The following is a 230686-nucleotide window of genomic DNA, read 5'->3' as shown; positions in this document are numbered from 1 at the left end:
TATATGCAGGAGTCGCGCGGCTACGCGCTACAGAATACGGCCTCTACGCAGGCGTCGATTCGCGGCGAAGAGAGCGAGCAGATTGAGCTGTTGAATATCCGTCAGGAGACCCACGAAGAATATGCGCTCAGCCGCCCGGCTGGCTTGCGCGAAGCGTTGTTAATCGTCGCCTCCTTTTTGTTATTCTTTTTCTGTCTGATAACGCCAGACGTTTTTGTACCGTGGATGATAGGCGGCGCGATCCTGCTGCTGGCAGCCGGACTTTGGGGGCTTTTTGCGCCGCCGTCGAAAAGCGCGCTGCGGGAAATTCACTGTCTGCGGGGAACGCCCCGCCGCTGGGGACTGTTTGGGGAGAATAATCAGGAGCAGATTAACAATATCTCCCTGGGCATCATCGACCTTATTTACCCTGCCCACTGGCAACCCTACATTACGCAGGATCTTGGGCAACAAACGGATATTGATATTTACCTTGATCGCCATGTCGCCCGCCAGGGCCGGTTTTTATCCCTGCATGATGAAGTGAAAAACTTTCCGTTGCAGCACTGGTTACGCAGCACTGTTATTGCTATCGGTTCGCTGCTGGTGTTGTTTATGCTGCTGTTCTGGATCCCGCTGGATATGCCAATTAAGTTCACGCTATCGTGGATGAAAGGCGCGCAAACCATTGAAGCGACAACGGTAAAACAGCTTGAAAAAGCTGGCGTGCGGGTGGGCGATACGCTGCACCTGAGCGGTAAAGGAATGTGTAATATTCATTCCGGCGCGACCTGGAGCGGGCAGTCTAACTCACCGTTTATGCCGTTCGATTGCTCGCAAATCATCTGGAATGACGCGCCTGCGCTACCGCTGCCGGAATCAGACCTGGTGAATAAAGCGATGGCGCTAAGCCAGGCGGTAAATCGTCAGCTCCATCCCAAACCCGAAGACGACTCGCGCGTCAGCGCATCTTTACGCTCCGCGATCCAAAAATCGGGCATGGTATTATTAGATGACTTTGGCGATATTGTTCTGAAAACCGCTGATTTGTGCGCGGCGGAAGACGAGTGCGTGCGCCTGAAAAATGCGCTGGTTAATCTCGGTAACAGTAAGGACTGGAACGCGCTGGTGAAACGCGCGAACGCCGGCAAACTGGACGGCGTCAACGTACTGCTACGCCCCGTAAGCGCAGAGTCGCTGGAAAATCTGGTCACGACCTCAACGGCGCCGTTTATTTCTCGCGAGACCGCGCGTGCCGCCCAGTCGCTGAATAGCCCCGCTCCCGGCGGATTCCTGATCGCCAGCGATGAAGGCAGCGAACTGGTTGATCAGGCCTGGCCGTCAACGCCGCTGTATGACTATCCCGCGCAGGAACAGTGGAGCGCCTTCCAGCGTCTGGCGCAAACGCTCATGCAGACGCCATTTAGCGCCGAGGGCATTGTCACCAGCGTGTATACCGATGCCAACGGCACGCAGCATATCAGCCTGCATCGTATCCCCGATAAATCCGGCTGGTGGCGTTACCTCGGTACCACGCTGCTGATGCTGGCAATGATAGTGAGCGCGGTCTACAACGGCATTCAGGCGTTCAGACGTTATCAACGCCACCGTACCCGTATGGCGGACATCCAGGAATACTATGAAAGCTGCCTCAATCCCAGGTTAACCGTCTCTCCGGAAAATCTCATCTGATAGCGCCGCCGTGCGACAGGGTATGCTACCCTGTCGCGCAAATTGCGTTACCCTGGAGTTCCCCATGCATATTGATATTGACTGGCAAAACGTGGATACCGTTTTGCTGGATATGGACGGCACGCTGCTCGATCTCGCGTTCGATAACTATTTCTGGCAAAAGCTGGTACCGGAAACCTACGGCGCGCAGCAGGGTATTTCGCCGCAGGACGCGCAGGAATATATTCGCCAGCAGTATCATGCCGTACAGCATACGCTAAACTGGTACTGTCTGGATTACTGGAGCGAGCGTCTGGGTCTGGATATTTGCGCTATGACGACGGCGCAAGGGCCGCGCGCCGTTTTGCGCGACGATACCGTACCGTTTCTGAATGCGTTAAAAGCCAGCGGAAAACGTCGGATTCTGCTCACCAATGCGCATCCACATAACCTAGCGGTGAAGCTGGAGCATACCGGTCTGGCCTCACACCTTGATTTATTACTTTCCACCCACACATTTGGTTATCCCAAAGAGGATCAGCGGTTATGGCGCGCTGTCACTGAGGAAACGGGAATAAGCGCAGAGAAAACGCTGTTTATCGATGACAGCGAACCGATTCTCGACGCCGCCGCCCGGTTTGGTATTCGCTACTGTCTTGGCGTGACGAATCCTGATTCCGGCCTGGCGGAAAAGCACTATACGCGCCATCCGTCTCTGAACGACTACCGCCGTCTGATCCCCTCGCTGATGTGAAGGAGACGCCATGAAAGAAAAGTCCTCCGTTGAGGTCAGACTGGATAAATGGCTGTGGGCCGCGCGTTTTTATAAAACCCGCGCGCTGGCCCGCGAGATGATTGAAGGCGGTAAGGTGCATTACAACGGCCAGCGCAGTAAGCCGAGCAAAATCGTCGAGCTGAACGCTACCCTTACCCTGCGTCAGGGAAATGACGAACGGACGGTGATCGTTAAAGCCATCACCGAACAGCGCCGTCCGGCCAGCGAAGCCGTCGCTCTGTATGAAGAGACGGCGGAAAGCGTGGAAAAACGCGAAAAAATGGCGCAGGCGCGCAAGCTTAACGCCCTGACCATGCCGCATCCGGACAGGCGACCGGACAAGAAAGAGCGCCGCGACCTGTTACGATTTAAACACGGCGACAGCGAATAACTGTCACCCGCAAGAGAGATGATTATGCCGCAACATGACCAATTACATCGTTATCTGTTTGAAAACTTTGCCGTTCGCGGCGAGCTGGTGACCGTTTCGGAAACCTTGCAACAGATCCTCGACAATCATACCTACCCGCAGCCGGTGAAAACCGTACTGGCCGAACTGCTGGTCGCCACTAGCCTGCTGACCGCAACGCTGAAGTTTGCCGGTGACATTACGGTACAGCTCCAGGGCGACGGGCCGTTAAGCCTGGCGGTGATCAATGGCAATAATCAGCAGCAGATGCGCGGCGTGGCTCGCGTTCAGGGCGACATCCCTGACAATGCGGATCTCAAAACGCTGGTTGGCAACGGCTATCTGGTGATCACCATTACGCCGGAAGAGGGTGAGCGCTATCAGGGCGTGGTGGGTCTGGAAGGCGATACTCTGGCGGCGTGCCTGGAAGATTACTTCCTGCGCTCCGAGCAGTTGCCGACGCGCCTGTTTATCCGTACCGGCGATGTCGACGGTAAACCGGCGGCAGGTGGAATGTTGCTTCAGGTGATGCCGGCACAGAATGCGCAGGCGGAAGATTTCGACCATCTGGCTATGTTGACGGAAACCATTAAAAGCGAAGAGCTGCTGACGTTACCGGCAAATGACGTGCTGTGGCGTTTGTATCACGAAGAAGAAGTCACGCTCTACGATCCGCAAGATGTTGAATTCAAATGCACCTGTTCACGCGAACGTTGCGCGGGCGCGCTGAAAACATTGCCGAATGAAGAAGTGGACAGCATTCTGGCGGAAGAAGGCGAAATCGATATGCACTGCGATTACTGCGGCAATCATTATCTGTTCAATGCGATGGATATCGCGGAGATCCGTAACAACGCCTCTCCTGCCGATCCACAGGTTCACTAATCGCCTCGTAGTCAGCAACGTCATTGCCTGATGGCGCTGCGCTTATCTGGCCTACAGCATCCCGCTCCGTAGGCCGGATAAGGCATTTATACCGCCATCCGGCAAAAAGCTTACTCGTTGTAGTAATCCACATCCAACCGCTGACCATCAACAATGATATCGCGCCAGGTTTTGGGGGCTGAGTCTAACTGATGCCCGGCAATCGCGTGCAACAGTTGCGTCTTAGAAAACCCGTCCGGCAATCGGGCGAACGCTTTCTGCGTCCATTTCCCCTCTTTTAAGCCGTAGACCTGGCTCTCGGCAACAATAAAGTTATACAGCACCTGCTCAGGCTGACCGTCGCCGTTAAGATCCTGACTCACCAGCACGCAGGCATCCGGTTCAAGGCAGGAAACGCCCGAATAACTCTGCTCTTTGACAAACGCCCAAAATGCGGCATCCGGCTTCTGGCTACCGGGCGCAATCATCACCACCCGCGCTAAATCGTCCGCCGTCGGAGAGACCTTATTTCTCTGCAAAAACGTCATCAGTTCACGATTGCGCTTTCTGTTCTGCGTAAACGCCTCGTCATCCCGCAACGATTTCAGCGCTTCCTGGCCTGGTTTGCCGCTGTGATCCAGCATATACAGACTGATCTGATCCGCAGTAATTTTACCGCTATGGTAACGCGCCATATGGCTGTTGACGCTAATACGCCAGACATCAAGTACAGGCGAGGCCAGCAGCAGCAATATCACCAGCGTCAACAAAGAGACGCTCAGTATCACCTTGCCTTGCCACTCACCAGGGTCGCGTCCGCGGCGTAACAGACCGATCAGATAACCGAAGGACCATACCAGCAAGACAGACACCGTCAGCGCGCCATACAGACGATCCGGCGTCCAGCCGTATTGCTGAATGCGTACCCATAACGCCCAGCCCGCCAGCAGCATATATATCGGGGCAACGCACAGCGAGGCGCTAATCATGCCGCGTAGTACGCGCGGATAGGGTAATACGCGCTTTTGCGGTTCGTTGACAATCGCCACGAGGAGCAGCAGCATCAGCGTCAGCGTGGATAGCAGCCCCGCAGCGGAAACACGCGCAGAAATCGCCTCCAGTCCGGTAAAGGGTAACGTCACAATAAACAGCAATGCCAGCAGCGACACCACTGGCAGTAAACCCGTCGCGATCAGCGTCAGCAGCTTTTGCACCGCCGCCACAAGGCGCGACTGCGTGCGGGCGAGAATGACCGCCAGCGCCGTAATCAGGCCGATGGTCACATAAATAAAGGCTTCAGTTTCAAAGAAAAGGGTGCTGAAAAAGCGGATGCCCACCAGCCTGAATAGCGCGCTCCAGAGCAGAAGCACCAGCCAGAACAGTCCGTTGGCGACCAGGACGATAAACAATGTCAGTACGTTATGCCATAACCGCAGATAAAACTGGGGATAACGCGCCGAACCGGTTTGCGAATGTAGCTGATATTGCATCCAGGGCAATACCAGCATCGCCATCAACACAAGCCGGAGACCATACAGCCAGAGGAGCTCAGCCAGGCGCCATTTCTCCACCGCCTCAACCTGCCATTTCAGCCAGCCGCTCATTGCCAGCACGACCACAAAGATCAGCCCCAGCCAGCCCCACAGCGCGCGCTGTTTAAAAGAGACCACGGTAAGCAATAGCATTGACGACAACGCTATCGTCGCAGGCATACCATAGAACAGCCAGTCGCTATTTTGTGGTACCAGCCAGGCCATCAGCAGGTAGCACAAGACGCCCTGCAGCAAACCGGTGAGCAACATACCCCAGCGAGTAGTACGTGAAAGCGCTACACTTTCCATGTCGTTATCCAGAATGATGAGAAAGTCGCATTATTGCATCATCTGTTCACCGCCAGGCGTCGTCATGCATAATTCAGAAAAAAACGCAGAGAGGTGAATCGATATTGTTAATGTTGGTGTTACGTAACTTTCTTACATGAATGCGATTACAGTCACATTATGTCGGTCAAAAACACTTCCTTTTAACGTTTTCAGAACATTTTCCACAACAAAAGTAGGTTTCCTGCCATAATAACCGCCGCTGCGTGACAGGAGTCACAGTGTTTTTCGTCAATCGTGATTTTGTCCAGATACGTAAATCTATGAGCCTTGTCGCGGTTAACCAACCTCAAAAAACCTTACTATTTTCGGTAATATATATTGGCTAAGGAGCAGTGATATGCGCGTTAACAATTTAACCCCGCAAGATCTCAAGGCTTATGGTATCAACGACGTCCAGGATATCGTTTACAATCCCAGCTACGACACCCTTTATCAGGAAGAACTTAATCCTGGTCTGGAAGGCTATGAGCGTGGCGTGTTAACTAACCTGGGCGCTGTTGCCGTTGATACCGGTATTTTTACCGGTCGTTCGCCTAAGGATAAGTATATTGTTCGCGACGACACCACGCGTGATACGCTGTGGTGGTCCGATAAGGGTAAAGGTAAAAACGATAATAAGCCGCTTTCCCAAGAAACCTGGCAACACCTGAAAGATCTGGTGACGCATCAGCTTTCCGGTAAACGCTTATTCATTGTTGATGCATTCTGCGGCGCAAATGCCGATACGCGCCTTTCCGTGCGCTTTATTACGGAAGTCGCCTGGCAGGCCCACTTCGTTAAAAATATGTTCATTCGCCCAACGGACGAAGAGCTGGTAGGCTTCAAACCTGACTTTATTGTCATGAACGGCGCGAAGTGCACCAACCCGCAGTGGAAAGAGCAAGGGCTGAACTCGGAAAACTTCGTGGCGTTCAACCTGACTGAGCGTATTCAGCTTATTGGCGGCACCTGGTACGGCGGCGAAATGAAAAAAGGGATGTTCTCGGTAATGAACTACCTGCTGCCGCTCAAAGGTATCGCCTCAATGCACTGTTCCGCCAACGTGGGTGAAAAAGGCGATGTCGCGGTCTTCTTCGGCCTTTCCGGTACCGGAAAAACCACTCTGTCCACCGACCCGAAACGTCGTCTGATTGGCGATGATGAGCACGGTTGGGACGACGACGGCGTGTTCAACTTTGAAGGCGGCTGCTACGCCAAAACCATCAAACTGTCGAAAGAAGCGGAGCCAGAAATTTATCATGCGATTCGCCGTGATGCGCTACTGGAAAACGTCACCGTGCGCGAAGACGGCACCGTTGATTTCGATGATGGTTCCAAAACCGAAAACACCCGCGTCTCTTACCCGATCTATCATATCGATAACATCGTTAAGCCCGTGTCCAAAGCAGGTCACGCCACCAAGGTTATCTTCCTGACGGCGGACGCCTTCGGCGTGTTGCCGCCGGTTTCCCGTTTAACCGCTAACCAGACGCAGTACCACTTCCTGTCGGGTTTCACCGCTAAACTGGCCGGCACCGAACGCGGCGTCACCGAACCGACCCCCACCTTCTCCGCCTGCTTCGGCGCCGCGTTCCTGACGCTGCACCCGACGCAGTATGCTGAGGTGCTGGTGAAACGTATGCAGGCAGCAGGCGCGCAGGCTTATCTGGTTAACACCGGCTGGAATGGCACCGGCAAACGTATCTCCATCAAAGATACGCGCGCGATTATCGACGCCATTCTGAACGGTTCTCTTGATAACGCGGAAACCTTCCGCCTGCCGCTGTTCGATCTGGCGATCCCGACTGAACTGCCAGGCGTGGATACCCACATTCTCGACCCACGTAACACCTACGCGTCGCCGGAACAATGGCAGGAAAAAGCCACCGCGCTGGCGAAACTGTTCATTGAGAACTTCGAGAAGTATACGGATACCCCGGCAGGCGAAGCGCTGGTTAGCGCCGGACCGAAGCTGTAAGGAACAGGCCGGATGGCGGCTTTGAACAGCGTCATCCAGCGTTAAGAAGAAAGGGAGGATAATACCTCCCTTTCTTATGCCTCTTTTGTCGTCCCCTGGACGCGAGCCACAGGAACCGGTAGCCAGGCGCGAATCGACAATCCGCCACGCTCGCTGGTGCCAATCTCCAGCATCCCGTTATGGTTATCGATAATGCGCTGCACAATCGCCAGCCCCAGCCCTGTGCCGCTGGTGCTACGGGCGCTGTCGCCGCGTACAAAAGGCTGGAACAGATGTTTACGCTGCTCCGGCTTAATGCCCGGCCCGTCATCTTCTACCTGGAACCAGGCGCGATGCGACTCGGTGCCGCTACTGACCTTAATCCAGCCGTTGCCATAACGGGCAGCATTAACCACCATATTCGCCACCGCGCGCTTAATCGAGAGCGGGTGCATTTTCACCTGGATGCTGCCTGCCTGAAGCGCAGTGTTAATCTCACGCTCATAGCCGCTTTCCGCCGCAATCACCTCGCCCAGCACGGAATTGAGATCCGCCATCTCCATTGGCATTTCCTGACCGGTACGCAGATAGTCAATAAACTGTTCGATAATGGCGTTACACTCTTCGATGTCTTTATTGATCGACTCCGCGAGATAACCGTCTTCCTCGCCCATCATCTCCGTCGCCAGACGAATACGGGTCAGCGGCGTGCGCAAGTCGTGGCTGACGCCCGCCATCAATAGCGTACGGTCATCAGCCAATTGTTTCACGCCGGCTGCCATATGGTTAAACGCCCGAGTCACAGAGCGCACCTCAGAGGCGCCATATTCACGCAGCGGCGGCGGAATAATTCCCTTCCCTACCTGCAGGGCGGCATGTTCAAGATCCACTAACGGTCGGTTCTGTATACGAATAAACAGCCACGCGCCGCCTATCGCCAGGAGCATAATCGCCAGCGTGTAACGGAAAAGCGGAGAAAAATCGCCCTGATGAATCTCGGTCAGCGGCACGCGCACCCAGATATTGGGCGACAGCCAGGTTTTGAGCCACACGACAGGCGAGCTTTTGTTGACCTCAACGCGCACTTCCGTCGGGCCGCCTAATTGCTGCGCCATCTGGTGGCTTAAGAATTCGTAGTGTTGCGCCCAACGCAGCCCGGCCTCTTCGGCGGCTTCGTTGGTGTAGAGAGAGATCCCCAGCTCGCGATAGATTTCCCGACGAAACGCAGGCGGCACGACTAACTGCGTGCCGTCCTCCAGTTGCAGCTTATCGGTCATCAGCATACGGACTTCGTAAGCCAGAACCTTATTAAACTGCTGGAGGCTCGGCAAAATCGCGAAGTTCAGCACCACCAGGTAGGTCGTCACCAGGCTGACGAACAGCAAGGTGACGATGAGCAACAGCGTGCGGGCAAATGAACTTCGCGGCGAGAAGCGCATTCGCCTCATGCTTTAGAACCGTCCGGTACGAAGACGTAGCCCAGGCCCCAGACGGTCTGAATATAACGCGGATGCGCCGGATCTTCTTCCACCATACGGCGCAGGCGGGAGATCTGGACGTCGATGGAGCGTTCCATCGCGGAATACTCGCGGCCACGGGCCAGATTCATCAGCTTATCGCGAGAGAGCGGCTCGCGCGGGTGGCTTACCAGCGCTTTCAGTACCGCAAACTCCCCGCTGGTCAGCGGCATCGGTTCATCTTCACGGAACATCTCGCGCGTACCGAGGTTCAGTTTAAACTTACCGAACGCGATAACGGCCTCTTCCTGCGACGGCGCGCCGGGCAGTTCGTTTGCCTGACGACGTAGCACGGCGCGGATACGCGCCAACAGCTCGCGCGGGTTAAACGGTTTAGGAATGTAGTCATCGGCGCCGATTTCCAGCCCGACGATACGGTCAACCTCTTCACCCTTCGCCGTGACCATAATGATCGGCATTGGATTACTTTGACTACGCAGGCGACGACAAATCGACAGACCATCTTCACCTGGCAGCATTAAATCCAGTACCATGAGATGGAAAGATTCACGGGTCAGCAGACGATCCATCTGCTCGGCGTTAGCGACGCTTCGAACCTGGAAGCCCTGCTCGGTCAGATAACGTTCCAGTAGCGCCCGCAGACGCATATCGTCATCAACCACCAGAATCTTATAATTCTCTTGCATTGTCTGTACTCCCAAAGGTTCGCAACAAATGTAAGTGTGTATTCTTAAAAAAGCTCACGTGAGTCACCAGCAAATTCTGGTATGAATTTCAGGCTAAATTGTTACAAAGCATATTTAACAGCAGCTTAAATATACAATTAATCGGCAACCCCATTATTTATTCTGTCGGGACGATCACGTTATACCCCGTGTGCGCAATATCGACAGCAAAGGTAAATCAACGAGATGAAAACGCCCCTGATCACCCGCGAAGGGTACGAAACACTCAAACAAGAGCTCAATTATCTCTGGCGTGAAGAGCGCCCGGAGGTCACCAAAAAAGTGACCTGGGCTGCGAGTCTGGGCGACCGCAGCGAGAATGCCGACTATCAGTATAATAAAAAGCGCCTGCGTGAGATCGACAGACGCGTCAGATATCTGACCAAATGCATGGAAAATCTCAAAATCGTGGATTATTCCCCGCAGCAGGAGGGCAAAGTCTTCTTCGGCGCCTGGGTGGAAATTGAAAATGATGACGGCGATACGCTGAAGTTCCGCATTGTCGGCTACGATGAAATTTTCGGACGTAAGGATTACATCTCTATCGACTCGCCGATGGCGCGGGCGCTACTGAAAAAAGAAGTGGGCGATCTGGCGGTGGTTAACACCCCTGTCGGCGAAGCAAACTGGTACGTCAATGCGATCGAATACGTCAAATAAGACAAGAAGAATCCTAAGCCCCCGCTGATGGCTGGCATTTTTGCCAGCCAATCCGTATAACTATCCCCTGATTTTTATCCTGAAGACGAAGCTAACCCATGATGAATGATTCTTTCTGCCGCATTATTGCGGGTGAAATCCAGGCAAATGCCGGGCAGGTTGAAGCTGCCGTTCGCCTGCTTGACGAAGGGAACACCGTGCCGTTTATCGCACGTTATCGTAAAGAAATCACCGGCGGTCTGGATGACACGCAGTTGCGTAACCTGGAAACGCGTCTGGGCTATCTGCGTGAGCTGGAAGACAGGCGTCAGGCCATCCTCAAGTCCATTTCCGAACAAGGCAAACTGACCGATGAGCTGGCTGGCGCCATCAACGCTACGTTAAGTAAGACCGAGCTCGAAGACCTCTACCTGCCCTATAAACCTAAACGCCGCACCCGTGGACAAATCGCCATTGAAGCCGGCCTTGAGCCGCTGGCCGATCTGCTCTGGAACGAACCGTCCCACGATCCTGACGTGGAAGCGGCAAAGTACATTGATGGCGACAAAGGCGTGGCGGACACGAAAGCCGCGCTCGACGGCGCACGCTACATTCTGATGGAGCGCTTTGCCGAAGACGCCGCATTGCTGGCGAAAGTGCGTGATTACCTGTGGAAGAACGCCCATCTGGTCGCCACGGTCGTGAGCGGCAAAGAGGAAGAAGGGGCAAAATTCCGCGACTATTTCGACCATCATGAGCCCATTGCTAACGTCCCGTCTCACCGTGCGCTGGCCATGTTCCGTGGTCGTAACGAAGGCATTCTGCAACTTTCGCTCAATGCCGACCCACAGTTTGATGAGCCGCCGAAAGAAAGCTACTGCGAGCAAATCATCATGGACCATCTCGGCCTGCGGCTAAATAACGCCCCGGCGGATAGCTGGCGCAAAGGCGTAGTGAGCTGGACGTGGCGTATCAAAGTCTTAATGCACCTCGAAACCGAACTGATGGGCACCGTGCGCGAACGTGCAGAAGATGAAGCGATTAACGTGTTTGCCCGTAACCTGCACGACCTGCTGATGGCAGCCCCCGCAGGCCTGCGCGCCACGATGGGCCTTGATCCTGGCCTGCGTACCGGCGTAAAAGTCGCTGTCGTTGACGGCACCGGCAAGCTGGTGGCGACGGATACCATTTATCCGCATACCGGTCAGGCGGCCAAAGCGGCTACCGTGATCGCCGCGCTGTGCGAAAAATACCACGTCGAACTGGTCGCGATTGGCAACGGTACGGCCTCGCGTGAAACCGAACGCTTCTATCTCGACGTACAGAAACAGTTCCCGAACGTGACGGCGCAGAAAGTGATCGTCAGCGAAGCGGGGGCGTCCGTGTATTCCGCTTCTGAGCTGGCGGCGCAGGAGTTTCCGGATCTCGACGTCTCCCTGCGCGGCGCGGTCTCTATCGCGCGTCGCCTGCAGGATCCGCTGGCGGAACTGGTGAAAATCGATCCGAAATCCATCGGCGTCGGCCAATATCAACACGATGTCAGCCAGACCCAGTTGGCGCGTAAGCTGGATGCGGTGGTCGAAGACTGCGTAAACGCCGTCGGCGTCGATTTGAATACCGCCTCCGTGCCGCTGCTGACCCGCGTCGCGGGCTTAACGCGCATGATGGCGCAAAACATCGTCGCCTGGCGCGATGAGAACGGTCAGTTTCAGAACCGCCAGCAACTGTTGAAGGTGAGCCGTCTGGGGCCGAAAGCGTTTGAGCAGTGCGCGGGCTTCCTGCGTATTAACCACGGCGATAACCCGCTGGATGCCTCCACCGTCCACCCGGAAGCCTATCCGGTTGTCGAACGCATTCTGGCGGCGACGCAGCAAGCGCTAAAAGATCTGATGGGCAACAGCAACGAATTGCGTCACCTCAAGGCCGCTGATTTTACCGACGATAAATTCGGCGTGCCGACCGTGAGCGATATCATCAAAGAGCTGGAAAAACCGGGCCGCGACCCACGTCCTGAATTTAAAACCGCGCAATTCGCCGATGGCGTCGAAACCATGAACGACCTGCTGCCGGGGATGATTCTGGAAGGGGCGGTCACTAACGTCACTAACTTCGGCGCGTTTGTCGATATCGGCGTTCATCAGGATGGCCTGGTGCATATCTCCTCGCTCTCGAATAAGTTCGTTGAAGATCCGCACACCGTGGTGAAAGCGGGCGACATCGTGAAGGTGAAAGTGCTGGAAGTGGATCTGCAACGTAAGCGTATCGCCCTGACCATGCGTCTGGACGAGCAGCCCGGCGAAACCGCCGCTCGCCGCGGCGGCGGCGCCGATCGCGCTCAGGGCAACCGCCCGGCATCTAAAGCGGCGAAACCGCGCGGTCGTGACGCTCAGCCAGCCGGTAACAGCGCCATGATGGACGCGCTGGCAGCCGCAATGGGAAAAAAACGCTAATCGGGTCATACGCAGGCCGGGTTACTTCTTATCCGGCCTGCGATTTTGCAATACGTCCACCCTTTCTTTTTTAATTAACAATTAAATCTTATCCATTAGAACCTGTTAATTAATTTTCTTCTGCTACCCGCACTATTAATTATCACTTTATTAACAGATGAAACCTTAATTAAACATTAAAAACGGTGAATATTTGCACATTAGGGGTATTTGCAAAAAGACAAATAAATGTTGAGCCATATCAACATCGGCGCAAATTATCTCTTATTTGTACATTCCGTCACATTTTAATCGTTGAAGATAGAAACCATTCTCATTATCATTGTGTTGTTGATTATTTACTCTTTCCTTCGTTGGCTAAACATCGGGTCTCCTGCCGCCCCCCTGAGCGCCGCATGAGGTATACATCCAGTTAGTAAGAAACAAGTAGGTCGTATGCAATTCACTCCTGACACTGCGTGGAAAATCACCGGCTTTGCGCGTGAAATCAGCCCGGCGTATCGTCAAAAACTGCTTTCGCTCGGCATGTTGCCCGGCTCTTCATTTAATGTCGTCCGCGTCGCGCCCTTAGGCGATCCGATCCATATCGAAACACGACGCGTGAGTCTGGTTTTGCGTAAAAAGGATTTGGCGTTAATAGAAGTGGAAGCGGTTTCCTGTTAATACAGTGAGTCTATAAAAATGAAAAAATTAACCATTGGTTTAATTGGTAATCCTAATTCCGGCAAGACCACCTTATTTAACCAACTCACCGGCGCGCGTCAGCGCGTGGGGAACTGGGCGGGCGTCACCGTCGAGCGTAAAGAGGGCCAGTTCGCGACAACTGACCACCAGGTCACGCTGGTAGATTTACCCGGCACCTATTCTCTGACGACCATCTCGTCACAAACCTCTCTCGACGAACAGATCGCCTGCCACTACATCCTGAGCGGCGACGCCGACCTGTTGATAAACGTTGTAGACGCCTCCAATCTGGAGCGCAACCTCTATTTGACGCTGCAGCTGCTGGAGCTGGGTATCCCCTGTATTGTCGCGCTTAATATGCTGGATATCGCTGAAAAACAGCAGGTTCGTATTGATGTCGACGCTCTGTCCACGCGTCTGGGTTGTCCTGTCGTACCGCTGGTATCGACTCGCGGTCGCGGTATCGAGGCGCTGAAACTGGCCATTGACCGTCACAACGCTAACGACAACGTCGAACTGGTGCATTATGCCCAGCCGCTGCTGCGCGAAGCGGATTTCCTGGCCGACGCGATGGCCCAGGAGATGCCTTTACAACAGCGCCGCTGGCTGGGTCTGCAAATGCTGGAGGGCGATATCTACAGCCGGGCTTACGCAGGCGAGGCGGCACAAAACCTGGACACCTCCCTGGCCCGTCTGAAGGACGAAATGGACGACCCGGCGCTGCATATCGCCGACGCCCGTTATCAGTGTATCGCCGCTATTTGCGACGTGGTCAGCAATACCCTGACAGCCGAACCCAGCCGCTTCACCAGGGCGGTCGATAAAATTATCCTGAACCGCTTCCTCGGCTTACCGATTTTTTTGTTCGTGATGTACCTGATGTTCCTGCTCGCCATTAACATCGGCGGCGCGTTGCAACCCCTGTTTGATGCCGGTTCCGTCGCCATCTTTATTCATGGCATTCAATGGATTGGCTACACGCTGCACTTCCCGGATTGGTTAACCATCTTCCTGGCGCAAGGTCTTGGCGGCGGGATCAATACCGTCCTGCCGCTGGTGCCGCAAATCGGGATGATGTACCTGTTCCTCTCCTTCCTTGAAGACTCCGGTTATATGGCGCGCGCGGCCTTCGTCATGGATCGCCTGATGCAGGCGCTGGGACTACCGGGTAAATCCTTCGTGCCGCTGATTGTCGGCTTCGGCTGTAACGTACCTTCCGTGATGGGCGCCCGCACGCTTGACGCTCCGCGCGAACGCCTGATGACCATCATGATGGCGCCATTTATGTCCTGTGGCGCGCGCCTGGCGATTTTCGCCGTCTTTGCCGCCGCCTTCTTCGGGCAAAACGGCGCGCTGGCGGTCTTCTCGCTGTACGTGCTGGGTATTGTCATGGCGGTATTAACCGGCCTGATGCTGAAGCATACCATTATGCGCGGCGAAGCCTCTCCGTTTGTGATGGAGCTGCCGGTTTACCACGTCCCGCATATCAAGAGCCTGATCATCCAGACCTGGCAACGCCTGAAAGGTTTTGTACTACGCGCCGGTAAAGTCATTATCATCGTGAGTATTTTCCTGAGCGCGTTTAACAGTTTCTCGCTGAGCGGCAAAATCGTCGATAACATTAATGACTCCGCCCTCGCCTCCGTAAGCCGCGTCATCACGCCAGTCTTTAAACCGATCGGCGTCCATGAGGATAACTGGCAAGCGACCGTGGGTCTGTTTACGGGCGCTATGGCGAAAGAAGTTGTCGTCGGTACGTTGAACACGCTCTACACCGCCGAAAATATTCAGGACGAAGCGTTTAATCCTGCCGACTTTCACCTCGGCGATGAACTGCTGGGCGCGGTTGACGATACCTGGCAAAGCCTGAAAGACACCTTTAGCCTGAGCGTACTGGCTAACCCGATCGAAGCGAGTAAAGGCGACGGCGAAATGGCGACCGGCGCGATGGGCGTGATGGGTCAAAAATTCGGCAGCGCCGCAGCGGCGTACAGTTACCTGATTTTCGTCCTGCTTTACGTACCGTGTATCTCGGTAATGGGCGCTATCGCCCGCGAGTCCAGCCGCGGCTGGATGGGCTTCTCCATCCTGTGGGGGCTGAATATCGCCTATTCGCTCGCCACGCTGTTCTACCAGGTTACCAGCTTCAGTCAACACCCGACATACAGCCTGATCTGTATTCTGGCAGTGATCGTCTTTAACGTTGTGGTGTTAAGCCTGTTGCGCCGCGCCCGCAGCCGTGTAGACATTGAACTGCTGGCAACCCGCAAAAACGTCAGTTCCTGTTGTTCGGGCACTGCGGGCAATTGTCACTAAGGGATGTAAAAAATGGCTTCATTGATACAGGTTCGCGATCTACTGGCGCTCCGGGGGCGTATGGAGGCAACGCAAATCAGCCATACGCTGCACGCTCCGCAGCCCATGATCGACGCCATGCTGAATCAACTGGAGATCATGGGTAAAGCGGTACGTATCCCGGAAGAACCGGACGGCTGCCTTTCAGGCAGCTGTAAAAGTTGTCCGGAAGGTAAAGCCTGCCTGCGCGAATGGTGGGCCTTGCGTTAGCCTTCGCCGGGTAGCGACGTAACGCGTCTTATCCGGCCTTTATCCCGCGTTATGTTGCCCGGTACGCGTCACGCTGCCGGGCAATTTTGCGTCATGCCTTCCACAAAGATGAAAGCGTTACCGCCGTGCGCATTTATCTCCCCATGCGCCTCGCAAGCGCACTAATCCTCTACTGCAATCAGCACGGTCTGCGCGTAGTGTCACGCCATTGAACTTCACCGATGACGGATCGATATGGCGACCTCAACAACATCCACGCCGCATGACGCGGTATTCAAACAGTTTTTATGCCACCCCGATACTGCACGGGATTTTTTGGAAATTCATCTCCCGTCGACATTACGTCAAATCTGTAATCTGAATACGTTACGGCTGGAGTCCGGTAGCTTTATTGAAGAGGATTTACGCCCCCATTATTCCGATATTCTTTGGTCGCTGGAAACAAGTGAAGGTGAAGGTTACATTTACGTGGTTATTGAACATCAGAGTACGCCGGACGCGCATATGGCATTTCGGCTGATGCGTTACGCGATGGCTGCAATGCAACGGCACCTGGAGGCCGGGCATAAGACGTTGCCGTTAGTGGTGCCAATGCTGTTTTACCACGGAAACCGAAGCCCGTATCCGTTCTCATTATGCTGGCTGGATGAATTTGCCGACCCGGTGATGGCGCGTAAGCTATACGCCACCGCCTTTCCTCTGGTCGATATTACGGTCGTGCCGGATGACGAGATTATGCGGCACCGACGGGTCGCGCTGCTGGAACTCATACAAAAACACATCCGCCAGCGTGATCTAATGGGGCTTGTCGAACAGCTGGTCGCCCTACTGGTTAAGGGATACGCTAATGACACCCAGCTTCAAAGTTTGTTTAATTACATGATGCACACTGGCGACGCCGCGCGCTTCAATACGTTTATCCGCCAGGTGGCTATGCGTATCCCACAGCATAAGGAGAAGATCATGACTATCGCAGAAAGATTACGTCAGGAAGGGCATCGTAACGGGTTACAGAAAGGGCTACAGCAAGGCAAACAGGAAGGCCAACGGCTCGCCGCATTGCGCATTGCCCGCTCCATGCTAAACGATGGTTTCGATCGCGATACCGTGCTTAGGGTTACCGGGCTGGCGCCTGCCGATCTGGCATCTGAAAACCATTAATCTGGCAGAATGGTCCGGGCCCGGCAACGCCCTGGTTACAGCGATGATTTTAGCGTCATCAGCGCCTGACAAAACGCCGCCGGATGCGAGATAAACGGCGCATGGGCCGCCTTCGCCATTATCTGTGATGTACTGTGCGGCCATAACGTATCGAGCAAAGGCACAATTTTACGCGGCACCAGACCGTCCAGATAACCATACAAACGCAAAAACGGCATGTTCACATTTTTAAGCGCTTCTCGTAGATCGACCGTTTTTAAGATTTCCAGTCCGCCATTGAGCACGTCTACATCCGGCATAGGCTGCGCCAGCACCACGCTTTTTAAGGTGCGGGCATCCTGACGCGCCGTCTCCGTCCCTAACGTTTGCAGCGCCAGAAAACGCTCCACCGTGCGCTGAAAATCGTCGCTAAGCTGCTGCTGGAATCCACCGAGGATTTCCGGTTTTATTCCCGGCCACCCCTCACGCGCACTAAAGCATGGCGAAGAGGCGACTGTCACCAGCGCCTGAACGCGTTCAGGGTGGGTGAGCGCCATCTGACTCGCCACCAGGCCACCCAGGCTCCAGCCAAGCCAGATAGCCTGGTCCGGCGCGTTCTTCGCTACCTGCGCCGTCATCTCTTCAAACGTCATAGCGCCAAACCCCGAACTACGGCCATAGCCCGGCAAATCGACCAGATGCAGCGTAAAATGCGAGCCGAGTTCCTCGCGAATGCAATGCCATACCTCCGCGTTCAATCCCCATCCGTGCAGCAGCACAAGATGACAATTTCCCTCGCCGTAGGTCTGCCACCAGATGTCATTCATCAGTTACTGTTCTCTTTTGTCTAACAAGGATGCACCTATGCTAACAGTACCGGGATTATGCTGGCTATGCCGAATGCCGCTGGCGTTAAGCCACTGGGGGATTTGTTCCGTATGCGCGCGCGCCGTTCGTCAGCGCGTCAGCCTGTGTCCGCAATGCGGATTACCTGCCGCGCATCCTTCGCTCCCCTGCGGTCGCTGCCTGCAAAAACCACCGCCCTGGCAGCGTCTGGTGAGCGTCAGTGACTATACGCCGCCCTTGAGTTTACTGGTGCATCAGCTTAAATTTACCCGCCGCAGCGAAATTGCCGCCGCTCTGGCGCGTCTACTGTTGCAGGAAGTACTCATGGCGCGCCGCAGCACTGGCTTGCAGCTTCCCGACAGAATCGTCAGCGTTCCGCTCTGGTCGCGCCGACACTGGCGGCGGGGATTTAACCAAAGCGATCTGTTATGTCAACCGTTAGCGCGCTGGCTTGGCTGTGCGTGGGACAGCCAGACCATCACGCGGGTACGGGCGACCGCAACACAACATCATCTCAGCGCCAGGTTACGTAAGCGCAATTTGAAAAACGCGTTTCGCCTTGAATTGCCGGTACAGGGTCTCCATATGGTTATTGTGGATGATGTCGTCACTACCGGAAGTACCGTCGCGGAAATCGCGCAACTGCTTTTGCGCAACGGCGCAGCGACTGTCCAGGTATGGTGCCTGTGTCGAACCTTGTAGAGCCTCGATGATGGGCGTATTATAACCAACTAAAATAGTCAACTATTAGGCCATTACTATGATCCGTATTTCCGATGCTGCACAAGCGCACTTTGCCAAACTGCTGGCAAATCAGGAAGAAGGGACGCAAATCCGCGTATTTGTCATTAATCCCGGCACTCCTAACGCAGAGTGCGGCGTTTCTTATTGTCCGCCCGACGCCGTAGAAGCCACCGATACTGCACTGAAATTTGACCTGTTGACCGCTTATGTCGACGAGCTGAGCGCGCCCTATCTGGAAGACGCGGAAATTGATTTCGTGACCGACCAGCTAGGTTCTCAACTTACATTGAAAGCGCCAAACGCGAAGATGCGCAAAGTGGCCGATGACGCGCCGCTGATGGAGCGCGTGGAATATGCTCTGCAATCGCAGATTAACCCGCAGTTGGCGGGCCACGGCGGTCGCGTCTCGCTGATGGAAATTACCGATGAAGGCTATGCAATTCTGCAGTTTGGCGGCGGTTGTAACGGTTGCTCGATGGTTGACGTCACGCTGAAAGAAGGGATCGAGAAACAGTTGCTGAATGAATTCCCGGAACTGAAAGGGGTTCGCGATCTGACCGAACACCAGCGCGGCGAGCACTCATACTACTAAGATTTTCCCCGCATCCATGCCCGATGGCGCTTGCGCCTGTCGGGCCTTGTCTGCCCCACCGTAGGCCGATAAGGCGTCTACGGTGCCATCCTGTGCCATCAGCCACATCTCAGAGCAATGGTCCTTCTTCTTTCGCCGATAACATGACCTGTGTCTCATAATTTAAATTTTGCCTGCCAGGGTCATTTTCAACACCCATATGTTACCCGTATCATTCTTATGGGCACCTAACATCCATATAACATCTGACTACGCTCATTCGTTTCAACGGTAATCAGTATTGGTGCTATTGCGACTCTGTTCCCGTCGGGAACAACAGGAATTTGTCGTCGAAACAATGACGTTACCCATAACAAAGTAAAGGCCAGGTAAATCATGCCATTAGTCATCGTTGCTATCGGTGTTATCTTGTTACTTCTTCTGATGATCCGCTTCAAAATGAACGGATTTATCGCCCTTGTCCTGGTAGCGCTCGCTGTCGGGTTGATGCAGGGAATGCCGCTGGATAAAGTCATCGGCTCCATCAAAGCCGGTGTCGGCGGTACGCTTGGCAGTCTGGCCCTGATTATGGGGTTCGGCGCCATGCTGGGCAAAATGCTTGCCGACTGCGGCGGCGCTCAACGTATCGCCACTACCCTGATCGCGAAATTTGGTAAAAAACATATTCAGTGGGCCGTAGTGTTAACCGGCTTTACCGTCGGCTTCGCTCTGTTCTATGAAGTGGGCTTTGTTCTGATGCTGCCGCTGGTATTCACCATTGCCGCAGCGGCGAATATCCCGTTACTGTACGTCGGCGTGCCGATGGCCGCGGCGCTCTCCGTCACACACGGCTTCCTACCGCCGCACCCGGGCCCAACCGCGATTGCCACGATTTTCCATGCTGATATGGGTAAAACGTTGCTGTTTGGTACGATTCTGGCGATCCCGACCGTGATCCTTGCCGGCCCGGTTTACGCCCGTTTTCTGAAAGGCATCGATAAGCCGATCCCGGAAGGCCTGTACAGCGCGAAAACTTTTACGGAAGAAGAGATGCCGGGCTTTGGCGTCAGCGTCTGGACGTCGCTGGTTCCGGTGATTCTGATGGCGATGCGTGCGGTTGCCGAGATGATTCTGCCAAAAGGCCACGCTTTCCTGCCCGTTGCCGAGTTCCTGGGCGACCCGGTAATGGCTACGTTAATTGCCGTACTGATTGCGATGTTCACCTTTGGCCTGAACCGCGGACGTTCCATGGATCAGATTAACGATACGCTGGTCTCTTCCATCAAAATTATCGCCATGATGCTGCTGATCATCGGCGGCGGCGGCGCGTTCAAGCAGGTGCTGGTCGATAGCGGCGTGGATAAATACATCGCTTCAATGATGCATGAAACCAATGTCTCTCCGCTGTTGATGGCGTGGTCTATCGCGGCGGTGCTGCGTATCGCGCTGGGCTCCGCGACTGTCGCGGCGATTACCGCAGGCGGCATTGCGGCGCCGCTGATCGCCACTACCGGCGTTAGCCCTGAACTGATGGTTATCGCAGTCGGTTCCGGGAGCGTGATTTTCTCTCACGTCAACGACCCGGGCTTCTGGCTGTTCAAAGAGTATTTCAATTTGACTATCGGCGAGACCATTAAATCCTGGTCGATGCTGGAAACGATCATCTCCGTCTGCGGCCTGATCGGCTGTCTGCTACTGGGTATGGTGGTTTAAGCGAGGCGGCTTGTAGGCCGGATAAGGCAGCAATGTGCGCCAGGATTGCCTGATGGCGCTGCGCTTATCAGGCCTACGTGCTCTCACCATCATAAAGCCGGGGAAATCCCCGGCTTTATTACTTCTTCTTCGCAGCCGCTTTTCGGCGCTTATCCAAATCCTTAATCAACTTGTTTACGCCCTCATCGGCAAACATCTGCTCCAGCGTGGCGGTGAGCTTCCGTCGCCAGTTTTTATACTGATCGCTGGTGCCCGGTACGTTAACCGGATCGGCCATATCCAGCCAGTCCTCCGGCTGAAGCCCCAACAGACCGCTGTTACTGTCGGCGATGTAGCGCTGAAGCCCGCGATTTAGCGTTGGCGTCATCGACATTAACGATGCCTTATGCCCGGCGCGTTTTGGCAGACAACCATATTTATGCAGCGCGTCCAATAGCCCCTGTTTCGCCCGCTCGCGATCCTCATACAGCCCGCGCAGAATCACTTCATCCGGATAAAGCCCCAGAGCTTTACCCAACGTCAGGTCACCGCATTCCCAATAGCCGCGCAGCGTGGGGAGATCGTGCGTCGAGGCGACAGCCATCGATTGTTGCGGATATGCGCCTGGCGCGCGGAAGTTTTTCTCAAGGTCATTTTCAAACCACAGCACTTTATAAGAATAGACCCCGCTATCGCGCAGCTTGCCGACAATCTCAACTGGCACCGTCCCCAGATCTTCGCCTATCACCATACAGCGGTGACGTTGGCTCTCCAGCGCCAGAATAGCCAACAGATCGTCAACCGGATACTGAACATATGCCCCGCGATCCGCGGTTTCGCCATACGGTATCCACCACAGACGCAGCAACGACATGACATGGTCAATGCGCAACGCGCCACAGTTTTGCATATTGGCGCGCAGCAGATCGATAAAGGGCTCATAGGCCCGGGCGACAATAATATGCGGGTCCATTGGCGGCAGCCCCCAGTTCTGACCGAGCGGGCCGAGGATATCCGGCGGCGCGCCGACAGATGCTTTCAGGCAGTACAGCTCCCGGTCGCACCAGGTTTCCGCGCCGCCTTCCGCTACGCCAACCGCCAGATCGCGGTACAGACCAATCGGTAGTTTAAAACTCTGGCAGGTATCCCAGCAGGCGGCGAATTGGCGCCAGGCCAGCCACTGAAGCCAGAGGTAAAACTCCACCTCTTCGCGGTGCGCTTCACAGAATTGTTTTACAGCGGGAGACTCTACCGACTGGTACGCCTCCGGCCAGGCTGGCCAGCCCCAGCGCTGCTCATCCTCTTTTACCTGATACGCATGCAGCGCGTCGAATGCCGCCTGCCAGTAAAGGCTCTCGCCTTCGCGGGCGATAAAGTGACGAAACTCCGCCATTTGCGCATCGTCGCGAGCGGCAAACCGCGTCCACGCCATCCGCAGCGCCGTGATTTTCAGCGCGGTAACGGTAGCGTAATCCACCCATTGCGCATCGCGCGCCTGCCGCAGCTTTTGCTGTGTGGCGGGCATTTGCCACCATGACTGCGCCTCTTCGCTCAGGCGGAAATCTTCGACGGCGTTGACGTCGATATATATCACGTTCAGCCAGCGACGAGACGAGGGGCTGTAGGGACTGGCGCTCTCCGGATTCGCCGGATAAAGCGCGTGGATCGGGTTCAGGCCGATAAACGCGCCGCCGCGTGTCGCCACATCGACCAGCATCGACTTTAAATCGCCGAAATCGCCAATACCCCAGTTTTTTTCTGAACGCAGAGTATAAAGCTGGACACAGGCCCCCCACAGTTTTTTCCCTTCCAGTAGCGCCTGCGGCTCATAGCATCGCGGCGGGGCGACGATAATACGGCAGTGCGTACGCTGTTCATCCTGGGTCAACGTCAGGGTGTGGTAGCCCTCCGGCAATGTAGCCGGAAGGTTAAGTTTTTTACCGCCCGTCACGCGCCCTTTGTAATGCACGCCCTCTTCCGTAGTCAGCAGCCAGGCAAACTCACCGTGCCCCTCTACCGGCAACGCCATTTTTTTACCCGCGGTATAAACCTTCACATTCGGCACGACCGCCTGTGGTCCTGTTGTCGTGCCGTGCATCGCCGCCAGCAAACGTCTCTTGGTTTCAGCGCCAATAGACTGCGGTTTGCCATGAGCATTGATGTAACTGGGGCTGATCCCCGCCGCCAGCGCGGCACTATCGAGACGTTTATTTTCCATCGCGCTCCCTTAGCGTTTTGCCTGCCAGATACGGGCCTGATAATCGCGAATAGAGCGATCGGAACTGAACATACCGCAGCGCGCGGTATTGAGGATCGCGGCGCGCGTCCACGCTTCCTGGTCGCGATACAGCGCATCCACCTGCTTTTGCGCCTCGACATAAGCGGCGAAGTCCGCCATGACCAGGTACGGATCGCCCCCCTGTTTGCCGAGGCTATGCAGCATCTGGTCAAAGGCATGTTTATCGCCATTGCTGTATTGACCGCTTTCCAGCTCTTTTAGCACCGCATCCAGCACTTTGTCTTTTTTACGCCATTTCACCGGATCGTAGCCTTTGGCTTTGAGCGCCTTGACCTCTTCCACAGTATGGCCAAAGATAAAGATATTCTCTTCACCCACCTTCTCAGCGATTTCAACGTTAGCGCCGTCCAGCGTTCCCACGGTCAACGCCCCGTTCAGCGCCAGTTTCATGTTGCCGGTGCCGGACGCCTCTTTCCCGGCGGTAGAAATTTGCTCGGAAATATCCGCCGCCGGAATGAGCATTTCCGCCGCCGAGACGCAGTAATCCGGCAGGAAAACCACCTTCAGCTTATCACCCACCGCCGGGTCGTTATTAATGGCTTCCGCAACCTTATTGATAGCAAAAATGATGTTCTTCGCCAGGTAATAGCCCGGCGCCGCCTTCGCGCCAAACAGGAATACGCGCGGTACGCGGTCGGCCTGCGGGTTTTCGCGAATCTCTTTGTACAACGCCAGAATATGCAACAGATTCAGATGCTGACGCTTGTACTCGTGCAGACGTTTGATCTGAATATCAAAAATCGCATGGCTCGAAATCTCAATCCCGGTACGGGCCTGGATAAATTTCACCAGCCGTTCTTTGTTCGCCCGTTTGATGTCGCGATACTGCTGACGGAACTTCGCATCGTCAGCGTATTTTTCGAGGTTGCTCAACTGGTCGAGATCGTTAGCCCACTCTTTTTTCAGCGTTTTATCCAGCAACGCCGCAAGCTGCGGATTGCACTGTTTGATCCAGCGACGCGGCGTAATGCCGTTGGTGACATTGTGGAATTTGTTCGGCCAAAGCTGGTGATATTCAGGGAACAGATCTTTCACCACCAGATCGGAGTGCAGCGCCGCCACACCGTTGACCGCAAAGCCACTGACCACGCACATATTGGCCATGCGCACCTGACGGTCATGCACCACCGCCAGTTTTGCCCATACCTGCTTATCGCCAGGCCAGGTGTTATCGACCAGCGTCTTAAAGCGGTCGTTAATCTGCTTGATAATCTGCATATGACGCGGCAGCAGCGCTTTCACCAGCTTCTCATCCCAGCACTCCAGCGCTTCCGGCATCAGGGTGTGGTTGGTGTAGGCGAAGGTTTTGCTGGTGATAGCCCAGGCGTCATCCCAGCTCAGTTGGTGCTCGTCAATCAGCACGCGCAGCAGTTCCGGAATGGCGATGGTCGGGTGAGTATCGTTCAACTGAATGACCTCGTAATCCGCCAGCTCATGCAGTTTGCGTCCGGCCAGATGATGGTGACGCAGAATATCCGCTACCGAGCAGGCGCACTGGAAGTATTGCTGCATCAGACGCAGTTTTTTGCCCGCCGTGTGGTTATCGTTGGGATAAAGCACCTTCGTCAGTTTTTCCGCATCGATACCCTGCTGTTCCGCCCGCAGGAAAGCGCCATCGTTGAATTTGGTCAGATCAAACGGATGCGCGTGGGTCGCCTGCCACAAACGCAGCGGTTGCGCGACGCCGTTACGATAGCCTAACACCGGCAGATCCCAGGCCTGGCCTGTAATCACAAAGCCTGGCTCCCAGCGCCCTTCTTTGGTGACTTTACCGCCGATCCCAACCTGGACGTCCAGCGCCTCGTTGTGGCGGAACCACGGATAGCTGCCGCGATGCCAGTCATCCGGCGCTTCCATCTGCTTGCCTTCAACAAATGACTGACGGAACAGCCCATACTGGTAGTTCAGACCATAGCCCGTAGCGGACTGCCCGACGGTGGCCATCGAATCGAGGAAGCAGGCGGCCAGACGTCCCAAACCACCGTTGCCGAGCGCCGGATCGACTTCCTCTTCCAGCAGATCGGTCAGATTAATATCGTGCGCTTTCAGTACATCGCTAACGTCCTGGTACCATCCCAGATTTAACAGGTTATTTCCCGTCAGGCGACCAATCAAAAATTCCATCGAAATGTAGTTCACATGACGCTGGCCTTTTGTCGGCTGCGCTACCGGTTGCGCGCTCAGTAATTCCGCCAGCGCGCCGCTAACGGCCTGCCACCACTGACGAGGCGTCATGTCGGACGCCGACAGTAAACCGAAACGCTGCCACTGACGCGTCAGGGCGGCCTGGAATTGATCTTTATTGAAGGTTGGCTGTGACATAGGAAATCCGTCCTCGGGTAATAAAACAACGTTATCGCTAGTTTGCCAGGCTCGATGTTGACCTTCCTCCTCCCGGCAATGATTAGGGAGGGAGGAGGAGCGGGGATGAGCATAAAAGTGTGATCGCCGCCACTTACCCCTGTATAAACGCGCCGATTCCTGTCAACGACACTCAGTGTTACGCATAATCAAATGAATAAACAGAAATAACAGTAAATCGCGAAGGGGTATTTTCGAAGATTATATGAACGCCGAAATAGTTTCTTATCTGAAATATTCAGCGGCGGGAGATTCACTAACTAAACATAATTAATTAAACGCCTGGTATCGTCATTGTGTTAAATCCGCATCATGTCCAGGACATTATTTACAATAACGAAAATATGACCTCAGCCCAGCTCTGACGCTCGTTTCAACCGCGCTGAATACTTTTTTAATACCGTTATTTAGAATTGTGACAGAGTGCAAATTCAGACACATAAAAAGTCTGCTTAGCTTGCATTAAAATGCTTTCTGGCCGACCTTATATCTATTAATTACGAAGCGCAAAAAAAATCGCAGTTCCCCCCATTTCCCACAGTGAAGTGATTGCTATGTTGATTCCGTCTAAATTAAGTCGTCCGGTTCGTCTCGACCATACCGTGGTTCGTGAGCGGCTGTTGGCTAAACTTTCCGGCGCGAACAATTTCAGGCTCGCCCTGGTAACCAGTCCTGCTGGCTATGGGAAAACCACGCTTGTCTCACAGTGGGCGGCGGGCAAAAATGAATTAGGCTGGTACTCTCTCGACGAAGGCGATAACCAGCAAGAGCGGTTCGCCAGTTACTTAATTGCCGCAATCCAACAGGCCACCGGCGGACACTGCTCTACCAGCGAAGCGATGGCGCAAAAACGTCAGTACGCCAGCCTGACGTCCCTCTTCGCACAGCTCTTTATTGAACTGGCGCAGTGGCATCGCCCGCTTTATCTGGTGATTGACGACTACCATTTGATTACCAATCCGGTGATTCACGACGCGATGCGCTTTTTCTTACGTCATCAGCCGGAAAATTTCACCCTGGTGGTGTTATCGCGTAATTTACCGCAACTGGGCATCGCTAACCTGCGCGTGCGCGATCAGCTGTTGGAAATCGGTAGCCAGCAGTTGGCTTTTAACCATCAGGAAGCAAAGCAATTTTTTGACCGTCGTCTTTCGTCGCCCATTGAAGCCGCTGAGAGCAGCCGCATGTGCGACGATGTTGCCGGTTGGGCCACTGCGCTACAGTTGATCGCCCTCTCCGCGCGCCAGAACCATACCTCTGCGCATCACTCCGCCCGCCGTCTTGCCGGGATTAATGCCAGCCACCTTTCTGATTATCTGGTGGACGAAGTACTGGATAACGTGGATGTCAGCACCCGACATTTTTTACTTAAAAGCGCGATCTTACGCTCAATGAATGACGCGTTGATCGTGCGTGTGACCGGCGAAGAAAACGGCCAGATGCGGCTGGAGGAGATTGAGCGCCAGGGGTTATTCCTACAACGCATGGACGACACGGGCGAGTGGTTTAGCTATCACCCGTTGTTTGGTAGCTTTCTGCGCCAGCGTTGCCAGTGGGAACTGGCGGCGGAACTGCCGGAGATCCACCGCGCGGCCGCAGAAAGCTGGATGGAACAAGGTTTTCCCAGCGAAGCTATACATCATGCGCTGGCGGCGGGTGACGCGCAAATGCTGCGCGATATCCTGCTTAATCATGCGTGGGGGCTGTTTAATCACAGTGAACTGGCGCTGCTGGAAGAGTCATTAAAAGCGCTGCCGTGGGAAAGCCTGCTGGAAAATCCGCGGCTGGTGTTGTTACAGGCCTGGCTGATGCAAAGCCAACACCGCTACAGCGAAGTGAATACGTTGCTGGCGCGCGCCGAGCAAGAGATCAAAGGGGTCATGGACGGCACGCTGCATGCTGAATTTAACGCGCTGCGCGCTCAGGTCGCCATCAACGACGGCAATCCGGAAGAGGCAGAGCGGCTGGCGAAACTGGCGCTGGATGAGCTTCCTCTCGCCTGGTTTTATAGCCGCATTGTCGCGACCTCCGTTCACGGCGAAGTGCTGCACTGTAAAGGCGATCTCAGCCAGTCTTTATCGCTGATGCAGCAAACCGAACAAATGGCGCGCCATCATGACGTCTGGCATTACGCGCTATGGAGCTTAATTCAACAAAGTGAAATTCAGTTCGCCCAGGGATTCCTGCAGGCCGCATGGGAAACGCAGGAGAGAGCCTTCCAGTTGATCAAAGAGCAACATCTGGAACAACTGCCGATGCATGAGTTTCTGGTACGTATCCGCGCGCAATTGCTGTGGGCGTGGGCGCGCCTTGACGAAGCGGAAGCCTCGGCGCGCAGCGGTATCGCTGTGCTGTCCACCTTCCAGCCGCAACAACAGTTGCAGTGCCTGACGTTACTGGTGCAGTGCTCGCTGGCGCGCGGCGATCTGGATAATGCCCGTAGTCAGCTTAACCGACTGGAAAATTTATTAGGCAATGGTCGTTATCACTGCGACTGGATCTCTAACGCCGATAAGGTGCGTGTCATTTACTGGCAGTTAACCGGCGACAAAAAATCCGCCGCCAACTGGTTACGTCATACGCCCAAACCGGCGTTTGCCAATAACCATTTTCTGCAAGGGCAATGGCGCAATATCGCCCGCGCGCAGATCCTGCTGGGCGAATTCGAGCCTGCGGAAATCGTGCTGGAAGAGTTAAATGAGAATGCCCGTAGCCTGCGCTTAATGAGCGATTTAAACCGCAATCTGCTGTTACTCAATCAGCTTTACTGGCAATCCGGGCGGAAAAACGACGCCCAGCGCGTATTGCTTGATGCCTTACAGCTCGCCAACCGCACCGGATTTATCAGCCATTTTGTGATTGAAGGCGAAGCCATGGCGCAACAATTGCGTCAGCTTATCCAGCTCAATACGCTGCCGGAGATGGAGCAGCATCGCGCGCAGCGCATCCTGCGAGAGATTAACCAACATCACCGGCATAAATTCGCCCATTTTGACGAGGGCTTCGTCGAGCGCCTGCTTAACCATCCGGATGTCCCGGAGCTTATTCGCACCAGCCCGCTCACCCAGCGTGAATGGCAGGTGTTAGGGCTTATCTATTCCGGTTACAGCAACGAACAGATTGCCGGCGAACTGGCGGTGGCCGCGACCACCATTAAGACGCATATCCGCAACCTCTACCAGAAACTCGGCGTCGCGCACCGTCAGGACGCGGTACAGCACGCGCAGCAGTTGCTGAAGATGATGGGGTACGGGGTTTGACGTGTGCCTGATGAGCTTATCAGGCCTACGATCACGCGCAGAGTTAGGCCTGATAAGACAGTCTCTTTAGCACAGCTCTAATTGAATATGGTGGTCGGCAATCACCTGCATCACGCCCGGCGGCGGCAGGGTATCGGTGTAGACCGCATCGACCATACTAATGCTGCCCATGTTTACCATCGCGTTACGGCCAAATTTAGAGTGATCCACCACCAGCATCACATGGCGCGAATTTTCGATAATCGCGCGCTTGGTGCGTACCTCATGATAGTCAAATTCCAGCAACGAGCCGTCGCTATCAATACCGCTAATACCGAGAATGCCGAAATCGAGACGGAACTGGGCGATAAAGTCCTGCGTCGCTTCGCCAATAATGCCGCCGTCGCGGCTGCGGAGTTCGCCGCCGGCGAGGATAATACGAAAATCCTCTTTCGCCATTAGCGTGTTCGCTACGTTCAAATTGTTGGTCACGATCCGCAAATTACTGTGCCCTAACAGGGCGTGCGCTACGGCTTCCGGCGTCGTGCCGATATCAATAAACAGCGTTGAACCATTGGGGATCTGGGCCGCGACTTTGCGAGCGATGCGCTCTTTTTCTTCCGTTTGCGTCGCCTTACGATCGTGCCACGGCGTGTTCACCGAGCTGGAGGGCAACGCCGCGCCGCCGTGGTGGCGCAAAATCATATTCTGTTCCGCCAGATCGTTAAGATCCCGACGAATGGTTTGCGGGCTGACAGAAAAATGCTCCACCAGCTCTTCCGTACTGACGTACCCCTGTTTTTTCACCAGTTCAATGATCGCGTCATGCCGTTGTGTTTGTTTCATGAATAATCTCTGAAAGTAACCAACCTTGCGCCGGATAGCGGCATTCGCCCTACCCGGCCTGGAAAAATATCTCGACCACAGGCCGGATACGCCTCACGTTCGTTTTCGCGCATTCAGCGTATCAACAAAGGCCATCGCTAAACCGACGATAAGCCCGGCGATGTGCGCGCCGTTCGCCATAGACATGCCAAACCAGTCAAACCAACCAGCGACTATCCACATTAATGCAAAAATAATTAAGCCGCGCTGGAGATAAATTCCGCTTTGCGGATCGCGCTCTCCGCGCAGCCACACGTAACCCATCAGCGCATAGACGACGCCAGACAGCCCGCCAAACCACGGGCCGCTAAATTTCTGCTGTACATAGCCGCTTAGCAGCGCGCTTATCACCGTAATGACTATTAATTTACCGCTGCCCAGGCGCTTCTCTACCGCCCCGCCGAGATACCACCACCACAGCAGGTTAAAAAGAATATGCATCAGTGAGAAGTGCATAAAGATATGGGTGAAGTAGCGCCAGACTTCAAATTTTAAAACCGGATCGAACGGCCACGCCAGCCACACCATCACCGTCTGATCGCCGATGAGACTCATCGCGATATAGACCAGCACGCAGGCGAGCATCACGATCCAGGTAACAGGGCCGGCTCGTTCACGCAGCGTGGCGAGAAAGGGAAAACGGCGGTAGCGTAGCCCGCTGTTCGTCTGCCCGGACTGCCAGCTAGCCGCCAGATAACGCGGATCGCCGGGATTTTCTATAAACCGCGCCAGCTCGACCCGCACACGTTCGGCCTGCGATTCATCTGCCAACCAGATATCGCTTTGATTATGTTGTTGAATAGTAAGAATGACGCCCTGGGTGGCCATGTAATCAACAAATGCCTGCGCCACGCGAGGATTCGCAAAGGAAGTAATCATCAACATTATTGCTGTCGCTTAGTCCATACAAAAGAAGACAGTATATATACCCTTCTCGTCGGAGGCTGCATCTTTATGGGATTACGCGCCATTCGCGACATCGGCAGGGAAACGGCGATGCCAGGCCTCAAACCCGCCGTCAATGCTGTAAACCGCATCATAGCCTTGCTGGAGCAGATACTGCGCGGCGCCTTTACTACTGTTGCCGTGATAGCACATTACCATCACGGCGGTATCGAAACCATGCTCACGCATAAACGCGCCCAGCGTATCGTTAGTCAAGTGAAACGCCTGCGGCGCATGACCCATGGCATAACTTTGCGGATCGCGAATATCGACCAGCACCGCCGCGCCCTGGTGCAGTTTCTGATACGCCTCTTCTACAGTGATACATTCAAATTGTTCCATGAATCGCTCTTTCATTATTGCCGGTGAAGCCAATTAAGGCATTTTATCGCCCAGTGTACGTTGACGGAGTAGCTTAACGCCATAATGTTATACATATCACTCTAAAATGTTTTTTCGATGTTACCAATAGCGCGTTTCTTTGCTATTATGTTCGATAACGAACATTTTTGAACTTTAACGAAAGTGCAAGAGGGCAGCATGGAAACCAAAGATCTGATCGTGATAGGCGGGGGCATTAACGGTGCAGGCATCGCGGCTGATGCCGCCGGACGCGGTTTGTCCGTACTCATGCTGGAAGCGCAGGATTTGGCCTGCGCAACCTCTTCCGCCAGTTCGAAACTTATCCACGGCGGCTTACGCTACCTTGAACACTACGAGTTCCGTCTGGTCAGCGAAGCGCTGGCAGAACGTGAAGTGCTGTTGAAAATGGCGCCGCACATCGCCTTCCCGATGCGTTTTCGTCTGCCGCACCGCCCGCATTTACGTCCGGCCTGGATGATCCGTATCGGTCTGTTTATGTACGATCACCTCGGCAAACGTACCAGTTTACCCGGTTCCACCGGTGTGCGGTTTGGCGCAGATTCGGTACTCAAACCTGAAATCGTGCGCGGATTCGAATACTCCGACTGTTGGGTAGACGATGCGCGTCTGGTGCTGGCTAACGCACAGATGGTGGTGCGTAAAGGCGGCGAAGTCCTTACCCGTACTCGCGCAACCGCCGCTCGTCGGGAAAATGGCCTGTGGATTGTCGAAGCGGAAGATATCGACACCGGTAAAAAATATGTCTGGCAGGCGCGCGGACTGGTTAACGCCACCGGACCGTGGGTCAAACAGTTCTTCGACGAAGGGATGCATCTGCCGTCACCGTATGGCATCCGCCTGATCAAAGGCAGCCATATCGTCGTGCCGCGCGTCCATAATCAGAAGCAGGCGTATATTCTGCAAAACGAAGATAAACGTATCGTCTTTGTCATTCCGTGGATGGAGGAGTTTTCGATCATTGGCACAACCGATGTCGAATATAAAGGCGATCCGAAAGCGGTAAAAATCGAAGAGAGCGAAATTAATTACCTGTTGAAGGTCTATAACGCGCACTTCCAGAAACAACTGGGGCGCGATGACATCGTCTGGACGTACTCCGGCGTCCGTCCGCTGTGCGATGATGAGTCCGACTCACCACAGGCGATCACTCGCGATTATACCCTGGATATCCATGATGAAAACGGCAAAGCGCCGCTGCTTTCCGTGTTTGGCGGTAAGCTCACGACCTACCGTAAGCTGGCCGAACACGCGATGGAAAAACTGGCGTCTTATTATCCAGGCATCGGGCCGGCATGGACCAAAACGTGCGTACTGCCCGGCGGCAACATCGACGGCAGCCGCGAAGATTACGCGGCGAAGCTGCGTCGTCGTTATCCGTTCCTGACGGAATCGCTGGCGCGCCACTATTCGCGCACTTACGGTAGCAACACGGAGTGGATTCTCGGCGAAGCCACGTCGCTGCTTGATTTAGGCGAAGATTTCGGTCATGAGTTTTACGAAGCAGAACTCAAGTACCTGGTGGATCACGAATGGGTGCGCCGTACTGAAGATGCTATCTGGCGTCGCACCAAAGAAGGCATGTGGCTGACCGCCGAACAGCAGTCCCGCATCACTCAGTGGCTGGCAGCGTATGTTGAGAAACACCAGCTTTCACTGGCGTCCTGAGAAAAATGCCGGATGGCGGCTAACGCCTGATCCGGCCTACAAGGATACATAAACGTAGGCCGGGCAAGCGAAGCGCCGCCGGCATCGGGATTTACAACCGCACCGGATCAATATGCCAGATATTTTCGGCATACTCTTTGATGGTTCTGTCCGATGAAAAGTAGCCCATATTGGCAATGTTGAGCATCGCTTTCGTCGTCCACTCTTCCGGGCGACGATACAACTCATCCACCTTATCCTGGCAGTCCACGTAGCTGCGGTAGTCCGCCAGCACCTGATAGTGATCGCCAAAGTTAATCAGCGAATCTACCAGATCGCGGTAACGGCCTGGCTCTTCCGGATTAAAGACGCCGCTACCAATCTGCGTCAGTACCTGATGTAGCTCTTCATCTTTTTCATAATAGTCGCGAGGCTTATAACCCTGCCTGCGCAACGCTTCCACCTCTTCGGCAGTATTACCGAAGATAAAGATATTCTCCTCGCCGACATGCTCCTGCATCTCTACGTTCGCGCCATCCAGCGTACCAATGGTGAGCGCGCCGTTCAGGGCAAATTTCATATTACTGGTGCCGGAAGCTTCTGTTCCTGCCAGCGAAATCTGCTCAGACAGGTCGGCAGCGGGAATGATCACCTGCGCCAGGCTGACGCTGTAGTTCGGGATAAACACCACTTTCAGCTTGTCGCCAATCTGCGGATCGTTGTTAATCACTTTCGCCACGTCGTTGATCAGATGAATAATGTGTTTTGCCATGTAATAGGCGGAAGCCGCCTTACCGGCAAAAATATTCACCCGCGGCACCCAGTCGGCCTCCGGATTTTCTTTAATGCGGTTATAGCGGGTAATGACATGCAGTACGTTCATCAACTGCCGCTTGTATTCGTGAATACGCTTAATCTGCACGTCAAATAACGCTTTAGGGTTTACCACCACATTCAGTTGTTGCGCTATCACTACCGCCAGCCGTTTTTTATTTTCCAGCTTCGCCTGACGCACCGCATGATTGACCAGCGGATAATCACAATGCTGTTTCAGCTCGCTGAGCTGACTAAGATCGGTACGCCAGGTACGACCAATATTCTCATCCAGCACGTCAGACAGCGGCGGGTTTGCCAACGCCAGCCAGCGGCGCGGCGTAACGCCGTTAGTGACGTTACAAAAACGGGTCGGGAAAATCTTCGCAAAATCCGCGAACAGCGACTGCACCATCAGGTTGGAATGGAGTTCAGAAACGCCGTTGACTTTATGGCTGACCACCACCGCCAGCCAGGCCATCCGTACCCGGCGGCCGTTCGACTCATCAATAATCGACGCTCGTCCAAGCAGGCTGGTATCGTTGGGATATTGCTCCTGCAACGTTTTCAGGAAATAGTCGTTAATCTCGAAGATAATCTGCAGGTGACGGGGCAGAATTTTCCCCAGCATATCGACGGGCCAGGTTTCCAGCGCCTCGCTCATCAACGTATGGTTGGTATAAGAGAAGACCTGACAGCACACCTCAAACGCGTCGTCCCAGCTAAATTTATGTTCATCAATCAGCAGGCGCATCAGCTCCGGAATTGACAGCACCGGATGCGTATCATTGAGGTGAATGGCGATTTTATCCGCCAGATTCTCATAGGTTTTATGCAGTTGATAATGACGGTGCAGGATATCCTGCACTGTCGCCGAGACCAGAAAATACTCCTGGCGCAGGCGTAGCTCGCGTCCGGAATAGGTGGAATCGTCCGGGTAGAGCACCCGTGAAACGTTCTCAGAGTGGTTTTTATCTTCCACCGCCGCAAAGTAGTCGCCCTGGTTGAATTTACCGAGGTTGATTTCACTACTGGCCTGCGCATTCCACAGCCGCAGTGTGTTAGTGGCGTCGGTGTCGTAACCGGGGATGATCTGATCATACGCGACGGCCAGAATCTCTTCCGTCTCAATCCAGCGTGCTTTTTTACCTTCCTGCTGAATGCGCCCGCCAAAAAGCACCTTATAGCGCGTATTGTGGCGCTTGAACTCCCACGGGTTGCCATATTCCAGCCAGTAATCCGGAGATTCTTTTTGCCGCCCGTCGACAATATTCTGCTTAAACATGCCGTAATCGTAGCGAATGCCATACCCGCGACCCGGTAATCCTAGCGTCGCCAGCGAGTCCAGGAAGCAAGCCGCCAGCCGTCCTAAGCCGCCGTTGCCAAGCCCTGGGTCATTCTCTTCATCGATCAGCTCTTCGAGATCTAAGCCCATGGCCTCCAGCGCGCCTTTAACGTCGTCATAAATGCCCAGCGAGAGCAGCGCGTTAGAGAGGGTACGACCAATCAAAAACTCCATCGACAGGTAATAAACCTGCCGGGTTTCCTGCGATAATTGGGCTCGATTAGAACGCAGCCAGCGCTCCACCAGACGATCGCGCACCGCGAACAATGTGGCGTTCAGCCATTCATGTTTATTGGCAATGACCGGGTCTTTACCAATCGTAAACATCAGCTTATAGGCAATAGAATGCTTAAGCGCCTCAACGCTGAGTGTGGGCGATGCATAAGTAAACGGAGCATTCATATAAATGATTCCTGGATGACTATTTCAAGCGATAGTACAGCTCGCGGTATGATTTCGCGGCAACTTGCCAGCTAAAATCCATCGCCATCGCCTGCCGTTGTACAAACCGCCAAAGCGAAGGCCGTGACCACAACACAAAAGCACGCCGAATCGCGCGTAGCAACGACCAGGCGTTACTGTCTTCGAAGACAAAACCGCTGGCGATACCGTCCGCCAAATTTTCCAGCGAACTGTCGGAGACCGTATCGGCCAACCCCCCGGTACGCCGCACCAGAGGCAGCGTGCCATACTTTAAGCCATATAACTGCGTTAAGCCGCACGGTTCGAAACGACTGGGCACCAGAATAACGTCCGCGCCGCCCATAATGCGATGCGAGAAAGCTTCGTGATAGCCGATCTGTACGCCAACCTGCCCTGGGTGTTCCGCCGCCGCCGCGAGGAACCCTTCCTGAAGCACCGGATCGCCCGCGCCGAGTAGCGCCAACTGCCCGCCCTGCTCCAGCAGCCCCGGTAACGCCTCCAGCACCAGATCCAGACCTTTCTGGTTGGTCAGACGGCTTACCACGGCGAACAGCGGCACTTTGTCGTTAACCTTCAACCCCATCGCAATTTGTAGCTGACGTTTGTTTTCCGCCTTCTCTTCCAGGGTATCGCGCGTGTAGCGCGACGCCAGCAGCAGATCGGATTCCGGGTTCCAGATCTTCTCATCCACGCCGTTCAGTATGCCGGACAAGCGCCCTTCCAGATGACGCTGGCGCAGCAGCCCTTCCATACCATAAGCAAACTGCGGTTCAGTAATTTCACGCGCATAGGTCGGGCTCACCGCCGTAATATGGTCGGCATAGTACAAACCGGCCTTCAAAAAGGAGAGTTGTCCGTTGAACTCCAGCCCATGCATATTAAAGAATGACCACGGCAGTTCGATGTCATCCATATGCTTTGCATAAAACATGCCTTGATAGGCCAGGTTGTGTACGGTAAAGACCGATTTCGCCGGCCGCCCGCGCGCTGCCAGATAGGCGGGCGCCAGCCCGGCGTGCCAGTCATGGGCGTGCACCACGTCGGGGCGCCAGAATGGATCAAGTCCGCAGGCCATTTCACAGCCGACCCACCCTAACAGGGCAAAGCGCAGCACGTTATCGGTATAGGCATATAAATTCGTATCGTGATAGGGACTGCCTGGACGCTCGTACAGATGCGGCGCGTCGATCAGATAAATGCCCACGCCGTTATAATGCCCGAACAGCAGCGATATCTTACCTGCGAAAGTATCGCGGCGGCTCACCACATGCGCGTCGGGTATCCCCCGACGGATATCGGGAAACCCTGGAAGCAGAACGCGAACATCAACACCATCCGCAATTTGTGCCGCAGGCAACGCGCCTATCACATCCGCCAGACCCCCAGTCTTCAGCAGGGGGAACATCTCTGAACATACATGTAAAACCTGCATTATCGCTCCTGTTTGACCTGCAGTTTGCGCAGCATTTCACGCGTGACCAGTACAATACCTTCTTCTGAACGGTAGAAACGACGAGCGTCCTCTTCCGCATTTTCACCAATCACCATGCCTTCCGGGATAATACAGGCACGGTCAATAACACAGCGACGTAAACGGCAGGAGCGTCCTACCCAAACCTCAGGTAACAACACTGCCGAATCAATATTACAAAAAGAATTTATTCTCACCCGTGGGAAGAGCACAGATTGCACCACCACCGAACCGGAGATAATGCAGCCGCCGGAGACCAGCGAGTTCAGCGTCATACCGTGGCTACCGGAGCGGTCCTGCACGAATTTCGCAGGCGGTAGCGATTCCATATGCGTACGAATAGGCCAGTTCTGGTCATACATATCCAGCTCCGGCGTCACCGAGGCTAAATCCAGGTTCGCCTTCCAGTAAGCTTCCAGCGTACCTACATCGCGCCAGTACGGTTCGGCTTGCGGATCGGACTGCACGCAGGAGAGCGGGAAAGGATGCGCGTAAGCCATACCTTCTCGGGTGATTTTGGGGATAATGTCTTTACCGAAATCGTGGCTGGAAGCGTCATCTTTATCGTCTGCCGCCAGCAATTCATACAGGTAATCGGCGTCAAAAACGTAAATGCCCATACTGGCCAGCGATTTGCTGGCGTCACCAGGCATTGCGGGGGGATTCGCCGGTTTTTCGACAAAATCAATAATCTTGTCGCTTTCATCGACCGCCATCACGCCGAATGCCGTCGCTTCTTTGATCGGCACCGGCATACAGGCCACCGTGCAACGCGCGCCCTTTTCAACGTGATCGATCAACATACGCGAGTAGTCCTGCTTATAGATATGATCGCCTGCCAGGATGACGACATATTCCGCTTTATAGCGACGAATAATATCCAGGTTCTGGGTCACCGCGTCTGCCGTGCCGCGATACCAGTTTTCGCCCTTCATACGCTGTTGAGCTGGCAGCAGATCGACAAATTCGTTCATCTCTTCGCTAAACAGTGACCAGCCGCGCTGAATGTGCTGCACCAGCGTGTGGGACTGATACTGAGTGATCACGCCGATACGGCGAATCCCGGAGTTCAGACAATTAGATAAGGCGAAATCGATGATGCGGAACTTCCCACCAAAGTGGACGGCTGGTTTGGCGCGTTTGTTCGTTAAATCTTTTAGACGCGTGCCGCGGCCGCCAGCCAGGATTAGGGCAACAGATTTCAGTGGCAGCTGGCGCGCCAACATTACACGATCGTTCTTCTCTAAACTCACCATGATTAACTCCTTTTTTATCCTCTCTGGAACACACACAGTCCATGCGCAGGTCCCTGCCAGACCGCCGTTATCACCGGATTATCCTCTCCAGCGAATGGGGGAACGGCGCGCCATTCCCCTTCGGGTAAAACTATATCTGTCACCTCAAGCGTGGCATTTATCGCAATCAGAAAACGGTCCGACAACAGAATTTGCATCAGCTTAGGCCCGTTTTGCCACTCATCCGCACTCAAGGGTTGCGCGTTTTTATTCAGCCAACGCACGTTGCCATCGCCTTCTTCCCACCAGCTATTGCCGGTTAAAGCCGGTATCTGCTGACGCAAACGAATCAGCGCGGCGGTAAACGTGGTTAACCCACGGTTTGCCTGCTGCCAGTCCAGCCAGGTTAAGGCATTATCCTGACAGTAGGCGTTATTGTTGCCGTGCTGGCTATGGCCATGTTCATCGCCTGCCAGCAGCATCGGCGTTCCCTGAGAGAGCAGTAGCGTCGCCAGCAGGGCATGAATGCTGTCGCGCCGCCGCTCCATTAAATCAAGCGGACCGCCTAATCCTTCTTTACCATGATTGTCGCTGTAATTGCTGTTGGTGCCGTCGCGATTTTCCTCACCGTTCGCCTCATTGTGTTTCTGATTGAAACAGACGCAGTCCCGGAGCGTAAAACCGTCATGCGCCGTGAGCAGATTGACAGAGGCGCCGGGCGTGCGGCCATTGCGTTTAAACACATCGCTGGAAGCGGCGAAACGACAGGCAAATTCCCCCGTCGTCAGGTTACGCGGCAACCAGAATCGGCGGGCCGCATCGCGAAAATGATCGTTCCACTCGGCAAACGGTGGCGGAAAATTCCCGACCTGATAGCCGCCCTCGCTAATATCCCACGGTTCAGCAATCAGCTTGACCGTTGATAACACAGGACACGCTTTAATCGCGGCGAACAGCGGCGCATCCTGGCGAAACGTCGGCGTGCGCCCCATGACGGACGCCAAATCAAAACGAAAACCATCGACATGACAGGTTTCCACCCAATAGCGCAAACACTCGCACGCGTATTCCACCACGCCAGGATGGCTTAAATTGAGCGTGTTGCCGCACCCCGTCCAGTTGTGATAATCGCCATCGTCCCTTATCCAATAATAGCTACGGTTATCAATTCCGCGCAGGGAGAAGGTTGGACCGTCCAGATCCAGCTCGGCGCTATGGTTTAATACGATGTCCAGAATGACCTCAATCCCCGCGCGATGCAGCGCTTTCACCGCGTCGCGAAACTCGTCCAGCGCCGTCTCGGGCGAACTGGCCCAGGCGGGATGCAGCGCGAACATCGCCATCGGGTTATAACCCCAATAATTGGTCAGTCCCATACGTTGCAGGCGCGGCTCGCTGGCAAACTGCGCCACCGGCAACAGTTCCAGCGCCGTAATGCCAAGCTGTTTGAAATACGCCACCATGACCGGATGACCGAGCGCTTTATAGGTGCCGCGTATCTCCTGGGGGAGTTCCGGATGCAGGTAGGTCAGCCCTTTGACATGCGCTTCATAGATGACCGTTTTTCCCCACGGCGTGCGCGGCGCGGCGTCATCTTCCCAGTCATAATGGTCGCTGATTATCACGCTTTTCGGCGCCACCGCCGCGTTATCGCGGTAATCCGGTTCATCGTGTCCGCCGTGCAACAGCGGATGATCTTTTAGTTCGCCCTCCACCCGGCGCGCATAAGGATCAAGCAGTAACTTCGCCGGATTAAACCGATGCCCCTGCGCTGGCTGCCACGGGCCATGTACGCGATAGCCATAGCGCAAACCAGGCCTGGCGCCTGCCAGATAACCATGCCAGACATCGCCGCGACGTCCTGGCAGGTCATAGCGGCGCTCATTCCCTCGGGAATCAAAAACGCACAGCTCTACGCGCTCCGCATGGGCGGAAAAGAGCGTGAAATTCACGCCATGACCGTCATACGTTGCGCCATGCGGCGTTGCTTCGCCGATCGCAAGCTGCGTCATTCCCCCTCCCGCATCAGCCAGATCGTCGCCAACGGCGGTAACGTCAGGCTAAGAGAGTGCTGACGGCCATGGCTTTCGATCTCATCGCTGTGCACCACGCCGCCGTTGCCGGTGTTGCTACCGTGATAATGCATCGAATCAGTATTGAGAATTTCACGCCAGCGTCCCGGCTGGTTGATGCCAAAACGGTAGTCGTGGCGAGGAACGGGCGTAAAGTTGCTGGCGACGATGATCTCGTTACCGGCTTTATCACGGCGTACAAAAATCAGTACCGAGCGTTCATTGTCATCGACCACCAGCCACTCAAAGCCGTAAGCATCAAAATCCAGCTCATGCAACGCTTTATGGTGGCGATAGGTGTGGTTGAGATCGCGTACCAGACGCTGAACCCCGTGGTGCCAGTTATCGCCCCCCTCCAGCAAGTGCCAGTCGAGGCTGGCGTCATGGTTCCACTCGCGTCCCTGGGCAAACTCATTCCCCATAAACAGCAGTTTCTTGCCGGGGAAGGCCCACATCCAGCCATAGTAGGCGCGCAGGTTGGCGAATTTTTGCCACGCATCGCCCGGCATACGATCGAGAATGGATTTCTTGCCGTGAACCACTTCATCGTGCGACAGCGGCAGAACAAAGTTTTCGGTATGGTTGTACAACATACCAAAGGTCAGCTTGTCGTGATGATACTGGCGGTACACTGGGTCCAGCTTCATATAGTCCAGCGTGTCGTGCATCCAGCCCAGGTTCCACTTGTACCAGAACCCCAGGCCGCCCGTTTCCGGTGGACGCGTCACGCCAGAGAAGTCTGTCGACTCTTCCGCCATGCTGACCGCGCCGGGCACCTGCTCGCCAATAATGCGGTTGGTATTACGCAGAAACTCAATGGCTTCCAGGTTTTCACGACCGCCGAACTCGTTCGGTATCCACTCGCCCTCTTTGCGGCTGTAGTCGCGGTAGATCATAGAGGCCACCGCATCGACACGCAGCGCATCAATCCCAAAACGCTCCATCCAGTACAGGGCGTTGCCCACCAGATAATTACTGACTTCACGACGACCATAGTTGTAGATCAGCGTATTCCAGTCCTGGTGATAGCCCTCGCGCGGATCGCTGTGCTCATAGAGGTGGGTGCCGTCAAACTCCGCGAGGCTAAATTCATCGGACGGGAAATGGCCCGGCACCCAGTCGAGAATGACGTTAAGGCCCGCCGCATGGGCCGCATTGATGAAATAGCGGAAGTCGTCCCGCGTACCAAAGCGGCGGGTCGGCGCGTAGAGGCCGGTCGGCTGGTAGCCCCAACTGCCGTCAAACGGATGTTCGTTGACCGGCAAGAGTTCAAGGTGCGTAAAGCCCATCCATTTGGCGTAAGGCACAAGCTGATCCGCCAGTTCACGATAGCTCAGCCAGAAATTGTTATCCGTATGGCGGCGCCATGAACCTAAATGCACCTCATAAATCGAGATCGGCGCATCAAACTGATTGGCTTTTTGTCGTTCTTCGCTTGGCGTCACTTTCTCCGGCAGTCCGCAAATCATCGACGCCGTTTCCGGACGCATCTGCGCCTCAAAAGCATAGGGATCGGCTTTAATGCGCAGATTACCATTCGCATCAAGCAGCTCGAATTTATACAGTTGTCCATTATGCGCGCCGGGGATAAACAGCTCCCAAATACCGCTCTCTTTGCGCAGACGCATCGGGTGACGACGCCCATCCCAATAGTTGAATTGCCCGACAACCGAAACGCGACGAGCATTAGGCGCCCAGACGGAGAAACGGGTGCCGGTGACGCCATCCATCGTATCGGCGTGCGCGCCCAGCGTTTCATAAGGACGCAGGTGGGTGCCTTCCGACAATAGCCAGACATCCATTTCCTGTATTAATGGACCAAAACGGTAAGGATCGTCGATGAGGTTCTGCTGTCCGTGCCAGGTCACGGCGAGCTGATAGCGAAAGAAATTTTTACGTCGGGGTAAAACGCCGCAGAAAAAACCGCGAGCGTCGAGACATTCCAGTTTGCCGACTTTACGTCCGGTTTTGGGTTCAATCACCCATACGTCGGTGGCGTCAGGTAATAGGGCGCGGACTTCTAGTCCGGCTTGGGTCTGGTGCATTCCGAGTACGGAAAAAGGGTCCGCAAAATGTCCTGCAATTAGCGCATTAATCACGTCTCTATCGATACGACTGGACATGGTTTGTCATCCTGTTTTGTGGCGTCACTCCATCTCACTGAATTCAACATCAGGTAGTGACACTTCTTTGACCTGAACGGCGCAGCACACTGTGCATCCTATCTGCGTCGTCCTACCTTCAGGTTAGGCTTAATACCCGTGGGATTAAGCTACCCTTAAAGAATAGCCAATGCTCTGCTTAACTCCTGATAAAAATGAAACATCTGCGTTTACTCCTGTATTACGCAAAAAAAAGGGTGACGATGCACCCTACATATCAATCTGACGTCTGCTTGCCGACTACACCTTATCTGGCGGATATTGCTGGATGGCGGCGCTGACACGCCTTATCCGGCCTACAGAACCACACGCAGGCCCGATAAGCGCTGCAATAGCTACTACGCCAACTGGCGCAGCATTCGACGCAGCGGCTCGGCGGCGCCCCATAACAACTGGTCGCCTACGGTAAACGCCGACAAGAACTCTGGCCCCATGTTCAGCTTACGCAGACGACCAACCGGCGTAGTCAACGTGCCGGTCACCGCCGCCGGGGTTAATTCGCGCATAGTGATATCACGATCGTTCGGCACCACTTTCGCCCACGGATTATGTGCCGCCAGCAGTTCTTCCACCGTCGGAATGGATACCTCTTTTTTCAGCTTAATGGTGAACGCCTGGCTGTGACAGCGCAGTGCGCCGACGCGCACACACAAACCATCAACCGGAATCACAGAGGCGGTATTGAGAATCTTGTTGGTTTCCGCCTGGCCTTTCCACTCTTCGCGGCTTTGGCCGTTATCGAGCTGTTTGTCGATCCAGGGGATCAGGCTTCCCGCCAGCGGTACGCCAAAGTTATCCACCGGCAGCTCGCCGCTGCGGGTCAATGCCGTAACTTTGCGTTCAATATCAAGAATTGCGGAAGACGGCGTCGCCAGTTCATCGGCGACATGGCCATACAACTGACCCATTTGGGTTAACAGCTCGCGCATATGGCGCGCGCCGCCGCCGGAGGCGGCCTGATAGGTCGCGACGGATACCCAGTCAACGAGATTATGGGCAAAGAGACCGCCCAGCGACATCAACATCAGGCTAACGGTACAGTTACCGCCCACAAAGGTCTTCACGCCATTGTTCAGGCCGTCGGTAATCACGTCCTGGTTGACCGGGTCGAGAATAATAATGGCATCATCTTTCATGCGCAGCGTAGAAGCCGCATCAATCCAGTAACCCTGCCATCCGCTTTCGCGCAGCTTTGGATAAATTTCGTTGGTATAATCGCCGCCCTGGCAAGTCACGATGATATCGAGCGCTTTTAGCGCATCCAGATCAAAAGCGTCCTGTAGCGTGCCGGTGGAGGTGTCGCCGAAGGTGGGCGCCGCCTGTCCAAACTGGGAGGTAGAAAAGAAAACAGGGCGAATAGCGTCGAAATCGCGCTCCTCTACCATGCGTTGCATGAGAACAGAGCCGACCATTCCGCGCCAGCCGATAAAACCAACATTTTTCATAGCGTTTTTTTCCTGCAAAGAGATGTGCTGTGTATGCGCGCCAGTATCCTGTGGCGCATCCTTCACCATACAAAAAGCAGCCAAAGTCGCAAGTGAAATTAATCAATGATAGCGAAGCCATCAGTAATGCGACTTATCCTGCCTTACCGCGCAAGCAGAAAGTCCAGTGGCGATTATCAGGGAATTTGCGTTAGGAAGGGAATCATTTCCGTCGCTGTTTTATTGATCCTAATTATGGATCAGCGTAGAAATTTGCCTGCTTTTATGCGCGTACTGAAACATGGCGAGGCAAAACGTCGTTGGGCGATTGCCATGCACACCTCAATAAAAAAACCGGGTAGCGATTACGCCTTACCCGGCTTACGGTGTCGATATGTGCCCGTTTCCAGGCCCGGTAAGCACCGCGCCACCGGGCAACAAGACTCAGCTCAGCAGTTGGAAAGCAATCATCCCGACAATCGCGCCGACCGTGCCGAGGATAGTTTCCATCATCGTCCAGGTCTTCAGCGTCTGTGCTTCGGTCGCGCCGGTAAATTTACCGAACAGCCAGAAGCCAGCGTCGTTAACATGAGAAACCACAATTGAACCGCCGGCGATACAGATAGAGAGCGCAGCCATCTGCGCGCCGGAGAAATTCAGTTGCTCTATGACCGGCATCACCAGACCGACCGCGGTTAAACACGCCACGGTCGCGGAACCCTGAATGATGCGCACCGCCGCCGCCAGCACAAAGCAGGTAATGGCAATCGGCAGTCCCATACCGGTTAACGCTTCGCCCAGCGCCGGGCCGACGCCGGAGTCAACCAGTACCTGTTTGAACACCCCGCCTGCGCCAATCACCAGCAGAATAATGCCCGCCGGTTGCAGCGCGTGGCCGCAGATTTCCATCACTTTGTCTTTCGGCATCCCCTGACGCATCGCCAGGCCGTAAATCGCTACCAGACAAGCGACCAGAATCGCAGTGAAGGGGTGGCCGATAAACTCAAACCATTCGTAAGCGGTGGAACCTTCCGGCACAAAACGCGCGGCGATCGTTTTCAGTCCTACCAGCACCAACGGCAGCAGGATCAGCGACAGGCTGAAGCCGAAAGAAGGCATTTTACCTTCACCCAGATGCGGCTCGGTAATGTCGTCAGGAATACGCAGCTCAACGTAACGGCTGATAAAATTCCCCCACAGCGGCCCGGCGATAATCATGCCCGGAATGGCAGCGCACAGCCCAATCAGGATCATCCAGCCGAAATCAGCATGCATCTGAGAAGCCAGCAGCATCGGCGCAGGCCCAGGCAACAAAAACGCCGCGGCTGCCGCCACGCCCGCAAACAGCGGAATGACCAGCTTCACCAGGTTTGTGCCGGTATGACGCGCCATAGAGAACGCCACGCTTATCAGCAGCACAATCGCCACTTCAAAGAACAGCGGAAGCGCGCAAATCAGCCCGGCCAGGCCAATCGCATAGTGCGCGCGGTTATGACCAAAGGATTTAAGCATCTTGACGGCTATCTGATCGACCGCGCCGGTTTCATGCAGAATTTTACCGAACATCGCCCCCAGCGCGACCACAATCGCCAGGAAGCCCAGCGTGCCGCCCATCCCTTTTTCCATGGTCGCGGCGATTTTATCAAGCGGCATCCCTGAAAAAAGCCCCGCGCCCATCGAGACGACCATTAACGCGACGAAGGCGTGCATACGCGCCTTCATCACCAAAAACAGCAGCAGTAAGACGGAACCGACGGCGGTTAAAACCAGTGTTAATGTACTCACAGCGTACTGCCTTTATTGATGACCTCAATGGTGCTCGCCACGACGCCTTCCAGCGGCTGGTCGATATCCACCACCAGAACATCGCGTTCGTCGGCACCCGGCTCTTGCAGCGTTTCAAACTGCGTCACCAGCATCTGGGTTTTGAAGAAATGACCTTTGCGCGCTTTCAGACGGCTTTCAATGACGTCGAAATCACCTTTCAGATAGATAAAGGAGAGGTTCGGGTTTCCCTCGCGCAGCAGGTCACGATAGTGTTTTTTCAGTGCGGAACAGACGATCAGCGAGATTTTATTGGTTCGCTGCATCGCGAAAGCGGCGTCGTTCAGCGCCTGTAACCACGGTTTGCGGTCATCATCATTCAACGGCTCGCCGGAGGCCATTTTTTCAATATTGCAGCGCGGATGCAGAAAATCGCCGTCCAGAAACGCGGCATGAAGCTGATGCGCCACGGCGCTTGCGACAGCGGATTTACCGCTGCCTGATACGCCCATCAGAACGTAAACGTGGTGATCATGATTAGTCGTGCTCAAAGCGGGCCCCCACTCTACAAGTTGCAAAATTTGTTACGGGTAACTGTTATCGGTAACATTGTCCAACCGCACCATTCACGACGCAATGACCATTCGTGCCAAAAGTGAATAAGTGTGAGCTACTTCAAAGTTGTCAGACTAAATAGATCCGCCCGGTGACAAGGTGAAACCTAAATCTAACATTTTTGGCGTGACCGTTTCGCCGCGAATGCGGGCCAACAGACGTTCCGCGCCAATGCTGCCCATTCGCTCGCGCGGCGTCAGGACGCTTGCCAGACGCGGTTCCATCACCTGGCCGATGTCATGACCGTGGAACCCGGCAATCGCCATGTCGTCCGGGATTTTTAGTCCCAGGCGCTGGCATTCGAAGGTCGCCCCCACCGCCAGGTCATCGTTGGTGCAAAAAATACCGTCAAGCTGTGGGTATTCGCGTCGCGCCTGGCGCATGAGTTCGATACCGGAAGAGTAGGATGAAGATTGCTCCATCATCACACTGTAAGGAACCAGGCCGGCGTCCCGCATCGCCTGTTCATAGCCCTTCTGCTTGATGATAGTACGTTCGTCGAGGCGCGCCCCCAGATAGGCGATATGACGATGACCGCGCGCGATAATCGCGGCGGTCATCTGGCGCGCGGCCTCGAAGTTGTCAAAACCAACGGCAATATCGAGACACGGCGACTGGCTGTCCATCAGTTCCACCACCGGAATCCCGGCGACTTCGATCATTTTTAAGGTGCGCGGCGTATGGGTACGCTCAGTGAGGATCAGGCCGTCGATATTCCAGGAGAGCATCGATTCCAGGCGCTCCTGCTCCATCTCCGGTTTATAGCCGTAGTGCGCCAGCATGGTTTGATACCCGTGGGCATCGGTGACAGCCTCAATACCGCGTAACACTTCCGCAAAGACCTGGTTGGTTAAAGACGGCAGCAGAACGCCAATGGCGCGGCTGGTGGCGTTGGAAAGAATGTCAGGCGCGCGATTAGGAATGTACCCGAGCTCATCAAGCGCAGCCGCAATTTTACCCCGCAGCGCGACGGAGACCTGCTCCGGATTACGCAAAAAACGGCTGACCGTCATTTTGGTCACGCCCACACGGTCGGCCACATCCTGAAGTACGGGTCTTTTCTTTTTCATCGTCCTGAAAGGTATAAAAGGGATAGATTTGCCCAGTTTACCACGGACGTGCGGAATTAATGACAAACGATGAAAAGCCGGATGGCAACGCTTTCGCGTCTTATCCGGCCTACAAAAGGTTACAGCACGTTAAACTGGCGGCAAGTCAAACAGCAACACTTCACTGTCGCTGTCGGCATGAATCGAGATTGCCTGCTCATCCCAAATCGCCAGACCATCGCTGGTGGTGGCTTTAGTACCGTTAATGGTCACGTTACCTTTTACCACCTGGATCCAGACGCGGCGCTCAGCGGCAATCTGATGCACCGACTGCTCATCTTTGAGCAGCGCCCAGCGGTACAGCTCCATATCCTGGTGGACCTTCAGCGAACCATCGCGAGCATCTGGCGAAAGCACCAGTTGCTTGCCCTGCGCGGCGTCGAAGCGACGCTGTTCGTAGCGCGGCGTGATGCCGGTTTCTTGCGGAATGATCCAGATCTGGTACAGCCGCAGACGATCCGTTTTGCTCGGGTTGTACTCGGAGTGGCGAACGCCGGTCCCGGCGCTCATAATCTGGAATTCACCTGCCGGAACCTGTTCTTTATTGCCCATACTATCCTGGTGTTCTACGGCGCCTTCCAGCACATAGGTCAAAATTTCCATGTCTTTATGCGGATGCGTGCCGAACCCCTGGCCTGCGTCGATCACATCGTCGTTAATCACACGCAGCGCCGAGAACCCCATAAAGTTCGGATCGTAATAATCGGCAAAAGAAAAGGTATGCCAGGAGTCAAGCCAGCCATGATTCGCATGACCGCGGTCGTTTGCTTTGCGTAAGTAGATCATTGTGTTCACCCCCAGATGTTTTCGATGGAATAAGTGTGGACTCATTCCGTCCGGGATCATAGAGGGTGAAAATTGACTCCTCTGTTCAAAAAATATGAATAAGCGCAGAGGAGTCTGTAAGGGCTATTTAGCGAGGGTTATCGTCGCAGGCGATGCCTGTTCGAAAGCACGTTCGAGGATTTCCAGATTGGTAAGAACTTCAGATTCCTTGACGTAATTAGGCGTACCGACGGTCAACGTCTGGTACAGCGCATCATAAACACGACCATAGTCACCCGTTTCCGGTTTCACCTCTTCTTTCACCGTAACACCGTCATCGTTAACATATTCCAGCACGCCGACGGATTCGTCAGCGGCGAAACCGGGTTCACCGGGCATAATGTTCGCTTTCAGGCTGGTTTCTTGTTGATCGATACCGTACTTCACAAACGAACCTTTAGTCCCATGCACGATAAATTTCGGGTAATCAATTTTCACCAGGTGGCTGGTTTTAACGATAGCCTTCAAATCGCCATAAAATAGTTGCGCTTCAAAGGTGTCATCCGGATTCGCTTTATTACGCAGGCTACGAATGTCATACGCGACATGATCCGGGCGGCCAAATAGCGAAATAATTTGATCCATGGTGTGGACGCCAAGTCCGTAGAAAGCGCCATCCTGCGGCAGGCCCGGTTTGGTTTCCGCCACGGGTCGGTAGTAGTCAAAATGGCTTTCAACTTCGACAATCTTGCCCAGTTTCCCGCTCTCAATCGCTTTTTTAGCCGTGAGAAAACAGGAATCAAAACGCCGATTCTGATACGGCGTAACGGTCAGTCCTTTGCTTCGCGCCAGTTCGAACAACACTTTTGCCTGCGCCAGCGTCGGCGTGAAAGGTTTCTCAACCAGCACATTTTTACCCGCTTCCAGCGCGCGTTTGGCGTATTCGAAATGGCTGTCAGCATGCGTACAGACGATCACCAGTTTTACCTGCGGATCGCCCAACACCTCATCCAGATCGCTGGTGAAGTGAATATGTGAATACTGCGGCGCCTGCTCTTCCGGTTTAGCGTGACGACGGAAAATATGCGCGACATGCCAGGTATCTTTCCGATTCAGAACATAGGGGAGATGGTAACGGGTGGTACTTTTGCCGAATCCAATAAATGCGCAGTGTAAGGTCATGAGACGATCCTTTTGAAGATGATTGTTTACACCATAGCGCAAAGCGTGAGGAGACTGAATGTTGGATTCTTTGCCGGATGCGGCGTTGCCTTTTTGGGCCTACAAAAGCAGATGCCTCAAGATCGGCCGTCGGCGTCGCGGTCAGTTTGTTCACGGCAAGCGCGCAGGGCCCGGAGCGTACTAAATGTACGTGAGGAGCACGAGCACTTCCCGGGGACAAAATGACAAGTAAGCCAGGCTGAAACAAAACCCAAAAAAAAGCCAGCAAAAGCTGGCCAAAATAATACTGGAAGCAATGTGAGCAATGTCGTGCTTTCAGGTTCTCCGTAGGGGTTCCCCTGAACGCAAGGCAATAATAATCATTCTCATTCGCACTTGTCTACTTCTTTTTGCAAAAAAATGCGGTTGACGGAATTTTCTTTCTCAGCGAGTGTAAATACACAATTACCCCTGCAGGAGATAAGGAATGAGTGAAATAGTGATACGCCACGCTGAACCGAAAGATTACGACGCCATTCGTCAGATCCACGCCCAGCCGGAGGTGTATCACAACACGCTACAGGTTCCTCATCCTTCCCTCGAAATGTGGCAGGCGCGGCTAACCGAGCAAGCCGGGGTTAAACAACTGGTTGCCTGCATTGACGATATTGTCGTTGGCCATCTTTCTATTCAGGTCACCCAACGTCCTCGCCGCAGCCACGTGGCCGATTTTGGTATCTGCGTGGATGCCCGGTGGCACAATCGCGGCATTGCCAGCGCGCTGATCCGCACGATGATCGACATGTGTGACAACTGGCTGCGCGTCGAGCGTATCGAGTTAACGGTATTTGTTGATAACGAGCCCGCGGTGGCGGTGTATAAGAAGTACGGCTTTGAAATCGAAGGCACCGGTAAGAAATACGGCCTGCGCAACGGTAAGTACCTTGATGCGTACTTTATGGCGCGCGTGAAATAGCGCTTCCCCGCCCCACCCTGTGGGGCGAAACGTCACAAACCTTCACAACATTCCAGTTATTGCAACCTACTTCCCCTATATCAAAACAATAACCACCTGAATTTCATGGTTATTACCACTTTAAGCTTTATCACCGTTTTTTCCGTAATTTTAGCAATATTAATATTACATTTTTGTTTTTTTTTGGTTTCTGCCATCACTTTATGGTGACAATCACAACAATATACTCCTCCCGGGACTAATTTAACCACGGTGAGGTAAAAAATGAAATTTGAACGCCATCATAGAATATTGAAGGAACTCAGTATTTCGGGAGTTGTAAAAGTTTCAAATCTGGCGAAAAGTCTCAAGGTAACAAAGGAAACTATTCGTTCAGATCTCAATGAACTTGCCGGACAGGGATATCTTACTCGCTGTCATGGTGGTGCATTTATTACCCTTGATTCTCTTGATAACGTCGCAAAAAATGAAATTGCTTATGTGCTGGAAAAATATGAATCAGCGCAGAAAAATAAAAAAGGTCTCTCTGCCATGAAAAATAATGTATGTGTTATTGGCTCGTTCAATGTTGATATTATCAGTTATCTACCGAGATTACCCTCAACGGGAGAATCATTGCTTGCCGATAAATTTATTTTTTCACCCGGCGGTAAGGGATGTAATCAGGCATTAGCAGCAAGCTATGCCGACTCTGATGTGCATTTTATTACTAAAGTCGGCTCAGATCATTTTAGTGATTACGCCATTAATTTTATAAACTCATCAAAAATCCATAAAAGTGTTATCTACCAGACCAAAGAAACACAAACAGGTACAGCAACCATCATGGTGAATGGAGATACCGGAGATAACGTCATCGCTATCTACCCTGGCGCCAACATGACAATTTCCCCTGATGAAATCACCATTCAGAAAGAAGCCATTATTCATTCAGATATTGTTCTTGTCCAACTGGAGACGAATTACGAAGCGCTGCAGCAAACAATTCGTCTCGCACAAAAAAATGACATACCGGTCATCATCAATCCAGCGCCATACAATGACATGGTTAACACTATCATTAATAACATTGACTATATTACGCCAAATGAAACGGAAGCAGGCCTGCTGGCCAATATGGCGGTTAATGATATCGAATCAGCCAAATGCGCGGCCAAAATTATTCACCAGAAAGGCGTCAAAAATACCATTATTACGTTAGGTAGCAAAGGTTCGCTTGCTTATGATGGCACACAATTCATCTATTCCCCGGCATTTCCGGCAGTTGTAAAAAATACTGCGGGAGCGGGTGACGCTTTCAATGGCGCCCTCGCATCTGGTCTTGCAAAAGGAAAGTCACTGGCATCCGCATTGTGCTACGCCAGCGCATTTGCCTCACTTGCGGTTGAAACGCCTAATGCCTCTGATATGCCGGAAAACGACTCCGTTCTTCATCGTATTCAGGGTTCACATTACAAACAAACTATCTCTACTCACTAAATCAAGGAGCAGACTATGAACAATACGCAGAAAAAACTAAAGGTGCTCTTTATTGGAGAATCCTGGCATATTCATATGATTCATTCAAAAGGTTATGACAGTTTCACCTCCAGTAAATATGAAGAAGGCGCTACATGGTTACTGGAATGCTTGAGGAAAGGCGGCGTTGATATTGATTACATGCCTGCCCACACGGTACAAATTGCCTTTCCAGAGAGTATTGACGAATTAAACCGTTACGATGTGATTGTTATTAGCGACATTGGTAGTAACACCTTCCTGTTGCAAAACGAGACATTTTATCAGCTAAAAATAAAACCAAACGCTCTGGAGTCCATTAAAGAGTACGTCAAAAATGGCGGTGGACTACTCATGATTGGTGGTTACCTGTCATTTATGGGTATTGAGGCAAAAGCCAATTATAAGAACACCGTTCTTGCTGAGGTTCTGCCAGTTATTATGCTTGATGGCGATGACCGGGTAGAAAAGCCAGAGGGTATTTGTGCTGAGGCTGTCTCACCTGAACATCCTGTTGTTAACGGGTTCTCAGATTATCCGGTATTTCTTGGATATAACCAGGCCGTCGCCAGAGACGATGCCGATGTCGTATTAACAATAAATAATGACCCATTGTTAGTGTTCGGTGAATACCAACAGGGTAAAACCGCCTGCTTTATGAGTGACTGCTCCCCACACTGGGGAACCCAGCAGTTTATGTCATGGCCGTTTTATACCGACCTGTGGGTCAACACGCTTCAATTCATCGCCAGAAAATAAAAAACAATGGAGTAACGAAAGTTACTCCTTTTATAAAATATAAGGATTGATGTATGAACAAGAATAAGTACTCAACCCCCTTACTGATGCTTGCCACCATCTTAGCCGGTATGCTTTCCCCGATGCAGTCTGCCGTTAATGGGCAGTTAGGACATTGGTTACAAGACGGTAATGCTTGCGCAGTAATCTCGTTTGCCAGCGGTCTGGTCGTCATGTTTTTTATTATTATTGCGCGCAAAGAAACACGCCAGCAATTCGCCTCAATCCCTACTCTGATTAAAAAGAGAAAAATCCCGCTATGGAATTGGTTTGCAGGATTATGCGGGGCGATGGTCGTATTTTCTGAAGGCGCATCTGCCAGCGCGCTGGGCGTTGCCACCTTTCAAACGGCATTAATTTCCGCTCTGCTCCTTTCCGGCCTGCTGTGCGACCGTTTTGGCATCGGTGTGGAGGAGAAGAAATATTTTACGCCATGGCGCATTACTGGCGCATTGTTCGCCGTTATCGCCACCATTTTTGTCGTGTCGCCACAGTGGCACTCAACCTCGTTTATCCTGCTCGCTATCCTCCCCTTTTTGGCAGGGTTACTCGCTGGCTGGCAGCCTGCAGGGAATGCGAAAGTCGCCGAGGCAACGGGCTCCATGCTGGTGTCCATTACATGGAACTTCATCGTCGGCTTTTGTGTCCTGGGCGCGGCGCTGGCGATACGTATCGCATTAGGCCATGTCACCATCCAGTTACCCGATACATGGTGGATGTATCTCGGTGGTCCGCTGGGTCTGCTGTCCATCGGGCTAATGGCGATTCTGGTGAGAGGCTTAGGGCTATTGATGCTGGGCGTAGCGTCAACAGCAGGCCAACTGCTTGGCTCAGTGCTAATTGATGAATTGATCCCTTCATTAGGCAATACGGTCTACCTGGTCACCATCATCGGTACGCTGTTCGCGTTAGTCGGTGCGATTGTGACCACCATCCCTGAATACAGAGCATCCAAAATGGCGCAAAGAATGGAGGTGTCAGAATGAAAGGTTTCCTGCAAACCGTAACAGGCCCGGTGGCGCATACGGATATGGGGCTGACGCTACCGCATGAACATCTGTTTAACGATCTGTCTTCGGTCGTAGACGAGCCACATTATGCTTTTTCACAGCAACTGGTGGGAAAGAAAGTCAGTGCTGACCTGCAGTGGGGACTGAAACACGACCCATACTGCTGCGCCGATAACATGGACCGCAAAGAGATTGATGATGTTATCTTCGAAATCAATAACTTTATGTCTTTGGGCGGCAGGACGATTGTCGACGCCACCGGATCAGAATCCATTGGACGGGACGCCTCAGCGCTACGAGAAGTTGCCTTAAAAACGGGTTTGAATATCGTTGCGTCATCCGGACCTTATCTGGAGAAATTTGAAAGCACCCGGATCCATAAACCTGTTGAGCTGTTAGCCTCACTCATTGATAAAGAACTGAATCAGGGTATTGGCGAGACGGATATTCGCGCTGGCATGATCGGTGAAATCGGTGTATCCCCCGCGTTTACCCAAGCGGAGCGTAACAGCCTGCGGGCAGCGTCTCTGGCACAATGTAACAACCCCCACACGGCGATGAATATCCATATGCCAGGGTGGCTGCGACTGGGTGATGAGGTGCTGGATATCGTGCTGGAAGAAATGAACGTTTCTCCGGCAAAAGTCTCGCTGGCGCATTCGGACCCTTCAGGAAAAGATGTCGTCTATCAACGTAAAATGCTCGACCGTGGCGTATGGCTTGAATTTGACATGATTGGTCTGGACATCACCTTCCCAAAAGAAGGTGTCGCGCCGGGCGTTCAGGAGACCGCAGATGCAGTAGCGAATCTGATTGCACTGGGTTACGCCGACCAAATCGTTTTAAGCCATGATGTTTTTCTCAAACAGATGTGGGCGAAAAATGGCGGAAATGGCTGGGGGTTTGTCCCGAATGTCTTCCTCGCCTATCTGGCTGCTCGCGGAGTAGACAACGATACTCTGCGCAAGCTTTGTATTGATAATCCAGCCCGATTACTCACGGCATAATCTGCAAATAGCCCGGTGTCTGACACCGGGCCTGGAATTAAAAATCAGTATCCCGCCGTTAAATCATCCACCGAACGCGGGTCAGACGCGCCGTACAGTTCGCCATCCGGTCCAACCATAATACTTTGGGTGCTGCCCATCGCTTCTTTCAGCGCGACTTTCTGCCCTTTCTGTTCCAGCAACTTCAGCGTATCGGGGCTGAAGCCCTTTTCTACCCGCAGTTCGTCCGGCAACCATTGATGATGGAAACGCGGCGCGTTGGTCGCTTCGGCGACGTTCATGCCAAAATCAATGCTGTTCACTACCATTTGCAGCACGGTAGTGATGATTCGACTCCCGCCAGGGCTGCCGGTCACCAGCCAGGTTTTGCCCTCTTTAACGACGATAGTCGGCGACATCGACGACAGCGGACGCTTCTTCGGACCGACCGCGTTAGCATCGCCGCCCACCAGGCCATAAACATTAGGTACACCGGGTTTAGCAGAAAAATCATCCATTTGATTATTCAGCAGAATACCGGTATTTCCCGCCACAATTCCTGTGCCGAAGGTGGTGTTCAGGGTATAGGTCACCGCCACGGCATTGCCGTCTTTATCCACCACCGAGAAGTGGGTGGTCTGGTTGCTTTCATACGGGGCGAGCTTGCCCGGTTTTATCTGGCTGGAAGGTTTGGCCTTGTTGATATCAATTTGATCGGCCAGCGTTTTCGCATAGGCTTTGTGGGTCAGCGCCTGCCACGGCACTTTCACAAAGTCCGGATCGCCCAGATACTCTGAGCGGTCGGCATAGGCGTATTTTTCCGCTTCCGCCATGATTTGCATGGCATCGGCGCTGCCAAAGCCGTACTTCTTCATGTCGAAATTTTCGAGGATATTCAGGATCTGTACGATGTGAATACCGCCCGAGGATGGCGGCGGCATGGAGAAGACCTGATACTCGCGATAGTCACCACTGATTGGCGTACGCTCAACGGCTTTATAGCTGGCTAAATCCTCTTTGGTCATCAGACCGCCGTTCTTCTGCATTTCCCCGGCAATCTGGTCGGCAATCGCCCCTTTATAAAACACATCCGGGCCGTTTTCGGCAATCATTTCCAGGCTTTTCGCCAGATTCTTCTGGACCAGCTTATCGCCTTTTTTCAGCGGCTCGCCGTCTTTCCAGAAAATGGCTTTGCTGTTTTCATGATTAGGGATCACTTCGCTGCCGTAAGTTTTTAAGTCGTCGGCCAGCGCATCGTTAACCACAAAACCCTCTTCCGCCAGCTTCATCGCCGGACGCACCACTTTATTCAGCGGCATCGTGCCGTATTTCTCCAGCGCCAGCGAGAACCCCGCCACGGTACCCGGCGTACCGGATGCCAGATGCGACGTCAGCGACTTTTTCGCATCGGCGTTACCCTGCTCGTCGAGGAACATATCACGGGTCGCGCCAGCAGGCGCCATTTCACGAAAATCAATCGCCGTAGTAGCGCCATCTTTAGTGCGCAGCAGCATAAATCCCCCGCCGCCCAGATTCCCGGCTTGCGGATGCGTGACAGCCAGCGCATAGCCCACGGCGACGGCGGCATCCACAGCATTACCGCCCTGCTTTAAGATATCCACGCCAACCTGCGTCGCCATTGCATCCACCGAGGCCACCATCCCTTGCGTCGCCCGCACAGGATGAAAGACATCTTCTTCAACACCATAGGAGACTGGCGGCGCGACGGGAGGATTGGCCACCGCGCTAAACGTCCCCCCGGCCAGCAGAGCGGCGATCGCCACCCAGCGCATAAACGTTGGTTTCATCGTTGTTTTTCTCCAGATAAATGGGTGTATGTCCCGTTTAATCCTGGTCCACAACGCTTAAAAAATCATCATCATGGCGAAATAGAGGTACACTTAAAAAGAGGCCTCATCGGGAGGAGACGACAATGAAACGCTTACTACTTATTACGGCTTTGTTACCCTTTGCTGTATTGGCCCAGCCAATTAATACACTCAATAACCCTAATCAGCCGGGTTATAAGATTCCCAGCCAGCAGCGTATGCAGACGCAGATGCAAACGCAGCAGATTCAGCAGCAGGGTATGTTGAAACAACAGATGCAAACGCAGGCGCGCAGCCAGCAGCAAAATCTACAGTCGCAGTTGAATGCCAATACGCAGCGGGTTCAGCAGGGACAGCCGGGCAACGGTATGCTCGGTCAGCAAACGCTGCCCAATACGCAGGGCGGAATGCTCAGCGGCAGCGGAAATCCGGACCGGATGCTAAACCATTCCCAGCCAATGTTGCAGCAGGGCAGCGGGACGCCGCAGCCTGACATCCCGCTGAAAACCATCAGCCCTTAAAACTGACGGCCCTTAAAACTGAAAGTGAGGGCCGATGTCATCAATGCGATCGGTGCAGATACAATCCACGCCCCAGCGCAGCAGCTCTGCCGCCCGCTGGGGCTGATTGACGGTATACACCAGAATCCGCAGACCCGCGGCCTTAATCTCTTGCACTCGCGTCTCATCGAGTAATTTATGGTTGAGATGGAGGGAAACACAGCCCAGACGGGTCGTCAGTTCACGCCAGTCTTCACGCCATTTATCCAGCAGTAACCCGCGCGGCAGTTCAGTTGCTGCCGCCTGCGCCGCCTCCAGCGCCTCTATCTCAAAGGAAGAAAGCAGCGGCGGTGTCATCCCGGCCCACAGTTCGCGGGCGGCCAACGCCACGACGCGTCCTGTTAGCCTTCCGCTCCCCGTTGTCGGTTTTATCTCAATATTCGCCATCATGCCGTGTTTACGGCAGCGCTCCGCCACCTGCGAAAGCAACGGCAGCGGCTCGCCTTTAAATTCGCCGCTAAACCAACCGCCAGCGTCCACACGCAATAAATCCTGCCAGTTCAACTCGCCCGCCACACCCCAACCGTTGCTGGTGCGCTCCAGGTTATCGTCATGCAGCAGGAAAATTTCGCCGTCTTTCGACAGCTTGGCATCAAACTCAATCATGGTGTGCCCGTATCGCGCGCCCACGTCAATCGCCGCCAGAGTGTTTTCCGGCGCCAGTTTACCGCCGCCGCGATGGGCGACAATGTGGGGATAAGGCCAGTTACTCATACACGTTGTCCTGTTTCGCCATCAAAAATATGTCGCTGATGTTCCGGCAGATGCAGCCATAGCGTACTGCCCGCTGCCGGGCGCTGCTGATGCGCCAACCGCACCACCAGTTTCTGATCGCCCCAGCGCCCATGCGCCAGATTATCCGCGCCCAGAATCTCCAGCGTGTCTACCGTTAACGGCACGCCGCCTTCCGCCTGCGAGCTTAACGCAATATGCTCCGGGCGGATACCCAGCGTCATTTTACGTCCGGCATGACCCCGATAGCCCGCACCTATCGGCAACGCCAGACCGCCAGGCAATTCGAAACGGTCGCCGGAAGCGCTGATAACGCCGTCCAACAGGTTCATCGCCGGGCTGCCGATAAAGCTCGCCACGAAGCGACTGGCCGGTTTTTCATACACCTCTACCGGCGTGCCAATCTGTTCTGCGACGCCTTTATTCATCACCATCACCCGCTGGGCCAGCGTCATCGCCTCTACCTGATCGTGAGTAACATAGAGCGAGGTGGTACGAAGACGACGATGCAGATGTTGTAACTCCAGACGCATCTGCACGCGCAGCTTGGCGTCGAGGTTAGAGAGCGGTTCGTCGAATAAGAAGACTGCCGGCTCGCGGACGATCGCGCGCCCCATTGCCACGCGCTGCCGTTGACCGCCGGAAAGCTCGCGTGGACGGCGTTTAAGCAGGCCGTCCAGCTCCAGAATGCGCGCCGCCTCCCGCACGCGTTCTTCAATATGCGCTTTGCTCATACCGCGAATTTTTAGTCCCCACGCCATGTTCTCCTCTACGCTCATATGGGGATAGAGAGCATAGTTCTGAAATACCATCGCGATGCCGCGATCTTTGGGCTCCATCTCGGTGACCCGTTTGCGATCAATCCAGATATCGCCGCTGGTCACGCGTTCCAGACCGGCCACCATCCGCAACAACGTTGATTTGCCGCAGCCGGACGGCCCGACCATCACAATAAATTCGCCATCCGCCACGTCCAGCGTCAGCGGTTGAATGACCTGGGTTTTGCCGTCCCAGCTTTTGGTTACTGCCTGTAGTTTTAAACCAGCCATTTTATTTCTCACTGTCCACTAAACCACGCACAAACGCCCGTTGCATGGCTAAAACGATAACGACCGGAGGGATAAGGGTGAGCAACATTGCCGCCATCACCTGGTTCCATTGCGTGGTACCTTCGCCGGTAGCGATCATCCCTTTGATACCCGCTACGGCAGTGCCAAGATTCACGTCGGTGATAATCAACAGCGGCCACAGATACTGGTTCCAGCCGTAGATAAAGGTGATGACGAATAACGCCGCCAGGTTGGTTTTTGACAGCGGCAACACGATGTCGCGGAAAAAGCGCATCGGCGACGCGCCGTCAATACGGGCCGCCTCCACCAGTTCATCCGGAAGCGTCATGAAGAACTGACGAAACAGGAAAGTGGCGGTAGCGGACGCCATCAGCGGTAGCGTCAGACCAGCATAGCTGTCGAGCATTTTCAGGTTGGCGATCACTTCCACCGTCGGGAAGATACGTACTTCAACCGGTAGCATCAGGGTGATAAAAATCATCCAGAAGAACAGGTTACGCAGGGGAAAACGAAACCAGACGATGGCGAATGCGGAAAGCATAGATACCGTGATTTTGCCTACCGTAATGCTGAACGCCATAATGAAACTGTTAAGCATCATCAGCCAGAATGGCGCGCTATTAACACCGACGCCGTTGACCCAAATAGTTTTGATATTCTCCAGTAACTGCGTGCCGGGAAGCAGCGTCATCGGCGTCTCAAACACCGCGCGGTCGTCCAGCGTCGCCGCGACAAACGCGACATACAGCGGAAACAAAATGACCGCGATCCCCAGAATCAGCATGGTATGGCTGAATATTGTCAGCCCGCGACGATTCTCTATCATTGGTAACGCACCTTACTTTCCACATAGCGGAACTGCACCACCGTCAGAATGATGACGAGGAACATCAACACCACCGACTGCGCGGCGGACGCCGAGAGATCCAGACCGGTAAACCCTTCGCGATAAATCTTATAAATCAGCGTCGTGGTGGCTTGTACCGGCCCGCCGGCGGTCGCGGCGTCGATCACCGGGAAGGTGTCGAAAAAGGCGTACACCAGGTTGACCACCAGCAGGAAGAAACTGACCGGCGCAATAAGCGGCAAAGAAAGCCGGAAGAAACGACGAATCGGCCCGGCACCGTCAATGGCCGCCGCTTCCACCAGCGAGCGGGGAATGGATTGCAGCGCGGCAAAGAAGAATAAAAAGTTGTAACTAATCTGCTTCCAGACTGACGCAAATACCACCAGGAACATCGCCTGACCGCTGTTTTGCGCGTGGTTCCAGTCATAGCCGAATTCGCCGAGGAAATGGGTGATTAATCCCCGCCCCGGGTTAAACAGGAAAATCCACAATACGGCGGCGACGGCGGGCGCGACGGCATAAGGCAGCAGCATCAGCGTCTGATAAAAACGGCTACCACGTACCACGTAATCCACCAGGGCGGCGAAAAACAACGAGACCAGCAGGCCGCTAAACGTGACCAGCGCGCTGAATTTAATCGTCGTCCAGAAGGCGTCAAGATAATAACTGTCGTGAAAAAGCGCGACGAAATTCTCCAGCCCGACAAATTGGCTGGAAAAACCAAACGGATCGATGCTTTGCAGCGAATACCACAGCGCTTCGCCCGCAGGCCAGATAAAGAAAATAACGGTGATAACCAACTGCGGGGCAACCAGTAAATACGGCAGCCAGCGCGAGCGGAACACCGGACGGGATGATGACATGAAGGTTCTTTTCCTGGAAGGTGCCGGATGGCGGTGCAAGCACCTTATCCGGCCTACAAACGCTGTAGGCCTGATAAGCGCAGCGCCATCAGGCACTTATACACTTAAGATTTGCTCGCTTTCTCAAAACGACGCAGCAACTGATTCCCGCGATCCACTGCGGTATCCAACGCCTGTTGTGGGGTTTTCTTCCCGGTCCAGACGCTTTCCAGCTCTTCGTCCACGATGGTACGAATCTGCGGCATATTGCCCAGACGCAAGCCTTTGGTGAAGGGTAACGGCGGCTTATTCAACATCTGGCGAGTGGCGATATCCGCACCGGGGTTTTTATCGTAATAACCCTGCTCGCGGGTCAGCTCGTAGGCGGCGGTGGTAATCGGCAGGTAGCCAGTTTTTTGATGCCATTCAGCAGCGTTTTCCGGTTTTGCCAGGAAGTCGAGGAATTTGGCGACGCCGGTATAGGTTTCTTTATCTTTACCCTGCATGACCCATAGGCTGGCTCCGCCGATAATGGCGTTTTGCGGCGCGCCCTTGATATCAGCGTCGTACGGCATCATACCCACGCCATAGTTAAATTTGGCATACTGGCGGATATTGGCGAGCGAGCCGGAGGACGCGGTTGTCATCGCGCAGTCACCGTTATAAAACTTCTCGGTAGACTCGTCCTTACGCCCAACATAGCTAAAATCGCCTTTCTTATTCATCTCTTCCAGCAGCGCGATATGTTTCACCTGCTCTGGCTTATTAAACTCCAGCACCGCATCTGTACCGTCAAAGCCATTGTTTTTACTGGCGAAGGGGAGACCGTTCCAGGCGCTGAAGTTTTCCAGTTGGATCCAGCCTTGCCAGCCGCTGGCGTAACCGCATTTCATGCCAGCCGCTCTCAGTTTCGCGGTATAGTCGGCCAGCTCCTGCCAGGTTTTCGGCGGCTGTTCCGGATCTAAACCGGCTTTCTTAAAGGCGTCTTTGTTGTAGTACAGTACCGGCGTGGAGCTGTTAAAGGGCTGGGAGAGCAGATGCCCGCTTTTAGCATCGGTGTAGTAGCCTGCAACGGTTGGTACAAACTGGGACTCGTCAAAGTTAATACCGGCGTCTTTAAACACTTCATAAACCGGCTTAATGGCTTTTGAGGCCATCATGGTCGCCGTCCCAACCTCATAAACCTGCAATATTGCCGGCGCGTTGCCGGTACGGAATGCCGCGATCCCGGCGCTCAGGTTCTGTTCATAGTTCCCCTTATAGACCGGAACGATTTTGTAATCCGGATTGGCCTGGTTGAAACGTTGCGCCAGTGAATCAACTTCTTTGCCTAACTCCCCTTCCATTGAATGCCAGAATGGAATAGTGGTGACAGCCAACGCCTGACCCGTAAATGCCAGACTCAGCGCCAGTCCTAAAGCTGTATGTCGTAACGATATCATCGGTTATCTCTCTTTTTGTGCCGGGATGCGCGATATCACGCGTTTTATGTTCGCGGGGGTAACATGACATGCTCGAATGACAGAAAAATAACTTTTTTATTACAAAAAAAAGATAGTAAGGCGACAGAGAGATGGCAAGGCAGTGAAAGCGCCGGAAAAGAAAAGTGGGAGCTACGGCACGGATAGGTACGACATTATTCCCGGGGACGGCGCACATGCCGTAACTCAACCAGGCGGAGCGTCGCCGGGATTAACGTCTCAGGCGCGTAAGCGAACGGCAATTTGCTCCAGCGTAAGCCGCCCTGCCGCCGCATCGACTGTCATATCGACAAAATCCGGATTCGCAGCGAGTGAGATCCCATTGCGCTTTAAAAACAGCAACGTAATAAATAAGGCGGTACGTTTGTTACCATCATTGAAGATATGCCCACGGGATATAGCGAGCAAATGCATTGCCGCCAGCAGCCACACGTCGGTCACCCCTTCATATTCGATTTGATTGAGTACCCGGTACATTAGCGCTTCCGCGCGGCCAGGATCAGGCATGCCTGTTACACCAGGCGTAACGCGGAGAAGCCTGTCGTGAAACTGAATTATCTCTTCCGCTGAGATAAGTTGTAGGGTCATTTATCCGCCAGCTCCCTGAGCTCATTGCCATGAACCGCCATAATGGCAGCAAACTCATCATCCATTCGCGCCGTCTGATAACGCTCAAACTCCTCGGCGCTGATGATCACTGCGGACTTATGCCCACGACGCGTGATGGTGACAGGCCCCCCCGTCACCGCACTTTCCAGGACTTCGGCCAGATTTTGCCGCGCTTCGCTATAGTTAACCGTACGCATAAACACCTCCCCAGTTGTACATGTTTATTGTACAACAAACACGTACAAAAAAAGAGCCATCAGGCTCTTTTGAAAAATTTTACCGTTGCCGTCACCGGGGGGGCGGCGCACGCGCTTCCCCCCTGGCACAGTCTAACCGCCCAGATAGGCGCTGCGCACCGCTTCGTTCGCCAGCAGTGCATCACCGGTATCGGATAGCACCACGTGGCCGTTTTCCAGCACATAACCGCGGTCGGCGAGCTTCAGCGCCTGGTTAGCGTTTTGCTCGACAAGGAAGATGGTCATACCCTGCTCGCGCAACTGCTCAATGGTGTCGAAGATCTGCTGGATGATGATCGGCGCCAGCCCCAGCGACGGTTCATCCAGCAGCAATAGCCTCGGCTGGCTCATCAGCGCGCGGCCAATCGCCAGCATCTGCTGTTCGCCGCCGGACATGGTGCCCGCTCGCTGGATACGGCGTTCATGCAGGCGCGGAAACAGCTCGTACACCCACTTGATACGCTCCTGAAACCGATCGCGCTCGGCAAAAAAACCGCCCATCGCCAGGTTCTCTTCCACCGTCATCCGCGAGAAGACGCGCCGCCCTTCCGGCACTATCGCCACCGCTTCACGCATGATTTTCGCCGTCTGCCAGTCGGTGATGTCTTTACCGTCAAACACCACCCGTCCGCTGGAGGCACGCGGATCGCCGCACAAGGTGCCAAGCAGCGTCGTTTTCCCCGCGCCGTTAGCGCCAATCAGGGTAACGATTTCCCCCTGGTTGATGTGCAGACTGACGTCGTGCAGCGCCTGAATCTTGCCGTAGTGGGCGCTGACTTTTTCAAACGTTAACATCGTTTTTTCCATCTTATGCCTCACCCAGATAAGCGCGGATGACGTCCGGGTTGTTGCGGATCTCTTCCGGCGTGCCGTTCGCCAGCGGCGTGCCCTGGTTCACCACGTAAATGCGATCGGAAATGCCCATCACCAGCTTCATATCGTGTTCAATCAGTAATATGGTGGTGTTGTGATGGTTACGTAGTTCGGCAATCAGCTCATCCAGCTCTTTGGTCTCTTTCGGGTTAAGGCCAGCCGCCGGTTCGTCGAGCATCAGAATTTCTGGCTGCGTCACCATGCAGCGGGCAATCTCCAGCCGGCGCTGGTCGCCGTAAGCCAGATTACTGGCCTGGCGGTTGGCATGTTCCAGCAGGCCAATACGCTCAAGCCAGGTCGCCGCGCGGTCCAGCGCTTCGCTTTGCGCGCGGCGGAAAGCGGGCGTTTTCAACAGGCCGGAAAAGAGGCCCGTTTTCAGTTGCTGGTGCTGCGCCACCAGCAGGTTTTCAATCACCGTCATTTCGCGAAACAGGCGCACATGCTGGAAAGTACGTACCACGCCCATGCGGGCGATCTGCTGGCCCGGCAATCCTTCCAGATGCCGCTCGCGCAACATGATCGTACCGCCTGTCGGCTTATAAAAACCGGTCAGGCAGTTAAACACCGTCGTTTTACCCGCGCCGTTAGGGCCAATCAGCGACACAATTTCCCGCTCACGCAATTCCAGCGATACATTGTTGACCGCCAGCAAACCGCCAAAGCGCATCATCAGGCCGTTAACCGCTAATAATGGCTGACTCATGCCTGCTCTCCTTTCGCCTGACCACTTTTCAGCTTCAACTGCGGACGCGTCATCGGCAGCAATCCCTGCGGACGCCAGATCATCATCAACACCATCAAACCGCCGAGCATCAACATGCTGTATTCGTTGAAGTCGCGCATCAATTCGCGCGACACCACCAGCAGAACCGCCGCCAGGATCACCGCAAACTGCGAGCCCATTCCGCCCAGCACCACAATCGCCAGCACGAAGGCGGATTCGGCGAAGGTGAAAGATTCCGGGCTGACAAAGCCCTGGCGGGCGGCAAACAACGTCCCGGCGAAACCGGCAAACGCGGCGCTGATAGTAAAAGCGGTCAGCTTGATACGCGTCGGGCTTAAACCTAATGAGCGACAGGCGATCTCATCTTCACGCAACGCTTCCCACGCCCGGCCCAGCGGCATACGCAGCAGGCGGTTAATGACAAACAGCGACAGGACCACCAGCAACAGGGCCACCAGATAGAGGAAAATGACCCGGTCGGATGGGTCGTACTTCACGCCAAAGAAATTGCTGAAGGTATCCCAGCCGCCTTCGCGGGTGTTGCGGCTAAACTCCAGACCAAACAGCGTCGGTTTGGGGATCTGACTGATGCCGTTCGGGCCGCCGGTAATTTCAGTGTTGTTGAGCAGCAGGATACGGACGATTTCGCCGAAGCCGAGCGTCACAATCGCCAGATAGTCGCCGCGCAGACGCAGTACCGGGAAGCCGAGCAGGAAACCAGCGGCGGCGGAGACCAGTCCCGCCAGCGGCAGGCAGGTCCAGAAACCCAAACCATAATAGTGGTTGAGCAGCGCAAAGGTATAAGCGCCGATGGCGTAAAAGCCGCCGTAGCCCAATACCAGCAGGCCGGACAGCCCCACCACCACGTTCAGCCCCAGACCGAGGATGATATAAATCATGGTCATGGTGGCGATATCGACGCTACCGCGCGACACCATAAACGGCCATGCCACGGCGATAACCAGCAGCGCCATCAGAAACAGCTTTTGCTTAACGGTAGAGCCATCGATCGCCGGCAGAATAAACTTCGGTCCGGAGACGTGCTTCACCGCTTTCTGGAACATCGGACGCAGCAACTGAAAGAAAAAAACCACTGCCGTACCGATAAAGATCCACTGCCAGCGGATGTCGGCGGCGGTATCCACCACCAGTTTGGTGCCGTCCAGCTCCAGTTGTACGCCCATGAAGACGCCAGCCAAAACGAAGAACATCGCCGCAGAGAACAGAGCCATCGCAATATGCATCGGTTTCATACTTTCTCTACCTCCGGACGCCCCAGGATACCGGTCGGCATCACCAGCAGTACCAGAATCAGCAGAGCGAACGACACGACATCTTTATATTCGGTACTTAAATATGCAGACGAGAGCGCTTCGGCAACGCCCAAAATCAGACCGCCGATCATCGCGCCCGGAATGCTGCCAATACCGCCCAGCACCGCCGCGGTGAACGCTTTCATCCCGGCCATAAAACCGATGTAGGGGTTAATCACGCCGTAAAATTGCCCAAGCAGCACACCCGCCACCGCCGCCATTGCCGCGCCGATAACAAACGTTAGCGCAATGACGCGGTCGGTATTAATGCCGAGCAGGCTGGCCATTTTCAGATCCTCCGCGCAGGCGCGGCAGGCGCGGCCCATCCGGGAGTAGCGAATGAAAATGGTGAGCGCCAGCATAGCCAGAAAGGTGACTATCCAGATAACCGCCTGCATGGTGGTGATGGACGCGGAAAAGTTTTCGCTGCTGCCCACAATCCACTGGCCGTTAAACAGGCTGGGTAACGCCACGTCGCGCGAACCTTCCGTCAGGCTGACGTAGTTTTGCAGAAAGATAGACATCCCGATGGCGGAAATCAGGGCGATCAGGCGCTTGGAGTTGCGCACAGGCCGGTAAGCGACTCGCTCGATACTCCAGCCGTAGGCGCTGGCAATAATAATCGCGCCGATAAATCCGGCGGCCACCAGGAGCCAACTGGTGTCTATTCCCATCATCATTAGCGCGGCGATGATCATAAAAGAGACGTAGCTGCCGATCATATACACCTCGCCATGAGCGAAGTTGATCATGCCGATAATGCCGTACACCATCGTATAACCGATAGCAATCAGCGCGTAGGTGCTCCCCAGCGTGACGCCATTAAACATCTGCTGCAAGAAATAGAGAAACTGCTCGGACATAAGGTAACCTTTTTAAACCCGCCCGGCGTGCGGGCGGTGGGATAACTTATCTTCTGGCATTACTTCGCGACGGTTGACGAGCCGTCGGCGTGCCACTGGAAGACGCCAAATTCAAATCCCTTAAGATCGCCTTTTTCATCCCATTTCAGCGGCCCAATAACGGTATCAGCCCCGTTCGCTTTAAGATCTTTCACCAGATCCAGCGGAGCATGGCTGGCGCTACGCGTCATTGCGGTCGCCAGCGACTGGACGGCGGCGTAGGTGATCCAGACATACGGACCGCTGGGATCTTTCTTGTCGGCTTTCAGCGCCTCGACAATCGCTTTATTCGCCGGGTCCTGGTCATAACGTTTTGGCATCGTCACCAACATGCCTTCCGCCGCACCGCCCGCAATATTGGACAGCGACGCGTTACCCACGCCTTCCGGCCCCATAAATTGCGTTTTCAGGCCATTAGCCCGCGCCTGGCGCAGCATCTGCCCCATTTCCGGGTAGTAGCCGCCGTAATACACAAAGTCGATATTCTCTTTTTGCAAGCGGACAATCAGGGCGGAGAAATCTTTTTCGCCGGCGGTAATACCATCAAAAAAGACAATATTGGCATTGCCCTGCTTCAGGCCATCCTGCACGGAGCGCGCCAGTCCTTCGCCGTATTGCTGTTTATCGTGAATGATAGCGATGCGCTGCGGTTTCACCGTTTCCAGGATATATTTCGCAGCTGTTGGCCCCTGGGAGGAGTCCAGGCCGGCGGTACGCATAATGTACTGATAGCCGCGCTGGGTCAGCTCCGGGTTAGTCGCCCCCGGGGAGATCATCAGAATACCTTCATCTTCATAGATATCGGATGCTGGCTGAGTAGAAGAAGAACACAAGTGACCAATAACGTACTGAATACCGTCGTTAACGATTTTGTTGGCCACCGCCACCGCCTGTTTTGGATCGCAGGCATCATCGTACTCTACGCCGACCAGCTTATCGCCTTTAATACCGCCTTTAGCGTTGATGTCTTTAATGGCCTGGCGCGCGCCGTTAAATTCCATATCGCCCCATTGCGCTACCGGGCCGGACATCGCCCCGACTATGGCGACTTTAATATCATCTGCCATTGCCCCCTGCGAGACTGCTAATGCAACAATCCCTGCGATTATTGTTTTCGCTTTCCGTTTCATGTGCCTGTATCCCCATTCGTGATGTTATATGTTTTGTTTTTTGCTGGTTAAAAAGCAGACTGTACTTTTTATAAATGGTGCGCTTTTTACTGACTCATTAATGAGTTAGCGCAGCATTTAAAGCATAATAAGATTAAAATCTCTATTTTTCAGTCTATTAAGAAAAGATAATATTCTGCTTTTCGCTATAGATAAACAAAAAAAAGCACGCTTGTCAGCATAAAATAACGGCATATTAAGCGGAATAATTCACTAGCATTCAGGGAATTATGCTGCCTGTTTTCCATTCTCTAATGCTTCAAACTGTAATTATCGTTGTTAAAAAATTAATAACCTGGTAAATGACACAAAAAAGAGAAAGCATCTGGCCTGCCTGTTTCGGTACACTGATCGCATCTTTTGAAATCGGGACAAGCCGTCGATGAAGCTGACTATCCTTCGTTTAGAACACTTTAGCGCTCAGGATCAGATCGATCTGGGCAAAATCTGGCCGGAATATTCCGCCTCCTCATTAAGCGTAGATGAAACGCACCGGATTTATGCCGCGCGGTTTAACGAGCGTTTGTTGGGCGCCGTAAGAGTGACGCTGAGCGGAACGCAGGGCGCGCTGGATTCCTTACGCGTGCGTGAAATCACCCGTCGTCGCGGCGTCGGGCAATACCTGGTAGAAGAAGTCATCCGCGATAATCCCAACGTCTCGTCGTGGTGGATGGCGGATGTCGGTGTTGAAGACCGCAGCGTGATGGCCGCGTTTATGCAGGCGTTAGGTTTTACCGCCCAGCATGACGGCTGGGAGAAGCGCTAAAAGAAAGCCGGATGGCGCTGACGCTTATCCGGCCTACATGCCGGGAGAAAAGATAAAAACCACCTCGCAATTTTCCAAGAATTTCGCGTTGCAGGCAGGCGGCAAGTTATGAAATCCCCGGGAGCTTACATAAGTAAGTGACCGGGGTTGAATAACGTAGCCAACGCACCTGCAGCGCGAAAGGCGCCAGGAAAATTACTTAGCGTCTGTCGCCGTACCGTTCGCATGCCAGTCAAACACGCCGAACTCAAATCCTTTCAGATCGCCTTTCTCATCCCATGACAGCGGTCCCATTACGGTGTCGACCGTGGCGCCTTTCAGGTATTTGGCGATTTCCGCCGGATCGTCGGAGTGGTTCAGCCCCGCCTGTAAGGATTGCAGCGCGGCGTAGGTGGTCCACACGAATGCGCCGCTAGGATCTTGTTTCTTGGCTTTGATGGCATCCACAATCGGTTTGTTCGCTGGCACCTGATCGTAGTTCTTCGGTTTGGTGACCAGTAAGCCTTCCGCCGACTCTCCGGCGATGTTAGACAGCGAGACGTTCGCGACCCCTTCCGGCCCCATAAACTGAGTTTTCAGCCCTGCGGCGCGGGACTGGCGCAAAATCTGCCCCATTTCCGGGTGATAACCGCCGTAGTAGACAAAGTCGATATTCTCTTTTTTCAGACGCGCTACCAGAGTGGAGAAATCTTTTTCGCCGGCGGTGATGCCGTCAAAGAATACGACATTAACGCCGCCTTTCTTCAGACCGTCCTGCACCGCGCGCGCCAGCCCTTCGCCGTACTGCTGCTTATCGTGGATAATCGCGATGCGCTGCGGTTTTACCTTCTCCAGAATATACTTTGCCGCCGTTGGCCCCTGGTCAGAGTCCAGGCCGGTCGTGCGCAAAATCAGGTTATAGCCGCGTGCGGTCAGCTCCGGCGCGGTCGCCGCCGGGGTTATCATCAGGATACCTTCGTCTTCGTAGATATCAGACGCTGGCTGTGTGGAAGAGGAGCATAAGTGACCGATAACATACTTGATGCCGTCGTTCACCACTTTGTTAGCGACAGCTACCGCCTGTTTCGGGTCACAGGCGTCGTCATATTTCACCGCGACGAGCTTATCGCCTTTAATACCGCCTTTCGCATTGATATCGGCAATTGCCTGTTCCGCACCGGTAAACTCCTGATCGCCATACTGCGCTACCGGACCGGACATCGCGCCGACAACCGCGACTTTAATGTCCTCGGCGAATGCCATATGGCTTAATGACAGGGCGATACATCCTGCCAATAACGTTTTACCCTTCATATTCATCCTGATAATCCCCATTATTCTGGTTGTTACGTGTGTTGTGGTGTTATTGTTCAGCACTTTATTTCGATTATTGGCTAGCTACTCGTGCTTTAGCAGCATACTCTGCTAAAACATACCCGATTTTTATTATTTTGGAATAGCTAAATTTACATCCAGATAACATATTTGTGTCGGTGGGGGAGAGGAAGGGCCCGTAGGCCCGATAAGCGAAGCGCCATCGGGCAAACGTGTTGCCGGATGGCAGCGTAAACGCCTAATCCGGCCTACAAAAAACAAAACCCCCGAATTCACATTCGAGGGTTCATTGGCAATTCGCGAAGATTACGCTTCGATCGCAGCGCGAAGCTTTTTCATGGCGTTCTTTTCAAGCTGGCGCACACGCTCAGCGGAGACGCCGTAACGATCGGCCAGCTCCTGCAACGTAGACTTATTGTCTTCGTCCAGCCAGCGAGCGCGGATAATATCCTGGCTACGCTCGTCGAGCCCCTGCATCGCATCGGTCAGTCGGTTGGCGGCCTGCTCTTCCCAGTTATCGTCTTCAATGCCGTCGGCAAAGTTAGACGATTTATCCTGCAGATACAGCACCGGCGCCATTGGCTGGCTGTCGGACTCATCGTCCGAAGACATGTCAAACGTCATGTCCTGCGCCGCCATACGCGACTCCATCTCACGCACGTCTTTACTGGAAACACCCAGTTCGCGCGCCACCATTTCAACCTCATCCTGATTAAACCAGCCCAGACGCTGCTTGGTTTTACGCAGATTAAAGAACAGCTTACGCTGCGCTTTCGTGGTCGCGACTTTAACGATACGCCAGTTACGCAGCACGTATTCGTGAATTTCTGCTTTAATCCAGTGTACGGCGAAGGAGACCAGGCGCACGCCTACTTCCGGGTTAAAACGACGTACGGCTTTCATCAGGCCGATGTTGCCTTCCTGGATCAAATCCGCCTGCGGCAGACCATAGCCCGCATAGTTACGAGCAATATGAACAACAAAGCGCAGGTGAGACAGGATCAGCGTTTTAGCTGCTTCCAGATCGCCCTGGTAATGCAGCCTTTCAGCCAATGCCCGCTCCTCGTCAGCCGATAACATCGGCCACGCGTTCGCCGCCCGGATATAAGATTCCAGGTTGCCAACAGGGGCTAAAGCTAAATTTTGCATTTCTTTGGTCATTCAAATCCTCTCAATCAGTATTGCCTGGCACCGTCAGCGAGCAACAACCGTGCCAAAGCCGATGAGCAACGAGAATATCACCCACTCTTTTATCAGACAGTGATTTTATCCACAAGTTCAATGTAACACTGTGCATAATTTGCACAAATCTTGTGACATAAAGATGACGCGCGGGGAAGAGACAACAGGGACTCTTTCCCTGCGAACGGAAGCCCATTGCAGGGAAAGATTATACCACGATTTTATCAATCGGGAGTAAAGTGACGTAAATGTTGCACCGTGGCCAGCCAGGCGGCGATCCAGCCAATCATGGAACAGACCAGCAGCAGCAACAGGCACTCATCGAACGATAAGCCATTGAGATCAAACTTCGTGCCGAAGACCTGCGCCACTTCAGTCACCGCCGATGATAAACGCATCACCAAAATTTCAGACAATATCAGTGAAAGAAACGCGCCGGAAAAACCGAGCAACGCGCCGCCGTAGAGGAACGGACGCAGGATAAAGCCATCGGTCGCGCCAATCAGCTTTTGCACGTTAATGGTGTCGCGACGGGCAAAAATGCTCAGACGCACGCTGTTGCCGATAACGAGGAAGACCGCCGCGACCATCAGCACGCCGATCATCGCCGACACACGGCCCACCAGCCCGGTGAGCGCCGCCAGGCGCGCAAACCAGCTATCATCCATGCGGACTTCGTCAATGCCGTTAATCTGCGAGATACGGTCGCGCAGCGTATTAAGCGAGGCGGTACTTTGAAAGTCCAGCTTGGGGATCACCACCGCCACCGCCGGTAGCGGGTTCTCTTCCAGCATATCCAGCGCGCCGCCAAAACCCGACCAGTTGCGGAATTCTCCCAGCGCGTCCTCACGGGACAGGTAGTTGACCTTCTCAACGCCCTGCTCGGCCTGAAGCTGCCCAACGACCCGCGCCGCCGCGTCATCATCCAGCGTTTTTTGCAGATAAACGGTGATCTGCGGCGACGGGTAATACTGAGTCGCCGCCTGGTTGACGTTCTTATAGACCATGTAACAGACGCTGGGCAGCGTCAGGGAGATGGCGATCACCATCACCGTCAGAAACGTCGCCAGCGGTTTGCTTTTCAGATCCTGCAGCGCGCCGTGCCAGGCATAGCGCACCTGCTCATTAAAGACGTTCGTTTTACGTGAGTTCGGTTTCGGCGTCGGCTTCTGGCGTCCTGGCGCGTTGCGCCCGCCGCCTGTTCCGCCGCGAGACTTACGCAGTTGATCCAGCCGTCCGCCGAACTGCCTGATTTGGTTAATCGCGTCGCGCCTATTCATTGGCCAGGCCTCCATGCAGATGTCCATCGCTCAGGACGAGCTGCCTATAGGAACGACGGGAGATAAGTCCAATATCGTGCGTCGCCATCAGTACCGTCACCCCTACGCGGTTAAACTCTTCAAACAGACGTAAAATCCCTTCCGACAACGCGTCGTCCAGGTTCCCGGTCGGTTCATCCGCCAGCAATACCGCTGGCTTATTGACCACCGCGCGGGCGATGCCCACGCGCTGTTGTTCGCCTCCGGAGAGTTGAATCGGGAAGTTTCTCGCTTTGTCCAGTAGTCCAACCTTATCCAGCGCCGCCGACACACGACGACGGATATCATCGCCGCTGGCACCGGCAATGATTAACGGTATCGCCACATTGTCATAGACCGTGCGATCCATCAGCAGATGGTGATCCTGGAAAATCATCCCAATCTGGCGGCGCAAAAACGGCACTTCGCGGTTTTTCAGGCGCGTAATATCATGCCCGCTGAAGAAGATTTTGCCGGCGCTGGGCCGCTCAATCCCACAGATTAGCTTCAGCAGGGTACTTTTCCCCGCGCCGGAGTGGCCGGTCAGAAACGCCATCTCGCCTGGCCGCATATGGAATGTCACTCCCTGCAGCGCTTGTCTCCCGCCGAGATAGGCCTTGCTGACATGTTCAAAGCGAATCATTGTTAATCCTCTCGGGCAAAAAGTGCCTCAATAAAATCGTCCGCCTTAAACGGACGCAAATCCTCGATACGTTCGCCCACGCCAATGTAACGAATAGGAATGCCAAACTGGTCAGCTACCGAGAAAATCACCCCGCCTTTCGCCGTACCGTCCAGCTTGGTCAGGGTAATACCGGTTAAGCCTACCGCTTCATGGAACAGTTTGGCCTGGCTTACCGCGTTCTGTCCGGTGCTGGCGTCAATGGTCAGCATAACTTCATGTGGCGCTTCTTCGTCCAGCTTTTTCATGACGCGAACGATTTTTTTCAGCTCTTCCATCAGGTGCGACTTGTTCTGCAAACGCCCTGCCGTATCGGCAATTAACACATCCACATTACGCGCCTTCGCGGCCTGGATAGCGTCAAAAATCACCGAGGCGGAGTCCGCGCCGGTATGCTGGGCGATAACCGGAATGTTGTTACGCTGTCCCCAGACCTGTAGCTGTTCGACCGCCGCCGCGCGGAAAGTATCCCCCGCCGCCAGCATCACTGATTTACCCTGCTGCTCAAACTGGCGCGCCAGTTTACCGATAGTGGTGGTTTTACCCACGCCGTTCACGCCAACCATCAGAATAACAAAAGGCGTTTTACCTTCAATATTAAGCGGTTCGTCTACCTTCGCCAGAATCTCGCCCATCTCGTCTTTCAACAGACCATACAGCGCCTCGGCATCTTTAAGCTGTTTGCGGCTGGCGCCTTCCGTCAGATTAGCGATAATCTTACGCGTGGTTTCCACCCCGACATCAGCGATGAGCAACTGCTCTTCCAGCTCCTCGAACAAATCATCGTCGATTTTCTTGCCGCGGAACAGACTGATAAATCCGGAACCGAGATTTTCTTTGGTTTTCAGCAGGCTGCGTTTCAGGCGGGCAAAGAAACCTTCTTTAGTCGGTTTTTCCTGCTCCTGAACGATCGCTTCCACCGGCGCGTCTTCTTCCGCTGGCGGAACAACCATCACCGCCTCTTCCGCCGCCTGAGCGGCCAGCGCCTGCGCTTCCAGCTCTTCGTCGGTGAATTTCGCCGCGTTTTCGCCCTCTTCTTCTACCGCGGCAATGACCTCTACGGTTTCCGCTTCGGCCTGCCACTCTTCCGGCGAGATAGCCTCGTCTTTAACCTCTTCCGGAAGCGGCAATTCCTCGCGTTCCACCGCGATCTGCGGCGCTGCCGTCTCAATGGCCGTCGCGGGCTCCGGCTCTACCGGCTGCGGTTTTTCGCTCTCCTGAACTTTCTCAGTAACGTCCACCACCTCTTCCGCAAAGGCTTCGGTTTCTGCTTTGCTGTGCGCGGGCGTTTGCGCGTCTATGTCTGCCGCCGTTTCAACAGGGGGCTCAACCGGTCGTTGTTCCTCAACAATCTGCTGTTCTTCGGTCTGTTCCTGCTTCTGCTCTTTATCACCGAAGCCCAACCAGGAAAAGAAGCCACGTTTTTTCTGTTTTGCCATCTGCGACTACACCCCTCGCGGCGCTATATACATGGAAGCTAAAAAAATGATGAAATAGTCTATCACTTAACTTAATTCACATCACCGCCTGGAATAACTTGCAACAGGCGGTTCGAGCAAGAGAAATGAAAAAACCGACTCACTCTGGCAGCGGCCAAATCCGCATTATTGGCGGGCAATGGCGTGGCCGTAAATTACCGGTTCCGGACAGCCCGGGTCTGCGTCCCACCACCGATCGCGTGCGCGAAACGTTATTTAACTGGCTGGCTCCGGTAATGGTAGACGCCCATTGTCTGGATTGCTTTGCCGGCAGCGGCGCGCTGGGTCTGGAAGCGCTATCGCGTTATGCGGCCCAGGCAACGTTACTAGAAATGGATCGCGCCGTTTCGCAGCAGTTGCAAAAAAATCTGGCGACGCTGAAAGCCAACAATGCTCGCGTCGTCAATACCAATACTCTGGCCTTCCTCAGCCAGCCGGGAACGCCGCATCACGTCGTCTTTGTCGACCCGCCGTTTCGTAAAGGGCTGCTGGAAGAGACGTTACAATTGCTGGAAACCCAGGGATGGCTGGCCGACGACGCGCTAATCTACGTAGAAAGCGAGGTGGAAAACGGTCTGCCGCCCGTTCCGGCGAACTGGGCATTGTATCGAGAAAAGGTGGCCGGACAGGTCGCTTATCGTCTGTATCAGCGCGACGCGCAAGGAGAAAATGATGTTGATTAATCTGGGCCGCTTATTAATGCTCTTCGTGTGGGCATTTTTGATTCTTAATCTGGTGCAACCCTTCCCGCGCCCGCTCAATATCTTCGTCAACGTGGCGTTGGTGTTCATGGCGCTGATGCACGGTATGCAGTTGGCGTTGCTGAAATCAACGATACCGAAAGAGGGTCCGCAGATGACGACGGGAGAGAAAATCCGCATTTTCCTGTTCGGCGTGTTTGAGCTGCTGGTCTGGCAGAAGAAGTTTAAGAACAAAAAATAACGTTTGCTGCCGGATGACGGTTTATTCGTTATCCGGGGTACGGCTAACAAACCCGACGAACCGCGTTCCCTTATAGCTCAGCGTACCTTGATCGCCCACCGTCAAAGCGTGGTACTGCTGCGCTTGTAAACGGAACGTTTTTTCCAGACCGCCATTGAGCGGCTTAAAACTTGCCTCATAGCGCATACTGGTTCCCGCCGGGCTCACTTCCTGCTGGCGAGAGCGTCGGTCATTAACCGGCTTCTCCCGTTTATTGCTGACCACGACCAGCTTTTGCTGTAACGGCGCCGCCTCATTAGCGGCTTTTTCCCGCCGTTGCTGAACGAAGCGAAACGACGCGGCAACTACGATTAATGCAATGATTATAATGAAGAAAAGCGGTGGCTTACTCATACTGTTAACCTGTCAGAAAATGCGGAAATAAGCATACCCTGCCCGTTATAGTGTTGTCATCTGACCGTCACGGCCTCTACACTGAATAATAGAGCCGCAAGCATACCGTTTGCGAAAAAATAACGAATTCAAGGAATTAAGATGCTTTGGTCGTTTATCGCTGTCTGCCTGTCCGCATGGCTGTATGTGGACGCCTCCTATCGCGGGCCAGCCTGGCAACGCTGGGTTTTTAAGCCCGTCACGTTATTACTATTGCTGTTGCTGGCCTGGCAAGCGCCGATGTTTGACGCCATCAGTTATCTTGTGTTGGCCGGACTGTGCGCCTCGCTGGTCGGCGATGCGTTAACGCTCTTACCGCGTCAACGCCTGCTGTACGCCGTCGGGGCATTTTTCTTATCGCATCTGCTCTACACCATTTACTTTGCCAGCCAAATGACGTTGTCGTTCTTCTGGCCGCTGCCGCTGGCGTTACTGATAGTCGGCGCGTTGCTTATCGCCGTTATCTGGACGCGACTGGAGGAGCTACGCTGGCCGGTATGTACTTTTATCGCCATGACTCTGGTCATGGTCTGGCTGGCGGGCGAACTGTGGTTCTTCCGCCCAACGGCGCCAGCCCTTTCGGCCTTTACCGGCGCGACGCTGCTGTTCATCGGCAATATCGTCTGGCTGGGTAGCCATTACCGCCGCCGTTTCCGGGCGGATAACGCGATTGCCGCCGCCTGCTACTTTGCCGGACACTTCCTGATTGTTCGCTCGCTGTACCTGTAAATAATAGCGCTTGACTCTGGAGTCGACTCCAGAGTGTATCCTCCGGTTAATGAGAAAATTATCATCAACCGGAGGACGTTATGTCGACCCCTGATACCGATGGCAAAAAAGTCCCGCCCTTTACCTCCTTCAGATTAGCCCCGGCAATACAGAAGGCCGATAGCTGCTGCTGCGAAGAACATTGCGCGTCCAGCGCGCCTGTTTCTACTGCCGTGGCAGGCACGCGCTATACCTGGAAAATCTCCGGCATGGACTGCGCCGCCTGCGCCCGAAAAGTGGAGAATGCGGTCCGCCAAATTCGCGGCGTCAACCAGGCGCAAGTGCTGTTCGCCACCGAAAAGTTAGTGGTCGATGCCGACGCCGACCTCCGCGCGCAAATTGAACGCGCCGTACAGAAGGCGGGTTATACCTTGCGTAGCGAAGATTCGCGCGACGCCGCGCCTGAATCTCGTCTTAAAGAGAACCTGCCGCTTATTACGCTGATCATTATGATGGCGATAAGCTGGGGGCTGGAGCAATTTAACCACCCGTTCGGCCAACTGGCCTTTATCGTCACCACTCTGGTCGGTCTGTATCCTATTGCCCGCCAGGCGCTGCGGCTGATGAAAAGCGGCAGTTGGTTCGCTATTGAAACGCTGATGAGCGTCGCCGCCATTGGCGCGCTGTTTATTGGCGCGACGGCGGAGGCGGCAATGGTATTGCTGCTGTTCCTCATCGGCGAGCGCCTGGAAGGATGGGCCGCCAGCCGCGCCCGTAAAGGCGTCAGCGCGTTAATGGCGCTTAAACCGGAAACGGCGACCCGTCTGCGCGACGGCGTACGGGAAGAGGTCGCTATTAATACCCTGCGACCGGGCGATATTATCGAAGTCGCCGCCGGGGGGCGTTTACCCGCCGACGGTAAACTGGTTTCCGGTTTCGCCAGCTTTGATGAAAGCGCGCTCACCGGCGAGTCTATCCCAGTGGAGCGCGCAACGGGCGACAAAGTCCCGGCAGGCGCGACCAGCGTTGACCGTCTCGTCACCCTGGAGGTGCTATCTGAACCTGGCGCCAGCGCGATTGACCGTATCCTGACGCTGATTGAAGAGGCGGAAGAGCGCCGTGCGCCCATTGAGCGGTTTATTGACCGTTTCAGCCGCATCTACACGCCAGTCATTATGGTCATCGCACTGCTGGTGACGCTTATTCCGCCGCTGATGTTCGATGGCGGCTGGCAGGAGTGGATTTATAAAGGGCTGACGCTGCTGCTCATCGGCTGCCCGTGCGCGCTGGTGATCTCCACGCCCGCGGCCATTACCTCCGGGCTGGCGGCGGCGGCACGGCGCGGCGCATTGATTAAAGGCGGCGCAGCGCTGGAGCAACTGGGCCGTATCACGCAGGTTGCCTTTGATAAAACCGGTACGTTGACCATCGGTAAACCACGGGTGACGGCGATTCATCCGGCAAGCGGTATCAGCGAGGCTGAACTGTTGGCGCTGGCGGCAGCCGTAGAACAAGGCGCTACGCACCCGCTGGCGCAGGCTATTGTCCGCGAAGCGCAGACACGCGATCTGGCGATCCCGACGGCGGAATCGCAGCGAACGCTGGCCGGCACCGGAATTGAAGCGCAGGTTAACGGCGAACGTATTCTGATTTGCGCGGCGGGAAAACAGCCTGCGGCAGCGTTTGCCGGGCAAATTAGCGAACTGGAAAACGCCGGGCAGACGGTGGTTCTGGTGCTACGTAACGAGACCGTTGTTGGCGTCCTCGCCCTCCAGGATACGTTGCGTGACGATGCGCGCGACGCCATCCGCGAACTGCATCAGTTAGGCGTTAACGGCGTGATTCTGACCGGCGATAACCCACGGGCGGCGGCAGCGATTGCCGGCGAGCTGGATCTGGCGTTTAAAGCCGGGCTACTGCCGGAAGACAAGGTGCGGGCAGTCACCGCCCTTAACCAACAAGCGCCGCTGGCGATGGTGGGCGACGGCATTAATGATGCGCCCGCGATGAAAGCCGCCAGTATCGGAATTGCGATGGGCAGCGGTACTGACGTCGCGCTGGAAACGGCTGACGCCGCCCTTACTCATAACCGTCTGCGCGGGTTAGCGCAGATGATTACGCTGGCGCGCGCTACCCACGCGAATATCCGGCAGAACATCACCATTGCGCTGGGGCTGAAAGCCATTTTCCTGGTGACGACGCTACTGGGTTTTACCGGGCTATGGCTGGCAATCCTGGCGGATACGGGAGCCACGGTATTGGTGACCGCCAATGCGCTACGTTTGCTGCGTAAAAACTAATCTTCTCCCACCCGGCGGCGTCGTGTCGCCGGGTTATCCCGCGATATTCCTTTCTTTGTACATATTATTCACGCGAAAATTATTTATTTTCTATTACTTATCAAACCATTAATCAGAAATAGCGTGATTTGATGTAAGGTTAATTTTTATCCAACCGATATTGATCATACCGTCTACAAAATAAGGAATGTTAGGCACTATGAAAAATATCAAAGTCATCACCGGCGTTATCGCGACGCTGGGCATATTTAGCGCCTTATTGCTGGTGACAGGAATACTGTTTTATTCCGCCGTCAGCAGCGATCGGCTGAATTTCCAGAATGCGAGCGCGCTGAGTTACCAACAACAGGAACTGGGCGGCAGTTTTCAGACATTGATCGAAACCCGCGTCACCATTAACCGCGTGGCGATACGCATGTTAAAAAATCAGCGCGATCCCGCCTCACTGGACGCCATGAACACGCTGTTAACCAACGCTGGCGCGTCGCTCAACGAAGCGGAAAAACATTTCAACAACTACGTGAACTCCGAAGCGATCGCGGGAAAAGATCCGGCGTTGGATGCCCAGGCCGAAGCCAGCTTTAAGCAGATGTATGACGTTTTGCAGCAGTCTATCCACTATCTTAAAGCCGATAATTACGCCGCCTATGGCAACCTTGACGCGCAAAAAGCGCAGGATGACATGGAGCAGATATATGACCAGTGGCTCTCTCAAAATGCGCAATTAATAAAATTAGCCAGCGATCAGAATCAGAGCAGTTTTACCCAGATGCAATGGACGCTGGGGATAATTCTACTTATCGTGCTCATCGTACTGGCGTTTATCTGGCTGGGGCTGCAACGCGTTCTACTCCGCCCGCTGCAACGGATTATGGCGCACATTCAAACTATCGCCGACGGCGATCTTACCCATGAGATAGAGGCCGAAGGACGCAGTGAAATGGGCCAACTGGCTGCCGGTCTCAAAACGATGCAGCAGTCGTTAATCCGTACCGTCAGCGCGGTGCGCGATAACGCAGACTCTATCTATACTGGCGCAGGCGAAATTTCCGCCGGCAGCAGCGACCTCTCTTCCCGTACCGAACAGCAGGCCTCGGCGCTGGAGGAGACCGCCGCCAGCATGGAACAGTTAACCGCCACGGTACGGCAAAACACCGATAACGCACGACAGGCGACGGGTCTGGCGAAAACCGCATCAGAAACCGCGCGTAAAGGAGGACGCGTGGTGGATAACGTAGTGAATACCATGAACGATATCGCCGAAAGCTCGGAAAAAATCGTGGACATCACCAGCGTGATTGACGGTATCGCCTTCCAGACTAATATCCTGGCGCTGAACGCCGCGGTAGAAGCCGCCCGCGCCGGCGAACAGGGGCGAGGATTCGCGGTCGTGGCCGGAGAGGTACGTACGTTGGCCAGCCGTAGCGCGCAGGCCGCCAAAGAGATCAAAGTGCTGATTGAAAACTCCGTGTCGCGCATTGATACCGGCTCTACGCAGGTACGCGAAGCGGGAGAAACCATGAAAGAGATCGTCAACGCCGTGACTCGCGTGACCGATATTATGGGCGAAATCGCCTCTGCCTCCGATGAGCAAAGCAAAGGCATTGAGCAGGTGGCGCAGGCGGTATCGGAAATGGACAGCGTGACGCAGCAAAACGCCTCGCTGGTAGAGGAATCCGCAGCAGCGGCAGCGGCGCTGGAAGATCAGGCTAACGAACTTCGTCAGGCGGTCGCCGCGTTCCGCATCCAGAAACAGCCTCGTCGGGAGGCGTCGCCAACGCCGTTAAGCAAAGGTTTAACGCCACAGCCCGCCGCAGAACAGGCGAACTGGGAAAGCTTCTAATCAGAATGTTATCTGCCGTGCGGTTAATGCGCTTTACGCAATAAATAGCGGTACGGCAGACCCTCCGTCTCTTGCGCCAGCAAATCGTGTTCCATAAAGGTACAGAACCCCGGAATATCACGCGTTGTCGCCGGATCGTCGGCGATAATCAGCAATGTTTCGCCAGTTTGCATGTTGCGCACCGTTTTGCGCACCATCATTACCGGTTCAGGGCAACGCAGCCCCAGGGCGTCAAGCGTATGGTCAGGGGAGGAAAACAGATCGCTCATCTTCGTCTCAATGGTAGAAAAACGGCGATATTTTACGCCCATCTTCGTCAGTAAGCCAGGCAGGTTAACGATTGCGTGAAAATTAGCCATTGCAATGCCAGCGCAAAACAGTATTATGCGGCGGTTCTTTATTGGGTTCCCTCACCCCATCCAACAAAAAGGTCACAATATGACTCCGTTTACACAATCACAGCGCATAAAAGCGTTGTTCTGGCTATCGCTATTCCATTTACTGGTGATCATTTCCAGTAACTATCTGGTGCAGCTCCCCATCACTATTTTTGGTTTCCACACGACCTGGGGCGCGTTTAGTTTTCCTTTTATTTTTCTCGCCACTGATCTTACCGTGCGTATTTTTGGCGCACCGCTGGCGCGCCGCATTATCTTCGCCGTCATGATCCCTGCGCTGCTGGTGTCATATGTGGTGTCATCGCTGTTCTATATGGGCGCCTGGCAAGGTTTCGCCGCGTTGGCGAACTTTAATCTGTTCGTCGCCCGTATCGCCGCCGCCAGCTTTATGGCCTACGCGCTGGGACAGATCCTTGATGTCCATGTGTTTAACCGCCTGCGCCAAAATCGTCGCTGGTGGCTGGCGCCGACCGCTTCAACGCTGTTTGGCAATATCAGCGATACCCTTGCCTTTTTCTTCATTGCGTTCTGGCGAAGCCCCGATGCCTTTATGGCCGGGCACTGGATGGAAATTGCGCTGGTGGATTATTGCTTTAAGGTGCTCATCAGCATTATTTTCTTCCTGCCGATGTACGGCGTTCTACTGAATATGTTGCTGAAAAAGCTGGCAGATAAATCTGAAATTTCCCCATTACCGGCAAGTTAAAGGTTCGTTTTCCGAGTTGTGATAAGATGGGCGAATGAGCCGTTATGGCCGTTTATCGAAAGGAAGAAGTCAATGCGCAATTTGGTTAAATATGCCGGTATTGGCCTGCTGGTTATGGGGCTTGCGGCCTGTGATAACAATGATACAAAAGCGTCGGCAGAAAGCGCCGCCGCAGAAAGCCAGGCCTCCGGTCAGCCCATCAGTCTGATGGATGGCAAACTCAGTTTCTCACTGCCGGCGGATATGACCGATCAAAGCGGTAAGCTGGGCACCCAGGCGAATAATATGCACGTTTATTCTGACCCGACGGGCCAGAAAGCGGTGATTGTTATCGTCGGCGATAATACCGATGAAGCGTTGCCGGTGCTGGCGAACCGCCTGCTTGAGCAACAGCGTAGCCGCGACCCGCAGCTTCAGGTCGTCACCAATAAGTCTATTGAGCTCAAAGGCCATACGTTGCAACAACTGGACAGCATTATCTCCGCGAAAGGCCAGACGGCGTACTCTTCCATCGTGCTGGGCAAAGTGGATAACCAATTGCTGACGATTCAGGTCACGCTGCCTGCGGACAATCAGCAAAAAGCGCAAACCACGGCTGAAAACATCATCAATACGTTGGTTGTTAAATAACCTTTACGACGATGATGCGGCCTCCGGCAGTGCAGACGGAGGCCATTTTTTTAAGCGCCAGGTCAGTAATAGCGCCATCGCTACCAGCCCGGCCGCCGCCAGATAAATCACCGGCACGCCCGCCCAGGTCATCACCAGCCCCGCCAGCGGCCCGGTAACCCCCAAAGACATATCCATAAAGACGGTATAGGTCGCCAGCGCCGCGCCCTGGTTCTGCGGCGGCACGGCTTTGACGGCCACCACGCCCAGCGCCGGAAAGACCAGCGAAAACCCCATCCCCGTGAGTAAAACGCCGATTTTTGCCATCCACGGCATGGCTGCCGTCCCCACCAGTAACAGACCAATAATCTCCACGCCAAAGCAGATCATGGCGACATTCAACCCGCCTAAACGATTGATGCCGTTAGGGAACAGCAAACGCGTGCCGACAAACGCGACGCTAAATAACGTGAGCGCAAAGGCGGCGCCATCCCAACCTTTAGCATCATAAAATAAGGTAATAAACGTCGCGATGACGCCAAACCCTGCCGAGGCCAGCGCCAACGCCAACGCCATACCATACAGCCAGACACGCCCCAGCACCGCGCGAAACGGCAGCGGCTTGCCTTTGTTCGCCTTCACCGACGGACGTGGAAGGGCTAACAGTATCGCCAACAGCGCCACGCCCATCACCGTTAGCGCCAGTCCCTGTAACCCGCCCCAGGCATAACACAGCACGCCCAGCGGCGCGCCCATCGCCATTGCACCGTAGGTGACGATACCGTTCCAGGAGATGACCCGACCAATATGCAACGACCCGACGACGCCGACGCCCCACAGTGTCGAACCGGTGCCGGCAAAACTTTGCCCAATCCCCAAAATCACGCGACCCAGCCCCAGTAGCAACAAACTGATCAGCGGCCAGGCGCTGGCGATATCCGCCAACAGGTAGCCGAGTCCGCTTAAAAAACAGCCGCATAAGCCAAAGACAACGATTTTTTTCGGCCCTAATACATCCGCATACCGCCCGGCATGGGGACGGCTTAACAGAGTGGCGAAGTATTGCAGGCTGATAATAAGCCCCGCCCAGAACGCGCTGAATCCCATCGCATCATGTACATAGCCGGGCAAGACGGCGAGCGGCAGGCCGATGGTCAGGTAGCTGGCAAAGTTAAACATCACAATGGAGACAATACGCAGATTGAGGCGCAATCCGTTTAGCGCCGGTTCAGCGACGGGTTCGGGCATGAGTATCACCGCATTTTTACAACATGTTTTCTTTTCTATCATGGCGCGCGGTGAAAATCAGTAGTGAGATTCAGATTATCGGTATCAGGGCAGCCGCTACACTTAGAAAAAAACACAACAAGGAAAACTTCATGGCAACCGCTCAACCCGACAAAACGGGTATGCATATTCTGCTGAAACTGGCCTCCCTGGTTATTATTCTCGCCGGGATTCATGCCGCGGCGGATATTATTGTACAACTCTTGCTGGCGCTCTTTTTCGCCATTGTTCTTAATCCATTAGTGACCTGGTTTATTCGCCGGGGCGTGAAGCGACCGCTGGCGATTACTATCGTGGTGGTCGTCATGCTGATCGTGCTTACCGCGCTGGTGGGTGTGCTTGCTGCATCGCTTAATGAATTTATCGCTATGCTGCCTAAATACAGCAAGGAGCTGACGCGTAAGGTCTTACACCTTCAGGAGTTAATGCCCTTCCTGAATTTACATATGTCGCCGGAACGTATGCTCCGCGGGATGGATTCCGATAAAATCATGCTCTTCACCACAACATTAATGACCGGCGTATCGGGCGCGATGGCAAGCATTGTGCTGCTGGTGATGACCGTGGTTTTTATGCTGTTTGAGGTGCGTCACGTGCCTTATAAATTACGTTTCGCGCTAAACAATCCACAAATCCATATTGCCGGCCTGCACCGCGCCCTGAAAGGCGTCTCGCATTATCTGGCGCTGAAAACGCTGCTCAGTTTATGGACGGGCGCGATTATCTGGCTGGGACTGGCGTTAATGGATATTCAGTTTGCGCTAATGTGGGGCGTACTGGCCTTTTTGCTCAATTACGTTCCTAATATCGGCTCGGTGATTTCCGCCGTTCCCCCCATGATTCAGGCGCTGTTATTTAACGGTTTTTACGAGTGCGTACTGGTCGGCGCGCTCTTTTTGGTGGTCCATATGGTGATTGGCAACATTATGGAGCCACGCATGATGGGCCATCGTCTGGGAATGTCCACGCTGGTGGTATTTCTTTCGTTACTGGTCTGGGGATGGCTATTAGGCCCGGTCGGGATGCTCTTGTCCGTTCCTTTGACCAGCGTCTGCAAAATCTGGATGGAAACTACTAAAGGCGGCAGCAAACTGGCGATCTTGCTGGGGCCAGGCCGACCGAAAAGCCGTTTACCGGGATGAGGCGACAGATGCTACAATCTCCTCTTCTTCATAGGCAACGTTGGTCCTGATATGTACCAGATCGTTCTGGGAAAAGTGTCAACATTAAGCGCAGGTCAATTGCCCGACGCGTTAATCGCTCAGGCACCGCAGGGCGTTCGCCGGGCAAGCTGGCTGGCCGGGCGCGTGCTGCTTTCCCGTGCGCTCTCGCCGCTACCGGAGATGGTGTATGGCGAACAGGGTAAACCGGCTTTTTCCGCCGGAACGCCGCTGTGGTTTAACCTCAGCCATAGCGGCGACACTATTGCTCTGTTGCTTAGCGACGAAGGTGAAGTCGGCTGCGATATTGAAGTGATCCGCCCGCGCGATAACTGGCGTTCGCTGGCAAATGCGGTATTCAGCCTCGGCGAACATGCTGAAATGGAAGCGGAACGTCCGGAGCGACAACTGGCGGCCTTCTGGCGTATCTGGACGCGTAAAGAAGCCATCGTAAAACAACGCGGCGGCAGCGCCTGGCAAATCGTCAGCGTGGACAGCACGTTGCCCTCTGCCTTGTCGGTCAGCCAGTGTCAGCTCGATACGCTCAGTCTGGCAGTCTGTACCCCCACACCGTTTACGCTGACGCCGCAGACGATAACAAAAGCGTTATGACACATTAATTTTTCCCTCTGGCGGCGGACGTGTGTTACAAAATGCGGAGCTTCCCATGCGCCGACGCGCCATACCAAAAGGTTTAAGTCAGATGCAACGTGTCACCATCACCCTCGATGACGATTTACTGGAAACGCTGGACAGCCTGAGCCAGCGACGCGGCTATAACAATCGCTCCGAAGCGATCCGTGATATTCTGCGCGGCGCTCTGGCGCAGGAGGCCACCCAGGAACACGGTACACAGGGTTTCGCGGTACTTTCATATGTTTATGAACATGAGAAACGGGATTTAGCCAGCCGCATCGTCTCCACCCAGCATCATCATCATGATTTATCCGTCGCCACGCTGCACGTCCATATCAACCACGATGACTGTCTGGAGATCGCCGTTCTGAAGGGCGATATGGGCGACGTACAGCATTTTGCCGATGATGTTATCGCCCAGCGCGGCGTGCGCCACGGCCACTTGCAGTGTTTGCCGAAAGAAGACTAACGCCCCAGCGCCTTACCGGGGGCGCTTCGCTTGCCCGGCCTACGCTCGCACGTCTGTCGTTTGTAGGCCGGATGAGGCGCAGCCGCCATCCGGCAATCATGTTTACGCCATTGTGCCAATCGTTTTTCTGAAGCGTAACAGCGCTATCAGGAAGAACACGCCGCCTATCGCCAGCAGGGTCAGGAACTGCGGCCAGACGATGCTCAAACCTGCGCCGCGATAAAGAATCGCCTGGGCAAGGCTGACAAAATGCGTCGTCGGCATGGTCAGCATAATATCCTGCACCGCCTGCGGCATACTTTCGCGCGGCGTGGAACCGCCGGAAAGCATTTGTAGCGGTAACAGTACCAGAATCATTAATAACCCCAGTTGCGGCATCGAACGGGCGATGGTGCCCATAAAAATCCCAATTGAAGTGGTGGCGAACAGGCTCAGCGCTACGCCCAACATAAACAATGGGATCGATCCTTCAATCGGTACGCCAAGTACGCCTTTCACCATCAGCATCAAAGACAAACCGGAAACCACCAGCACGACCAGCCCCATCGACCATACTTTTGCCATCATGATCTCAAAGGGCGTGACCGGCATCACCAACAGATGCTCTACCGTGCCGTGTTCTCGCTCGCGGATCAGCGCCGATCCGGTCAGCACTATCGCCAGCATGGTAATGTTGTTGATAATCGCCATCACGCCGCCAAACCACGCCGGGTCCAGATTCGGGTTAAAGCGCATCCGAATCTCCAGCGACACCGGCTGAACGTTATCTCCCCGCGCGCGCGCCACAAAGCTGTTGACCTCGCCGCTAATAATATTCTGGATATAACTGTTGCCGGTAAACGCCTGGCTCATGCGCGTCGCATCGACGTTAACCTGAATATCAGGCTGACGTCCGGCCAGCACATCACGCTGGAAATTCGGCGGAATATTGACCGCAAAGGTATAGCGTCCGGCATCCAGTCCGGCATCCATTTCCGTTGCCGTAATCATCTCCGGCGGCAGAAACCACGGGCGGTAAAAACTATTCACAATACGGTTCGACAACTGTGACTGATCCATATCGGCGATGGCGATAGGGGCAAGATGCAACGAACCGGGCAGGACGGTAGCGGAGGAGTAAACCGAAATCGTAAAGGCGAAGACGATCAGCGCCAGCATCGCTTTGTCGCCCAGCAGACTGCGCAGTTCTTTGACGCCGAGGTTATAAATATTACGTAATCCGCGCATTACCCCTCCTGTTTTTTCAGCAGCAGAATGCTCAAACCCATCACCACCGGGACGGCAATCAGTAACGGCATAAATAACGGCCAGAGATCGGACAGATCCAACGCTTTGGAAAACGTCCCGCGCGCGATCGTCAGAAAATGGCTGGTCGGGTAGATCTCGCCGATCCATCTTCCCGGTCCTTCCAGCGAAGCCACCGGATCGATCATGCCGGAAAATTGTGTTGCCGGAATGAGGGTAATAATCGACGTCCCAAAAATAGCGGCGATTTGGCTCTTCATAAACGTGGAGATCAGCAGCCCCAGACCGGTGGCGATGATGACGTAAAGTAGCGCCGCGAGGGTAAGCGTGAGAAAGCTGCCTTTCAGCGGCACGCCGAACACAAAGACCGACAGCGCGCACAGTAGCAAGAAGTTCAGCATACCCAGCGCGATATACGGCAGTTGTTTACCCAGCAAAAATTCGCTGCGCGTCGTCGGCGTTACGTACAGATTAATCATCGACCCCAGCTCTTTCTCCCGCACCACGCTCAGGGCGCTAAGCATTGACGGGATCATCATGAGCAGCAGCGGAATGACCGCCGGAACGATAGCGGGCAGACTTTTCACATCCGGGTTATAACGATAGCGCGTTTCAATGTTGAGCAGCCCGGTCTGTTTAACCGGGTTCGGCTGACGACTTGCCGCCTCCTGCAGCCAGCTTTGGTGCATCGCCTGAACGTACCCCTTCACCGTCTCGGCGCGGCTGGGCATGGCGCCATCCACCCAGACGCCAATCTGCGCTGGCGTACCGCGAGCAATATCGCGGCCAAAATTAGGCGGGATCTCAATGGCAACCGCCAACTCTCCCGAACGCATCCGCCGGTCAAGCTCGTCATAGCTGGCGAGCGGCGGCTGTTCGATAAAATAGCGCGATCCCGCCAGATTGAGCGACCATGCCTGGCTGCTGACAGTTTGATCGCGGTCGAGTACGGCAAAACGCAGGTTCTCCACGTCCATACTGATGCCATAGCCCATAATCAGCATCAGAATTACCGTTCCCAGCAGCGCCAGCGTCGAGCGTACCGGATCGCGGCGTAGCTCCAGCGCTTCGCGGCGACTGTAGCTGAACAAACGCCGGAAGCTCAATCCCTGCCACGACGGTTTACCTGACGCGGCGGGCGTCTGGGATGGCGGTATTGGGGTTTCAGGAGCCGCTCCCGCAGCTTCCTGTAGCCAGGAAATAAACGCCGCCTCCAGATTGGCCGCGCCCCGCTGTTGCACCAATTCCTGCGGCGTACCGCTGGCGAGCACTTTACCGGCGTGCATCAATGACATTCGGTCGCAACGTTCCGCTTCGTTCATAAAATGGGTCGAGATAAAAATCGTCACCTTATCCTGACGCGAAAGATCGACCATAAGCTGCCAGAACATATCCCTGGCGACCGGATCAACGCCGGACGTTGGCTCATCAAGAATCAGCATTTCCGGGCGATGGATCACCGCTACCGCCAGCGATAAACGCTGGCGGATACCGAGCGGCAACGAAGCGGGGAGCGTATCTTCCACCTCCGTTAGCATAAAGCGTTCGATCATCTGCGCGACGCGCGCCGGGATCTCCGCTGGCGGAATATGAAACAGGCGGGCATGAAGTTCCAGATTCTGCCGCACGGTGAGTTCGTTATAGAGCGAAAAAGCCTGCGACATATACCCGACCCGGCGACGGGTATCGATGTCGTTCGGGTCTACCGGCTGGCCAAATAGCCAGGCCTGGCCTTCGCTGGCGGGAAGCAGACCGGTCAGCATTTTCATGGTGGTCGATTTGCCGCAACCGTTTGAACCAAGGAAGCCAAAAATCTCGCCGCGCGGAATGCGGAAATTAACATGGTCAACCGCGACGAACTTACCGAAGCGCATGGTCAGATCTTTCGCCTCAATGGCAATCTCTTCCTGCTCAGCGTGATAGGGCGGGATCACCACTGGCTTATGCGCCTGGCGCTGCGCTTCTGGCAACAGGGCGATAAACGCCTGTTCCAGCGTCGCGCTATGGGTTTTTGCCCGCAGTTGCTGCGCGCTGCCGGTTGCCAGTACCTCGCCCGCATTCATCGCCACCAGCCAGTCAAAACGCTCCGCCTCTTCCATATAGGCCGTTGCGACCAACACGCTCATATTGGTCTGCCGTTGGCGGATACTGTCGATTAAGTCCCAGAACTGAGCGCGGGAGAGCGGGTCCACGCCGGTGGTAGGCTCATCAAGAATCAGCAATTCCGGGTCATGAATCAGCGCACAGCACAACCCCAGCTTTTGTTTCATCCCACCGGACAGCTTCCCGGCAGGACGGTCACGAAACGGCGCCAGGCCGGTGCTGTTCAGCAGCTCGGTAATACGCGCTTCGCGTTCAGCTTTGTCATGACCAAAGAGACGAGCGAAAAAATCGACGTTCTCATAAACCGATAACGTGTGATAAAGGTTTTTCCCCAGCCCCTGCGGCATCCAGGCGATGCGCGGACAGACGTCGCGGCGATGTTTCGCATCGCGCATATCGCCGCCCAGGACGATAACGTTCCCTTGCTCAATCACCCGCGCGCCAGAAATCAGCGACAGCAGGCTCGACTTACCCACCCCGTCCGGACCAATCAGCCCGACCATACTACGGGCGGGAATGTCCAGCGTGATATTGTTCAGCGCGACCGTTTTTCCGTAATGCTGGCTCACCCCCTCAAGCTGCGCCACGGGAGGAACAGGCACCAGCGTCAGCGACATCATTGCGACAACCTCACGCTTAGAGCGTCAGGCCAGGGCACGCGCTCATCCAGACGAACCCATGCCATTCCCGGCAAACCGGTTTTGACATATTCCAGATGCTGTCGCAGCAGCTCTGGCGGAATACGCGCTTTGACGCGGAACATCAGCTTCAGCCGTTCATCGTGGGTTTCCACGGTTTTGGGTGTGAACTGCGCCACGCTGGCGACAAAACTGATCGTCGCCGGAATACGCAGATCCGGCGCGGCGTCCAGCACCAGTCGCGCGTCGCCGCCGATCTTCAACAACCCCGCCTGTTCGGTCGGCAGGAAAAATGTCATATAAACGTCGCTGAGATCGACCATGTTCAACACCCGGCCGCCAGCCGATAACACTTCGCCCGGCTCCGCAACGCGGTACTGCACGCGTCCATCGCGCGGCGCTTTTAATTCGCTGTCGTCGATGTCGGCGACAATACGCCGCTCGGTCGCCTGCGCCGCTTCCACGCGCGTCTGCGCCTGGATAATGCTGGTACGCGCCGCCTCAATCGCCGCTTTTGCCGCAGATACCTGCGCTTTGGCGGTCTCCAGGGCGGCGCGCGCGCTTTCCGCCGCCGCGCGATCGTCATCTAACTGTTGTACAGATACCGCGCCACGCTGTGACAGCGAACGAGAACGCACGTGACGTTTAGAGACGGAGTCCAGCTCAGCTTCCCGCTGTTTGACGACCGACTGCGCGGCGCGCATTTCACTCTGGCGTTGCTCCAGCAAGGCACGGGCGGCGGCAACTGCGCTCTCGGCCTCTTTAATCTGCGCAATCGCCTCCAGCCGCTGCTCCTGCAATACGCGGGTATCCATTTTCGCCAGCACCTCGCCCTGACGAACGAACTGCCCTTCCGAAACGAGGATGGTATCAATACGCCCGGCAATCTTAGTGGCAATATCCACTTCGGTGGCTTCAATTCTGCCGTTGCTGGCGGCAAACCCCTCCGGTATTCCCGCAGGGCGCAGCATCCACCAGGCTATCGCGGCCACCACCACAAGAATCCCCGCTCCCCACCACACCAGATGACGCTTCATTTTGTCCATAATCGACCCGCCGTAATCCCTGTTGTCTAACCATGCGTGTCACAAAGTCCGCCGGGCGTGCGCTCAGCGGGGGTTTCCATTCGGGATAAGAATGAAAAAAGAAAAGGGGCCAGACGACGAACAGACGCCGATGAAGCGCTCGCCGTCAAAGGGAGTGAATGATGTAGGTACCCGGAAAAGAGGGAGTAATGTTGTCATCATCAGCGTTCCTGGCCGTAAATGAAACACGCATACTCATAACTGCTATAAATCGATACTAACACCTCTGTCCGGGATGTCTATTCGCTTATTGTTTGTAATGGTACTTAGCGTTTTGCCGCCAAATCCTGCGCGCAGGCCCAGGCGCTCGACCACGCCCACTGGAAGTTATAGCCGCCCAACCAGCCGGTGACGTCCATCACTTCGCCGATAAAATAGAGACCCGGCACGCGGCGCGCTTCCATAGTCCGCGATGATAGTTCGTTTGTATCCACGCCGCCCAGCGTCACTTCCGCTGTCCGATAGCCTTCGGTGCCGTTAGGCTGCACTTGCCAGGCCGTAAGCGTGTCAACTAACGCCTGCTGGTCACGAACGTTCAACTGCCTGAGCGATACATCCGGGATGTGCCCCAACTGTTGTAAACACTCCACCAACCGTTTCGGCAAATGCATCGCCAGCGTGTTCTTCAGACTCTGGTTCGGGTGCGCGTTACGCTGTTCATTGAGAACGTCTTCCAGCGAGAGGTCCGGCAATAAGTTAATGCTCACTAACTCGCCCGGTTGCCAGTAGCTGGAAATCTGTAAAACAGCGGGGCCGGACAGCCCACGATGGGTAAAAAGTAGGTTTTCCCGAAATACCGTACCATTGCGGGCGGTAATCACGCATGGCAAAGAGACGCCAGACAGCGTCTGGAGCTTTTCTAACAGCGGCTTATGTAGGGTAAAGGGCACCAGCCCGGCGCGCGTCGGCAACACCTTGAGACCAAACTGTTCGGCGATTTTATAGCCAAACGGCGATGCGCCAAGCCCCGGCATCGACAGGCCACCGCTGGCAATCACCAGCTTTTGCGTAGTCACCGTCTCGCCATTCAACGCCAGTACGAAACCCGACTCATCACGCTCGACGCTCAGTACCTCGCTACGCAGGCGCATCGTTACGCCGCCTTTGTCACACTCGGCAACCAGCATATCGACAATGCGTTGGGCGGAATCATCGCAAAAAAGCTGTCCCAGCGTTTTCTCATGCCAGGCTATCCCATACCTGCCGACCAGATCGATAAAATCCCACTGGGTATAGCGGGCTAACGCTGATTTACAAAAATGGGGGTTCTGGCTCAAATACGCAGCAGGCTCAACATAAAGATTAGTAAAGTTGCAGCGCCCACCGCCGGACATGAGGATTTTACGTCCTGGCTTCTTGCCATTATCGATGAGCAGCACGCGGCTACCCGCCTGTCCTGCCTGCGCGGCGCAAAACATGCCCGCTGCGCCAGCGCCTATAATAACGGCATCAAACCTTTCCACGTCGCCTTCCTCTCTCAAATTCGGGCGGGAATTGTAAAGTTTCCTCAGTGGTCGCACCAGCGCGAAAAGCGCCTGAAAATGGTATTTATCTGAAATATATAAGATAATTCTTTAGTGATATCAAACAAAGCACGAAGTACATCAAAAAAAGTCTATATTTCACTTTGCCCGCGCCGCCAAAGTCACTGATAATGCGCCGCGTTCATGTCCTCAAAATGGCGTAACGTCCTATGCTACATTTGTTTGCTGGCCTGGATTTACATACCGGGCTTTTATTATTGCTTGCTCTGGCTTTTGTGCTGTTCTACGAAGCGATTAACGGCTTCCATGACACAGCCAATGCAGTCGCAACCGTGATTTACACCCGTGCGATGCGTTCGCAGCTGGCGGTTGTCATGGCGGCGGTGTTTAACTTTTTTGGCGTTTTGCTGGGGGGTCTCAGCGTGGCGTATGCCATTGTGCATATGCTACCGACGGATCTCCTGCTCAACATGGGTTCCGCGCACGGCCTCGCTATGGTCTTTTCCATGTTGCTGGCGGCGATTATCTGGAACCTCGGTACCTGGTATTTCGGGTTGCCGGCGTCCAGTTCCCACACGCTGATTGGCGCCATTATCGGCATCGGTTTAACCAATGCGATGATGACCGGCACGTCAGTGGTGGATGCGCTTAACATCCCGAAAGTTATCAATATTTTCGGTTCACTCATTATCTCCCCTATTGTCGGTCTGGTATTCGCCGGCGGTCTGATTTTCTTGCTGCGCCGCTACTGGAGCGGTACTAAGAAACGCGCCCGTATCCACCTGACGCCAGCCGAACGTGAAAAGAAAGACGGCAAGAAAAAGCCGCCGTTCTGGACGCGTATCGCGCTGATCCTCTCAGCTATCGGCGTGGCGTTTTCGCATGGCGCGAACGATGGTCAGAAAGGCATTGGCCTGGTCATGCTGGTGCTGATTGGCGTCGCGCCTGCGGGTTTCGTGGTCAATATGAATGCCTCCAGCTACGAAATCACCCGTACGCGCGATGCTATCAACAATGTCGAAACGTACTTTGAGCAGCGTCCTGACCTGCTGAAAGCCGTCACCGGCGTTGACCAACTGATTCCCTCTCCGGAACCGGGCGCGACTGAACCGACTGAATTCCACTGCCATCCGGCTAACACCATTAACGCGCTTAATCGTGCGAAAGGGATGCTGGCAAACGTGGAAAGCTACGACAAGTTAAGCGTTGAACAGCGTAGCCAGTTGCGTCGCATTATGCTGTGCATTTCCGACACGACCGACAAAGTCGTGAAATTGCCTGGCGTAAGCAGCGATGACCAGCGCCTGCTGAAAAAGCTGAAGACCGATATGTTAAGCACCATTGAGTATGCGCCGGTGTGGATCATTATGGCAGTGGCGTTGGCGCTGGGTATTGGTACGATGATCGGCTGGCGTCGCGTGGCGACCACTATCGGCGAGAAAATTGGTAAAAAAGGCATGACGTATGCGCAGGGAATGTCGGCGCAGATGACGGCGGCAGTCTCTATCGGTCTTGCCAGCTACACCGGTATGCCAGTTTCTACCACTCACGTACTCTCCTCTTCAGTGGCGGGAACCATGGTCGTTGATGGCGGCGGGTTGCAGCGTAAAACCGTGACCAGCATTCTGATGGCCTGGGTATTTACGTTACCGGCGGCGATTATTCTTTCCGGCGTGCTGTACTGGCTTTCCCTGAAGATTATTTAAGCCAAATGGGCCGGATAGCGCTGTCGCTAATCCGGCCTGTCAGAATGAAGCAACACAGGCCTGACAGGCCGCTACAAGCGGCGTCATCCGGGATGGCTTATCTAACACGAGCGGGTCAGGAAACTGGCCCGCTTTTTTTATTCAGTGCCAAATCATGAGCGCAATCAAGCTCACCACCACCAAACCGCATAACGCGCTGGTCAGCAGAAACTGGCGGCGCACGCGTTCACAACGGCGAATAAATTCTTCATCATGATGATCGCGATAGCGCTGAGCGTAGATATACCATACCAGGCGCACCTGTTTGTTGGGCTGACCATGCGTGGTAAAGAAGCCGCCGCCATCGACATATTGATAGAGCAAAGGATCGCAACCACGAAGTACCACTAACAGTGCGCGTAGCGATGAGAAATAGCGCGCCATATTAACAATGCAAACGACACATAAAGCCCAGAATAGTGAGACGGTGCTTATCATATCTCCTCCCCGGCGACCCGCCCACGGAGTTCCTCTCCGGGACTACCGCTCCCCGATACCCTGCCAGACAATCAGTGAAAGAGTACTACGAAAGCCGTCCATATTAGCGCTCCGCATTCGAACGGCTCTTATACACATTGTAGGAGATCAGTTAATTTTTTTACCAGAAGGTTAATCACTATCAATGCAATTCCCTGAAAATTTTGTTTAACTAACTGGCAAGCAAGGCAGATTGACGGATTATCCTGGTCGCTATAATGTAAGGATAGTTATGGTAAACGGCTGAGCTAGCCCCGCGCATAGAGTTCGCAGGACGCGGGTGACGCGGCGGCATAAGAAACGCCAGTAGCTCAATGGTCATCGACAACTTATGGAAGGAGTAACACTATGGCTTATAAACACATTCTTATCGCAGTTGATCTCTCCCCGGAAAGTAAAGTTCTGGTTGAAAAAGCGGTCTCTATGGCGCGCCCCTACAACGCGAAAATCTCCCTCATCCACGTTGACGTGAATTATTCAGACCTGTACACCGGTCTGATTGACGTCAATCTGGGCGATATGCAGAAACGTATCTCCGAAGAAACCCACCACGCGCTGACCGAGCTGTCTACCAACGCTGGCTACCCTATCACTGAAACCCTGAGCGGTAGCGGCGATTTGGGCCAGGTGCTGGTTGACGCCATCAAGAAATACGATATGGATCTGGTCGTTTGCGGTCATCACCAGGACTTCTGGAGCAAACTGATGTCTTCTGCGCGCCAGCTGATCAACACCGTTCACGTTGACATGCTGATTGTTCCGCTGCGCGACGAAGAAGAGTAATACTTGCCGTGCCGGCTGGCGGCTAAAACCGCATCTGGTCTATAGTCAATAAGGTTTGCCTGAACCATCAGGCAAATTCCGGCTCTCAACAACAACGCCCGCTTAGGTGGGCGTTTTGTTTATCCCCCCTTCTTCGCAGTACTCAGTACATCATTCCATCACACCAAACATAATTAGTGTGATCCACTAATTAGTTTGCGTATCATTTGTATAATAACCTATTGATCAGGCTAATAACCGCAGTCTATATCAGGGTAAGTCTTTTCGGCGCGTTTTGATATACGCGCTCATACGTTTCGGGATGGCATTAAAAGGCGAAGGAATATGAATACAACTGCACCTACGGGCTTGCTGCAGCAACCTCGTCCATTCTTCATGATCTTTTTTGTAGAATTATGGGAACGATTTGGCTATTACGGCGTCCAGGGCATCCTGGCGGTCTTTTTCGTTAAACAATTGGGTTTTTCTCAGGAACAGGCCTTTATTACCTTTGGCGCTTTTGCGGCGCTGGTTTATGGCCTGATCTCCATCGGCGGCTATGTTGGCGACCATCTGTTAGGGACTAAACGCACCCTGGTCCTGGGCGCGATTGTGCTGGCGATTGGCTATTTTATGACCGGCATGTCGCTATTAAATCCCGATCTGATTTTTATCGCACTGGGTACGATTGCCGTGGGCAACGGGTTATTTAAAGCCAATCCCGCCAGCCTGCTCTCTAAATGCTATCAGCCTAAAGATCCCCGGCTGGATGGCGCTTTCACCCTGTTTTATATGTCGATTAACATCGGTTCTTTGTTATCGCTATCGCTGGCGCCGGTGATTGCCGATAAATTTGGCTATGCGGTGACCTATAATCTGTGCGGCGCTGGTTTAATTGTTGCGCTTCTGGTGTACTTCGCCTGCCGTGGCATGGTGAAAAATATCGGTTCTGAACCGGATCATAAACCGCTACGTTTTCGCAATTTGCTGCTGGTACTACTCGGCACCGTCGTCATGATTTTCCTCTGCGCCTGGCTGATGCACAACGTTAAGATTGCCAATCTGGTGCTCATCGTCCTTTCTATCGTCGTCACTATTTTCTTCTTTCGCGAAGCGTTTCGTCTGGATAAAACCGGCCGCAATAAAATGTTCGTGGCGTTTATTCTGATGATTGAAGCCGTTCTGTTTTACATTCTGTATGCGCAGATGCCTACCTCGCTGAACTTCTTTGCGATTAATAACGTACATCATGAAATTCTTGGATTCGCCATTAACCCGGTGAGTTTTCAGGCGCTGAACCCATTCTGGGTGGTCGTCGCCAGTCCGGTACTGGCAGCGATTTACACCCGACTGGGTAGCAAAGGCAAAGATCTGACTATGCCGATGAAGTTTACGCTCGGCATGTTCCTCTGCGCGCTGGGTTTTCTGACCGCCGCCGCCGCCGGGATGTGGTTTGCCGATGCGCAAGGATTGACGTCGCCGTGGTTTATCGTGCTGGTGTATCTGTTCCAGAGTCTGGGCGAGCTGCTGATTAGCGCGCTGGGGCTGGCAATGGTCGCCGCTCTGGTGCCGCAGCATCTGATGGGCTTTATTCTGGGAATGTGGTTCCTGACCCAGGCCGCCGCCTTCCTGCTCGGCGGTTATGTGGCGACCTTCACTGCTGTACCGGAAAACATCACCGATCCGTTGCAGACGCTGCCAATTTATACCGGCGTCTTTAGCAAAATTGGTCTGGTAACGCTGGCGGTCACCGTGGTGATGGCCATTATGGTGCCGTGGTTAAACCGAATGATTAATACGCCAGATACCGAACAGTAATACTCAGTGCCGGATGCGGCTTACGCCTTATCCGGCCTACAAATAATTGAGAATCGTAGGCCCGATAAGCGCAACGCCATCGGGCAATCCGTTACTCCGTCAGAGGGGTTCCGGCATAAATATCAAACCGATGCCCTTTGGTAACGATGGCGTTGGGCGTCGCGACATCCGCCAGCGGCGGCGCATAATCGGGACGTTTAACCACCACGCGTTTGGTCGCCAACTGACGCGCCGGTTCCAGCAGTCCGTCGGCGTCGAGATCCGGCCCCACCAACGACTGAAATACCCGCATCTCTTTCTTTACCAGCGCGCTTTTCTGCCGGTGAGGAAACATCGGATCGAGGTAGACCACCTGCGGGCGCGGCGTGATATCGGTTAACGCCGTCAGGCTGGAAGCATGAATCAACTGCAAACGTTGCTGCAACCACGGACCGATGTCCGCATCGGCGTAGCCGCGCGCCAGGCCGTCGTCGAGCAGCGCGGCGACCACCGGATTACGCTCCAGCATCCGCACGCGGCAACCGACGGACGCCAGCACAAACGCATCGCGCCCCAGTCCGGCCGTGGCATCAACCACGTCCGGCAGATAATCGCCTTTGATACCAACGGCTTTCGCCACCGCTTCGCCGCGCCCGCCGCCGAACTTACGTCGATGGGCCATCGCGCCGCCGACAAAATCGACAAAAATGCCGCCGAGCTTCGGTTCGTCGCGCTTGCGCAGCTCCAGATGTTGCGGCGTCAATACCAGCGCCATCGGGTTGTCTTCGTCATGCTCCAGTCCCCAGCGGGCAGCCAGAACAGATAAGGCGCCGTCTGTGGCGCCCGTTTCATCCATTAAGCAGATTTGCACGTAAAATCAGCCTTTAATCCCGTAATGCTCCAGCATCGCGTCCAGTTGTGGTTCACGGCCACGGAAGCGTTTAAAGAGTTCCATCGGCTCTTCAGAACCACCGCGAGTCAGGATGTTATCAAGGAACGACTGACCGGTCTCACGGTTGAAAATGCCTTCCTCCTCAAAGCGGGAATAAGCGTCCGCCGCCAGTACGTCGGCCCACAGATAGCTGTAGTAGCCTGCCGCATAGCCGCCAGCAAAGATATGGCTGAACGCGTGTGGGAAGCGGCCCCATGTCGGTGACGGCACCACGGCGACCTGTTTTTTAATTTCAAAGAGCGTCTCAAGAATTTTCGCCCCTTGCTGCGGGTTAAATTCCGCATGCAGACGGAAATCAAACAGACCGAACTCCAGCTGACGCAGAATAAACAGCGCCGCCTGATAGTTTTTCGCCGCCAGCATTTTATCCAGCAGTTCCTTCGGCAACGGTTCGCCGGTCTCATAGTGGCCGGAGATAAACGCCAGCGCTTCCGGCTCCCAGCACCAGTTTTCCATAAACTGGCTTGGCAGTTCGACCGCGTCCCACGGCACGCCGCTGATACCGGAGACCCCGGCGGTCTCAATGCGGGTCAGCATATGATGCAGGCCATGACCAAACTCGTGGAACAGGGTGATCACTTCGTCATGGGTAAACAGAGCGGGTTTACCGTTCACCGGACGGTTGAAATTACAGGTCAGATAAGCGACCGGCTTTTGCAATGTGCCGTCCGCTTTACGCATCTGGCCGACACAGTCGTCCATCCACGCCCCGCCGCGTTTGTGTTCGCGTGCGTACAGGTCAAGGTAGAAGCTGCCGCGCAGCTCGTTATTTTCGTCATACAGTTCAAAGAAACGCACTTCCGGGTGCCAGACATCAACGTCAGTACGCTCTTTGGCAGTGATGCCGTAAATACGTTTCACCACTTCAAACAGGCCATTCACGGCTTTGTTTTCCGGGAAGTACGGACGTAGTTGCTCATCGCTGATGCTGTACAGGTGCTGTTTTTGCTTTTCACTGTAGTACGCGATATCCCACGGTTGCAGCTCCTCAACGCCAAATTCGGCTTTGGCGAAGGCGCGCAGCTGGGCCAGCTCTTTTTCCCCCTGCGGACGGGCGCGTTTCGCCAGATCGGTCAGGAAGTCGAGCACCTGCTGCGGATTTTCCGCCATTTTGGTGGCCAGCGATTCATGGGCATAATTTTCGAAGCCCAGCAGTTGCGCCAGTTCATGGCGCAGCGCAAGAATTTCTTCCATCACCGGGCTGTTATCCCATTTCCCCGCGTTCGGCCCCTGATCGGAGGCGCGAGTGGAATAGGCGCGATACATCTCTTCGCGCAACGCCTGGTTGTCGCAGTAGGTCATGACCGGCAGATAGCTCGGGATATCCAGGGTCAGCAGGTAACCTTCCTGCTCTTTGGCTTCCGCCTGGGCTTTAGCGGCGGCGAGCGCGCTTTCCGGCATTCCCGCCAGCTCGGCTTCGTCGGTGATGAGCTTCGTCCAGCCCATGGTGGCATCGAGCACGTTGTTGCTGTACTGGTTGCCCAGCTCAGACAGGCGAGTGGCGATTTCGCCGTAACGCTGCTGTTTCTCTTTCGGCAGGCCGATGCCGGACAGTTCAAAATCACGCAGCGCGTTATCAACCGCTTTCTTCTGCGCGGTATTCAGAGTGGCGTAATGATCGCCGTCGCGCAGGTCGCGGTACGCATTGTACAACCCTTCATGTTGCCCAACCCAGGTGCTGTATTCAGACAGCAGCGGCAGCGTCTGTTCGTAGGCTTCACGCAGCTCCGGACTATTTTTCACCGAGTTTAAGTGGCTAATTGGCGAGAAAATACGCCCCAGAACATCGTCGGCTTCCGCCAACGGCTGGCAGAGGTTTTCCCAGCTATACGGCGCGCCATGCGCCACAACGCCTTCTACCGCCGCCCGGCAATCGGCCAACGCTTTGGTGACCGCAGGCACCACATGCTCCGGTTTAATTGCAGAAAAAGGCGGCAGTGAAAAAGACGTTAGTAATGGATTGGTCATATGCGCAGTCCTGTAGAAGAAGGTGAGTGGAGCGCGCTTTTGGCGCTCTCGCGATGAGATCTAGAATGGGGGATAGTAAGGGGAATTTCAATGATGGACAGCGTACAGACGTGGGTATCGCTGCAATAAGCCGCCCCTTTAACATCATCCCGGCTTACGTTTTATAAGCCGGGTGACAACGTCAGCGCGTTTTTCTCGCCATCTCGTAAGCAGCGGACAGATCCAGACGCTGCCAGAACTGTTGATCCTCGGTCTCGCCCGACAACGGATATCCTGCCGGTAACGCCGTCTCTTCCATTAACGCCTGACGCTGCGCTGGCGACAGGTTCGGCAGCGCTGCCTGTAGCAGAACATCGGCGCCTTTTGGTATTTTCAACGGCTGATGCTCGCCTTTCTGTTGCGGCAGGTTATAAGTCATGGTGAAGCGGTAGAAGGTATGCATGGCCGGATCGCGGTACGGATCGTCTTTTCCGGTCGATGCCGCGCATTCGACAATCGTCGTACCGCACTCTTTCACCAGCGCCTCGCGCAGTTGAGCGCGAGCTTCGTTGAATAACGTACGGTAATACGGATCGTTAAGATAATGCGCGACATTACGCTGCGCGACCATACGCGCGCCTATCACATCCAGCGGATAGTGTACGCCAAGGACCAGGCGAGAATAGCCATAACGCGCGCCACGAATCACCAGCGCATCAAAGCGTTCCGGGATCATTTCCGCCATCAACAGCGCATCCGTATAACCGGTATTCGTGTGTCCGCTGGGGAAAGCACCGCCACCTGCGGTATAAGGATGACCATCTTTTACCACCACATCATCCGGCGTCAAATGGATAGTATTACCCGGCACCTGGTAAGGACGCGGGTAATGAAAATATTTTTTCGCCGCGCCGGTGCTGACTTCCGAGGCTTTAATCAACGCTGCCGCTTTGCCCAACTCACCTTTATCATAAGCGGCGAGAAATGCCCGCCCCAGCCGCGGCCCCATTGCGTCGCTCAGGAAATAGAGATACTCCACGCTTTCCGCATCCGCCAGCGCCTGGTGACGGGTATTAACATCGGCATCGTGATTAATCGCCGTCACCGTCGCCAGATTGTCTTTCAATACTGCTTCCGGCAATGTATTGAAGGCGGAAAGTAGGGTAATTCCCATCTGTTGATTCTCAGTAGTATGAAAATCATAACCGCTAGCCTGTAACCAGGCATTATCCGCCTGGATGGAATTCTGTCGCATCTGAGCCAGGGCGTCGCGAGTCAACGCGGCGGTATCGCCTTGTAATGCCTTACGCAACTGTGTCAGCCATTGAGCCTCAAGGTCATTAAAGGCGACGCTCGCCGAGTCGGGCGTCACGCTTTTCGCTATCGACTCCGCCTGGGACAGGGGAATATCTTTCGCCAGTGCCGGCATCGCCAGCGCCAGAGATGACGCCAGTACAGTAATGTGTAGTTTCATTATGGTTCCTTTCATTAAAAATAACGCCAGGTCAAAACTACTACCTTGCCCACAGGCGATGCTGGCCTGCGCAGTTGACGGTTTGATGATACGAACACGTCTTGCAATACTTTCACAACGCGCGAAACAACATGGCGGTACTGGGGTAATCTCTACGGATCTGCGGTAAACTATCGGCTAACTTGTTTACTTCCCGGAATATCTGCATCCATGCTCAGTTATCGTCACAGCTTTCACGCTGGCAACCACGCCGACGTCCTTAAACATACCGTTCAGAGCCTGATCATCGAGTCGCTAAAAGAGAAAGAAAAACCGTTTCTCTATCTGGACACGCACGCGGGCGCGGGACGTTATCAGTTGGGCAGCGAACATGCTGAACGTACCGGAGAGTATCTGGAAGGCATCGCCCGTATCTGGCAGCAGGACGATCTGCCCGCCGAACTGGAACCGTATATTAGCGTCGTAAAACATTTCAACCGCAGCGGGCAGTTACGCTACTACCCGGGCTCCCCGTTAATCGCCCGCCAGTTGCTGCGTGAGCAGGACAGTCTGCAACTCACGGAATTGCATCCCAGCGACTTCCCACTGTTGCGCGCGGAGTTTCAAAAAGACAACCGCGCCCGCGTGGAACGCGCTGACGGCTATCAGCAACTGAAAGCCAAATTGCCGCCGGTTTCCCGCCGCGGTCTGATCCTCATTGACCCGCCTTATGAAATGAAAACCGACTACCAGGCGGTAGTCAGCGGCATCAGCGAGGGTTATAAACGTTTCGCCACTGGTACATACGCGCTATGGTATCCGGTGGTGCTCCGCCAGCAAATTAAGCGCATGATTCATGATCTGGAGGCCACCGGCATCCGTAAAATCCTGCAAATTGAGCTGGCGATCCGCCCGGACAGCGATCAGCGCGGGATGACGGCGTCCGGTATGATCGTGGTTAACCCGCCGTGGAAACTGGAGCAGCAGATGAACAACGTGCTACCGTGGCTGCACAGCAGGTTGGCGCCAAACGGTCACGGACACACTTCGGTAAGCTGGATCGTGCCGGAGTAATCACAGCCATCGGTGGAACCTTTCACCTTCAGGTATACAATCGCGAATATTTTGGCGGGTAGCGCAGAATCTATCCGTCCGACAACGAACATAAAGGAGCGGTCATGACCAAACACTATGATTACATCGCTATCGGCGGCGGCAGCGGCGGTATCGCCTCGATTAACCGCGCCGCTATGTACGGCCAGAAATGTGCGCTCATCGAAGCCAAAGAGCTGGGCGGCACCTGTGTTAACGTGGGCTGCGTGCCGAAGAAAGTGATGTGGCATGCCGCGCAGATTCGTGAAGCGATTCATCTGTATGGCCCGGACTACGGTTTTGACGCCACGATTAATCAGTTCGACTGGAGCAAGCTGATTGCCAGCCGTACCGCGTATATTGACCGCATCCATACTTCATACGACAACGTGCTGGGCAAAAATAACGTGGATGTGATTAAAGGCTTTGCCCGCTTTGTCGATGCCAAAACCATTGAAGTGAACGGCGAAACCATTACCGCCGACCATATTTTGATCGCTACCGGCGGCCGTCCAAGCCATCCTGAGATTCCAGGCGTGGAATACGGCATTGATTCCGACGGTTTCTTTGCGCTGTCGGCCTTGCCGGAGCGCGTCGCGGTGGTAGGCGCAGGTTATATCGCCGTTGAACTGGCTGGCGTTATCAACGCGCTGGGGGCGAAAACGCATCTGTTTGTCCGTAAACATGCGCCGCTGCGCAGTTTTGACCCAATGATTAGCGAAACGCTGGTTGAGGTGATGAACGCCGAAGGCCCGCAACTGCATACTCACGCCGTGCCGAAAGCGGTGGTGAAAAACGCCGACGGCAGTCTGACTCTGGAACTGGAAGATGGCCGCAGTGAAACCGTTGATTGCCTGATCTGGGCCATTGGTCGCGAACCGTCGACCGACAATATTAATCTGGCGGCAGCGGGCGTGAAAACCAATGAAAAAGGTTACATCATCGTTGATAAATGGCAGAACACGAACGTAGAAGGCATTTACGCCGTTGGCGATAACACCGGCGCAGTGGAGTTAACGCCAGTCGCCGTCGCCGCCGGTCGCCGTCTCTCCGAACGCCTGTTTAACAACAAGCCGGACGAGCATCTGGACTACAGCAACATCCCGACCGTGGTCTTTAGCCATCCGCCTATCGGCACCGTCGGATTAAGCGAGCCGCAGGCGCGCGAGCAATACGGCGACGAGCAGGTAAAAGTCTATAAATCATCGTTTACCGCTATGTATACCGCGGTGACGACGCACCGCCAGCCGTGCCGTATGAAGCTGGTCTGCGTCGGGCCGGAAGAAAAAATTGTGGGTATCCACGGTATCGGCTTCGGCATGGATGAAATGTTGCAGGGCTTCGCAGTGGCGCTGAAGATGGGCGCTACCAAGAAAGACTTCGATAATACCGTCGCTATTCACCCGACCGCATCGGAAGAGTTTGTGACCATGCGTTAATATCTTGTGCGCCCATCTTCAAGGGTGGGCGCACAAGCCTGCATGATTAATACGTACTGAAATAACTCTGGATCAGTTCCGGATTACGCGTCTGAGTTAATGCCGTCATCAGCAAGACTCGCGCCTTCGCCGGGTTGAGCGAGTCAGACACCAGCCCTGGCTGCCCTTTATCCAACGGTACGACGCCGTTTCCGGTGCGGGAAGCGCGCACCACGATAATCCCGGCTTTCTCCGCTTTTTTAATCCCCGCGTCGCTGCGTACCGAGACCGAACCTGCGCCGGTTCCGGCATAAATAATACCGTCCGCGTGATGGGCGATCGCCGCATCATACATATATTCCGGGTCGTCCTGATAGCCGTAAATAATCACCACATTGGGTAATTTTTTGATATTACGTACGTCAAAAACAGATCGCAGGGTATGAATTTTTTCCACCCGCGTTTCGAACTGTGGCTGACCATTAACGATGACCCCCAGATAGCCCTCTTCCGGCGCTTTAAAGGTATCCAGAGTCGTGGCATTAGTTTTCGTCACAAAGCGCGCCGAACCAATACGATCGTTTAAAACCACCATCACACCGCGTCCCTTCGCATTCGGGTCAGCAGCCACCGTGACCGCTTCCAGCAGGTTCATTGCGCCATCGGCGCTGATTGCCGACGCGGGCCGCATTGCAGCGGTAAACACCACCGGTTTGTCGCTTTTCACGGTCAAATTAAGAAAGTAGGCGGTTTCATCGAGCGTGTCAGTGCCATGAGTAATAACCACACCGTCAACATCGTCCCGCGCCAATAACGCATTCACCTTCTGTGAAAGTTTCAGGATGATATCGCTGGTCATATTTTCGCTACCAATATTCGCCACCTGCTCGCCGTCAACGCGAGCGATATTATTCATTTCCGGCACGGCATTTATTAATGTTTGCACGCCAAGTTCACCAGATTTATATCCGGCGGTTTGCGTATTATTGGCTGCCGTCCCGGCGATAGTACCGCCTGTCGCGAGAATAACAATATGCGGTAGTGACGTTGTGCTAAATACACAGTGGCTGATGAGCAGCAACACGGTGGCCATGAAAACTCTAATTTTCATTTTCTTCCTCTGAATTAAAAATAATAAGTGACGTGTGCTATAAAAAATTTAATAACAATCAGGCCAGAACCATTTTTCCTATTAACAGCCCGACAATGACCGAGACAATCACGTTAACTAATCCCGGACGCATAAAACTATGGTTAAGCACATATTTGCCAATACGCGTCGTACCGGTATCGTCAAACGCCAGCGCCGCCAGACACTGCCCTGCCACCGGAATAAAGAAATAGCCGTTAACGGCAGGCCAGGAGCCGATTAACGCATAAGCGGGCAACCCTAACGCCAGCCCCAGCGGCAACAGAATTAACGTCGTTGCCGCCTGGCTGCTGACCATAGCGGACACGAAAAACATCATAATGGCGATAAGCCAGGTATGCTGTTGCAATAGAGTTTGCACTTCTGCCTTAATCAACGCGATATGACCATTCACGAACGTCTCACTCATCCAGGCCAGGCCGAAGGCGCAGACAATCGCCAGCGCGCCCGCCCGAAATACCGTACCGCTGATAATTTGATCGACCTGCGGCCGGCATAACAACACAATCAGGCAGGCAAAAGAGAGCATCGTAATCTGGATAGCGGCGGACATCGAAAGCGGTTGTAGCCCTTTCGCTGTCTCCACCATGGGCCGAAGCGCCGGAATCAATCCTAAGAGAACGATAACGATCGCGCTGGTCAGAAATAACGCCACCGACAATTTGGCGCGCGAAGTGACCACCGTATTTTTACTTTCTTTCTGCGCAGGTTTAATTAACCCTTCAGCAAGCCGACGTTGATATTCCGGATCGTCTTTTAACTCTTTTCCTTTATTAAAGGTCGCTATTGCCCCCATCGCTACGCCGATTAACGTGGCGGGCACGCAAATCATCATAATGGTTGAAATAGAGACGCCCAACGGCGCCATTAAACCAATCATCGCCGCCATGGCGGCAGATATAGGACTGGCGGTGATCGCCTGTTGCGATGCAATAACAGAAATAGATAAAGGACGTTCCGGTCGAATACCTGAATCCCGTGCGACTTCAGAAATAACCGGCAGCAAGCTATAAACGACATGCCCCGTTCCTGACATAAACGTGAAGATATAACAGATAAACGGCGCTAATAACGTAATGTAACGAGGGTGGCGACGCAGAATTTTTTCCGCCAGTTTGACCAGTAAATCCAGCCCGCCGGAGGCCTGTAAAGATGCGGCCGCCAGGACAACAGAAAGAATTATCAGAATAACATCAATCGGTGGCGTAGAAGGCGTCAGACCAAAAATAAAAACCATCACGCCGACGCCTAACCCGCCGACCATCCCTAAAAATACGCCGCCGATCCTGGCGCCTATCATCAGGGCCACAAGGATAAAACATAATTCCGTCCAAAACATACTTCCTCCTGGGTTATCTGGAGTGAGTGTCGCTTTACATTGAGGGACGTAACCTATTGTGCAAACGGTTTACCAAAACCAAATGCGCCGTAATGAGATAAAATCTGCGCCGCCGATTTCCCGCCCTGCCACATGGCGCGTAACACGCTTTCTTTATCGGGTTCCGCCATACCCGATTGCAAAATGGAAAGCAAAAAACCGGTTAAGAAGGCGTCGCCTGCGCCCAGCGTATCGACAGGTTCGATATAAACAGGTTGCCACTCCAGATAATCCGCGCCGGAAAAATAATAAACTTTTTCATGCCCGCAGGTGGCAATAATATGCCGACAGCCATAACGATAAAGTTTATTGAGTTTTATTTTGATTTCATCTGGCGATAACCCGCTGCAGGAGATAAATCCGTAATCTACCCACGGGCATACCTTTTCAAAATAGTCGTCTGTACCGCGCCCGGAAAAATCAAAAGAGAGTAAGACGGTTTGTTGTTTAATTTTCTCCAGCTCCGATTCCAGATGGCCGTTAATACTGGAATGGACTAATGTAAATTGTGATATATAGCGAAGATCATCGTCAGACAGGCTAAAAGGATGTTCCCGCAATACGCCGTTTTTGTTGCTGGCGACAAATTGTCGATCGCCATGCGAGAGACGGATACAAGCATATCCATTTTCGCCGGTATAATGGCGGCTGTGAGAGATATCTATCTGTAGCTGGTGTAATACATCCTGTACGTGCTGCGCGGCGTCGTCATTGCCAAACGCCCCCATAAACGCGCTGGGGATGTCTGCTAATTTCGCATAGACAGCAAAATTTAATGCATTACCGCCGGGGTACATGATGCCGGAATGCAGGTATTTATCGACAACGTTGTCGCCAATACCCAATACGCTGATGCTCATCATTATTCCTTGTTTGTCTTTACAATAAAAAGCGTCCCTGCTTTTTTATCCATCCTGATGTAATTAATATTCCACTTTCCACATATAGCGGCGCGTCGTTAACGGATGCTGGCGCGCCTCAGCTAACGCCCGATTGTAAACGGGATAAACGTTATTAAAGAGAGAGTGGTTAAAGTAATCAATAACCGTGGTTTTAATGGTCGATAGCCCCAGCTCTTTCGCATCGACAACTTCAATCCGGCGGCCATATTTTTTCAGGAAGTTTAACGCGCGTTCATCCACCGCCCGCGTATTGCCCTCGGAAAACTGGAAGAAGAAAGGCGTATTCGCATCGGTAATTTCAAACGGCCCGTGGAAAAACTCACCGCTATGAATACAGGCGGAATGTATCCATTGCATTTCCATAAAGATACAGATGCTCTGTAGGTAGGCTGCGCCATAGCCCGCGCCGCTGGCGACGGTGTAAATGACTTTATCGTCTTTATATTCCTGCGCGAACGCCTGCGCACGCTCCGCAACCTGCTCGCAAGCGCGCCAGACGATACGGTTGATTTTGCTGACGCCATCCTGAAAATCGTCGTAGTGCGCATACCCTTCCGTCTGCTGGAGCAGTTCGACCGCACTCAGCAGGCCTTTCATCGTTTTCTCTCCGGCAATATCTTTACCGTCGCCAAACGTGTACGTTTCCACATAGTCGCAATGCGCCACCAACGGTGAATCCATTATCCAGGTTAAACCAATGACCGGCGCGCCGTGCTGACGGGCGATTTCAGCCGCTTTAATTGTCTCTGGCGTATTACCTTTGTGGGAGGCGACAACCACAACGGCATTTTCTCCCAGCGCTACCGGCGGGTTGTTAATAAATTCTCCGCTGTTATACAGACCGACAGTCAACGCTTTCGCTTCTTTTTCTAAAAATGCTTTCGCCGGATAGAACGCCGCATAAGAACCGCCGCACGCCACGTAATAGACGTGTTTAACGCCTCCTTTCTCTGCCTGGCTGGTCACAATATTGCTAACTGTCTCTTTCATACCCATCATGCTTTCCTCTGGTTCCATCAATGATACAGGCGAGGATTCGCCATAAATGACTCATAATGTATTATTATTTTTATATGACATTTAAAGACATTTGATCAAGATGGAAATCAAAAAAAATCGGGATCCGCGATCTGGATCCCGATTCAGCCTGCTCTTCGTTAGCGTAATGCTGACATCATACGGTAAACCGTATTTTATCGCCGACAATCAACTGTTGCGAAACGCAGGAGAGTTCTCCTTTGTTATCAATCATTTCACTTTTTATCAGGATCAGCGGATAACCCTCGTTGACGCCAAGATAATGGGCGACTTCAAAGCTGGCATAAACCAGTTCGATCATCTTACGGGAGTGGGTAAACCATAAATGGTATTTCTCGCGTAAGCATTCATACAAAGAGTGATTATTAAGATCTTCGTCCAGCAAAAACGCAAAACGTGGGGGAAGATGTACGGTTTCCAGCGATACCGCCACATCGTCGGCATAGCGGATACGTTCAATGACGACCGCTTTTTCGCCATCGTTCATATTCAGTAACGCTTTTGTCTCATCGTCTACCGATTCAAAAACGGATTTGATGGTGCGTGACCCCGGGCGACGTCCCTGGGACTGGCATAACTCGCTGAAACTCATGATGCCGGTCATGCTGCGCTGAAATTTCTCACCAGAGACAAAGGTGCCTTTGCCGGAGACACGGGTCAGCAAATTTTCACGCGTCAGCGCATCCAGCGCCTTACGGACCGTGACCCTGCTCACCTGCCAGCGCGCGCTCAGTTCATTTTCCGTCGGGATCTGCTGGCCTGGTTTATACTCTCCACGCGCAATGGCCTCTTTTAAGGCGGCTTCAAGCTGCTTATAAAGCGGTTTGGCGCTTTTACTGTCGGGTTGCTCGATCATTTGTATCCATTTGTATTATCATAGTGCCATAGCTTGTATTATAACTATTTACGTTACCTTTGCTTGTGAATCCACGCCATGCGGCGACGTAGTGATACCGCTATGAAACGAATGTTCTGATTTTAGGTCTGGGGAGGGCGTCATGAAAATAGGATTTTCGCAATACTATTCAGTAACTTATGAAGTGTTTTTCTTGAGAGGCAAATTGTAAAATGTGATCTACCGCACACTTTGCCACTCAGGTATCGAAGCGAATGTCTACGCTTAATAGACAGCCGGGCAACACCCGTATCTTTTACGACGCAAGCCGGAGGTCCTTGTCATTATGCTCAACCAGAAATTAAACCCCACGCCTTCTGAAGATCTGACTATTGATGTCGATCTGCTTTATGAAACAGACCCGTGCGAGTTAAAGCTGGATGAAATGATCGAGGCGGAACCGGAGCCGGAGATGATCGAGGGGCTTCCCGCCTCTGACGCCCTGACCCCTGCCGATCGGTATCTCGAACTGTTCGAGCATGTACAGTCAACAAAACTGTTTCCAGACAGTAAAACGTTCCCGGACTGCGCGCCGAAGATGGACCCGCTTGATATCCTGATCCGCTACCGTAAGGTCAGACGCCACCGTGATTTTGACTTACGCCGCTTCGTCGAGAACCATTTCTGGCTACCGGAAACCTTATCCAGCGAGTATGTCTCTAACCCCGAAAACTCGCTCAAAGAACATATTGACCAGCTTTGGCCGATACTGACGCGCGAACCGCAGGATCATATTCCGTGGTCTTCGCTGCTGGCGCTGCCGCAATCCTATATCGTGCCGGGAGGCCGTTTTAGCGAAACCTATTATTGGGACTCTTATTTTACCATGCTGGGTCTGGCGGAAAGCGGGCGCGAAGACTTACTTAAATGTATGGCGGATAATTTCGCCTGGATGATTGAAAACTATGGCCATATTCCCAACGGCAACCGGACCTATTATCTGAGCCGCTCGCAGCCGCCGGTTTTCGCCCTGATGGTTGAACTGTTCGAAGAAGATGGCGTGCGCGGCGCACGGCGTTATCTCGACCATCTCAAAATGGAATACGCCTTCTGGATGGACGGCGCCGAATCGCTGGCACTCAACCAGGCTTATCGCCACGTTGTGCGGATGCCGGACGGTTCCCTGCTGAACCGCTACTGGGACGATCGCGACACGCCGCGCGACGAGTCCTGGCTGGAAGATGTCGAAACCGCAAAACATTCCGGTCGTCCACCCAATGAAGTCTACCGGGATTTGCGCGCCGGGGCGGCGTCCGGCTGGGACTATTCTTCACGCTGGCTACGCGATGCGGGCCGGCTTGCCAGCATACGCACTACCCAGTTTATCCCTATCGATTTGAACGCTTTTCTGTATAAACTGGAGAGCGCTATCGCCAATATTTCAGCACTGAAAGGCGAACGTGACACCGAGGCGCTATTTCGCCAGAAAGCCAGCGACCGACGCGCCGCCGTAAACCATTATCTGTGGGATGATGAAAACGGCTGTTATCGGGACTATGACTGGCGACGCGAAGAAATGGCGCTCTTTTCCGCCGCCAGTATCGTGCCGCTGTATGTCGGTATGGCGAACCACGAGCAGGCCGACCGTCTGGCAAATGTGGTGCGCAGCCGTCTGTTAACGCCCGGCGGGATTATGGCGACCGAATACGAAACCGGCGAACAGTGGGATAAACCGAACGGCTGGGCACCGCTGCAATGGATGGCGATTCAGGGCTTCAAACGGTATGGCGACGATATGCTGGGCGATGAAATCGCCCATAACTGGTTAAAAACGGTGAACCATTTTTATCAGGAGCACCATAAACTGATCGAGAAATACCATATTTCCGGCGGTACGCCCCGCGAAGGCGGCGGGGGCGAGTATCCGCTACAGGATGGGTTCGGCTGGACCAATGGCGTGGTGCGCCGCCTGATTGGCCTTTACGGAGAGCCTTAACCTGCTCCGGGCTCAGTGAATCGCATCATAAATGGCTGACTGAATTTTCAGCCATTTTTTATTGTCTGCGCTGGGCCGGGCCTGAGCGCGCAGTCGGGCCTGCTCCGTATCGTGCTGCTGGCGCGTCACAACAGCCGGAACGGTGCAAAACGTTTGCAAATAGGTTTTATGCATCGCGGTCAGCGGCGCGCCGCTCGACATGTCATGACTTAACGTTGTGATAAATCGTCGGCAGGGTTTGACCTCATCCATCAGCGCGGGATAACGCAACAACAGTTGCAGCACCTCGGTATGTCCTGCCGCAAACGCCTGCTCCGTCCACGCGAGCTGCCAGTTCATTCCGCCCTGGAGGAACAGCGCCGTCACCCGCGTATCATTGCGCTCTATCGCCGCCCGCATGGTAAACGCATCCCAGGTAATCCCCATATGATTGAGCGTTTCCCGCGCGGAAGGCGCCTCGCGCGGCGGTTCATCCTGCGCCATTGCGGGAGCTTGCCCGTTATCGGAGCCTGGCGACGGCGAACTAAATAGCCAGAACGCGCCCGCCAGTATCGCCAGCGTCATGACGCCAACCCCGGCCCACAAAGTGCCGGAAATAAGTTGCTCACGCTCTTCAGGCGTACGCGGAGGCCGCTTACGCGGTGGTTCTATGCTCTCGCTAATCTCATGCTTATCTCCCCCGGCCTGCCGATCTTTAAGCCGCGCGGTTTCCCAGAACTGGCGCAATTCACGTTCATCCGCCAGCAGAAACGAAGCGGGATTCACGCGAGTACGTTTTTCGGCATAGGCGCGCTGGATGGGCCGAACGATTTGCTGATACTGAACGTTTAGCAGCATAAGCTGCGCTGAGGTGAGCGGCTGCCTGGCGATAACCTCGTTTCGCGCGAGGCGGCAATCATCCAGAAACATACGCAGAGTGGTACGCGACTCGGCGAACAGCGTTAACGCTGAGGCGTCATTAAAAATTCTGACGTAATGACGGGCAAACAATTTTTTATCGACCACCATAAGCGCCAGTTCGCTGAACAACATGCCCTCCAGCGCATGTTGATCTTCTCCCTGTTTTAACCACTGGCGCAAACGGTCCGGGCCAAAATGTTGCTTGAGGTAGTGATTCAGCGACGCCCGATCCGGCCATGCGCGCGCAATAAGCGCTTTTAACGTCAGTTCTATCGCCCGAAGCTGACGCTGCGCCTCAAGATGCGCCTCCTGGTCGGGTTCTTCCAGCTCAGTTTGATACGTCAGTAGCGGCTGCTGCTGACGTAGATGTTCCAGCGAGGTGACAAAACGCAACGCGGCAAGGAGTTGATTTTCGCTCACCTCTTGCCCGCTGTCATACTGGGGAACATGCTGCTGAAGGTGACGCAGTTGCAGCATAAACTGGCTCAACTGCGCGTCATTTATCCGCAATTTTTTCGCCACTGCGCCCCAACCGCCCAGGTTAAGACGCGCCTGCTCAAGTTGTTCCATGAACCACCGGGGCTCTTTTCCCTCTGTGGTATGAATACCCAGCAACAGCAGGATTTCTATTGATGCCTGGCGGATAATCCCCAGGCTATGTTCAAAAGGCGCGCGTGTCGCCTGCGAAGCGCTATTCGTCATTATCTTCCCTAAAAAGACGATCCCGCGACGAGATCTTCGTTTTCTTTTAATTATGTTTTTTCATAGATATAACAGATTTAGCCACATTTCAGTGACTTAATCTTAATGATTGCAAATTTATAAGAAGATCGGTTACTAACCAAAAACATCAGTTTTTCATTCTGTCAACGCGGCGTGACGCTGAACGGCATAGACCTTTTCCCTGCCTGCGTTTGGCCATCTGACCGCTAGCCACGCGTGCAGCACACTTTATAATCGCGCTTTTTATGAGAAAGATGCCATGCCGCACATTTCATCTCGCTTTAGCTCCGCCTGCATCGCGTTTATTAAACAGTGGCAGGGTCTGTCGCTGGAAAAGTATCGCGATCGGCAGGGTAACTGGGTGATTGGTTACGGGCATATGTTGACGCCGGATGAGACGCTGACGTTCATTACGCCCGACCAGGCGGAGGCATTCTTGCTGGATGACCTCAATAGCTGCGATATGCTGCTACAGAATTGTTTGCCGGAACTTAATGATCGGTTTCAACGCGAAACGCTTATTGCGCTGATGTTCAGCATCGGACATCAGCGTTTTTTATCATTAATCAATACGGGTGATATTTCACAGCCAGAAATAAGCGGACTGCGAATTTAACGTCGTTAATTCGATTCATTTAACATCATGGCGGCCTGGGTACGATTTTTTACATCCAACCGCCGGTAAAGCGACTCCAGATGCGCTTTAACCGTCCCGGTACTAATATTTAACGCCCGCCCAATTTGTTTATTTGATTCTCCTGCGGCAAGCATCTGTAAAATTTCCCGCTGGCGGGCGCTTAACGCTTTTATATCACGGGACTCCAGCTCCGTTGAATTTAACCAATCCCCCGGTAAAAACATCATCCCGCGAGCGACAGCATTGAGCGCAAGGACAAAGGTTTCGGCATCAGAATCGCGTGGCACCACGGCCTGAACGTTAAATTGCATGACTTCATGCAGCCACTTTTGACTGCCATCCATCGCCGTGATAATAATCTTCACCTCCGGAAATTGCTGCGCGATTCTTTGTAACACCTCGCGGCAAAATTCAGCATCCAGGCCGCTATCCAGCATGACCAGCGCATCCGGCGCGCTTTCTATTTTTTGCCAGAGTTCTTCTGCCTGACCGACACTCTGGATACTTATTCCTGGAATGTGCTGCTGCAAACTGATTTTCATTCCATGAATAAATATTGACTGCCTGTCAAACATGATTACCTGCATTACTTTTCTCCACCTGGGTAAGATAATAGTCTCAAGATGAGGAAGGGTATTACCCGTAGGGTAAAATAAGAAGTCGCCATTTGGTATAGGCCATTTTACCGATAGTCATTGGTTGAGGAAGGGAAAGGTTATGAATATTTACAGCTTCAACATCGGGATTACAGAATTCGCTAAAATTAGCGTTTTAAAGTAAGGAATATCTTATTAGTACAAACAGACAAGGCTAATTTGAATATTAATTTAATGAAGAGTACGCCTGGCGCGTCACAAAGGAAATATCTGCTTTTCGCCTGATGTGTTACAAAAAATAAAGTAGCACATTTTGTTAAAAAATAGCCAATCCGCCTGAAAACCGCGACGATGGGTCAATGACAATACCGTGTATGTACATGCATTTCTCTCTCCCACTACACCCGCGGCTATCAGCGTGTTTTACCGCTCTCGTCCCGTTTATCGGCTTTTTGGCGCTAAAAAGCCTGGCCGGAAGGCGATAAATCCGCCGCGCAACGTGATCAGACGTATTCGTCACGCGAGCAATGATTGCGAAAGGGCTTATTAGATGCTAGAAAATCAATAAAACCAGCCGCTTCAGCGTCACTGTTTCAATAAAAACAATAATAGAGCCTGATGATGGATAAAATATATGCAATGAAATTGTTTGTACGCGTGGCGGAACGGGAAAGTTTTTCCCGCGCAGCAGAGGATATCGGCCTTCCCAAAGGCAGCGTCTCACGGCAAATACAAGCGTTAGAACATCAACTGGGCATCCGCCTGCTCCACCGCACCACCCGGCGGGTACAGCTTACTCAGGACGGAATGGTTTACTACGAACGGGCAAAAGATCTGTTGAGTAACCTGGATGAACTGGAAGGTTTTTTCCAGCCTGATCCCGCCAGTATCAGTGGCAAAATACGGGTAGATATACCGCCATGTCTCGCAAACAGCCTCATCATGCCGCGCCTGCCCACTTTTTTGCATCAGTATCCCGGCATTGCGCTGGAATTTTGTAGTAGCGATCGACAGGTCGATTTACTACGGGAAGATTTCGACTGCGTGGTGCGCACAGAGCCGCTACATGCGCCAGGGATACTGACGCGCCCGCTTGGCAAACTGAGGATGGTGAACTGCGCCAGCCCACAATACCTGGCGCGCTTTGGGTATCCAGAAAACCTTGACGACCTCGCCTCACATGCGGTGGTGCATTATTCATTAACACCGGGAGTCTCTTCACCGGGTTTTGCCTTTGAAACTCCCCACGGTATGCAGTGGGTAAAAACCGGCGGAATGCTAACGGTAAACAGTACGGAGACCTGGCATACGGCCTGTCTGGCAGGATTAGGGATCATTCAGACGCCGCGCATTGCTGTACGGGAGGCGTTACGCGCCGGAACGCTCATTGAAATTTTACCGCAATATCGCGCCGCTCCACTGCCGGTGACGCTGCATTATCCCCATCGCCGTAATCTTTCCCGCCGGGTACACTTGTTTATGGTATGGCTGACTGAAACCATTAAAGAGGCCGCAGAGTAGCCGCATTTTCAGCATCCACCGGGGAGAAGCTATACTGACATATTCTATTAATGATGAAGGACTACCGACCTGATGACGCAGGAAAATGACGTAAAACGCCCTATTCAGGAACTGGAGCACGACCCGATACAAAAAATAGAAACGCAGCCGCATGACGCCCCGGAAAAAAACGAAAAGGCAAATCAGGCGTTGCATTCCGTCACCTCCCTGGTGCAAAAAATTCAGCGTCAACCAATGGTGGCCCACCTCATTCGCGCGACCGAACGTTTTAACGATCGACTGGGTAATCAGTTTGGCGCGGCTATCACCTACTTTTCGTTTCTGTCGATGATCCCGATAATGATGGTGTCCTTTGCCGCGGCAGGTTTTATCCTCGCCTCGCACCCTAATCTACTGGAAGATATTTTCAGCAAGATATTGATGAATGTGAGCGATCCTACGCTGGCGTCCACGCTTAAAAATACGATTAATACGGCGGTTCAACAGCGTACCACGGTAGGGCTGGTCGGACTGGGTATCGCGCTCTATTCCGGCGTTAACTGGATGGGCAACCTGCGGGAAGCGATTCGCGCCCAGTCACGGGACGTCTGGGAGCGCAAGCCGCAGGATCAGGAGAAAATCTGGCTCAAATATCTACGCGATTTTATCTCGCTGATTGGATTATTAATCGCTTTAATCATTACGCTGTCCATTACTTCCATCGCCGGTTCCGCCCAGCAGATGATCATCTCCGCCTTGTATCTCGACAGCATCGAATGGTTAAAACCGGCCTGGCATTTGATCGGTCTGGCCATCTCTATTTTTGCCAACTATCTGCTTTTCTTCTGGATTTTCTGGCGACTGCCTCGCCATCGTCCCCGTAAAAAAGCGTTGATTCGCGGGACATTTATTGCCGCTATCGGTTTTGAGGTGATTAAAATCATTATGACCTATACGCTGCCGTCACTGGTGAAATCGCCTTCCGGCGCAGCGTTTGGCTCCGTACTCGGTCTGATGGCCTTCTTCTACTTTTTTGCCCGTCTGACGTTATTCTGCGCGGCCTGGATAGCCACCGCCGAATACAAGGACGACCCGCGAATGCCGGGTAAAACGCAACGCTAGTCTGCGGCTTGCTGCCGAATGGCACGCACGGCGTCGTCATTCGGCCTACTGCTGTGTGTACCCAGGCCGGGCAAGCAAAGCGTACCCGGCGGTACAATCAGGCACGTCCTTCCGCCTCATCTCATTGTTTCAGCATATAAATCCAGTAATTAACTTTTATTTAACCAGAAACCAGTTTTATCCACCAATTCTAAAATTATGTGAAGCATTTCATAGACGCAAAATGGCTGGCTTAAACATTATCCCCTTTTTGCGCTTTTTTTGACCATTTTTGGCTTTTGTTACACATTGAAATATAACTTTTGCTGTGCGTAATATGGCTATTCGTTCGCTAAAAATAAGAAAATAGTATGCAAGCAACCGCCACAACACTCGACCATGAGCAGGAACATGTTCCGGTAAACTCACGCAATAAAGTCGTTATTGCCTCGCTTATTGGCACCGCAATTGAGTTCTTCGACTTCTATATTTACGCCACCGCTGCGGTGATCGTGTTCCCCCTTATCTTCTTCCCCCAGGGCGATCCCACTGCGGCAACGCTACAATCGCTCGCCACCTTCGCTATCGCGTTTGTGGCGCGTCCGATCGGCTCTGCGCTATTCGGCCACTTCGGCGACCGGGTAGGCCGCAAAGTCACGCTGGTGGCTTCGCTGCTGACGATGGGGATCTCCACGGTCATTATCGGTCTGTTACCGGGCTACGCGACGATAGGTATTTTCGCGCCGTTGCTGCTGGCGCTGGCGCGTTTCGGTCAGGGACTGGGGCTGGGCGGCGAATGGGGCGGCGCAGCGTTATTAGCGACGGAGAATGCGCCGCCGCGCAAACGCGCGCTGTATGGCTCCTTCCCACAGTTGGGCGCGCCGATCGGCTTCTTTTTTGCCAATGGCACCTTCCTGTTGCTCTCCTGGCTGCTGACCGACGAGCAGTTTATGAGCTGGGGCTGGCGCGTGCCGTTTATCTTCTCGGCGGTGCTGGTGATTATCGGCCTGTATGTGCGCGTGTCGCTGCATGAAACGCCGGTGTTTGCGAAAGTCGCCGCAGCGAAAAAACAGGTAAAAATACCGCTGGGCACGTTGCTGACGAAGCATGTCCGCGTAACCATTCTCGGCACGTTTATTATGCTGGCGACCTACACGCTGTTCTATATCATGACCGTCTATTCCATGACTTACAGCACTGCCGCCGCGCCGGTGGGGCTTGGCTTGCCGCGCAATGAAATACTGTGGATGCTGATGATGGCGGTGATTGGTTTCGGCGTGATGGTGCCCGTCGCCGGCCTGCTGGCGGACGCATTTGGCCGTCGGAAAAGCATGGTCATCATTACCACGCTCATCATTCTCTTCGCGTTGTTCGCCTTTACCCCGCTGCTGGGTTCAGGTAATCCAGCGCTGGTATTCGTGTTCCTGTTGTTAGGCCTGAGCCTGATGGGGCTGACCTTCGGCCCAATGGGAGCGCTGCTGCCGGAGCTATTTCCGACGGAAGTGCGCTATACCGGCGCATCGTTTTCCTACAATGTGTCATCAATTCTGGGCGCTTCCGTCGCGCCGTATATTGCCGCATGGCTGCAAAGCCACTACGGGCTGGCGGCGGTAGGGGTTTACCTGGCGTCAATGGCGGCGCTGACGCTGATTGCACTGCTGTTAACCCATGAGACGCGTCATCAGGCGTTGTAATAGGGCGCCGGATGGTGTCATCCGGCGCTACGTTTCACGTTACTGCTTCATCTGCGTTAAAATCGTCCGGCACTGATTGGCTTCGCCTTCAGAGGGCGAAATTAGCGCCAATAGCGCGGCGGCGGGCGTTACCAACGTCGCCAGCGCTGCTGCAACCGCGCCGCGCGCAATCAGCGGGCCGGGCTTGACGCCCGCCTGCGGATTTTTAAATGTCCCACGCACGTACAGCGGCGATCGCAGCGTAATAATACGAATCCCCTTACTTTCCGGATCAATGGTTAAATCGAGTTGTTCAGAGGCGAAGCTCGCCGTACCGGTCACGTTAATCAGCGCATTTTCTGTATCAAAAGCAAAAATTTGCGGTCGCGCCACGCCGTTCGCAATATTGAGATTCGCCGCCGCGCAGTTAACCCGCACTTCGTCATCGCCAAAAATCTGCCCGACAATATAGTTGCCGACGTTCAGCCCCACGATTTCCATCAGGTTGCGGCTAATCAATCCATCATTCATCAATAATTTGAGATTGCCGTTACTGTTGCCAAGCAGCGCGGCGACCGAGTTGCCCGTTCCGCGAATATCCGCATCGCCGTTCAGCTCGCCCAGCGTTTTCTGCATCAGCTCCACATCCGGCATCAGTTCTTTAAGCTTCAGCCGACGCGCCTGTATATCCGCCCGCCCCTGCATTGGCTTTTTATCCCCTTCCAGATGGATGTTGGAGACAATACTGCCGCCTGCCAGACCAAACTTCAGCGGCTGTAGACGTAAGTCGGCGTTTTTCAGGATGATATGGGTCGAAAGATCGCTAATCGGTAGACTGCCGCCATGCTCAATACGCCGGCCTTTAAACCGGACATCGGCGTCCATAACGTCCCATTTGTCGGTTTCAAAACGATCGTAAGGCAACACTTTATCCGCCGGCTGAACATTCTTCTCGCCTTTGCGCTGTTCAGACCGTTTCGACTGCTCAGCGTCTTTCCCGGAATCCACGCCAATCAGCGGCCCAAGATCGGCCAGTCGTAACTGGCGCGATTCGACATCGCCTTCCAGTTTAGGGCGCGGTTTACCGGTGGTATAAGTGAGGGAGCCGTGGATATCACTGTCGCCAATGCGCCCGTTAAAACCGCGATAATCAAATACCGATGACTTTTCGGCGTCAATTTTCGCCACCAATCGCCCATCGGTCTCAAACGGCGGCGTATCCGGCAGCAGCACGCCGGTTAAATCATATAAATCGCCCAGTGAATCGCCAGAGAATTTAAGCCGCAGATCGACGCCGCCCATTTTCATCGGTTCGTTCACCACGCCGCTAAAAGCCACCCGAGTATTACCAGAGCGGAAATCGGCCTGCACAGGAAAAGGCGTACTTTCGCTGCGTAGCGCCAGCATACCGCCTATTTTCCCCGTACCGGTCAACGGTTCCCCGTTATAACGCCCCTGCGCCTTCAGGCCGAAGACATAGTCGCCCACGCTGGATTTGTCTTCTTTTCCTTTCGTTCCCGTCACTTCGCTGAACGGCAACGGTTTGCCTAACGGATCGATCAGAATAGTGATATCCGCTTTGCTGACCTTATCATCGATCGCGATTCGCCCCTGGTCGAAGAGAATATTATCCAGCCGGAAGGACCAGGCGGAAGGTTTAGCATTGGGGTCCGTATTCTTGTCTTGCGCGAGGTTAAAGGTCCAGTTATTGGTTTTCTCAGACAGGCGAATAAGACGCGCGTCGGGTTTCACCAGTTTGATCCACGGCAGCCAGACGGTTTTGGTCAGGAGCGCCAGCGGAGCAAGCGTCGCCTCAACGCGTGGCAGATGCACCATCGTGACTTCCGGAATATCCGGCGGATTGCCGAGAATGACGTCTTCCGCGTGAACATGCGGCCACGGTACCCAGCTTCGCCAGCCGGTCTCCTGTTTTTGGCGTTCCCACACCACGCCTAAATCGCCGCGAATAGCGAAAGGCCGGTTCAATTCGGTAGAGACTTTCTGGTTGATGGTCGGTTTGAGGCGGTTCCAGTCAAATGTTGCGATCAACAAAATCACTATGGCGATCAACAACAAGAAAGTCCCTGTGATGGCGGCGGTTATTTTGCCTGCTTTAGTCATGTGTTATTTCCTCACTTCTTCCCTTGCCTGTCCTAAAGATAGTTCAGCCAGACGAAAAAGGAGGATGACCGCGCCTCGTAATACCACGTATTACGGGAACAGTCTGGCATTACAGGGTCAGAATCACCTCTTCGAGCGATATCAGCGGCACGGGTCGAGAAAGAAAATAGCCCTGGGCGGCAAAGGCGGGCGAACGCTGCACATCACGCCACTCTTCCAGCGTCTCCACGCCCTCGACAATAACGCCGCGGCAGTAGCGGTTCATCAGTTGCAGCAGCAGAATGAACAGGTTGCGCCCCTCCGGGGACTGACGCAGCATGACGAACAGCTCGCGCGCCACTTTAATGTAGTCATAACGCACTTCGCTCAACGCTGAAAAATTGGCCATACCGGTACCAAAATCATCCAGCCACAGCGGGCCGAACTCACACATCGAGGCGAAAGAGGAGTCTTTCGGCAAACGAATATGTTCCACCAGTTCGAAACGCAGCCAGGGTAAGCGCTCCATCGCTGCCAGAATGTCCGGCTGTCGTCGCATGGCAATCAGCGTAGGGCCGTCGACATTGACCGATGCCAATAAGTGATGGCGAGTGAAAAAATCCGCTTTTTGTTCAAGCTGATGAAGTTGTTCTTTCACTACGTCAATGCGGTGTCGAACCGCTAACTCCGCGAAATAACGATCCGGGGCAATACGTCTGGAAGGGTTATCAGGATGGGTGACGACAGTGAGAAGTTCAACCGCCATCAGACGGCCATCCGTCTGGTATATCGGCTGGTAAGTATAGGCACGCTCGCATTGCAGCCAATAGCGCCGTTCCTGCAAATTTTCTATACCTGCATCAGGAACGCGTAGCTGCTGGATAACCTGCTTTATCATCTCAGTTGTCCTGTTAATGGGAGTGTGACTGTCCGGACTCGTCAAAGGTTATCGGCGTTCAGGCAGAGAACTTTACCCTCGGTCCCTGGCAAAATAAAAACAGACCACGAAACTTGTCAAAAATACGCACTTGCTCAAAAAAATAATGGACCGATGTTTTAATATTATTGACCACTAAACATCCACAGCGCACACTAACGCTAATTTTTACAGATCAGGTTCACGACTATGTCTAAAAAGATTGCCGTGATTGGCGAATGCATGATTGAGCTGTCGCAGAAAGGCGCTGATGTTCAGCGCGGCTTCGGCGGCGACACGCTGAATACCTCCGTTTATATTGCCCGTCAGGTCGATTCTGCCGCTCTGGCCGTTCACTATGTGACGGCGCTGGGTACTGACAGTTTCAGCCAACAGATGCTGGAGGCGTGGCAGCATGAAAATGTGGATACCTCGCTAACGCAGCGGATGGAAAATCGCCTGCCAGGCCTCTATTACATCGAAACCGATGATACTGGCGAGCGTACCTTCTACTACTGGCGTAACGAAGCGGCAGCGAAATTCTGGCTGGAGAGCGAGCAGTCAGCGGCTATCTGCGAGACGCTGGCAACCTTCGATTATCTCTACCTGAGCGGCATTAGCCTCGCGATTTTAAGCCCAACCAGCCGTGATAAACTGCTGTCTTTATTGCGTGAATGTCGGGCCAACGGCGGGAAAGTCATTTTTGATAATAACTATCGCCCGCGTTTATGGACAAGTCGCGAAGAAACGCAGCAGGTCTATCAAAAGATGCTGGAATGTACTGATATCGCCTTCCTGACACTGGACGATGAAGACGCGCTATGGGGTCAGCAACCGGTGGAAGAGGTCATTGCCCGCACCCATGCGGCAGGCGTACAGGAAGTGGTGGTAAAACGCGGGGCGGACTCTTGCCTGGTCTCGATTCAGGGCGAGGCGCTCATTGACGTTCCGGCAGTGAAACTGCCGAAAGAGAAAGTGATAGACACCACTGCCGCAGGCGACTCCTTCAGCGCCGGTTATCTGGCCGTTCGTTTGACGGGCGGCAGCGCGACGGATGCCGCGAAGCGCGGACACCTGACGGCCAGCACGGTGATTCAGTACCGTGGGGCCATTATTCCGCACGACGCGATGCCGCAGTAAGTCATTCGCTCTTGCCCGGTGGCACTGCGCTTACCGGGCCGGCAGGCGGCAGCTTACTGTGCCGCCGGTGTCTCCGTCACTTCCGGATGCGTCTCATCTGCTTCAACAGCGGCGGCAGTTGTCGGGACCATGATTTCATCCCACGTCGCCTTTAACGCCTTCATATTAAATTCCGGCTCGCCTTGCGGTTGCAGCAAAATCAATGCCATCTCCTGCGATAGCTGCTGACGTAGATTCTGATTGAGCATATCGACGGTCAGGCTGTTGAGGAAATTCTGACGCAACTTCTGATACTGCTCCGGCGCGATATCCACCACCTGATTCTGCAGCGAGCGCATACGCTGTCCAGTCAAAATGTCAGTATCGGTACGCGCGTAGGTCGCGAACAGCTTTTGCAATTCGAGATTTTTCTGCGCCACCAGAGCAGTAAACTCCTCTTCCGACAAACCTTTATCGCGTACTTTCGCCAGTTCATTCGCCACCAGGCTCAAATTGGTATTGAGCTTATCATTAGGTGATTCAATGTTGATGGCGCACTGCGCGCGCAGGAACAGAACCCGGCAGTCAAACCCCAGGCCAATATCTTTCGCGTTATTTTTAGTAAGCTCTTGCTGGATATGCCAGAACAGCGCTTCACGCGCCAGATCCGCCTGCCAGTAGCGCAACAGCGCCGCCGATTCGCGAATCGGTTGCCACGGCGTATCCCACATAATGGAGAGACGATCCTGGCGCACCGCATCGGTCATAATGCTCACTGATTCCGCCCGCAGCGGCGAAAGCGTCGGCACCGGGGCGGGCGTTTCGCGTTTACCTTTCAGCGTACCGAACGTTTTATTGATCTGCTCGGCGACGGAGCGCGCATCAATGTTGCCGACAACAATCAGCGTCATGGCATCCGGGGTGTACCATTTTTCATAGAAAGCCTGAATTTTGGCTGCGTCTACCGGCTGCTTTAACGGTTCCGCGGGATCGTGCCCCAATAACGCCGATCCTTTCAGCCGATAACGCCACCAGCCCTCTTTAGTATCTGCTGGCCACGTCGCAACCATATCTTCGCTGCTTAACGCATGATTCACCGTCTCTGGCGTAATGGTTAATTTACCGGAGACGTTAGCCAGATAGGTCAGCGCTTCTTTCAGCAGATCGTTACGGTTATTGGGTAAACTGAGGTTATAGAGCGTGGAATCATAAGAAACAATAACGGGCGGCATGGGACGTTTCGGATCAAACCCTTGCTGCCATAAAGAACGTGCCTGTGCGGCATCCAGACCACCGCTTTGCGTCAGCGCGATACGGGGAATCGCATGGCTGAACCCGCTCTGTTGCGTACTTTCGGTGAGCGAACCGGTATTAACCTGGAGACGAACTTCAATACGATCGCTGGGGCGCTGAGGCGTAGCCAACACTTGCCACTGTAACCCATTAGCCAGCGTCCCCTGTTGCCATGCCGGATCGGGCTGGAGCGCATCTGCCTGCACATAGCCGGCAGAGGCCAACATCAACAGACTGCCCGCTAAGAGTCGAATTTTTGTGCCCTGCATGTGAACCCCTGATCAACAATCCTGGTAATAAAAAGACAGCCCCGGCAGGGATGCCTGAATATGACGTAAAAACACTTCGTGTTAGACCGCGAGAACCTAAAAATGTCACGGAAGAAGTGAAATAATCCCTAAGCATCATGCTGTATGCTTTGGGCGCAGGGGTCAATTATGCGCAAACACCCGCAGTCCTGGAAGGGACTACGGGCATAAGTGGCGAGATTAGGAGGAAATTTCGTGCGTTTTGCCATCCGGCGCACGATTATTAAGCACATCGTCCAGCTTTTGGTGATCTAACTCTTTCACCCATTTGGCAACCACCACCGTCGCCACGCCGTTACCCACCAGGTTAGTCAGCGCGCGCGCTTCGGACATAAAGCGGTCGATACCGAGGATTAACGCCAGTCCCGCAACCGGTAAATGGCCCACGGCGGAGATAGTGGCCGCCAGCACGATAAAGCCGCTTCCGGTCACGCCCGCAGCGCCTTTTGACGAGAGCAGCAGCACGACCAGCAACGTGATCTGGTGGAAGATATCCATATGGCTGTTGGTCGCCTGGGCGATAAACACCGCCGCCATCGTCAGGTAGATAGAGGTGCCATCGAGGTTGAACGAATACCCCGTCGGGATCACCAGCCCTACCACCGACTTACGGCACCCCAGTTTTTCCATCTTATCGAGCATACGCGGCAACGCTGACTCGGAAGAGGAGGTGCCGAGCACAATGAGTAATTCTTCCCGGATATAGCGAATAAATTTAAAAATGCTAAAGCCCGTTACCCGTGCAATCGTCCCCAGCACCACCACCACAAAGAGAATACAGGTGATATAGAAGCAGATAATGAGCTGCCCCAGTTGCACCAGGGAACCGACGCCGTATTTACCGATGGTGAAGGCCATCGCGCCGAATGCACCAATCGGCGCCAGGCGCATGATCATATTGATGATGCCGAAAATGACCTGCGAAAAACTCTCAATCACATTGAAAATGAGCTGGCCTTTGCTGCCCAAACGGTGCAGCGCAAAACCAAACAACACCGCAAACAGTAAGACCTGCAGAATGTTGCCGCTGGCAAACGCGCCGATCACACTGCCCGGTATAACATCCATCAGGAAGGCAATAATGCCCTGCTCCTTAGCTTGTGCGGCATAAACGGCCACCGCCTGCGCATCCAGCGTTGCCGGATCGACGTTCATCCCGGCGCCAGGCTGCACGACGTTGACGATGATAAGACCGATAATCAGCGCAATCGTACTGACAATTTCAAAGTAAAGCAGCGCGACCGCGCCGGTACGGCCCACCGCTTTCATGCTTTCCATGCCTGCGATGCCCGTCACGACAGTACAGAAAATGACAGGAGCGATGATCATCTTAATGAGCTTAACGAACGCGTCGCCAAGCGGTTTCATTTGTGCGCCCAGTTCAGGATAGTAATGGCCAAGGAGAATACCAATGGCGATTGCTGTCAGGACCTGAAAATAAAGACTTTTGAACAGAGAGGTTTTCATAGGGTGTCCTTGAAGTAAAAACCACAGGTCTTGTAAGGTTATGAGTAACCTGCGGCCTTAAAATAACACCCACACAACATGACAGAAATGCGCCAGGATCATAATTGAAACAAAAATGTTAAAAAGTTTGAGCTGGCTCGCACAAGCGCGACCTTTTTTAACTTTTGTAATCAGGATTTTCGTGCGACAGATACCGTTCTTCAAAGATATCCGCGGGAACGGGCCGAGCAAACAGGAAGCCTTGCGCGACGTTGACTCCCGCCTGTTCCAGCCACGCGCGTTGCGCCTCGTTCTCCACGCCCTCGGCAATCAATTGTAAATTAAGACTGCGGGCCATCAGGATAATCGCCGTCACCATACTGTGATCATCCGGTAACCCATCGACAAACATTTTATCAATTTTAAGGATATCGACCGGTAGCGACTTCATATGCTGTAACTGGCGCAGCCCCGCGTAACCCATGCCAAAATCATCCAGTGCGATACGCACGCCAGCATTACGTAACGGACGTAAGATAGCGACGGCAGCGTGCGGATCGTCGATACGGCGGCTTTCAGTGACCTCAAGAATCAGCGTACCCGGTTGAATACGATAGCGGTTTAACAATTCCAGCAGCTCCGATACCATGCCAGGGTGCATGAGCTGTAACGCGGAAAGATTGACGGAGAGCGGCAATGTCACGCCGCGCTCCTGCCAGGCGGCAAGCTGGCGACAGGACTCTTCCAGCACCCAATGGCCCACCGTGACCATCAGGCCGCAGGATTCAATGCGCTCAATCAGTCCCTCCGGTAATTCCCAGCTACCGTCCGGCTGCTGCATACGTAACAAGGCTTCGGCGCTTAATACGTTGCCGCTGCGCATCTCGACCTGCGGCTGCAGCCAAATAGCAAACTGATGATTATCCAGCGCGGTAAGGATATCGCTCTCTTCGGTAAGGCGCTGTTGAGCGGCCTCCATCTGCGCCGGGTCAAAGAACTGGATCTGATTTTTACCTTTTCGGCGCGCGGTAAACGCGGCGGAGACGGCGCGACCATAGAGCGCTTCGGCGGTCAGATCGCCATAATACATCGCAATGCCAATACTGCAGCTTGGGCGCAGTTGAATACCCTGAATGGGCAGTCGTTCATTAATGATAGTGAGTATTTGCTGACCTAATGTGATGGCGTGCCACGGCTCTTTGACGCCGTGGGCGATAATGGCAAAGTCATAGCCGCTGACCTGCGTAAGCACCATGCGCGGCGCCAGCACCGACTTCAGCTTCTCAACCAACGTCAGTAATAGAATCTCCCGCTGCGTTTCTTGCAGCACGCCTGCCGTGTCACGCAACGTTTCGCACGTCACGATAATAAGCGCGGTGGTCTGTTGGCGGGTGATAACCTGTTCCAGCAGCGCCATTAAAAAGGCTTTATTGGGCAGCTCGGAAACCGGAAAACGCATCGCGTTGTCCGTTTGCTCCTCGCGTTGACGCTGCATAAGCTGCTGGTTGAGGTTATAGCTGCGCACCAGCATCCCAATTTCATCATCCTGATGCAGACGCGGCAACGCCAGCTGATGTCCGATCAGCTCCTGCTGCGGAATGTCGTTCAGCTCGCGGGCGATTTTGCGCAGCGGATGCACAATCAGGCGGTTTACGCACCAGGCGATGGCCACCGTCAGGATCAGCGATAAAAGTAAGTAAATGGTCACTAACGTAGAGAGCGCGCTCATGACGAACTTGTACATACGGTACGAATCCGCCTGCAATACAAGGTAGGCCAGCGGTTGCGGATTGGCGGGACGCTCCAGCGAATAAACCGGCAAAGAAATTTGTACCGGCAGTTCGAAGAGACGCGTCACCATAACCGGGACGGGGCGTTCAGGAATGAAGCGCTTACGCAACGCCTGGAACTGATTCGGCAATACCACATCGGCGCGACTCACCACGCCCGCAGGTTTAATACTTTCCAGAATGGTTTCCGCGCCGGGGAGATCCGCTTTTAAAATCGCGGAAGAAAGAGGTTCCCGAACAGATCGCGCGATGCTTTCCAGTTGCGTAGCCGTGTTGTAGCGGTTCTGCTGTACCAGATGGAACAACAAAACGGTGCAAAAGACAAAAACAAACACCATGACAACGGCCGCAACCATTGCCATCTGTTTAATTGTTAACGAGCGGCTGACGCGCAAATTGACTCTCCCTGGATATCCCGGACTGCCGCCTGAGTATACCCGATTGCTGCGGCATTAAGAGAGGCTGTATCTGAAAAGGACTTTTCTGAATAACGGTTAATGATAGCGTCTGATGGCGCTGCGCTTCTCAGGCCTACGATGCCTGTCAATTCGTAGGCCTGACGCAATGATTACCAGTCAGCGTAAGGCACCAGAGGCTGCGGCGGTAAATCCATATCCCCCTGCCAGCCCGCCGCGGAATAACGGACATACAGCAGCAGATGACTGGGGGTATAGTCTTTCGCCTGCTGAATATCGACAGCCGTACCCACAAACCAGTTGGCAGTGACCCGGCGTTCAATGAGGGCCCGCGCGGTATAGCCAAATCCCTGGCTGCTACCGCCGCCGTTGGTCTGGTCACGCGCATCCTCCTGATAATCCGCCGGGATCAAATTCATCAGCGGATAACGCGGCATGGTACGGTTGCGGGAGTGCGACCAGGATACCGAGCCGCCTAGCTCCCACGACCAGTTTTCCGTACGCTGCCGCCACATCACCGGCACCGCAAACGACAGGTATTCCTGCGGGCTATAATAACCGCCCTGACCCAGTGAATAACCGCTCAGATCTTTGTCGTAATGCCAGATCATGTTATTCAGCCCGACGGTAACGCGGCGGTTATTCTCGTTAATCACCTTATAGTAATAACCGGTCATCCAGCGCACGCGCCAGTTATCTTCCACATTTTTACCGCTCAACTGGTCGCCGCTGAGCGACGCCCAAACACCGTTTGCTTCGCCTTTATCATAGCTGAGACTGACGCCGCCGCCGTTGGCCCGCACGCCGCCCCATTTGGTGCCGGTATTGCTGCTGGCGTCCTTTTGCCCGCCAAACGCCAGCAGCGAGCTGGAGATCGGGCGACGATGCGCGTTCAGGGTATAACCCAACGGCCCGATATCGTCGCTATAGCTGACGCCGCCGACCACATCAACGACATTAAAGCCCATCGGCGTCGTGCCGATATCCCAGCGCCAGGTCTCATTCTGCCAGCCGACCGCCACGCTCGCGCCCGTATCGGCCTGGCTACGATGTCCGCTGCATTTCTCCAGCGTACAGGTACCCCAGTTATTATCGTATTTTCCATCCGCATCCGTAGAGAAGCGGCCAACATCCATATTCACCATATCAGTACGAAAGAACGCCCGCCCGTCCGACCAGGGCGCATCCACCTGAAGCATCGTGGTATGCGCCTTCAGATCGGAGTAGCCGCCAGTCCCGCTCGCCCCCCAATAATCGTGCGCCAACGTGACATTGAGATCCTGCTGACGGTACAACTCCGCCGCATCGCTACGCACGCCGCGTTTTAGCCAGTCATCTTTTTCATCATTGCGCGTCAGGCGGGTAAAGGTATCGTTATCCTGGGGACGAACCGGCGTAATCGCCGCGGCGACCATTGCGTCTTTGTAGGTCTCCAGCGCCCGCTGCGGCTCGCCCGTTTGCGCCTGAAAAGCGGCGGCGTCACGCAATACCATCGCGCTTTCCATTGATGGCGGCTGTGCTTTTGCCTGCGGCGTAATGCGGTTGAAGGTCCGCGCCGCCGCCGTGATATCGCCAAGCTGGAGCTGCGCCTGCGCGACGCGGCGCTGCATGTTAAGAGAGGTGATTTGCGACGCAGGCAGCGCCGCCAGTTGAGCGCGCGCCGCAGCGTTATCGCCCTGTGCGATGTCGATTTCCACCCGCCCCAGCATGGCATCGACATTACCCGGCTCCCGCGCCAGAACGGCGTCATAAGCGGCGCGGGCCGCCTCATTATCGCCACGCTGCTGCGCCCAGTCCGCCAACGTTAACTCAATGCGCGTAGAGGGAGGCTGCTGACGTAACAACGCTTCCGCTTCGCGTTCTTTGCCGCTATCGCGCAAGCGGTTAGCGCTTTCCAGCACCTGGTTACTTTGCAATCGGCCCGCCAGTTCCTGAATATTGCTGTTCCACTGGCTGGTCGGCAGGGTATTGAGATGCGCCAGCGCCGCCCGGTCCCGATCGCTGCCGGAAAGATAAAGCCCATAAGCATAGACCTGTTCCGGATCGTTTGGCTTCTGCTGCGCCAGAGAGCGCATTTGCGCATCGGCCTGGGCGTGCTGCCCGGCCTGCCACAGATCGCGTGACAGTCGGTACGTCACCCACACGCTCCCCGGATCTAATGCCAGCCGACGACGGTGCAGTTCTGCGGCCTGCGCCCATTTGCCCTCGCTTTCCAGCGTTTCCGCCTGCTGCGCCAGACGGTCATTTTCCAGACTGCGTTCGATATCGTCGATACTGCGCCGCTGGCTGGCGGAAAGAGAAGCGATAAACGCGGCGGCTTTTTGCGGCGACTGCTGGCGATAAAGATTCGCCAGCCCGCGTACAGCATTTGTATTACCGCTATCCATACGCAGCGTCTGCTGATAATAACGTTCGGCGGCGGCATTATCTTTGCGCGCCATCGCCACATCCCCCAGCCCCAGCACCGCGTAGCTGTCGGTGTTATCCACTGCTCGCGCCTGCTGATAGAAACGCTCCGCCTGGGCTAGATTATTCGCTTTTAAGGCCGCGTCGCCCTGCTGAATTAACAGCCAGTAGCGATTGACCTTCAGCAGACTCTCCCACTTATCGCGGCTGCTGCTGTGCGGCGCCATCGCCAGCGCCTTTTCAAACTGCGCGACGGCGCGGGCGCGATCGCCACGCTGTGAGTATGCCTGCCCCAGCGCGCCGACCGCCTCGCTGTCGTCCTGCCGGGCGCTCACCGCCTGCTGCAATTGCGCAATGGCCTTACCGCCTTCTCCGGCATTAACCGCCGCGATGCCCTGCGAGCGCGCGCGGAACGCCGGATCGGCTAACTGTTTTTGCTGCTCGCTAAGCTGGGCGCGGGCGGCAGACACGCTATCGCCTTCGCTAAACTGCGTCAGATAGTCTTGCAACGCTTTTACGCTGGCGTCGCTCACCGGGAGATCTTTTATCTGCTGGTACCAGATGGCGGAGGCCGCGCTGCGTCCCGTACTGGATTTCGCCATCTGTTTTAGCACCGCAAATCCCTCATCGCGCCGCCCGCTGGCGAACAACAGTTGCGCCAGCGCATTTTGCAGAGCGTTATTACCCGGACTGACGGCATTGATTTTCTGTAGCTGGTTAATCGCTTCGTGACGGCGGGCGGGCAATTTCGCCACGGTCGTCCAGTATTCGACCGCCAGTTCGCCCTCCGGCGGATAACCTTTAAACAGCTTGTCGTAGCTGGCGATCGCTTGTTCAGTATGGCCGGTCGTCGCCAGTAAACGCGCCTCCTGCAAAGACTGACGTCCTTGCGGCGTGGAGAGCAGCATCGCGGTGCGGGAAGATTGATACGCCGTCGACTCCGGCGCCAGTTGCGCCAGCCGGTCAAGTAGCTTCTGCGCCCCGTCGCTATCCCCCTGGCGCAACAGATAGCGGAAACGGGCGGCGATAACCTGTGGATCATTGGGGTCGATCAGCTCCAGGCGATAGAGCGACTGACGGACTAAGTCCTCACGGTGCGTGGCCTCGCCCAGCCGAACCTGCTCCAGCAACTGTTGCTGCGCGGAGGTCGCTGCGCCGGCAAGCGGTGTTAGCGCCATACCAAGCGATAAACCCAACAATGCCCGAGAAACGCCCCTTTTGCCAGGTAAGGCGTTTCGACCTCCAGCCGGCAAAAAAGCGTGCATGAGACTTAACGTGAACTTACGCATTCCTGGCCCCAGTCAGGTAATAATTCACCTTTGACGGTGAAGCGAAAACGGTGCTGATCCCAGCCTTGTCCAAAGAGAGTCAGCACATAGTTGTAATAGGCATCGCTGCCAGGAAAATGGTCTGCGACCCGCTGTCGCTGCACGGCCTGGGCGTCGCGATTTTGCAGGAAAGGCAGTAAGGCGGCGGAAAACCCGACCGGCCCCGTCCCTTGCGCGTTCCCGCTGACGACATCCACTTTCTCCGGTGGAACGCCGTTTTTCATCGTTAACGTCGCCATCGGTTTAAATCGCGCCAGTAAACGCGCTTTTTGCGGATCGCCATCATGCATCATTCCCGCCCATAAATAGACGCGAATCGCATCGTAGCTACTGATCAGCGTCTTTTCCGCTTTCAACTGCCAGCCTTGCTTGCTTTCATAACGCACCCAGTCCGGCGAGAAACCTTTCGGCGCGGTTTCCAGCAAAAGCCGCAAATTGGTTTCCCGTAGCGTCGACCACGGCGCGCCAAAACGGCTAAAGTATTGCGCCAACTGCGGCGGCAGATAGCTTGGGTTAAAACGCCAGCTATTCGCCTCGGCAAAGCCGATTTTGCCAGGTAGCAGCATTGAGCCCAGCCCCGGCACATTCACGACCTCTTCGCGGGCGATGCGTTTTAGCAACGCCGTGCCCACCTCGGTATAACGCGTCTCTTTCCACAGACGACCGGCCTCCAGCAGCGACCATGCCATCCAGATATCGCCGTCGGACGCGGAGTTGCTGTCCAGCACCGACCAGGTGTCGGGATCTTTTTGCCCCCACAGCCAGGCGGGCAGATGTTCACGCAGCGATCCCTGCGCCAGATTGTTTTGCGTCCAGTTAAACAGTTGCGCGAACGCCGGTCGATCGTTCGCTGCCAGGGCAAAGAACATGGCGTAGCTTTGCCCTTCGGAGGTGGTAATTTTTCGCGCATCGCCCGGATCGATAACGCGTCCCTGCTGGCTAATGTAATCTTTCTTGAACTGTTCCCACGCAGGCCAGCTACAGGCTGCCTGCGCATTTATTGCCGTCAGCATGACGAGCATCGTTATCCATCCGCGCAGCATAGTCATCATGCGTTACTCATGGTCAGGGTCGAGACGACGGCGACTGAGAATACGTAGCAGACGCCACAATACCCACGCCAGTAATACCACACTGAGGGCCGCCAGTACCGCCAGCAGTACCGGGTGATTCGCCAGCGCATACCACAGCCGCTCAAACCACGGCAGATGTCCGACGTAATAGATATCGCCAACGCGCAGACTGTGAACGCCGGACTCGCGGATCACCGCCACGGAACCAAACATCGCGGCGCGTTTACCGCTGTCATTCACGGCGTCGTTCAGTAGCTGGTAGCCGCGTGGGCTGTCAGCCAGCAGAGCAATCACGCTGCGCTGATCATTAAACGGCGACTGGAAGCCCACCACCGCCGCCATCGGGCCGCTGGCGGTGACGGTGGACTGCGCATCCGCCGCGCGATCGGCCTCATCCGGCATAATCGACGGGAAAGCGGTCTGCCGCATCGGGGTTTTTACCCAGCTTTGTGTCGCCTGCACCAACAGATCGATACGCTTATCGTCTTTTAGCTTGCCCGGAATAGCGCCAATAATCAGCAGATCGGCGTCTTTGTCGGCTATCTGAGCGCTATCATCGGTGATGGTCAGATTAATTGCCGGGAAACCGGTCTGCCCGCCAATGGCACCGACCGTATTCAGCAGCGTTTCCATTTGCGCTTCGGTTGGGGTCTTCGGCATCACCGCCAGCGTGTCAGACAGGTCGGCCATTCGGCTGAACGGGAAACCCGCATTGGCGAACGCGCGTAAATCCGGCATCGCGATAAAGTGGTAATATTTCGAAAAATCGATAGTGGAGTCATCCCCTATCACCACATGATTCGGTACCGGCTGGAAGGTAATACAGTTGTCCACCGACCCGCCCGGCATCGGATTCATGTAGCGGAAGTCAAAACGTAGTTGGTTCATCGCCCCCAGTTTGAGCGCCGGAATAGACACATCCGTTTTACCATCCAGCAGTCCCTGAAGTACCGGCAGGCGCAACAGGAGTCGATTAGTTTCCTGCGTGCTGTTAAGGCTAAAGGCTTGCAGGAACTGGTTATTCAGACTGATATCCAGCCGTGAACTGTCTTTGGTCGGCGGCGAGGTATAACGGTAGTTGAGATCCATATCAATACCGTTGCTACGCAGCAAATAGAGGTCCGGCGGCAGATTCAAAGAAACGTTGATGGGCGCCGGCTCCAGCCCACTCGACTGGAGCTGCTCTTCATAGGTTTTCAGCTCGCCAAAAGTGACCGGGCGATCGGTACGCACCCAGTTCGGCGCATCATACGGTTTGCGCGCCAGCAGCGGTTTTACATCGTTGACCACCACTCTGGAACCACGGAAGAGAATATTCCCTTGCGCGATACCTTTTGCCGCCTGCAACAGGTCTTTATCATCTCGACCAAACACAACCAGCAACTTCACATACGGATTATCCGGATGGCTCATCATCTCGATAACCGGCGCGTTAACCGCAGGATGATCGCGTAGGAAATCGGGGCGTCGATCGTTGGTGGCGAACACGATCGCATTGCGATCCGGCAGGTGATTATACAACACCGGGAAGCGCTGACCGCGCCAGCCCGCCCGCGAGCCAAACCAGGACGCGACAATAGAAGCCGCCTGCTGCTGCGTCAGATCCGGCATGTCAGCAAACACTATCGGCAACGTCACCGGACGGTTATCCCGCGGATCGAAAAACGGCACCGGAAAGTGGGACAGATCGTTATTCACCGCCAGCATGTTATAGGTCAGATCCAGGGCGCTATTTCGCCCGATGTCTAACCACAGAGTACTGCTGGCCGGGTTTTCACACACGTCGCGATAGTGGCCGACAAACTCCAGCCGCACCCGGTTAAAGTCGGTGATAAATAGCGGATTGATAGGTACCTGCGCCAGCGTCTTTTTCCCCAACTGCTCTTTTGTCACCGGCAGTACGCCCATCAGTTCGTCATTGAGATAAACCTTGAGCTGCGACTGAACCGGCAGGAGCGACGGCGAGGGCGTATATTCCAGATTCAGCACCGCTTTCGACGCCACTTCATCGCTGCGCATACCAAATTCAATGCCGCCGTTAGGGTTAACGCCACGCAGCGCCATACTACCCGGCGGCGGCGCGATTTGCGCAAAGGTCAGCTTGACCTCGCGCGAAGGCGCGGTCTGCGCCACGACGGGCGCCTCAGTTGCGGGCGACTGCGCAGGCTCGGTGGGTTCAGCATTTATCAATGGCGGCGTAGCAGGCGCCGCCGCCGTCATGAAAGCAGGAAACGCGCTTAATCCTATTACCGCCGCACACATCCAGGACAATTTTCTTTTCATCGCATTATCATCATTGTTGAGCCTGAGCCATAACCCGATCCGACGGCTGTATCGCCGCTTGCCGCTCCGGGCGACGCGGAATAAACGATACAATCCAGGCAATTAACGCCGTCAACGATCGGAAAATTACTTTTACTGAAGGCGGCGCGAATTCCGCGAGGTGGCGATATCCGCGGAAGCCCAGCTTCAGAATATCCAGCAAGCTTTCCAGCGGTTTATCTTCCGGGAAGCTATCTTGCCAAAGCGCCCACGTATCGGCGCGCGCGAAGGTACACTGCACAAAATCAATATGTTGTTTGGTGGTGAGCGGCATCAGTTGTAGTCCGACCTCATTGCCCGTTACGCGCACCACCTGCGTTGGAAAGACATATTCCTGCTGCCCGCGTTTAAGCAACAGATTCACTTTCTGCCCTTCCAGCACCTGCGCCTGACCGTTGATCTTGATGCCTAACCCGCCGTCGGAGAAGTCATGTACGGTACAGGAGAACAAATGTCCATCTTCGCGGGCGATGGCCCCCGGCATGGCAATCTCGACCCGATGCGCGCGCCTGACCTGTTTACTCTCTACCGAAACCGCAACCGCGCCGCCGAGAATGACCAGGTTGTAGAAGACCCACACCAGGCTAACGATGACGGTCAGCGTTTCATTTTCCGGCCCGTAATAGTATCGCCATACGCCCGCCGCCACGCCGAGCAGGTTAAGCAAGACAAGGAAGATATACGGACGCGAGATTACCCAGTCGACGTACTTCTCTTCCACCAGCCCGCCTTTCGCCGTGACGTTAAATTTCCCTTTGTGCGGATTGATCAACGCGACCAGAGTCGGCGGTGCGATATACCATGCCAGTACCGTTTCATAGATTTCACTCCAGAAAGAGTGACGATACTTGCCCTGAATCTTCGAGTTAGTCAGGCTGGCGTGGACCATGTGCGGTATCACAAATAGCGCAATCATCAACGCAGGCGCATAAATGATATAGGCGTGCAGCAGCAGAAAAGCCAGCGGCGCGGTCAGAAAGATCAGACGCGGAATGCCGGACAAGAAATGGAACATCGCGTTGAGGTAGCACAGCCGCTGTGCCAGTTTTAAGCCTTTACCAAACAGAGGGTTATCGAGGCGGAAAATTTGCACCATGCCCCGCGCCCAACGAATACGCTGCCCGATATGCGCCGACAGGCTTTCCGTCGCCAGCCCCGCCGCCTGCGGAATGCGCATATACGCTGAGGTATAACCTCGCCGGTGCAGCCGGAGCGAAGTATGCGCATCTTCCGTCACCGTCTCAACGGCGATACCGCCAATCTCATCCAGCGGCTTACGGCGAATCACCGCGCACGATCCGCAAAAGAAAGTGGCGTCCCACATATCGTTACCGTCCTGCACCAGTCCATAAAACAGCGTGCCTTCGTTAGGCGTTTTACGAAAACGTCCCAGGTTGCGCTCAAACGGGTCCGGGGAGAAGAAATGATGCGGCGTCTGCATCATCGCCAGCTGTTTTTCTTTCAGGAACCAGCCCATTGTCATTTGCAGAAACGAGCGTGTCGGCACATGGTCGCAATCGAAGATCGCCACAAACTCGCCTTTCGCGTGTTTTAGCGCATTGTTGATGTTGCCGGCTTTGGCGTGTTCATGCGTGGCGCGGGCAATGTAATGCACGCCGACATGCCGGGCAAACTGACGAAATGATTCGCGTCCGCCGTCATCAAGGATCCAGATATTCAGCTTGTCCTTCGGCCAGTCAATGCCAAGCGAAGCGTAAATGGTATTTTTGACCACGTTAAGGTCTTCGTTATAGGTCGGTACAAAAATATCCACCGTCGGCCACTGCGACATCTCTTTCGGCAACGGCACCGGTTGACGATTTAACGGCCACACCACCTGGAAGTACCCCAGCACCAGCACAATCCAGGCGTAGGTTTCCGCAAACAGTAGGATCATCCCGCACACCAGACTGACCGGGTCGTCCCAATTTAGCGTCGAGGTATAGCGCCACCAGATATAACGACAGGAGACCGTTAGCGACAGCACGATGAGCATCAGCGCGGAAAAGCGTCCCGGCATACGTCGTACCAACAGCGCAACGCCCCACAGCAATAGCAGAAAGATAAATTGCGATAGCGGGTTAAATGGCTGCGTAATACAGATCAGCGCCAGTATCAGTGAAAAGGTCACGATAACGCCCAGAATAAAACGCCGGGCGCCGTTGCTAAGATGTCCCAGCTCTTTTTCCTTTTCCAGATGCGTTGTCTTTTGGCGCACCCGTTCCGGTAAGGTATCCATCCATTGATGGTAACGTCCACGAACGTCCTTCAGGCGCGCAAATGACCGCCAGCGCGGTTCATGACGTTCTTTAGTCGACGAGATCATCACCAGCCAGAGGGTCTGAATGAGGTAGCGGGCCGGGTCCAGCGGGCGCGGGCGGGCGGCGTTAATATGCGGGTAAAGCGCTTTATGCCCGTCGCGAATACGCTGCCAGCGCGGATGCTCAAGCGGAAACACTATCCACGCCAGAATCATCCACAGGCAGCCGAGCGCTGCGCTAAACGGCGACGCGCCGTGGCGGCGGTAACCCTGATAGCGCTCGCTCAAACGCGCGCTAACCGGCGGGATAAGCAGCCACCGGGAAAGGGCGCTCATCGCAGGCTCCCGGCGGACGTTTTGTCGCCCGCATCATGCAGCAGGCACCAGTTCGCCAGCGTTAACACCTCTTCGGCGGCTAACGAATCGCTGCGATATTCGCCTAACGGCTGTTTCGACGCCATGCACTCCGCCATCGCCTCATCGCGATGGATCACAATGGGCAGCAACCGGCGCTGGCTTTGCAGCCAGACCTGGTACAGATCGTCCTGTAACTGACTGCCAATGCGTAAGTCATTGATCAGAATATGCGCTCCGGCAGGCAACGCCTGCTGATGAAGGCGAATATGGCAGTTAGCGTCAACCCGGGCTACCGCCAGCGTATGGTCGCAGAGGCTCACCAGTTGCCGTGTCAGCGGTGACGCGCCGTAGGGCAAGTCCAGTAAAATCCAGCTATAACGTCCGCTCGCTTTCAGCGCCTGGATAGCCGATCCGATCTCTCCCAGAGTCTCCTGCCAGGCCTGCGGATTTTCCCGCTCTTGCGCGGTGAGCTGTCCAAACGGCAGTAGATCAAGCTGTGAGGTATAACGTAATCCGGCATCGCGCCAGTCCTGGCCGTCCAGCAACGATCGCGCCCAGCCACCCTGATGGACAAAGTCGACGTTAAACGACATGCGCAGCAGGTTATCGGGGCTGGCGTCAATCACCAGGACATTTTCCCCTAAGATTTGTAACGCCCAGGCGAGTGCTGCGGTGAGAGATGTGGTTCCCACCCCGCCGCGCACGCCCTGCAGTCCCAGAATCGCCATTCATGGCTTCCTTAATGAATGTGGTTGCGCAAATTCAGCCAGGAGTGGCCATCTTTTAATCGCCGCCGCCAACTGTTCGCGTTGGGAAATATCGGTATAATCTATTTCGGGTAGTGAAAACGCCTGGCTTAATGCCAGAAAATCATTTTGAAAAGTGTAGCCCAACGTTGGATCGGACTGAGCGCCAGGTTCATTGTTATACATTCTGGTTGCTCCTTTTTAAATATTTCTCACTGGCAGCATTACGCCCCGTCGTCAATACGGGAGAACGCGCATTTTTCATCTTTCCGTGACATCATTTATAATGTGTAAAAATGCAAAGCGCAGAGTTACAGGGCATCCTGCCGGACAAATTGATTCACATGCTAAATCTGATGCGTTTTAATTTCAATGTTAGGTTTATTTCTGTGCTTTCGCTAGTAAACTGATAAACAGTTAAAATAGTGACATGAGGGACACTGTGGACCCCGTATTTTCTCTCGGCATCTCATCATTATGGGATGAACTGCGCCATATGCCAACCGGCGGCGTCTGGTGGGTTAACGCCGATCGCCAGCAAGATGCCATCAGCCTGGTGAATCAAACGATTGCGTCACAAACGGAGAATGCAAATGTCGCCGTCATCGGCATGGAAGGCGATCCTGGCAAAGTAATCAAATTAGATGAATCTCACGGTCCGGAGAAAATCCGCTTATTTGCCATGCCGGATTCAGAAAAAGGGCTATACTCTTTGCCCCACGATTTGCTTTGTTCTGTTAACCCGACGCATTACTTTTTCATTCTTATTTGTGCAAATAACACGTGGCGGAATATAACGTCAGAAAGCCTGCATAAATGGCTGGAAAAAATGAATAAATGGACTCGTTTTCATCACTGTTCATTGTTGGTTATTAACCCTTGTAATAATAGCGATAAACAGTCCTCGTTGTTGATGGGCGAGTATCGCTCACTTTTTGGCCTCGCCAGTTTACGTTTTCAGGGCGACCAACATTTGTTCGATATTGCCTTCTGGTGTAACGAAAAAGGCGTCAGCGCCCGACAGCAGTTATTGCTGTGTCAGCAGGACGAACGCTGGACGCTATCCCATCAGGAGGAGACGGCAATTCAGCCGCGTAGCGACGAAAAACGCATTCTTAGCCACGTCGCCGTCCTTGAAGGCGCGCCGCCGCTCTCGGAACACTGGACGCTTTTCGACAATAACGAAGCGCTATTCAACGACGCGCGCACGGCGCAGGCCGCGACAATTATTTTTTCGCTTACACAGAACAACCAAATCGAGCCGCTTGCTCGTCGCATTCATACTTTGCGGCGCCAGCGGGGAAGCGCGCTGAAAATTGTCGTGCGCGAAAATATCGCCAGTTTGCGCGCCACCGATGAGCGCCTGCTGCTGGGCTGCGGCGCGAATATGATCATTCCCTGGAACGCCCCGCTTTCACGCTGCCTGACGCTTATTGAAAGCGTGCAGGGGCAGCAGTTCAGCCGTTACGTACCGGAAGACATCACCACGCTACTGTCGATGACGCAGCCGTTGAAACTGCGCGGTTTTCAGCCGTGGGATACCTTCTGCGATGCCATCCATACGATGATGAGCAACACCCTGCTCCCCGCCGATGGGAAAGGCGTTCTGGTCGCGCTGCGCCCAGTGCCGGGCATTCGGGTTGAGCAGGCGTTAACATTATGTCGGCCAAACCGAACCGGCGATATTATGACCATCGGCGGCAACCGTCTGGTGCTGTTTTTATCATTCTGCCGGGTCAACGATCTGGATACCGCGTTAAACCATATTTTCCCTTTGCCGACGGGCGATATTTTCTCTAATCGTATGGTCTGGTTCGAAGATAAACAAATCAGCGCCGAGCTGGTGCAGATGCGCTTATTGTCGCCGGAACTGTGGGGAACGCCGCTACCGCTGGCAAAACGCGCCGACCCGGTAATAAATGCCGAACACGATGGCCGCATCTGGCGTCGTATTCCTGAACCCCTGCGATTGCTCGACGACACCGCGGAGCGTGCATCATGATGACCATCAGCGATATCGTGCAAATTATTCTTTTTTGCGCGCTGATTTTCTTTCCGCTGGGCTATCTGGCGCGTCATTCGCTACGCCGTATCAGTGATACGACCCGGCTGCTATTTGCCAAACCTCGTTATGTAAAACCAGCCGGAACTCTGCGCCGCGCTACGAAAGTCAAGGCAGACAAAAAATGACTCAGCATACTCAAACTCCTTCAATGCCTTCTCCGCTCTGGCAATACTGGCGCGGTCTTTCCGGCTGGAACTTCTATTTTCTGGTCAAGTTTGGCCTGCTGTGGGCAGGCTATCTGAATTTTCATCCTTTACTGAATCTGGTATTCATGGCGTTTCTGCTCATGCCAATACCAAAGTATCGCCTTCACCGGTTGCGCCACTGGATTGCCATTCCCGTCGGCTTCGCGCTGTTCTGGCATGATACCTGGCTGCCCGGCCCGCAAAGCATTATGAGCCAGGGGACGCAGGTGGCGGAATTCAGCTCCGGTTATCTGCTCGATCTGATCGCCCGTTTTATTAACTGGCAAATGATCGGCGCCATCTTCGTACTGCTGGTTGCCTGGCTATTTTTATCACAGTGGATTCGGGTCACGGTGTTTGTGGTCGCCATCATGGTATGGCTGAATGTCCTGACATTAACCGGCCCGGTTTTTACGCTGTGGCCGGCAGGCCAGCCAACCGATACGGTGACGACGACTGGCGGTAATGCGGCCGCTACCGTCGCGACAGCGGGCGATAAGCCGGTCATCGGCGATATGCCTGCGCAAACCGCGCCGCCGACGACCGCAAATCTGAACGCCTGGTTGAACACCTTCTATGCCGCGGAAGAAAAGCGGAAAACGACGTTCCCGGCGCAGCTTCCGCCTGATGCGCAGCCGTTCGACCTATTGGTCATCAATATTTGTTCGCTCTCCTGGTCGGATGTCGAAGCGGCAGGCTTGATGTCACATCCGCTATGGTCGCACTTTGACATTTTGTTTAAACACTTTAATTCCGGTACGTCTTACAGCGGCCCGGCGGCCATTCGTCTGCTGCGCGCCAGCTGTGGTCAACCATCGCATACCCGACTTTATCAACCAGCCGATAACGAATGTTATCTGTTTGATAATCTGGCGAAACTGGGCTTTACTCAGCATCTGATGATGGATCATAACGGTGAATTTGGCGGCTTCCTGAAAGAAGTTCGCGAAAACGGCGGTATGCAAAGTGAACTGATGAACCAGTCCGGCCTGCCAACCGCCCTGCTGTCATTCGACGGCTCGCCGGTATATGACGATCTGGCGGTCCTGAACCGCTGGTTGACAGGGGAAGAACGTGAAGCCAATTCCCGCTCCGCGACTTTCTTTAACCTGCTGCCGCTGCACGATGGCAACCACTTCCCCGGCGTCAGCAAAACGGCGGATTATAAAATCCGCGCGCAGAAACTGTTCGATGAACTGGACGCCTTCTTTACCGAACTGGAGAAATCCGGGCGTAAGGTGATGGTGGTGGTCGTACCGGAGCACGGCGGTGCGCTGAAGGGCGACAGAATGCAGATCTCTGGCCTGCGCGATATTCCCAGCCCCTCCATCACCAACGTCCCGGCGGGCGTGAAATTTTTTGGCATGAAAGCCCCGCATGAGGGCGCGCCGATTGATATTAACCAGCCGAGCAGCTACCTGGCGATTTCCGAACTGGTCGTACGCGCCGTGGACGGTAAGCTCTTTACCGAAGACAGTGTGAACTGGAACAAGCTGACCAGCAATCTGCCGCAAACCGCGCCGGTTTCAGAAAACGCTAATGCGGTGGTGATTCAGTATCAGGGTAAGCCCTACGTTCGTCTGAATGGCGGCGACTGGGTGCCTTACCCGCAGTAAACCGAAAAAGGCCGCAAGGTTTCCCCTGCGGCCTGGTTCGGGCGCATGTTGCCATTACGGCGGACAGACGCTCAAAACGCGTTACTTCCTGTCACGTAGCCAGTTGACGATCACACTGGCGATAATGCCAGCAATGATCGGCGCCGCCAGATCGTGCCAGAAGGCCACGCCCAACTGCGTAAGCGTCATATAGCCGCCTTGTTGCAATGGCAACCGTTCGCGGCTATCCTTGATGTGTTGAGGATCAAGTTTAGCCTCCGTCAGGTTGCCAGGTTTATACCAGTCAACGTGCGGAGGTTTTCTCTTTCCAGCAACCAATGCCGCCGGGGATCAAGCCCCCGCAACATTGCGCCTCACCGGGTAAACCCGGCTTGCTGCTGATATTACGGCAAAATCCCCGTCCCGGCACGGCGCTAACGTGCAATCTGCGTGACGCTTCGCAGACGATTACTTTTATTTGCCAGAATACATTCAGCATTTCTGAGGCTGGCAGTCAGCCGCTCAATTCTGTAAATTATGCCTCCTCGCGGCCAGTCCCGGTGATACCGAAACCCTCGTTCAGCATCCTGCGTCTATGACATATTCGCCTGTTGCGCCAGAGGAATGGCTAAAAGTAGGTATTACCGACGAACTTATCCGTCTTTCAGCGGGACCTGAAGATCCCGACGATATTATTCATGACCTTGAACGCGCCAGCAGAAAAGCAGCATTCTGACGATTGCTCGGCGAACCGCTGTCACCGGTTTGCCGCATCGGGTATCAAGGCACTATAGCCTGGTTATAGGCAGCATTCTTTATGAGAGAGCTGCGTATATTTTGGGCAGGGGGCTCTATGCAGGACGACACATTACCATTAAATAACAGTAACGCTACGACCACACCGCTTTCAACGAGATTACCGTTTACAAAATATGATTTTGGCTGGGTGCTCTTGTGTATCGGTATGGCGATCGGCGCCGGTACCGTCTTAATGCCAGTGCAAATCGGTCTCAAGGGGATCTGGGTATTTATTACCGCTTTTATCATCGCCTATCCCGCTACCTATATTGTGCAGGATATTTATCTAAAAACGTTATCTGAAAGCGAAACCTGTGACGATTATACGGATATTATCAGTCACTATCTTGGCAAAAACTGGGGCGTTTTCCTCGGTGTAATCTATTTTCTTATGATTATCCACGGGGTGTTTATTTACTCCCTGTCGGTGGTGTTTGATAGCGCCTCCTATATCAAAACCTTCGGCCTTACTGAGGCCGATCTTTCGCAGTCTATTATCTATAAAGTCGCGATTTTCGCCGTGCTGGTGGCGATTGCCTCCGGCGGGGAAAAATTATTATTTAAAATTTCCGGCCCGATGGTGGTGGTAAAAGTCGGGATCATTCTGATATTCGGTTTTGCGATGATCCCACACTGGAATCTTGATAATATTTCCGCCTTTCCCGCCGCATCGGTTTTCTTTCGCGACGTACTGCTCACTATCCCATTTTGCTTCTTTTCTGCGGTCTTCATTCAGGTACTAAACCCAATGAACATCGCCTATCGTAAGCGCGAACCTGACCGTGTGCTGGCCACCCGGATGGCGATTCGCACGCATCGCATTAGCTATATTACGCTGATTGCCATTATTCTCTTTTTCTCGTTCTCGTTTACCTTTTCGATTAGCCATGAAGAGGCGGTATCAGCGTTCGAGCAGAATATTTCCGCCCTTGCGCTGGCAGCTCAGGTAATCCCTGGCCATATCATCCACATTACCTCTACCATCCTCAATATTTTTGCCGTACTTACCGCGTTCTTTGGTATTTATTTAGGTTTTCACGAAGCGCTTAAAGGTATTGTACTGAATGTATTGAGTCGTATTATGGATGTCAAAAATGTCAACCCACTGTTACTGACATCTGGAATCTGTGTCTTTATCGTGGTGACTCTGGTTATTTGGGTTTCGTTTCGCGTCTCAGTATTGGTCTTTTTCCAGTTAGGCAGTCCGCTTTATGGCATTGTCGCGTGTATTATTCCCTTTTTCCTGATTTATAAAGTAGCGCAACTGGAAAAATTACGCGGCCTGAAAACCTGGCTTATTCTGTTATATGGAATATTGTTGTGCCTGTCGCCGTTATTAAAATTGATTGAATAAGTCGTACCGGAGAGCCATGCCCGGTGGCGCTACGCTTACCAGGCCTACAGGTACGGTGTAGGCTTGATAAGGCGCAGCCGCCATCCGGCATAAAACGCAATTAACTCAGCGGTTTCTGCGGACTTTCATCCTGATCGACGGCAAAGCAGGCCACCAACTGGCCGTCGTACTCTTTAAGCTGCGGCTGTAACTGCGTACAGGGTCCGAAGCGACGGCTGCAGCGGGCGTTGAAGGCGCAGCCCGGCGGCGGGTTCAGCGGGCTCGGCAACTCGCCGGTCAGCTTAATCCGCTCACGGCGATCGTCCGGATTCAGCCGCGGCGTGGCGGAGAGCAACGCCTGGGTATAGGGATGACGTGGATTGTTAAAAATCTGCTCTTTGGTCCCTTTCTCCACGCAGCGGCCTAAGTACATGACCATCACTTCATCGGCGATGTGTTCCACCACCGACAGGTCGTGCGAGATAAAAACATAAGACAGCCCCATATCCTGTTGCAAATCCATCATCAGGTTCAGCACCTGGGCGCGCACCGACACGTCGAGCGCGGAGACCGGTTCGTCGGCAATCACTACGTCCGGATCAAGCATCAGACCGCGGGCGATAGCGATACGCTGACGCTGGCCGCCGGAGAACATATGCGGATAGCGGTCGTAGTGCTCGGTTTTCAGCCCCACCTTCGCCATCATCGCCAGCGCTTTTTCACGACGCTGCGCTTTACTCAGGCTGGTATTGATCAGCAACGGCTCTTCCAGAATTTGCCCCACTTTCTTGCGTGGGTTCAGGGAACCGTAGGGGTTCTGAAACACAATCTGAATTTTCTGCCGCCGCAGTTTCTGCGCGTGCGGATCGTGTTTGAGCAGATCCTGCCCCTGGTAATAAAGCTCGCCGCCGGTTGGCGTTTCAATCATCGTCAGCAGGCGGCCCAGTGTGGATTTTCCACAACCGGACTCCCCCACTACGGCCAGCGTTTTACCGCGTTCGAGATTAAACGACACGCCGTCCAGCGCTTTTACCAGCCGTTCCGGAGAAAAGATCCCCTTCTTCACCGGATAGTGTTTTTTCAGGTCGATAGCCCGCAACAGCGGCTGTTGCAAGGTGGCCTCATGCGTACTCATAGTGTGGGCCTCCCGGCATCATCAAGTGGGTAATGACATTTTGACTGACGTCCATCGTCCAGTTGGTTGAGAGCAGGTTCTTCCGCACGACATCTGTCCGTGGCGTAGGGGCAGCGCGGGTTAAGCAGACACCCCGTCGGTCGGTCATATTTCCCCGGCACCACGCCCGGCAGCGACGCCAGACGCGCTTTATCTTGCGCAAACTCCGGCAACGCGCGTAGCAGTGCCTGCGTGTAGGGATGACGCGGCGCGCGGAAAATATCCTGCGCAGCGCCAGTTTCGACGACCTGCCCGGCGTACATGACGATAATTTTGTGCGCCGCTTCCGCCACCAGCGCCAGGTCATGGGTAATCAGCACCAGCGCCATGTTCTCTTTTTGCTGCAACTCCAGCAGCAGCTCAATGATTTGCGCCTGAATGGTCACATCCAGCGCCGTGGTCGGTTCATCGGCAATTAACAGCTTTGGTCGACAGGCTATTGCCATCGCAATCATCACGCGCTGACTCATGCCGCCAGAAAGCTGGTGCGGATAGACATCCAGACGAGAAGCCGGATCGGGAATGCCCACCTGGTTCAACAGGTCAATCGCTCGCTGACGACGGGTTTTCTTGTTCCCGCCCTGATGTACCTTGATGGCTTCCATAATCTGAAAGCCAACGGTATAGCAAGGATTGAGGCTGGTCATCGGGTCCTGGAAAATCATCGCCACTTCAGCGCCCACCAGGTTGCGACGTTCCTTCTCGGAAATGCGCTTCAGATCCTGTCCGTTAAAGAGCAGGTTTTCCGCCATCACGCGGCCTGGGTAATCGATAAGCCCCATAATCGCCAGCGAGCTGACGGATTTGCCGGAACCAGACTCGCCGACAATACCGACCACCTCACCCTGCTTCACGCTGTAGCTAATGCGGTCGACGGCTTTGAACGGTGTCCCTTCGTCGCCGAAGTGCACCGATAATTGATCTACATTTAATAACGCCATCTCGAACCTCTTACTGCTTCAGTTTGGGATCGAGCGCGTCACGCAGACCGTCACCCATCAGGTTAAATGCCAGCACCGTCAGCAGAATCGCCAGCCCCGGGAAGGTCACGACCCACCAGGCGCTTTGCGCGAACTGCAATACGTCAGAGAGCATGGTGCCCCACTCCGGCGTTGGCGGCTGTGCGCCCATGCCAAGAAAGCCGAGGGCGGCCATATCGAGAATGGCGTTAGAGAAACCGAGCGATGCCTGAACGATCAGCGGCGCAAGGCAGTTCGGGAAAATATTGACGAACATCTGACGCATCGCGCCTGCGCCCGCCACACGGGAGGCAGTCACATAATCGCGGTTCACCTCTACCAGAACCGCCGCGCGGGTTAAGCGGACATAGTGCGGCAGCGCCACAAACGTCAACGCCAGCGCCGCGTTGCCGATGGAGGGGCCGAAGATCGCCACCAGCACCAGCGCCAGCAGCAGGCTCGGCAGGGCCAGCATAATATCGACCACGCGCATGATGATGTTATCGACCAGACCGCCGAAGTAGCCCGCGACCAGGCCGAGAATAATCCCCATCACCAGCGACAGGACGACCACCAGACAGCCGACCAGCAGTGACAAACGCGCGCCATACATCAGGCGCGAGAGAACATCGCGACCAACATCATCCGTTCCCAGAATATGCGCCCAACTGCCGCCTTCCTGCCAGACCGGCGGCGCCAGCAGCGCATCGCGGAACTGCTCTGCCGGGTTGTACGGCGCAATAAAGTTGGCAAACACCGCAATCAGGATCACGATGAGAACATACGCCAGCCCGACGACCGCGCCTTTGTTGCGTTTGAAATAGTGCCAGAACTCCCGCAATGGCGTCATGGGCGCCGGTGCGGCATTAACATTATTTTCAGTAACCTGTGACATGATGGCCCCTTACTTCTTATGCCGAATACGCGGGTTCACCACGCCGTACAGCAGGTCTACCAGCAGGTTGACGAGAATAATCATCGTCGCTACCAGTAACACGCCGCCCTGCACTACCGGATAATCGCGGCGTTGCAGCGCATCGATCAGCCAGCGCCCCAGACCGGGCCACGAGAAGATAGTTTCTGTCAGAATCGCGCCCGCCAGCAGCGTCCCGACCTGCAGGCCGATCACGGTGACGACTGGCAGCATGGCGTTACGCAGAGCATGGACGATAATGACGCGCATCCTGGTCAACCCTTTGGCGCGTGCGGTACGGATGTAATCCTCCCCCAGCACTTCCAGCATCGACGAACGGGTCATACGCACAATGACGGCCAGCGGGATTGTGCCGAGCACCATCGCAGGCAGGATCATATGCGCCAGCGCATCAATAAAGTTACCCTCTTCGCCCCAGATAGCGGTGTCGATCAGCATAAAGCCCGTCAACGGATTGGTATCATCAAGGAACACCATATCGCTCACGCGCCCGGAAACCGGCGTCAGGTTCCAGTGGACGGAGACCAGCATGATCAGCATCATGCCCCACCAGAAGATAGGCATAGAGTAACCGGTCAGCGCCAGGCCAACGGCAGTGTGATCGAAGATAGAACCGCGCTTCACTGCGGCCAGCACGCCCACCGGAATCCCCACGGCGACAGCAAAAATCATGGCGCAGACGCCAAGTTCCAGCGTCGCTTTAAAGCGAGGCACAAACTCGTCCCACACGGGGATTCGGCTTTTCAGCGAGATGCCTAAATCGCCATGCATCACCCCCCAGATATAATGGAGGTACTGCTGCCACATCGGTTTATCAAGACCGAGTTCAGCCAGCAGTTGAGCATGACGCTCAGGGGAAATACCTCGCTCACCCGCCATGATCATCACCGGATCGCCGGGGATCATGTGGACAAAGGCAAAGGTGAGAAGGGTAATACCGATAAACGTCGGGATAACGAGTCCCAAACGTCGGAGAATGAACTGCAACATAACCCGAATTCTCTCTCATGACGCACGGCCTGGAACCGTGAGTCTGTATTGCTCACAAATCTTATCCCACGCAAACTGCATCGCGGATAAAGCATTACGCCGGATGGCGCTGCGCTTATCCGGCCTACACAACACCGGGGCGCAGCGCTCTTTTAATTATTCGACAGAGACGTTTTCGAAGTGATGTTTGCCTAATGGATCAACCACATAGCCTTTAACTTCTTTACGCACTGGCTCATAAACCGTGGAGTGAGCGATGATCAGCGCTGGCGCCTGGTCATGCATCACGACCTGGGCCTGTTTATAGAGTTCAATACGCTTGTTGTGGTCATCGGTCGCACGCGCAGGCTGAATCAGGTCTTCAAACGGCTTGTAGCACCATTTTGAATAGTTGGAGCCTTGCTGGGCGGCATCGCAGCTGAACAGCGTGGCGAAGAAGTTATCCGGATCGCCATTATCGCCGGTCCAGCCCATCATCACCGTCTGGTGCTCGCCATCTTTAGCGCGCTTGAGGTATTCGCCCCATTCATAGGTGACAATTTTGGCCTGAACGCCAATCTTCGCCCAGTCCGCCTGGATCATTTCCGCCATACGACGCGCATTCGGGTTATAGGGACGCTGTACCGGCATCGCCCACAGATCGATGGTGAAGCCTTTTTCCAGACCGGCTTCTTTCAGCAGCGCCTTCGCTTTTTCCGGATCGTAGCCGTAGTCTTTAATATCGTCGTTGTAGCCCCACATTGTCGGCGGGATCAGGTTTTTCGCCGCAACGCCCGCGCCCTGATAAACGGCTTTGATGATGGCCTCTTTATTCACGGCATAGGTCAACGCCTGGCGAACTTTGACGTCATCCAGCGGTTTTTTCTGTACGTTATAGGAGAGATAACCCACGTTCAGACCGGCCTGCTCCATCAGGTTGATGTTTTTATCTTCTTTCATGCGCGCAATATCCGCCGGGTTCGGATACGGCATCACCTGACATTCGTTCTTCTGCAGTTTGGCGTAACGCACAGAGGCGTCAGGCGTGATGGAGAAGACCAGACGGTCGATCTGCGGCTTCGTGCCCCAGTAGCCGTCAAAGGCTTTGTAGAGAATGCGGGAATCTTTCTGATATTGCACCAGTTGGAACGGGCCAGTGCCGACCGGGTTCAGATCCACTTTTTCCGGCGTACCGGCTTTCAGCATGTTGTCAGCATATTCTTTGGAAAGAATAGAGGCGAAGTCCATGGCTAAATCGGCAAGGAACGGCGCTTCCGGACGCGTCAGCACAAACTGCACCGTGTGATCGTCTACCTTCTTCACTTCGCTAATCAGATCCGGCAGCCCCATGCCTTCAAAGTATTCATAGCTGCCGCCAGACACTTTATGGTACGGGTTCTGCTCGTTTTTCTGCCGGTCAAAAGAGAACACGACATCATCGGCGTTCAGCTCGCGCGTCGGTTTGAAATCCTTGCTGGATTGCCATTTCACCCCTTTACGTAGGTGGAACGTATAGGTTTTACCGTCTTCGCTGATATCCCACTTCTCAGCAAGACCCGGGATCACTTCCGTGGTGCCGGTTTTGAATTCAACCAGACGGTTATAGATAGGTACGGAGCTGGCATCATAGGTGGTGCCAGACGTAAAGAGCTGTGGGTTAAAGCCTTCCGGCGAGCCTTCTGAACAATAAACCAGGGTTTTGGCCTGCACGCTGGCTGCAACGGTCATGGCCACCAGGCTCAAACCAAGCTTCAGCATCCCTGACTTCTTCAAGGAAATACTCATTCTTCTGCTCCAATAATTGTGATGTATGTTGTTTTGCCCTTTGCAAAGGCTTTTACCGCCCGGCCTTTTTTGTTTTTTACCTGGTCAGGTCAGTAGTGAGAGGTGGGGATTCCGTTCGCATAATCGACTGAGTTGCAGTGCGGATTCTCCATAAAATGCCCCTCATTCCCTACAATCTGTCAATAGAATGTCAAAACGTCAATACAGGTAACCAGCTTTTACAACAACGGTGAGAATTAACAAACAAAGATTAAAAAAAGTTCAGAAGGGTATTTTCAGCAGGGAAATTTGTGCTATAGGCAGAAAGGCAGAGTTATTCACTTAATATTTTGCAACAGTTAGTGATTAACAATTAGACATTAATTGAAAAATTTCTTTCGATATGTTGATTATCTGAGCGATTAATACCACTAACGCTAAAACGCACAGGCGAAAATGCTGAGGTTATCCATAAGCCGTGTGCAAAAAAGAGTTATCCGGACATTGAAAAACACCATCGAATATGTCACAAAATTGTAAATAAGTAGGCCGTCGTGCGGCCTACCGCGATCACAAAAACTAACTTTTGACCCTGGCCTGCGTGCGCTTTTCGCTCCAGTTAAACAACGAGTTCACCAGAATCGCCGTCAACGTCCCCGCTGCCATGCCGTTGCCAAAGACCATCTGTACGCCCGCCGGGAAATTCTGATACAGGCCGGGTACCAGTATAGGTAGCATTCCCATGGCCAGCCCCATCGCCAGCGCGTAGGTTTTACCCGGCGTATGCAGTGGCTCACGCGCAATCATATCAATACCGATAACCCCGATAATGCTGAAGACAATCACCGCCGTACCGCACACCACCGAACCTGGCAGACAGGTCGCCAGACGTACCAGCGGCGCGAATATGGCAATCAGGATTAACAACCCTCCGGCAGCCGCAGTCACGAAACGCGATTTCACATTAGTGGTGCGTACCACCCCAATATTTTCGCCGGAAGTGATAATTAAGGAGGTGCCAAAAATCCCCCCCAGCAGCGACATTACCGCATCACCACGAATGGTACGTGGAATCGCCTGCTGCACATTTTGCGTGGAATTGACTATTTCCGCGGTAGCAATCGTTTGCCCGGTTGCTTCAGCCATAGAGATGACCGCGTAAATCAGTAACGGCAGCGAGGCGGAGAGATCAAAAATCGGCCAGCCGAACGGCAAAAGCTGTGGGAAACTAAACAGCGGCCCGTGACCAACACCGCTAAAATCGGTGCTACCCAGCGCCATTCCCAGCAGCGTTCCCGCTAAAAGGCCGAACATCACCGCCAACTGGCGCAAAATACCGCTAAACGCCAGCGCGAAAATCAGCGTTATCAGGATAGTCCCCAGCGATAAAATGATACTGGTTGGATGAGCGAAGTCGGCGCTCCCTGGCTGGCCAATGATCAACCCGCCGTACAGGCGAATAAGGTTAATCGACACCATTAGCAGCATGATGCCAATGATAAAGGGGGGAAAATGGTGCAGGCAGCGGCGGAAAATCGGCAACGCGATAAAGTAGAACAGCGAGGTCAGAATTACGGCGCCAATCGCGGTCTGGATATTGGTCTGTAAAGCGATCGCAACGAAAATCGCAATCGGCGCGCCCCCCGGTACCATAATAAACGGCAAACGCGCGCCCACCCCTTTCACACCCAGGCTTTGCAAAATAGCGCCCAGACCGCACATCAGAAAGGTCGCGCTAAGTACCGAGGCGGTCACCGTATCGGTAAAGTGCAGCGCTTTGGCGATCAGAAAGACGGAGGTAATGGGGGTGGCGGCAACGACCAGCACATGCTGAAGCGCCAAAAGTAAGGTGGTTTGCCAGGGTAATGCATCGTTATCCGGCGTAGTAAGGCCAGGCTGCGGCATGATTAACTCCCATAAAACATCAAAAAAATAACCGCCAGCGCGGGCTGGCGGTCTGCATTATTTCAACCAACTAATGGCATCAGCGGCATAGCGATGCGCACGGAAGGCGCTGTTCTGTTTTCCAGGAATAATGCCTTTACTGAGGTGCTCCGGATATTCATTAAAGAACGGAATGATATATTCCCATACCGTTTCGCCTTCCGGGGTGACTTCAAACAGGCGGCCAAACGCCGATTCACAGATAAAGGTGTTGCCGTTCGCCAGCCGCTGCGCGCTCCCCATATACGGCGAGAAAAACGCCGGCGGGAAGATATCGCGATACTGCCAGGTAATCGCTTTGGTCTGCGGATCGAACTCCAGCACCGTGGAATGCGGCGAGGTGACGCCGGGACGCAGGTTGCCGTTATCGAAAACCAGAATCGACCCGTTCTCCATCTCAACCGGCGTGTGCTGCTGCGCTACCACTTCCGGCCCTGCATGCCAGATAACCTTCCCGCTCTCTTTATCCACGGCAATGACGCCAGACGTAGTGCGCAGGCTCATCAGCACCAGGCCATCACGGGTGACGGACAGGCCGTTAATCATCGGCCAGTGGCGGCGATCGAAAATATCATGAATCGGGAAATCTTCCGGATTCAAATGCTCCCAGGCACGCCATTCCCAGACCACTTCACCGTCGCGATTGACCTCTTTGACGACGTCGCTCTGAATCACGCCGTCCGGCGCATCACGTCGCGGGTCGCCGCCGGTAACACGGGCGGCGATATCGGCAGGTAACGGCGACGCGGCGGTATACAGCAGGTTACCGTTTTCCAGCCACTGCGCATCGTGGTGATGGTAAATATCTTCGTAATGCCAGACGATTTCGTTATCCGGCGTCACTTCATAGAAGTCGCCGCCGTGCCAGAGATCCCACGCCGGATAGAGGTTCGCTGAAGTGCGGTGGCTGCCGTTATAACCCAGATTACCGTTCGGCAGCAGCACCGCATCACGCCCGGCGCGAACCGGAAGCTGCCACTGATGCGCGACTTCGCCCTGCTCGTCCACCAAGTAAACCCGCCCTTCGGCGGTTTGCGGCGCAAAAAGCGTATAGCCGCCAAAGCTCTTCGCATTATCAGCGTAGATAAGGCCCGCCGGACGGCGTCCAAGGGTGAAAGTCGAATCCTGAGTTAAGTGTGCCACATCGCCTCCTGAGGAATAAATTTGCGCCAAAATACCCCATTAAAACGTTTTAATGAAGAGTTTTTTTACGATCCTCACCGAAAAAAAGCAAACGTTACCGTCTGGTAAATATGCTACCCTGTGCGCAAATTTTCGCAGGTCAGGAAGCAGATGGCTGTTCAAAATAAAAAACGCGCAAAGTTGATTGATGTTGCCCGCCATGCAGGCGTGTCGCCAGGGACGGTATCCAATGCCTTGCACAACACCCGCTTTGTCGAGCCGCAGACGCGACGGCGTATTGAAGAGGCCATTGTTGCGCTCAACTACACGCCGAATATTCGCGCCCGCCAGTTGCGAACCGGCAAAACCAATACCATTGCCTTGCTCTCTTCGGTGCCGCTGGCGATTGCCTCCGGCGCGTCACGACTGGGATTTATGATGGAGGTGGCGTTAACGTCCGCGATGATGGCGCTGGAAAAACAGCATGCGCTGATTCTGGTGCCGCCGGGGGCAAATCCACTGGATGCCGTCAGCTTTGACGCGGCGATCCTGATTGAGCCGGCGGAGAACGACCCGCAGCTCCAGGCGCTGGCGCAAGCGGGCATTCCCTGCGTCACCATTGGCCGCACGCCGGGCACCGACACGCCTGTGCCGTGGGTTGAGCTGCACTCGGCGGCAACAGCACAGCTTCTGCTAACGCATCTGGAGGCCTCCGGCGCCAGCAAATGTGCATTATTTGTCGGTAACACACGGCGAACATCAGTTCTGGAGAGCGAAGCGGCTTACCAGCGCTGGTGCGCGGGACGCCAGGCCCCCGTCGTCTACTCTCTCAATGAAAGCGAGGGTGAAAATGCCGGCTACCAGGCCGCGCAGCAGCTATTACAGGCACATCCCGACGTTGACGGCGTGCTGGTGCTGATCGACACCTTTGCCAGCGGCGCGGTACGCGCTTTTCAGGAACAGGCAGTCGCTATCCCGGAGCGGATGCGCGTGGTCACCCGCTATGATGGTATCCGCGCGCGCGAATCGCTGCCGCCGCTGACGGCAGTGAATATGCATCTTGATGAGGTGGCGCGACAGGCAATCACGCTATTATTTGATTTGCTGGCGGGCAAGAAGGTCAGCCACAGCGACGGGATCATGCCTGAACTGGTGGTGCGAGCGTCAACCTGCCGGTGATAGAGGATGACTCGCCACTGCGTGGCTCGCCCTGCGGGCCGTTGCTGACGCAACGTTCTCTCGCTGCGCTCGAGTCGAACCTCTTGCCCCCGGAGGTTCTCATCCTCGTCAGGCTTCCGATACAAAACAACCCTGCTCATTGAGCAGGGTTTCTGAATTTGGTCGGTGATAGAGGATGACTCGCCACTGCGTGGCTCGCCCTGCGGGCCGTTGCTGAAGCAACGTTCTCTCGCTGCGCTCGGGTCGAACCTCTTGCCCCCGGAGGTTCTCATCCTCGTCAGGCTTCAGATACAAAAAACCCTGCTCGTTGAGCAGGGTTTCTGAATTTGGTCGGTGATAGAGGATTCGAACCTCCGACCCCTTCGTCCCGAACGAAGTGCGCTACCAGGCTGCGCCAATCACCGAATGCGGGCGCATCTTACTGCTCAGGCGCACGCCCGTCAATCCCTTAGTCGCAAAATACAATTCAATCGGCGAGAAAGTCGGCAGACAACCTACTTCGCGGCGACTTTCTGCGCATCGGGAATATGGCACCAGTTGTTGTTCTGGTTAATGCCGCCATCCGGCGATGTATACCCCAGGCAGCCCATTATCGTATCGTACAGCTCCACATGACGACGCGGCACTTTGATCTCCGCCTGCTGTTTCAGGTGAGCGAACATCTGCGCATGTTGCGGACTGGCAAGATATTTATCCGACATCCATACCAGCATCGGAACACGGAATTGCTCCGGCGGCGCCATATTGCGCGGCGTACCGTGCAAATGTTCGCGTTCGTTAATCGACTCGCCGTGGTCAGCCGCGTAGAACACAATCGCTTTTTTATCACGTAGCTGATCGAACACACTGGTAATAAAGTGATCCACATAGGTCACGGAGTTATCGTAAGAGTTGATCATCTGCGCTTTCGTGCAGCCGCTATCGACCCCAATACATTCGGGCTTCCACTGAGCGTAGCTGCGCGGATAACGTTGCGTATAGTTAAAATGCGACCCCTTAGTATGCAGGATAATCAGATGCTTACCCTCCGGATTCTGGGCAAGCGAGTTCTGCATCTCATCAATCAACAGCATGTCATCAACCGTTTTACCGCGGTTACGCGGCTCGGCGCCGATCTGCTCGCGGTAGGAGATATTATCCGCCATGGTATTGCTATAGAACCACATCTCGCTCTGCATGGCGTACAAATCGGAACTGAATCCGAGCTGTTTGAGAACGGCAAACACATTCTGCTCTTTTAAGGTACGCTGCGGGTTATTATCCGCCCCGCCTTCCCGTACAAACATACAGCGTAAAGAAAGCTTCGTCGCGGTATCGCAGGAATAGCCGCGGAACGCCGCCAGATTTTTTTCCTGCGCCAGCTTCGGCGTGGTATTACGCTCGTAGCCGAAAATCCCCATGTGATCCCAACGGGTCGTCTCACCGATAATGAAAACAACGTAGGTGTCATCCCCATCCTTCGGCGCAACATAGGTAAATTTCCTGGCCGGGTTTATTAACGAATTATTGTCCGACGACTCATCTACCTGCGCCCAGGCATACAGCCCTAACGCAGATAACCAGTTTGAAGGCAGATAGGAGTTCGCCACCACGCCGCCATAGCTGGGTAAGTCGATACCTGTCGCCCGTTCAACCTTTTTTTGCTGTATATCCAGCAGGCGGATAGGCGCCCACACCATTACGCCTGCGAGTACCACTACAGCGGCGCTGCGAAAACGCTGCCCCGGCGTACGTAGCTGGCGCAACAACGTGTAGCGACAGTGGTTACTCCAGATAAAGATGAGCGGAAGCAGGCTCACGGCAATCAGCCACAATACGAAGTGCAGCCCCACCACCTCTTTCGAGAGATCGATATCGGTGGTCATAACAGACGCAATAATGCCGTAGCCAATCACCACGTTCAGGAAGGTCATGTAATAACTGGCGCCAGCGGAAAACAGCACCACCAGCGTGGCCAGCACACGCCAGACGCGTCGGCCAAACAGTGAAAGAAGACGAAGTAAGAAGAAAGTGACCAGCACCGTGGCGCCAAGTTCGACAACTGCGGAGAGGCCTTTCCAAATGGTAAATTCTTGCGCATAACTGCCGAAACGGCGGTAAAACACGGCGCAATTCATAAACAGACCGATATAGAGCGCAAGCAAGAAACTAAGTTTCTGCTGCGTCATCGATTTAATGTATCTCATGCAAACAAACCCTGGGAATCGGGATAAAAACGACCTGTACAACGATTTTTTAATCAAACAGGTAAATATGCGGCTAACGCAGATGTGAGAAAGTCTACCAGCGCGGCTAAGTAGACCACAGGAAGCGCAAAAAGTGTCTATAGAGAATGTGATTGACCTATATATTTTTGTAAATATATAGACAGGGTATTAGATGAACTTCTAATAAGTCCAGGCGGCGGTTTATCTCGTTAAAAGCGAGCGCTCACCCCCAGGGTATACAAATAATCGCTATCCGTAGCGCTATTTTCCGCCTGGGAAAACGCCGCATACGCCGCCATGTGCGGGTTAAGTAACACGTCCGCGCCTACGGTGACATCCAACCAGTTTCCCGCCTGATTTCCTGCGGTCATACGACTCAACCCGGACTGCGCTTTCCAGATATTTTCCCCAAACTGTTGGTTATAGCTGATTTGCGCCCAGGGACGGACATCGCCGAACTGCGAGTTTACCCGCCAGCCTAACGTACTGACGCTGGCGTGCCATAACGGATCGGTAAGCGCTAATGTCGTCGCGCTATCGCCATATTCGTTATACATTGATGACGTCGAACCGTCGTAATGCAGCGCCGCGACCGGCCCAGTGGTCACGCGTCGGGAAAGCGGAAAATTCCAGCCCATACTGATACCGCTGGTCGCATCAAGCGGGGTTTCATCCGCCAGGCTAAGCACCGGACCCACCGTATTTTGCGTAGACTGAATACGTTCGGCCAGTATGTCGTTGTAATTCGGTTGGTGATCGCTGTCCCAGGTATAGCGTTCCGTCGTATGCCCCGGAGCCGCTTCAGCGATATATTCTTGTTGCCAGGCATACGTGGTATTGATAAAAAACGAGCAGGCCATAAGGCCCGCCAGACAACGCAATGTCCGGCGACCACGGCGTTTTCTTACAATCATCAACGCGACTCCAGAGTAGAGCCGAATTCGGCGATATTATTGTCATTGAATGAAGGATGTCGGGCATCAGCCCTGTATTAACTATTGTCCTTTTAGCGGGCCCGTCAAGGCGGGTTGAAGGAAATTTTCGCGGTAACCACAATAACGAGGAAGTCTATGCAGCGTTGCGACTGGGTCAGCCAGGACCCCCTTTATATTGCCTATCATGATAACGAGTGGGGCGTACCGGAAACCGATAGCAGAAAGCTGTTTGAAATGATCTGTCTTGAAGGTCAACAGGCCGGTTTATCCTGGATCACCGTGCTTAAAAAGAGGGAGAACTACCGCGCCTGTTTTCATCAGTTTAACCCGGTACGCATCGCAGCTATGCAGGAGGAGGATGTTGAACGCCTGCTGCAGAACACGGGCATCATACGACATCGCGGTAAAATTCAGGCCATTATCAGTAACGCCCGCGCCTGGCTTGCGATGGAGCAAAACGGCGAGTCTTTCGCCGATTTTGTCTGGTCATTCGTTGATGGCCAGCCGCAGATCACCCAGGCGGCCAGCCTGGGTGAGATCCCTACCTCAACACCTGCGTCCGATGCGCTTGCTAAGGCATTGAAAAAACGCGGTTTCAAGTTTGTCGGTACGACTATCTGTTACTCCTTTATGCAGGCGTGCGGACTGGTCAACGACCATATTACCGGCTGTTTTTGCCATCCGGGAGAAAAACATGATTCGCAAATCCCAGAGTGAAGACATGGCGTCTATTCTGGCGCTGTGGATGAAAAGTACCATTTATGCCCATCCCTTTATCGAAGAACGTTACTGGCACGAGAGCGAAGCAATTGTACGCGACGTCTATTTACCCGCCGCGCAAACCTGGGTATGGGAGGAAAATGGACAACTGAAAGGCTTCGTCAGCGTACTGGAAGCCCGTTTTGTCGGGGCGCTATTTGTCGCCCCCGACGCGTTAAGACACGGCATTGGCAAAGCGCTTCTGGAATATGTCCAGCAACGTTTTCCTCTGCTGAGCCTTGAGGTTTACCAGAAAAATCAATCCGCCGTAAACTTCTACCATGCGCTTGGTTTTCGTATTGAAGATAGCGCCTGGCAGGAGGATACCGCCCACCCCACCTGGATTATGAGTTGGCAGGCGGATCAAACGCCGTAAGCGGTAGCGCCGGGCCGGTATATTTCTCAAACCAGACCAGCGCGGTGTTGCCCGCACAACCGTTCCCCAGCCGGGAACTGGGAAGATCTTTTGTCAGGACGTTTACCGCGCCGTTTTTGCATATGCCGCCTGCGGTAGGTTCAGGGTCCGGCCATGCGCCTTCGTGAATACAGATAACGCCGGGCCGAATTCCGTCGGTAACGACCGCGCCCGCCAGAACCTGCCCGCGATGATTCCAGACGCGTACCGTATCGCCATCGACGATTCCACGCGTTGTCGCATCCTGCGGATGAATCGTCACCGGTTCGCGTCCGGCTACCGCATACCGCTCCCGTAACGAACTGTAGTTAAGCTGGCTATGCAGACGGTGCGCCGGATGCGCGGAAAGTAGCTGAACCTGCCCCGCATCAGCGTTCCCGTGCCACTCATCCGGCACCAGCCACATCGGATGGCCGGGACAATCCGCGTAACCATAGCTGGCAATGCGCGCAGAATAGATTTCGATTTTGCCGCTGGCCGTTTTTAGCGGATGGTTATCAGGATCGCGGCGAAAATCCGCGAAGCGCACAAACTGCGCGTTGGCGGGATTTTCCGGCATCTCCAGTAAACGGTTAGCCTGCCAGAATGCGGCAAACGGCGGCAGCGTCACCCCCTGGCTGGCGCCACGCTGGGCGGCAATATTGTAGAAAGTCTCCAGCCACGCCAGCTCACTTTTTCCTTCGGTGAACCGAGCGTAACCGCCGGCTTCCCACCGTTCGCTCAGTTCAGCAAAAACGTCAAAATCATTCCGCGCCTCCCACCGGGGCGACACGACCTGCTTCATCGGCGCCAAATGCTGATTGCTATAGTCGCCGGTCATGGTTAAATCGTTACGCTCATAGCTGGTGGTCGCAGGCAGAACAATATCCGCGTGTTTCGCGGCGGCCGTCCAGAAACATTCTGAGATAACGACCAGTTCCGGTTTTTGCCACGCGCGAATCAGACGGTTGGTATCCTGATGATGGGTAAAGTTCGCGCCACCCGCCCACCAGATAAAACGAATATCCGGGAAGCGGCGATCCATCCCATTGTGTTGGTAAAACCCACCGGGGTTTTCCAGCGCATCGACAATACGCGCCACCGGTATTTTATCTACCGCATCGACCCCGCCAGGGATGCTTCCCTGCATCGAGGCTAACACGGCGGCGCGGCGCGTCGGGTTTCCGCCGTTAGCAAAATGATAAGAAAAACCAAACCCGCCGCCAGGCGTACCAATTTGCCCCAGCATTGCGGCCAGCGTGACGATCATCCAGTGCTTTTGCTCGCCGAACTGCTGACGCTGCATTCCCCAACCGGCCATCAACATGGTGGTGTTATGATGAAATATTTCCGCCAGTTCGCGGATTTTCACCGCAGAAACGCCGCAAATTTCCGCCGCCCATTCCGCTGTTTTGGCCGTACCGTCGGTCGTGCCCAAAAGATAGTCGGCGAAGCGGTCATAACCTGTTGTGCAGCGGGCAAGGAACGTTTCATCCTGCCAACCGTTTTCCACCAGCGTATGGGCGATCCCCAGCATTAACGCTACATCGGTGCCCATATGTGGGGCGATCCACTCCATCTTATCGCCAAAAAAGTCGACGCTTTCCGATCGCATCGGATCGATGCAGATCAGGCGCTTGCCGCTTTGTCGCAACGCCGCAAAATAGTCGAGCCCCTGTTCATCCGAGGCATTCCAGGCAATTTTCAGAGTATTCAGCGGATTCGCGCTCCAGAGCACCACCACCTCGCTGTGTTCCAGCACCACCGGCCAGCTAGTCTGCTGCTGGTAAACCTCGTTGCCACCCACCACATAAGGCATGATAGCCTGCGCCGCGCCGGTGGAATAATCGCCAAGATGGCCGGTATACCCTCCCGCCAGCGCCATGTAACGCTGCAATAGCGTAGCCGCTTTATGCAATACGCCGTTCGAACGCCAACCGTAGGAGCCGGCGAAGATGGACGATGGCCCATAACTTTCGCGAATACGTTTGTGCTGAGCGTGGATCAGATCCAGCACGTCATCCCAACTTACGCGAACAAACTCATCCTGCCCACGTATGCCTTGCGGCTTATCGGGAGAAGCCAGGAACCCTTTACGCACCATCGGGAAGCGAACCCGCGTTTTACTGTGAACCTGGTCATGCACAACGGTTTGCAGGGAGTTTTGGTGTGCCGTCGGGAGTTCGCCATACGAGGCAAAAATGCGTTCTCCGTCGGTTTCAACGCGGACTGGCCCCCAGTGTGCGGCGGTCAATACCGAATGACGCGATGGTACGTGGGTCAAGGTTCGCTCCTGAATTATTGGGATTATTTATTTTGCCGATCAATGTTACTTACAAATTTCAGAGTTTTCCCTGGAATTTTCTTCATGTGCAGACGTCATAATCAACCGCCACGGTCGCTGTGGTAAAAATAAAAAAGTGATAAGGATTTAAGATGAAAAAACGTGTATTTGTGATTGCTGCCATCGTGAGCGGCGCCCTGGCAGTATCTGGCTGCACAACAAACCCTTACACCGGCGAACGCGAAGCAGGTAAATCCGGCATTGGCGCGGGTATTGGATCGCTGGTCGGCGCAGGCATCGGCGCGCTCTCCTCCTCCAAAAAAGATCGCGGTAAAGGCGCGCTGATTGGCGCGGCGGCTGGCGCGGCGCTGGGCGGCGGCGTGGGTTACTACATGGACGTACAAGAAGCGAAACTGCGTGACAAAATGCGGGGCACAGGCGTTAGCGTGACGCGAAGCGGCGATAATATCATTCTGAATATGCCGAATAATGTCACCTTCGACAGCAGTAGCGCGACGCTGAAACCGGCAGGCGCTAACACGCTGACCGGCGTGGCGATGGTGCTGAAAGAGTATCCCAAGACCGCCGTCAATGTGGTGGGCTACACCGACAGTACCGGTAGCCACGATCTGAATATGCGTCTGTCGCAGCAGCGTGCTGACTCCGTCGCCAGCTCGCTGATCACCCAGGGCGTCGACGCCAGCCGTATCCGTACCAGCGGAATGGGGCCGGCGAACCCGATCGCCAGCAACAGTACGGCAGAAGGTAAGGCGCAAAACCGCCGCGTCGAAATTACCTTGAGTCCATTGCAGTAAACTACCGTACCGGGTAAGGCAGTATGCTTTACCCGGCCTGCATTACTCCCTCGCCAGACCGGATACATCGCGCATCATTCGGTATTCATTCATCATTTACCACAACACGGCTGCCGACAGCGGGGAAATTGGCTGGTCGATGATGGCTAAACGGGTTAATAATAAGCCTGTTCCGGTTGGCGCATGCCGCGCTTACCTTTTGATTTACGGAGAGTCGCATGAAGCCGTCCATCATTCTCTACAAAACCCTGCCTGATGATTTGCTGCATCGCCTGGAGGCGCATTTTACCGTCACCCAGGTACCGAACCTGCATCCGGAAACGGTAGCGCGACACGCGCAGGCATTTGCCAGCGCGCAAGGCCTTCTGGGCGCCAGCGAAACCGTTAACCGCGCGCTGCTGGAAAAAATGCCGGCGCTACGCGCGGCGTCGACCATCTCGGTGGGATACGATAATGTCGAGGTGGACGCCCTTACTGCCCGCAAAATAGTCCTGATGCACACGCCTGCCGTTTTGACGGAAACCGTTGCCGATACGGCGATGGCGTTGATGCTGACCACTGCCCGCCGCGTGGTAGACGCCGCAGAACGGGTTAAAGCGGGTGAATGGACGGAAAGCATTGGCCCGGCATGGTTTGGCGTCGATGTGCATCACAAAACACTCGGTATCGTTGGGATGGGGCGTATCGGGATGGCGCTGGCGCAGCGAGCGCACTTTGGGTTTACCATGCCGGTTCTCTATCACGCCCGTCGGCGGCATCAGGAGGCGGAAGACCGGTTTAACGCCCGCTACTGCGATCTGGATACGCTGTTGCAGGAGGCTGATTTTGTCTGCGTGATCCTGCCGCTAACGGCAGAAACGCGACATCTGTTTGGCGCAACACAGTTTGCCAGAATGAAATCGTCCGCCATTTTTATTAATGCCGGACGCGGCCCGGTGGTCGATGAAAACGCGCTGATTGCCGCGCTGCAAAACGGTGAAATATATGCGGCAGGTCTGGATGTTTTTGAACAGGAACCGCTATCCGTGGATTCGCCCTTGCTGAACATGTCTAATGTCGTCGCGGTGCCGCATATTGGCTCGGCAACGCATGAGACGCGCTACAACATGATGGCCTGTGCGGTGGATAATTTGATTGATGCGCTGCAGGGAAAAATAGAGAAGAACTGCGTCAATCCGCAGGCGGCGGGATAACGCTACAGGCCCGATAAGCGCTGGCTTGCGCTTATCGGGCAGACTGTCATTACTGGGTCGCGTTTACCACCGCCGTCCAGGCCTGATTAAACGCCTGATGCTGCGAGGCCAACGGCCCAATCAGCGCATTATATTGGCTGGCCTGCTGTGAGGTCGGGAACTGAATGCCGTTCGCGACAAAGCTCACCTGCTCGCCCTGTTGCGCAATATAATCGCCCACTTGTACCAACTGCTGCGTAAAGATCTGCGCCGCCGGGATCAGCGGCTGCAAAGCATCTGCCGGCACGGTGACTACTTTTTTGTAGACCTGATCAAACACAGGTTTCAGGTCATCGGCCTGCTTTAACGCGCCATGCGCGGCATCAGCCTGCAGTTTTGCATTCTGCAACTGTTGCGCCAGCACGCCTAACGAACCATTTGCCTGCCGCAGCGGCTCACGTTGCGTCATATAATCCTGCGGAACGCGGATGGCGTTAACGCTATCGACCACCGGGCGCAGACCGGAATCCATCGCCTGGTTTACCTGCTGCGAGTAGCCATACAGTATCGCGTAATCAGACACGAACGGACCAAACTGTTTTTTCTGATCGGCCGTCAGCGTTGGTAAACGCTCTCCGCTACGCATTGCTGTATTCTGCAGGAAATCGACAAACGCTTTGCGCTGATCGCCTTCTTTATCAAAACACCCGCTCAGGCTAAACACCATTAATAACGCCACAACAGGCGCAAACCAGCGAGAGCAGGACTTACCTGTCGCCATTGTTAATACTCCTTTCACCCAAAAATGCGCACAACGACACCTGCGTGCCTGACGGTTTACAAGGATAGTCCAGGTCAGGCTTGCAGGATACCCTTTCCACGCGATCTTGTAGCGGAAAATTATGTTTATCTGCATCAATGCTTAATTTGTTATTTTATTGTTAATTTTTGACCTGGCACTGCGATAAAAAACGCGGCAAGAAAGCTTTCCAGCGGGGGATGTAATATTTTTTTAATCTTTACAATTATTTTCTGAAAGACGGATATACCTTCCTGGATCAAATTGTTAGCGTCCTAAAAGTCGCGTAGCGTAAGGCATCGAAACGAATCGATAGCGCTTCATGGCGGCGCGTCACCCCCCACCCGCAAGTTTCCCGACTATTCTTAAGAGGCTTCGATGCACTTCACGATCCCGCTGTGTGATTTACAGGAGTTCTCAATGGAATATAAAGATCCGATGTTTGAGCTGCTGAGCAGCCTGGAACAAATTGTTTTTAAAGATGAAACGCGAAAGATCACCCTGACGCAAAAACCCAATCCTTTTACCGAATTTGAACAGTTACGGAGAGGGACGGGACTAAAAACAGATGAATTTGCCAGAGCGCTGGGCGTAACGGTTGCCATGGTTCAGGAATGGGAATCGAAACGCGAAAAACCCACGCCAGCAGAGCTCAAATTGATGCGCCTGATACAGGCAAACCCACGCTTAAGTAAGCAATTGATGGAGTAATTTTTAACCCTTTCTGTTTTAACGGTCCTGCGCAAGGACCGTTTTCCCCGCTCGATTCCTGACCTGGAGAAATAAAGTAAAATAAAAGTTGCATCGCCCGGCATTACATGAGTTAATGTGCTCAACGGTTTGACGTACAGACCATTAAAGCAGTTTAGTAAGGCAAGTCCCTTCAAGAGTTATCCATTAGATACCCCTCGTAGTGCGCATTTCCTTAACGCTTAAAAAATCTGTAAAGCACGCCATAACGCCGAAAGGCACACTTATTTTTTAAAAGGTAATACACTATGTCCGGTAAAATGACTGGTATCGTAAAATGGTTCAACGCTGATAAAGGCTTCGGCTTTATTACTCCTGATGACGGTTCTAAAGACGTGTTCGTACACTTCTCCGCTATTCAGAACGATGGTTACAAATCTCTGGACGAAGGTCAGAAAGTTTCCTTCACTATCGAAAGCGGCGCTAAAGGCCCGGCAGCTGGCAACGTAACCAGCCTGTAAGCTTAAAAAGCTCAGAATTTTGAATCCCTGCCTGATGGCGGGGATTTTTTTATTCCAATTCCCCCTCTCCCCCCAGCATAACTTTGCATTACTTTACCCTGTGTCCCTTTGACCTTTCCCTTAGGGGAACCCCTATAGTAGGTAAGGAGATTGTTCACAAGGAATTGAAGTTATGTCGAAATCATCATGGTTATTACTTTTGGGTTTATGCGCCAGCGGCTCCGCGCTTGCGGCATCCGCAGAATCCGCTTTTCTGGCGCAACATGGGCTGGCGGGAAAAACGGTTGAGCAGATCGTGGATACGATTGATCAGACGCCGCAGAGCCGTCCTTTGCCTTACTCCGCGTCGATTACCAGTACCGAACTCAAATTATCTGACGGAGAGCAGATTTATACGCTGCCGTTAGGCGACAAATTCTATCTCTCTTTTGCGCCCTATGAATGGCGGACACACCCCTGTTTTAACCACAGCCTTTCCGGCTGTCAGGGAGAAATGCCGAATAAACCGTTCACTGTAAAAGTGACAGACAGTAAAGGCGCTGTCATCGTACAAAAAGAGATGCAAAGCTATCGAAACGGATTTATCGGTGTTTGGCTACCGCGCAATATGGAAGGGACGCTGGAAGTAAGCTACAACGGTAAAACGGCGTCACATGCCATTGCCACCAGAGATGACAGCCAGACCTGTCTGACGGAATTACCATTACGTTAAAAAAATGCCCGATAACATAATGGGTTATCGGGCCTATAAAACGCCAACAAGATAAAATTAACAGAGTGCCTTGAGAATGCATAACGCCACAAGAATGGCAGAGGTGGGCTCACTTTGTACTGACCCCAAAAACCTGGACAGATTAACCGAGGCATCAGCGAAAGAGTCCATTTAATACATGGGCTCTTTTTTGTTTCTGGCTATAACTAAATAACATTGTCCGCAATCGAATTATCCATTCCGTTGCTTTCTTGCATCACGCGGATTCCTGTCTCATCAATATTTTGTTCGTCGTATTCTTCCTGAATTTAACCTTAGACGTTCTATCAAATTATCGCTTATAGCGATTTGAACATAACAGTCTTTGCATTCTATTGAGGGAGCCTAAGGAACAATGTTCGCTGCTGAGTTTGTGATGATTTGAAACCATGGTGAATGTAGAAATTTTTGGCTTCTTCGGTAAGTGCATGAACCATGATTGCACGTACACCAATATTCTCGGCAACCCGATAGCAACGAAGCACTGCATCATGAAGTAAATCAGCCCCAAGCCCTTTTCCATGGAATGAGAGATCGACAGCAAGACGGGCAAGTATAATGACAGGGATGGGATCTGGCATGTTACGCCGAAGGTTGCCTGTCGCTTCTGTATGGTTGACGCTACCGGTGGCCAGAGAGTAAAAACCGGCTACTTGCTTCGTGTCTTTCTTGCACACCACAAATGTTCTGGCCGCTCCGAGAGCCTGGTTTTTGAGGCCCTTTTGCTTCAACCAGTCATCGAGCACAGCCTCACCGCTGACGAACTCAGCTACCTGATGAAAAGCGGACAAAGGTTCTGGTGCTGTTACACGTCCCACTGAGGTTTCCTTGCCAGCAGTTTTTCGATAACGGGATCATCTGCGACCGGTGCATCAAGCAGATTGATGAACTCCTCATATTGCTCATCGTTAAAGTTAAATACACGGCGGTCAAGGATCACTTTCTCGGCAGCCTGGCAGGCCGTTTCCAGAATGAAATCTGTACGTGACTTGTGAAGGATTTCCGCAGCTGCATCAATGAGCGCCCGCTGCGATTCCTTAGCTCTAAGGTTAAGTTGAACATCTGATTTCATGAGACACCCCTTGTATAGCATTTGCTTTACAAGAATAGCACAACCACTATGTATAGCAAACGATACACATCAAGTCGTCGTTTTTCATTTTTTGAATACTGATGTCCGCTTTGTGCCAGCAGCGGACATTACCAGAGCCCCATTATATTAATCAATAAGTCGCACATCGGCCTAGTGAGTTTTATCCAAATAAGATTTTACAGCCAGTTATCATGGTAAACGTCATTATCAGATAAAAGAACTGGCGTTGTGAAAGCGAGGGAAAGCAACCTTTTCTGGCCAGCGTATAGATGACACCTGAAAGTAAAATAAACGCAGTTGTTGAAGATGGGAGTTCACTGAGTAAAATCCAGAATGAGCGATCCATCAATACATTTCACCGTTGCCAAAACGGAATGTTATATTTTGTTTTCTGGTGTCCCTCACGCCTCCCATGCTGAGCAAATTTTCAACAACGGTGTTTATTGACGAGCTCGGTATTTCATCATTAAAGAATGATTGTCTAACTGGTCCTGAAACCAAATCGACATTATTTATTCTCTCAAATGACATTTTCCCTGAGAAGCCAGAACTGCATAGTGAATGAAGCTGAATACGGATGAAGCCACTGACATATGCAGCAAACCACGGCCTGCTGAATACCGTTGTGTATTTTTTTTCTGAGGGCCATAGGTAGCTGTCCAGTTCTCTGCAGTTGTAGTTCAGTGTGTTTCCATCAATGTGTAAATATCCATACATTCTGAATCCAAACCATGGAAAGCTAATATGAGGATTGACTGTGTTGGTACGGCCCGCCAGAGCTGTCCGTTTGGCAAGCAACACTAAACATCTGTCTGTTTCATCGAGTACTTCATACCAGGAAACCGGAGCTGGCTCTCCCCAGTATTCTTCGTTGTACAGGCAATTATAGATCTGAACGATATCCAGAGCGTTTAATGTCATTATACGGTCATTCACCACAGCCTCTGTTAAGGTGCCCTTCAGCGCTGCTAATTGGGATAATCGTTGAAGATCAGATGCTGCCAGACGGTTTCTGTATGTCTGGAGTTCTTCTCGCATGTGAGCAACGATTTGCTGATCCTCGATAGCTATATCACTGGTGGTGTGATTTAGCAGACCTCCCCAGCTAGAAAACCGATAAAAATACGCGACCATCTCATAGGCATGGTTCAATTGAACATTGCAGTGCTCCCTGAGGAAACGGGCTTGTTTGCGAAGCTGATCGAGTGAGGGGACATATCGGTGATTGTTAACATTGATGCGTGAGAGCATTGCATATGCCTTTTACAAATACTCTGCGGCCTGTAAACACAGAGCAAAGTTAAAAGGATATGCTCTGAAAACTAAGGGGTAAAAAGCGCGTTGGCGGATTTGTCTACAGGCTGACAGGTCTGCGCATAACCTGTTAATTAGGTTATTAAAAAATCCAGTTACAGTCAATAGTCTGTGTTAAATATGTGCTAATCACTTAACTGCCCCCCCAAGGCAGCTAAAGTTTCATAATCCGTTTTCTACATATTTTATTCTTAGGGAAAGTGAAGTGCTATCAACGTCCGCTCCTCTCTCATAGCAGACATTTGCGTGAGCGTATCCACCGACGTTCAGGTTTCCTGATAGCATCCCTGTACAGACCTTGTTAATTTCTGCCTGGATAGCTCTTTAGGCGGTATTTAACCGGGCTGAGTCCGTTAAATCTAAGGCTAATTCGTCGGGTATTGTAGTATCGTATGTAATCCTCAATAGCTATCTTAAGCCCATCAATATCCTTAAATTTACTGGTGTAAAAACTTTCTGATTTTAAAGTCCCGAAAAAACATTCTGCACAGGCATTATCAAGGCAGTTGCCTTTGCGGGACATACTTTGGATGATGCCAAACTCTCGTAACTGATACTGGTACCATCAATGACGGTATTGCCAGCCCTGATCTGAATGAAGAACCGGATTGGTACCCGCATCAAGTCTGGCAAATGCCTTCATGAGTATGTCATCGATCATCGGCATGGTTGGACGTTCTGAAATACTGTAGGGGATAGCTTCGTTATTGAAGAGATCAATAATGGGCGCAGTGCACTTTTGATTTATATACCCTTCATACTTCAAGTTGCTTATGTGTTGGCTACGCTCGCTCACCCCAGTCACATAGTTATCTATGCTCCTGGGGACTCACTCCCTTGCCGCCTTTAAGCAACTCGAATTATTTTGGGTATAGTCAGGTGGGGCTTTTCTCTGTCTGCCTTTTGATGAATACCTGAGACAAACAGTCTCAAGCACCCGCAGCTATTCTAACGCCAATATCCGTACCGCCAGCGTTAATGTATTCCTGAAATATTTTTGCCAATCAATAGAAATAACCGCGTCTATGAGTTACAGAATTATTAGCGAATCGACTAGCACTCTTTACGTTATAAAAAAACCTGCCCGAGAGCAGGTTTTTATTTATTTAACTGAACGCTTATTGCAGTAACGAAATATCCGCAACCTGCAGGAACAGTTCGCGTAGTTTCGACAACAGCGTCAGGCGGTTGATACGGATATCTTTCTCTTCCGCGTTAACCATGACATTTTCGAAGAATTCATCCACCGGCGCGCGCAGAGCAGCCAGCTCAATCAACGCTTCCTGATAACGACCATCGGCAAAGTACGGCTGAAGCTTATCACGCAGCACAACCAGATGTCTGGCCAACTCAATTTCCGCCGCTTCTTTCAGTACGGAGGCGTGGACGATATCGTTCAGCGGCTCAGTGGCTTTCGCCAGGATGTTGGAGACGCGCTTGTTCGCCGCCGCCAGCGCAGAGGCTTCTTCCAGGGTGCGGAAGTGCGATACCGCTTTCATACGAGCATCGAAATCTGCCGGACGGGTCGGACGACGCGCCAGTACCGCCTGGATGGTGTCGACGGTGTAACCCTCGTCCTGATACCAGGCGCGGAAGCGACCCAGCATAAAATCGATCACATCATCGACTACGTTAGCATTGGTCAGCTTGTCGCCATACAGACGCGCCGCTTCTTCGGTCAGCGTTTGCAGATCAAGAGCGAGGTTCTTCTCAACGATGATGCGCAGCACGCCCAGCGCGGCACGACGCAGCGCAAACGGGTCTTTGTCGCCTTTCGGATGCTGACCGATACCGAAGATACCCGCCAGAGTGTCCATCTTATCGGCGATCGCCAACGCACAGGCCACCGGGTTAGACGGCAGGTCATCACCGGCAAAGCGCGGCTGATACTGCTCGTTAAGCGCCACAGCGACATCTTCCGCTTCACCATCGTGACGCGCGTAGTGCATCCCCATCACACCCTGGGTGTCGGTGAACTCGAAGACCATGTTGGTCATCAGGTCGCACTTGGAGAGCAGGCCCGCACGAGTGGCGTGGTTAACGTCAGCGCCAATCTGACCGGCAATCCAGCCCGCCAGCGCCTGAATGCGATCGGTCTTATCGCGCAGGGTACCCAACTGCTGTTGAAACAGCACGGTTTGCAGACGCGGCAGATGATCTTCCAGACGTTTTTTACGGTCGGTGTTGAAGAAGAATTCGGCATCCGCCAGACGCGGACGCACCACTTTCTCGTTACCGGAGATAATCTGGGTCGGATCTTTCGATTCGATATTCGCGACGAAGATAAAGTTTGGCAGCAGCTTGCCCGCGTTGTCATAAACCGGGAAATACTTCTGGTCGCCCTTCATGGTGTACACCAGCGCTTCGGCAGGCACGGCGAGGAATTTCTCTTCGAATTTCGCCGTCAATACCACCGGCCATTCCACCAGCGAGGCGACCTCTTCCAGCAGGCTTTCGCTCAGGTCGGCATTACCGCCAATCTTACGTGCTGCTTCTTCGGCGTCCGCTTTGATTTTGGCTTTACGCGCTTCGTAATCCGCAATGACTTTACCGCGCTCCAGCAGAATTTGCGGGTACTGGTCAGCATTGTCGATAGTGAACTCCGGCTCACCCATAAAGCGATGGCCGCGAATGATGCGGTCAGACTGAATGCCCAGGATGGTCGCCGGAATGACCTTATCGCCCAACAGCAGGGTCACGGTGTGCACCGGACGCACGAAGTGGACGTCAGACGCGCCCCAGCGCATCAGTTTCGGGATCGGTAGTTTCGCCAGCGAGGTGGCTACCATGTTCGGCACCAGCGCTTCGGTACTTTCGCCCTTCACGTGGGCGCGATACAGCAGCCATTCGCCTTTGTCGGTCTTCAGACGCTCGGCCTGATCAACGGTGATCCCGCAGCCGCGCGCCCAGCCTTCTGCCGCTTTGCTCGGTTTGCCTTCGGCGTCGAACGCCTGGGCAATCGCCGGACCACGTTTTTCGACTTCGCGATCGGGCTGAGATTCAGCAAGATTCGCCACTTTCAGCGCCAGACGGCGCGGGGCGGCAAACCATTCAACGTTACCGTGCGCGAGGCCGGCGTTATCCAGCTCCGCAGTGAAGTTCGCAGCAAAGGACTCAGCCAAACTGCGCAGTGCTTTTGGTGGCAGCTCTTCAGTGCCGATTTCCACCAGAAAAGTTTTCTCAGACATGGCCGCCTCTTACTTGTCTTTGTTGCACATCGGGAAGCCGAGGGCTTCACGGGAAGCATAATAAGCCTCTGCCACTGCTTTGGTCAGGGTGCGAATACGCAAAATGTAGCGCTGACGTTCGGTGACGGAGATAGCTTTACGCGCATCCAGCAGGTTGAAGCTATGGGCGGCTTTCAGAATACGCTCGTAGGCCGGCAGCGGCAGCGGGTTTTCCAGTGCCAGCAGCTGCTGGGCTTCTTTTTCATACTGCTCGAAGCAGGTGAATAAGAAATCCACATCGGCGTATTCAAAGTTATAGGTGGACTGCTCCACTTCGTTCTGATGGAACACGTCGCCGTAGGTGGTTTTACCCAGCGGGCCATCGCTCCAGACCAGGTCGTAAACGCTGTCCACGCCCTGGATATACATCGCCAGACGTTCCAGACCGTAGGTGATTTCACCGGTCACCGGCTTGCACTCCAGGCCGCCGACCTGCTGGAAGTAGGTGAACTGCGTCACTTCCATGCCATTCAGCCACACTTCCCAGCCGAGTCCCCAGGCGCCCAGCGTCGGGTTCTCCCAGTTATCTTCCACGAAACGGATATCGTGAATGGTCGGGTCCATACCCAGCTCTTTCAGAGAACCGAGATACAGCTCCTGAATATTCTCCGGAGATGGCTTAATCACCACCTGAAACTGATAGTAGTGCTGTAAGCGGTTCGGGTTTTCGCCGTAGCGGCCATCGGTCGGACGACGAGAAGGCTGCACATAGGCAGTCGCCATCGGCTCTGGCCCCAGCGCGCGCAGGCAGGTCATTGGATGAGAAGTTCCCGCGCCGACTTCCATGTCCAATGGTTGAACAATGGTGCAGCCCTGGCGAGCCCAGTAATCCTGTAAGGTCAGGATCAAGCCCTGGAAGGTCCTGGTATCAAACTTTTGCATATTATTTCGTGCTGGATACGTGTGGATTTAAAGGAAGGAGCCAGTATACCCGCTGGATGCGAGATATACAGTATGAAACCGGTTTGTTTAGCGAAAATTGCCGGATTTCGCGGCATCACACCTCACCAGGCGCGGCTTTTACCGCATAGAAAGATGTAAAAACTGCCCATCTGCATCAAAAGAGCAGACAAAACTCTCTTTACGGAAGGTATTACCACGCATCTCATAGCTCCCCTGAAACTGCTCGAATCCGGTAACAGCAATTTTCTGTGCGCCAGTGTTGTAACGCTGCGCCGCCTGGGCTTTACACAATGCTTCCATATCCAGCGTGCGTGTTGGGCTCACTTTACTCTGCTGGGCTTTTTGCGTCGGTGGCGGTGTCGCTGTGCATCCCACCAGAGCGATGGCTATCATCACAGTACAGAAATACTTCATTATCATTTTTATTACCGTCTGGTTTGCTGGTCAGTCTTATTATTAAGGTTTGTGGGTAGCAGACACATTGTGCGAATCTCCTTACGCCATCACAAGATGTAGCGTAGAAAGTCAGATTTTTCCAGTGAGCCACCGCGCTGGAACTCTATTGAAACGGAAGCTGAGGAACTGATGCAGCCTAAAATTAACTGGATTGATAACCTGCGAGGGATCGCCTGTTTAATGGTAGTGATGATCCATACTACAACGTGGTACATCACCAACGCCCACAGCGTCAGCCCGCTAAACTGGGATATTGCGAATGTCCTGAATTCGGCTTCGCGCGTTAGCGTTCCCCTGTTTTTTATGATTTCAGGCTATCTTTTTTTTGGCGAGCGCTGCGCGCAACCGCGGCATTTTTTACGTATCGCCCTGTGCCTTATCTTTTACAGCGTTGTCGCCCTGGCTTACATTTCACTTTTTACTTCGATCAACGTCGAGCTTTCGCTAAAAAATGCGCTGCAAAAACCCGTGTTTTACCACCTGTGGTTTTTCTTTGCGATTACGGTGATCTACCTGGTATCGCCATTAATCCAGGTAAAAAACGTGAGCGGCAAAATGCTCCTGATGCTGATAGTGATCATTGGTATTATTGCTAACCCAAATACTGTGCCGCAAAAAATCGGCGGCGTTGAATGGTTGCCCATCAATCTGTATATCAGCGGCGACACGTTCTACTACATTCTCTACGGTATCCTGGGCCGCGCCATTGGAATGATGGAGACGCAAAAGTCATCGCTGACGCTTATCTGCACTGCCCTGTTCATCATCGCGGTATTTGTTATTTCTCGCGGCACATTGCATGAATTACGCTGGCGCGGAAATTTTGCCGATACCTGGTATCTGTATTGCGGTCCCATGGTGTTTATTTGCGCTGTCTCACTGTTCACGGTAGTTAAAAATAAGCTGAATGCGCGGACGTTACCTGGACTGGGGCTTATCTCCCGCCACTCGTTGGGTATTTATGGTTTCCACGCGCTGATTATCCATGCGCTACGTACTAATGGTCTGGAGTTAAAACGTTGGCCGCCGTTAGACATCGTGTGGGTTTTTGCCGCGACGGTGACAGGAAGCCTGCTACTTTCCATGCTGTTACAGCGTATTGATAAACGGAAATGGGTTAGCTAAACGACAATGATGGCTCCGGCCATCATTCATCATCACTGTAGGAAGCGTAAAGATCGGTTCCATATATACTGACCCCCAGCGCCACCAGACACAGTATTTTCAGCGCGCCCGCCAGCGCCAGGTTAAATACGCCGACCGCGACCATGCCGATGCCAAGCAACAGCAAAGATTTGCAACGAGAAAGCAAGCGGTCATTCCCCGTGTGTTCCTGGCGAATTAAGACTGGAAAACCGCACATGACGATTGCCGCAAAAAAATATCCCTTTTCGCTTAATGTATGACAGCCTGGCCACAGTCCCACCAGGTATACCACTGCACCGACAACTAACATTCCCAGGCCGAATATCCGTTTCCTGCGTGCAACGTGATCGTCCATCTCACTCTCCTTGTGGTTGTGTGAGACACATTAAGCGAAGAAATAGCGATGAAAAAGGCGCCTGCTCAGCAATAATATAAAAATCAGAAAACACACATACTTACTTCGATATAATTCAATAGAATTAATATTTACGGGAAATGCCTTTCAGCCAAAACCGAAAGGCATTCTGACTTATGACATCAACGGCAACAGCTGCTGATAGAGTCGACGGAAGGTTTCACGACGTTGTTGATAAACCGCATGACGCTGCGCATCAGGATAATGCGCCTGCTCCAGCGGCAACTGCGGCAATACATCGGCGAGCGGAGTCTGTTTATTCACCGCAATTTGCGCCAGACGCGCCGCGCCCAGCGCTGGCCCCACATCGCCGCCAGTACGATAATCAAGCTGTAGCCCGCTAATATCAGATAGCATCTGACGCCAGTATTCGCTGCGCGCTCCGCCGCCGATAAGCGTCACGCTGGCGGGTTTGACGCCGCAGGCGTGAACCACATCCATGCCATCCGCCAGAGCATATCCCACGCCTTCCAGTACCGCCCGCGCCAGTTCCGCCGGACCATGCTGATGGGTTAAACCAAAGAAAACGCCTTTTGCCTGCGGATTATTGTGCGGCGTGCGCTCGCCGGACAGGTACGGCAAAAACCAGATCGGATCGGTATGCTCATCCGCCAGCTGCGCGGCGGCAATCAGTGTCGGGACGTTCTTCTGCCCGGTGAGTTTAGCCGCCCAGTCCAGACAAGAGGCGGCGCTCAACATTACAGACATTAAATGCCAGCGTTCCGGCAGCGCATGGCAAAAACTGTGTACTGCGCTCTCCGGTTTACTCAGAAAGCCGTCGCTGACGGCAAAATAGACGCCCGATGTTCCAAGTGAGAGCATCGCCTGTCCGGCATCGATCATTCCTACGCCGACCGCGCCAGCCGCATTGTCGCCGCCGCCCGCCACCACAGGTACTGCTGGCATTCCCCATGCGCTGGCTACCTCTGGCAGCAACGTTCCGGTAATGTCACTACCTTCAAATAACGCTGGCATCTGCTGTCGGGTTAAATGACAGGCGTTGAGCATAACGTCGCTCCAGTCGCGCTTTTTCACGTCCAGCCACATCGTTCCTGCCGCATCCGACATATCGCTGGCAAAGACGCCCGTCATTCGCAGCCGCAGAAAATCTTTCGGCAGCAGAACTTTGTCTATCTGGCGGAAAATATCCGGTTCGTGGCGCTGCACCCAGACTAATTTGGGCGCGGTAAAACCGGGCATCATCAGATTACCGGTTATCGCACGCGACTGCGGCACCTGTTTTTCCAGCCAGGCGCACTCTTCGCTACAGCGTCCGTCATTCCATAAAATCGCTGGTCGCAGGACCTGCTGACGGCTATCAAGCAATGTCGCGCCATGCATTTGTCCGGCGATGCCCAACGCCCGGACGCCACTTAACGACTGTTGCCGACCTAAACCTTTAACCGCACGATCCGTCGCCTGCCACCACTGCTCTGGTTCCTGTTCCGACCATAAGGGATGCGGACGCGATACGGTCAGTTTTTCAGTATGCGTAGCCAGCACATCGCCCTGCTCATTCAACAGGATAGCTTTTACACCCGATGTACCAAGATCGATCCCGATATACATAGTGTGGGTTCCTTTACTGAAAGCGCCCGGCAGCGCTACGCTTACCGGGCTAATCACGACTACAGGCCGGGCTAACGCGGAGTCGCCCGGTAGATAGGGTTATTTATCAAACAGATAACGGTTAACCAGATTTTCTAACAGCTCCTGATGACCGCTTTGATGTACTGGCGCCAGATTGTGCTGCTCCGCATACTGCGCCAGTTCGCCTAAGGAGAGTTGTCCTTTCAGAATCTGCTGCCCCAGCTCGCCATTCCAGCCGGCATAGCGCTTCGCCACGCGTTTATCCAGCTCGCCATCTTCAACCATACGCGCGGCAATTTTCAGCGACAACGCCATCGTATCCATCGCGCCGATATGACCGTAGAACAGATCGTATTTATCGGTGCTCTGGCGACGAACTTTGGCGTCGAAGTTGAGACCGCCCGTCGTGAATCCGCCCGCTTTCAGGATTTCGTACATCACCAGCGCGTTCTCTTCAACGCTAATCGGGAACTGATCGGTATCCCAGCCCAGTTGCGCATCGCCGCGGTTGGCGTCAACGGAGCCAAAAATACCCAGCGCGATAGCGGTCGCGATTTCATGGTGGAACGAATGGCCCGCCAGCGTGGCGTGGTTCGCCTCAATGTTCACTTTGATCTCTTTTTCCAGGCCGAACTGTTTGAGGAAGCCATAGACCGTTGCAACGTCATAATCATACTGATGTTTTGTCGGTTCCTGCGGTTTCGGTTCAATCAGCAGCGTGCCCTGGAAACCCATTTTATGTTTGTGCTCGACCACCATTTGCATAAAGCGGCCAATCTGTTCGCGTTCCTGGCGCAGATCGGTATTCAGCAACGTTTCATAACCTTCGCGCCCGCCCCACAGGACGTAATTTTCGCCGCCCAGTTTATGCGTGGCGTTCATTGCCGTAACCACTTGCGTCGCTGCCCAGCTAAAGACCTCCGGGTCCGGGTTAGTGGCGGCGCCTGCGCCATAGCGCGGGTTGGTAAAGCAGTTCGCCGTTCCCCACAGCAGTTTTACGCCGCTCTGCTCCTGTTTCGCCGCCAGCACATCCACCATCTGCGCGAAGTTGTTTTTATATTCTTTCAACGACGCGCCTTCCGGCGACACATCCACGTCATGGAAGCAATAAAAAGGCACATTCAGTTTGTGGAAAAATTCAAACGCCACGTCCGCTTTGCGTTTCGCCAGCTCCAGCGCTTCGCCCGGTTGCTGCCACGGACGATTAAACGCGCCTACACCAAACATATCCGCGCCGTTCCAGCAGAAGGTATGCCAGTAACAGGCCGCGAAACGCAGGTGATCTTCCATACGTTTACCTAAAACCAGCTCGTCGGGATTGTAATGACGAAATGCCAGCGGGTTAGTCGATTGAGGGCCTTCATAGCGAACACGATCGAGTTGGTCAAAATAAGCCTGCATAGTGAGCTCCATAATCAGATAAGACGGCAAGTAAACGACATAACGTCATACTGGAATTTCCTGATTTATTGCTCAATTACGTTATTTCACACCGCTATTAAGAGAATCCCCAAATGTGCTCTGGCTCTCAAAAAAACGCTGAAAACCACAGAAGAAAAAAGCGATCGCGATCGAATCCTGGCAAATAAACAAAAAACCGTAATATATAGATAAGAAATGACAATTGTCATCCGCCGTTTGCTGTGATGAATTTCGCATAACGTTTCAGGCGCAAAATAATTTGTCATCATTCGCCAGACCGTTATGTCAGCCGTTTTGATAGTATCCATGAGTCCAGGTTCACTTTTGCAGGATATATCCTCATGTTTGATAAACGTCACCGCATCACTCTGTTATTTAACGCGAATAAAGCCTATGACCGTCAGGTAGTGGAGGGGGTGGGTGAATATTTACAAGCCTCGCAATCCGAATGGGATATATTTATTGAGGAAGATTTCCGTGCCCGTATCGATAACATTAAAGAGTGGTTAGGCGACGGCGTTATTGCCGATTACGATGATGACGATATCGCGCAATTATTGGCCGATGTCGACGTACCCATTGTCGGGGTCGGCGGTTCTTACCATCTTGCTGAAAATTATCCCGCCGTTCATTACATCGCCACCGATAATCATGCGCTCGTTGAAAGCGCTTTCCTGCACTTAAAAGAAAAAGGCGTTAACCGCTTCGCGTTTTACGGTTTGCCCGACTCCAGCCGTAAACATTGGGCGGCGGAACGGGAATACGCCTTTCGCCAGCTGGTCGCCGAGGAAAAATACCGCGGCGTAGTCTATCAGGGGCTGGAAACCGCGCCGGAAAACTGGCAGCACGCGCAAAATCGCCTCGCCGACTGGCTTCAGACGCTGCCGCCGCAAACCGGCATCATTGCCGTAACGGATGCCCGCGCCCGTCACGTATTGCAGGCCTGCGAACACCTGCATATTCCGGTGCCGGAAAAACTTTGCGTTATCGGTATTGATAACGAAGAGTTAACCCGTTATCTGTCGCGCGTCGCGCTTTCCTCCGTCGCGCAGGGGGCGCGGCAAATGGGCTATCAGGCGGCGAAGCTGCTGCACCGTTTGCTGGCGCGCGAAGAGATGCCGTTACAGCGCATTCTGGTGCCGCCGGTGCGCGTCATTGCGCGCCGCTCGACAGACTATCGCTCCCTGACCGATCCGGCGGTTATCCAGGCGATGCACTTTATTCGTAACCATGCCTGTAAGGGCATTAAAGTCGAGCAAGTGCTGGACGCGGTTGGGATTTCACGTTCAAACCTGGAAAAACGTTTTAAGGAAGAAGTTGGCGAGACGATACATGCGCTGATCCACGCCGAAAAGCTGGAAAAAGCGCGTAGTTTGTTGATTTCTACCACGTTGGCGATAAACGAAATTTCGCAAATGTGCGGCTACCCGTCACTGCAATATTTCTATTCGGTGTTTAAAAAGGAGTACGTCACTACGCCTAAGGAGTATCGCGACCAGCATAGTGAAGCGTTGTTGTAGTTTATCCAGCCTACAGACGCCTTATAAGCCGGATAGCGTAACGCCATCCGGCACACAGAATTACATATGCGCGGCGATCAGACGCTGGTTGTCCTGGTACATCGCGAACAAGTAGTTGTTATAGCGCGACCCTTGGGTAGAGTAACCCTTCAGCTTATGAATCATCGCCGTGGCGGTGACTTCCTGATCCGCCTTACGCAGTTGGGCGCGCGACTTGCGGAAAGAAGAATAAGCCGGATGCGTGTTCAGATTGGCGACATACGCGCTCACCGACTCCTCAACCGACGCGAATTGCGAGTAACCTTTCACCTTACCCGGCGTATTGGTACAACGCCCTTTCGTGCACTTCATGCCGAACAGGTTATTGTTGCTACGCGCCAGTTTAGAGGTTCCCCAGCCGCTTTCCGCCGCCGCCATCGTCGCCACCATGCTGGTTGGGATAATGTCGACGCGCTCCAGCAACGTATTCCACGGAATACGACGCGTGTTGCCGGACCAGCTCACTTTATAGCGCTTCGCGATATCTTTCATACGCGCGCGTTCAGACGGCGACCAGCGGTTCTGGTACTGTTTTGAGATCAGCCAATTACGGTCCGCGGTAATCGCGGCATTTTGGCTGGTGATGTAAGGCATAACGGTCCGGAGAAACGCTTTTTTTCTGGGGGTTCCGGAAGGGTATTTTCGCAAATCAGGAAGTGAACTGCTCTTTGCACTATTGCGAGAATACTCTTGTTTACTGCTAACCTGTTTATAACTTTTCTCGGTTATGTGGGACTTTTGACTCGTTTGCGTTGCGTGCGTCTTTGCCAGCACCTCACCCGAAAATGCGATGGTGAGTAACATAAGAATCATTGCCCCATATCGTCGCATGGGAGTCAATATCATTAGGTCTCCTGGTCGGATTGATACATTCCAACACCTTTTATTTTTCACGAAGTTAAGGTTTGAACCCCAAATTCTAGCAAAAATAGGCTTAAAAAGCACCTCAGGGAATAGTCTTAATCCGAAACTATGTCAACTATTAACGATAACAGACAGCAATAATGCCAATGAAATGTGGCGCTTATCGCAAATAGAGGCGTTTTTTTGCGCCTCGTCGCTCACCCTCGCGCCTCCTCCTGCGCGACTCTCTGCGGGGGAGGAGTTCATTCGCCTAAAAACCAGGCAAGCTGATGAATATTGCCCACAAAGGATAGCGTGATGAAACTTGCCGCCTTCGCTCTGACGCTGATACCCGGTATCGCGATCGCCTCATCATGGACCTCGCCCGGTTTTCCGACGTTCTCGACGCAGGAAACCGGACGCTTTACCAGCCATGCTGCATTAACAAAAGGTACACGCGCGTTAACGCTCCATATTGACCAGCAGTGCTGGCAGCCCTCCGGCGCCATAAAACTCAACCAGATGTTGTCGTTAAAACCCTGCGAAGGCGCGCCGCCGCAATGGCGTTTGTTTAAAGATGGCGACTATACGATAACGGTAGATACCCGCTCCGGTACGCCGACCCTGTTGTTATCGATAAAAACTGAACCTGAACGCACCACACAGCTCACCTACCAGTGTCCCGTCTGGGATGGTTCGCCGCTCACGCTGGATGTTCGCCAAACCTTTCCGGAAGGGACAGTAGTGCGCGATTATTACAGTGGTCAAACCGATACCGTCCAAAACGGGCAAATCACGCTGCGACCTGCCGACAGCCACGGGCTTTTATTGCTGGAACGCGCGGAAACCCATGCATCAGCGCCTTTTAACTGGCGCAACGCCACCGTTTATTTTGTGCTTACGGATCGTTTTCGCAATGGCGATCCAACCAACGACCACAGCTATGGTCGCCATAAGGATGGTATGCAAGAGATTGGCACTTTCCACGGCGGCGATTTACGCGGGTTGACGAGTAAACTGGACTATCTACAGCAATTAGGCGTGAACGCCTTGTGGATAAGCTCGCCGTTTGAACAGATCCACGGCTGGGTCGGCGGCGGAACAAAAGGTGATTTTCCTCATTACGCCTATCACGGCTATTACACTCAGGACTGGACGACGCTGGATGCCAATATGGGCAGCGAAGCCGATCTCCGCGCGCTGGTCGACGGCGCGCACCAGCGCGGCATCCGTATTTTATTTGACGTAGTAATGAATCATGCCGGTTACGCCACGCTGGCGGATATGCAGGAGTATCAGTTCGGCGCGCTCTATTTATCCGGCGCGGAACGGCAAAAAATTCTCGGCGATCGCTGGACAAACTGGCGACCCGCCGCCGGACAAAGCTGGCACAGCTTTAACGACTACATCAACTTCAGCGACAGCGCCGCCTGGGAAAAATGGTGGGGGAAAAAGTGGATTCGTACCGATATTGGCGACTACGACAGTCCGGGATTTGACGATTTAACCCTGTCGCTGGCCTTCCTGCCGGATATAAAAACGGAATCTACCACGCCTTCCGGCCTACCCGCGTTCTATGCCAACAAACCCGGTACTAAAGCAAAGTTCATTGAAGGCTATACGCCACGGGATTATCTGACTCACTGGTTAAGCCAGTGGGTGCATGATTACGGCATTGACGGGTTCCGGGTCGATACTGCCAAAAATGTTGAGCTTCCTGCCTGGCAACAGCTAAAAACCCAGGCCAGCGCGGCGTTACAGGAATGGAAGCAGGCCAATCCGGACAAAGCGCTGGATGATAGCCCGTTCTGGATGACTGGCGAAGCGTGGGGCCACGGCGTCATGAAAAGTGATTATTATCGCTATGGTTTCGACGCGATGATCAATTTTGATTATCAGGAGCAGGCGGCGAAAGCGGTCGATTGCCTGGCGGAAATGGGGCCAGTCTGGCAGCAGATGGCGGATAAAATGCAGGATTTCAACGTATTAAGTTACCTCTCCTCGCATGATACGCGCCTTTTCCGTGAGGGCGGTGATAAGGCGGCGGAACTGCTGCTGCTTTCACCGGGCGCGGTGCAGATCTTTTACGGCGATGAATCCGCTCGTCCCTTCGGCCCCACCGGTTCCGACCCGCTGCAAGGCACCCGTTCAGATATGAACTGGCAGGACGTGAGCGGAAAGTCAGCCGCAGCCGTCGCGCACTGGCAGCGTATTAGCCAGTTCCGCGCCAGACATCCCGCCATCGGCGCAGGCCAACAAACCACGCTGACGCTAAAACACGGGTACGGTTTTGTACGCCAGTACGGCGACGATACGGTGATGGTCGTCTGGGCGGGCCGCCGCTAATCGTTGCGCTACCGGTCTCCTCGCGTACCGGTAGCCCCTTCAAAATAAAAAACTAACCTGATAAAAATTTGTAGCATAAAACATCAACACTACCGCCTGACCCCCATTTGCGCCCCGCCATTTGTAGCGTTATGGTTATCCACTTTGACAGACAGTTCGATAGATCACCCGTTATGACATTTTCACTTTTCGGCGATAAATTTACCCGCCATTCAGGCATTACCCGCCTGATGGAGGATCTCAACGACGGCTTACGCACGCCAGGCGCCATCATGCTTGGCGGCGGTAACCCGGCACACATCCCTGCAATGCAGGATTATTTCCAGACGCTACTGACAGATATGGTAGAAAGCGGCAAAGCCGCTGATGCGCTTTGTAATTATGACGGTCCCCAGGGAAAAACGGCGCTACTGAATGCACTGGCCGTACTGCTACGTGAAACGCTGGGATGGGATATCGAACCACAGAATATTGCGCTGACAAATGGCAGTCAGAGCGCGTTTTTCTACTTATTTAATCTCTTCGCCGGACGTCGCGCCGACGGCAGTACGAAAAAGGTACTATTCCCGCTTGCGCCGGAATACATCGGCTATGCAGATTCCGGTCTGGAAGACGACCTCTTCGTTTCGGCGCGCCCGAATATTGAACTGCTGCCGGAAGGCCAGTTTAAGTATCACGTCGATTTTGAGCATCTGCACATCGGCGAAGAAACGGGGATGATTTGCGTCTCGCGCCCGACCAACCCAACCGGTAACGTTATCACCGACGAAGAGCTGATGAAGCTGGACAGACTGGCGAATCAGCACAACATCCCACTGGTGATTGATAACGCTTATGGCGTACCGTTTCCGGGCATTATCTTTAGCGAGGCGCGCCCGCTGTGGAACCCCAATATTATCCTATGCATGAGCCTCTCAAAGCTGGGGCTGCCCGGCTCCCGCTGCGGGATTATCATCGCCAATGATAAGACGATTACCGCCATTGCCAACATGAACGGCATCATCAGCCTTGCGCCCGGCGGCATGGGTCCGGCGATGATGTGCGAAATGATTAAGCGTAACGATCTGCTGCGGCTGTCGGAAACGGTTATCAAACCTTTCTACTATCAGCGCGTTCAACAGACTATCGCGATCATTCGTCGCTATTTATCCGAAGAACGCTGCCTGATTCATAAACCGGAAGGCGCAATATTTTTGTGGCTGTGGTTTAAAGATCTGCCGATTACCACCGAGCTACTCTATCAACGCTTGAAAGCGCGCGGCGTGCTGATGGTGCCGGGCCACTATTTCTTTCCCGGACTGGATAAACCCTGGCCGCACACACACCAATGTATGCGGATGAACTACGTGCCTGAACCGGATAAAATCGAGGCGGGCGTAAAAATTCTGGCAGAAGAGATTGAACGCGCCTGGCGTGAAGGCTGACGGTTATTCCGGCCATCATGCAGGCCGGAACGACGTTCAGAAAGGTTGAGAATAGAGGCGCTGGCGCTGCACGTGTGCTGCGTCAACGCACTGTAACGCACTGGTCGGGCAGGCTTCCACGCACGCCGGCCCCGCTTCCCGATGCCAGCAAAGATCGCATTTAATCGCCTGCGCGCCTGACGTGGACGCCACCACGGTCATCGCGCCAAACGGGCAAGCCAGCATACAGCTTTTACAACCAATGCAGCGCGATGGCGTCACGAAGATATGCCCCCGATCACGTCGAAGCGCCTGTACCGGGCAGACATTCGCGCACGGCGCGTCCTCACACTGATGGCAGACCGTGGCCGTGGTGAAGCTATCCTCTTTTATCACCCGGATACGCGGCACAAAGTCCGCCGTCGTCACCGCCGCGCTATTCTGCTGTTCCTGGTGCGACACCACGCAGGCGACCTCGCAGGTACGACACCCGATACACGCCGACGCATCCGCCATAATAAACCGGTTCATTGTTCTCCCCCTGCGTTAAAACGCCAGAATGCCAGAGAGCCATTCCCCGCCGCTTTGATCCCACTACGCAAACGGACAAATTTTGTCAGATGCCTGATAAAACCTGGCGAGCTGTCTTATTCGCGAACGGTAAATCCCAGCTCATTAGAGATAGCCTGTGCGGTTTCACGCAACGGTTTGAGCAGATTTTTCTCGCCGATCTGTTTTAGCCGTGACGTCGACAGTGAAATAGAAATGGCGTAAGGCACTCGATGGTGAATATCAAACACAGGCACAGCAATACAGGAAACGCCCAGTTCATTTTCTTCGCGATCCATTGCCATGCTGGTTTCACGAATTTGCGCCAGCTCATCGTACATTGCTGGTAAATCGGTAATGGTGTTGCGAGTCAGCGGCTGGATCTGATCTTTATGGCTTTCCCAGTAAGACGCCACATAATCCGGCTGACCAAACGCCATATAAATTTTCCCCATCGCCGAGCAGTACAGCGGCATATGCTGGCCAATGTAGGCGCGCGTGCGCAGCATACCGGTGGTCGGTTCCAGCTTATAAATCAGGATAGCGTGATCATCTTCACGGCTGGAAAAATTCACCGTCTCGCCGGTGGTCAGGTTGAGCGCCTCAAGGTGCGGTGCCGCAACGTGGATGATATTCAGCGATGACAGGGCTTTTTGGCCGACGGCAATAAACTTTGTCGTCAGACGGTAGCTCCCGGCCGCCGGCGCTGGCGTCACGTATCCGCAGGATTGAAGCCCCTGCAACAAACGATGGACGGTACTCTTGTTCAACCCCGCCAGCTCCGACAGGTGCGCCAGCGGGCAACCGTTCGGGTAGTTACTCAAAATTTCTATCAACATCAGGCCACGAAACAGGCTCTGACTCCCCGCAGGCTTCTCTTTATCGTTGTTCTGGCTCATCAGAAAACTCTCTCCTTTCTTGGGCGATCAGATGGTAGCTCAAAGTGTGTTGCAGTTCACGATATCAGCATAAAAAACATAACCCGATGATTTTAATCGTTTTTAAAAACCTTCTCTGGCGTTGCCATGTCAATTTTTGATCTATATATTTGGAACTACATTTCGTATTATGAAATTTATCGACAAAAAAACATACTAAAATTTCTAACAATCGACCAGGAGAACAGGGATGAAAGTAACTTTCGAAGAGTTAAAAGGGGCCTTCTACCGCGTCTTGCGGTCGCGGAATATTGCGGAAGATACCGCCGACGCCTGCGCGGAAATGTTCGCTCGCACCACCGAGTCCGGTGTCTATTCCCACGGCGTGAACCGCTTTCCCCGCTTCATCCAGCAACTGGATAACGGCGACATTATTCCTGATGCTAAACCGCAGCGGGTTACCAGCCTCGGCGCCATCGAACAGTGGGATGCTCAGCGCGCTATCGGCAACCTGACGGCGAAAAAGATGATGGACCGGGCCATCGAGCTGGCTTCCGATCATGGTATTGGCCTGGTGGCGTTACGTAATGCTAACCACTGGATGCGCGGCGGCAGCTACGGCTGGCAGGCGGCGGAAAAAGGCTATATCGGCATTTGCTGGACCAACTCCATCGCCGTCATGCCGCCATGGGGCGCGAAAGAGTGCCGTATCGGTACCAATCCGCTGATCGTCGCCATCCCGTCTACGCCGATCACTATGGTAGATATGTCGATGTCGATGTTCTCTTACGGCATGCTGGAGGTTAACCGCCTGGCCGGCCGCGAGCTTCCTGTTGACGGTGGATTTGACGATGAAGGTAATTTGACCAAAGAACCGGGCGTTATCGAGAAAAATCGCCGCATTTTACCAATGGGTTACTGGAAAGGCTCTGGTCTGTCGATTGTGCTGGACATGATTGCCACCCTGCTTTCCAACGGTTCTTCCGTTGCCGAAGTGACCCAGGAAAACAGCGATGAGTATGGCGTTTCGCAGATCTTCATCGCCATAGAAGTGGATAAGCTGATCGATGGCGCAACCCGCGATGCCAAACTGCAGCGGATTATGGATTTCATCACCACTGCTGAACGTGCTGACGACAACGTCGCGATTCGGCTGCCCGGCCACGAATTTACCAAATTGCTGGATGACAACCGCCGTCACGGTATCACCATTGACGACAGCGTCTGGGCCAAAATTCAGGCGCTGTAAGGAGCCACATCATGATTTTTGGACATATCGCGCAGCCTAATCCGTGCCGGTTACCGTCGGCCATAGAGCAGGCGCTCGATTTCCTGCGCAATACGGACTTTCGCACGCTGGAACCCGGCGTAGTGGAAATCGACGGCCAAAATATCTTCGCGCAGATAATCGATATGACCACCCGCGATGCTGCTGAAAATCGTCCGGAGGTTCATCGCCGCTATCTGGATATTCAGTTTCTGGCATGGGGTGAAGAGAAAATTGGGGTTGCCATTGATACCGGTAATAATCAAATCAGCGAGTCATTATTAGAACAGCGCGATATTATTTTTTATCACGACAGTGAACATGAATCATTCATTGAAATGATACCGGGAAGTTATGCCCTGTTTTTCCCGCAGGATGTTCATCGTCCAGGTTGTAATAAAAACATTGCTACGCCGATACGGAAAATAGTCGTAAAAGTCGCCATAGACGTTTTATAAAATAGAGTTTACTGGAGCACAAAATGAAAAATAATACCGGTTATATTATCGGTGCGTACCCTTGTGCACCCTCATTTCACCAAAAGAGTGAAGAGGAAGAGACGGAATTCTGGCGGCAACTCTCTGATACTCCGGATATCCGGGGGCTGGAGCAGCCTTGTCTTGAACATCTTCACCCGCTCGGCGACGAGTGGTTATTGCGCCATACACCGGGAAACTGGCAAATCGTGGTCACCGCGATAATGGAAACCATGCGCCGCCGTAGCGAAAACGGTGGTTTTGGATTAGCGTCCAGTGACGAGGAGCAGCGTAAAGCCTGCGTGGAATACTACCGTCATCTTTATCAGAAGATAAATAAACTCAATGCGAAAACCCCCGGCAAAGTCATAGCCCTTGAGCTTCATGCCGCCCCACTGGCGGGCAATCCGAACGTGGCGCAGGCAACCGACGCCTTTGCGCGCTCATTAAAAGAGATTGCCAACTGGGACTGGTCCTGCGACCTGGTGCTTGAACACTGCGACGCGATGACCGGCCCCGCACCGCGCAAAGGATTCTTACCGTTAGTAAACGTACTGGAAACTATTGCCGACTATGACATAAGCGTCTGCATTAACTGGGCGCGCTCGGCTATTGAAGGGCGGGATACCTCTCTACCGCTGATCCACACGCAGCAGGCCAAACAGGCTGGAAAACTCGGGGCGCTGATGTTCTCCGGTACAACGCTGGATGGAGAATACGGCGAATGGCAGGACCTCCATGCTCCGTTTGTACCTTTCTGTCCACAAAGCCTGATGACGGAGAAACATGTTAAAGAACTCATTACCGCCGCAGCTCCCGAACTGTTGCTGTTTACCGGCATTAAATTGTTGGAAATCAATGCCAGCGCCGATATTAATCACCGCATAAATATATTACGTGATGGTATTAATATGATGAAAAAGGCCACACGCAGCTAACCTGAATTAAACATCATCACCTTAATCCTCGGCCTGCAACTCAACGTTGCGCCGACCTAATATAAACCAAACATAAGAAATTAAGTTCCACTATTCAGCATCGAAAGAAATAAGTTTCTATAACCTGATGGAGTCGTTATGAAGCGGGTACTTGAGGGCATACTTGCGGTATTAATTGCCGTACTTTCCTGCATTGTATTTATTAACGTTATTTTACGTTACGGTTTTGAGAGCAGTATTTTGTCGGTAGATGAACTATCACGTTATCTATTTGTATGGCTGACGTTTATTGGCGCCATCGTGGCATTTATGGATAACGCTCACGTTCAGGTCACTTTTGTGGTGGAAAAACTTTCGCCAGCGAATCAGCGTCGTCTCTCGCTGCTGACGCATTCACTGATTTTATTGTTATGCATCGCATTAGGCTGGGGCAGCCTACAAAAAGCACTGCAGGACTGGAGCGATCACTCGCCAATCCTCGGTTTACCGATCGGCCTGATGTATATCGCCTGTCTGCCCACAAGCGTTGCCATCGCGTTAATCGAGCTGCGTCGGCTTTATCACTTAATAACGCGTAACGATTCCTTTCAACAACCACAGCAAGGAGCCTAATCATGGCCGTGGTGATATTTCTCTGCTGCCTGCTCGGCGGGATCGCGATAGGTTTACCCATCGCCTGGTCGCTGCTGCTTTGCGGCGCTGCTCTGATGGCATACCTGGATATGTTTGACGTGCAGATTATGGCGCAAACTTTGGTTAACGGCGCGGACAGCTTCTCCCTGCTGGCCATTCCCTTTTTTGTTTTGGCCGGTGAAATCATGAACGCGGGCGGCCTGTCAAAGCGAATCGTCGACCTGCCGATGAAGCTGGTCGGCCATAAGCCCGGCGGCCTGGGCTACGTGGGCGTTATTGCGGCAATGATTATGGCCAGCCTTTCCGGCTCTGCGGTAGCAGATACCGCTGCGGTCGCCGCGCTGCTGGTGCCGATGATGCGCTCCGCAAACTATCCGATCAACCGCTCCGTTGGGTTAATCGCTTCCGGCGGGATCATTGCGCCAATTATTCCGCCCTCGATTCCTTTTATTATCTTCGGCGTTTCCAGCGGCTTGTCGATCAGCAAGCTGTTTATGGCCGGGATCGCACCGGGCATCATGATGGGCGCGGCGCTTATGCTCACCTGGTGGTGGCAGGCCGGGCGATTAAATCTCCCTTCTCAGCCTAAAGCAACACCGCGTGAAATCTGGCAATCATTGGTTTCAGGTATCTGGGCGCTGTTTTTACCGGTGATTATTATCGGCGGCTTCCGTTCCGGACTTTTCACGCCAACGGAAGCAGGAGCGGTTGCCGCGTTTTACGCCCTCTTTGTCGCCGTGGTTATCTATCGGGAATTAACGTTTTCCAGTCTCTACCACGTGCTGGTCAATGCCGCCAAAACGACGTCAGTCGTCATGTTTCTGGTGGCCGCAGCTCAGGTATCCGCCTGGCTGATTACGATCGCGGAATTACCCATGATGGTGTCAGATTTGCTGCAGCCGCTGGTCGACTCTCCGCGACTCTTATTTATCGTCATTATGATCTCAATTATGGTCGTCGGTATGGTGATGGACTTAACGCCAACGGTGTTAATTCTTACCCCTGTATTATTGCCATTAGTTAAAGAAGCCAATATTGATCCGATTTATTTCGGCGTCATGTTCATTATTAACTGCTCTATTGGATTAATCACACCGCCCGTTGGCAACGTCCTCAACGTTATTTCCGGGGTAGCAAAATTGAAATTTGATGACGCGGTAAGAGGTGTATTCCCTTACGTTGTCGTACTGATGTCGTTGCTGATTTTATTTATTTTTATTCCCGAGCTAATTATCACACCGCTTAAATGGATTAATTAAAGGATAATATTATGAAATTACACGTTATTGCTCGTTCATTATTGATAGCAGGTCTGACAGTTTTCAGCGTGTCGTCTCTGGCGGCACAATCTTTACGTTTTGGTTATGAAACACCGCAAACTGACTCCCAACATATTGCCGCGAAAAAATTTAACGAATTATTAAAAGAAAAAACCAACGACGAATTAACGCTAAAACTCTTTCCTGACAGCACATTAGGTAACGCCCAGGCAATGATCAGCGGGGTGCGCGGCGGAACCATTGATATGGAAATGTCCGGTTCGAACAATTTCACCGGCCTGGCCCCTGTATTCAACTTACTTGATGTCCCCTTCCTGTTTCGCGATACCGCGCATGCGCATAAAACGCTCGACGGCAAAGTCGGCGATGAACTGAAAAAATCACTCGATTCAAAAGGGTTAAAGGTCCTCGCCTACTGGGAAAACGGCTGGCGCGACGTCACCAACTCCCGCGCGCCGGTAAAAACGCCGGGCGATTTGAAAGGCTTAAAAATCCGCACTAACAACAGCCCAATGAATATCGCGGCCTTTAAAATCTTCGGCGCGAACCCTATTCCGATGCCGTTCTCCGAAGTCTATACCGGCCTCGAAACCCGTACGATTGATGCCCAGGAACACCCTATCAACGTCGTGTGGTCAGCGAAATTCTATGAGGTACAGAAATACCTCTCCCTCACTCATCACGCCTATTCGCCTCTGCTGCTGGTGATCAATAAAGCCAAATTCGACGCTTTAAGCCCGCAGTTCCAGGAGGCACTGCTGAGTTCCGCCAAAGAAGCGGGTGACTATCAGCGCAAACTGGTCGCCGAAGATCAGCAAAAAATTATCGATGGCATGAAAGAAGCCGGAGTTGAAGTCCTGACCGACATCGACCGTAAAGCCTTCAGCGATGCGCTGGGCAGCCAGGTGCGCGATATGTTCCTGAAAGACAACCCGCAGGGCGCCGATCTCCTGAAAGCCGTGGACGAGGTGCAATAAGTCATGAGTAACTACTGGCTGGGGTTAGATTGTGGTGGGAGTTGGCTAAAAGCCGGATTGTACGATGGCGCAGGCCGGGAAGTAGCGGTGCAACGCCTGCCGCTGCACGCTTTAAGCCCGCAGCCAGGCTGGGTTGAACGCGATATGACCGAACTGTGGCAACAGTGCGCCTCGGTCATCAACAAACTGCTGGCGCACACGGGGGTGAACGGTTCACAAATCCGTGGTCTGGGTATTTCAGCTCAGGGTAAGGGCCTGTTCCTGTTAGATAAAAGCGATCGGCCATTAGGTAAAGCGATACTCTCTTCCGACCGTCGCGCCATGGAAATTGTCCAGCGCTGGCAAAAAGAAGCGGTTCCGCAAAAACTCTACCCGCTGACCCGACAAACCCTGTGGACCGGGCATCCGGTCTCCCTTTTACGCTGGGTAAAAGAGAATGAGCCGCAGCGCTACGCGCAGATAGGCAGCGTCATGATGACGCATGACTATCTGCGCTGGTGCTTAACCGGCGTGAAAGGCTGTGAGGAGAGCAACATCTCCGAGTCCAACCTCTACAACATGGCGACGGGCCAGTACGACCCGCGCCTGACCGAGTGGCTGGGCATCAGTGAAATCGACAGCGCGCTGCCCCCCGTGGTGGGTTCAGCCGAAATATGCGGGGAGATCACCGCTCAGGCGGCCGCCATCACCGGTCTGACGGTGGGCACTCCCGTCGTCGGCGGCCTGTTTGACGTGGTTTCCACCGCCCTTTGCGCCGGTATTGAGGATGAATCAACGCTCAATGCGGTGATGGGGACCTGGGCCGTCACCAGCGGCATCGCTCACGGTCTGCGCGACCATGAGGCCCATCCTTACGTCTATGGCCGCTACGTCAATGACGGGCAGTATATCGTTCACGAAGCCAGCCCGACCTCTTCCGGCAACCTTGAATGGTTCACCGCCCAGTGGGGCGACCTCTCTTTTGATGAGATCAACCAGGCGGTTGCCAGCCTGCCGAAAGCCGGTAGCGACCTCTTTTTTCTGCCGTTTCTCTACGGCAGCAATGCCGGACTGGAGATGACCTGCGGTTTTTACGGGATGCAGGCGCTGCACACCCGCGCGCACCTGCTGCAGGCGATTTATGAAGGCGTGGTCTTCAGCCATATGACCCACCTCAACCGCATGCGTGAACGTTTTACCGACGTTTGCGCCCTGCGCGTTACCGGCGGACCGGCCCACTCCGACGTCTGGATGCAGATGCTGGCGGACGTCAGCGGCCTGCGCATTGAGCTGCCGCAGGTGGAGGAGACCGGCTGCTTCGGCGCGGCGCTGGCTGCCCGCGTCGGAACCGGCGTATATCGCAATTTCCGCGAGGCCCAACGCGACCTCCGGCACCCGGTGCGCACGCTGCTGCCGGACATGGCCGCGCACGCCCTCTATCAGCGTAAATACCGCCAATACCAGCATTTGATTGAAGCACTACAGGGCTATCACGCCCGTATTAAGGAGCACGCATTATGAGCCGACCACTACTGCAACTAGCGCTCGACCACACCAATCTGGAAGCAGCCCAGCGCGATGTCGCCCTGCTACAGGATCATGTCGATATCGTTGAGGCTGGCACCATCCTCTGTTTAACCGAAGGCCTTAGCGCGGTGAAAGCCCTGCGAGCGCAGTGCCCGGAAAAAATCATCGTCGCCGACTGGAAAGTGGCCGATGCCGGTGAAACCCTGGCGCAGCAGGCTTTTAGCGCTGGCGCCAACTGGATGACTATCATCTGCGCTGCGCCGCTCGCAACCGTCGAGAAAGGCCATGCCGTTGCCCAGTCCTGCGGCGGTGAAATTCAAATGGAACTGTTCGGCAACTGGACGCTGGACGACGCCCGAGACTGGTATCGCGTCGGGGTTCGCCAGGCGATTTATCACCGCGGACGCGATGCGCAGGCCAGCGGGCAGCAGTGGGGAGAGGCGGACCTGACGCGTATGAAAGCGTTGTCCGACATCGGCCTTGAGCTGTCAATTACCGGTGGTATTACCCCGGCCGATCTACCGCTGTTCCGCGACATTAACGTTAAGGCATTTATCGCCGGACGTGCGCTGGCAGGTGCCGCCCATCCGGCGCAGGTCGCCGCCGAATTCCACGCCCAAATTGACGCCATCTGGGGATAACAACATGCGTAATCATCCATTAGGTATTTACGAGAAAGCACTGGCGAAAGATCTCAGTTGGCCGGAGCGGTTGGTGCTGGCAAAAAGCTGCGGTTTTGATTTTGTTGAGATGTCGGTGGACGAAACGGATGAACGTCTCTCACGCCTGGAGTGGACCTCGGCCCAACGCGCTTCGCTGGTGAACGCGATGCTGGAAAGCGGCGTCGCCATCCCGTCGATGTGTCTCTCCGCCCATCGCCGTTTCCCTTTTGGCAGCCGCGACGAAGCGGTACGCCAGCGGGCGCGTGAAATCATGACCAAAGCCATTCGCCTGGCGCGCGACCTGGGGATCCGCACCATCCAGTTGGCAGGTTACGACGTCTATTACGAAGAGCACGACGAAGGCACCCAGCAACGTTTCGCCGAAGGGCTGGCGTGGGCGGTAGAACAGGCTGCGGCTGCGCAGGTGATGCTGGCGGTGGAGATCATGGATACCGCGTTTATGAACTCCATCAGCAAGTGGAAAAAGTGGGACGAGATGCTTTCGTCACCGTGGTTCACCGTTTATCCAGACGTCGGCAACCTCAGCGCCTGGGGGAACGACGTGACCGCCGAACTGAAGCTGGGGATTGACCGTATCGCCGCTATCCACCTGAAAGACACGCTGCCAGTGACCGGTGACAGCCCCGGCCAGTTCCGAGACGTGCCGTTTGGCGAAGGATGCGTTGATTTTGTTGGCATCTTCAAAACGCTGCATGAGCTGAATTATCGCGGTTCATTTCTGATTGAGATGTGGACAGAGAAATCCAGTGAGCCGGTGCTGGAAATTATCCAGGCCCGCCGCTGGATTGAATCACGGATGCAGGAAGGAGGTTTCACATGTTAGAGCAACTGAAAGCCGAGGTGCTGGCGGCCAACCTGGCCCTCCCGGCGCACGGGCTGGTCACCTTTACCTGGGGCAACGTCAGCGCGGTCGATGAGACGCGCAAACTGATGGTCATTAAGCCTTCCGGCGTTGAATATGAGGTAATGACCGCCGACGATATGGTGGTGGTAGAGATCGCCAACGGCAAGATCGTTGAAGGCAACAAAAAACCGTCGTCCGATACCGCGACCCATCTGGCGCTCTATCGGCGCTATCCGCAGATCGGCGGGATCGTGCATACCCATTCCCGCCATGCGACGATCTGGTCGCAGGCCGGGCTCGATCTGCCCGCCTGGGGCACCACCCACGCCGACTATTTCTATGGCGCGATCCCCTGTACCCGGCTGATGACCGTTGAGGAAATTAACGGCGAGTACGAGTATCAGACCGGCGAGGTGATTATTAAAACCTTTGAAGAGCGCGGTCTGGATCCGGCGCAAATCCCGGCGGTATTGGTTCATTCACACGGCCCGTTTGCCTGGGGTAAAAACGCCGCCGATGCCGTCCACAACGCCGTGGTGCTTGAGGAGTGTGCCTATATGGGGCTGTTCTCGCGCCAGCTGGCCCCGCAGCTACCGGATATGCAGCCTGAACTGCTCAATAAACACTATCTGCGTAAACACGGCGCGAACGCCTATTACGGGCAGTAACAGCCTATGTCGGATGGCGGCTGCGCCTTATCCGACCTACAAGACTTGCAATATCAATACGTTGTGATGAACTCTTGTAGGCCCGATAAGCAAAGCGCCATCGGGCATTCAGTTTGCAACCGCGTTGTCAGAGGGCCAAAGATTATACTCAAGAATTAACGTGTTCCTTACTGTAGCGCCGCTTCCAGGCGGTAGGCGTCAGGCCGGTGTGCTTGCGGAAGATCTGGCGAAAGTAACCAACGTCATTAAAACCGCACCGCTCCGCCACCTCTTTTAACGAACGCGCGTCGCTAATCAGCAACTTTTCCGCCTCGCGCACCCGCTGGCGGTGGATGGCTTCCGTTAGCGTAAGGTGAAATACCCGCCGATAAACGCGTCCCAGATAATCCACATTGCAATGCAGTTCTTTCGCCAGAACTGAGCTGGAAAGCGGCAGGTGATAGTGCGTTCGAATCAGCTGCTGTACTTTCCAGGCCAGCGACACGCCAGCGGCCTCGGCGTTTTCATTCTGCCGGGCGTCAACGGTGAGCTGCTGCAAAATCAGCAGCACGATGAACTCCAGCGCCGGGCTGCGCTGGTGCTTTTCCTGCTCGTTCATAAACTGGCGAAAAAGCGCAATCAGCGCCTGCGGATCGGCAACCTGGGTATGCTGCGGCACGGAAAGATGCGTCAGCCAGCGCGGGTCGCTGTCCGGCGCTTTGACCTCAAAATGGAGCCAGTAAAATTTAAGATCGGTGGGAAACTCTTCAACGCCAATATGGCGGCGATGCGGCCAAAGCAACAGGCTTTCCCCGGCTTCGACACAGAAAACACATTCTTCTTCCTGAATTTTCAGGCAGCCTTTTTCCACAAATATAATTTCCCACGATTGCAGACGCCTGGCAGGATGACGCCCAATGCCGCGAGAAATAAATAATCCGCCGTTTTGGACTTTAATCGGTAATGTTATGGATAATTCGAGCATTAATATGTCATTTCCCGCTCATTCAGCACCGTATTTCATATTAGCTTTTGATTATTAACTAAAAATAGTCATTTCACTCGATCCATCTCACATTTTTAAATACGGGTCGGAATCGTCATCTTTTTTTACTCTTTTATCGCCTTGTCGCTCACCGCTATCTGGGCAAAATGAATTAGGTCATAACGCGAAAATAAAAATTACTGCCATAAAATACCCCGTCAGCGAGGAATATCTATGACCTCTACAGCCTTAAGGAGCACGAAATGAACGTACTGGAAGTCGATCTGCATAAACTGACGGTCAGCGATCCGTTCCTCGGACAGTATCAACAACTGGTTCGCGATGTGGTTATTCCTTACCAGTGGGATGCGTTAAACGATCGTATTCCAGAGGCTGAACCCAGCCATGCCATTGAGAATTTCCGCATTGCCGCAGGACAGCAGACGGGCGACTTTTACGGCATGGTCTTTCAGGACAGCGACGTGGCGAAATGGCTGGAAGCGGTTGCCTGGTCACTGTGCCAGAAGCCCGATCCCGCGCTTGAGAAAACCGCCGATGAGGTGATTGAACTGGTGGCCGCCGCGCAGTGTGACGATGGCTATCTCAATACGTACTTTACGGCAAAAGCCCCGCAAGAACGCTGGAGCAACCTGGCGGAGTGCCACGAGCTTTATTGCGCCGGGCACCTGATTGAAGCGGGCGTCGCCTTCTTTCAGGCCACCGGCAAGCGTCGGCTGCTAGACGTCGTTTGTCGCCTGGCCGATCATATCGACAGCACTTTCGGCCCTGGCGAAAATCAGCTGCACGGCTATCCGGGCCACCCGGAAATTGAGCTGGCGCTGATGCGTCTGTATGAGGTAACAGAGCAGCCGCGCTATATGACGCTAGCAAGCTACTTTATCGGGCAGCGCGGTGCCCAACCGCACTTCTACGACGAAGAGTACGAAAAACGCGGCCAAACCTCTTACTGGCATACCTACGGCCCGGCGTGGATGGTCAAAGACAAAGCCTACAGCCAGGCGCATCTGCCAATTTCGCAGCAGCAGACGGCCATTGGCCACGCGGTACGTTTTGTCTATCTGATGACTGGCGTGGCGCATCTCGCTCGCCTGAGCAACGATGAAGGCAAACGCCAGGACTGCCTGCGTCTGTGGAAAAATATGGCGCAGCGTCAGCTGTATATCACTGGCGGGATTGGCTCGCAGAGCAGCGGCGAAGCCTTTAGCTGCGATTACGATTTACCGAATGATTCGGTCTATGCGGAAAGCTGCGCTTCAATCGGCCTGATGATGTTCGCCCGCCGGATGCTGGAAATGGAAGCCGATAGCCAGTACGCCGACGTGATGGAGCGCGCGCTGTACAATACCGTCCTCGGCGGTATGGCGCTGGATGGCAAGCATTTCTTCTACGTCAACCCGCTGGAAGTGCATCCAAAATCGTTAAAATTCAACCATATTTACGATCACGTTAAGCCCATTCGCCAGCGCTGGTTTGGCTGCGCCTGCTGCCCGCCGAACATCGCCCGCGTGCTCACCTCCCTTGGTCACTACATCTACACGCCGCGTGCGGATGCGCTGTACATCAATATGTACGTGGGTAACAGCATGGAAATACCGGTTGAAAATGGCGCGCTCAAACTGCGGATTGGCGGGAACTACCCGTGGCATGAGCAGGTGAAGATCGCCATCGACTCTGTGCAGCCGGTACGTCACACGCTGGCGCTACGTCTGCCGGACTGGTGCCCTGAGGCAAAAGTGACGCTCAACGGGCTGGAAGTGGAGCAGGATATTCGCAAAGGTTATCTGCATATCCGTCGAACCTGGCAGGAGGGCGATACGATAACCCTGACGCTGCCGATGCCGGTTCGCCGCGTGTATGGCAATCCGCTGGCGCGTCACGTCGCCGGTAAGGTCGCCATTCAGCGCGGGCCGCTGGTCTATTGCCTTGAGCAGGCCGATAACGGCGAAGAACTGCATAATCTGTGGTTACCGAAAGAGAGTGAGTTCCGGGTCTTTGAGGGCAAAGGGCTTTTTGCGCATAAGATGCTGATTCAGGCTGAAGGCGAGAAGCAAAGCGCCCCAGATGCGCAGCATCAGGCGTTGTGGCACTACGATAACGCGCCGTCATCGCGCCAGCCGCAGACGCTAACGTTCATTCCGTGGTTTAGCTGGGCCAACCGCGGCGAGGGCGAAATGCGGATTTGGGTCAACGAGCGGTAATACTGTGCCGGATGGCGGCTGCGCCTTATCCGGCCTACAAGATTTGCAATATCAGTACATTGCGATGAATTTTTGTAGGCCTGATAAGCGAAGCGCCATCAGACATTACCACCAGGCTGATATCAATACGGTAGGCCCTATAAGCGAAGTGCCATCGGGCATTACCACCAGGCTAATATCAACGCGGTAGGCCCGATAAGCGCAGCGCCATCGGGCATTACCTCTTGCGTCAGAACAGCCCCAGCGGCTTATCGGAATAACTCACCAGCAGGCACTTGGTTTGCTGGTAGTGTTCCAGCATCATCTTATGCGTTTCGCGCCCGATGCCAGACTGCTTATAGCCGCCAAACGCCGCGTGTGCCGGATAGGCGTGATAGCAGTTGGTCCATACGCGCCCGGCCTGAATGCCGCGACCCATCTTATAAGCCAGATTGCCGTTGCGGCTCCAGACGCCTGCGCCGAGGCCATACTGCGTATCGTTAGCGATTTCCAGCGCCTCCTCCATGGTTTTAAAGGTGGTTACCGCCAGCACCGGGCCAAAGATCTCCTCCTGAAAGACGCGCATATTATTCTTACCAAACAGGATAGTGGGCTCAAGGTAATAGCCCTCTTTAAGTTCGCCATCCAGCTCCTTGCGTCGCCCACCGGTCAGAATATCGGCCCCCTCTTTTTTACCGATATCGATATAATTGAGGATAGTCTCAAGCTGGCCGTGGGAGACCTGCGCCCCCATTTGCGTACCGCTATCTAGCGGGTTCCCGCTGCGAATGCTCTCTACCCGGCGAATAGCGCGCTCCATAAAGCGCTCATAGATGGACTCCTGGACCAGCGCACGGCTTGGACAGGTACACACCTCGCCCTGGTTAAAGGCAAACAGGGCAAAACCCTCCAGCGCTTTATCAAAGAACGCATCTTCTTCATCCATCACGTCAGCAAAGAAGATATTTGGCGATTTACCGCCTAACTCCAGCGTCACCGGAATAATATTCTGCGTGGCGTACTGCATGATCTGTTGGCCCACTTCCGTCGAACCGGTAAACGCCACCTTCGCGATACGTTTCGAGGTCGCCAGATATTCACCGATCTCGCCGCCCGCGCCGTTCACGACGTTGACGACGCCCGGTGGTAACAGATCGCCAATGACTTCCATCAACAGCAGAACGGAAAGCGGCGTCAGGCGTGCCGGTTTAAGCACTACGCAGTTACCCGCCGCCAGCGCTGGCGCCATTTTCCAGCTTGCCATCAACAACGGAAAGTTCCACGGGATTATCTGCCCCACGACGCCAAGCGGTTCGTGAAAATGGTAGGCCACGGTTTCGCTATCAACTTCGCTGATCCCGCCCTCCTGCGCACGTATACAGGAGGCGAAATAGCGGAAATGATCGATCGCCAGCGGTACGTCGGCGGCGCTGGTTTCACGAATCGGTTTACCGTTATCCCAGGTTTCCGCTGTCGCCAACAGTTCGAGGTTTTGTTCCATCCGATCGGCGATCTTAAACAAGATAGCGGCACGGTCTTGTACTGACGTATGCGCCCACTTATCTTTCGCCTTATGCGCGGCGTCGAGCGCTAAATCGATATCTTTTTTACCGGAGGAAGCGACTTCACATAGCGGCTGGCCGGTCACTGGCGTCAGGTTTTGATAATATTCGCCGTCGGCGGGCGCAACCCAGTCACCGCCAATAAAATTGTCATAGCGGGCTTTTAATTTCAGTGGGTACCCGTATTCACCTGGCTGAATACGTGTTGAAGGGGGATTGTTCGTCATGACCAACTCCTTATTGTAAAGGTACTCCACAAGGGTAGACGGTACTGGTGAATTTTTCGCCAATGGTTTTCTGCTTTACGACAGCAATCACGAATTACTTTCCTTTACGTTTCTCCGTCTGGTTTTAGCCATACTAAACAGGTGCCTGTTTAACGTACGGAGAACACTATGCAGCAATATATCGGTATTGATGTGGGAGGAACTCACGTCAAATATGGCGTGATTAACAGTGACGGCGAAGAATTAACCCATCATCAATTCGATACGCCAGAGGACGCCTCCACGTTTACCCGCAAATGGCAGGATGTGGTGGCGCGTTGCCAACAGGACTATGACATTGCGGCAATCGGGGTCAGTTTCCCCGGCCATATTAATCCCCATAACGGTCATGCGGCAAAAGCGGGCGCGCTGGCTTACCTGGATGACGTCAACCTGATGGAGTTGTTCAGCGGGCTGACCGATCTGCCGCTGGTCGTGGAGAACGACGCGAACTGCGCGGCGCTGGGCGAAATGTGGCGAGGCGCCGGGCAGCATTATGACAATCTGGTCTGTATCACCATTGGAACCGGCATTGGCGGCGGTATTATCGTCGGACGAGAGCTGTATCGCGGCGCACATTTCCATGCCGGTGAATTCGGCGTCATGCCGGTCGGGAACAATGGCGAAAGTATGCATAAAATCGCGTCAACCAGCGGATTAATGGCGTCGTGCCGCCAGGCGCTGGCACTGCCTGCCGAAGAGATGCCGCCTGCGGATGTGATCTTCGAACGAATGGCGACCGATGTTCATCTGCGTGAGGCGGTCAATGACTGGGCGCGTTATCTGTCACGCGGCGTTTACAGCGTGATCTCTATGTTTGATCCGGGCGTGGTGCTGATCGGCGGAGGAATAAGCGAACAGGAAAAGCTCTACCCGCTCCTGACGCGGCATCTTGAAACGTTTGAAATGTGGGAGGCGCTCCAGGTGCCGATTCAGCCCTGCCAACTGGGAAATCAGGCGGGCAGGCTGGGCGCCGTCTGGCTGGCGCAGCAAAAGCTCGACCGAAGCTAACGTATTACGCCTTATCCGGCCTGCATCGTCTACGCAGGCCCGGTAAGCGTCCGCGCCACCGGGCAAAGGCGTTACATCGCCGCGCGATAAATTTCCACAATCTCATCGTGAGTCGCCTGAATCGGGTTCGTCAGACCACAGGCATCTTTAAGAGCATTGGTCGCCAGAACCGGGATATCTTCTTCCTTCACGTTTAGCTCGCGCAGTCCCGCCGGAATGTTGACTTTCTGCGACAGTTGGCGAATGGCCGCCACACACGCCTGCGCGCCTTCCGCCTCGCTCATATCTGATACATCGACGCCCATCGCCGCTGCGCAATCACGCAGGCGAGCCGCCGCTACCTGGCTGTTGAATACCTGCACATGCGGCAGCAGAACCGCGTTACATACACCGTGCGGTAGGTTGTAGAAACCGCCAAGTTGGTGCGCCATAGCATGAACGTAGCCCAGCGACGCATTGTTAAACGCCATTCCCGCCAGAAACTGAGCATAAGCCATCGCTTCACGCGCCTGGACATTGCTCCCCTCTTCAACCGCAACAACCAGATTTTCCGCAATCATCGTTACCGCTTTCAACGCGCAGGCATCGGTAATAGGCGTTGCCGCAACGGAAACATAAGCTTCAATCGCGTGGGTTAACGCATCCATACCGGTTGCCGCCGTCAGGGATTTCGGCATACCAACCATTAAAGAGGAGTCGTTGACAGAGAGCAGCGGCGTAACGTGTTTATCGACGATAGCCATTTTAATATGACGTTCTTCGTCGGTGATGATACAAAAACGGGTCATTTCAGACGCGGTGCCGGCGGTCGTATTAATCGCAATCATCGGCAACTGCGGTTTCGCGGAGCGGTCAACGCCTTCATAGTCACGAATATCGCCGCCATTCGCCGCCACCAGAGCGATACCTTTCGCACAGTCGTGCGGGGAACCGCCGCCCAGCGAGATAACGCTGTCGCAGCCATTTTCTTTCAGAAGCTTCAACCCAGCTGCCACATTGCTGGTGGTAGGGTTAGGCTGCGTACCATCATAAATCACGCTAAAAATATCACGTTCCTGTAGCGCTTTTTGAATATCACCCGCCACCCCTAATTTTGTCAGCATAGCATCCGTAACAATTAATGTACGGCGAAAACCATATTCCGCCATCGTATTCATTGCGTTCTTTAATGAATCGGCACCAATTACATTCACGGAAGGAATAAAAAACGTTGAAGCTGCCATTATACTGTCCTTAATTACCAGAATAAGGTGCGAAGAATACGGGTGAAATTATCCTAATAATATGATCACGATGACTATTTTAAGAAGTCAGAAAAATAAAAAGCACATTAGGTTAATTTCCTGATGTGCTTTTATAAATCAACTCAATAATTGTATTGATTCATTTCTGATTTAATTTAACCATTTCATTCTTTTTGCGGAAATAATAACGCATCACGTAATAAATGATCATTCCCACGACGCCGTGTAAATCCAATCCGGTCAAAATATTCAAGGATCTGAATAGCCAGTTTCCGCCCTACATTCAGCCTGTCGCGAAAATCCGCCGCACACGTTGATCCTCTCTCTTGATCCAGCTCGCGGATCATATTGGCGAAAGCGACAATCCGATCGTTACGATAGTACCGATCTTTTACGATCGCGGTAATGATGCCTTGCTGTGCCGCCTGCCGCAGCACCAGCCGCATCAATTGTTCTTCCGTTCCGGTCTCTTTCGCCAGATCGCGTACCCACCAGGGCTCATCGCCAAATAGCGGTTCGACTTTTTGCCAGACGGCCTGCTGCTCATCGCTAAATCCTGCTTTATGATCCGGCAGATGCAACCAACCGTGATGGCTATGAATCAGGCCGTCGTCGCGCATCCGCTCGATCAGCATCAGGACCAGCGCTTCATCTTCCATTGGCAGGGCCATGCGGCGTAAACGCTCGCGTCCCGGCCCCGGTTCATCGCGGTGCTGTTCGTGGTAGGTCGCCAGCGTATCGAGAATCTTACGCTGCCAGCGGGCGGCGACGGGCGCGCTTAGCAGATTGTCTCCGGCCTGGATAAAACCATGTTGCTCAATAAGCTGACGCATACCGAGAGGATTAAGCTGACGCGCCCAACCGAAATCCGGCAGGTTGACGGCGCCGCGTTCCAGATGAATGGCCAACGCCGCGCTATCGTCCTGCGCGGCGGCAAGCGTTGAAAGCCAGTGCAAATAATCTGGCTTACGTTTACCGCGACGCGGCGCCTTAAGCGTCACCACGCGTGCGCCGGCAAGGGTGGCGCGTGCGGAAATATCACGCAGCACCAGTCTGTCATTATCGGCCAGCCACAACGGCGTATCGAAGATCAGCTCGGCCAGCCCGCCTTCCAGCAAAGAGACGCGACCGGTCACATGGCTGGCGGCATGGTGAATATGTAGCGGCTGCCATTGGGAAAGCGGCGCATGAAGTGCCAGAGAAACGATCACCCGGGAAAAAGCTTCCCCCACCGGCGCATCGGAAAGCAGCCAGTCGCCGCGGTTAAGCTGTTCCTTCTCCGCATCGCCCGCAATATTGAGCGCAATACGTTGCCCGGCGTGCGCATGGTCGGTAGGCTGATTTTGTGCGTGCAGGCTACGCACCCGCATCGGTTTATTTACTCCGGTTAACCACAGCGTATCACCTACCTTCCCCTCTCCGCTCAACGCCGTTCCGGTCACCACCAGTCCCGCCCCTTTCACCGTAAACGCACGGTCGATAGCCAGACGGAAACGATGCTGCGCGGCGTGCAAACGTGCAGGAAGCTGCTGTAAATGAGCGCGAAGTTCTGCAATACCGCGTCCTTCATTGGCGGCGGTGACAAATAAAACGGTATCGGCGAAGCCATAGTTGTCGAGCGCCGCCAGTACCTCTTCACGTACTTCACCGATACGCGCCTCGTCCACGCGATCGGCTTTGGTCAGCGCGACGGTGAGCTGGAGATTGCCCGTCAGTTGCAGGATCTGTAAATGCTCGCGCGTTTGCGCCATGACGCCGTCATCACAGGCGACCACCAGCAAAGCGTGATCGATACCGCCTACGCCCGCCAGCATGTTAGAGAGGAATTTTTCATGCCCAGGCACATCGATAAAGCCCAGCACACGGCCATCCGGCTGCGGCCAATAGGCGTAACCCAGATCGATAGTCATCCCGCGTTTTTTCTCTTCCGGCAGACGGTCGGCATTGACCCCGGTAATCGCCTGGAGCAACGTTGTTTTACCGTGGTCTACGTGTCCGGCAGTTGCAATAATCATTTCAGCATCATCTCCATAAACCGGCTTTCGTCTTCAAGACAGCGCATATCCAGCCATAAACGGCCATCATAAATTCGGCCAATGACCGGTACAGGCAGCGTGCGCCAGCGAGCCGCCAGCGCCTCCAGCCGACTACCGCGCCCGTCGTGCGGGGTAAAGGTCATGGCGGCGCTGGGAAGGCGGTCTACCGGTAATGAACCGCTGCCGATTTGCGACAGGCAGGGTTTAACCTCCAGCGCAAATTCATCGCCGTAACGTGCCGCCAGCCGCGCCTGTAACCGCTGCGCTTGTTCGCGAATCGACGCTTCACTGCGGGTTAACAGACGCAGGGTGGGTAATTTCTCCGCCAACGCTTCCGGGTGCAGATACAGACGTAACGTGGCCTCCAGCGCCGCCAGCGTCATTTTATCCGCGCGCAGAGCGCGTTTCAGCGGATGGCTTTGCAGTTGGGCAATCATCGCTTTTTTGCCGACGATGATCCCGGCCTGCGGCCCGCCCAGCAACTTATCGCCGGAGAAGCTTACCAGGCTGACGCCTGCGGCAATGAGCTGCTGCGGCATCGGCTCTTTGGGTAAGCCATATTGACTTAAATCCACCAGCGAACCGCTGCCCAGATCCGCCACCACCGGAATATCCAGCTCTCGCCCGATTTCCGCCAGTTCCGCTTCCTCTACCGTTTTGGTAAAGCCCTCAATGCTGTAATTACTGGTATGCACCTTCATCAACAGCCCGGTATTTTCATTTACCGCCTGACGGTAATCTTTCGCGTGCGTCCGGTTGGTGGTGCCCACTTCATGCAGCGTACAGCCCGCCTGGCGCATAACATCCGGAATACGAAACGCGCCGCCGATTTCGACCAGCTCGCCACGCGAAACCGCTACCTCTTTGCCGCTGGCGGTCGCCGCCAGCATCAGCAATACCGCCGCCGCATTGTTATTGACGATACAGGCGTCTTCCGCCCCGGTGATACGGCATAATAGCGTCGCCAGCGCCCGGTCGCGATGCCCCCGCCCGGCGCCATCCAAATCGTATTCCAGCGTCACCGGCGCGCGCATCGCCTGCGTTACCGCCTCAATCGCTTCTTGCGCCTGCAATGCGCGGCCAAGATTGGTGTGCAGCACCGTCCCCGTCAGGTTAATCACCGGGCGCAGCGCGCTTTGCGCCGCATTTTCCAGCCGGAGTTTCGCCTCTTGCGCCCAGTCTGCGTACCAGTCGGGAAGCGTTTGCGTATTCCGTATGACGTCGCGCGCGTCGTCAAGCATCCGCCTAAGCAGATCAACCACCTGGGTATGGCCATACCGATCGCGCAGAGAAAGAAAAGCGCTATCGTGCAATAAGCGATCGATAGCAGGAAGCTGGCTGTAGAGTGTACGCGTTTCGCTTGTCATGAAAATGCCTGGCTGTTGGTGGCCCTCTCCTGGCGGGAGAGGGATATCGACATAAGGGGGATTGTAACGTGAGTTTGCTCAGGCGGACATAATGCGCGTCAAGCCTTTGGCGCTTCGGTGCGGGCAAAGCTTTCGCGTTGAAAAAGCGTTTCGACCAGTTTGACCAGGTGGGGGCGGCTAACACACCAGCCGGGCGCAACCCGGCGGAAGTTGAGATAGCCTACCGCACAGGCAATCGCGATAGTCGCCAGATTTACCGTATCCGTTTTTAGCGTCCCATCGCTCAGATAACTTTCGAGCATATCCAGGCTGCGGTTGATTTTTTCCCGCTGGCGCAGCAGTTCCGTTTCCGATTGTTGCGCCGCCGGGCGCGCCTGTTCGCGTACAGACACCAACGCTGCATCCATAATGCCGTCAGCCAACGCTTCAAGCTGGCGAACTTTAAGCGCTGCCATCGGGTCACGCGGGAGCATCGCTGGCGCGATATCCAGCAACTCAATATATTCCGCGATGATCGGCGAATCGAACCAGTACTCGCCTTTCTCCGTCACCAGCGCTGGCACCTTACCCAGAGGGTTGTATTGCGCCACGCCGTTATCCGCCTCGTAGGGTAATTCATTAATAAATTCGAAGGTAATGCCCTTTTCGAGCAGCAGAATAGAGATTTTGCGCACAAAAGGGCTGGTGTAGCTACCGATGAGTTTCATGCCGTGTCCTTTTTGCCAACCAGTAAAAATCATAGTATGGCTCAAATAAGACGAAAAGAGACACAAAAGGAGGTTGCTGAATGACATAACGTGAGAGGGCTCGCGACAAAATGTTTGCCGGATCGTATTGACGTTACCCGGGCTTAAAATTTCTTGTGAAGAAGATCACAAAAATTCAACAAAGCACCAAAATAAAAATGTGAAATATCTCACATAAAATTGCCTTTTAAGAGCTAAAAATTAGATTCGTTGTTTTTTTACACAGCTACTTTGTGATCAATATCACATCAATTACCTCTCTACCCCCTATATTTATGTGACACAAATCACATAAATTGTCCCTGTCTGGACAGTTGAACGATTCAGTGCCAGATTGCGCAGTATCTACACTACAGGGTCCGGCTACCTCTGCCGCTACATTAACAAACCTCGGGCTTTCAGCCTGCGCGACAGCAACATAAGAAGGGGTGTTTTTATGTCATCCGATATTAAGATCAAAGTGCAAAGCTTTGGTCGATTCCTCAGCAATATGGTGATGCCTAATATCGGCGCGTTTATCGCGTGGGGTATTATCACCGCATTATTTATTCCAACAGGGTGGTTGCCTAACGAAACGCTGGCGAAACTGGTTGGTCCGATGATCACCTACCTGCTGCCGCTGCTCATCGGTTATACCGGCGGTCGTCTGGTTGGCGGCGAACGCGGCGGCGTAGTGGGCGCTATCACTACCATGGGCGTTATTGTCGGCGCGGATATGCCGATGTTCCTCGGCTCGATGATCGCCGGTCCATTAGGCGGCTACTGCATTAAGAAATTCGACAGTTGGGTAGACGGTAAGATCAAATCCGGTTTTGAGATGTTGGTGAACAACTTCTCCGCTGGCATCATCGGTATGATCCTCGCCATCCTGGCGTTCCTCGGTATTGGTCCGGCGGTTGAAGTCCTGTCCAAAATTCTGGCGGCGGGCGTTAACTTCATGGTGGCGCACGATATGCTGCCGCTGGCGTCCATTTTTGTTGAACCGGCGAAAATCCTGTTCCTCAATAACGCGATTAACCACGGCATCTTCTCACCGCTGGGTATCCAGCAGTCCCATGAGATGGGTAAATCCATCTTCTTCCTGATTGAAGCTAACCCGGGTCCGGGGATGGGCGTCCTGCTGGCGTACATGTTCTTCGGTCGCGGCAGCGCTAAACAGTCTGCGGGCGGCGCGGCAATTATCCACTTCCTGGGCGGTATCCATGAGATCTACTTCCCGTACGTGCTGATGAACCCACGCCTGATTCTGGCGGTGATTCTCGGCGGTATGACCGGCGTATTCACCCTGACCATCCTGAACGGCGGTCTGGTCTCTCCGGCATCTCCGGGTTCCATTCTGGCGGTACTGGCGATGACGCCAAAAGGCGCTTACTTCGCTAACATCGCTGCCATCGTGGCGGCAATGGCGGTTTCCTTCTTGGTGTCTGCAATTCTGCTGAAAACCAGCAAAGTGAAAGAAGAAGATGACATTGAAGCGGCCACCCGTCGTATGCATGACATGAAAGCGGAATCTAAAGGCGCCTCTCCGCTGGCGGCTGGCGACGTGACTAACGACCTGAGCCATGTGCGTAAAATCATCGTGGCTTGCGATGCCGGTATGGGTTCCAGCGCGATGGGCGCAGGGGTACTGCGTAAGAAAGTACAGGATGCGGGCCTGAGCCAGATCTCCGTCACCAACAGCGCCATTAACAATCTGCCGCCGGATGTGGATCTGGTCATTACTCACCGCGACCTGACCGAGCGCGCGATGCGTCAGGTACCGCAGGCGCAGCATATTTCGCTGACCAACTTCCTGGATAGCGGCCTGTACACCAGCCTGACCGAACGTCTGGTTGCCGCACAGCGCCACAATACTAATGAAGAGAAAGTACGCGACCATCTGAAAGACAGCTTTGAGGAGGGTGATAACAACCTGTTCAAGCTGGGCGCGGAGAATATCTTCCTGGGCCGTAAAGCCGCTAACAAAGAAGAGGCGATTCGCTTTGCCGGTGAACAACTGGTGAAAGGCGGCTATGTTGAGCCGGAATACGTCGAGGCGATGCTGGACCGCGAAAAGCTGACGCCGACTTACCTCGGTGAATCCATCGCAGTACCGCACGGCACGGTAGAAGCGAAAGACCGCGTGCTGAAAACCGGCGTGGTGTTCTGCCAGTATCCGGAAGGCGTACGCTTCGGTGAAGAAGAAGACGATATTGCCCGTCTGGTCATTGGTATCGCCGCACGTAACAATGAGCACATCCAGGTCATCACCAGCCTGACCAACGCGCTGGATGATGAATCCGTGATCGAACGTCTGGCGCACACCACCAGCGTGGATGAAGTGCTGGAACTGCTGGCAGGTAAAAAAGCTTAACAGTTAAGTATCCCCAAAATAGTTCGAGCTGCAGGAAGGCGGCAACGCAGTGAATCCCCAGGAGCGTACATAAGTACGTGACTGGGGTGAGCGAGGAGAGCCAACGCATCTGCAGTTCGAAATATGAAGGCGATATCCTCTCCCTTGTGGAGAGGGTTAGGTTGAGGGAAAAGCCTCACCCCAGCCCTCTCGGGTAAAAACATTAATGAAGGTTAATACTATGAAAGCATTACATTTTGGCGCAGGTAATATCGGTCGTGGCTTTATCGGCAAATTGCTGGCTGACGCGGGGATACAACTGACGTTTGCGGATGTAAACCAGGTCGTACTCGATGCCCTGAATGCCCGTCATAGCTATCAGGTTCATGTTGTGGGTGAAAATGAGCAGGTGGATACCGTTTCCGGCGTCAACGCTGTCAGCAGCATCGGCGATGATGTTGTCGACCTGATTGCCCACGTTGATTTAATCACTACTGCCGTGGGTCCGGTTGTGCTTGAGCGTATCGCTCCGGCCATCGCTAAAGGGCTGGTAAAACGTAAGGCGCAGGGCGTGGATGCCCCGCTGAATATCATCGCCTGTGAAAATATGGTGCGCGGCACCACACAGCTCAAAGGTCATGTGATGAACGCGCTGGCGGATGGCGATAAAGCCTGGGTTGAACAGCACGTCGGTTTTGTGGATTCCGCCGTTGACCGTATTGTGCCGCCATCTGCTTCCGCCACCCATGACCCGCTGGAAGTGACGGTAGAAACCTTCAGCGAGTGGATCGTCGATAAAACCCAGTTTAAAGGCGCGTTGCCGACCATTCCGGGGATGGAGTTAACGGATAACCTGATGGCATTTGTCGAACGTAAACTCTTCACGCTGAACACAGGTCATGCTATAACCGCGTACCTCGGCAAATTAGCCGGTCATCAAACCATTCGCGACGCCATTCTCGATGAGAGTATTCGCGCGGTGGTTAAAGGCGCGATGGAAGAAAGCGGCGCGGTGCTGATCAAACGCTACGGTTTTGACGCCGACAAACATGCGGCATACATTCAGAAAATCCTCGGTCGTTTTGAAAACCCGTATCTGAAAGATGATGTTGAGCGCGTTGGACGTCAGCCGCTACGCAAACTCAGCGCGGGCGACCGTCTGATCAAACCGCTGCTTGGCACCCTGGAATATGGTCTGCCGCATGTGAATCTGGTCAAAGGGATCGCGGCGGCGATGCATTTCCGTAGTGAAGAAGATCCGCAGGCACAGGAACTGGCCGCGCTGATTGACGAAAAAGGTCCACAGGCCGCTCTGGCGCAAATTTCCGGGCTGGATGCCAATAGCGATGTGGTGGCGGAGGCGGTTAACGCTTATAACGCGACCAAATGACGCAGAACCCGGCGCAGGTTAGCCTGCGCCCAAATAACAGATTGTCAGATATGCAGGCAATAATGGAACAAACCCAGGCCTTTGAAAATCGTGTGCTTGAGCGTCTGAATGCTGGCAAAACCGTACGGAGCTTCCTGATTACTGCCGTCGAGTTATTGACCGAGGCGGTGAATATTCTGGTGCTCCAGGTGTTTCGCAAAGACGACTATGCGGTGAAATACGCTGTGGAACCGTTGCTGGACGGCGACGGACCGCTGGGCGATCTTTCGGTACGTCTGAAACTTATCTATGGCCTGGGCGTACTCAGCCGCACCGAATATGAAGATGCGGAGCTGTTAATGGCGCTGCGCGAAGAGCTGAATCACGACGGCAATGAGTACGCCTTTACCGACGATGAAATCCTCGGGCCGTTTGGCGAACTACACTGCGTCATGGCGCTGCCGCCGCCGCCGCATTTTGATACGTCCGACGCGGCGCTCTACGCCATGCAAATTCAGCGCTACCAGCAGGCGGTGCGTTCGACGATGGTTCTCTCCCTGACCGAGCTGATTTCTAAAATCAGCTTAAAAAAGGCCTTTCAAAAGTAAATCCCTCCGTTAACCTCTTTCTTCTTCTTTTGGTCGGTACAGCCGCCGGTAATATTCCAGACGCTGCAAATAAATGGGCGCGCTCTCCGACGGCACCTCGGAAGGAACATAATCACGCGGCGGCGTTTTATTCAGGTATTCACGGAACGCCTGGCTGGACGCCATAAAATCGACGGCTTTATCAATAAGAAGTGGTACGTTCTCACCTATTTTTGCCATGATAGATCCTCCATGTGTGACCCGCGTCTAACTCCCGCGGTCGCTTATTTGAGTTTAGGATCAATTTAGCGTTGTCATTGAGGAAAATGTGCTTAATCGCTTTTCTTGCCGGCAAAAAAGGCGCTTCATCTTTTCTTTCGAAAAAAAGATTTTATTCTCAAAGAGATAACTAAATAATTAGCGGTGTAATACTTGCCATAATTGATTATCTTTACGTCATGAGTTGTGAAGAATCACTCACTGCGCGCATACTATAGGGTATCTATCCCATTTCTATCAGAAGCAATCCCATGAAAGAAGTTGAAAAAAACGAAATTAAACGCCTGAGCGATCGTCTTGACGCTATTCGCCACCAGCAGGCAGGTCTCTCTCTGGTTGAATCCGCCGATAAATACGCGGAGCTGGAAAAAGAAAAAGAGACGCTGGAAGCAGAAATTATCCGTCTGCGCGAAGTACACAGCCAGAAACTGAGTAAAGAAGCGCAGAAGCTGATGAACCTGCCGTTTCGCCGCGCGATCACTAAAAAAGAGCAGGCCGATATGGGCAAACTCAAAAAAAGCGTACGCGGCCTGATCGTGGTGCACCCGATGACGGCGCTGGGCCGGGAAATGGGGCTCAAAGAGATGACAGGGTTCGCGAAGAGCGAGTTCTAAACCTTCCGCATCTCAGGCTCTCAGGACACCCGTGTACGGAGGATGTCTTGAGAGCATCGGGCTATATTCCGAATTTTTATCCAGACGTATTTACACCGCTTATATACAAGTTCATTTTTAACGGTAATCCCCGCTTTTTCGGGATGAAAAATTCCACTATCATGCCTATTTGTATTTATGCAATGAATTTTTTCATCCCCTTTTCTCATATCCCGCAGAATATGATTGACCCGCAAAATTAAATAACATTATCATCCATGAAAAAAAATGCTCATACATAAATATTATAATTATATTTTTATAAAGTATTGCTATGAATAATTGATAAACAACGTCGGGTATTTGCACATTCCTATAGAAACAATGAATGTTTTAATTATAACCATATATTAATGGCTATTGGCAATGCTCGCAAAATGATGAGTTAGCTGTATAAATAACAGGTTAACTATTTATATTATATAAATTATTAACAAGGATATTTTATATGCACAAAAATGGAAAATTTATCCCCTTGCTTGCGTTGGGATTCACATTCTTTTTATCTGGTTGTGATTACTTTGCAGATAAACACCTTGTTGAAGAACTGAAAAAACAACAAAAAGAACAAGAAACAAAGATAAATCTGTTAGAAAAACAACAAAAAGAACAAGAAGCAAAGATAAATTTGCTAGAAAAACAAGAAGCTACAGTTATCAACACGACTCAAAAGGTCGCCGAAGTCGTTGGTCGCATTGAACGCAAACAACGGCTATTCGACTACACAGAACTGGATCCATCACAAACGCGCTATTTTATTATTAACAACGGCAATATCGGATTAGCCGGGCGTATTCTATCTATTGAGCCAATAGATGATGGAAGTGTTATTCATCTTGATTTAGTTAACTTACTCAGCATTCCCGTATCAAACCTTGCGTTTAATATGACATGGGGTACGAAAAAACCTTCCGAGGCAAAAGATCTGCCTCGCTGGAAACAACTCCTGCTTAACACGAAAATGGATTCGACAATCGAACTTTTACCGGGAACATGGACAAACGTCACGCTAACATTAAAAGGCGTATCGCCCAATAATCTTAAGTATCTAAAAATAGGTATTAACATGGAGAATGTCATATTCGACAGCATACAACCTATTAATGATACGAAAAAGAAGCCAAAAAAATAATAGCCATTGATACAACTATTTTAGAAAAGGAAAGCACTTATCCATGAACAGAATATTTAAAGTCCTCTGGAATGCCGCTACGGGAACATTTGTTGTCACCAGCGAAACCGCAAAAAGCCGCGGCAAAAAAAGCGGCCGCAGAAAGCTGGCGGTTTCCGCACTCATCAGTCTTAGCAGTATTATGGTCTCTGCGGATGTATTGGCCAATGCAGGTAAAGATACTGGCAGCGGTGTTACTCCATCCGACTCCACTGCAGGAACAGGGTGGATTGCAATTGGTACCGATGCCACAGCCAATACTTACACCAACGTTGATGGCGCAAGCGCCGCAATGGGTTATCACGCCTCCGCGATGGGGAAATGGAGTACCGCCATTGGTTCATACAGCCAGTCCACCGGCAACTCTTCGCTAGCGCTTGGCGTAAAATCCGTTTCAGCCGGTGACCGGGCTATTGCGATGGGGGCCTCATCCTCAGCTGGCGGGAGTTATTCGATGGCAATGGGCGTGTATGCCGATTCGAGCGGCGCAAACTCGGTTGCATTAGGTTATAAATCTGTCGCAAGCGGAGCAACTTCCGCTGCATTAGGTTATCAAGCCACTGCGAGCGGCGACGACAGCGCTGCATTTGGTAATGGCGCACAAGCGATAGGCACCAACTCAGTTGCCCTTGGCGCGGGCTCTACCGCTCTGGAAGACAATTCGGTCGCCGTGGGTAACAGCACCACTCAGCGACAGATCACCTACGTTGCTAAAGGCGACATCAATGCCAACAGTACCGATGCCGTTACAGGTGCGCAAATTTATTCTTTAAGTCAATCCGTCGCCGATCGACTAGGCGGAGGGGCTTCCGTTAATTCTGATGGTACAGTGAATGCGCCCCTCTACAAGGTGGGCACAGGCATCTACAATAACGTAGGCAGTGCGTTAAGCGCACTTAACACTTCTATCACGAATACAGAGGCCTCTGTCGCAGGATTAGCCGAAGACGCGCTGTTGTGGGATGGCAACACAAGCGCATTCAGCGCTAACCACAGCGGAAGCGACAGCAAGATTACCAATCTGGCGGCAGGCACCCTGGCCGCAGACAGCACCGACGCCGTTAACGGCTCACAGTTGTTTGATACGAATGCAAAAGTGGATCAGAACACCGCTGACATCACTACCAATACCGACAGCATTAACCAGAACACAACCGATATCGCCGCCAATACGGCCAGCATTAATCAGAACACCACTGATATCGCCACCAACACCACCAGTATCAACAGTCTGAGCAACTCCGTTACCACGCTCACCGACGATGCCCTGTTGTGGGATGGCAGCGCAAGCGCATTCAGCGCCAACCACAGTGGAAGCGACAGCAAAATCACCAATCTGGCGGCAGGCACCCTGGCCGCAGACAGCACCGATGCCGTTAACGGCTCCCAGCTGTTTGCCACCAACGAAAATGTGTCGCAGAACACCACGGATATCGCTGCCAATACCGACAGTATTAACCAGAACACTACCGATATCGCCGCCAATACCACCAGCATCAATCAGAACACCACTGATATTACCACCAATACGGCCAGCATTAACCAGAACACCACTGATATCGCCACCAACACCACCAGTATCAACAGTCTGAGCGACTCCGTCACCACGCTCACCGACGATGCCCTGTTGTGGGATGCAGCCTCTGGCGCATTCAGCGCTAAGCACAACGGAAGCGACAGCAAGATCACCAATCTGGCGGCGGGCACCCTGGCCGCGGACAGCACCGACGCTGTTAACGGCTCACAGTTGTTTGCCACCAACGAAAATGTGTCGCAGAACACCACGGATATCGCCACCAACACCACCAGTATCAACAACCTGAGCAACTCCGTCACCACGCTCACCGACGATGCACTGCTGTGGGATGCAGCCTCTGGCGCATTCAACGCTAACCGCAACGGAAACGCTAGCAAAATCATTAATGTCGCCGCCGGTGACCTTTCTGAAGACAGTACAGACGCGGTGAACGGCTCCCAGTTGTATGAAACTAACCAGAGGGTGGATCAAAACACCTCTGCTATCGCAGATATTAATACGTCCATCACCAATCTTAGCTCTGACAACCTGAGCTGGAATGAGACAACAAGTTCGTTCTCTGCCAGCCACGGAAGTAGTACGACAAACAAAATTACCAACGTTGCCGCCGGGGAGCTGTCTGAAGGAAGTACCGACGCCGTTAACGGATCGCAGCTGTTCGAAACCAATGAAAAAGTGGATCAGAACACGACCGATATCGCTGCCAATACTACCAACATCACTCAGAACAGCACCGCGATTGAGAACCTGAATACTTCTGTCTCCGACATTAATACGTCCATTACCGGCCTCACTGATAACGCTCTGTTATGGGACGAAGACATCGGCGCTTTCAGCGCAAACCACGGTGGAAGCATCAGTAAAATAACCAATGTCGCCGCCGGGGCGCTTTCTGAGGACAGTACAGACGCGGTAAACGGCTCACAGTTGTATGAAACCAACCAGAAGGTAGATCAAAACACCTCTGCTATCGCGGATATCAATACGTCCATCACCAATCTTGGTACCGATGCACTGAGCTGGGATGACGAAGAGGGTGCGTTCAGCGCCAGCCACGGTACCAGCGGTACCAATAAGATAACCAATGTGGCAGCAGGTGAAATCGCCAGTGACAGTACTGACGCTGTTAATGGCTCTCAGCTTTATGAAACTAACATGCTGATTTCTCAGTATAATGAATCTATTAGCCAACTAGCCGGCGATACCAGCGAAACCTATATCACGGAAAATGGTACCGGCGTGAAATACATCCGTACGAATGATAACGGGCTTGAAGGCCAGGATGCATACGCAACGGGTAACGGCGCAACGGCAGTGGGTTACAACGCCGTCGCATCCGGTGCTTCGAGTCTGGCGCTTGGAGAGAACAGCAGCAGCAGCATTGAGGGCAGTATCGCTTTGGGCAGTGGCTCCACCTCTAACCGCGCGATTTCATCAGGTATACGAGCAACGAGCGTAACAAGCGATGGCGTCGTCATTGGCTACAATACAACAGACAGAGAGTTGCTGGGCGCGTTGTCATTGGGGACGGATGGAGTAAGCTATCGTCAAATTACCAACGTTGCGGACGGCTCTGAAGCGCAAGATGCGGTAACAGTTCGTCAGTTACAAAATGCCATTGGTGCGGTCGCCACTACACCGACCAAGTACTACCACGCAAACTCAACGGAAGAAGATTCACTGGCTGTCGGGACTGACTCACTGGCAATGGGTGCGAAAACCATCGTCAATGCTGATGCAGGTATTGGTATTGGTCTGAATACACTGGTGATGGCTGATGCCATCAACGGTATTGCTATCGGTTCTAACGCACGCGCCAACCATGCAAACAGTATTGCAATGGGTAATGGTTCTCAGACCACTCGCGGCGCACAGACTGACTACACCGCCTACAACATGGACACACCGCAGAACTCTGTCGGTGAGTTCTCTGTCGGCAGTGAAGACGGTCAACGTCAGATCACTAACGTCGCGGCGGGTTCGGCAGACACCGATGCCGTAAACGTTAGTCAATTGAAAGTCACCGACAGCCGTGTTGCCGCAAATACCGAAAGTATCAATAACCTGAACACGCAGGTGAGTAGTCTTGATACTCGCGTCACCAATATTGAAAACGGCATTGGCGATATCGTCACTACCGGTAGCACCAAGTACTTCAAGACCAACACTGATGGCGTAGATGCAAATGCCCAGGGTGCGGACAGCGTCGCGATTGGATCTGGCTCTATTGCTGCCGCTGAAAACAGCGTAGCGTTGGGCACAAATTCAGTCGCAGATGAAGCTAATACTGTGTCTGTCGGCTCTTCTACCCAACAACGCCGTATTACCAACGTTGCCGCAGGGGTGAACAACACTGACGCGGTTAATGTGGCGCAACTGAAAGCTTCAGAAGCAGGCTCCGTGCGTTATGAAACCAATGCAGATGGTTCGGTTAACTATAGCGTGCTCAACCTGGGAGACGGGAGTGGCGGTACCACTCGGATCGGCAATGTTTCAGCGGCGGTGAACGATACGGATGCGGTTAACTATGCGCAATTGAAACGCAGCGTCGAAGAAGCAAACACCTATACCGACCAGAAAATGGGTGAAATGAACAGCAAAATCAAAGGGGTAGAAAACAAGATGAGCGGCGGTATCGCCTCAGCGATGGCCATGGCCGGTCTGCCACAAGCCTACGCCCCAGGTGCCAACATGACCTCGATTGCTGGCGGTACATTTAATGGTGAAAGTGCCGTCGCTATTGGTGTCTCCATGGTAAGTGAAAGCGGGGGCTGGGTGTATAAATTGCAAGGAACCAGTAACAGCCAGGGCGATTACTCTGCAGCTATTGGCGCTGGCTTCCAGTGGTAATGGAGTAACCATACTCCCGACATCAAAGGCAATGGCATTATGCCATTGCCTTTTCACTTCCCTTTGCTGTCCTCACCCCTTAATTGGCTCTACCAATTCCCGCTAAATCCGGCCACATGTTCACATTTCATTAAATTACCCCTACAATACCGTTGCCAATAAATAACATTTGGTTAACCATTTGTTGTCATTATCCATACACAACAATATTGGCAGGACCACTTTTACACATAATGTGACCCCAACGAGATGAGCAAAGATTCATCCCATTATGCGTGTGGTTCTCAGGAGACCTGCAATGAACCTCTGGCAACAAAACTATGACCCGGCGGGTAATATCTGGCTTTCCAGCCTGATCGCATCGCTCCCAATCCTGTTCTTCTTTTTCGCCCTGATTAAACTCAAGCTGAAAGGCTACGTTGCCGCTTCGTGGACGGTGGTTATCGCGCTCGCCGTCGCGCTGCTGTTCTATAAAATGCCGGTCGATCACGCGCTGGCATCGGTCGTGTATGGCTTCTTCTACGGGCTATGGCCGATTGCCTGGATAATCATCGCCGCGGTCTTCGTCTATAAAATCTCGGTAAAGACCGGGCAGTTTGACATTATCCGCTCGTCAATTCTGTCGATTACCCCCGATCAACGTCTGCAAATGCTGATTGTCGGCTTCTGCTTCGGCGCGTTTCTTGAAGGCGCGGCGGGTTTCGGCGCGCCGGTGGCGATAACCGCCGCGCTGCTGGTGGGTCTGGGCTTTAATCCGCTGTATGCGGCAGGGCTGTGTCTGATTGTAAATACCGCGCCGGTCGCCTTTGGCGCGATGGGTATTCCGATTCTGGTTGCCGGACAGGTCACGGGCCTGGACAGCTTTGAAATCGGTCAGATGGTAGGCCGTCAGTTGCCATTCCTGACCATTATCGTGCTGTTCTGGATTATGGCGATTATGGACGGCTGGCGCGGCGTGAAAGAAACCTGGCCTGCGGTAATGGTCTCTGGCGGTTCATTTGCTATCGCCCAGTATCTCAGCTCCAACTTTATCGGGCCGGAACTGCCGGACATTATCTCTTCTCTGGTGTCTCTGGTGTGTCTGACGCTGTTCCTCAAACGTTGGCAGCCGGTACGCATCTTCCGCTTCGGCGATATGGGCGCGTCGCAGGTCGATCAGACGCTGGCCCGTACCCGTTATACGACAGGACAAATTGTTCGCGCCTGGTCGCCGTTCCTGTTCCTGACCGCCACGGTCACTCTCTGGAGCATACCGCCGTTCAAAGCGCTGTTTACCCCCGGCGGCGCGCTGTATGACTGGGTAATTAACGTTCCGGTACCGTATCTCGATAAACTGGTCGCCCGTATGCCGCCAGTCGTACACGAAGCGACCGCTTACGCGGCGGTGTATAAATTTGACTGGTTCTCCGCCACCGGCACAGCGATCCTGTTTGCCGCGCTGTTGTCTATCGTCTGGCTGAAAATGAAACCCTCAGCCGCAATCCAGACCTTCGGCAGCACGCTGAAAGAGCTGGCGTTGCCGATTTACTCCATCGGCATGGTGCTGGCGTTCGCGTTTATCTCGAACTATTCCGGGCTTTCCTCCACGCTGGCGTTAGCGCTGGCGCACACCGGCAGCGCCTTCACGTTCTTCTCGCCGTTCCTCGGCTGGCTGGGGGTATTCCTGACCGGCTCGGATACCTCATCTAACGCGCTGTTTGCCTCTCTACAGGCTACCGCGGCGCAGCAAATCGGCGTTTCGGATGTGCTGATGGTGGCGGCGAATACCACCGGCGGCGTAACCGGCAAGATGATCTCGCCGCAGTCTATCGCCATCGCCTGCGCGGCGGTGGGACTGGTAGGGAAAGAGTCCGATCTGTTCCGTTTTACCGTCAAACACAGCCTGATCTTCACCTGTATGGTGGGCGTGATCACTACGCTTCAGGCCTATGTTTTAACCTGGATGATTCCGTGATTGTGATGCCAAAACGCCTGTCTGACGAGATTGCCTCTCGCGTGCGGGCGCTGATTGAAGAACAAAACCTGGAAGCGGGCATGAAATTGCCCGCCGAGCGCCAGTTGGCTCTACAGCTTGGCGTATCACGCAACTCTTTACGCGAAGCGCTGGCGAAGCTGGTCAGTGAAGGCGTGCTGGTGAGTCGTCGCGGCGGCGGGACATTTGTCCGCTGGCAACACGAAACCTGGTCTGAACAGAATATCGTTCAGCCGCTGAAAACCCTGCTGGCGGACGATCCTGATTACAGCTTCGACATTCTGGAAGCCCGCCACGCCATTGAAGCCAGTACGGCCTGGCACGCCGCCATGCGGGCCACCAGCGCCGACAAAGAGAAGATCAGACTCTGCTTTGATGCGACGCTCAGCGAAGACCCGGATCTCGCCTCCCAGGCCGACGTGCGCTTTCATCTGGCGATCGCGGAAGCCTCGCACAATGTGGTGCTGTTGCAAACCATGCGCGGTTTCTTCGACGTCCTGCAATCCTCCGTCAAACAGAGTCGCCAGCGTATGTATCTCGTTCCGCCCGTATTCTCAAAGCTGACGGAACAACACCAGGCGGTGATGGACGCCATTCTGGATGGTAACGCCGAGGGCGCGCGTAAAGCGATGATGGCGCACCTCAGTTTTGTCCACACTACGATTAAACGATTTGATGAAGACCAGGCCCGCCAGGCGCGTATTACCCGCCTGCCCGGCGACCATAATGAGATGACCAGGGAGAATAAATCATGATTATTTCAGCAGCCAGCGATTATCGCGCCGCAGCTCAGCGCACGTTGCCTCCTTTCCTCTTCCACTACATCGACGGCGGCGCGTATGCGGAATATACCCTGCGCCGAAATGTGGAAGACCTGTCGCAAGTCGCTCTGCGCCAGCGCGTGCTGAAAAATATGTCCGATTTAAGCCTGGAAACGACCCTGTTTAACGAAACGTTGTCGATGCCGGTGGCATTAGCGCCGGTAGGCCTGTGCGGCATGTACGCCCGTCGCGGCGAAGTACAGGCCGCCGCCGCCGCAGACGCAAAGGGCATTCCGTTCACCCTTTCCACCGTCTCCGTCTGTCCGATTGAAGAAGTCGCCCCCACGCTTAAACGCCCCATGTGGTTTCAGCTCTACGTATTACGCGATCGTGGTTTTATGCGCAACGCGCTTGAACGAGCAAAAGCGGCGGGCTGCTCCACGCTGGTCTTTACCGTGGATATGCCGACGCCGGGCGCGCGCTACCGTGACGCCCACTCCGGGATGAGCGGCCCAAACGCGGCCATGCGCCGTTACTGGCAGGCGGTGATGCACCCTAAATGGGCGTGGGATGTCGGCCTGAACGGTCGCCCGCATGATTTAGGCAATATTTCCGCCTATCTGGGTAAACCGACCGGCCTTGAGGACTATATCGGCTGGCTGGCAAATAACTTCGATCCGTCCATCTCCTGGAAAGATCTGGAGTGGATACGCGAATTCTGGGACGGCCCAATGGTGATCAAAGGGATCCTCGATCCAGAAGATGCCCGCGATGCGGTACGTTTCGGCGCTGACGGTATTGTGGTGTCGAATCACGGCGGCCGCCAGCTCGATGGCGTACTCTCTTCCGCCCGCGCCCTGCCCGCCATTGCCGATGCGGTGAAAGGTGATATCGCCATTCTGGCGGATAGCGGGATTCGTAACGGGCTGGATGTCGTGCGTATGATTGCGTTGGGGGCCGATACCGTACTGCTGGGTCGGGCCTATCTCTACGCGCTGGCGACGGCAGGAAAAGCGGGTGTCGCCAACCTGCTGGACCTGATCGAGAAAGAGATGAAAGTCGCCATGACCCTGACCGGCGCGAAATCCATTAGCGAAATCAGTGGCGATTCACTGGTGCAGGAACTGGGGAGAAGTTTGCCCGCCGCGCTGGCGCCAATGAGCAAAGGCGATGCCGCCTGAACGCCTGGCGCGTGAGAGCCCGGTAAATTTCTGCTATTCTGCCCCCCGCATTTAAGGGGGCATCATGCTTAACATCGTACTCTTCGAACCAGAAATCCCGCCGAATACCGGCAACATCATTCGTCTTTGCGCCAATACCGGCTTTCGTCTGCACATCATCGAACCGATGGGGTTTACCTGGGATGATAAGCGCTTACGCCGCGCAGGGCTGGACTATCACGAATTCGCCGCGGTTCAGCGCCATCACGATTATGCCGCCTTTGTCGCCGCTGAAAATCCGCAGCGCCTGTTTGCGTTGACGACAAAGGGGACGCCCGCCCATAGCGCCGTAAGCTATCAGGATGGCGATTATTTGATGTTTGGCCCGGAAACGCGCGGCCTGCCCGCCAGCATTCTCGATGCGTTGCCTAAAGAGCAGAAGATTCGCATTCCGATGATGCCGGATAGCCGTAGCATGAACCTGTCGAATGCGGTGTCGGTGGTGGTGTATGAAGCGTGGCGCCAGTTAGGATATCCCGGCGCGGTATTGCGCAGTTGATTTGTGCCGGATGGCGGCTGACGCCTTATCCGGCCTACATTAATATTGATAATATTCGTTTCGAGCGTTATCGGCGCAGCCAGATTGGACACGGACTGCGCTTGTCTACCTGAGCGTACACGCAATACGAGAGGATGACGAGCATAGCCCAGGTTCAATATGGCAAGTAAGATAGCTCGAAATCAGATGCCGTCGCCATACTCAAACGTATGATGTAGCCCGTTGAAATGCTGGTCCATATCCATCGACGGCTTATCGCTGCCCGGCTTGCCGACAATACGCGCCGGAACGCCTGCAGCGGTAGTGTGCGGCGGGACAGGCTGTAAAACAACGGAACCTGCGCCAATTTTCGCGCCGCGCCCCACCTCGATATTGCCGAGAATTTTCGCGCCCGCGCCAATCATCACGCCTTCGCGGATTTTAGGATGGCGATCGCCGCTCGTTTTCCCGGTACCGCCCAGGGTGACGGATTGCAGAATCGACACATCATCTTCAATAACCGCCGTCTCCCCCACCACAATACCGGTGGCATGGTCGAGCATAATCCCGCGGCCAATTTTCGCTGCCGGGTGAATATCCACCTGAAACGAGACCGAAACCTGATTTTGCAGGAAGATAGCCAGCGCGCGGCGACCTTTATTCCACAACCAGTGACCAATGCGGTAGGCCTGTAGCGCATGAAAGCCTTTCAGATATAACAACGGCGTGGAGTATTTATCCACCGCCGGATCGCGAGTGCGTACTGCCTGAATATCGCAGGCTGCCGACGCGATCATTTCCGGGTCGGCGGCATAGGCTTCTTCAACTACTTCACGGATAGCGATAGCGGGCATGATGGGCGAAGCCAGTTTATTTGCCAGCATATAGCTCAGCGCACTGCCCAGATTTTCATGCTTGAGTAGCGTGGCGTGATAAAAACTGGCCAACATAGGCTCACAGTCAGCTAAAGCGCGGGCTTCAGCTTTAATATTCTTCCAGACGATTTCCAGTTCTTCACACGGCATGGCTTACTCCAGACGGGCAGAAAACGACCAACCCGTTCTGTGCGGGTTGGGTCGTTTATGCAAACAGTTCCTTACGGCTAGTGGCGACTCAGCTCTTCCTTGCGGGCGCGACCTAATAACGTTAATGCTGCCTCGCGCGCGTTTTTTCCGCAATACAATACTTGATAAATTTCCTCGGTTATTGGCATTTCAACACCAAAACGGTGCGCCAATTCACGAACTTCTTTCGTATTGCGATAGCCTTCGACCACCTGGCCAATCTTATCCTGCGCGCCTTTAACGTCCATGCCCTGGCCAAGCATCATGCCAAAACGACGGTTGCGCGACTGGTTGTCGGTACAGGTCAGCACCAGATCGCCTAAGCCCGCCATCCCCATAAAGGTGGCGGGATCGGCACCAAGCGCTGCGCCAAGCCGCGACATTTCGGTCAGTCCACGCGTGATTAGCGCCGTGCGGGCGTTCGCGCCGAAGCCGATGCCGTCAGACATCCCCGCGCCAATCGCAATCACGTTTTTCACCGCGCCGCCAAGCTGCACGCCGATAAAATCCGAATTGATATAGACGCGAAAACTTTTTCCGCAGTGCAACAGTTGCTGGAGATCGTCGGCAAAGGTCTCATCGGTTGAGGCCAGCGAGATTGCCGTCGGCAAACCCGCCGCCAGCTCTTTAGCGAACGTCGGACCGGAAATCACCGCCAGCGGGATTTGATCGCCTAACGCCTCGCGAGCGACATCCTGCAACAGGCGCCCCGTTTCCGCTTCCAGGCCTTTGGTCGCCCATACCAGACGCGCATCCGGACGCATCAGCGGTTTAATCTGCCGCAGCACGTCGCTGAAAACATGGCTTGGCACCACCACCAGAATGTTACGACTGGCCGCCAGCGCGGTTGCTAAGTCGCTTTCCAGGTGTAACGTATCGGGAAAAGGCACATCGGGAAGGAACGCGACGTTGCAGCGATCGTGCTCCAGGGTCGCGATATGTTTTGGGTCGTGGCCCCACAGGACAACCTGGTGGCCGTTTCTCGCCAGAGTGATGGCAAGAGCGGTGCCGTACGAGCCGGCACCGATGACTGTCATTGACGCATTACTTTGGTTCATCAGGCATCCTGATGTTCTTCAGTACCTTCGCCAGCCTGCTGCTGCAAATAGTTCATGAACAGCGCATCAAAATTGACCGGCGCAAGGTTCAGTTGCGGGAACGTACCGCGTGAAACCAGGCTGGTGATGCACTCGCGAGCATACGGGAACAAAATGTTCGGGCAGTATGCGCCCAGGCAATGCGCCATCTGAGTACCTTCAATACCGCTGATGGAGAAAATACCGGCCTGCTGAACTTCGCACAGGAACGCGGTTTCTTCCCCCAGGGAAGCCGTTACGGTAACACGCAGCACAACTTCATAAACGTCATCCGCCAGTTGGGAAGATGCCGTATCAAGATCCAGTTTAACCTCTGGCTGCCAATCTTTCTGGAAAACATGCGGTGCGTTTGGCGCTTCGAAAGAAACATCCTTGGTATAGATACGTTGGATCTGGAAAGCCATTTCAGTGTTATTTTGTTCTGACATGTGTAAAACCCTTTAGTGTTGTCCTTAAATACTTGAGTACGCCTTAACGCAACAGCGGATCCAGTCCACCACGCGCATCCAGCGCATACAAGTCGTCACAACCGCCAATGTGCTGTGCATCAATAAAAATTTGCGGAACCGTCGTTCGGCCACTACGTTTGATCATCTCTTCACGCTTCACGGCGTCGCCGTCAATCGCAATTTCCTGGAAACTCACGCCCTTGCTGTTTAACAGCGCCTTTGCACGATGGCAAAACGGACAGGTTGCTTTGGTGTAGATTTCAATATTGGCCATGACTTCGCTCCTGTTTTTTACCCGATGGATTTCATGCCGACGCAAGGGCAAGTCATTCCCCTTACGTCATGAAAACGACGGGTAATCACTTACCGCGCACCAGAGGCAGATTCTCGCCGCTCCAGCCTGCTACGCCTTCTTTCAACACAAAGACCTTTTCAAAGCCGGCTTTTGTCAGCGCGTTAGCGGATTCCTGGCACTGCATACCAGAACCGTCGACCACGATAATCGGCTTGTCTTTGTGCTTTTCCAGTTCGCCAACATTGTTGGCTTTGATTTCGCTCGGCAGCAAATTGGTCGCGCCAGCGATATGGCCTTTACGGAAATCGTCACGTTGACGTAAATCCACAACAACGGCGTCCTCTTTGTTGATAAGGCGCGTGGCTTCGCCGCGTGTAATCACCTTAACTTTTGAAGTCAGACCTTTGAACGTGGTAAATAAAACCGCCACCAGTAACGCAATCCAGGCGATACTCAGTATGGGATGACGGCCAACAAATTGCATAATTTCTTGCATGGGGGGTAACAACTCCCGACGTAGTGATTAAAAAACCAGGAAAGGAGTATACCTGCGCAGTGGCGCAAATACAGCCAGAGCGTGCACTGGAATGCATTTTTGCGGGGCGCTACGAAAAAAAATCACGCTATTACTTGCCTTCTCACGCCAGCGCGATCCCTTTCTTTGATCTTCTGAGGCTATTTTATCGATTCAGCTGTAGTAAAATTACGCAATTATTTTGTCTATTGAGTATGAGGTTGTCGCAATGTCGGTTTCTAAAAAACCTATGGTACTGGTGATTCTGGATGGCTACGGCTACCGTGAAGAACAGCAGGATAACGCTATCTTAAACGCCAAAACCCCAGTGATGGATGCTCTGTGGGCAAAACGTCCGCATACCCTGATCGACGCATCCGGTCTGGAAGTGGGTCTGCCTGACCGCCAGATGGGCAACTCCGAAGTGGGCCACGTTAACCTGGGCGCAGGCCGCATCGTTTATCAGGACCTGACGCGTCTGGACGTTGAAATTAAAGAACGTACTTTCTTTGCTAACCCAGTCCTGACCAATGCGGTAGACCAGGCGAAAAACGCCGGTAAAGCGGTTCATATTATGGGTCTGCTGTCCGCGGGCGGCGTCCACAGCCACGAAGATCACATTATGGCGATGGTGGAACTGGCCGCAGAGCGCGGCGCAGAAAAAATCTATCTGCACGCCTTCCTCGACGGTCGCGACACGCCGCCGCGCAGCGCTGAAGCCTCGCTGAAAAAATTCGAAGACAAATTCGCCGCGCTGGGCAAAGGCCGCGTGGCGTCTATCGTCGGTCGTTACTACGCTATGGACCGCGACAACCGTTGGGATCGCGTGGAAAAAGCGTATGATCTGATGACCCTGGCGCAGGGCGAGTTCCAGGCGGATACCGCTGTGGCTGGCCTGCAGGCCGCTTACGCTCGTGATGAAAACGATGAGTTTGTCAAAGCGACCGTTATCCGCGCCGAGGGCCAGGCTGATGCGGCGATGGAAGACGGCGATACGCTGATTTTCATGAACTTCCGCGCTGACCGCGCGCGCGAAATTACCCGCGCTTTCGTTAACGCTGATTTCGACGGCTTTGCGCGTAAGAAAGTGGTTAATCTGAACTTTGTGATGCTGACCGAATACGCCGCCGACATCAAAACTGCCGTTGCCTACCCACCAGCGTCGCTGGCGAATACCTTTGGCGAATGGATGGCGAAAAACGACAAAACTCAGCTGCGTATTTCCGAAACGGAAAAATATGCGCACGTAACCTTTTTCTTTAACGGCGGCGTAGAAGAACCGTTTGCTGGCGAAGAGCGCATTCTGATCAACTCCCCGAAAGTGGCCACTTATGACCTGCAACCGGAAATGAGCTCTGCAGAATTGACTGAAAAATTGGTCGCGGCGATCGAAAGCGGTAAGTACGACACCATCATTTGTAACTATCCAAACGGCGATATGGTCGGTCATACCGGCGTGATGGAAGCCGCCATCAAAGCGGTGGAAGCGTTGGATAACTGCATTGACCAGGTAACAAAAGCGGTTGAGTCCGTTGGTGGACAACTGTTGATTACCGCGGACCACGGCAACGCGGAGCAGATGCGCGATCCGGCGACCGGTCAGGCGCATACCGCCCACACCAACCTGCCGGTGCCGCTGATTTATGTCGGCGAGAAAAACGTGAAGGCGGTCGAAGGCGGCAAACTTTCAGACATTGCGCCTACCATGCTGTCGCTGATGGGGATGGAAATCCCGCAAGAGATGACTGGTAAGCCGCTGTTCATCGTGGAATAATCCCTCCCCATGAGGGGAAAGGCGATTAACACCATTCAACAGGCCGTGAAACCAAGAACGTTTTCAGTCAGGCCTTTGTTCTACGCCAGCGTACTTAGCGCTGGCGTATTGTTGTGCGCCTTTTCCGCCCACGCGGATGACCGTGATCAACTCAAATCTATTCAGGCCGATATCGCCGCGAAAGAACGCGACGTACGCCAGCAGCAGCAACAGCGCGCCAGCCTCCTGGCACAACTTAAAGCCCAGGAAGAGGCCATCTCGGCCGCAGCGCGTAAGCTGCGCGAAACGCAAAGCACTCTGGATCAGTTAAACGCGCAAATTGATGAGATGAACGCCTCAATTGCCAAACTGAAGCAGCAAAAAGCCAGCCAGGAGCGTAATCTCGCCGCGCAGTTGGACGCCGCTTTCCGCCAGGGCGAACACACCGGCATTCAGCTTATTCTTAGCGGAGAAGAAAGCCAGCGTGGGCAACGCCTGCAGGCCTACTTCGGCTATCTGAACCAGGCGCGCCAGGAGACTATCGCCGAACTGAAACAGACTCGCGAACAGGTCGCTACGCAAAAAGCCGAGCTGGAAGAGAAGCAAAGCCAACAACAAACGTTGCTGTATGAACAACGCGCCCAGCAGGCGAAGCTGGAGCAGGCGCGTAATGAACGTAAGAAAACGCTTGCCGGACTGGAGTCGTCTATTCAGCAAGGCCAGCAACAGTTAAGCGAACTACGCGCCAACGAATCACGCCTACGCAACAGTATCGCGCGGGCAGAAGCGGCGGCCAAAGCGCGAGCGGAGCGTGAAGCCCGCGAAGCGCAGGCGGTACGCGATAAGCAGCAGGAAGCCTCGCGTAAAGGCAGCACCTATAAGCCGACGGAAAGCGAGCGTTCGCTAATGTCCCGCACCGGCGGTCTGGGCGCGCCTCGCGGTCAGGCATACTGGCCGGTACGCGGCCCGATATTGCATCGCTATGGCGAACGGCTGCAAGGTGAGCTACGTTGGAAGGGGATGGTGATCGGCGCGTCGGAAGGCACCGAGGTCAAAGCCATCGCCGACGGCAGGGTGATTCTGGCGGACTGGCTGCAAGGCTATGGCCTGGTGGTGGTCGTGGAGCATGGTAAAGGCGATATGAGCCTTTACGGCTATAACCAGAGCGCGCTGGTCAGCGTAGGCGCGCAGGTGCGCGCCGGACAACCTATCGCCCTTGTGGGCAGTAGCGGCGGTCAGGGCAGACCCTCGCTTTATTTCGAAATTCGTCGCCAGGGTCAGGCCGTCAATCCACAGCCGTGGTTGGGAAGATAAGTTTTGCCTCAGTTTCGTCGCTCCATTCTCACGCTGGCCACTTTGCTGGCGTTTGCACATCCCGTTTTCGCTGGCAAGCTCGCCATCGTGATTGATGATTTTGGCTATCGCCCGCACACGGAAAACCAGGTTCTGGCGCTGCCGCCAAACATCTCCGTCGCCGTGCTGCCCAACGCGCCGCACGCGCGCGAAATGGCAACTAAAGCGCACAATAGCGGGCATGAGGTGTTAATCCATCTGCCGATGGCGCCGCTAAGCAAACAGCCGCTGGAGAAGGATACGCTGCGACCAGATATGAGCAGCGATGAGATCGAGCGCATTATCCGCGAGGCGGTAAACAACGTGCCGTATGCCGTCGGGCTTAATAACCACATGGGCAGCGCAATGACTTCCAGCCTGTTCGGTATGCAAAAAGTAATGCAGGCGCTGGAACATTACAATCTCTATTTTCTCGACAGCATGACGATTGGCAATAGCCAGGCGATGCGCGCGGCATCCGGTACGGGTGTGAAAGTGATCAAGCGCAAAGTGTTCCTCGACGATACGCAAAACGAGGCGGATATCCGCCGTCAGTTTAATCGCGCTATCGAACTGGCCCGTCGCAACGGTTCCGCTATCGCGATTGGTCATCCGCATCCCGCAACGGTTCGCGTGCTGCAACAGATGGTTTATCGCCTGCCGGCGGATATCACCCTGGTACGTCCAGGCAGCCTGCTCAACGAACCGCAGGTAGATACGTCCCGACCTGGTTTGACGCCGCAGAAAATTGACGCGCCGCGCAATCCCTTTCGCGGCGTGAAGATGTGCAAGCCGAAAAAACCGCTGCAACCGGTCTACGCTACGCGCTTTTTCAGCGTCATCGGCGAGAGCATTACGCAAAGTTCCGTGGTTGTCTGGTTTCAGCACCAGTGGCAAGGCTGGGGGAAAATCGCCGCGCCTAAAAACGTGAGCGCTAAGACAGATTGAGCGCCTTACGGGCCATACGACGGTGCGACAAAGTTTTGTCGCGCCATTGCCACAGCCGGAAAGACCAGAGTAGCGTCTGATAAGCCGCTTTCGCGCTGCGGACGTTAGCCATCATCCGTCTATACATGCCAGAAGTAAAAATTTCGGCAATCATACGCTGGCGGGTCAAAATATCAGGTTCTTTACGCACCGCATGACAAACGCGTAACGCTTCCCAGGTAATTTGCTGGCGAAATTCCGGGTAAATCGGAATACGACGGGCATAATCACGATTGAGCTTTTCTAATAATCGCGTAATTTTAATATAATGCCGCTGATAATTAAGATTTTTATTGCCTTGTCTTTGCAAACGGCTTACCGAATTATCATGCAGGAAATATTTATATAATGATTGTTCGGTATAACGTACGCGCGTGGCATTAAACATAACTTCCGTCGACCATAATATGTCCTGATGATGTAGTCCGGGAACGAAAGTAATATTGTTATCGGTAATTAACGCACGTCGATACACGCCCATCCAGACAACATGCGTCCAGCGCCGCGAGGCCAGCGCCATACGCAACCAATCCGGTCCGCTTAATACCCCGGTGGAACGCAGACGATCGGTCGGAATAGATTGCCAGGCGTGCCCGGTTTTTCGGACGCACCAGTCCGCATTACACTGCGCAACGTCCAGATCATCGTTAAGCGCCATGGTCATCAGCGTTTCATACATCTTCGGGTAGACCAGGTCATCCGCATCGACAAAGGCGACGTAATCGCCGGTCGCCGCTTGCAGGCCAAGATTACGGGCGACAGATGCGCCAGCATTGGCCTGATGAAGCAGTCGAACATGCGGGTAATGTTCCGCGTAATGTTTTGCTATCTCAACGGAATGATCTGTCGATCCATCATTCACAATAATAATTTCCAGCGCCGACCACGTTTGCGCGATTAACGACGCCATGCAAGCATTAAAATCCGCTCCCGCATTATATAACGGGACAATGATACTCACTTTGGTTTTACTATTTTTCATAACGATTACCAGAAAAACCTTAATTTACCCTGCCTTTATACTGTGGCTCTATTAAGAAACTATTAAGTCGCCATAATTAATTTTTACAGTAAAAAGCAAGCACAAAACTCAGAGTAGAGCGTGACGTTAGCGAGTAAAATAAGAGTAAAGCGCAATTACGAATGCTTGATGTCTATGACAATTCTTTACGGCTTTCCAGATTTTCCCTAACAAAAAAGGTTGGCGAATGACACCAACCTTTTACGATGAAACGTATATCAGACCCGATAAAATTATCGGGTCTCTATACATATTAATCCCAGCTCAGAATAACTTTTCCTGACTGGCCTGAACGCATGGCGTCAAAACCTTTCTGGAAATCATCAATAGAGAAACGATGGGTGATAATCGGTGACAGATCCAGACCGGACTGGATCAGCGCCGCCATTTTGTACCACGTTTCGAACATCTCACGACCATAAATACCTTTAATGAACAAGCCCTTAAAGATAACTTTAGTCCAGTCGATAGACATATCCGATGGCGGAATCCCCAGCATCGCAATACGACCGCCGTGATTCATGGTGTCCAGCATGGTACGAAACGCCGGCGGCGCGCCGGACATCTCCAGACCCACATCAAACCCTTCGGTCATTCCCAGCTCCGCCATGACGTCGTTCAGGCTCTCTTTCGCGACGTTGACCGCGCGGGTGACGCCCATTTTACGCGCCAGCTCCAGACGGTATTCATTGACGTCAGTAATCACCACATGACGCGCGCCGACATGTTTCGCCACCGCGGCGGCCATTACGCCGATTGGCCCCGCCCCCGATACCAGTACATCTTCGCCGACCAGATCGAAAGACAACGCCGTATGCACCGCATTACCAAACGGGTCGAAAATAGAGGCTAAATCATCAGAAATGTTATCCGGGATTTTAAACGCATTGAACGCCGGGATGACCAGGTATTCCGCGAAGCAGCCGGGACGGTTGACGCCCACGCCAGTGGTGTTGCGACACAGGTGAGTACGACCGCCACGGCAGTTGCGGCAATGACCGCAGGTGATATGACCTTCGCCGGAGACGCGATCGCCGATTTTAAAGCCTTTCACTTCCTGACCGATGCCGACCACTTCGCCGACATATTCATGCCCCACGACCATCGGAACCGGGATGGTTTTTTGCGACCAGTCATCCCAGTTATAGATGTGAACGTCAGTGCCGCAGATGGCTGTTTTACGGATTTTAATCAGCAAATCGTTATGGTCGACTTCCGGTTCCGGAACGTCGGTCATCCAGATGCCCTCTTCCGCTTTCAGTTTGGATAACGCTTTCATCTTACATCCTCAGGCAATCACGCCCAGTTGTTTACCAATACGCGTGAACGCGTCTACCGCACGCGTAATTTGCTCAGGCGTATGCGCCGCAGACATCTGGGTACGAATACGCGCCTGACCTTTTGGTACGACCGGATAGAAGAAACCGGTAACGTAAATGCCCTCTTTTTGCAGTTCGCGGGCAAATTTC

The 230686-nt window shown here is 53.8% G+C and carries 192 protein-coding genes, 1 tRNA gene, 2 other RNA genes and 3 pseudogenes (2 of these 198 running past the window's edge); 88 read left to right on the top strand and 110 right to left on the bottom strand.

What is annotated here, in order from left to right:
* The 4 genes from igaA to hslO all read left to right on the top strand — a co-directional run.
* Window positions 1–1671: the 3' portion of an intracellular growth attenuator protein IgaA gene (gene igaA / locus ACLJRE_RS13925; RefSeq protein WP_000104092.1), read on the top strand. 462 nt of this gene lie to the left of the window's left edge; 1671 of the gene's 2133 nt are visible here — the last part of the coding sequence; its start codon lies off the left edge, out of view; it ends in the stop codon at window positions 1669–1671.
* Window positions 1672–1735: 64 nt separating this feature from the next.
* Complete coding sequence (gene yrfG / locus ACLJRE_RS13920) at window positions 1736–2404, top strand: GMP/IMP nucleotidase (RefSeq protein ID WP_001520508.1); 669 nt, start codon at window positions 1736–1738, stop codon at window positions 2402–2404.
* 10 nt (window positions 2405–2414) lie between these two features.
* Entirely contained in the window at window positions 2415–2816 is a 402-nt protein-coding gene (gene hslR, locus ACLJRE_RS13915; protein ID WP_000660721.1) for a ribosome-associated heat shock protein Hsp15, read from the top strand.
* A 24-nt stretch (window positions 2817–2840) separates the two neighbouring features.
* The gene (gene hslO, locus ACLJRE_RS13910; RefSeq protein WP_023212573.1) at window positions 2841–3719 is read left to right on the top strand and encodes an Hsp33 family molecular chaperone HslO; all 879 of its coding nucleotides are present in this window, start codon (window positions 2841–2843) and stop codon (window positions 3717–3719) included.
* A gap of 110 nt (window positions 3720–3829) precedes the next feature.
* Here the strand turns inward: hslO and ACLJRE_RS13905 are convergent, their stop codons facing one another.
* Entirely contained in the window at window positions 3830–5539 is a 1710-nt protein-coding gene (locus ACLJRE_RS13905; protein WP_023212574.1) for a DUF4153 domain-containing protein, read from the bottom strand.
* 379 nt (window positions 5540–5918) lie between these two features.
* Between ACLJRE_RS13905 and pckA the strand changes: the two genes are divergently transcribed.
* Complete coding sequence (gene pckA, locus ACLJRE_RS13900; RefSeq protein ID WP_001265685.1) at window positions 5919–7538, top strand: phosphoenolpyruvate carboxykinase (ATP); 1620 nt, start codon at window positions 5919–5921, stop codon at window positions 7536–7538.
* Window positions 7539–7612: 74 nt separating this feature from the next.
* Here the strand turns inward: pckA and envZ are convergent, their stop codons facing one another.
* Entirely contained in the window at window positions 7613–8965 is a 1353-nt protein-coding gene (envZ, locus tag ACLJRE_RS13895; protein WP_001253818.1) for a two-component system sensor histidine kinase EnvZ, read from the bottom strand.
* Entirely contained in the window at window positions 8962–9681 is a 720-nt protein-coding gene (ompR, locus tag ACLJRE_RS13890; protein ID WP_001157751.1) for a two-component system response regulator OmpR, read from the bottom strand. Before ompR ends, envZ begins: the two co-directional genes overlap by 4 nt.
* 225 nt (window positions 9682–9906) lie before the next feature.
* Here ompR and greB point away from each other — a divergent pair, with 225 nt between their 5' ends.
* The 6 genes from greB (at window position 9907) to ACLJRE_RS13860 (ending at window position 17219) form a co-directional block, all read left to right on the top strand.
* Window positions 9907–10380 carry a transcription elongation factor GreB gene (greB, locus tag ACLJRE_RS13885; RefSeq protein ID WP_000856695.1) on the top strand — a complete coding sequence of 158 codons (474 nt, stop codon included), beginning with the start codon at window positions 9907–9909 and terminating at the stop codon, window positions 10378–10380.
* Window positions 10381–10478: 98 nt separating this feature from the next.
* A complete protein-coding gene (locus tag ACLJRE_RS13880) occupies window positions 10479–12809 on the top strand; it encodes a Tex family protein (RefSeq protein ID WP_000980661.1) in 2331 nt (776 codons plus the stop codon).
* Window positions 12810–13244: 435 nt separating this feature from the next.
* A complete protein-coding gene (gene feoA / locus ACLJRE_RS13875; RefSeq protein ID WP_001160955.1) occupies window positions 13245–13472 on the top strand; it encodes a ferrous iron transporter A in 228 nt (75 codons plus the stop codon).
* 18 nt (window positions 13473–13490) lie between these two features.
* Entirely contained in the window at window positions 13491–15809 is a 2319-nt protein-coding gene (gene feoB, locus ACLJRE_RS13870) for a Fe(2+) transporter permease subunit FeoB (RefSeq protein ID WP_023208273.1), read from the top strand.
* 12 nt (window positions 15810–15821) lie between these two features.
* Complete coding sequence (gene feoC / locus ACLJRE_RS13865; RefSeq protein WP_000157589.1) at window positions 15822–16058, top strand: [Fe-S]-dependent transcriptional repressor FeoC; 237 nt, start codon at window positions 15822–15824, stop codon at window positions 16056–16058.
* A gap of 234 nt (window positions 16059–16292) precedes the next feature.
* Window positions 16293–17219 (top strand): Rpn family recombination-promoting nuclease/putative transposase, encoded by a 927-nt coding sequence (locus tag ACLJRE_RS13860; protein WP_023212575.1) that lies wholly within the window; start codon window positions 16293–16295, stop codon window positions 17217–17219.
* Window positions 17220–17254: 35 nt separating this feature from the next.
* Here the strand turns inward: ACLJRE_RS13860 and bioH are convergent, their stop codons facing one another.
* On the bottom strand, window positions 17255–18025 hold the full coding sequence (gene bioH / locus ACLJRE_RS13855) for a pimeloyl-ACP methyl ester esterase BioH (protein WP_000998138.1): 771 nt from the start codon (window positions 18023–18025) through the stop codon (window positions 17255–17257).
* Between the two features lie 37 nt (window positions 18026–18062).
* Here bioH and gntX point away from each other — a divergent pair, with 37 nt between their 5' ends.
* The 3 genes from gntX to gntT all read left to right on the top strand — a co-directional run bounded on the left by gntX (window position 18063) and on the right by gntT (window position 21072).
* Window positions 18063–18746 carry a DNA utilization protein GntX gene (gene gntX, locus ACLJRE_RS13850; protein WP_000958733.1) on the top strand — a complete coding sequence of 228 codons (684 nt, stop codon included), beginning with the start codon at window positions 18063–18065 and terminating at the stop codon, window positions 18744–18746.
* Between the two features lie 58 nt (window positions 18747–18804).
* Window positions 18805–19380, top strand: a complete 576-nt coding sequence (gene nfuA / locus ACLJRE_RS13845; protein ID WP_000619387.1) for a Fe-S biogenesis protein NfuA — start codon at window positions 18805–18807, stop codon at window positions 19378–19380.
* 375 nt (window positions 19381–19755) lie between these two features.
* Window positions 19756–21072, top strand: coding sequence for a gluconate transporter (gene gntT, locus ACLJRE_RS13840; RefSeq protein WP_001131741.1), 1317 nt, complete (start codon window positions 19756–19758; stop codon window positions 21070–21072).
* Between the two features lie 118 nt (window positions 21073–21190).
* Here gntT and malQ read toward each other — a convergent pair whose 3' ends face one another.
* Together malQ and malP are read right to left on the bottom strand one after the other, a co-directional pair.
* A complete protein-coding gene (malQ, locus tag ACLJRE_RS13835; RefSeq protein WP_023212576.1) occupies window positions 21191–23269 on the bottom strand; it encodes a 4-alpha-glucanotransferase in 2079 nt (692 codons plus the stop codon).
* 9 nt (window positions 23270–23278) lie between these two features.
* Entirely contained in the window at window positions 23279–25672 is a 2394-nt protein-coding gene (gene malP, locus ACLJRE_RS13830; protein WP_410957414.1) for a maltodextrin phosphorylase, read from the bottom strand.
* A gap of 593 nt (window positions 25673–26265) precedes the next feature.
* On the opposite strand from malP, the gene malT reads away from it, so the two are divergent.
* Window positions 26266–28971, top strand: coding sequence for an HTH-type transcriptional regulator MalT (gene malT / locus ACLJRE_RS13825; RefSeq protein WP_000907030.1), 2706 nt, complete (start codon window positions 26266–26268; stop codon window positions 28969–28971).
* 66 nt (window positions 28972–29037) lie between these two features.
* Here malT and ACLJRE_RS13820 read toward each other — a convergent pair whose 3' ends face one another.
* The 3 genes from ACLJRE_RS13820 to glpE form a co-directional block, all read right to left on the bottom strand.
* On the bottom strand, window positions 29038–29796 hold the full coding sequence (locus ACLJRE_RS13820) for a DeoR/GlpR family transcriptional regulator (RefSeq protein ID WP_000815084.1): 759 nt from the start codon (window positions 29794–29796) through the stop codon (window positions 29038–29040).
* A gap of 93 nt (window positions 29797–29889) precedes the next feature.
* Complete coding sequence (gene glpG / locus ACLJRE_RS13815; protein WP_023212578.1) at window positions 29890–30720, bottom strand: rhomboid family intramembrane serine protease GlpG; 831 nt, start codon at window positions 30718–30720, stop codon at window positions 29890–29892.
* A gap of 75 nt (window positions 30721–30795) precedes the next feature.
* Window positions 30796–31122 carry a thiosulfate sulfurtransferase GlpE gene (gene glpE / locus ACLJRE_RS13810; protein WP_000434523.1) on the bottom strand — a complete coding sequence of 109 codons (327 nt, stop codon included), beginning with the start codon at window positions 31120–31122 and terminating at the stop codon, window positions 30796–30798.
* Between the two features lie 198 nt (window positions 31123–31320).
* Here glpE and glpD point away from each other — a divergent pair, with 198 nt between their 5' ends.
* Entirely contained in the window at window positions 31321–32829 is a 1509-nt protein-coding gene (gene glpD, locus ACLJRE_RS13805) for a glycerol-3-phosphate dehydrogenase (RefSeq protein WP_023212579.1), read from the top strand.
* A gap of 91 nt (window positions 32830–32920) precedes the next feature.
* Here the strand turns inward: glpD and glgP are convergent, their stop codons facing one another.
* The 6 genes from glgP to asd all read right to left on the bottom strand — a co-directional run bounded on the left by glgP (window position 32921) and on the right by asd (window position 43774).
* A complete protein-coding gene (glgP, locus tag ACLJRE_RS13800; RefSeq protein ID WP_000993424.1) occupies window positions 32921–35368 on the bottom strand; it encodes a glycogen phosphorylase in 2448 nt (815 codons plus the stop codon).
* A gap of 19 nt (window positions 35369–35387) precedes the next feature.
* Window positions 35388–36821, bottom strand: coding sequence for a glycogen synthase GlgA (gene glgA / locus ACLJRE_RS13795; RefSeq protein ID WP_001197669.1), 1434 nt, complete (start codon window positions 36819–36821; stop codon window positions 35388–35390).
* Entirely contained in the window at window positions 36821–38116 is a 1296-nt protein-coding gene (gene glgC / locus ACLJRE_RS13790) for a glucose-1-phosphate adenylyltransferase (protein WP_000253995.1), read from the bottom strand. The genes glgA and glgC overlap by 1 nt, the downstream gene beginning before the upstream one ends.
* A gap of 14 nt (window positions 38117–38130) precedes the next feature.
* A complete protein-coding gene (glgX, locus tag ACLJRE_RS13785) occupies window positions 38131–40107 on the bottom strand; it encodes a glycogen debranching protein GlgX (protein WP_410957413.1) in 1977 nt (658 codons plus the stop codon).
* Window positions 40104–42290, bottom strand: a complete 2187-nt coding sequence (glgB, locus tag ACLJRE_RS13780; RefSeq protein ID WP_000098558.1) for a 1,4-alpha-glucan branching enzyme — start codon at window positions 42288–42290, stop codon at window positions 40104–40106. The genes glgX and glgB overlap by 4 nt, the downstream gene beginning before the upstream one ends.
* Window positions 42291–42667: 377 nt before the next feature.
* A complete protein-coding gene (gene asd, locus ACLJRE_RS13775; RefSeq protein ID WP_000799940.1) occupies window positions 42668–43774 on the bottom strand; it encodes an aspartate-semialdehyde dehydrogenase in 1107 nt (368 codons plus the stop codon).
* 234 nt (window positions 43775–44008) lie between these two features.
* Between asd and ACLJRE_RS13770 the strand changes: the two are divergent.
* Window positions 44009–44083 (top strand): annotated as a pseudogene (locus ACLJRE_RS13770) (MarC family protein); the annotation flags it as partial.
* Between the two features lie 114 nt (window positions 44084–44197).
* On the opposite strand, the gene gntU reads toward ACLJRE_RS13770, so the two are convergent.
* The 5 genes from gntU to ACLJRE_RS13745 form a co-directional block, all read right to left on the bottom strand.
* Window positions 44198–45538, bottom strand: a complete 1341-nt coding sequence (gene gntU, locus ACLJRE_RS13765) for a gluconate transporter (RefSeq protein WP_000105950.1) — start codon at window positions 45536–45538, stop codon at window positions 44198–44200.
* The gene (gntK, locus tag ACLJRE_RS13760) at window positions 45535–46068 is read right to left on the bottom strand and encodes a gluconokinase (protein WP_000108342.1); all 534 of its coding nucleotides are present in this window, start codon (window positions 46066–46068) and stop codon (window positions 45535–45537) included. Before gntK ends, gntU begins: the two co-directional genes overlap by 4 nt.
* A gap of 138 nt (window positions 46069–46206) precedes the next feature.
* Entirely contained in the window at window positions 46207–47202 is a 996-nt protein-coding gene (gntR, locus tag ACLJRE_RS13755) for a gluconate operon transcriptional repressor GntR (RefSeq protein ID WP_023212580.1), read from the bottom strand.
* Between the two features lie 129 nt (window positions 47203–47331).
* Window positions 47332–48027 (bottom strand): pirin family protein, encoded by a 696-nt coding sequence (locus ACLJRE_RS13750; protein WP_000639789.1) that lies wholly within the window; start codon window positions 48025–48027, stop codon window positions 47332–47334.
* A 123-nt stretch (window positions 48028–48150) separates the two neighbouring features.
* On the bottom strand, window positions 48151–49188 hold the full coding sequence (locus tag ACLJRE_RS13745) for an oxidoreductase (protein ID WP_023212581.1): 1038 nt from the start codon (window positions 49186–49188) through the stop codon (window positions 48151–48153).
* A 466-nt stretch (window positions 49189–49654) separates the two neighbouring features.
* Here ACLJRE_RS13745 and yhhY point away from each other — a divergent pair, with 466 nt between their 5' ends.
* The 5 genes from yhhY to ACLJRE_RS13720 all read left to right on the top strand — a co-directional run bounded on the left by yhhY (window position 49655) and on the right by ACLJRE_RS13720 (window position 54455).
* Complete coding sequence (gene yhhY, locus ACLJRE_RS13740; protein ID WP_023212582.1) at window positions 49655–50143, top strand: N-acetyltransferase; 489 nt, start codon at window positions 49655–49657, stop codon at window positions 50141–50143.
* Window positions 50144–50407: 264 nt separating this feature from the next.
* Entirely contained in the window at window positions 50408–51622 is a 1215-nt protein-coding gene (locus ACLJRE_RS13735; RefSeq protein ID WP_023212583.1) for a PfkB family carbohydrate kinase, read from the top strand.
* Between the two features lie 15 nt (window positions 51623–51637).
* Complete coding sequence (locus ACLJRE_RS13730) at window positions 51638–52399, top strand: glutamine amidotransferase (protein ID WP_001066509.1); 762 nt, start codon at window positions 51638–51640, stop codon at window positions 52397–52399.
* 53 nt (window positions 52400–52452) lie between these two features.
* Window positions 52453–53424, top strand: a complete 972-nt coding sequence (locus tag ACLJRE_RS13725; RefSeq protein WP_001038949.1) for a DMT family transporter — start codon at window positions 52453–52455, stop codon at window positions 53422–53424.
* Window positions 53421–54455 (top strand): phosphotriesterase, encoded by a 1035-nt coding sequence (locus tag ACLJRE_RS13720; RefSeq protein WP_000675710.1) that lies wholly within the window; start codon window positions 53421–53423, stop codon window positions 54453–54455. The genes ACLJRE_RS13725 and ACLJRE_RS13720 overlap by 4 nt, the downstream gene beginning before the upstream one ends.
* Window positions 54456–54499: 44 nt before the next feature.
* On the opposite strand, the gene ggt is transcribed toward ACLJRE_RS13720, so the two are convergent.
* Window positions 54500–56242 carry a gamma-glutamyltransferase gene (gene ggt / locus ACLJRE_RS13715; protein WP_000805102.1) on the bottom strand — a complete coding sequence of 581 codons (1743 nt, stop codon included), beginning with the start codon at window positions 56240–56242 and terminating at the stop codon, window positions 54500–54502.
* A 125-nt stretch (window positions 56243–56367) separates the two neighbouring features.
* Between ggt and ACLJRE_RS13710 the strand changes: the two genes are divergently transcribed.
* Window positions 56368–56784: a DUF2756 family protein gene (locus tag ACLJRE_RS13710; protein ID WP_000826034.1), complete on the top strand. Its 417-nt coding sequence runs from the start codon at window positions 56368–56370 to the stop codon at window positions 56782–56784.
* Between the two features lie 12 nt (window positions 56785–56796).
* On the opposite strand, the gene ugpQ is transcribed toward ACLJRE_RS13710, so the two are convergent.
* The 12 genes from ugpQ to livK all read right to left on the bottom strand — a co-directional run bounded on the left by ugpQ (window position 56797) and on the right by livK (window position 67582).
* Window positions 56797–57537, bottom strand: coding sequence for a glycerophosphodiester phosphodiesterase (gene ugpQ, locus ACLJRE_RS13705; RefSeq protein ID WP_023212585.1), 741 nt, complete (start codon window positions 57535–57537; stop codon window positions 56797–56799).
* Complete coding sequence (locus ACLJRE_RS13700) at window positions 57534–58604, bottom strand: sn-glycerol-3-phosphate import ATP-binding protein UgpC (RefSeq protein ID WP_000907841.1); 1071 nt, start codon at window positions 58602–58604, stop codon at window positions 57534–57536. Before ACLJRE_RS13700 ends, ugpQ begins: the two co-directional genes overlap by 4 nt.
* A 1-nt stretch (window position 58605) precedes the next feature.
* Window positions 58606–59451, bottom strand: coding sequence for a sn-glycerol-3-phosphate ABC transporter permease UgpE (gene ugpE, locus ACLJRE_RS13695; protein WP_000572196.1), 846 nt, complete (start codon window positions 59449–59451; stop codon window positions 58606–58608).
* On the bottom strand, window positions 59448–60335 hold the full coding sequence (gene ugpA, locus ACLJRE_RS13690; protein ID WP_023197115.1) for a sn-glycerol-3-phosphate ABC transporter permease UgpA: 888 nt from the start codon (window positions 60333–60335) through the stop codon (window positions 59448–59450). Before ugpA ends, ugpE begins: the two co-directional genes overlap by 4 nt.
* A 104-nt stretch (window positions 60336–60439) precedes the next feature.
* Window positions 60440–61756, bottom strand: a complete 1317-nt coding sequence (gene ugpB, locus ACLJRE_RS13685) for a sn-glycerol-3-phosphate ABC transporter substrate-binding protein UgpB (protein ID WP_000624747.1) — start codon at window positions 61754–61756, stop codon at window positions 60440–60442.
* Window positions 61757–62014: 258 nt separating this feature from the next.
* Window positions 62015–62383 carry a type II toxin-antitoxin system death-on-curing family toxin gene (locus tag ACLJRE_RS13680; protein WP_000174963.1) on the bottom strand — a complete coding sequence of 123 codons (369 nt, stop codon included), beginning with the start codon at window positions 62381–62383 and terminating at the stop codon, window positions 62015–62017.
* Window positions 62380–62601: a type II toxin-antitoxin system Phd/YefM family antitoxin gene (locus ACLJRE_RS13675; protein ID WP_001520924.1), complete on the bottom strand. Its 222-nt coding sequence runs from the start codon at window positions 62599–62601 to the stop codon at window positions 62380–62382. Before ACLJRE_RS13675 ends, ACLJRE_RS13680 begins: the two co-directional genes overlap by 4 nt.
* 132 nt (window positions 62602–62733) lie before the next feature.
* The gene (gene livF / locus ACLJRE_RS13670) at window positions 62734–63447 is read right to left on the bottom strand and encodes a high-affinity branched-chain amino acid ABC transporter ATP-binding protein LivF (protein WP_000416114.1); all 714 of its coding nucleotides are present in this window, start codon (window positions 63445–63447) and stop codon (window positions 62734–62736) included.
* Between the two features lies 1 nt (window position 63448).
* Entirely contained in the window at window positions 63449–64216 is a 768-nt protein-coding gene (gene livG / locus ACLJRE_RS13665; RefSeq protein WP_000082080.1) for a high-affinity branched-chain amino acid ABC transporter ATP-binding protein LivG, read from the bottom strand.
* A complete protein-coding gene (gene livM / locus ACLJRE_RS13660) occupies window positions 64213–65490 on the bottom strand; it encodes a branched chain amino acid ABC transporter permease LivM (RefSeq protein WP_000803764.1) in 1278 nt (425 codons plus the stop codon). Before livM ends, livG begins: the two co-directional genes overlap by 4 nt.
* On the bottom strand, window positions 65487–66413 hold the full coding sequence (gene livH, locus ACLJRE_RS13655; protein ID WP_000003007.1) for a high-affinity branched-chain amino acid ABC transporter permease LivH: 927 nt from the start codon (window positions 66411–66413) through the stop codon (window positions 65487–65489). Before livH ends, livM begins: the two co-directional genes overlap by 4 nt.
* A gap of 59 nt (window positions 66414–66472) precedes the next feature.
* Complete coding sequence (gene livK, locus ACLJRE_RS13650; RefSeq protein ID WP_023212586.1) at window positions 66473–67582, bottom strand: high-affinity branched-chain amino acid ABC transporter substrate-binding protein LivK; 1110 nt, start codon at window positions 67580–67582, stop codon at window positions 66473–66475.
* 421 nt (window positions 67583–68003) lie between these two features.
* Between livK and panM the strand changes: the two genes are divergently transcribed.
* Both panM and ACLJRE_RS13640 read left to right on the top strand, forming a co-directional pair.
* Window positions 68004–68387 carry an aspartate 1-decarboxylase autocleavage activator PanM gene (gene panM, locus ACLJRE_RS13645; protein ID WP_000778873.1) on the top strand — a complete coding sequence of 128 codons (384 nt, stop codon included), beginning with the start codon at window positions 68004–68006 and terminating at the stop codon, window positions 68385–68387.
* Window positions 68365–68499, top strand: a complete 135-nt coding sequence (locus ACLJRE_RS13640) for a hypothetical protein (RefSeq protein ID WP_001517957.1) — start codon at window positions 68365–68367, stop codon at window positions 68497–68499. The genes panM and ACLJRE_RS13640 overlap by 23 nt, the downstream gene beginning before the upstream one ends.
* Window positions 68500–68582: 83 nt before the next feature.
* Here ACLJRE_RS13640 and livJ read toward each other — a convergent pair whose 3' ends face one another.
* The 5 genes from livJ to ftsY form a co-directional block, all read right to left on the bottom strand.
* A complete protein-coding gene (gene livJ / locus ACLJRE_RS13635) occupies window positions 68583–69686 on the bottom strand; it encodes a branched chain amino acid ABC transporter substrate-binding protein LivJ (RefSeq protein WP_001528146.1) in 1104 nt (367 codons plus the stop codon).
* 321 nt (window positions 69687–70007) lie between these two features.
* Window positions 70008–70862 carry an RNA polymerase sigma factor RpoH gene (gene rpoH, locus ACLJRE_RS13630; RefSeq protein ID WP_000159621.1) on the bottom strand — a complete coding sequence of 285 codons (855 nt, stop codon included), beginning with the start codon at window positions 70860–70862 and terminating at the stop codon, window positions 70008–70010.
* A 245-nt stretch (window positions 70863–71107) separates the two neighbouring features.
* A complete protein-coding gene (gene ftsX / locus ACLJRE_RS13625) occupies window positions 71108–72163 on the bottom strand; it encodes a permease-like cell division protein FtsX (RefSeq protein WP_001081700.1) in 1056 nt (351 codons plus the stop codon).
* A complete protein-coding gene (gene ftsE / locus ACLJRE_RS13620; RefSeq protein ID WP_000617729.1) occupies window positions 72156–72824 on the bottom strand; it encodes a cell division ATP-binding protein FtsE in 669 nt (222 codons plus the stop codon). The genes ftsX and ftsE overlap by 8 nt, the downstream gene beginning before the upstream one ends.
* Before the next feature lie 2 nt (window positions 72825–72826).
* Complete coding sequence (gene ftsY, locus ACLJRE_RS13615; RefSeq protein ID WP_023212587.1) at window positions 72827–74302, bottom strand: signal recognition particle-docking protein FtsY; 1476 nt, start codon at window positions 74300–74302, stop codon at window positions 72827–72829.
* A 125-nt stretch (window positions 74303–74427) separates the two neighbouring features.
* Here ftsY and rsmD point away from each other — a divergent pair, with 125 nt between their 5' ends.
* Both rsmD and ACLJRE_RS13605 read left to right on the top strand, forming a co-directional pair.
* Window positions 74428–75024 (top strand): 16S rRNA (guanine(966)-N(2))-methyltransferase, encoded by a 597-nt coding sequence (rsmD, locus tag ACLJRE_RS13610; protein ID WP_000743275.1) that lies wholly within the window; start codon window positions 74428–74430, stop codon window positions 75022–75024.
* Window positions 75014–75283: a DUF1145 family protein gene (locus ACLJRE_RS13605; RefSeq protein WP_000906762.1), complete on the top strand. Its 270-nt coding sequence runs from the start codon at window positions 75014–75016 to the stop codon at window positions 75281–75283. Before rsmD ends, ACLJRE_RS13605 begins: the two co-directional genes overlap by 11 nt.
* A 21-nt stretch (window positions 75284–75304) precedes the next feature.
* On the opposite strand, the gene ACLJRE_RS13600 is transcribed toward ACLJRE_RS13605, so the two are convergent.
* The gene (locus ACLJRE_RS13600) at window positions 75305–75676 is read right to left on the bottom strand and encodes a DUF2500 domain-containing protein (RefSeq protein WP_000042850.1); all 372 of its coding nucleotides are present in this window, start codon (window positions 75674–75676) and stop codon (window positions 75305–75307) included.
* Window positions 75677–75817: 141 nt separating this feature from the next.
* Here ACLJRE_RS13600 and ACLJRE_RS13595 point away from each other — a divergent pair, with 141 nt between their 5' ends.
* The 3 genes from ACLJRE_RS13595 (at window position 75818) to tcp (ending at window position 80566) form a co-directional block, all read left to right on the top strand.
* Window positions 75818–76444, top strand: a complete 627-nt coding sequence (locus ACLJRE_RS13595; RefSeq protein ID WP_000964735.1) for a lysoplasmalogenase — start codon at window positions 75818–75820, stop codon at window positions 76442–76444.
* Window positions 76445–76524: 80 nt separating this feature from the next.
* A complete protein-coding gene (gene zntA, locus ACLJRE_RS13590) occupies window positions 76525–78723 on the top strand; it encodes a Zn(II)/Cd(II)/Pb(II) translocating P-type ATPase ZntA (protein ID WP_000106658.1) in 2199 nt (732 codons plus the stop codon).
* Window positions 78724–78922: 199 nt separating this feature from the next.
* A complete protein-coding gene (gene tcp, locus ACLJRE_RS13585; protein ID WP_000789669.1) occupies window positions 78923–80566 on the top strand; it encodes a methyl-accepting chemotaxis citrate transducer in 1644 nt (547 codons plus the stop codon).
* A gap of 23 nt (window positions 80567–80589) precedes the next feature.
* Here tcp and tusA read toward each other — a convergent pair whose 3' ends face one another.
* Window positions 80590–80835, bottom strand: coding sequence for a sulfurtransferase TusA (gene tusA / locus ACLJRE_RS13580; RefSeq protein ID WP_001541054.1), 246 nt, complete (start codon window positions 80833–80835; stop codon window positions 80590–80592).
* 169 nt (window positions 80836–81004) lie between these two features.
* On the opposite strand from tusA, the gene ACLJRE_RS13575 reads away from it, so the two are divergent.
* Together ACLJRE_RS13575 and ACLJRE_RS13570 are read left to right on the top strand one after the other, a co-directional pair.
* The gene (locus ACLJRE_RS13575; RefSeq protein WP_000187489.1) at window positions 81005–81670 is read left to right on the top strand and encodes a 7-cyano-7-deazaguanine/7-aminomethyl-7-deazaguanine transporter; all 666 of its coding nucleotides are present in this window, start codon (window positions 81005–81007) and stop codon (window positions 81668–81670) included.
* A 72-nt stretch (window positions 81671–81742) separates the two neighbouring features.
* Window positions 81743–82300: a DcrB family lipoprotein gene (locus tag ACLJRE_RS13570; protein ID WP_001245278.1), complete on the top strand. Its 558-nt coding sequence runs from the start codon at window positions 81743–81745 to the stop codon at window positions 82298–82300.
* Between the two features lie 3 nt (window positions 82301–82303).
* On the opposite strand, the gene ACLJRE_RS13565 is transcribed toward ACLJRE_RS13570, so the two are convergent.
* Complete coding sequence (locus ACLJRE_RS13565; RefSeq protein ID WP_001608562.1) at window positions 82304–83569, bottom strand: MFS transporter; 1266 nt, start codon at window positions 83567–83569, stop codon at window positions 82304–82306.
* Window positions 83570–83658: 89 nt separating this feature from the next.
* Here ACLJRE_RS13565 and ACLJRE_RS13560 point away from each other — a divergent pair, with 89 nt between their 5' ends.
* The 3 genes from ACLJRE_RS13560 (at window position 83659) to nikR (ending at window position 85831) form a co-directional block, all read left to right on the top strand.
* A complete protein-coding gene (locus tag ACLJRE_RS13560) occupies window positions 83659–84708 on the top strand; it encodes an AI-2E family transporter (RefSeq protein ID WP_000179588.1) in 1050 nt (349 codons plus the stop codon).
* A 51-nt stretch (window positions 84709–84759) separates the two neighbouring features.
* Window positions 84760–85338, top strand: coding sequence for a 4'-phosphopantetheinyl transferase AcpT (gene acpT, locus ACLJRE_RS13555; protein WP_000284366.1), 579 nt, complete (start codon window positions 84760–84762; stop codon window positions 85336–85338).
* 91 nt (window positions 85339–85429) lie between these two features.
* On the top strand, window positions 85430–85831 hold the full coding sequence (gene nikR / locus ACLJRE_RS13550; RefSeq protein ID WP_001190057.1) for a nickel-responsive transcriptional regulator NikR: 402 nt from the start codon (window positions 85430–85432) through the stop codon (window positions 85829–85831).
* A gap of 102 nt (window positions 85832–85933) precedes the next feature.
* Here the strand turns inward: nikR and ACLJRE_RS13545 are convergent, their stop codons facing one another.
* From ACLJRE_RS13545 to ACLJRE_RS13530, 4 genes are all read right to left on the bottom strand, one after another.
* Window positions 85934–87058, bottom strand: coding sequence for an ABC transporter permease (locus ACLJRE_RS13545; RefSeq protein WP_001214750.1), 1125 nt, complete (start codon window positions 87056–87058; stop codon window positions 85934–85936).
* Window positions 87058–89799 carry a ribosome-associated ATPase/putative transporter RbbA gene (rbbA, locus tag ACLJRE_RS13540; RefSeq protein ID WP_023212590.1) on the bottom strand — a complete coding sequence of 914 codons (2742 nt, stop codon included), beginning with the start codon at window positions 89797–89799 and terminating at the stop codon, window positions 87058–87060. The genes ACLJRE_RS13545 and rbbA overlap by 1 nt, the downstream gene beginning before the upstream one ends.
* Window positions 89796–90863: an HlyD family secretion protein gene (locus ACLJRE_RS13535; protein WP_023212591.1), complete on the bottom strand. Its 1068-nt coding sequence runs from the start codon at window positions 90861–90863 to the stop codon at window positions 89796–89798. The genes rbbA and ACLJRE_RS13535 overlap by 4 nt, the downstream gene beginning before the upstream one ends.
* 305 nt (window positions 90864–91168) lie before the next feature.
* Window positions 91169–92365 carry an NAD(P)/FAD-dependent oxidoreductase gene (locus tag ACLJRE_RS13530; RefSeq protein WP_023137380.1) on the bottom strand — a complete coding sequence of 399 codons (1197 nt, stop codon included), beginning with the start codon at window positions 92363–92365 and terminating at the stop codon, window positions 91169–91171.
* A 230-nt stretch (window positions 92366–92595) separates the two neighbouring features.
* Here ACLJRE_RS13530 and pitA point away from each other — a divergent pair, with 230 nt between their 5' ends.
* Window positions 92596–94092 (top strand): inorganic phosphate transporter PitA, encoded by a 1497-nt coding sequence (gene pitA, locus ACLJRE_RS13525; protein WP_000902764.1) that lies wholly within the window; start codon window positions 92596–92598, stop codon window positions 94090–94092.
* A 141-nt stretch (window positions 94093–94233) separates the two neighbouring features.
* Here pitA and uspB read toward each other — a convergent pair whose 3' ends face one another.
* Window positions 94234–94569 (bottom strand): universal stress protein UspB, encoded by a 336-nt coding sequence (gene uspB / locus ACLJRE_RS13520; RefSeq protein ID WP_000626193.1) that lies wholly within the window; start codon window positions 94567–94569, stop codon window positions 94234–94236.
* A gap of 387 nt (window positions 94570–94956) precedes the next feature.
* Here uspB and uspA point away from each other — a divergent pair, with 387 nt between their 5' ends.
* Entirely contained in the window at window positions 94957–95391 is a 435-nt protein-coding gene (gene uspA, locus ACLJRE_RS13515) for a universal stress protein UspA (protein ID WP_000323565.1), read from the top strand.
* 324 nt (window positions 95392–95715) lie between these two features.
* A complete protein-coding gene (gene dtpB / locus ACLJRE_RS13510; RefSeq protein ID WP_001098274.1) occupies window positions 95716–97188 on the top strand; it encodes a dipeptide/tripeptide permease DtpB in 1473 nt (490 codons plus the stop codon).
* A gap of 91 nt (window positions 97189–97279) precedes the next feature.
* On the opposite strand, the gene rsmJ is transcribed toward dtpB, so the two are convergent.
* From rsmJ to ACLJRE_RS13495, 3 genes are all read right to left on the bottom strand, one after another.
* Window positions 97280–98038 (bottom strand): 16S rRNA (guanine(1516)-N(2))-methyltransferase RsmJ, encoded by a 759-nt coding sequence (gene rsmJ, locus ACLJRE_RS13505; protein ID WP_001631171.1) that lies wholly within the window; start codon window positions 98036–98038, stop codon window positions 97280–97282.
* A 6-nt stretch (window positions 98039–98044) separates the two neighbouring features.
* On the bottom strand, window positions 98045–100087 hold the full coding sequence (gene prlC, locus ACLJRE_RS13500; protein ID WP_000184178.1) for an oligopeptidase A: 2043 nt from the start codon (window positions 100085–100087) through the stop codon (window positions 98045–98047).
* A 181-nt stretch (window positions 100088–100268) separates the two neighbouring features.
* Window positions 100269–101540 carry an acid phosphatase gene (locus tag ACLJRE_RS13495; RefSeq protein ID WP_023212592.1) on the bottom strand — a complete coding sequence of 424 codons (1272 nt, stop codon included), beginning with the start codon at window positions 101538–101540 and terminating at the stop codon, window positions 100269–100271.
* A 210-nt stretch (window positions 101541–101750) separates the two neighbouring features.
* Here ACLJRE_RS13495 and ACLJRE_RS13490 point away from each other — a divergent pair, with 210 nt between their 5' ends.
* Window positions 101751–102593, top strand: coding sequence for a 23S rRNA (adenine(2030)-N(6))-methyltransferase RlmJ (locus ACLJRE_RS13490; protein ID WP_000954233.1), 843 nt, complete (start codon window positions 101751–101753; stop codon window positions 102591–102593).
* A 104-nt stretch (window positions 102594–102697) separates the two neighbouring features.
* Window positions 102698–104050, top strand: coding sequence for a glutathione-disulfide reductase (gene gorA, locus ACLJRE_RS13485; RefSeq protein ID WP_000160765.1), 1353 nt, complete (start codon window positions 102698–102700; stop codon window positions 104048–104050).
* Window positions 104051–104096: 46 nt separating this feature from the next.
* Here gorA and fraE read toward each other — a convergent pair whose 3' ends face one another.
* From fraE to ACLJRE_RS13460, 5 genes are all read right to left on the bottom strand, one after another.
* The gene (gene fraE, locus ACLJRE_RS13480; RefSeq protein ID WP_000702755.1) at window positions 104097–105140 is read right to left on the bottom strand and encodes a fructose-asparagine asparaginase; all 1044 of its coding nucleotides are present in this window, start codon (window positions 105138–105140) and stop codon (window positions 104097–104099) included.
* Window positions 105141–105198: 58 nt separating this feature from the next.
* Window positions 105199–106518: an anaerobic C4-dicarboxylate transporter family protein gene (locus ACLJRE_RS13475; RefSeq protein ID WP_000498935.1), complete on the bottom strand. Its 1320-nt coding sequence runs from the start codon at window positions 106516–106518 to the stop codon at window positions 105199–105201.
* A 53-nt stretch (window positions 106519–106571) separates the two neighbouring features.
* Window positions 106572–107417 (bottom strand): fructose-aspartate kinase, encoded by an 846-nt coding sequence (gene fraD, locus ACLJRE_RS13470; protein WP_000028427.1) that lies wholly within the window; start codon window positions 107415–107417, stop codon window positions 106572–106574.
* 63 nt (window positions 107418–107480) lie between these two features.
* Entirely contained in the window at window positions 107481–108458 is a 978-nt protein-coding gene (gene fraB / locus ACLJRE_RS13465) for a 6-phosphofructose-aspartate deglycase (protein ID WP_010989080.1), read from the bottom strand.
* 175 nt (window positions 108459–108633) lie between these two features.
* Window positions 108634–109353, bottom strand: coding sequence for a GntR family transcriptional regulator (locus tag ACLJRE_RS13460; protein ID WP_000572566.1), 720 nt, complete (start codon window positions 109351–109353; stop codon window positions 108634–108636).
* Window positions 109354–109678: 325 nt separating this feature from the next.
* Between ACLJRE_RS13460 and ACLJRE_RS13455 the strand changes: the two genes are divergently transcribed.
* Window positions 109679–111328, top strand: coding sequence for an alpha,alpha-trehalase (locus ACLJRE_RS13455; protein ID WP_000934257.1), 1650 nt, complete (start codon window positions 109679–109681; stop codon window positions 111326–111328).
* A 12-nt stretch (window positions 111329–111340) separates the two neighbouring features.
* Here the strand turns inward: ACLJRE_RS13455 and ACLJRE_RS13450 are convergent, their stop codons facing one another.
* Window positions 111341–112930 carry an STY4199 family HEPN domain-containing protein gene (locus ACLJRE_RS13450; RefSeq protein ID WP_023212593.1) on the bottom strand — a complete coding sequence of 530 codons (1590 nt, stop codon included), beginning with the start codon at window positions 112928–112930 and terminating at the stop codon, window positions 111341–111343.
* 280 nt (window positions 112931–113210) lie between these two features.
* Here ACLJRE_RS13450 and ACLJRE_RS13445 point away from each other — a divergent pair, with 280 nt between their 5' ends.
* Entirely contained in the window at window positions 113211–113567 is a 357-nt protein-coding gene (locus ACLJRE_RS13445; RefSeq protein ID WP_001120251.1) for a glycoside hydrolase family protein, read from the top strand.
* A 5-nt stretch (window positions 113568–113572) separates the two neighbouring features.
* On the opposite strand, the gene ACLJRE_RS13440 is transcribed toward ACLJRE_RS13445, so the two are convergent.
* The gene (locus tag ACLJRE_RS13440; protein WP_001196081.1) at window positions 113573–114175 is read right to left on the bottom strand and encodes a response regulator transcription factor; all 603 of its coding nucleotides are present in this window, start codon (window positions 114173–114175) and stop codon (window positions 113573–113575) included.
* Window positions 114176–114805: 630 nt separating this feature from the next.
* On the opposite strand from ACLJRE_RS13440, the gene ACLJRE_RS13435 reads away from it, so the two are divergent.
* The 3 genes from ACLJRE_RS13435 to ACLJRE_RS13425 all read left to right on the top strand — a co-directional run bounded on the left by ACLJRE_RS13435 (window position 114806) and on the right by ACLJRE_RS13425 (window position 118479).
* A complete protein-coding gene (locus ACLJRE_RS13435; protein ID WP_023212594.1) occupies window positions 114806–115705 on the top strand; it encodes a LysR family transcriptional regulator in 900 nt (299 codons plus the stop codon).
* A 72-nt stretch (window positions 115706–115777) separates the two neighbouring features.
* Window positions 115778–116806 (top strand): inner membrane protein YhjD, encoded by a 1029-nt coding sequence (yhjD, locus tag ACLJRE_RS13430; RefSeq protein WP_000191230.1) that lies wholly within the window; start codon window positions 115778–115780, stop codon window positions 116804–116806.
* 350 nt (window positions 116807–117156) lie between these two features.
* Window positions 117157–118479: an MFS transporter gene (locus ACLJRE_RS13425; protein ID WP_001148981.1), complete on the top strand. Its 1323-nt coding sequence runs from the start codon at window positions 117157–117159 to the stop codon at window positions 118477–118479.
* Between the two features lie 39 nt (window positions 118480–118518).
* Here the strand turns inward: ACLJRE_RS13425 and ACLJRE_RS13420 are convergent, their stop codons facing one another.
* Both ACLJRE_RS13420 and pdeH read right to left on the bottom strand, forming a co-directional pair.
* Entirely contained in the window at window positions 118519–120579 is a 2061-nt protein-coding gene (locus ACLJRE_RS13420; RefSeq protein WP_000158679.1) for an AsmA family protein, read from the bottom strand.
* Between the two features lie 109 nt (window positions 120580–120688).
* Window positions 120689–121456, bottom strand: a complete 768-nt coding sequence (gene pdeH / locus ACLJRE_RS13415; protein ID WP_000595625.1) for a cyclic-guanylate-specific phosphodiesterase — start codon at window positions 121454–121456, stop codon at window positions 120689–120691.
* A gap of 228 nt (window positions 121457–121684) precedes the next feature.
* Here pdeH and ACLJRE_RS13410 point away from each other — a divergent pair, with 228 nt between their 5' ends.
* The gene (locus ACLJRE_RS13410; RefSeq protein ID WP_000037583.1) at window positions 121685–122614 is read left to right on the top strand and encodes a sugar kinase; all 930 of its coding nucleotides are present in this window, start codon (window positions 121685–121687) and stop codon (window positions 122612–122614) included.
* A 53-nt stretch (window positions 122615–122667) separates the two neighbouring features.
* Here ACLJRE_RS13410 and ACLJRE_RS13405 read toward each other — a convergent pair whose 3' ends face one another.
* The 9 genes from ACLJRE_RS13405 to bcsR form a co-directional block, all read right to left on the bottom strand.
* Window positions 122668–124155, bottom strand: coding sequence for a M16 family metallopeptidase (locus tag ACLJRE_RS13405; RefSeq protein ID WP_001163183.1), 1488 nt, complete (start codon window positions 124153–124155; stop codon window positions 122668–122670).
* Between the two features lie 219 nt (window positions 124156–124374).
* Window positions 124375–125661 (bottom strand): C4-dicarboxylate transporter DctC, encoded by a 1287-nt coding sequence (gene dctA, locus ACLJRE_RS13400; RefSeq protein WP_000858228.1) that lies wholly within the window; start codon window positions 125659–125661, stop codon window positions 124375–124377.
* A gap of 157 nt (window positions 125662–125818) precedes the next feature.
* The gene (gene hmsP / locus ACLJRE_RS13395) at window positions 125819–127825 is read right to left on the bottom strand and encodes a biofilm formation regulator HmsP (protein ID WP_023212595.1); all 2007 of its coding nucleotides are present in this window, start codon (window positions 127823–127825) and stop codon (window positions 125819–125821) included.
* 173 nt (window positions 127826–127998) lie between these two features.
* Complete coding sequence (gene bcsC, locus ACLJRE_RS13390; RefSeq protein WP_023212596.1) at window positions 127999–131541, bottom strand: cellulose synthase complex outer membrane protein BcsC; 3543 nt, start codon at window positions 131539–131541, stop codon at window positions 127999–128001.
* Window positions 131523–132632 carry a cellulose synthase complex periplasmic endoglucanase BcsZ gene (gene bcsZ / locus ACLJRE_RS13385; protein WP_000988811.1) on the bottom strand — a complete coding sequence of 370 codons (1110 nt, stop codon included), beginning with the start codon at window positions 132630–132632 and terminating at the stop codon, window positions 131523–131525. The genes bcsC and bcsZ overlap by 19 nt, the downstream gene beginning before the upstream one ends.
* Before the next feature lie 3 nt (window positions 132633–132635).
* Entirely contained in the window at window positions 132636–134936 is a 2301-nt protein-coding gene (gene bcsB, locus ACLJRE_RS13380; protein ID WP_000823821.1) for a cellulose biosynthesis cyclic di-GMP-binding regulatory protein BcsB, read from the bottom strand.
* Window positions 134937–134946: 10 nt separating this feature from the next.
* Window positions 134947–137571: a UDP-forming cellulose synthase catalytic subunit gene (bcsA, locus tag ACLJRE_RS13375; RefSeq protein ID WP_001275333.1), complete on the bottom strand. Its 2625-nt coding sequence runs from the start codon at window positions 137569–137571 to the stop codon at window positions 134947–134949.
* On the bottom strand, window positions 137568–138320 hold the full coding sequence (gene bcsQ / locus ACLJRE_RS13370; RefSeq protein WP_000996123.1) for a cellulose biosynthesis protein BcsQ: 753 nt from the start codon (window positions 138318–138320) through the stop codon (window positions 137568–137570). Before bcsQ ends, bcsA begins: the two co-directional genes overlap by 4 nt.
* Window positions 138321–138524 (bottom strand): cellulose biosynthesis protein BcsR, encoded by a 204-nt coding sequence (gene bcsR, locus ACLJRE_RS13365; protein WP_000282616.1) that lies wholly within the window; start codon window positions 138522–138524, stop codon window positions 138321–138323. It abuts the gene before it with no gap.
* Window positions 138525–138768: 244 nt separating this feature from the next.
* Here bcsR and bcsE point away from each other — a divergent pair, with 244 nt between their 5' ends.
* Genes bcsE through bcsG form a run of 3 tightly spaced genes read left to right on the top strand, consistent with a single transcriptional unit; the run spans window position 138769 to window position 142204 of the window.
* Window positions 138769–140340 (top strand): cellulose biosynthesis c-di-GMP-binding protein BcsE, encoded by a 1572-nt coding sequence (bcsE, locus tag ACLJRE_RS13360; RefSeq protein ID WP_023212597.1) that lies wholly within the window; start codon window positions 138769–138771, stop codon window positions 140338–140340.
* The gene (gene bcsF, locus ACLJRE_RS13355; protein WP_000988321.1) at window positions 140337–140528 is read left to right on the top strand and encodes a cellulose biosynthesis protein BcsF; all 192 of its coding nucleotides are present in this window, start codon (window positions 140337–140339) and stop codon (window positions 140526–140528) included. The genes bcsE and bcsF overlap by 4 nt, the downstream gene beginning before the upstream one ends.
* Window positions 140525–142204, top strand: a complete 1680-nt coding sequence (bcsG, locus tag ACLJRE_RS13350; RefSeq protein ID WP_000192022.1) for a cellulose biosynthesis protein BcsG — start codon at window positions 140525–140527, stop codon at window positions 142202–142204. Before bcsF ends, bcsG begins: the two co-directional genes overlap by 4 nt.
* A gap of 81 nt (window positions 142205–142285) precedes the next feature.
* Here the strand turns inward: bcsG and ACLJRE_RS13345 are convergent, their stop codons facing one another.
* Window positions 142286–142393 (bottom strand): type I toxin-antitoxin system toxin Ldr family protein, encoded by a 108-nt coding sequence (locus tag ACLJRE_RS13345; RefSeq protein WP_001537650.1) that lies wholly within the window; start codon window positions 142391–142393, stop codon window positions 142286–142288.
* A 373-nt stretch (window positions 142394–142766) separates the two neighbouring features.
* Here ACLJRE_RS13345 and ACLJRE_RS13340 point away from each other — a divergent pair.
* Window positions 142767–142919: pseudogene (locus tag ACLJRE_RS13340) on the top strand (PLP-dependent transferase); the annotation flags it as partial.
* Window positions 142920–143036: 117 nt separating this feature from the next.
* Complete coding sequence (locus ACLJRE_RS13335; RefSeq protein WP_001150175.1) at window positions 143037–144335, top strand: aromatic amino acid transport family protein; 1299 nt, start codon at window positions 143037–143039, stop codon at window positions 144333–144335.
* 100 nt (window positions 144336–144435) lie between these two features.
* Here ACLJRE_RS13335 and dppF read toward each other — a convergent pair whose 3' ends face one another.
* The 7 genes from dppF to ACLJRE_RS13300 form a co-directional block, all read right to left on the bottom strand.
* Window positions 144436–145449, bottom strand: a complete 1014-nt coding sequence (dppF, locus tag ACLJRE_RS13330; RefSeq protein ID WP_023197446.1) for a dipeptide ABC transporter ATP-binding subunit DppF — start codon at window positions 145447–145449, stop codon at window positions 144436–144438.
* Window positions 145446–146429, bottom strand: a complete 984-nt coding sequence (gene dppD, locus ACLJRE_RS13325; protein ID WP_001196509.1) for a dipeptide ABC transporter ATP-binding protein — start codon at window positions 146427–146429, stop codon at window positions 145446–145448. Before dppD ends, dppF begins: the two co-directional genes overlap by 4 nt.
* Before the next feature lie 10 nt (window positions 146430–146439).
* The gene (gene dppC, locus ACLJRE_RS13320) at window positions 146440–147342 is read right to left on the bottom strand and encodes a dipeptide ABC transporter permease DppC (protein WP_000084690.1); all 903 of its coding nucleotides are present in this window, start codon (window positions 147340–147342) and stop codon (window positions 146440–146442) included.
* A 9-nt stretch (window positions 147343–147351) separates the two neighbouring features.
* A complete protein-coding gene (dppB, locus tag ACLJRE_RS13315; RefSeq protein WP_000938843.1) occupies window positions 147352–148371 on the bottom strand; it encodes a dipeptide ABC transporter permease DppB in 1020 nt (339 codons plus the stop codon).
* Window positions 148372–148527: 156 nt separating this feature from the next.
* Window positions 148528–150135 (bottom strand): dipeptide ABC transporter periplasmic-binding protein DppA, encoded by a 1608-nt coding sequence (gene dppA / locus ACLJRE_RS13310; protein WP_000028047.1) that lies wholly within the window; start codon window positions 150133–150135, stop codon window positions 148528–148530.
* Between the two features lie 558 nt (window positions 150136–150693).
* Window positions 150694–152019, bottom strand: a complete 1326-nt coding sequence (locus ACLJRE_RS13305) for a uracil-xanthine permease family protein (protein ID WP_001136076.1) — start codon at window positions 152017–152019, stop codon at window positions 150694–150696.
* 57 nt (window positions 152020–152076) lie between these two features.
* A complete protein-coding gene (locus tag ACLJRE_RS13300; RefSeq protein WP_023212599.1) occupies window positions 152077–153201 on the bottom strand; it encodes an aryl-sulfate sulfotransferase in 1125 nt (374 codons plus the stop codon).
* A gap of 150 nt (window positions 153202–153351) precedes the next feature.
* Between ACLJRE_RS13300 and ACLJRE_RS13295 the strand changes: the two genes are divergently transcribed.
* Window positions 153352–154359 (top strand): substrate-binding domain-containing protein, encoded by a 1008-nt coding sequence (locus ACLJRE_RS13295; RefSeq protein WP_017441628.1) that lies wholly within the window; start codon window positions 153352–153354, stop codon window positions 154357–154359.
* Here the strand turns inward: ACLJRE_RS13295 and ACLJRE_RS13290 are convergent.
* From ACLJRE_RS13290 to ACLJRE_RS13270, 5 genes are all read right to left on the bottom strand, one after another.
* Window positions 154350–154483, bottom strand: a non-coding RNA gene (locus ACLJRE_RS13290) — RtT sRNA. The genes ACLJRE_RS13295 and ACLJRE_RS13290 overlap by 10 nt on opposite strands.
* 35 nt (window positions 154484–154518) lie before the next feature.
* Window positions 154519–154652, bottom strand: a non-coding RNA gene (locus ACLJRE_RS13285) — RtT sRNA.
* Between the two features lie 34 nt (window positions 154653–154686).
* Window positions 154687–154763, bottom strand: a tRNA-Pro gene (locus ACLJRE_RS13280).
* A gap of 90 nt (window positions 154764–154853) precedes the next feature.
* A complete protein-coding gene (gene eptB / locus ACLJRE_RS13275) occupies window positions 154854–156545 on the bottom strand; it encodes a kdo(2)-lipid A phosphoethanolamine 7''-transferase (RefSeq protein WP_001269247.1) in 1692 nt (563 codons plus the stop codon).
* A 230-nt stretch (window positions 156546–156775) separates the two neighbouring features.
* The gene (locus ACLJRE_RS13270; protein WP_000637073.1) at window positions 156776–157480 is read right to left on the bottom strand and encodes an autotransporter outer membrane beta-barrel domain-containing protein; all 705 of its coding nucleotides are present in this window, start codon (window positions 157478–157480) and stop codon (window positions 156776–156778) included.
* Window positions 157481–157636: 156 nt separating this feature from the next.
* On the opposite strand from ACLJRE_RS13270, the gene tag reads away from it, so the two are divergent.
* Both tag and ACLJRE_RS13260 read left to right on the top strand, forming a co-directional pair.
* Window positions 157637–158218 (top strand): DNA-3-methyladenine glycosylase I, encoded by a 582-nt coding sequence (gene tag / locus ACLJRE_RS13265; RefSeq protein ID WP_001188424.1) that lies wholly within the window; start codon window positions 157637–157639, stop codon window positions 158216–158218.
* Complete coding sequence (locus ACLJRE_RS13260; RefSeq protein ID WP_000619902.1) at window positions 158196–158636, top strand: N-acetyltransferase; 441 nt, start codon at window positions 158196–158198, stop codon at window positions 158634–158636. Before tag ends, ACLJRE_RS13260 begins: the two co-directional genes overlap by 23 nt.
* Here ACLJRE_RS13260 and ACLJRE_RS13255 read toward each other — a convergent pair.
* Window positions 158605–160938: a molybdopterin guanine dinucleotide-containing S/N-oxide reductase gene (locus tag ACLJRE_RS13255; protein WP_058109031.1), complete on the bottom strand. Its 2334-nt coding sequence runs from the start codon at window positions 160936–160938 to the stop codon at window positions 158605–158607. The genes ACLJRE_RS13260 and ACLJRE_RS13255 overlap by 32 nt on opposite strands.
* A gap of 152 nt (window positions 160939–161090) precedes the next feature.
* Here ACLJRE_RS13255 and ACLJRE_RS13250 point away from each other — a divergent pair, with 152 nt between their 5' ends.
* Both ACLJRE_RS13250 and ghrB read left to right on the top strand, forming a co-directional pair.
* Window positions 161091–161753 (top strand): OmpA family lipoprotein, encoded by a 663-nt coding sequence (locus ACLJRE_RS13250; protein ID WP_000747548.1) that lies wholly within the window; start codon window positions 161091–161093, stop codon window positions 161751–161753.
* Window positions 161754–161971: 218 nt separating this feature from the next.
* Window positions 161972–162946, top strand: coding sequence for a glyoxylate/hydroxypyruvate reductase GhrB (gene ghrB / locus ACLJRE_RS13245; protein ID WP_410957411.1), 975 nt, complete (start codon window positions 161972–161974; stop codon window positions 162944–162946).
* 49 nt (window positions 162947–162995) lie between these two features.
* On the opposite strand, the gene ACLJRE_RS13240 is transcribed toward ghrB, so the two are convergent.
* On the bottom strand, window positions 162996–163706 hold the full coding sequence (locus ACLJRE_RS13240; RefSeq protein ID WP_001528166.1) for a DUF3053 domain-containing protein: 711 nt from the start codon (window positions 163704–163706) through the stop codon (window positions 162996–162998).
* 438 nt (window positions 163707–164144) lie between these two features.
* Here ACLJRE_RS13240 and ACLJRE_RS13235 point away from each other — a divergent pair, with 438 nt between their 5' ends.
* From ACLJRE_RS13235 to cueP, 3 genes are all read left to right on the top strand, one after another.
* Complete coding sequence (locus tag ACLJRE_RS13235) at window positions 164145–164435, top strand: HTH-type transcriptional regulator (RefSeq protein WP_000455790.1); 291 nt, start codon at window positions 164145–164147, stop codon at window positions 164433–164435.
* Between the two features lie 287 nt (window positions 164436–164722).
* A complete protein-coding gene (gene cspA, locus ACLJRE_RS13230) occupies window positions 164723–164935 on the top strand; it encodes an RNA chaperone/antiterminator CspA (protein ID WP_000014594.1) in 213 nt (70 codons plus the stop codon).
* Window positions 164936–165107: 172 nt separating this feature from the next.
* Window positions 165108–165647, top strand: coding sequence for a copper-binding periplasmic metallochaperone CueP (cueP, locus tag ACLJRE_RS13225; protein ID WP_000047140.1), 540 nt, complete (start codon window positions 165108–165110; stop codon window positions 165645–165647).
* Window positions 165648–166018: 371 nt separating this feature from the next.
* Here cueP and ACLJRE_RS13220 read toward each other — a convergent pair whose 3' ends face one another.
* From ACLJRE_RS13220 to ACLJRE_RS13190, 7 genes and pseudogenes are all read right to left on the bottom strand, one after another.
* A complete protein-coding gene (locus tag ACLJRE_RS13220) occupies window positions 166019–166504 on the bottom strand; it encodes a GNAT family N-acetyltransferase (protein WP_000533909.1) in 486 nt (161 codons plus the stop codon).
* A complete protein-coding gene (locus tag ACLJRE_RS13215) occupies window positions 166492–166779 on the bottom strand; it encodes a DUF1778 domain-containing protein (protein WP_000965886.1) in 288 nt (95 codons plus the stop codon). Before ACLJRE_RS13215 ends, ACLJRE_RS13220 begins: the two co-directional genes overlap by 13 nt.
* A gap of 345 nt (window positions 166780–167124) precedes the next feature.
* Complete coding sequence (locus ACLJRE_RS13210) at window positions 167125–168030, bottom strand: hypothetical protein (RefSeq protein WP_023212602.1); 906 nt, start codon at window positions 168028–168030, stop codon at window positions 167125–167127.
* Between the two features lie 364 nt (window positions 168031–168394).
* Window positions 168395–168823: pseudogene (locus ACLJRE_RS13205) on the bottom strand (transposase); the annotation flags it as partial.
* Between the two features lie 388 nt (window positions 168824–169211).
* Window positions 169212–171281, bottom strand: coding sequence for a glycine--tRNA ligase subunit beta (gene glyS, locus ACLJRE_RS13200; RefSeq protein ID WP_001291734.1), 2070 nt, complete (start codon window positions 171279–171281; stop codon window positions 169212–169214).
* Window positions 171282–171290: 9 nt separating this feature from the next.
* The gene (gene glyQ / locus ACLJRE_RS13195; RefSeq protein ID WP_001168556.1) at window positions 171291–172202 is read right to left on the bottom strand and encodes a glycine--tRNA ligase subunit alpha; all 912 of its coding nucleotides are present in this window, start codon (window positions 172200–172202) and stop codon (window positions 171291–171293) included.
* A gap of 138 nt (window positions 172203–172340) precedes the next feature.
* Window positions 172341–172643 (bottom strand): YsaB family lipoprotein, encoded by a 303-nt coding sequence (locus ACLJRE_RS13190; RefSeq protein ID WP_000605592.1) that lies wholly within the window; start codon window positions 172641–172643, stop codon window positions 172341–172343.
* 165 nt (window positions 172644–172808) lie between these two features.
* Between ACLJRE_RS13190 and ACLJRE_RS13185 the strand changes: the two genes are divergently transcribed.
* Window positions 172809–173804: an acyltransferase gene (locus ACLJRE_RS13185; protein WP_023212603.1), complete on the top strand. Its 996-nt coding sequence runs from the start codon at window positions 172809–172811 to the stop codon at window positions 173802–173804.
* Window positions 173805–173826: 22 nt separating this feature from the next.
* Here ACLJRE_RS13185 and ACLJRE_RS13180 read toward each other — a convergent pair whose 3' ends face one another.
* From ACLJRE_RS13180 to xylA, 3 genes are all read right to left on the bottom strand, one after another.
* Window positions 173827–174180: a YiaA/YiaB family protein gene (locus ACLJRE_RS13180; protein WP_000340932.1), complete on the bottom strand. Its 354-nt coding sequence runs from the start codon at window positions 174178–174180 to the stop codon at window positions 173827–173829.
* 174 nt (window positions 174181–174354) lie between these two features.
* On the bottom strand, window positions 174355–175809 hold the full coding sequence (gene xylB, locus ACLJRE_RS13175) for a xylulokinase (RefSeq protein ID WP_000275322.1): 1455 nt from the start codon (window positions 175807–175809) through the stop codon (window positions 174355–174357).
* A 99-nt stretch (window positions 175810–175908) separates the two neighbouring features.
* Entirely contained in the window at window positions 175909–177231 is a 1323-nt protein-coding gene (xylA, locus tag ACLJRE_RS13170; protein ID WP_001149561.1) for a xylose isomerase, read from the bottom strand.
* A gap of 362 nt (window positions 177232–177593) precedes the next feature.
* On the opposite strand from xylA, the gene xylR reads away from it, so the two are divergent.
* Window positions 177594–178772, top strand: a complete 1179-nt coding sequence (xylR, locus tag ACLJRE_RS13165) for a D-xylose utilization transcriptional activator XylR (RefSeq protein ID WP_000459824.1) — start codon at window positions 177594–177596, stop codon at window positions 178770–178772.
* Window positions 178773–178832: 60 nt separating this feature from the next.
* On the opposite strand, the gene ACLJRE_RS13160 is transcribed toward xylR, so the two are convergent.
* Entirely contained in the window at window positions 178833–179657 is an 825-nt protein-coding gene (locus ACLJRE_RS13160; protein ID WP_001562170.1) for a protein bax, read from the bottom strand.
* Between the two features lie 315 nt (window positions 179658–179972).
* Between ACLJRE_RS13160 and ACLJRE_RS13155 the strand changes: the two genes are divergently transcribed.
* Complete coding sequence (locus tag ACLJRE_RS13155; RefSeq protein WP_023212604.1) at window positions 179973–182000, top strand: alpha-amylase; 2028 nt, start codon at window positions 179973–179975, stop codon at window positions 181998–182000.
* 173 nt (window positions 182001–182173) lie between these two features.
* Entirely contained in the window at window positions 182174–183424 is a 1251-nt protein-coding gene (gene avtA, locus ACLJRE_RS13150; protein ID WP_000144381.1) for a valine--pyruvate transaminase, read from the top strand.
* A 36-nt stretch (window positions 183425–183460) separates the two neighbouring features.
* Here the strand turns inward: avtA and ACLJRE_RS13145 are convergent, their stop codons facing one another.
* The gene (locus tag ACLJRE_RS13145; RefSeq protein ID WP_001078823.1) at window positions 183461–183934 is read right to left on the bottom strand and encodes a 4Fe-4S dicluster domain-containing protein; all 474 of its coding nucleotides are present in this window, start codon (window positions 183932–183934) and stop codon (window positions 183461–183463) included.
* Between the two features lie 116 nt (window positions 183935–184050).
* Window positions 184051–184851, bottom strand: a complete 801-nt coding sequence (gene yiaJ / locus ACLJRE_RS13140; RefSeq protein ID WP_000081340.1) for an IclR family transcriptional regulator YiaJ — start codon at window positions 184849–184851, stop codon at window positions 184051–184053.
* A 229-nt stretch (window positions 184852–185080) separates the two neighbouring features.
* Between yiaJ and yiaK the strand changes: the two genes are divergently transcribed.
* The 10 genes from yiaK (at window position 185081) to araD (ending at window position 194102) form a co-directional block, all read left to right on the top strand.
* A complete protein-coding gene (gene yiaK, locus ACLJRE_RS13135; RefSeq protein ID WP_000869005.1) occupies window positions 185081–186079 on the top strand; it encodes a 3-dehydro-L-gulonate 2-dehydrogenase in 999 nt (332 codons plus the stop codon).
* An 11-nt stretch (window positions 186080–186090) separates the two neighbouring features.
* Window positions 186091–186555, top strand: coding sequence for a YhcH/YjgK/YiaL family protein (locus tag ACLJRE_RS13130; protein ID WP_000576104.1), 465 nt, complete (start codon window positions 186091–186093; stop codon window positions 186553–186555).
* Between the two features lie 23 nt (window positions 186556–186578).
* On the top strand, window positions 186579–187511 hold the full coding sequence (locus ACLJRE_RS13125) for a DUF4862 family protein (protein WP_023212605.1): 933 nt from the start codon (window positions 186579–186581) through the stop codon (window positions 187509–187511).
* 138 nt (window positions 187512–187649) lie between these two features.
* On the top strand, window positions 187650–188123 hold the full coding sequence (yiaM, locus tag ACLJRE_RS13120) for a 2,3-diketo-L-gulonate TRAP transporter small permease YiaM (protein WP_000832313.1): 474 nt from the start codon (window positions 187650–187652) through the stop codon (window positions 188121–188123).
* A 2-nt stretch (window positions 188124–188125) separates the two neighbouring features.
* A complete protein-coding gene (gene yiaN / locus ACLJRE_RS13115; RefSeq protein WP_000301820.1) occupies window positions 188126–189403 on the top strand; it encodes a 2,3-diketo-L-gulonate TRAP transporter large permease YiaN in 1278 nt (425 codons plus the stop codon).
* Window positions 189404–189414: 11 nt separating this feature from the next.
* Window positions 189415–190401: a 2,3-diketo-L-gulonate TRAP transporter substrate-binding protein YiaO gene (yiaO, locus tag ACLJRE_RS13110; RefSeq protein WP_000766331.1), complete on the top strand. Its 987-nt coding sequence runs from the start codon at window positions 189415–189417 to the stop codon at window positions 190399–190401.
* 3 nt (window positions 190402–190404) lie between these two features.
* Window positions 190405–191901 (top strand): FGGY-family carbohydrate kinase, encoded by a 1497-nt coding sequence (locus tag ACLJRE_RS13105; protein WP_000074063.1) that lies wholly within the window; start codon window positions 190405–190407, stop codon window positions 191899–191901.
* The gene (ulaD, locus tag ACLJRE_RS13100; RefSeq protein WP_000089520.1) at window positions 191898–192548 is read left to right on the top strand and encodes a 3-keto-L-gulonate-6-phosphate decarboxylase UlaD; all 651 of its coding nucleotides are present in this window, start codon (window positions 191898–191900) and stop codon (window positions 192546–192548) included. Before ACLJRE_RS13105 ends, ulaD begins: the two co-directional genes overlap by 4 nt.
* 4 nt (window positions 192549–192552) lie before the next feature.
* Window positions 192553–193413 (top strand): L-ribulose-5-phosphate 3-epimerase, encoded by an 861-nt coding sequence (locus tag ACLJRE_RS13095; protein WP_001244036.1) that lies wholly within the window; start codon window positions 192553–192555, stop codon window positions 193411–193413.
* Entirely contained in the window at window positions 193407–194102 is a 696-nt protein-coding gene (araD, locus tag ACLJRE_RS13090; protein ID WP_023137414.1) for an L-ribulose-5-phosphate 4-epimerase, read from the top strand. The genes ACLJRE_RS13095 and araD overlap by 7 nt, the downstream gene beginning before the upstream one ends.
* 148 nt (window positions 194103–194250) lie before the next feature.
* On the opposite strand, the gene ACLJRE_RS13085 is transcribed toward araD, so the two are convergent.
* A complete protein-coding gene (locus ACLJRE_RS13085) occupies window positions 194251–195066 on the bottom strand; it encodes a helix-turn-helix domain-containing protein (RefSeq protein ID WP_000891812.1) in 816 nt (271 codons plus the stop codon).
* Between the two features lie 263 nt (window positions 195067–195329).
* Here ACLJRE_RS13085 and ACLJRE_RS13080 point away from each other — a divergent pair, with 263 nt between their 5' ends.
* Window positions 195330–197285 carry a glycoside hydrolase family 127 protein gene (locus ACLJRE_RS13080; RefSeq protein ID WP_023137415.1) on the top strand — a complete coding sequence of 652 codons (1956 nt, stop codon included), beginning with the start codon at window positions 195330–195332 and terminating at the stop codon, window positions 197283–197285.
* A gap of 229 nt (window positions 197286–197514) precedes the next feature.
* On the opposite strand, the gene aldB is transcribed toward ACLJRE_RS13080, so the two are convergent.
* On the bottom strand, window positions 197515–199053 hold the full coding sequence (aldB, locus tag ACLJRE_RS13075) for an aldehyde dehydrogenase AldB (RefSeq protein ID WP_000183988.1): 1539 nt from the start codon (window positions 199051–199053) through the stop codon (window positions 197515–197517).
* Between the two features lie 168 nt (window positions 199054–199221).
* Between aldB and ACLJRE_RS13070 the strand changes: the two genes are divergently transcribed.
* Window positions 199222–200103 (top strand): ROK family protein, encoded by an 882-nt coding sequence (locus ACLJRE_RS13070; RefSeq protein WP_001188271.1) that lies wholly within the window; start codon window positions 199222–199224, stop codon window positions 200101–200103.
* A gap of 71 nt (window positions 200104–200174) precedes the next feature.
* Here ACLJRE_RS13070 and yiaY read toward each other — a convergent pair whose 3' ends face one another.
* The 4 genes from yiaY to ACLJRE_RS13050 form a co-directional block, all read right to left on the bottom strand.
* On the bottom strand, window positions 200175–201326 hold the full coding sequence (gene yiaY / locus ACLJRE_RS13065; RefSeq protein WP_023212606.1) for an L-threonine dehydrogenase: 1152 nt from the start codon (window positions 201324–201326) through the stop codon (window positions 200175–200177).
* A 185-nt stretch (window positions 201327–201511) separates the two neighbouring features.
* Entirely contained in the window at window positions 201512–203362 is a 1851-nt protein-coding gene (selB, locus tag ACLJRE_RS13060) for a selenocysteine-specific translation elongation factor (protein WP_410957409.1), read from the bottom strand.
* Window positions 203359–204750, bottom strand: coding sequence for an L-seryl-tRNA(Sec) selenium transferase (gene selA / locus ACLJRE_RS13055; RefSeq protein ID WP_023212607.1), 1392 nt, complete (start codon window positions 204748–204750; stop codon window positions 203359–203361). The genes selB and selA overlap by 4 nt, the downstream gene beginning before the upstream one ends.
* Before the next feature lie 98 nt (window positions 204751–204848).
* Complete coding sequence (locus ACLJRE_RS13050) at window positions 204849–205457, bottom strand: glutathione S-transferase (RefSeq protein WP_000766675.1); 609 nt, start codon at window positions 205455–205457, stop codon at window positions 204849–204851.
* A 475-nt stretch (window positions 205458–205932) separates the two neighbouring features.
* Between ACLJRE_RS13050 and mtlA the strand changes: the two genes are divergently transcribed.
* From mtlA to mtlR, 3 genes are all read left to right on the top strand, one after another.
* The gene (gene mtlA, locus ACLJRE_RS13045; protein WP_023212608.1) at window positions 205933–207849 is read left to right on the top strand and encodes a PTS mannitol transporter subunit IICBA; all 1917 of its coding nucleotides are present in this window, start codon (window positions 205933–205935) and stop codon (window positions 207847–207849) included.
* A 220-nt stretch (window positions 207850–208069) separates the two neighbouring features.
* Window positions 208070–209218 carry a mannitol-1-phosphate 5-dehydrogenase gene (gene mtlD / locus ACLJRE_RS13040; protein WP_000645385.1) on the top strand — a complete coding sequence of 383 codons (1149 nt, stop codon included), beginning with the start codon at window positions 208070–208072 and terminating at the stop codon, window positions 209216–209218.
* Window positions 209215–209805, top strand: coding sequence for a mannitol operon repressor MtlR (mtlR, locus tag ACLJRE_RS13035; protein WP_000193201.1), 591 nt, complete (start codon window positions 209215–209217; stop codon window positions 209803–209805). Before mtlD ends, mtlR begins: the two co-directional genes overlap by 4 nt.
* Window positions 209806–209814: 9 nt before the next feature.
* Here the strand turns inward: mtlR and ACLJRE_RS13030 are convergent, their stop codons facing one another.
* On the bottom strand, window positions 209815–210024 hold the full coding sequence (locus tag ACLJRE_RS13030; RefSeq protein ID WP_001062558.1) for a hypothetical protein: 210 nt from the start codon (window positions 210022–210024) through the stop codon (window positions 209815–209817).
* A gap of 290 nt (window positions 210025–210314) precedes the next feature.
* Here ACLJRE_RS13030 and ACLJRE_RS13025 point away from each other — a divergent pair, with 290 nt between their 5' ends.
* The 7 genes from ACLJRE_RS13025 to trmL all read left to right on the top strand — a co-directional run bounded on the left by ACLJRE_RS13025 (window position 210315) and on the right by trmL (window position 220726).
* Entirely contained in the window at window positions 210315–210677 is a 363-nt protein-coding gene (locus ACLJRE_RS13025) for a YibL family ribosome-associated protein (protein ID WP_000665687.1), read from the top strand.
* Between the two features lie 487 nt (window positions 210678–211164).
* A complete protein-coding gene (locus tag ACLJRE_RS13020; protein ID WP_023212609.1) occupies window positions 211165–211848 on the top strand; it encodes a DUF3251 domain-containing protein in 684 nt (227 codons plus the stop codon).
* Window positions 211849–211891: 43 nt separating this feature from the next.
* Window positions 211892–216274: a trimeric autotransporter adhesin SadA gene (sadA, locus tag ACLJRE_RS13015; protein ID WP_023212610.1), complete on the top strand. Its 4383-nt coding sequence runs from the start codon at window positions 211892–211894 to the stop codon at window positions 216272–216274.
* 298 nt (window positions 216275–216572) lie between these two features.
* Complete coding sequence (lldP, locus tag ACLJRE_RS13010; protein ID WP_023212611.1) at window positions 216573–218228, top strand: L-lactate permease; 1656 nt, start codon at window positions 216573–216575, stop codon at window positions 218226–218228.
* The gene (lldR, locus tag ACLJRE_RS13005; protein WP_023137420.1) at window positions 218225–219001 is read left to right on the top strand and encodes a transcriptional regulator LldR; all 777 of its coding nucleotides are present in this window, start codon (window positions 218225–218227) and stop codon (window positions 218999–219001) included. Before lldP ends, lldR begins: the two co-directional genes overlap by 4 nt.
* Complete coding sequence (gene lldD, locus ACLJRE_RS13000) at window positions 218998–220188, top strand: FMN-dependent L-lactate dehydrogenase LldD (RefSeq protein ID WP_000587001.1); 1191 nt, start codon at window positions 218998–219000, stop codon at window positions 220186–220188. Before lldR ends, lldD begins: the two co-directional genes overlap by 4 nt.
* 64 nt (window positions 220189–220252) lie before the next feature.
* The gene (gene trmL / locus ACLJRE_RS12995; protein WP_000932335.1) at window positions 220253–220726 is read left to right on the top strand and encodes a tRNA (uridine(34)/cytosine(34)/5-carboxymethylaminomethyluridine(34)-2'-O)-methyltransferase TrmL; all 474 of its coding nucleotides are present in this window, start codon (window positions 220253–220255) and stop codon (window positions 220724–220726) included.
* Window positions 220727–220908: 182 nt separating this feature from the next.
* On the opposite strand, the gene cysE is transcribed toward trmL, so the two are convergent.
* From cysE to ACLJRE_RS12970, 5 genes are all read right to left on the bottom strand, one after another.
* Window positions 220909–221730, bottom strand: a complete 822-nt coding sequence (gene cysE / locus ACLJRE_RS12990; protein WP_001112114.1) for a serine O-acetyltransferase — start codon at window positions 221728–221730, stop codon at window positions 220909–220911.
* A 77-nt stretch (window positions 221731–221807) separates the two neighbouring features.
* Window positions 221808–222827 (bottom strand): NAD(P)H-dependent glycerol-3-phosphate dehydrogenase, encoded by a 1020-nt coding sequence (gene gpsA, locus ACLJRE_RS12985; protein WP_001076597.1) that lies wholly within the window; start codon window positions 222825–222827, stop codon window positions 221808–221810.
* A complete protein-coding gene (gene secB / locus ACLJRE_RS12980; RefSeq protein ID WP_000003370.1) occupies window positions 222827–223294 on the bottom strand; it encodes a protein-export chaperone SecB in 468 nt (155 codons plus the stop codon). The genes gpsA and secB overlap by 1 nt, the downstream gene beginning before the upstream one ends.
* A 43-nt stretch (window positions 223295–223337) precedes the next feature.
* Complete coding sequence (gene grxC, locus ACLJRE_RS12975) at window positions 223338–223589, bottom strand: glutaredoxin 3 (RefSeq protein WP_001273795.1); 252 nt, start codon at window positions 223587–223589, stop codon at window positions 223338–223340.
* A gap of 85 nt (window positions 223590–223674) precedes the next feature.
* Window positions 223675–224106, bottom strand: a complete 432-nt coding sequence (locus ACLJRE_RS12970; RefSeq protein WP_001156179.1) for a rhodanese-like domain-containing protein — start codon at window positions 224104–224106, stop codon at window positions 223675–223677.
* A gap of 247 nt (window positions 224107–224353) precedes the next feature.
* On the opposite strand from ACLJRE_RS12970, the gene gpmM reads away from it, so the two are divergent.
* The 3 genes from gpmM to ACLJRE_RS12955 are packed head-to-tail and all read left to right on the top strand — an operon-like array spanning window position 224354 to window position 228157.
* Complete coding sequence (gene gpmM / locus ACLJRE_RS12965) at window positions 224354–225898, top strand: 2,3-bisphosphoglycerate-independent phosphoglycerate mutase (RefSeq protein ID WP_000116575.1); 1545 nt, start codon at window positions 224354–224356, stop codon at window positions 225896–225898.
* A gap of 33 nt (window positions 225899–225931) precedes the next feature.
* Entirely contained in the window at window positions 225932–227191 is a 1260-nt protein-coding gene (envC, locus tag ACLJRE_RS12960) for a murein hydrolase activator EnvC (protein ID WP_235575542.1), read from the top strand.
* 3 nt (window positions 227192–227194) lie between these two features.
* Window positions 227195–228157, top strand: coding sequence for a divergent polysaccharide deacetylase family protein (locus ACLJRE_RS12955; protein WP_001135514.1), 963 nt, complete (start codon window positions 227195–227197; stop codon window positions 228155–228157).
* Here the strand turns inward: ACLJRE_RS12955 and ACLJRE_RS12950 are convergent.
* The 3 genes from ACLJRE_RS12950 to kbl form a co-directional block, all read right to left on the bottom strand.
* On the bottom strand, window positions 228144–229178 hold the full coding sequence (locus ACLJRE_RS12950; protein WP_000798200.1) for a glycosyltransferase: 1035 nt from the start codon (window positions 229176–229178) through the stop codon (window positions 228144–228146). The two genes, ACLJRE_RS12955 and ACLJRE_RS12950, sit on opposite strands and share 14 nt — an antisense overlap.
* A 292-nt stretch (window positions 229179–229470) precedes the next feature.
* A complete protein-coding gene (gene tdh / locus ACLJRE_RS12945) occupies window positions 229471–230496 on the bottom strand; it encodes an L-threonine 3-dehydrogenase (RefSeq protein WP_410957407.1) in 1026 nt (341 codons plus the stop codon).
* Between the two features lie 9 nt (window positions 230497–230505).
* Window positions 230506–230686, bottom strand: partial view of a glycine C-acetyltransferase gene (gene kbl / locus ACLJRE_RS12940; RefSeq protein ID WP_001213790.1) — the 3' end only. The gene runs 1016 nt beyond the window's last position; 181 of the gene's 1197 nt are visible here — the last part of the coding sequence; its start codon lies beyond the right edge, outside the window; it ends in the stop codon at window positions 230506–230508.

This window comes from Salmonella sp. SAL04157 (genome assembly GCF_046551635.1).
In the GTDB taxonomy this organism is placed as follows: Bacteria; Pseudomonadota; Gammaproteobacteria; order Enterobacterales; family Enterobacteriaceae; genus Salmonella; species Salmonella enterica.
The sequence above is the reverse complement of the archived record's forward strand: the minus strand, read 5'-3'. Positions and strand labels throughout refer to the sequence as shown.

Bases quoted from the DNA above. Each gene is read 5' to 3' on its own strand.
- yrfG (WP_001520508.1), top strand. From the start codon at position 1,736: ATGCATATTGATATTGACTGGCAAAACGTGGATACCGTTTTGCTGGAT.
- hslR (WP_000660721.1), top strand. From the start codon at position 2,415: ATGAAAGAAAAGTCCTCCGTTGAGGTCAGACTGGATAAATGGCTGTGG.
- hslO (WP_023212573.1), top strand. From the start codon at position 2,841: ATGCCGCAACATGACCAATTACATCGTTATCTGTTTGAAAACTTTGCC.
- ACLJRE_RS13905 (WP_023212574.1), bottom strand. From the start codon at position 5,539: ATGGAAAGTGTAGCGCTTTCACGTACTACTCGCTGGGGTATGTTGCTC.
- pckA (WP_001265685.1), top strand. From the start codon at position 5,919: ATGCGCGTTAACAATTTAACCCCGCAAGATCTCAAGGCTTATGGTATC.
- envZ (WP_001253818.1), bottom strand. From the start codon at position 8,965: ATGAGGCGAATGCGCTTCTCGCCGCGAAGTTCATTTGCCCGCACGCTG.
- ompR (WP_001157751.1), bottom strand. From the start codon at position 9,681: ATGCAAGAGAATTATAAGATTCTGGTGGTTGATGACGATATGCGTCTG.
- greB (WP_000856695.1), top strand. From the start codon at position 9,907: ATGAAAACGCCCCTGATCACCCGCGAAGGGTACGAAACACTCAAACAA.
- ACLJRE_RS13880 (WP_000980661.1), top strand. From the start codon at position 10,479: ATGATGAATGATTCTTTCTGCCGCATTATTGCGGGTGAAATCCAGGCA.
- feoA (WP_001160955.1), top strand. From the start codon at position 13,245: ATGCAATTCACTCCTGACACTGCGTGGAAAATCACCGGCTTTGCGCGT.
- feoB (WP_023208273.1), top strand. From the start codon at position 13,491: ATGAAAAAATTAACCATTGGTTTAATTGGTAATCCTAATTCCGGCAAG.
- feoC (WP_000157589.1), top strand. From the start codon at position 15,822: ATGGCTTCATTGATACAGGTTCGCGATCTACTGGCGCTCCGGGGGCGT.
- ACLJRE_RS13860 (WP_023212575.1), top strand. From the start codon at position 16,293: ATGGCGACCTCAACAACATCCACGCCGCATGACGCGGTATTCAAACAG.
- bioH (WP_000998138.1), bottom strand. From the start codon at position 18,025: ATGAATGACATCTGGTGGCAGACCTACGGCGAGGGAAATTGTCATCTT.
- gntX (WP_000958733.1), top strand. From the start codon at position 18,063: ATGCTAACAGTACCGGGATTATGCTGGCTATGCCGAATGCCGCTGGCG.
- nfuA (WP_000619387.1), top strand. From the start codon at position 18,805: ATGATCCGTATTTCCGATGCTGCACAAGCGCACTTTGCCAAACTGCTG.
- gntT (WP_001131741.1), top strand. From the start codon at position 19,756: ATGCCATTAGTCATCGTTGCTATCGGTGTTATCTTGTTACTTCTTCTG.
- malQ (WP_023212576.1), bottom strand. From the start codon at position 23,269: ATGGAAAATAAACGTCTCGATAGTGCCGCGCTGGCGGCGGGGATCAGC.
- malP (WP_410957414.1), bottom strand. From the start codon at position 25,672: ATGTCACAGCCAACCTTCAATAAAGATCAATTCCAGGCCGCCCTGACG.
- malT (WP_000907030.1), top strand. From the start codon at position 26,266: ATGTTGATTCCGTCTAAATTAAGTCGTCCGGTTCGTCTCGACCATACC.
- ACLJRE_RS13820 (WP_000815084.1), bottom strand. From the start codon at position 29,796: ATGAAACAAACACAACGGCATGACGCGATCATTGAACTGGTGAAAAAA.
- glpG (WP_023212578.1), bottom strand. From the start codon at position 30,720: ATGTTGATGATTACTTCCTTTGCGAATCCTCGCGTGGCGCAGGCATTT.
- glpE (WP_000434523.1), bottom strand. From the start codon at position 31,122: ATGGAACAATTTGAATGTATCACTGTAGAAGAGGCGTATCAGAAACTG.
- glpD (WP_023212579.1), top strand. From the start codon at position 31,321: ATGGAAACCAAAGATCTGATCGTGATAGGCGGGGGCATTAACGGTGCA.
- glgP (WP_000993424.1), bottom strand. From the start codon at position 35,368: ATGAATGCTCCGTTTACTTATGCATCGCCCACACTCAGCGTTGAGGCG.
- glgA (WP_001197669.1), bottom strand. From the start codon at position 36,821: ATGCAGGTTTTACATGTATGTTCAGAGATGTTCCCCCTGCTGAAGACT.
- glgC (WP_000253995.1), bottom strand. From the start codon at position 38,116: ATGGTGAGTTTAGAGAAGAACGATCGTGTAATGTTGGCGCGCCAGCTG.
- glgX (WP_410957413.1), bottom strand. From the start codon at position 40,107: ATGACGCAGCTTGCGATCGGCGAAGCAACGCCGCATGGCGCAACGTAT.
- glgB (WP_000098558.1), bottom strand. From the start codon at position 42,290: ATGTCCAGTCGTATCGATAGAGACGTGATTAATGCGCTAATTGCAGGA.
- asd (WP_000799940.1), bottom strand. From the start codon at position 43,774: ATGAAAAATGTTGGTTTTATCGGCTGGCGCGGAATGGTCGGCTCTGTT.
- gntR (WP_023212580.1), bottom strand. From the start codon at position 47,202: ATGAAAAAGAAAAGACCCGTACTTCAGGATGTGGCCGACCGTGTGGGC.
- ACLJRE_RS13750 (WP_000639789.1), bottom strand. From the start codon at position 48,027: ATGATCTACTTACGCAAAGCAAACGACCGCGGTCATGCGAATCATGGC.
- ACLJRE_RS13745 (WP_023212581.1), bottom strand. From the start codon at position 49,188: ATGACCTTACACTGCGCATTTATTGGATTCGGCAAAAGTACCACCCGT.
- yhhY (WP_023212582.1), top strand. From the start codon at position 49,655: ATGAGTGAAATAGTGATACGCCACGCTGAACCGAAAGATTACGACGCC.
- ACLJRE_RS13735 (WP_023212583.1), top strand. From the start codon at position 50,408: ATGAAATTTGAACGCCATCATAGAATATTGAAGGAACTCAGTATTTCG.
- ACLJRE_RS13730 (WP_001066509.1), top strand. From the start codon at position 51,638: ATGAACAATACGCAGAAAAAACTAAAGGTGCTCTTTATTGGAGAATCC.
- ACLJRE_RS13725 (WP_001038949.1), top strand. From the start codon at position 52,453: ATGAACAAGAATAAGTACTCAACCCCCTTACTGATGCTTGCCACCATC.
- ACLJRE_RS13720 (WP_000675710.1), top strand. From the start codon at position 53,421: ATGAAAGGTTTCCTGCAAACCGTAACAGGCCCGGTGGCGCATACGGAT.
- ggt (WP_000805102.1), bottom strand. From the start codon at position 56,242: ATGAAACCAACGTTTATGCGCTGGGTGGCGATCGCCGCTCTGCTGGCC.
- ACLJRE_RS13710 (WP_000826034.1), top strand. From the start codon at position 56,368: ATGAAACGCTTACTACTTATTACGGCTTTGTTACCCTTTGCTGTATTG.
- ugpQ (WP_023212585.1), bottom strand. From the start codon at position 57,537: ATGAGTAACTGGCCTTATCCCCACATTGTCGCCCATCGCGGCGGCGGT.
- ACLJRE_RS13700 (WP_000907841.1), bottom strand. From the start codon at position 58,604: ATGGCTGGTTTAAAACTACAGGCAGTAACCAAAAGCTGGGACGGCAAA.
- ugpE (WP_000572196.1), bottom strand. From the start codon at position 59,451: ATGATAGAGAATCGTCGCGGGCTGACAATATTCAGCCATACCATGCTG.
- ugpA (WP_023197115.1), bottom strand. From the start codon at position 60,335: ATGTCATCATCCCGTCCGGTGTTCCGCTCGCGCTGGCTGCCGTATTTA.
- ugpB (WP_000624747.1), bottom strand. From the start codon at position 61,756: ATGATATCGTTACGACATACAGCTTTAGGACTGGCGCTGAGTCTGGCA.
- ACLJRE_RS13680 (WP_000174963.1), bottom strand. From the start codon at position 62,383: ATGACCCTACAACTTATCTCAGCGGAAGAGATAATTCAGTTTCACGAC.
- ACLJRE_RS13675 (WP_001520924.1), bottom strand. From the start codon at position 62,601: ATGCGTACGGTTAACTATAGCGAAGCGCGGCAAAATCTGGCCGAAGTC.
- livF (WP_000416114.1), bottom strand. From the start codon at position 63,447: ATGGAAAAAACGATGTTAACGTTTGAAAAAGTCAGCGCCCACTACGGC.
- livG (WP_000082080.1), bottom strand. From the start codon at position 64,216: ATGAGTCAGCCATTATTAGCGGTTAACGGCCTGATGATGCGCTTTGGC.
- livM (WP_000803764.1), bottom strand. From the start codon at position 65,490: ATGAAACCGATGCATATTGCGATGGCTCTGTTCTCTGCGGCGATGTTC.
- livH (WP_000003007.1), bottom strand. From the start codon at position 66,413: ATGTCCGAGCAGTTTCTCTATTTCTTGCAGCAGATGTTTAATGGCGTC.
- livK (WP_023212586.1), bottom strand. From the start codon at position 67,582: ATGAAACGGAAAGCGAAAACAATAATCGCAGGGATTGTTGCATTAGCA.
- panM (WP_000778873.1), top strand. From the start codon at position 68,004: ATGAAGCTGACTATCCTTCGTTTAGAACACTTTAGCGCTCAGGATCAG.
- ACLJRE_RS13640 (WP_001517957.1), top strand. From the start codon at position 68,365: ATGACGGCTGGGAGAAGCGCTAAAAGAAAGCCGGATGGCGCTGACGCT.
- livJ (WP_001528146.1), bottom strand. From the start codon at position 69,686: ATGAATATGAAGGGTAAAACGTTATTGGCAGGATGTATCGCCCTGTCA.
- rpoH (WP_000159621.1), bottom strand. From the start codon at position 70,862: ATGACCAAAGAAATGCAAAATTTAGCTTTAGCCCCTGTTGGCAACCTG.
- ftsX (WP_001081700.1), bottom strand. From the start codon at position 72,163: ATGAATAGGCGCGACGCGATTAACCAAATCAGGCAGTTCGGCGGACGG.
- ftsE (WP_000617729.1), bottom strand. From the start codon at position 72,824: ATGATTCGCTTTGAACATGTCAGCAAGGCCTATCTCGGCGGGAGACAA.
- ftsY (WP_023212587.1), bottom strand. From the start codon at position 74,302: ATGGCAAAACAGAAAAAACGTGGCTTCTTTTCCTGGTTGGGCTTCGGT.
- rsmD (WP_000743275.1), top strand. From the start codon at position 74,428: ATGAAAAAACCGACTCACTCTGGCAGCGGCCAAATCCGCATTATTGGC.
- ACLJRE_RS13605 (WP_000906762.1), top strand. From the start codon at position 75,014: ATGTTGATTAATCTGGGCCGCTTATTAATGCTCTTCGTGTGGGCATTT.
- ACLJRE_RS13600 (WP_000042850.1), bottom strand. From the start codon at position 75,676: ATGAGTAAGCCACCGCTTTTCTTCATTATAATCATTGCATTAATCGTA.
- ACLJRE_RS13595 (WP_000964735.1), top strand. From the start codon at position 75,818: ATGCTTTGGTCGTTTATCGCTGTCTGCCTGTCCGCATGGCTGTATGTG.
- zntA (WP_000106658.1), top strand. From the start codon at position 76,525: ATGTCGACCCCTGATACCGATGGCAAAAAAGTCCCGCCCTTTACCTCC.
- tcp (WP_000789669.1), top strand. From the start codon at position 78,923: ATGAAAAATATCAAAGTCATCACCGGCGTTATCGCGACGCTGGGCATA.
- tusA (WP_001541054.1), bottom strand. From the start codon at position 80,835: ATGAGCGATCTGTTTTCCTCCCCTGACCATACGCTTGACGCCCTGGGG.
- ACLJRE_RS13575 (WP_000187489.1), top strand. From the start codon at position 81,005: ATGACTCCGTTTACACAATCACAGCGCATAAAAGCGTTGTTCTGGCTA.
- ACLJRE_RS13570 (WP_001245278.1), top strand. From the start codon at position 81,743: ATGCGCAATTTGGTTAAATATGCCGGTATTGGCCTGCTGGTTATGGGG.
- ACLJRE_RS13565 (WP_001608562.1), bottom strand. From the start codon at position 83,569: ATGATAGAAAAGAAAACATGTTGTAAAAATGCGGTGATACTCATGCCC.
- ACLJRE_RS13560 (WP_000179588.1), top strand. From the start codon at position 83,659: ATGGCAACCGCTCAACCCGACAAAACGGGTATGCATATTCTGCTGAAA.
- acpT (WP_000284366.1), top strand. From the start codon at position 84,760: ATGTACCAGATCGTTCTGGGAAAAGTGTCAACATTAAGCGCAGGTCAA.
- nikR (WP_001190057.1), top strand. From the start codon at position 85,430: ATGCAACGTGTCACCATCACCCTCGATGACGATTTACTGGAAACGCTG.
- ACLJRE_RS13545 (WP_001214750.1), bottom strand. From the start codon at position 87,058: ATGCGCGGATTACGTAATATTTATAACCTCGGCGTCAAAGAACTGCGC.
- rbbA (WP_023212590.1), bottom strand. From the start codon at position 89,799: ATGATGTCGCTGACGCTGGTGCCTGTTCCTCCCGTGGCGCAGCTTGAG.
- ACLJRE_RS13535 (WP_023212591.1), bottom strand. From the start codon at position 90,863: ATGGACAAAATGAAGCGTCATCTGGTGTGGTGGGGAGCGGGGATTCTT.
- pitA (WP_000902764.1), top strand. From the start codon at position 92,596: ATGCTACATTTGTTTGCTGGCCTGGATTTACATACCGGGCTTTTATTA.
- uspB (WP_000626193.1), bottom strand. From the start codon at position 94,569: ATGATAAGCACCGTCTCACTATTCTGGGCTTTATGTGTCGTTTGCATT.
- uspA (WP_000323565.1), top strand. From the start codon at position 94,957: ATGGCTTATAAACACATTCTTATCGCAGTTGATCTCTCCCCGGAAAGT.
- dtpB (WP_001098274.1), top strand. From the start codon at position 95,716: ATGAATACAACTGCACCTACGGGCTTGCTGCAGCAACCTCGTCCATTC.
- prlC (WP_000184178.1), bottom strand. From the start codon at position 100,087: ATGACCAATCCATTACTAACGTCTTTTTCACTGCCGCCTTTTTCTGCA.
- ACLJRE_RS13495 (WP_023212592.1), bottom strand. From the start codon at position 101,540: ATGAAACTACACATTACTGTACTGGCGTCATCTCTGGCGCTGGCGATG.
- ACLJRE_RS13490 (WP_000954233.1), top strand. From the start codon at position 101,751: ATGCTCAGTTATCGTCACAGCTTTCACGCTGGCAACCACGCCGACGTC.
- gorA (WP_000160765.1), top strand. From the start codon at position 102,698: ATGACCAAACACTATGATTACATCGCTATCGGCGGCGGCAGCGGCGGT.
- fraE (WP_000702755.1), bottom strand. From the start codon at position 105,140: ATGAAAATTAGAGTTTTCATGGCCACCGTGTTGCTGCTCATCAGCCAC.
- ACLJRE_RS13475 (WP_000498935.1), bottom strand. From the start codon at position 106,518: ATGTTTTGGACGGAATTATGTTTTATCCTTGTGGCCCTGATGATAGGC.
- fraD (WP_000028427.1), bottom strand. From the start codon at position 107,417: ATGAGCATCAGCGTATTGGGTATTGGCGACAACGTTGTCGATAAATAC.
- fraB (WP_010989080.1), bottom strand. From the start codon at position 108,458: ATGATGGGTATGAAAGAGACAGTTAGCAATATTGTGACCAGCCAGGCA.
- ACLJRE_RS13460 (WP_000572566.1), bottom strand. From the start codon at position 109,353: ATGATCGAGCAACCCGACAGTAAAAGCGCCAAACCGCTTTATAAGCAG.
- ACLJRE_RS13455 (WP_000934257.1), top strand. From the start codon at position 109,679: ATGCTCAACCAGAAATTAAACCCCACGCCTTCTGAAGATCTGACTATT.
- ACLJRE_RS13450 (WP_023212593.1), bottom strand. From the start codon at position 112,930: ATGACGAATAGCGCTTCGCAGGCGACACGCGCGCCTTTTGAACATAGC.
- ACLJRE_RS13445 (WP_001120251.1), top strand. From the start codon at position 113,211: ATGCCGCACATTTCATCTCGCTTTAGCTCCGCCTGCATCGCGTTTATT.
- ACLJRE_RS13440 (WP_001196081.1), bottom strand. From the start codon at position 114,175: ATGCAGGTAATCATGTTTGACAGGCAGTCAATATTTATTCATGGAATG.
- ACLJRE_RS13435 (WP_023212594.1), top strand. From the start codon at position 114,806: ATGGATAAAATATATGCAATGAAATTGTTTGTACGCGTGGCGGAACGG.
- yhjD (WP_000191230.1), top strand. From the start codon at position 115,778: ATGACGCAGGAAAATGACGTAAAACGCCCTATTCAGGAACTGGAGCAC.
- ACLJRE_RS13425 (WP_001148981.1), top strand. From the start codon at position 117,157: ATGCAAGCAACCGCCACAACACTCGACCATGAGCAGGAACATGTTCCG.
- ACLJRE_RS13420 (WP_000158679.1), bottom strand. From the start codon at position 120,579: ATGACTAAAGCAGGCAAAATAACCGCCGCCATCACAGGGACTTTCTTG.
- pdeH (WP_000595625.1), bottom strand. From the start codon at position 121,456: ATGATAAAGCAGGTTATCCAGCAGCTACGCGTTCCTGATGCAGGTATA.
- ACLJRE_RS13410 (WP_000037583.1), top strand. From the start codon at position 121,685: ATGTCTAAAAAGATTGCCGTGATTGGCGAATGCATGATTGAGCTGTCG.
- ACLJRE_RS13405 (WP_001163183.1), bottom strand. From the start codon at position 124,155: ATGCAGGGCACAAAAATTCGACTCTTAGCGGGCAGTCTGTTGATGTTG.
- dctA (WP_000858228.1), bottom strand. From the start codon at position 125,661: ATGAAAACCTCTCTGTTCAAAAGTCTTTATTTTCAGGTCCTGACAGCA.
- bcsC (WP_023212596.1), bottom strand. From the start codon at position 131,541: ATGCGTAAGTTCACGTTAAGTCTCATGCACGCTTTTTTGCCGGCTGGA.
- bcsZ (WP_000988811.1), bottom strand. From the start codon at position 132,632: ATGATGACTATGCTGCGCGGATGGATAACGATGCTCGTCATGCTGACG.
- bcsB (WP_000823821.1), bottom strand. From the start codon at position 134,936: ATGAAAAGAAAATTGTCCTGGATGTGTGCGGCGGTAATAGGATTAAGC.
- bcsA (WP_001275333.1), bottom strand. From the start codon at position 137,571: ATGAGCGCCCTTTCCCGGTGGCTGCTTATCCCGCCGGTTAGCGCGCGT.
- bcsQ (WP_000996123.1), bottom strand. From the start codon at position 138,320: ATGGCGATTCTGGGACTGCAGGGCGTGCGCGGCGGGGTGGGAACCACA.
- bcsR (WP_000282616.1), bottom strand. From the start codon at position 138,524: ATGTATAACAATGAACCTGGCGCTCAGTCCGATCCAACGTTGGGCTAC.
- bcsE (WP_023212597.1), top strand. From the start codon at position 138,769: ATGAGGGACACTGTGGACCCCGTATTTTCTCTCGGCATCTCATCATTA.
- bcsF (WP_000988321.1), top strand. From the start codon at position 140,337: ATGATGACCATCAGCGATATCGTGCAAATTATTCTTTTTTGCGCGCTG.
- bcsG (WP_000192022.1), top strand. From the start codon at position 140,525: ATGACTCAGCATACTCAAACTCCTTCAATGCCTTCTCCGCTCTGGCAA.
- ACLJRE_RS13345 (WP_001537650.1), bottom strand. From the start codon at position 142,393: ATGACGCTTACGCAGTTGGGCGTGGCCTTCTGGCACGATCTGGCGGCG.
- ACLJRE_RS13335 (WP_001150175.1), top strand. From the start codon at position 143,037: ATGCAGGACGACACATTACCATTAAATAACAGTAACGCTACGACCACA.
- dppF (WP_023197446.1), bottom strand. From the start codon at position 145,449: ATGAGTACGCATGAGGCCACCTTGCAACAGCCGCTGTTGCGGGCTATC.
- dppD (WP_001196509.1), bottom strand. From the start codon at position 146,429: ATGGCGTTATTAAATGTAGATCAATTATCGGTGCACTTCGGCGACGAA.
- dppC (WP_000084690.1), bottom strand. From the start codon at position 147,342: ATGTCACAGGTTACTGAAAATAATGTTAATGCCGCACCGGCGCCCATG.
- dppB (WP_000938843.1), bottom strand. From the start codon at position 148,371: ATGTTGCAGTTCATTCTCCGACGTTTGGGACTCGTTATCCCGACGTTT.
- dppA (WP_000028047.1), bottom strand. From the start codon at position 150,135: ATGAGTATTTCCTTGAAGAAGTCAGGGATGCTGAAGCTTGGTTTGAGC.
- ACLJRE_RS13305 (WP_001136076.1), bottom strand. From the start codon at position 152,019: ATGCCGCAGCCTGGCCTTACTACGCCGGATAACGATGCATTACCCTGG.
- ACLJRE_RS13295 (WP_017441628.1), top strand. From the start codon at position 153,352: ATGGCTGTTCAAAATAAAAAACGCGCAAAGTTGATTGATGTTGCCCGC.
- eptB (WP_001269247.1), bottom strand. From the start codon at position 156,545: ATGAGATACATTAAATCGATGACGCAGCAGAAACTTAGTTTCTTGCTT.
- ACLJRE_RS13270 (WP_000637073.1), bottom strand. From the start codon at position 157,480: ATGATTGTAAGAAAACGCCGTGGTCGCCGGACATTGCGTTGTCTGGCG.
- tag (WP_001188424.1), top strand. From the start codon at position 157,637: ATGCAGCGTTGCGACTGGGTCAGCCAGGACCCCCTTTATATTGCCTAT.
- ACLJRE_RS13260 (WP_000619902.1), top strand. From the start codon at position 158,196: ATGATTCGCAAATCCCAGAGTGAAGACATGGCGTCTATTCTGGCGCTG.
- ACLJRE_RS13250 (WP_000747548.1), top strand. From the start codon at position 161,091: ATGAAAAAACGTGTATTTGTGATTGCTGCCATCGTGAGCGGCGCCCTG.
- ghrB (WP_410957411.1), top strand. From the start codon at position 161,972: ATGAAGCCGTCCATCATTCTCTACAAAACCCTGCCTGATGATTTGCTG.
- ACLJRE_RS13240 (WP_001528166.1), bottom strand. From the start codon at position 163,706: ATGGCGACAGGTAAGTCCTGCTCTCGCTGGTTTGCGCCTGTTGTGGCG.
- ACLJRE_RS13235 (WP_000455790.1), top strand. From the start codon at position 164,145: ATGGAATATAAAGATCCGATGTTTGAGCTGCTGAGCAGCCTGGAACAA.
- cspA (WP_000014594.1), top strand. From the start codon at position 164,723: ATGTCCGGTAAAATGACTGGTATCGTAAAATGGTTCAACGCTGATAAA.
- cueP (WP_000047140.1), top strand. From the start codon at position 165,108: ATGTCGAAATCATCATGGTTATTACTTTTGGGTTTATGCGCCAGCGGC.
- ACLJRE_RS13215 (WP_000965886.1), bottom strand. From the start codon at position 166,779: ATGCTATACAAGGGGTGTCTCATGAAATCAGATGTTCAACTTAACCTT.
- ACLJRE_RS13210 (WP_023212602.1), bottom strand. From the start codon at position 168,030: ATGCTCTCACGCATCAATGTTAACAATCACCGATATGTCCCCTCACTC.
- glyS (WP_001291734.1), bottom strand. From the start codon at position 171,281: ATGTCTGAGAAAACTTTTCTGGTGGAAATCGGCACTGAAGAGCTGCCA.
- glyQ (WP_001168556.1), bottom strand. From the start codon at position 172,202: ATGCAAAAGTTTGATACCAGGACCTTCCAGGGCTTGATCCTGACCTTA.
- ACLJRE_RS13190 (WP_000605592.1), bottom strand. From the start codon at position 172,643: ATGATAATGAAGTATTTCTGTACTGTGATGATAGCCATCGCTCTGGTG.
- ACLJRE_RS13185 (WP_023212603.1), top strand. From the start codon at position 172,809: ATGCAGCCTAAAATTAACTGGATTGATAACCTGCGAGGGATCGCCTGT.
- ACLJRE_RS13180 (WP_000340932.1), bottom strand. From the start codon at position 174,180: ATGGACGATCACGTTGCACGCAGGAAACGGATATTCGGCCTGGGAATG.
- xylB (WP_000275322.1), bottom strand. From the start codon at position 175,809: ATGTATATCGGGATCGATCTTGGTACATCGGGTGTAAAAGCTATCCTG.
- xylA (WP_001149561.1), bottom strand. From the start codon at position 177,231: ATGCAGGCTTATTTTGACCAACTCGATCGTGTTCGCTATGAAGGCCCT.
- xylR (WP_000459824.1), top strand. From the start codon at position 177,594: ATGTTTGATAAACGTCACCGCATCACTCTGTTATTTAACGCGAATAAA.
- ACLJRE_RS13160 (WP_001562170.1), bottom strand. From the start codon at position 179,657: ATGATATTGACTCCCATGCGACGATATGGGGCAATGATTCTTATGTTA.
- ACLJRE_RS13155 (WP_023212604.1), top strand. From the start codon at position 179,973: ATGAAACTTGCCGCCTTCGCTCTGACGCTGATACCCGGTATCGCGATC.
- avtA (WP_000144381.1), top strand. From the start codon at position 182,174: ATGACATTTTCACTTTTCGGCGATAAATTTACCCGCCATTCAGGCATT.
- ACLJRE_RS13145 (WP_001078823.1), bottom strand. From the start codon at position 183,934: ATGAACCGGTTTATTATGGCGGATGCGTCGGCGTGTATCGGGTGTCGT.
- yiaJ (WP_000081340.1), bottom strand. From the start codon at position 184,851: ATGAGCCAGAACAACGATAAAGAGAAGCCTGCGGGGAGTCAGAGCCTG.
- yiaK (WP_000869005.1), top strand. From the start codon at position 185,081: ATGAAAGTAACTTTCGAAGAGTTAAAAGGGGCCTTCTACCGCGTCTTG.
- ACLJRE_RS13130 (WP_000576104.1), top strand. From the start codon at position 186,091: ATGATTTTTGGACATATCGCGCAGCCTAATCCGTGCCGGTTACCGTCG.
- ACLJRE_RS13125 (WP_023212605.1), top strand. From the start codon at position 186,579: ATGAAAAATAATACCGGTTATATTATCGGTGCGTACCCTTGTGCACCC.
- yiaM (WP_000832313.1), top strand. From the start codon at position 187,650: ATGAAGCGGGTACTTGAGGGCATACTTGCGGTATTAATTGCCGTACTT.
- yiaN (WP_000301820.1), top strand. From the start codon at position 188,126: ATGGCCGTGGTGATATTTCTCTGCTGCCTGCTCGGCGGGATCGCGATA.
- yiaO (WP_000766331.1), top strand. From the start codon at position 189,415: ATGAAATTACACGTTATTGCTCGTTCATTATTGATAGCAGGTCTGACA.
- ACLJRE_RS13105 (WP_000074063.1), top strand. From the start codon at position 190,405: ATGAGTAACTACTGGCTGGGGTTAGATTGTGGTGGGAGTTGGCTAAAA.
- ulaD (WP_000089520.1), top strand. From the start codon at position 191,898: ATGAGCCGACCACTACTGCAACTAGCGCTCGACCACACCAATCTGGAA.
- ACLJRE_RS13095 (WP_001244036.1), top strand. From the start codon at position 192,553: ATGCGTAATCATCCATTAGGTATTTACGAGAAAGCACTGGCGAAAGAT.
- araD (WP_023137414.1), top strand. From the start codon at position 193,407: ATGTTAGAGCAACTGAAAGCCGAGGTGCTGGCGGCCAACCTGGCCCTC.
- ACLJRE_RS13085 (WP_000891812.1), bottom strand. From the start codon at position 195,066: ATGCTCGAATTATCCATAACATTACCGATTAAAGTCCAAAACGGCGGA.
- ACLJRE_RS13080 (WP_023137415.1), top strand. From the start codon at position 195,330: ATGAACGTACTGGAAGTCGATCTGCATAAACTGACGGTCAGCGATCCG.
- aldB (WP_000183988.1), bottom strand. From the start codon at position 199,053: ATGACGAACAATCCCCCTTCAACACGTATTCAGCCAGGTGAATACGGG.
- ACLJRE_RS13070 (WP_001188271.1), top strand. From the start codon at position 199,222: ATGCAGCAATATATCGGTATTGATGTGGGAGGAACTCACGTCAAATAT.
- yiaY (WP_023212606.1), bottom strand. From the start codon at position 201,326: ATGGCAGCTTCAACGTTTTTTATTCCTTCCGTGAATGTAATTGGTGCC.
- selB (WP_410957409.1), bottom strand. From the start codon at position 203,362: ATGATTATTGCAACTGCCGGACACGTAGACCACGGTAAAACAACGTTG.
- selA (WP_023212607.1), bottom strand. From the start codon at position 204,750: ATGACAAGCGAAACGCGTACACTCTACAGCCAGCTTCCTGCTATCGAT.
- ACLJRE_RS13050 (WP_000766675.1), bottom strand. From the start codon at position 205,457: ATGAAACTCATCGGTAGCTACACCAGCCCTTTTGTGCGCAAAATCTCT.
- mtlA (WP_023212608.1), top strand. From the start codon at position 205,933: ATGTCATCCGATATTAAGATCAAAGTGCAAAGCTTTGGTCGATTCCTC.
- mtlD (WP_000645385.1), top strand. From the start codon at position 208,070: ATGAAAGCATTACATTTTGGCGCAGGTAATATCGGTCGTGGCTTTATC.
- mtlR (WP_000193201.1), top strand. From the start codon at position 209,215: ATGACGCAGAACCCGGCGCAGGTTAGCCTGCGCCCAAATAACAGATTG.
- ACLJRE_RS13030 (WP_001062558.1), bottom strand. From the start codon at position 210,024: ATGGCAAAAATAGGTGAGAACGTACCACTTCTTATTGATAAAGCCGTC.
- ACLJRE_RS13025 (WP_000665687.1), top strand. From the start codon at position 210,315: ATGAAAGAAGTTGAAAAAAACGAAATTAAACGCCTGAGCGATCGTCTT.
- ACLJRE_RS13020 (WP_023212609.1), top strand. From the start codon at position 211,165: ATGCACAAAAATGGAAAATTTATCCCCTTGCTTGCGTTGGGATTCACA.
- sadA (WP_023212610.1), top strand. From the start codon at position 211,892: ATGAACAGAATATTTAAAGTCCTCTGGAATGCCGCTACGGGAACATTT.
- lldP (WP_023212611.1), top strand. From the start codon at position 216,573: ATGAACCTCTGGCAACAAAACTATGACCCGGCGGGTAATATCTGGCTT.
- lldD (WP_000587001.1), top strand. From the start codon at position 218,998: ATGATTATTTCAGCAGCCAGCGATTATCGCGCCGCAGCTCAGCGCACG.
- trmL (WP_000932335.1), top strand. From the start codon at position 220,253: ATGCTTAACATCGTACTCTTCGAACCAGAAATCCCGCCGAATACCGGC.
- cysE (WP_001112114.1), bottom strand. From the start codon at position 221,730: ATGCCGTGTGAAGAACTGGAAATCGTCTGGAAGAATATTAAAGCTGAA.
- gpsA (WP_001076597.1), bottom strand. From the start codon at position 222,827: ATGAACCAAAGTAATGCGTCAATGACAGTCATCGGTGCCGGCTCGTAC.
- secB (WP_000003370.1), bottom strand. From the start codon at position 223,294: ATGTCAGAACAAAATAACACTGAAATGGCTTTCCAGATCCAACGTATC.
- grxC (WP_001273795.1), bottom strand. From the start codon at position 223,589: ATGGCCAATATTGAAATCTACACCAAAGCAACCTGTCCGTTTTGCCAT.
- ACLJRE_RS12970 (WP_001156179.1), bottom strand. From the start codon at position 224,106: ATGCAAGAAATTATGCAATTTGTTGGCCGTCATCCCATACTGAGTATC.
- gpmM (WP_000116575.1), top strand. From the start codon at position 224,354: ATGTCGGTTTCTAAAAAACCTATGGTACTGGTGATTCTGGATGGCTAC.
- ACLJRE_RS12950 (WP_000798200.1), bottom strand. From the start codon at position 229,178: ATGAAAAATAGTAAAACCAAAGTGAGTATCATTGTCCCGTTATATAAT.
- tdh (WP_410957407.1), bottom strand. From the start codon at position 230,496: ATGAAAGCGTTATCCAAACTGAAAGCGGAAGAGGGCATCTGGATGACC.